This window comes from Pseudomonas sp. MWU16-30322, from assembly GCF_020515535.1.
In the GTDB taxonomy this organism is placed as follows: Bacteria; Pseudomonadota; Gammaproteobacteria; order Pseudomonadales; family Pseudomonadaceae; genus Aquipseudomonas; species Aquipseudomonas fluorescens_H.
On sequence record NZ_JAIWYL010000009.1, the window covers coordinates 1 to 228,107 of the forward strand.

Sequence of the window (228,107 nt, forward strand, 5' to 3'; positions counted from 1 at the left end):
CTTGATTTCTATGCAATCGCCCGGCTCATGGCTATTATTCGGGCCTCATTGTGAGGCGAGACCTGCATGCTGACGTTGTTGAATCTTTTGAAGGATGGTCGATTCCATTCTGGCGAGGCTCTCGGGCTTGCCTTGGGTATCAGTCGGAGTGCGGTATGGAAGCAGCTTCAGCATCTTGAGGCTGAACTCGGGTTGTCCATTAACAAAGTGCGGGGCAGAGGCTATCAGCTGGCTGCGCCCTTGACGCTGCTCGATCCTCTCAAAATTGGTGCCTTGGCACCCGTTTGGCCAATTACAGTCTTTGATTCCATTGACTCCACCAATGCAGAAGCGCTACGCGCGATCAATCAAGGTCGAGTGGCGCCGTTCCTGGTATTGGCAGAACGGCAGATTTCTGGTCGTGGCCGCAGGGGACGTAAGTGGGTAAGCCCCTTTGCTGAAAATCTCTATTACAGCCTTGTCCTGCGCATCGAAGGTGGCATGCGCCAGCTTGAGGGCTTGAGTCTGGTGGTCGGTTTGGCGGTTATGCATACCCTGCGAAAGCTGGGCGTGTCGGGCGCTGGATTGAAGTGGCCAAACGACGTGCTGGTTGGAAACAAGAAAATCGCCGGTATCCTCCTCGAGCTTGTAGGTGATCCAGCAGATGTATGCCATGTGGTGTTGGGTATAGGCATCAATGTAAACATGCAGATTGCTGATGAGGTTGACCAGCAATGGACATCGATACGGCTGGAGACAGGTAAAGGCTGTGATCGCAACGTCTTGGTGGCTGAGCTGAGCGAGCAACTGCGCGGCTATATCCAGCGCCAGCAGGTCGATGGCTTTTCGGCGCTCCAGGAGGAGTGGGAGAAGGGGCATATGTGGCAGGGTCGACCGGTTTCTTTGATTGCCGGCGTTAGTCATATAGAAGGTGTAGTGCTCGGCATTGATGGTCAAGGTGCGCTGCGCTTGATGGTGGATGGCGTGGAAAAAGTATTTAGTGGTGGTGAGCTCAGCCTGAGGTTGCGTGATGATTCTTGAGCTCGACTGTGGGAACAGCTTTATCAAGTGGCGCGTATTGAAGGCTGCAACTGGAGGTCTTTTCGCGGAAGGCGTGGTCGACTCGGATCAAGCGCTGGTGGATAGCCTGCGTGCATTTGACGGCCTATTGCTGCGCAAATGTCGCTTGGTCAGCGTCAGAACCGGTGAAGAAACAGCCGCACTCAGTCGGATTCTTGAGCAGACGTTCGGCGTCTCGGTCGTGTGTGCCAAGTCGGCCAGTGAAATGTCTGGTGTCAGGAATGGCTATGACGACTACGAGCGTCTGGGGCTGGATCGCTGGTTGGCGATGCTTGGTGGTTTTCACCTGGCTGCAGGCGCCTGTCTGATTCTGGATTTCGGCACTGCTGTGACGGCGGATTTTATTAATGCTGAAGGGGAGCATCTCGGCGGTTTTATTTGCCCTGGAATGCCATTGATGCGTAATCAGTTGCGCACTCACACCCGGAATATCCGTTACGGAGATTTGGCCGCTGAGCGAGCCTTGACGAGTCATGCCCCGGGGCGGAGCACTGTCGAGGCGGTGGAGCGTGGATGCTCCTTGATGTTGAGAGGATTTGTCCTGACTCAAATGGAAATGGCTCGATCCTATTGGGGGGAGGGCTTCACCGTCTTTATTACAGGCGGCGACGCTGGATTGGTTGCGGACGTCGTGCCTGATGCTCGGATTGTCCCTGACCTGGTGTTTGTAGGGCTGGCCATGGCGTGTCCTTTATCTTGAGGTTTGTATGCGTTGGTTGTTCCTGCTGCTTGTTGTACTCAATGTGTTCTATTACGTCTGGCATCAGCAGGAAGCGCCCTTGCGTGCAAAAGATGTCACGCCTCTCAGCATGTACCGTGGATCTCAGCAGGACATTCGCTTGCTGAGCGAAGCTGGTGGTGACTCCCGAGAAGTGCCGGGCGCGCGCCGCGCCGGACAGGATTGTCTGTTCTTGGGCGGTTTGAGTCGCGAGGAGGGCGTTTCCGGACTGCAGCAGCGGCTGGTGGCCATGAATGTGAAGGCTCAACCATTGCAAAAGGATCTCCCTGAGCCTGGTTACTGGTTGCGCATTGCGCCCGAAAGCCAGCGTTTATTGGGGGATGTGCAGTTGCAGAACCTTTCCAAGGAATTCAATGAGTTAAAACATAAAATAATGCTGTGTGAAGGGGTTGCACCGCTGGAATAGTTTGCATAGAATGGCGCCCGCTCCACAGCGAACACCTAAACAGGTTGTCAAAGCGGAGCAGTGTCAACGCAGCTAACCTCAGGTTTTTAATGAGAAAATGCTTGACAGAAGGTCGGCATAGTATAGAATGCCGGCTCGCTTAGGAGGGGTTCCCGAGCGGCCAAAGGGATCAGACTGTAAATCTGACGTCTACGACTTCGAAGGTTCGAATCCTTCCCCCTCCACCATTTTTAGCGTGAGCTGCAAGCTCCGCGGGTATAGTTTAGTGGTAGAACCTCAGCCTTCCAAGCTGATGATGCGGGTTCGATTCCCGCTACCCGCTCCAAGTTTGCAGGTTGTGCAAAGTGTTACGCTCTTGTAGCTCAGTTGGTAGAGCACACCCTTGGTAAGGGTGAGGTCAGCGGTTCAAATCCGCTCAAGAGCTCCATATAACAAGGCAGATATGAAAATATCTGCCTTTGTTTTAATGGTAGATATCGTTCGTCTAATTCTTCTGTTGAGGGTGTTATCGATGGCTAAGGAAAAATTTGATCGTTCCCTGCCCCACGTCAACGTAGGGACCATTGGTCACGTTGACCACGGTAAAACCACTCTGACCGCTGCTCTGACTCGCGTCTGCTCCGAAGTTTTCGGTTCGGCCGTAGTTGAATTCGACAAGATCGACAGCGCTCCAGAAGAAAAAGCTCGCGGTATCACCATCAACACCGCACACGTTGAGTACAACTCGCTGATCCGTCACTACGCTCACGTTGACTGCCCAGGTCACGCTGACTATGTGAAGAACATGATCACCGGTGCTGCTCAAATGGACGGCGCTATCCTGGTTTGCTCGGCCGCTGATGGTCCGATGCCACAAACCCGTGAGCACATCCTGCTGTCCCGTCAGGTAGGCGTTCCGTACATCGTGGTTTTCCTGAACAAGGCTGACCTGGTAGACGACGCTGAGCTGCTGGAACTGGTTGAGATGGAAGTTCGCGACCTGCTGTCCACCTACGACTTCCCGGGCGATGACACTCCAATCATCATCGGTTCGGCTCGTATGGCGCTGGAAGGCAAAGACGATAACGAGATGGGCACCACTGCCGTCAAGAAACTGGTTGAAACTCTGGACAGCTACATCCCAGAACCAGTTCGTATGATCGACAAGCCATTCCTGATGCCAATCGAAGACGTATTCTCGATCTCGGGTCGTGGTACTGTTGTGACTGGTCGTATCGAGCGCGGTATCGTTCGCGTTCAAGATGCACTGGAAATCGTTGGTCTGCGCGACACCACTACCACCACCTGCACCGGTGTTGAAATGTTCCGCAAACTGCTCGACGAAGGTCGTGCTGGCGAGAACTGCGGCGTTCTGTTGCGTGGTACCAAGCGTGACGACGTTGAGCGTGGTCAGGTTCTGGTCAAGCCAGGTTCGGTTAAGCCGCACACCAAGTTCACCGCAGAAGTTTACGTTCTGAGCAAGGAAGAAGGCGGTCGTCACACTCCGTTCTTCAAAGGCTACCGTCCACAGTTCTACTTCCGTACTACTGACGTGACTGGTAACTGCGAGCTGCCAGAAGGCGTTGAAATGGTAATGCCAGGTGACAACATTCAGATGACTGTTACCCTGATCAAAACCATCGCGATGGAAGACGGTCTGCGTTTCGCTATCCGTGAAGGCGGTCGTACCGTCGGCGCTGGCGTCGTAGCGAAAATCATCGAATAAGCGGTTGTAATGTATTTTTCGGGCCGGCATAATGGTCGGCCTGATTTTGTTTTAGGTCAGTAGCTCAATTGGCAGAGCGACGGTCTCCAAAACCGTAGGTTGGGGGTTCGATTCCCTCCTGACCTGCCAGATTCACTCGGTGTGTCTGGCTTTCTTTTCACAGGATCTTCATAGATGACTCCTAAGGCTGAAGCTCAAGGCTCTCGCTTCGATCTGCTCAAGTGGCTTGTAGTAGTTGCTTTGGTGATTGTTGGCGTTGTTGGCAATCAGTATTACGCTGCTTCGCCGATCCTGTACCGTGTACTCGCTTTGCTCGTAATTGCTGCTGTAGCTGCCTTTGTAGGCCTGCAGACCGCAAAGGGCAAGTCGTTCTTTGTACTGGTTAAGGAAGCTCGCACCGAGATTCGTAAAGTCGTATGGCCAACTCGCCAGGAAACCACGCAGACAACGTTGATCGTTGTTGCTGTGGTTATCGTTATGGCGTTGCTGTTGTGGGGTGTTGACTCCCTGCTCGGCTGGCTTGTTTCCTTGATTGTCGGCTAAGGGTGTCCCGTGGCTAAGCGTTGGTACGTTGTGCATGCTTACTCGGGTTACGAGAAGCATGTCATGCGCTCGCTGATTGAGCGCGTAAAGCTGGCTGGCATGGAAGATGGCTTCGGCGAAATTCTGGTTCCCACTGAAGAAGTGGTTGAAATGCGTAATGGCCAGAAGCGCAAAAGCGAACGCAAGTTCTTCCCAGGTTATGTGCTGGTACAGATGGATATGAACGAGGGTACTTGGCACTTGGTCAAGGATACTCCTCGGGTGATGGGCTTCATTGGCGGTACCGCCGACAAGCCCGCTCCAATCACCGACAAAGAGGCGGAAGCCATTCTGCGTCGCGTGGCCGATGGTAGCGATAAGCCGAAGCCGAAGACTCTGTTTGAGCCGGGTGAGGTAGTTCGTGTTACTGACGGGCCATTCGCTGACTTTAACGGCACTGTCGAAGAAGTTAACTACGAAAAGAGCCGTGTCCAGGTGGCAGTGCTTATTTTCGGTCGCTCTACCCCGGTAGAGTTGGAGTTCAGTCAGGTCGAAAAGGTCTAGCTGAACAAGCATCCCAACCCCGCAGCCCTAGGCTGTGGGGTTTTGTTGTCACTGGGATAAACGCGCAAGTAACCGGGGAGCCTTTCGAGGCGTTCGAACCCGTAATTGGAGTGCCTCATGGCCAAGAAGATTACCGCTTACATCAAGCTGCAAGTGAAGGCCGCTCAGGCTAACCCAAGCCCACCTGTTGGTCCTGCTCTGGGTCAGCACGGCGTGAACATCATGGAATTCTGCAAGGCTTTCAACGCCCGTACTCAGGGTCTTGAAGCAGGTCTGCCGACTCCAGTGATCATCACTGTCTACAGCGACCGTAGCTTCACTTTCGAAACCAAATCCACCCCTGCTTCGGTTCTGCTGAAGAAGGCGGCCGGTCTGACCAGCGGTTCCGCTCGTCCGAACACCGTTAAGGTTGGCACTGTTACCCGTGCTCAGCTGGAAGAAATCGCGAAAACCAAAAACGCGGATCTGACTGCAGCTGATATGGATGCAGCCGTGCGTACTATCGCCGGTTCTGCTCGTAGCATGGGCCTTAACGTGGAGGGTGTGTAATGGCTAAGCTGACCAAGCGTCAAAAGGCTATCGCCGGCAAAATCGAAGCAGGCAAGGCCTACAACATTGTAGACGCTGCTGCTCTGCTGGCTGAGCTGTCGACTGTCAAGTTCAGCGAGTCGTTCGACGTTGCTGTAAACCTGGGTGTAGACCCGCGTAAATCCGACCAGGTTGTTCGTAGCGCTACTGTGCTGCCACACGGCACTGGCAAGACTGTTCGCGTTGCTGTGTTCACCCAGGGTCCAGCTGCTGAGGCCGCTATGGCTGCCGGCGCTGACCGTGTAGGTATGGACGACCTGGCTGCCGAAATGAAAGGCGGCGACCTGAACTATGACGTAGTGATCGCATCCCCGGATGCCATGCGCGTTGTAGGTCAACTGGGTCAGATCCTCGGTCCACGTGGCCTGATGCCTAACCCGAAAGTCGGCACCGTAACTCCAGACGTAGCCACCGCGGTTAAAAACGCCAAGGCTGGTCAGGTTCGTTATCGCACCGACAAAAACGGCATCATCCACACCTCCGTTGGCAAGATCGGCTTCGATGCCGTCAAGCTGAAGGAAAACGTTGAAGCCCTGATCGCTGATCTGAAGCGTATCAAGCCAGCTTCCTCGAAAGGTATTTACGTCAAGCGCGTTACCCTGAGCACCACTATGGGCCCAGGTCTGGTTATCGACCAGAGCTCGCTGGACGCGTAAGACAAAGGTTGGTGCGATTATTCGCGCCAATTGAAAGATTGGGGTCCCTGCCTGGCGGGGGCTATCCAAGACCGTAGGCGGCGCAAGCCTTAAACCACAAGCCTACGCAGATGGTGCTCCCGGTTCCTTACCGAATCAGACACCAAAACGACATTCGGTTTCGATCGAGTGAAACGGTAACAAGCAGGAGTTAAACCCGTGGCAATTAATCTCGAAGACAAGAAGGCCATCGTCGCTGAAGTCAACGAGGCTGCCAAAGTCGCTCTGTCCGCTGTCGTGGTTGATGCACGTGGCGTAACAGTAGGCGCAATGACCGGACTCCGTAAAGAGGCTCGTGAAGCTGGCGTTTACGTACGTGTTGTACGTAACACCCTGCTCAAGCGCGCTGTTGCTGACACTGAATACAGTGTTCTCAACGACGTGTTCACCGGCCCGACCCTGATTGCATTCTCGAACGAACATCCGGGCGCTGCTGCCCGTATCTTCAAAGAGTTTGCCAAGGGTCAGGACAAGTTCGAGATCAAGGCAGCTGCGTTCGAGGGCAAGTTCCTCGCAGCTAATCAGATCGACGTACTGGCAACTCTGCCGACCCGTGACGAAGCAATTTCTCAGCTGATGAGCGTGATTCAAGGCGCTACCAGCAAATTGGCTCGTACTCTGGCGGCAATTCGCGACCAGAAAGAAGCTGCCGCAGCCTAAGGCTCGTCAACTTCTCGCGTTTTTTGTTTATTTCGATGGTCGCGTAGGCCGTCCCCCAATTCAGGAATTGAGTCATGTCTCTGACTAACGAACAAATCATCGAAGCAATCGGCCAGAAATCCGTAGTGGAAATCGTTGAGCTGATCAAAGCGATGGAAGAAACCTTCGGCGTTACCGCTGCTGCCGCTTCGGCTGGTCCAGCTGCTGCTGCCGCTGTTGTTGAAGAGCAAACCGAGTTCAACGTTGTTCTGCTGGAAGCTGGCGAGAAGAAGGTTAACGTGATCAAGGCAGTTCGTGAACTGACTGGTCTGGGCCTGAAAGAAGCCAAAGAGAAAGTAGACGGCGCTCCTCAGGTTGTAGCTGAAGGCGTTTCGAAAGAAGCTGCTGAAGACGCTAAGAAGAAGCTGGAAGAAGCAGGCGCTAAAGTCGAACTGAAATAAGTATCGACTTTGCTCCTCCAGCCCGAGCGTCAAGCGACAGGCTGATGGCTGGTGGCTCTTGCCACCGGCCTTTTTCCGTTATTGGCAGCCGACTGGGTCGGTGCTGATAAAGGTGCTGTAACCACCCGATGCGGTGGCGCAAACCATGGGGTTTGCACGATTTTCTGGCTGCTCCCGTCGGGAGGGGCCAAACAAGCAGGTGACCAAGCTGGGGAACGCTGATGGCTTACTCATATACTGAGAAAAAACGTATCCGCAAGGACTTTAGCAAGTTGCCGGACGTCATGGATGTGCCGTACCTCCTGGCCATCCAGCTGGATTCGTATCGTGAATTCTTGCAAGCGGGAGCGACTAAAGATCAGTTCCGCGACGTGGGCCTGCATGCGGCCTTCAAATCCGTTTTCCCGATCATCAGCTACTCCGGCAATGCTGCGCTGGAGTACGTCGGTTATCGCCTGGGCGAACCGGCATTTGATGTCAAAGAATGCGTATTGCGCGGTGTAACTTTCGCCGTACCTTTGCGGGTAAAAGTGCGCCTGATCATTTTCGACAAAGAATCGTCGAACAAAGCGATCAAGGACATCAAAGAGCAAGAAGTCTACATGGGCGAAATCCCATTGATGACTGAGAACGGTACCTTCGTAATCAACGGTACCGAGCGTGTTATCGTTTCCCAGCTGCACCGTTCCCCGGGCGTGTTCTTCGACCACGACCGCGGCAAGACGCACAGCTCCGGTAAACTGCTTTACTCCGCGCGCATCATCCCTTACCGCGGTTCGTGGCTGGACTTTGAGTTCGACCCGAAAGACTGCGTGTTCGTGCGTATCGACCGTCGTCGCAAGCTGCCGGCTTCGGTACTGCTGCGCGCGCTCGGCTACACCACCGAAGAAGTGCTCGACGCGTTCTACACCACCAACGTATTCCACGTTAAAGGCGAAGGCCTGAGCCTGGAACTGGTGCCTCAGCGTCTGCGCGGTGAAGTGGCTGTCCTCGATATCCAGGACGATAAAGGCAAGGTTATTGTCGAGCAGGGCCGTCGTATTACTGCCCGCCACATCAACCAGCTGGAAAAAGCCGGGATCAAAGAGCTGGACGTGCCTCTGGACTACGTCCTGGGTCGCACCACCGCCAAGGTCATCGTGCATCCGGCCACCGGCGAAATCCTGGCAGAGTGCAACACCGAACTGTCGACTGAAGTCCTGGCGAAAATCGCCAAGGCCGGCGTCGTTCGTATCGAAACTCTGTACACCAACGACATCGACTGCGGTCCGTTCGTCTCCGACACGCTGAAGATCGACTCCACCAGCAACCAATTGGAAGCGCTGGTCGAGATCTATCGCATGATGCGTCCAGGCGAGCCGCCAACCAAAGACGCTGCCGAAACCCTGTTCAACAACCTGTTCTTCAGCCCTGAGCGCTATGACCTGTCTGCGGTCGGCCGGATGAAGTTCAACCGTCGTATCGGTCGTACCGAGATCGAAGGTTCGGGCGTGCTGTGCAAGGAAGACATCGTCGCGGTACTGAAGACTCTGGTCGACATCCGTAACGGTAAAGGCATCGTCGATGACATCGACCACCTGGGTAACCGTCGTGTTCGCTGCGTAGGCGAAATGGCCGAGAACCAGTTCCGCGTTGGCCTGGTACGTGTTGAGCGTGCGGTCAAAGAGCGTCTGTCGATGGCTGAAAGCGAAGGCCTGATGCCGCAAGACCTGATCAACGCCAAGCCAGTGGCTGCGGCGGTGAAAGAGTTCTTCGGTTCCAGCCAGCTCTCGCAGTTCATGGACCAGAACAACCCGCTGTCCGAGATCACCCACAAGCGTCGTGTCTCTGCACTCGGCCCTGGCGGTCTGACTCGTGAGCGCGCAGGCTTTGAAGTCCGTGACGTACACCCGACTCACTACGGTCGTGTATGCCCGATTGAAACGCCGGAAGGTCCGAACATCGGTCTGATCAACTCCCTGGCTGCTTATGCCCGCACCAACCAGTACGGCTTCCTGGAAAGCCCGTACCGCGTGGTGAAAGAGGGTGTGGTCACTGACGAGATCGTGTTCCTGTCCGCCATTGAAGAAGCCGATCACGTGATCGCGCAGGCTTCGGCGACCATGAACGACCAGAAAGTCCTGATCGACGAGCTGGTAGCCGTACGTCACCTGAACGAATTCACCGTCAAGGCGCCGGAAGACGTCACCCTGATGGACGTTTCGCCGAAGCAGGTAGTTTCGGTTGCAGCGTCGCTGATTCCGTTCCTCGAGCACGACGACGCCAACCGTGCGTTGATGGGTTCGAACATGCAGCGTCAAGCTGTACCAACCCTGCGCGCTGACAAGCCGCTGGTAGGTACCGGCATGGAGCGTAACGTGGCTCGCGACTCCGGCGTTTGCGTCGTGGCTCGTCGTGGCGGCGTGATCGACTCTGTTGATGCCAGCCGTATCGTGGTTCGTGTTGCCGATGACGAAGTTGAAACCGGTGAAGCTGGTGTCGACATCTACAACCTGACCAAATACACCCGCTCGAACCAGAACACCTGCATCAACCAGCGTCCGCTGGTGAGAAAGGGTGATCGCGTTCAGCGTAGCGACATCATGGCCGACGGCCCGTCCACCGACATGGGTGAACTGGCACTGGGTCAGAACATGCGCATCGCGTTCATGGCATGGAACGGCTTCAACTTCGAAGACTCCATCTGCCTGTCCGAGCGTGTGGTTCAGGAAGACCGCTTCACCACGATCCACATTCAGGAACTGACCTGTGTGGCCCGTGACACCAAGCTTGGCCCAGAGGAAATCACTGCAGACATCCCGAACGTGGGTGAAGCTGCACTGAACAAGCTGGACGAAGCCGGTATCGTTTACGTAGGTGCTGAAGTCGGCGCAGGCGACATCCTGGTAGGTAAGGTCACTCCGAAAGGCGAGACCCAACTGACTCCGGAAGAAAAACTGCTGCGTGCGATCTTCGGTGAAAAAGCCAGCGACGTTAAAGACACCTCCCTGCGTGTACCTACCGGTACCAAAGGTACTGTCATCGACGTACAGGTCTTCACCCGCGACGGCGTTGAGCGTGATGCTCGTGCACTGTCGATCGAGAAGTCCCAGCTGGACGAGATCCGCAAGGATCTGAACGAAGAGTTCCGTATCGTTGAAGGCGCGACCTTCGAACGTCTGCGCTCCGCTCTGGTAGGCCACAAGGCTGAAGGCGGCGCCGGTCTGAAGAAAGGTCAGGACATCACCGACGAAGTTCTCGACGGTCTTGAGCATGGTCAGTGGTTCAAACTGCGCATGGCTGAAGATGCTCTGAATGAGCAGCTCGAGAAGGCTCAGGCCTACATCGTTGATCGCCGCCGTCTGCTGGACGACAAGTTCGAAGACAAGAAGCGCAAACTGCAGCAGGGCGATGACCTGGCTCCAGGCGTGCTGAAAATCGTCAAGGTTTACCTGGCAATCCGTCGTCGCATCCAGCCGGGCGACAAGATGGCCGGTCGTCACGGTAACAAAGGTGTGGTCTCCGTGATCATGCCGGTTGAAGACATGCCGCACGATGCCAATGGCACCCCGGTCGACGTCGTTCTCAACCCGCTGGGCGTACCTTCGCGTATGAACGTTGGTCAGATCCTTGAAACCCACCTGGGCCTCGCGGCCAAAGGTCTGGGCGAGAAGATCAACCGGATGGTCGAAGAGCAGCGTAAAGTCGCTGAACTGCGCACCTTCCTGGACGAGATCTACAACCAGATCGGCGGTCGTAACGAAGATCTGGACAGCTTCTCCGATCAGGAAATCCTGGATCTGGCGAAGAACCTGCGTGGCGGCGTTCCAATGGCCACTCCAGTGTTCGACGGTGCCAAGGAAAGCGAAATCAAGGCCATGCTGAAACTGGCAGACCTGCCGGAAAGCGGCCAGATGCAGCTGACTGACGGCCGTACCGGCAACAAGTTCGAGCGTCCAGTTACCGTTGGCTACATGTACATGCTGAAGCTGAACCACTTGGTAGACGACAAGATGCACGCGCGTTCTACCGGTTCGTACAGCCTGGTTACTCAGCAGCCGCTGGGTGGTAAGGCACAGTTCGGTGGTCAGCGTTTCGGGGAGATGGAGGTCTGGGCACTGGAAGCATACGGTGCTGCATACACTCTGCAAGAAATGCTCACAGTGAAGTCGGACGATGTGAACGGCCGTACCAAGATGTACAAAAACATCGTGGATGGCGATCACCGTATGGAGCCGGGCATGCCCGAGTCCTTCAACGTGTTGATCAAGGAAATTCGTTCCCTCGGCATCGATATCGATCTGGAAACCGAATAACACGTGACGCGATCGAGAGCGGGGCAGGATTGCCCGCTCTCTGCTCCGCCAGGAGGAAAGGCCTTGAAAGACCTACTGAATTTGCTGAAAAACCAGGGTCAAGTCGAAGAGTTCGACGCCATCCGTATCGGATTGGCCTCGCCTGAGATGATCCGCTCGTGGTCGTTCGGTGAAGTTAAAAAGCCGGAAACCATCAACTATCGTACGTTCAAACCTGAGCGTGACGGTCTGTTCTGCGCCAAGATCTTTGGCCCGGTAAAGGATTACGAGTGCCTGTGCGGTAAGTACAAGCGCTTGAAGCACCGTGGTGTGATCTGCGAGAAGTGCGGCGTTGAAGTTGCACTGGCCAAGGTTCGTCGTGAGCGCATGGCGCACATCGAACTGGCTTCGCCGGTTGCCCACATCTGGTTCCTGAAATCGCTGCCGTCCCGTATCGGCCTGCTGATGGACATGACCCTGCGTGATATCGAACGCGTTCTCTACTTCGAGAGCTATGTCGTTATCGACCCGGGCATGACCACCCTTGAAAAAGGTCAGCTGCTGAACGATGAGCAGTACTTCGAAGCGCTGGAAGAGTTCGGTGACGACTTCGATGCCCGCATGGGTGCAGAAGCTGTCCGTGAACTGCTGCACGCTATCGACCTGGAGCACGAGATTGGCCGTCTGCGCGAAGAGATTCCGCAAACCAACTCGGAAACCAAGATCAAGAAGCTGTCCAAGCGTCTGAAGTTGATGGAAGCCTTCCAGGGTTCCGGCAACCTGCCAGAGTGGATGGTGCTGACCGTTCTGCCGGTTCTGCCGCCAGATCTGCGTCCACTGGTCCCGCTGGATGGCGGTCGCTTCGCGACTTCCGACCTCAACGATCTGTATCGTCGAGTGATCAACCGTAACAACCGTTTGAAGCGCCTGCTGGATCTGTCCGCTCCGGACATCATCGTGCGCAACGAAAAGCGTATGTTGCAGGAAGCTGTCGATGCACTGCTCGACAACGGTCGTCGTGGCCGCGCTATCACCGGTTCGAACAAGCGTCCTCTGAAATCCCTGGCTGACATGATCAAGGGTAAGCAAGGTCGTTTCCGTCAGAACTTGCTCGGTAAGCGTGTTGACTACTCCGGTCGTTCGGTAATTACCGTAGGTCCGACCCTGCGTCTGCACCAGTGCGGTCTGCCGAAGAAGATGGCTCTCGAGCTGTTCAAACCGTTCATTTTCGGCAAGCTGGAAATGCGCGGTCTCGCGACCACCATCAAAGCGGCCAAGAAAATGGTCGAGCGCGAACTGCCAGAGGTTTGGGACGTTCTCGCTGAAGTGATTCGCGAACACCCGGTTCTTCTCAACCGTGCACCGACCCTTCACCGTCTGGGTATCCAGGCGTTTGAACCGGTACTGATCGAAGGTAAGGCTATCCAGCTGCACCCTCTGGTCTGCGCCGCGTACAACGCCGACTTCGACGGCGACCAAATGGCTGTGCACGTACCGCTGACGCTGGAAGCCCAGCTCGAAGCGCGTGCGTTGATGATGTCGACCAACAACATTCTGTCGCCAGCCAACGGTGAGCCAATCATCGTTCCGTCGCAGGACGTTGTATTGGGTCTGTACTACATGACTCGTGAAGCGATCAACGCCAAGGGCGAAGGTCGCGTATTCGCGGATCTGCAGGAAGTTGACCGTGTGTTCCGTGCCGGCGAAGCCGCACTGCACGCCAAGGTCAAGGTTCGTATCAACGAAACCGTCAACGACCGTGACGGCAACAGCGTGAGCGGTACCCGTATCGTCGACACTACCGTCGGCCGTGCGCTGCTGTTCCAGGTTGTGCCAAAAGGTCTGTCGTACGACGTCGTCAACCTGCCGATGAAGAAAAAGGCGATCTCCAAGCTGATCAACCAGTGCTACCGCGTGGTTGGTCTGAAAGAGACCGTGATCTTCGCTGACCAGTTGATGTACACCGGTTTCGCTTACTCGACCATCTCCGGCGTTTCCATCGGTGTTAACGACTTCGTTATCCCGGACGAAAAAGCCCGCATCATCGGTGCAGCCACCGACGAAGTGAAAGAGATCGAGAGCCAGTACGCCTCCGGCCTGGTAACCCAGGGCGAGAAGTACAACAAAGTGATCGACCTTTGGTCGAAGGCGAACGACGAAGTTTCCAAGGCGATGATGGCCAACCTCTCGAAAGAGAAAGTCATCGACCGTCACGGCAATGAAGTCGACCAAGAGTCCTTCAACTCGATGTACATGATGGCCGACTCGGGTGCGCGGGGTTCCGCAGCACAGATTCGTCAGCTGGCCGGTATGCGTGGTCTGATGGCCAAGCCGGACGGTTCCATCATTGAAACGCCGATTACTGCGAACTTCCGTGAAGGTCTGAGCGTACTCCAGTACTTCATCTCGACTCACGGTGCTCGTAAAGGTCTGGCGGATACCGCGTTGAAAACCGCGAACTCCGGTTACCTGACTCGTCGTCTGGTAGACGTGGCGCAGGATCTGGTTGTAACCGAGATCGATTGCGGCACCGAACACGGTCTGCTGATGACTCCGCACATTGAAGGCGGTGACGTTGTAGAGCCGTTGGGTGAGCGCGTATTGGGTCGTGTTATTGCCCGTGACGTATTCAAGCCAGGCACCGAGGACGTCATCGTTCCTGCCGGTACCCTGGTAGACGAGAAGTGGGTCGAGTTCATCGAGCTGAACAGCATCGACGAAGTGATCGTGCGTTCGCCGATCAGCTGCGAAACCCGCTATGGCATTTGCGCCAAGTGCTACGGCCGTGATCTGGCGCGTGGTCACCAGGTGAACATCGGTGAAGCGGTCGGCGTTATCGCTGCCCAGTCCATCGGTGAGCCGGGTACCCAACTGACGATGCGTACGTTCCACATCGGTGGTGCGGCAAGCCGTACTTCCGCAGCCGACAGCGTTCAGGTGAAGAATGGCGGTACCGTCCGTCTGCACAACCTGAAACACGTTGAGCGTGTGGATGGCCACCTGGTTGCTGTGTCCCGTTCCGGTGAGCTGGCAATCGCTGATGACTTCGGTCGTGAGCGCGAGCGTTACAAGCTGCCGTACGGTGCCGTGATTTCGGTTAAAGAAGGTGACAAGGTCGACGCTGGCGCAATCGTGGCCAAGTGGGATCCGCACACTCACCCGATCGTTACCGAAATGAAAGGTACCGTGACCTACGTGGGCATGGAAGAAGGCATCACGATCAAGCGTCAGACTGACGAATTGACCGGTATGACCAACATTGAAGTGCTCGACGCGAAAGATCGTCCAGCTGCGGGCAAAGAAATCCGTCCAGCAGTGAAGATGGTCGACGACAACGGCAAGGATCTGCTGCTGCCAGGCACTGACGTTATCGCTCAGTACTTCCTGCCAGCCAACGCCCTGGTCGGTGTGGCGGACGGTGCGAAGATCGCGATCGGTGATGTTATCGCTCGTATCCCGCAAGAAACTTCGAAGACTCGTGACATCACCGGTGGTCTGCCGCGTGTTGCTGACTTGTTCGAAGCTCGTCGTCCGAAAGAAGCGTCGATTCTGGCTGAAGTCAGCGGCACCATCGCGTTCGGTAAAGAGACCAAGGGCAAGCGCCGTCTGGTCATTACCCCGAACGACGGTAGCGATCCGTACGAAGAGCTGATTCCGAAGTGGCGTCACCTGAACGTGTTCGAAGGCGAACAGGTAAACCGCGGCGAAGTTATCTCCGACGGTCCAAGCGATCCGCACGACATCCTGCGTCTGCTGGGTGTGAGCGCGCTGGCCAAGTACATCGTGAACGAGATCCAGGACGTTTACCGTCTGCAAGGCGTGAAGATCAACGACAAGCACATCGAGACTATCCTGCGTCAGATGCTGCGTAAAGTTGAGATCTCCGAGTCCGGCGATTCCAGCTTCATCAAGGGCGACCAGATGGAACTGACTCACGTCCTGGTAGAGAACGAGCGTCTGAGCGCGGAAGACAAGTTTGTCTCCAAGTTCACCCGCGTTCTGCTGGGTATCACCAAGGCGTCGTTGTCCACCGAATCGTTCATCTCGGCGGCTTCCTTCCAGGAAACCACTCGCGTACTGACCGAAGCGGCAGTCACCGGCAAGCGCGATTACCTGCGCGGCCTGAAAGAAAACGTGGTTGTGGGTCGTCTGATCCCGGCCGGTACCGGTCTGGCTTATCACAGCGAGCGCAAGCGTCGCCGTGATGCAGACAAGCCGTTGCGCGTAAGCGCCAGTGAAGTGGAAGCTGCACTGACCGAAGCGCTGAACTCGAGCGGTAACTGAGTTCTGCGGTAAATAAGCTGAGGCCCTGATCGCTCCGTTCGTCGAATCGAGACAAATTGTCAAGGTTCGACAGGCGGGGAGGTCGGGGCCTTGCCTTGACTGGGGACAAGATCCTCTTTAGACTCTTGATCCCCTAAATTTGGCGGGAATCCGTTCCTGCCATTTTGCTTTTCTTGCAAGACAATAGCGTCGCAAGACAACAGTGGAGCTAGTAGATGGCAACTATCAACCAGCTGGTACGTCAGCCGCGTAAGCGTATCGTCGAGAAATCCGACGTGCCTGCGCTGCAGAACTGCCCGCAACGTCGTGGCGTGTGCACCCGTGTGTACACCACTACGCCGAAAAAACCTAACTCGGCACTGCGTAAAGTATGCCGTGTGCGTCTGACCAACGGTTTCGAGGTTTCCTCGTACATCGGTGGTGAAGGCCACAACCTGCAAGAGCACAGCGTGGTACTGATCCGCGGCGGTCGTGTAAAAGACTTGCCAGGTGTTCGTTACCACACCGTTCGCGGCTCCTTGGATACTTCCGGCGTTAAAGGCCGTAACCAGGGTCGTTCGAAGTACGGTACCAAGCGTCCGAAGTAATCGGCCGTTTTGCAGATTTTCATTTTATTGAGTCGATAAGAGTAAGGTCGGGCTTGCATCCACTGGATCTGTCCCGAACTAACCTGAAGACCGCTTGAGGGCTTATCATGCCAAGACGTCGCGTAGCAGCAAAGCGTGAGATTCTGGACGATCCGAAATACGGAAGCCAGATCCTCGCCAAATTCATGAACCACGTTATGGAAAGCGGCAAGAAAGCCGTTGCCGAGCGTATCGTTTATGGTGCCCTGGAAACCGTGAAGGCTCGTAAGGCCGGCACCGATCCCCTGGAACTCTTCGAAAAAGCACTCGACGCCATCGCTCCGCTGGTCGAAGTGAAGTCGCGCCGCGTTGGTGGTGCTACTTACCAGGTTCCGGTCGAGGTTCGTCCTTCCCGCCGTAACGCTCTGGCAATGCGCTGGTTGGTAGACTTCGCCCGTAAGCGTGGCGAGAAGTCTATGGCTCTGCGCTTGGCTGGCGAACTGCTGGATGCTGCTGAAGGTAAAGGTGCTGCTGTTAAGAAGCGTGAAGACGTGCACCGTATGGCCGAAGCCAACAAAGCTTTCTCGCACTACCGCTTCTAATTTTAGCTTCACTAATTTTGCGAGGGCTTTATGGCTCGTACTACTCCGATTAGTCGCTACCGTAACATCGGTATCGTCGCTCACGTGGATGCTGGTAAAACCACCACCACCGAGCGCGTCCTTTTTTACACCGGCAAAAGTCACAAAATGGGCGAGGTGCATGACGGCGCCGCGACCACAGACTGGATGGTGCAGGAGCAGGAGCGTGGTATTACCATTACTTCTGCTGCTATCACCGCCTTCTGGAAAGGTTCCGAGAAGCAGTATGCGCATGAGCACCGCTTCAACGTCATCGATACCCCAGGCCACGTAGACTTCACCATTGAAGTTGAGCGTTCCCTGCGCGTACTCGACGGCGCTGTCGTTGTATTCTGCGGTACTTCGGGTGTTGAGCCACAGTCGGAAACCGTATGGCGTCAAGCCAACAAATACGGCGTTCCACGTCTTGTTTACGTAAACAAGATGGACCGTGCTGGTGCCAACTTCCTGCGCGTGATCGGTCAGATCAAACAGCGTCTGGGTCACACTCCGGTGCCGATTCAGCTGGCTATCGGTTCGGAAGATAACTTCCAGGGCCAGATCGACCTGATCAACATGCAGGCTGTTTACTGGAACGACTCTGACAAGGGTATGGTTCCTGTTCGCAAGGAAATCCCAGCGGACATGCTCGAGCTCGCCACCGAATGGCGCAGCAACATGGTTGAGGCTGCGGCCGAAGCCAGCGAAGAGCTGATGAACAAGTACCTGGAAGGCGAAGAGCTGTCGATCGAAGAGATCAAGGCCGCTCTGCGTCAGCGCACTATCGCTGGCGAAATCGTTCTGGCTGTGTGCGGTTCGTCGTTCAAGAACAAGGGTGTTCCCCTGGTTCTCGACGCCGTTATCGACTTCCTGCCTGCTCCAACCGACATTCCTGCGATCAAGGGTTCCAACCCTGATAACGAGGAAGAGGAAATGGAGCGTCACGCAAGTGACGACGAGCCGTTCGCGGCACTGGCGTTCAAAATCGCTACCGACCCATTCGTGGGTACCTTGACCTTCGTCCGCGTTTACTCGGGCGTGTTGAACTCCGGCGACGGCGTGATCAACTCGGTTAAAGGTAAAAAAGAGCGCGTGGGTCGTATGGTGCAAATGCACGCAAACGCCCGTGAAGAGATCAAGGAAGTACGCGCTGGCGACATCGCGGCCCTGATCGGCATGAAGGACGTCACCACTGGTGAAACCCTCTGCAACGCTGACAAGCCAATCATCCTGGTTCGTATGGACTTCCCGGAGCCGGTTATTTCGGTTGCCGTAGAGCCTAAGACCAAGGATGACCAGGAAAAAATGGGTATCGCTCTGGGCAAACTGGCTCAGGAAGACCCGTCTTTCCGCGTTAAGACTGATGAAGAGACTGGTCAGACGATCATCTCCGGCATGGGCGAGCTGCACCTGGACATCCTGGTTGACCGGATGCGCCGTGAGTTCAACGTCGAAGCCAACATCGGCAAGCCTCAAGTTTCGTACCGTGAGCGCATCACGAAGAACTGCGAAATCGAAGGCAAGTTCGTTCGCCAGTCCGGCGGTCGTGGTCAGTTCGGCCACTGCTGGATCCGTTTTGCTCCTGCTGACGAAGGTCAGGAAGGTCTGCAATTCGTGAACGAAGTAGTAGGTGGTGTGGTTCCTAAGGAATACATCCCGGCTATCCAGAAGGGTATCGAAGAGCAGATGAAGAACGGCGTTGTCGCCGGCTATCCGCTGATCGGCCTGAAGGCTACCGTGTTCGATGGTTCTTACCACGACGTCGACTCCAACGAGATGGCGTTCAAGGTGGCTGCTTCCATGGCGACCAAGCAACTGGCCCAGAAGGGTGGTGGTGAGTTGCTCGAGCCGATCATGGCGGTAGAGGTTGTTACGCCTGAAGACTATATGGGTGATGTAATGGGCGACCTTAACCGTCGTCGCGGCATGATCCAGGGTATGGAAGACACAGTGTCCGGCAAGGTTATCCGTGCCGAGGTTCCACTGGGTGAGATGTTCGGTTATGCGACCGACGTTCGTTCCATGTCTCAGGGTCGCGCAAGCTACTCTATGGAATTCAAAAAATACGATACGGCTCCGTCGCACATCGTCGAATCCGTAACCAAAAAACAAGGCTGATTCAGCCCCTTTAGGCTAGGAGTTAATTGTCGTGGCTAAAGAAAAATTTGATCGTTCCCTACCGCACGTCAACGTTGGCACCATCGGTCACGTTGACCACGGTAAAACCACTCTGACCGCTGCTCTGACTCGCGTCTGCTCCGAAGTTTTCGGTTCGGCCGTAGTTGAATTCGACAAGATCGACAGCGCTCCAGAAGAAAAAGCTCGCGGTATCACCATCAACACCGCACACGTTGAGTACAACTCGCTGATCCGTCACTACGCTCACGTTGACTGCCCAGGTCACGCTGACTATGTGAAGAACATGATCACCGGTGCTGCTCAAATGGACGGCGCTATCCTGGTTTGCTCGGCCGCTGATGGTCCGATGCCACAAACCCGTGAGCACATCCTGCTGTCCCGTCAGGTAGGCGTTCCGTACATCGTGGTTTTCCTGAACAAGGCTGACCTGGTAGACGACGCTGAGCTGCTGGAACTGGTTGAGATGGAAGTTCGCGACCTGCTGTCCACCTACGACTTCCCGGGCGATGACACTCCAATCATCATCGGTTCGGCTCGTATGGCGCTGGAAGGCAAAGACGATAACGAGATGGGCACCACTGCCGTCAAGAAACTGGTTGAAACTCTGGACAGCTACATCCCAGAACCAGTTCGTATGATCGACAAGCCATTCCTGATGCCAATCGAAGACGTATTCTCGATCTCGGGTCGTGGTACTGTTGTGACTGGTCGTATCGAGCGCGGTATCGTTCGCGTTCAAGATGCACTGGAAATCGTTGGTCTGCGCGACACCACTACCACCACCTGCACCGGTGTTGAAATGTTCCGCAAACTGCTCGACGAAGGTCGTGCTGGCGAGAACTGCGGCGTTCTGTTGCGTGGTACCAAGCGTGACGACGTTGAGCGTGGTCAGGTTCTGGTCAAGCCAGGTTCGGTTAAGCCGCACACCAAGTTCACCGCAGAAGTTTACGTTCTGAGCAAGGAAGAAGGCGGTCGTCACACTCCGTTCTTCAAAGGCTACCGTCCACAGTTCTACTTCCGTACTACTGACGTGACTGGTAACTGCGAGCTGCCAGAAGGCGTTGAAATGGTAATGCCAGGTGACAACATTCAGATGACTGTTACCCTGATCAAAACCATCGCGATGGAAGACGGTCTGCGTTTCGCTATCCGTGAAGGCGGTCGTACCGTCGGCGCTGGCGTCGTAGCCAAAATCATCGAGTAATTCTCTTTTATAGAGTCTGCTTGATGAATTGAAAAAGCCCCCGCTCAGCGGGGGCTTTTTTATTGGGTTGACACCTATCTGGGGCGTCTATAGAATTGCGCCTCCTTTTAACGGGCGTATTGCGCCCGGTGGGAATAGCAGCCGGAGTCTGAAATCCAATGCAAAATCAGCAAATCCGTATCAGGTTGAAGGCCTTTGACCATCGCCTGATCGACCAATCAACCCAGGAAATCGTGGAAACCGCGAAACGTACTGGTGCTCAAGTGCGTGGTCCAATTCCACTGCCTACCCGTAAAGAGCGGTTCACCGTTCTGGTTTCCCCGCACGTCAACAAAGACGCGCGTGACCAGTACGAAATCCGCACTCATAAGCGCGTTCTGGACATCGTCCAGCCAACGGATAAAACCGTTGATGCTCTTATGAAGCTTGATCTTGCGGCCGGTGTGGAAGTGCAGATCAGCCTCGGCTAAGACTCGGTCTTGGTCGTGTAACGCTCTGAAATGGGCGGCCATAGCGGGTGAAAGCCCCGTACACTCATGAGGTTTACAACATGACTATTGGTGTAGTCGGTCGTAAATGCGGTATGACCCGTATTTTCACCGAAGAAGGTGTCTCCATTCCGGTCACGGTCATTGAGATCGAACCGAATCGCGTCACCCAGTTCAAAACTGAAGAGACCGATGGCTATCGTGCAGTGCAAGTCACTGTCGGCGAGCGTCGTGCTTCGCGTGTAACAGCAGCTCAGGCTGGCCACTTCGCTAAAGCGAACGTTGCCGCTGGTCGCACTACCATGGAATTCCGTCTTGAAGAAGGCGAGTACCAGGCTGGCGATCTGATCAACGCTGAAATCTTCGCCGCTGGTCAACTGGTTGATGTAACCGGTCAGTCCAAAGGTAAAGGCTTCCAGGGTACGATCAAGCGTTGGAATTTCCGCGGGCAAGATAACACCCACGGTAACTCCGTATCCCACCGCGTCCCAGGCTCTATCGGCCAGTGCCAGACTCCTGGTCGTGTATTCAAGGGCAAAAAAATGTCCGGTCATATGGGCGCTGAGCGCGTGACCGTGCAGTCCCTGGAAGTAGTGCGCGTGGACGCTGAACGCAATCTGTTGTTGGTCAAGGGCGCTGTTCCTGGCGCTACTGGCGGCAACCTGGTTGTACGTCCAGCAGCCAAGGCTCGCGGTTAAGGGGAAGCTGACATGCAATTAAATGTAAATGACGCTCAAGCGATCGAAGTTTCCGAACTGACATTTGGCGGCGAATTCAACGAGACGCTGGTTCACCAAGCAGTCGTGGCCTACATGGCCGGCGGCCGTCAAGGTAGCAAGCAGCAAAAGACCCGTTCCGACGTTCGTGGTGGCGGCAAGCGCCCATGGCGTCAGAAAGGTACTGGCCGTGCTCGTGCCGGTACTATCCGTAGCCCAATCTGGCGTGGCGGCGGTACCACTTTCGCAGCTCGTCCACAGGATCACTCCCAGAAGCTGAACAAGAAGATGTATCGCGCAGCAATGCGTTCCATCCTTGCTGAGCTGGTGCGTACTGATCGTCTGGTCGTGGTTCAGGATTTCGCTGTTGAAACTCCGAAAACCAAAGATCTGCTGGGCAAGCTGAACAACATGAGCCTGACCGATGTTCTCATCGTGTCGGACGCTGTTGATCAGAACCTGTACCTGGCTGCTCGTAACCTGCCACACGTAGATGTACGTGACGTGCAAGGTTCCGATCCAGTTAGTCTGATCGCATACGACAAGGTGTTGATCACCGTGTCGGCCGTGAAGAAATTCGAGGAGCTGCTGGGATGAACCAGGAACGCGTATTTAAAGTTCTGCTTGGCCCGCACGTTTCCGAGAAGGCTACGGTTCTGGCAGACAAGAAAGGCCAGTTCGTTTTCAAGGTTGCTACTGATGCAACCAAGCTGGAAATCAAGAAGGCCGTCGAAAGCCTGTTCAGTGTGAAAGTAGAGCGCGTCACTACCCTGAACGTTCTGGGTAAGAGCAAGCGCACTGCTCGCGGTCTGGGCAAGCGTAATGACTGGAAGAAGGCAGTTATCTCCCTTCAGCCAGGCCAAGATCTCGATTTCAGCAGCAGTGCTGAGTAAGGAAGGGGTGCATCATGGCAATCGTTAAATGCAAACCGACTTCCCCTGGCCGCCGTTTTGTGGTCAAGGTGGTCAACCAGGAGCTGCATAAAGGCGCTCCTCACGCACCGCTGCTCGAGAAAAAATCGAAGACTGGTGGTCGTAACAACAATGGCCGTATTACCACTCGTCACATCGGTGGTGGTCATAAGCAGCATTACCGTATGGTCGATTTCCGTCGCAACGACAAAGATGGCATCGTCGCCACTGTCGAGCGTATCGAATACGATCCAAACCGTACTGCTCACATCGCACTGCTCTGCTACGCAGACGGCGAGCGCCGCTACATCATCGCCCCTAAAGGCGTGAGTGCTGGCGACCAGCTGATCGCAGGCGCTCTGGCTCCAATCAAGCCAGGCAACGCTCTGCAACTGCGCAACATTCCAGTCGGTTCTACCGTACACGGCATCGAACTGAAGCCAGGTAAAGGCGCACAGATCGCTCGTTCCGCTGGTGCTTCGGCTCAGCTGATCGCTCGTGAAGGCGTGTACGTTACCCTGCGTCTGCGTTCCGGTGAAATGCGTAAAGTCCTGGCTGAATGCCGTGCGACCCTGGGCGAAGTCTCGAACTCCGAGCACAGCCTGCGTTCGCTGGGTAAAGCTGGTGCCAAACGCTGGCGTGGCGTTCGCCCAACCGTTCGTGGTGTTGCCATGAACCCGGTTGACCACCCACATGGTGGTGGTGAAGGTCGTACCTCTGGTGGTCGTCATCCGGTATCGCCATGGGGCTTCCCGACTAAGGGCGCGAAGACTCGTGGTAATAAGCGTACCGACAAAATGATCGTCCGTCGTCGCAAGTAAATAGAGGGATACGACAGTGCCACGTTCTCTGAAAAAAGGTCCTTTTATTGATCTTCACCTACTGAAGAAGATCGAAGTGGCGGCGGAAAAGAACGATCGCAAACCAATTAAAACCTGGTCGCGTCGTTCGATGATCCTGCCACAAATGGTCGGTCTGACCATCGCAGTACACAACGGCCGTCAGCACGTCCCAGTTCTCGTGAACGAAGACATGGTTGGCCATAAACTGGGCGAGTTCGCCGGTACCCGCACTTATCGTGGGCACGTGGCTGACAAGAAAGCCAAGCGTTAAGGGGTAAGGAAATGGAAGTAGCCGCTAAGTTGTCGGGCGCTCGAATCTCCGCCCAGAAAGCCCGCTTGGTCGCCGACCAGATCCGCGGGAAGAAGGTGGGCGAAGCGCTCAACCTGTTGGCTTTCAGCAGTAAGAAAGCCGCCGAGATCATGAAAAAAGTGCTGGAGTCGGCCGTAGCCAACGCCGAGCATAACGAAGGCGCAGACGTTGATGACCTGAAGGTAAGCACCGTTTTCGTCAACGAAGGGCGTTCGCTGAAGCGCATCATGCCACGTGCCAAAGGCCGTGCTGATCGCATCGTCAAGCGGTCTTGCCATATCACTGTCAAGGTTGCTGACAAGTAACGGAGTCGAAGAGATGGGTCAGAAAGTACATCCCATTGGCATTCGCCTGGGAATCGTCAAGGAGCACACCTCCGTCTGGTACGCAGACGGTCGGACTTATGCGGACTACTTGTTCGCTGATCTGAAGGTGCGTGAGTATCTCCAAGACAAACTAAAAAGCGCGTCCGTAAGCCGTATCGATATCCATCGTCCGGCCCAAACTGCACGTATCACCATCCACACCGCTCGTCCAGGTATCGTTATCGGGAAGAAAGGTGAAGATGTTGAGAAACTGCGTCAGGACCTGACCAAGCAAATGGGTGTGCCTGTGCACATCAATATCGAAGAGATCCGCAAGCCGGAACTCGACGGTATGCTGGTTGCGCAGAGCGTAGCTCAGCAGCTGGAGCGTCGCGTAATGTTCCGTCGCGCTATGAAGCGCGCAGTACAGAACGCCATGCGCATTGGTGCCAAAGGCATCAAAATCCAAGTGAGCGGTCGTCTCGGCGGTGCTGAAATCGCACGTACTGAATGGTATCGCGAAGGTCGTGTGCCACTGCACACCCTGCGTGCCGACATCGACTATGCCAACTACGAAGCTCACACCACTTATGGTGTGATCGGTGTAAAGGTTTGGATCTTCAAAGGCGAAGTAATTGGTGGTCGCCAAGAAGAGCTGAAGCCACAAGCACCAGCGCCTCGTAAAAAAGCTGCTAAGTAAGGGGTACGCCAAATGTTGCAACCAAAGCGTACGAAGTTCCGCAAGCAGATGACCGGCCACAACCGTGGTCTGGCACTGCGCGGTAGCAAAGTCAGCTTCGGCGAGTTCGCGCTGAAGTCTGTTGCTCGTGGTCGTCTCACCGCTCGTCAGATCGAGTCAGCGCGTCGTGCTCTGACCCGTCACGTAAAACGTGGCGGCAAGATCTGGATCCGTGTATTCCCGGACAAGCCGATCTCCAAAAAACCTCTCGAGGTTCGTATGGGTAAAGGTAAGGGTAACGTGGAGTACTGGGTTGCCCAGATTCAGCCAGGTAAAGTCCTGTATGAGATCGAGGGTGTTTCTGAAGAGCTGGCGCGTGAGGCTTTCGCCCTGGCTGCTGCAAAGCTGCCGCTCGCCACCTCCTTTGTTAAACGGACGGTGATGTGATGAAAGCGAATGAACTTCGTGAAAAATCCGCACAGCAGCTGAACGAGCAACTGCTCGGCTTGCTGCGCGACCAGTTCAATCTGCGCATGCAGAAAGCAACTGGCCAGTTGGGGCAGTCTCATCTGCTCTCGCAAGTTAAGCGTGACATCGCTCGCGTGAAGACTGTGCTCAACCAGCAGGCAGGTAAGTGATCATGGCTGAAGCCGAAAAAACTGTCCGTACGCTGACTGGCCGTGTTGTCAGCGACAAGATGGACAAAACCATCACCGTTCTGATCGAGCGTCGCGTTAAGCACCCGATCTACGGTAAATACGTTAAGCGTTCGACTAAGCTGCACGCGCACGACGAAACCAATCAGTGCCACATCGGCGACAAAGTCACTATTCGTGAAACTCGTCCGATGGCCAAGACCAAGTCTTGGGCGCTGGTTGATGTTCTCGAACGCGCTGTGGAAGTCTAAGGGCTAGGGGTCGGAGAAATTATATGATTCAGACTCAATCCATGCTCGATGTGGCCGATAACAGCGGCGCTCGCCGCGTTATGTGCATCAAGGTGCTGGGTGGCTCCCATCGTCGTTACGCTGGTATCGGTGACATCATCAAAGTTACCGTGAAGGAAGCAATTCCTCGCGGTAAGGTGAAAAAAGGCCAAGTGATGACTGCTGTTGTAGTCCGCACTCGTCACGGCGTACGTCGTGCTGATGGCTCCATTATCCGCTTTGATGGCAACGCTGCTGTTCTTCTGAACAACAAGCAAGAGCCGATCGGCACCCGTATCTTTGGGCCAGTGACCCGTGAACTTCGTACTGAGAAGTTCATGAAGATCGTCTCGCTCGCCCCAGAAGTGCTGTAAGGAGATCCGACATGCAAAAGATTCGTCGTGACGACGAGATCATCGTGATCGCCGGCAAAGACAAAGGTAAGCGCGGTAAGGTGCTGAAGGTTCTTGCTGACAACCGTCTGGTTGTTGGTGGTCTGAACCTGGTCAAGCGTCATACCAAGCCTAACCCGATGTCGGGCGTACAGGGCGGTATCGTCGAGAAAGAAGCGCCACTGCACGCTTCCAACGTCGCCATCTTCAACGGCGAAACCAACAAGGCTGACCGCGTTGGTTTCAAAGTAGAAGACGGTAAGAAAATTCGTGTCTTCAAGTCGACCCAAAAAGCGGTTGATGCTTGAACACTGCTAGGTAGAAGACCATGGCACGACTAAAAGAGATTTACCGGAAGGAAATCGCTCCGAAACTTAAGGAAGAACTTAAGCTTTCGAACGTGATGGAAGTTCCGCGCGTTACCAAAATCACCCTGAACATGGGTCTGGGCGAAGCGATCGGCGACAAAAAAGTCATCGAGCACGCTGTTGCTGACCTGGAAAAGATCACCGGCCAAAAAGTCGTTGTGACCTACGCTCGTAAATCCATCGCTGGCTTTAAAGTCCGTGAAGGATGGCCGATCGGCGTCAAGGTGACTCTGCGCCGTGAGCGTATGTACGAGTTCCTGGATCGTCTGCTGTCGATCTCCCTGCCTCGGGTTCGCGACTTCCGCGGCCTGAATGCCAAGTCCTTCGATGGTCGTGGCAACTACAGCATGGGCGTGAAAGAGCAGATCATTTTCCCGGAAATCGACTACGACAAGATCGATGCTCTCCGCGGTCTGGACATTACCCTGACCACCACTGCCAAGAACGATGATGAAGGCCGCGCTCTGCTGCGTGCTTTCAAATTCCCGTTCCGCAACTGATTGGAGTAGGAAAATGGCCAAGAAGAGCATGAAAAACCGTGAGCTGAAGCGTCAGCTCACTGTTGCCAAGTACGCCACCAAGCGTGCAGCGCTGAAAGCTATCATCGTCGATCTGAACGCAAGTCCAGAAGCGCGTTGGGAAGCTACCGTAGCTCTGCAGAAGCAACCACGTGACGCAAGCGCTTCGCGCATGCGTAACCGTTGCCGCCTGACTGGTCGTCCGCACGGCGTTTACCGCAAGTTCGGCCTGGGCCGTAACAAACTGCGTGAAGCGGCAATGCGTGGTGACGTTCCAGGTCTGGTTAAAGCCAGCTGGTAATCGCTGTCAAAGCCTTGATGGTCGGGGTCGCAAGAACCTGACCATCGGTGGCCTTGAATCTGAATCAAGCCCCTTTTGGGGCTTGATTCATTTCTGGGGTGTGTCTAGAATGACCGGCTCGCCTGAGCCCGTGTTTTTCATGCCCGGAGTTTCTCGGCGACAAGTAGTAGCCGCAAGGCTAATTTTTCTGTATTAGGAGCGTCTAGCCCATGAGTATGCAGGACCCGTTAGCGGACATGCTAACTCGAATCCGTAATGCCCAGATGGCTGAAAAGTCCGTCGTAAGCATGCCTTCTTCCACGTTGAAGGTGGCTGTAGCTAAAGTCCTGAAGGACGAAGGTTACATCGCGGGTTATCAGATCAGCAGCGAAACCAAACCACTGCTGTCTATCGAGCTGAAATATTTCGAAGGCCGTCCGGTTATCGAAGAAGTCAAGCGCGTTAGCCGTCCAGGCCTGCGTCAGTACAAGTCCGTCGAAGATCTGCCTAAAGTACGTGGCGGTCTCGGTGTGTCTATCGTCTCCACCAACAAAGGTGTGATGACTGATCGTGCTGCGCGCGCTGCCGGTGTCGGCGGCGAAGTTCTTTGCACTGTGTTCTAAGGGGGGATAAGCATGTCTCGCGTCGCTAAGAACCCCGTTAAGCTGCCAGCCGGTGTCGAAGTAAAATTCGCAGGCCAACAGCTTTCGGTGAAGGGTGCCAAGGGTACTCTTGAACTGAACATCCATTCGTCCGTTGAGATCGTTGAAGAAGCTGGTGAGCTGCGTTTCGCTGCTCGCAATGGCGATCAACAGACTCGCGCAATGGCCGGTACCACGCGTGCGTTGGTAAACAACATGGTCCAAGGCGTAAGCCAAGGCTTCGAGCGTAAGCTCCAGCTGGTCGGTGTTGGTTACAAGGCGCAAGCAAAAGGTCAGGTGCTGAACCTGGCTCTTGGCTTCTCGCACCCAGTGGATTACGAACTGCCGGAAGGCATCACCGCTGAGACTCCTAGCCAGACCGATATCCTGATCAAGGGCATCGACAAGCAGCTGGTAGGTCAAGTGGCCGCCGAGATCCGCGACTTCCGTCCACCAGAGCCGTACAAAGGCAAAGGTGTGCGCTACGCGGACGAAGTCGTCCGTCGTAAAGAAGCCAAGAAGAAGTAGGGCATAGCAAATGACCGACAAAAAAGTTACTCGACTGCGTCGCGCTCGCAAAGCACGCCTGAAAATGCACGAACTCGAAGTCGTGCGTCTCTGCGTGTTCCGCTCTTCGCAGCACATCTACGCCCAGGTCATTTCGGCCGACGGCAACAAAGTCCTGGCAAGCGCCTCGACTTTGGATAAAGAACTGCGTGATGGCGCCACTGGCAACATCGACGCGGCCACTAAGGTTGGCCAGCTGGTCGCTACGCGTGCTAAGGCCGCTGGCGTCTCGCAGGTGGCTTTCGACCGCTCTGGCTTCAAGTACCACGGCCGCGTTAAAGCGCTGGCTGATGCTGCTCGTGAAGCTGGGCTGGAGTTCTAAGTTATGTCAAATAACGACCAAAAGCGCGACGAAGGCTACATCGAGAAGCTGGTTCAAGTTAACCGCGTAGCCAAAACCGTTAAAGGCGGCCGTATCTTCACTTTCACCGCGTTGACCGTGGTTGGTGATGGTAAAGGGCGTGTTGGCTTCGGCCGTGGCAAGTCGCGTGAAGTGCCTGCTGCGATCCAGAAGGCAATGGAAGCTGCTCGCCGCAACATGATTCAAGTTGACCTGAACGGCACTACCCTGCAGTACGCAATGAAGTCCGCTCACGGCGCTTCGAAGGTGTACATGCAGCCTGCTTCTGAAGGTACCGGTATCATCGCTGGCGGCGCTATGCGTGCTGTCCTCGAAGTTGCTGGCGTTCAGAACGTTCTGGCCAAGTGCTACGGCTCGACTAACCCGGTAAACGTGGTTCACGCCACTTTCAAGGGTCTGAAAGCCATGCAATCTCCTGAGTCCATCGCTGCCAAGCGTGGCTTGACTGTCAAGGAGATCTTCTGATCATGGCTACCGTTAAAGTAACGCTGATCAAAAGCATGACCGGCCGCATCCCTAACCACAAACTGTGCGTTAAGGGTCTGGGTCTGCGTCGCATCGGTCACACTGTAGAAGTCCAGGATACTCCCGAGAATCGCGGGATGATCAACAAGGCCTACTACATGCTGCGTGTCGAGGGTTAATCGATGAAACTCAATGATCTGAGTCCAGCGCCGGGTTCCCGTCGCGAAAAGCATCGTCCGGGCCGTGGTATCGGTAGCGGTTTGGGTAAGACTGGTGGCCGCGGCCACAAAGGTCAGACCTCCCGCTCCGGTGGCACCATTGCTCCAGGCTTTGAAGGCGGTCAACAGCCGCTGCATCGTCGCCTGCCGAAGTTCGGTTTCGTTTCCCTGAAAGCCATGGACCGCGCAGAAGTGCGTCTGTCCGAGCTGGCTAAAGTGGAAGGCGACATCGTCACCGTGCAGTCCCTGAAAGATGCCAACGTGATCAACGTCAACGTACAGCGTGTGAAAATCATGCTGTCCGGTGAAGTGACTCGCGCTGTCACTATCGGCAAGGGAATCGGCGCCACCAAAGGTGCGCGTGCGGCTATCGAAGCAGCTGGCGGCAAGTTCGAGGAATAAATGGCTAAGCAAGGTGCTCTCTCTGCGCTCGGCAAAGGCGGTATGTCTGAACTCTGGGCTCGTCTGCGTTTTCTGTTCCTGGCGATTATCGTCTACCGAATAGGCGCACACATCCCGGTTCCAGGTATCAACCCTGACCGACTCGCAGACCTGTTTCGACAGAATGAGGGGACCATTCTTAGCTTGTTCAACATGTTCTCCGGCGGCGCGCTGGAACGGATGAGCATCTTTGCACTGGGGATCATGCCGTACATTTCGGCATCGATCATCATGCAACTGATGACAGCCGTCAGCCCGCAGCTGGAGCAGTTGAAGAAGGAAGGTGAAGCTGGCCGTCGCAAGATCAGCCAGTACACCCGCTACGGCACCGTCGTCCTCGCTCTCGTTCAGGCTATTGGCATGTCCATTGGTCTGGCGGGGCAGGGCGTTGCGTTCACTGGTGACTTTGGCTTCCATTTCGTCGCGGTATCCACTTTTGTGGCTGGTGCGATGTTCATGATGTGGCTGGGTGAGCAGATTACTGAGCGTGGTGTAGGCAACGGTATCTCGATGTTGATTTTTTCGGGTATCGTCGCCGGTCTTCCGAGAGCAATCGGGCAGTCTTTCGAGTCTGCGCGTCAGGGTGATATCAATATCTTCGCCTTGGTTGCCATCGGTTTGCTGGCAGTAGCGATTATCGGTTTCGTGGTGTTCATTGAGCGTGGTCAGCGTCGTATCGCTGTTCACTACGCCAAGCGTCAGCAGGGCCGCAAGGTTTTTGCTGCGCAGACAAGCCACTTGCCGCTGAAGGTGAACATGGCCGGCGTTATTCCGGCTATTTTCGCGAGCAGCATTTTGCTGTTCCCGGCTTCGTTGGGTGCCTGGTTTGGTCAGTCTGAAGGTATGGGCTGGTTGCAGGACATCTCGCAGTCGATCGCTCCTGGTCAGCCGTTGAATATTCTGCTGTTTAGTGCAGGGATTATTTTCTTCTGCTTCTTCTATACGGCGTTGATGTTCAATCCGAAAGACGTAGCGGAAAACCTGAAGAAGTCCGGTGCCTTTATTCCGGGCATCCGTCCAGGTGAGCAGTCTGCGCGCTACATTGATGGCGTACTGACTCGCTTGACCATGTTCGGTGCTCTTTACATGACGGCCGTGTGCCTGTTGCCCCAGTTCCTGGTGGTTGCAGCAAACGTTCCGTTCTACCTTGGCGGGACCTCGTTGCTGATCGTGGTCGTGGTTGTGATGGACTTCATGTCCCAAGTACAATCGCACCTCGTTTCGCACCAGTACGAATCCCTGATGAAGAAAGCCAACCTGAAGGGTTACGGCAGCGGCATGTTGCGCTGAGTACCCATAAGGTTCGAGGAGTTGGTGATGAAAGTTCGTGCATCGGTGAAAAAGCTGTGCCGTAACTGCAAGATTATTCGCCGCGAAGGTGTTGTTCGAGTAATTTGCAGCGCGGAACCGCGTCACAAACAGCGCCAAGGCTGAGTGTGATTGTGCTTCAAGCCCGGCAGCTAGTGCGCTGCCGGGTTGATTATTTGTTATTACAGCGATATTATCTCGCGCCCTATTTCTTGGCTTCCGGGGCGTAGGTAGCTGTCAATTGGAGTCCCACTGAATGGCCCGTATTGCAGGCGTTAACATTCCAGATAACAAGCATACTGTTATCTCGCTGACCTACATCTATGGTGTTGGTCGCACTACTGCGCAGAAAATCTGTGCAGACACTGGGGTAAACCCAGCAGCAAAGATCAAAGATCTGAGCGACGAGCAAATTGAACAGCTGCGTGGCGAAGTGGCGAAGTTCACCACTGAAGGTGACCTGCGTCGCGAAATCAACATGAAAATCAAGCGCTTGATGGACCTCGGTTGCTATCGCGGTCTGCGTCATCGTCGCGGTCTTCCAGTACGCGGTCAGCGTACCAAGACCAACGCGCGTACCCGTAAAGGTCCGCGTAAGCCGATCCGCAAGTAATCGCCCCAGCGAATCGACAGGAATTTAATCATGGCAAAACCTGCTGCTCGTCCTCGTAAAAAAGTTAAAAAGACAGTGGTTGATGGCATCGCCCACATCCATGCTTCTTTTAACAACACCATCGTGACCATTACCGACCGTCAAGGTAACGCTCTTTCCTGGGCTACCTCCGGTGGTTCGGGTTTCCGCGGTTCCCGCAAGTCCACCCCGTTCGCTGCTCAAGTAGCTGCTGAGCGTGCTGGTCAAGCTGCGCTGGAATACGGCCTGAAAAACCTCGACGTTAACGTCAAGGGTCCAGGTCCAGGTCGTGAATCCGCAGTCCGCGCTTTGAACGGCTGTGGCTACAAGATCGCCAGCATCACCGACGTGACGCCAATCCCGCACAACGGGTGCCGTCCGCCGAAGAAGCGCCGCGTGTAATCCAGGAGATTGTAAAGAATGGCTCGTTACATTGGTCCAAAATGCAAACTCGCTCGTCGCGAAGGCACCGATCTCTTCTTGAAGAGCGGCGTGCGCGCGATCGAATCGAAGTGCAACATTGAAGCAGCACCTGGTATCCACGGCCAACGCCGCGGTCGCCAGTCCGACTACGGCACCCAACTGCGTGAAAAGCAGAAGGTCCGTCGTATTTACGGCGTTCTCGAGCGTCAGTTCAGCGGCTACTACAAAGAAGCTGCTGGCAAGAAAGGTGCAACCGGTGAAAACCTGCTGCAACTGCTCGAATGCCGTCTGGACAACGTTGTATACCGTATGGGCTTTGGTTCGACTCGTGCCGAATCCCGTCAGCTGGTATCGCACAAGTCGATCAGCGTTAACGGTCAGACCGTAAACGTTCCGTCGTATCAGGTTCGTGCTGGTGACGTGGTCGCAGTTCGCGAGAAAGCAAAAAACCAACTTCGCATTGTCCAAGCTCTCGATCTGTGTGCCCAACGTGGCCGCGTAGAATGGGTAGAAGTAGACACTGAGAAGAAGTCGGGCGTTTTCAAGAACGTTCCTGCTCGCAGTGATCTGTCCGCCGACATCAACGAAAGCCTGATTGTCGAGCTCTACTCCAAGTAAGGGCTAGAAAATAGGTGCATCCATGCAGATTTCGGTAAATGAGTTCCTGACACCCCGCCACATTGATGTGCAGGTTGTCAGTCCAACCCGCGCCAAGATCACTCTCGAGCCTCTCGAGCGTGGTTTTGGCCACACCCTGGGCAACGCGCTGCGCCGCATCCTGTTGTCCTCAATGCCCGGCTGCGCAGTAGTCGAGGCCGAGATTGACGGTGTGCTCCACGAGTACAGCGCCATCGAAGGTGTACAGGAAGACGTAATTGAAATCCTGTTGAACCTTAAAGGTCTGGCCATCAAGCTGCACGGTCGTGACGAAGTTACGCTGACCTTGTCGAAGAAGGGTTCGGGGGTGGTTACCGCTGCCGATATTCAGCTGGATCATGATGTCGAGATCGTTAACCCCGATCACGTAATCGCTAACCTGGCGTCTAACGGCGCCCTGAACATGAAGCTCACCGTAGCTCGTGGTCGTGGTTATGAACCAGCCGACTCGCGTCAGAGCGATGAAGATGAAAGCCGCAGCATTGGTCGCTTGCAGCTTGACTCTTCGTTCAGCCCGGTTCGCCGTATCGCATACGTGGTGGAAAACGCCCGTGTCGAGCAGCGTACCAACCTGGACAAGCTGGTTATTGATCTGGAAACCAACGGTACTCTGGATCCTGAAGAGGCTATCCGCCGCGCTGCAACCATCCTGCAACAGCAGTTGGCTGCGTTCGTCGACCTCAAAGGTGACAGTGAGCCAGTGGTTGTCGAGCAGGAAGACGAGATCGATCCGATCCTGCTTCGCCCGGTTGACGATCTGGAACTGACTGTACGTTCGGCTAACTGCCTTAAGGCGGAAAACATCTACTACATCGGTGACCTGATTCAGCGTACCGAAGTAGAGCTGTTGAAGACTCCGAACCTGGGCAAGAAATCCTTGACTGAAATCAAGGACGTTCTGGCCTCCCGCGGTCTGTCCCTCGGCATGCGCCTCGACAACTGGCCGCCTGCAAGTCTTAAGAAGGACGACAAGGCGACTGCCTGATCGTCGTAATCACCGAACGTAGTGTTTGGTAAGGAATGAACCATGCGTCATCGTAAAAGTGGGCGTCACCTGAGCCGCACCAGCTCGCACCGCAAGGCCATGTTCCAAAACATGGCGGTGTCGTTGTTCGAGCACGAGCTGATCAAGACTACTCTGCCAAAAGCCAAAGAACTGCGCCGCGTTGCCGAGCCGCTGATCACTCTGGCCAAGACAGACAGCCTGGCTAACCGCCGTCTGGCTTTCGACCGTACTCGTTCGAAAGCTATCGTTGGTAAGCTCTTCAACGACCTGGGCAAGCGTTACGCTACCCGTGAGGGTGGCTACCTGCGCATCCTCAAGTGCGGTTTCCGCGCTGGCGACAACGCGCCTATGGCGTACGTCGAGTTGGTTGATCGTGCTACTGCTGGCGAAGCTGTATCCGCCGAGTAAGACGTCAGTCTGAAACGAAAAACCGGGCCTAGTGCCCGGTTTTTTGTGTCCGCAAGAAAAAGCGCTGTTCGTACAAGCTTCTGACATTGTTCAGTTGTCACTATGTGCTGGGAAACATCATTAGTAATTATCTATCGATGGTTGCAAGTTAATGAATTTGTAGGTGTCACATCGATGATCAATACTTCCCAGCAAGCCGATTAGCCGGCAGTTTCAAGACTGACAGAGGAAGAAGACCGTATGAGCCAGATCAAAACGCTTACGACCGCCAGTGGCGCACCTGTCGCTGATAACCAGAATTCTCGCTCCGCCGGCCCTCGTGGCCCGTTGCTGCTCGACGATTTTCACCTGATCGAGAAGCTTGCCCATTTCAACCGTGAAAATATTCCTGAGCGCCGCGTACACGCCAAAGGCTCGGGTGCTTACGGTACTTTTATTGTTACCCGCGACATTACCGAGTACACCAGCGCCAAGCTGTTCGAATCCGTAGGCAAACAAACCCCGACATTCCTGCGTTTCTCTACCGTTGGCGGTGAGCGTGGTTCGGCTGACACCGAGCGTGATCCGCGCGGTTTTGCTCTGAAGTTTTACACCGAGGAAGGCAACTGGGACATCGTTGGCAACAATACTCCGGTGTTCTTCATTCGTGACCCGCTGAAATTTCCCGACTTTATCCACACCCAGAAGCGTCTGCCGCAGAGCAACCTGAAAAGCGCGCAAATGATGTGGGACTTCTGGTCGCATTCGCCTGAAGCGCTGCACCAGGTGACCATCCTGTTCTCGGATCGCGGCATCCCCGACGGCTACCGTCATATGCACGGTTTTGGCAGCCACACCTACAGCCTGATCAACGCAAGAGGCGAGCGTCACTGGGTGAAATGGCACTACAAGACCCAGCAAGGGATCAAGAATCTCGCGCCGGCTGAAGCTGCTCGTCTGGCCGGTAACGATCCGGATTACGCGCAGCGTGACCTGTTCGAGGCCATCGAGCGTGGCGACTTCCCGAAATGGCGTGTGTGCATTCAGATCATGACCGAAGCTCAGGCTGCGGCACATTACGAGAACCCGTTCGATGTGACCAAGACCTGGTCGCAGAAGGAATTCCCACTGATCGAAGTCGGTGAGCTGGAGCTGAACCGCAATCCGCTGAACTACTTCGCCGAGGTTGAGCAAGCTGCATTTGGCCCTAGCAACATGGTGCCCGGTGTCGGTCTGTCGCCGGATCGCATGCTGCAAGGCCGCGTGTTCGCTTACGCCGATGCGCACCGTTACCGCGTGGGTACCAATCACCAACAATTGCCTGTAAACGCGCCGCGCAGCCCGGTGAACACTTATCAGCGCGACGGTTCGATGGCGTTCGGCAGCAACGGTGGTGCAGCACCCAACTACGAACCGAACAGCTACATCGAATCACCGAAACAAGCCCCGCACTACGCCGAACCCGCGCTGGCCTTGAGCGGTGCTGCTGATCGTTACGATCATCGCGAAGATACGGACTACTACAGCCACGCCGGTGCGCTGTTCCGCCTGATGAATGACGAGCAGAAGGCCTTGCTGGTCAGCAATATCGCCGGCGCCATGAATGGTGTTTCGCCTGATGTGGTTGACCGTCAGTTGCAACATTTCTTCAAAGCTGACCCGGTGTATGGAGAAGCAGTCGCAAAGCTGCTCAACGTACAGCTTAACGAAGTCTAAACGAGAAGCAGAACCGCCCTCATTAGGGCGGTTTTTGCGTTATTTAGGCTGATTTTCTCAGAATATCTTCGCTTTTATTGCGCGAAACCGGGTGACCTTCCGGTCAGCTTGGTTCAAACTACAGACTTTCAAGCAGGGAGATGTAGGGCGATGCAAGGCCACCCAGACGTTATCGATTACCTCAACACGTTGCTGACCGGCGAACTGGCCGCGCGTGACCAATATTTTGTGCACTCGCGGATGTATGAGGACTGGGGTTTCACCAAGCTCTACGAACGAATCAACCACGAGATGGAAGAGGAAGCAGGTCACGCAGACGCACTGATGCGCCGGATCCTGATGCTCGAAGGCACCCCGCGCATGCGCCCGGACGATCTCGACGTCGGTACCACCGTGCCGGAAATGCTGGAAGCCGATCTGCGTCTTGAATACAAAGTTCGCGCCGCACTGTGCAAAGGCATTGAGCTGTGCGAGCAGCACAAGGACTACGTCAGTCGCGAGATTCTGCGCATTCAGCTCAACGACACCGAAGAAGATCACACCTACTGGCTGGAAAAGCAGTTGGGCCTGATCAAACTCATCGGTCTCGAGAATTACCTGCAATCCCACACCTGATTGCACAGACACAAAAAAGCCCCTGTCATTGATGAAGTGACAGGGGCTTTTTCGTTCCTGGCTTTTAAGCCCGGTCGCGAATCAACAACGGCTTGAGGTAATGACCCGTGTGAGACTGCTTCATCTCGGCCACTTCCTCAGGCGTGCCGGTGGCGATGATCTGCCCACCCTTGGAGCCGCCCTCCGGCCCGAGATCCACCAACCAGTCGGCAGTCTTGATGACGTCCAGGTTGTGTTCGATCACCACCACGGTATTGCCGTGGTCGCGCAAGCGATGCAGCACGTCGAGCAACTGCTGGATATCGGCGAAGTGCAGGCCGGTGGTCGGCTCATCGAGGATATACAGGGTCTTGCCGGTGTCACGCTTGGACAGCTCGCGTGACAGCTTGACCCGTTGCGCTTCACCACCGGACAGCGTGGTCGCCGACTGCCCGAGTTTGATGTATGACAGGCCCACATCCATCAACGTCTGCAGCTTGCGCGCCAGCGCCGGTACCGCGTCGAAGAACTCCCGGGCTTCCTCGATGGTCATCTCGAGGGTTTCGTGGATGCTCTTGCCCTTGTATTTGATCTCAAGGGTTTCGCGGTTGTAGCGCTTGCTCTTGCACACATCGCAGGGCACGTAGATGTCCGGCAGGAAGTGCATTTCCACTTTGATCAAGCCGTCGCCCTGGCACGCCTCGCAGCGACCGCCCTTGACGTTGAACGAGAAACGCCCCGGGCCGTAACCTCGGGAGCGTGACTCGGGAACGCCGGCGAACAGTTCGCGGATCGGCGTGAACAGCCCGGTGTAGGTGGCCGGATTGGAGCGCGGCGTACGGCCGATCGGGCTTTGGTCAATGTCGACGACTTTGTCGAGATGTTCCAGGCCTTTGATGCTGTCGTGCGCGGCCGCTTCCAGCGTGGTCGCACCATTAAGTGCAGTAGCGCTCAACGGGAACAGCGTGTTGTTGATCAGCGTCGATTTGCCCGAGCCGGAAACGCCGGTCACGCAGGTCAGCAGGCCGATCGGGATTTCCAGGTCGACGTTGCGCAGGTTGTTGCCGCGCGCGCCCTTGAGCGACAGCGTCAGCTTCTTGTTACGCGGCGTGCGTTTGGCCGGCACTTCGATCTTCACCCGGCCCGACAGGTATTTACCGGTCAGGGAATCCGGGTGCGCCATGACTTCGGCCGGCGTACCTTCAGCCACGATCTGCCCGCCGTGCACCCCGGCGCCCGGGCCGATATCCACCACATAATCGGCCAGGCGAATCGCGTCTTCGTCGTGCTCGACCACGATCACCGTGTTGCCGATGTCGCGCAGGTGCTTGAGGGTGCCGAGCAAACGGTCGTTATCGCGCTGGTGCAGACCAATGGACGGTTCGTCGAGGATGTACAGCACCCCGACCAGACCGGCGCCGATCTGGCTCGCCAGACGAATGCGCTGCGCCTCGCCACCGGACAGGGTGTCGGCACTGCGATCCAGCGATAGATAGTCGAGGCCGACGTTGACCAGGAACTGCAGACGCTCGCGGATTTCCTTGAGGATCTTGTCGGCGATTTCGCCGCGACGGCCGGTCATCTTCAGCTCGCCGAAGTATTCGCAGGCATCGCCAATCGGCAGGTTGGTCACTGCCGGCAGGGTTTTCTCGCCAACCCACACGTGCCGCGCTTCGCGGCGCAGACGAGTGCCGCGGCAATCCGGGCAGGCCTGGGTGCTGAGGAACTTGGCCAGTTCTTCACGCACGCTGGCCGATTCGGTTTCGCGGTAGCGACGCTCAAGGTTCGGCACGATGCCTTCGAACGGGTGCGAACGTTTGACGATGTCGCCGCGATCGTTCAGATATTTGAAGTCGACATTCTGTGAGCCGCTGCCATGCAGAATGTGTTTCTGCTGTTCGGCGGTCAGCTCGTTGAACGGCTTCTCCAGGCTGAACTTGTAATGCGAAGCCAGCGAGCCGAGCATCTGGAAGTAATAGACGTTGCGCCGGTCCCAGCCGCGAATTGCGCCCTCGGCGAGAGTCAGTTCACCATTGACCAGGCGCTTGATGTCGAAGAACTGCTTCACGCCCAGACCATCGCAGGTCGGGCAGGCGCCGGCGGGGTTGTTGAAGGAGAACAGCTTCGGCTCCAGCTCGCTGATGGCGTGGCCACAGATCGGGCAGGCGAAGCGCGCGGAGAAGATCATCTCTTCGCCCGGCTCATCGTCCATCGGCGCCACCAAGGCAATGCCGTCCGCCAGCTTCAGTGCGGTCTCGAACGATTCGGCCAGACGCTGCTGCAGGTCGGCACGTACCTTGAAACGGTCGACGATCACATCGATCGAGTGCTTCTTCTGCTTGTCCAGTTTCGGCAGTTCGTCGAGCTCGCAAATGCGGCCGTTGACCCGGGCGCGGACGAAGCCTTGGGCGCGCAGTTCTTCGAACACCGACAAGTGTTCGCCCTTGCGCTCGCGGATCACCGGGGCCAGCAACATCAGTTTGCTGCCTTCCGGCTGGGCCAGCACCAGGTCGACCATCTGGCTGACGGTCTGCGCTTCCAGCGGAATGTCGTGATCGGGGCAGCGCGGCGTACCTACGCGTGCATAGAGCAGACGCAGGTAGTCGTAGATTTCGGTGATGGTGCCAACCGTGGAGCGCGGGTTGTGCGAGGTCGACTTCTGTTCGATGGAGATGGCCGGCGACAAACCTTCAATGGTGTCGACATCGGGCTTTTCCATCATCGACAGGAACTGTCGGGCGTAGGCCGACAGGGATTCGACATAGCGGCGCTGACCTTCGGCGTATAGCGTGTCGAAGGCCAGGGACGACTTGCCGGATCCGGACAGGCCGGTGATGACGATCAGCTTGTCCCGTGGCAGGGTCAGGTCGATGTTCTTCAAGTTGTGGGTACGGGCCCCACGTATCAGGATCTTGTCCAAAGTGGCCTCGCTCGGCGGGCGTCGAAAACGTAGGAGTATACGGGCAAATACTGGATGGATGCACACTATCAAACGAAGGGTTTTTTACCTTGCATGAAGAGAGTTTCATCTATACGCGTCATAGCGTCGCGATATACCCCGTCTTTCGATGGGACTGGTAGAATCGCCGCCGGTTCACACGAGGTTTTTCCATGCACGATCCCCACAGCGAACGCATGAGTGGCAGCGAGACCCGCGCAGCGAGCGGTCTGGCCCTGGTGTTCGCCTTCCGTATGCTTGGCATGTTCATGGTGTTGCCGGTACTGGCGACCTACGGCATGGACCTGGCGGGAGCGACCCCGGCCCTGATCGGGCTGGCGATTGGCGCTTACGGCCTGACCCAGGCGATTTTCCAGATTCCGTTCGGGATCATTTCCGACCGCATCGGCCGGCGTCCGGTGATTTTCCTCGGGCTGGTGGTCTTCGCCCTCGGCAGTGTACTGGCGGCCCAGGCCGATTCGATCTGGGGCGTGATCGCCGGGCGCATCTTGCAGGGCGCCGGGGCGATTTCTGCCGCGGTGATGGCCCTGCTCTCCGACCTGACCCGTGAACAACACCGCACCAAAGCCATGGCGATGATCGGCATGACCATCGGCCTGTCGTTCGCCGTGGCCATGGTGGTCGGGCCGCTGCTGACCCGTGCATTCGGCCTGTCCGGGCTGTTCCTCGCGACGGGCGGCATGGCCCTGTTCGGGATCGTCATCGTGATGTTCATGGTGCCGAAATCCACCGGGCCGTTGAGCCATCGTGAATCCGGCGTGGCGCGTCAGGCCTTGATGCCGACGCTCAGACATCCGGACCTGCTGCGTCTGGATCTGGGCATTTTTGTGTTGCACGCGATGTTGATGTCGAGCTTCGTCGCCCTGCCGCTGGCACTGGTGGAAAAGGCCGGGTTGCCCAAGGAGCAGCACTGGTGGGTTTATCTGACTGCGCTACTGATCTCTTTCTTCGCCATGATCCCGTTCATCATCTACGGCGAGAAAAAACGCAAAATGAAACGAATTTTGCTCGGTGCCGTCCTGACGTTGATGCTCACTGAGCTATTCTTCTGGCAGTTCGGTGACAGCTTGCGGGCCCTGGTGATCGGCACGGTGGTGTTCTTCACCGCGTTCAATCTGCTGGAAGCTTCGTTGCCGTCGCTGATCAGCAAGGTTTCACCGGCAGGCGGGAAGGGCACGGCGATGGGCGTGTATTCCACCAGCCAGTTCCTCGGTTCGGCACTCGGCGGGATACTCGGCGGCTGGCTGTTTCAGCATGGCGGTCTGTCGGTTGTGTTCCTTGGATGTGCCGGTCTGGCTGCCATCTGGCTGGCCTTTGCTGTTACCATGCGCGAACCTCCCTACGTGACGAGCCTGCGCTTGCCGTTGTCGCCCGAGGCGATCCGCGAAGCGGGTCTGGTCGAGCGCCTCAAGGCCCTCGTAGGGGTAACAGATGCAGTGATAGTTGCTGATGAAGCGGCTGTTTACATCAAACTGGACAAAGAATTAGTGGATCGCGACACCCTCGAACGCCTGGTGAACAACCCGGCCGAGGCTGCTTGCGAAGCCTAGGAGAACGTTATGGCCCGTGGGGTTAACAAAGTCATATTGGTCGGCACTTGCGGCCAGGATCCCGAAGTTCGCTACCTGCCTAACGGTAACGCCGTGACCAACCTGAGTCTGGCAACCAGCGAACAATGGACCGACAAGCAAACCGGTCAGAAGGTCGAGAAGACCGAATGGCACCGTGTTTCGATGTTCGGCAAGGTTGCCGAAATCGCCGGCGAATACCTGCGTAAAGGTTCGCAGGTTTACATCGAAGGCAAGCTGCAGACCCGCGAGTGGGAAAAAGACGGTATCAAGCGTTACACCACCGAAATCGTGGTCGACATGCAAGGCACCATGCAACTGCTCGGCGGCCGTCCTCAACAGGGCGATCAACAAGGCGGTGGCAACAACTACCAGCAGCAGGCGCCACGTCAACAGGCTCCACGCCCCCAGCAGTCGGCTCCGCAACAGCGCTCAGCCCCGGCTCCACAGCAGGCTGCACCGCAACCGGCTCCGGATTTCGACAGCTTCGATGACGACATTCCGTTCTAGCGCATACCTTAGACTTTTTTGTAAGGTTTAACCACGAAGCCCCCGCCATGCGGGGGCTTCGTGTTTTCTGAGCGTTAAAAATATTCTGAGCAAATGCCTGTGAGGTACTACCCTGTAAAAATGTAAAGAATAGGTGGCTGCTATGAACCTCTCTCTTCGTAGGGTTAAGTCCTCAAATGGCGAGCGGCTCATCGTTCTCGTCGATGAGCTTGGGATGCCTCTGTTTTACCCTACGCTTTACGTGACCGTGCACATGCGCGGACGCTCATTAGCGCTGAATACAATTCAAAGCGCACTCAGTGCCCTCAAAGCCATGTATGCATGGCAGCGTTATTACAACATTGATGTCGAATCGCGTTTTTCGTCTGGTGAGTTGCTGCTGGGTCACGAAATCCATTCCTTGCGTGATTTCATGCAGAAGCCCTTGGCTGATGAGGATAGGGGGAGTGTCATTTCAATTTCCCGCAGGGTGCGAACCGTAAGCAAGGGCAATCAGTACACGCGGATGTCAGTAATTGCTGACTATTTGGGCTTTCTCGCAGACCAGAATCTACCGACCTCTGTTCCGAGCCATGATGGTATTGGGCGAATGGTGTCGCTGATCAAGGCCAACCGACCGAAGACGTCGGATAAATCCAATGTGAGTCGAGAAGACAAATATCTGGATGACGCGGTGCTTGATACGCTCGAAATTACGCTGAGGCCAGGCTCAGCCAGCAACCCGGTGCGAGAGTATGCCGTCCAGGTACGTAACGCGCTGATGTTTGCCATTCTACGTAGCACTGGGCTGCGCCGTGGCGAGCTGTTAAATCTAAAAGTCGAAGATATAGACTTCGGAATGAATACAATGCAGGTCGTCAGGCGCCCCGATTCAAAGGGGGATGCTAGGGCCTATCAGCCAGTCGTAAAGACGCGGGAGCGGGTCATCCCGCTGATACCTGAACTTGCAGATCAGATTTATAACTATGTAATCAGGCTTAGAAATAAAGTGCCTGGCGCCAAAAAGCACGGCTATCTCTTCATAACGCATAAGTCGGGCGGTTCGCAGGGACTACCGTTATCGAATGCCGGGTTCGGTAAGTTCATGGGTATGCTGAAAAATATCGTCGAAGGTAATAGCGATATCCACGCTCACTCACTACGCCACCATTGGAACTATTCTTTCTCGAAGATCTGCGAAGTCCAAGGCATCACACCTCAGCGTGAAGAAAAGATTCGTTCATATCTCATGGGTTGGAGTGAAACTTCTGGGACCGCTGCGACCTACAACCGTAGGCATACCAAAGAACAGGCAAGTAAAGCAGTTCTTGAGCTTCAATATAAGCATCTTGGTAAGGTTCTTAAGGGAGTTCCTGTATGAGCGTGCTCAAATCGTACGCATTTTCCAATAAAGAGTTTTACTCAAGGGACGGTTATTTAGTAAGGCTCGATGGGGAGCGATGGAAGCTGAATCGGGATATAGACATCCCAATGTTTGCAATGGCAAAACTTCTGAATGCTGAGATGTATCTCTCCTTAAGGCATGTGCTAGCGTTTTATGCGCAGACGAGTGCGCCTTCACACACGCGGAATCTGTTTGAGCGGTACAAACACTATGTTGAGTCAACGCTGGAACATCCCATTTTTAGTGTCGAGTCTTTGATTTCGTACCGCTCCTCCCTGGACGCGAAACTGGAATGGTATTTGGGCACACTGCGTGGACTCATAAGGCAGTGGGATAGGCTTGGATATGCAGGTATTCCTAAAGACGCGCTAACCTTACTAGGCAAATGGACGCTCAAAGGGAATGAAAAAGGCTATGCGGTCCAATCGATGTGCCCCGATAGCGGGCCGCTGACAGATATCGAAATGCAGGGCATTACCGCAGCAGTCATCAGGGACTACGTGGCGAATCGCTTGGCGCTGATTGATGCATGTTATGCACTGACTTTGGCCATGACAGGGCGGCGACCTAGTCAGATTACCGGATTGAAATTGCGCGATCTTATTTGTCGATCAGACAGATACTTCATCAGTTTTCCCCGTGCTAAGCAGCGTAATCAGTCTTGGCGCACATCTTTCAAAGAATTCTCGATAGTTGAAGACCTCTGGCTAATTCTGCAGCAGCAAGCGGTAGAAGTTCAGCGTGCATTCGCCCGCAGGCTGGGAAGAGAGGTTCCGCTGGACTTGGTGGGGGAGCTGCCGCTATTTCCAGAAATCGGTGCGTTAGATGTGCGATCCGATCTCAGAAGCCAATTGGTAGGAGATCATTTGCACGCACCCAGCGCCTCAGTGAAGGAATCGATGGATCTGGTGGCAAAAACGACGAGCGTTTTCAGTGAGCGCACAGGGGGGTTACTGCGCCTGACCCCGACCCGCTTTCGTTACACGCTGGGCACCAATTTAGCCAGAGAGGGCAGGGGCGAACTTATCATTGCGGAAGCACTTGATCATTCCGATACTCAAAACGCTGGAGTGTACGTCCGGAACATTCCTGAGATTGTCGAACGAATTGATAAAGCGGTTGCCTTGCAGTTGGCGCCTATCGCACAAGCGTTTCAAGGCGTGCTTGTCGTGTCTGAGAGAGACGCGAAGCGCGGAGATGACCCAAACAGCAGAGTTTCGAATGGCGTTGTAAATCTTGGCACCTGCGGTAGCTATGGTTTTTGCGGCGCCCTTGCCCCCATTGCTTGTTACACCTGCAGTCACTTCCAACCGTGGTTGGACGGTCCACATGAAGCTGTCCTGGAAGGCTTGATCAATGAGCGCGACAAGGTCATGGAACGGACGGACGACAGGAAAATCGCTTCCGTAAACGACCGATTGATTCTTGCTGTAAGCGATGTGGTTAGCCGCTGTATTTCGATGAAAAAGGAGGTCGGTCGTGGCTGAAATCCTCCTGTTCAGACCGAAGCATGTAATCGATGCCAAAACCAATCTCAGTGATTTCATTGAAATGTGTCGTGACAGGCTTATGGTATTCGGGGCTGATCTCGAGTGGGAGCGAGACACTTGGCCAGGAGTGGGTAACTTCACCATCATGGGGGCACCCGCTCGTGGATTTACCGAAAGCCAGCTACTAAATTTCGAAATCGTCCCTTTCGCCAAGGCGTATGTGCGGTACCAGCAGGGGCATAAACCCAATAAGCTCAAGAATGAGTTTAAAGCGATTCGCTGCATCGAGAAGGCCCTTTTGCAAGTCAAAGGGCGAGCGGATATCACGTTAACAGATATTCAAGTTATGGATGTGGCCGCTGAGGTTGCCCGAGAATACAAGTCGACTGCATATCAAGCGGGCAGTAGCTTGGTGCACCTCATAAATTTTCTCAACGAAAGTAAAATCATTCCAAGGCCTATCAAATGGAGAAATCCGATCTCTAAGCCAAAGGAAATACACCGAACAGACATGGAGGGGAAAAAGAAGCGAGCTGAAAAAATGCCCGAACAGCACTTGCTTGAGTATATGGGTGAGATGTTCGCAAACAATCTTCAGGCTCCTCGAGATCGCTTCACGACTTCGATATTCGCTTTATTGATGTGTGCTCCATCACGTATCAGTGAGGTTCAGGACCTACCGATTAACTGCTTGCACGTAGAGGTCGACAGCAAAGGTGTAGAGCGCCTTGGTCTGCGCTTCTACGCTGGTAAGGGTTATGGCGCTGATATCAAGTGGGTTTCGACCGTCACAAAGGATATAGCCGTCGAAGCTGTGCGTCGTCTGGCTGAGATGTCTGAAGAAGGCCGAAGGTTAGCTACCTGGTATGAAACACAGCCCGATAAGTTTTATCGCCATGCTGGCTGCCCAAATGTTGGCGAGCTGGAGCCGCTATCGGATGAACAGGCTGCCATGGCGCTCGGTTTATCCCTACAGCATCTGAATGTCGATCCTTATTTCAAAGGTTACGAGCCCTATCAGGAACTCAAGGCGAAGGGAGAACGGTTGACCTTGGCATTCCTGAACACATTTGCTCATAGCCAGCTACCGGAAGGCTGGCCTTGGAAGAACAAGGAGCGGCATATCAGGTATTCGCAAGCACTTTGCTGCTTCCGCCTTCACCAATTTCACCTTGATCGTGTGACCAGTCCTTTACTGCTTTGGTCGCCGGGTAAAAGCACCTTCACGACCGACCTGAATTATATTCCAGGACAAGAGAGCAATATCTGGCGTCGTCATGGTTACGCCAATCCGGATGGCAACGAAATTTCCATGACTTCGCATCAGTTGCGACACTTTTTAAACACGATTGCTCAGAGGGGAGACCTCGGTCAGCTAGATCTCGCCAAGTGGTCTGGTCGCGCGAATATCCATCAAAACGCTACCTACAATCACATGAGTGACAATGAGTATGTTGATCTGGCTAGGCAGGCTGGAGTAGGGGGCATTCTCGCTAAAATTAGAGCGAACACGCCGGTGACGCTTGCTGACCTGAATGCCATGGGTGACGGGATCGCTCACGTAACCGAGTATGGGTTCTGCGTCCATGACTTCTCCATGTTGCCATGCCAGAAGCACCGTGATTGCTTGAACTGCACCGAGCAGGTTTGTATCAAGGGAGACGATCAACGATTGGAGCGGTTGATTGAGCAACGCGATGGGATTCGCAAGCAGCTAGCAAAGGCGCGAGCGGCAAGTGAGGGCGGGTTTTATGGCGCCGATCGGTGGAGCCAACATCAACATAAAACACTGGAGCGCGTCAGTCAGCTCATTGAAATACTCGAGTCGCCAAAAACTCCGATAGGATCGGTAATTTGTTTGAGTAACGATCAGGAGTTCAGCCCGCTTAAGCGCGAACTGGATGCCGGATCTAAGGCCTCAGATCGTTTTCCGACAGTATCGTCAGGCCAGCCTTCGCTTGATGATATGCGAGCGCTGCTTAGGAGGAATGATGGCTAGGCATTTGACCCGCAGGGACATCGAAGTCTTGGTCAATATTATCGATGTGTGGGAAGGAAAGTTGAGTTGGGATGCGCTGTGCGATGCCGTTGCACCTCTTATTGGTGGGCGACCGACTCGACAGACACTTAGCTCGCATGACCAGGTTAAGACGGCGTTCTCGCATAAGAAAGAGCAGCAAAAAACAGGCTTTGTCGCTGGGAAAAGGCCCGCAAGCTTGAGTATTGCCGAGCAACGAATCAAGCGTCTCGAAAATGAAAATGATCGACTTCGGGCTGAGAGTTCTAGATTGCTCGAGCAGTTTATTCGCTGGCAGTACAATGCCTATAAGCATGGTTTGTCGAAAGACAAGCTTGATGCGCCATTACCCGATATTGAGAGATGAAGGCGAGAGCGCTGCATGTTCTATCTTTTTGCGGCTCACCTATCACATGTCGAGCTCTTTACGTACCAGTGCGATCAGGTCTTCCGCTGACAGGGACCTATCTTTAACAAGGTAGCTTTTTGCAAGAATCGTCACGGGGTGAATGCCAATGGTCGAGGCGAATTCATCCAGCTTTTCGATAGAGGGGGTTTTCAGGCCGCGCTCAACGTCGCTCACGTAGCTCTGACTTGCACCTATGCTTTCCTGCGACAGATCCTTGCTCATTCTGAGCTCTCGCAGGGCCTGCCCAAATGCGTATTTCAGTTCCAATGTGCATTACTCGCAAAAGGAACGATAAGGCCTTCACAGGAATGAAAGTGCCATACTCGATAGAGTATAAAATGGAGTGATGCTATGTTTCGTACCTACGCAGATGCTGAAATTCAGATTGGTGAGGCTTTCGGATCAGATTGTCACCTCTGGCGCTTTATTGAGCATGGACTTCATCAGCCCTGGTTTTATGTGACGCTGGCTAAAATAACTCAAGACGGCAAATATCGAGATATGTTGATGCTGTCCGACGTTTTTAGTCTTGAACGTTTGGTTTTATCTCGATCTGAGTGGGTAAAAGTTGAAGAAGTACGGTTAGTCAGTCCTGGATATTTTAATAAAAGCGGGTCTTGGTTGATGGAGCAATTATTATGTATATCCAAGGGTAAGTATATTTCTGGCGATTGCTACCATGTTTATAGGGTTTTGGGGAGAGGGTGCTATATTTCCGCCGGAGCTGGCTGTATTTCGGATCGTATAGAGTCAAGTGAGGTATTAGTATTTGAAGGCGGGGCTGAAGATTAGTTGTTACACTTGGCGGTAATGTGCAAGGAGTTGTGACTTGATTTTTACTTCGGACGCCTTGTGGCTGCAGTTGTATTTAAGTTTCTGAGGGATGATCTGTGTGAATCTATGTGGTCCAGGATGTGACAACATGATTGACACAGTGATTACGAATTGACTAATGTTGGCATGCGCCAAGGCGTGTACCATAGGGTGGGTTACAGGGATCTTTGGATCGCGCCCCGCTTCTGATGAAAGTCAGATGGCCCAGTGCCAGGAGACAGCGTCCTGCCCCGTCGAGCGCATGCAATCGACGGCTGAGAATCCCGCCTAGAGCGGGATTCGCCGTTTCTGACTCTTCACTTTTGCGGCTTCGGCCTATTTCGTAATTATTTGGGGCGATGCCCCTTTGGATTCGAGTGACCTTGTATGGTCGTGCTCAGCTTGTTCCCGTTGACGCCCTCCAAAAAGATTGCTCTGGTCTCGAGCTGTTGGTGCGAGTCCTCCGATTGAGATTAATTAGAATCTTCGACACTAGGTTCGCCCAGTATTGTTGGGTCAAACAGCCAAGAATGAGCGGGATTGCGGGTACATCTTACAATCGTGGTCCTATGCTCTTTTTCGCCAATATCTCGCAGCTTCAATACACCGTCGCATTTTGGACATCTGCCTTCAATTTTGGTGAGAAAAACATCGCCGGCTTTGTTCGACTCGATAGTGAGAAAATGAGACAGCCGTGTGAAGCGATGGCGACTAAGGCACATGCCCACCAGTAACGTGACCATGCTGAATCCCATCACGAATATCCAGAAATACTGAGTTGTGGACTGCCAGACGCTCCAAATACTGGCGATACTTCCCACTATTCCAAGAGCGCCTGAGAATGTGAGCCAAGCGGCCTTAACTGGATGTCCCGCAACCGTTAGAGGACGAGTTTTGATTCGATCAATGTAAGCTTGCGGCTCAGAGCTGGTTCGGTCTGTTTCCAGATTGATTGTATTCCCAGTGAACACGTTGTGTTGACCAGCGTTGAAGCTATGGTCCCCATAGTTGACGAAACTGTGCTGCGGGGAGGCAGCCAAGCTTTGTCCACACTGACGGCAGAAGCGGTCAAGCTCTTCGTGGGATGCGCTGCAATGGGTGCAGTACATTTCTTGCTCCGTATGAGACTGAAGGAAATCGTTGGAAGACGAGCGTTTTGGCCGCCGCCGGTGACTATGTATGCTCTTAGGACGGATGGCATTTTGCAATCCAATTGGCGCAGATTGAATCGCCTCTGAATTCGTAGACGGTCGATGTCCGCTTCTGGCGGGGTCGCAACGCTTCGGCTTGCGGTGATGGCTCCTGAAGGGCTACACCGCGCCAGCGCTTCGCTGCTAGCATGTGGCCATCTAGCTAGGCAAGACTAATCCTCATCCTCCACCTGGTACCCATAATGGCCGTTGAAGCAGGGAAGTACACGGACGTCTATCGCAGTTGGCAGCAGCATCTGTTCAATTTCAATCTGGCCGTCCGGGAAACGCAGACGCCGGGTTTGCGCAAGCCGCAACTTGCCGCGCTTTACGCAGCACTGGGGCACTTGGTGATGGCACCCGCCACGACAGCGACGATCGTAATGCCGACCGGGACCGGGAAAACTGACACCATGCTCGGACTGTTGATCGCCGGGCGGCTGCCCCGAACCTTGGTTCTGGTGCCTTCCGACGCATTGCGTTTGCAGCTGGTGGAGAAATGCCTTGAACTGAAAAAACTACGGGAGATTGGTGCCGTTTCGGTCACGGCACTCAACCCGGTGGTGCGGGCTATCGGCTCAGGTCTGGCCTCTGACGAGGTCCAGCAGCTGGCTGATGCCAATGTGATCGTCGCCACGCCGCAAGCGCTACAGCGTTTCGACCAACCGGCCTTGGAGGCCTTGGCGGCGTTGTGCAGCCACCTGATCATCGATGAAGCGCATCATGTGGCCGCCCTGACCTGGGACAGGGTGAAAACTACGTTCAAAGACAAGCCCTGCCTGCAATTCACCGCCACTCCGTTCCGGGAGGACAACCAGCCGTTGGATGGCAAGATTATCTACAACTACCCGCTGAAGGATGCCCAGATCGATGGCTACTTCAAGGCGATCGAGTTCCATCCGGTGCGCGAGTACAACTTGGAACTGGCTGACCAGGTGGTGGCTGACAAGGCAGTCGAGCTGTTGCGAAATGACCGGGCGCAAGGGTTCAACCACCTGCTGATGGTGCGTGCACGGTCACAGAAACGCGCCGCTGCACTGTTTGAACTGTACAAACAGCATGAGGATCTTTCGCCCATCCTCATCCACAGCAAGGTACCGAATCGGGCCAAGCTACTGGGTGAAATCGTCGAGAAGAAGTACAAAATCATCGTCTGTGTGGACATGCTGGGGGAAGGCTTCGACTTGCCGCAGCTGAAGATTGCGGCTATCCACGACCAGCACCGCAGTCCCGCCGTCACCCTGCAGTTTATTGGTCGCCTTACACGAGTCGATGATACGCTCGGTGATGCCAAGTTCGTTTCCAACATCGCCAACCAGAAAGTCGACTACCAGATGGCGGTGCTGTACAAGGAAAGTGCCGACTGGAGTGCGGTGATCCGCGATGTCAGCCAAGACAAGATCGCCCGCGAGATCGAGAAGGAAACGTTCACCGAACAGTTTCCTGAGGATGCCGATGCCGAGGACATTTTCGGCTTGAACCCCAACCCCAAGATCAGTGCGATCGCCTACCACGTGGAGCGTGACGACTGGCGACCCGAGAAGGCCAAGCACTTCTCGCAAAAGAAAGAGCCGCTGCAGCTCCTATCCATCAACGATGAGGCCAACACCATCATCATGGTAACGCGGCGCGAAACACCTGTCGGCTGGGCACAAACGTCGACGATTGTGGACACCAACTGGATCCTCTACCTGGCGTACTACCATGCGCCCGACAGGACGCTGTTCGTCCACTCTTCCGGGGATGAATCCCAAACCAACCGGTTCCTGAGCCTGATCGCCAAGGATGCCCGACGCATCAGCGGCGAGCCGACCTTCCGCACCCTGCACGGCATCAAACTCATGAAGCTGCAGAACGTGGGCCTGTCGCGCATGCGCAAGGATTTGCGCTTCACCATGCACGTTGGGCGCGACATCAATACCGTCATCAGTGAAATCGAGAACGGCACGGCGAGGAAGTCCAACATCTTCGCAACCGGCTACGAAGATGGCCAGCGCACCACCGTTGGCTGTTCGCATAAGGGCAAGATCTGGGAGATGAACGCGTCGAGCATCAACGACTGGATCGAGTGGTGTAAGCGTGCCTCGCAGAAGCTCAACGACGCGACGATCAACCCCTCTGAAGTTTTAAAGGATGTGATTCGCTCGGAAAAGATCGAGCGGACGTGGCCCGAGGGCCTGTTCTATTCTGATTGGCCTGCGTCGATCCTGATCGAAAATGAGCAGAAGATCTCGCTAGCGTACCTGGCTGAGGTGTTCAACCTGCTGGATGTCGAACTGGGCAAGCCTCGGCGAATCGATGCACTGACGTTGGAAGTGCCCATCAGCGCGAAGGCAGTCGATGGCACGGAGCGCAAACTTCCTGATATCACGATCCGGCTGTTGGATGACGGCTACAAATTTTCCTGCCCGGGGGTCAAGATCGTCTTCGCTGAAGAGGGCTCGTTCGAGCAATACCTGGATACCAACCCGTTGGTGTTGCTGGCCGTCGACGGTTCGATCGTCGAAGGCAATTACCGCTATTTCTCCCCCAACAGTTTGGACCTGAAGCTGCCGGTCGCCCTGATCGAAGCCTGGGATTGGGGCACGACTCAGATCCATAGCGAGTCGATGCGGGCGGACCGAAACCCGGACACCGTTCAGGGATTCACCTATAGCCGAATCCAGGACGATTACACGTTCATTTTCAACGATGATGGTGCCGGTGAGATCGCCGACCTGGTGGCGATCAAGGACAGCAAGGACGCCATCTTTGTCGACCTGTACCACTGCAAGTATTGCCCTCAGCTAGATGGCGAGGCGCGGCCGGGCGCGCGCGTTTCAGACGTCTACGAGGTCTGCGGCCAGGCATCACGCTCGGTGAAGTGGTTGCACACGGAGGAAAAGTTTTTCAACCGGTTATTGCAGCGCTACCAGCAATCGTTGCCCAAAGGTTTCGACAGGATTCTTAAGGGTGAGCCCATGGATTTGGAGCTGCTGCGCAACAAGTGCCACGACCACGAGATGGTGTTCCGCTTTGTAATAGTTCAACCCGCTATATCGGCAGGCAGGGTTTCCGCTGATCAGTTGGCCGTGCTCGGCACCAGTTACGCGTACATCAAGAGCGTGTCCGGTTCGGATATCCGAGTTATTACCAGCGTTTGATTAGGATCGCTTACCGCTTGGTGGCGCAGAACATTCAGCCCAATTGCCATCAGATGTGTCAGGGACGACCATGAACTCGAAATCGCTGAGGTCGACCTGTATATTTCGTCCCTAGACGGCCGTTATCGGGCGAGGCTGCGTAGAAACTGTTGGCGGTGATACGATTTTGACCAAAGTTGCTGATTTTGACTGACCTATATGCGGCCTGTGAAACCTCGCGTAAACCCAACGTTCGCTGAATATTTGGATAGATCAATGAATTCAGGCAGCCTGGGTCAAAATCGTATCAGCGGCAACACTAGTTGTTTTACTCACTCCACAAATTCACAAAATCATCAAAATTTTTAGCAACGAAGTTGGTTTTACTTGAGTTCGGATCAAATATTTCCACAGCAACCGAGGGTATGTTGAAATTTAGGCAAATCAGATAACCACCCGCATCTCTTGCTATAGGTATCATTTTTTCGGGAAGCCCTGGGGGTTTTCCCGCTCCTGAGTACCATGAGATGGTATATGGGGCCACGTCAGGTGAGAAAGAAAAGAATTCGCTTATGCAAGTCCCTTCGTTGCCATATGGAAATGAAGACTTCTCTGGAGAGGCCTCATCGGAATATGTGACCAAATCCAAGTATGACTTTGGAAAACTCACGCTAAGTAGTTTTTCTACTTGGGAAATCGTATTGGCATCCACTGAGGATCCCTGTTCAATCCCAAAAGAACTCCAGTCGAACTTCATGTCAGCCCTCCGTAATTATTTCTTTCCATCTGCAAAGCCCCCTCTGTTTCCGGGGTGGAACATCTTCTGCCAAAGAGCATTCCATTGAGGGCCTTTCGATTGTTCATGTTGATAGCGCCATACCAGTTGGAGTGTATCCGTTCCCGGTACGTGATGCCATGTGACTTCCTTGCCAGGGCTAATGCCTTTGGTAGGTATCTTGGTGCCCTTTACACGTCTGAATCCTGGCACCATGGTTTCCATTATGTTATTAAAATCTGCATCACTATCGGCTGACTTCAAGAGGCTTTCGTTTGCAACCTTAAAATGTTCTGCGCGGTTCGGAACGGCTAGCACATCCGGGCCAATTTTGGTCTCGTATAGAACGCTATATGCGTGGGGATCCAATGGCGTCGCCATACCGCTTAGTGCTTCATTACGGTTTGCTGCAACCGGATCCACTGCTCCGGCAGTTTCTGCCTTGCCTCCATCCGCCTCTAGGCACTCCAATCCCAACGGATCCACCCAGACAGTGGGGTTAGGCACATATTGGTAGTTGTTCAACCCTCCTGCGAGTTTGATTGGATCCGGCGTCAGAAACCGCCCAGTTCCCGGGCTGTAGTAACGATGGCGGTTGTAGTGGAGGCCCGTCTCTGCATCGAAGTACTGACCTTGGAACCGCAGCGGGTTGTCGATTTCACTGACATCCAATGCCGCGAGATTGCCATAGGCACGGTACTTCGCCGACCACATGATTTCGCCGCTGTAGTCGGTGAGTTCTTGAGGGGTGCCAAGGTGGTCGAGTTGGTAATAGAACGGCGTTGCCTTCAGGGGGCCTTCGCCATCGAGCATTGCCAGAGGACGGAAACTGCCAGGTTCGTAGATATAGCTGCGATACCGGTTCTCTGCGCTTTCTGCGATCAGACGTTCGCCTTGCCACAAAAACTCGGTGGTATGGCTGTCGACCGTTTTTTCGACACGGCGGCCAAAGGCGTCGTACTTGTAGCTAGCTGTGCTTCCGCCTGGCAAGGTGACGCCGATCAGGCGATGCTGGCAGTCATAGTGGTACTCGGTGACAATTTTCTGGGCGGCGCCGCGGCGTTCGCGAATTAGATTGCCGTAGGCGTCGTAGTCGTAATGGCGGTCACCCTGCATCAACAGGCGGTTGCCTTTGACGTTGGCGAGGTTGGCGGTGCCTTCGTTGGTTTGGCCAAGCAGGTTACCCGCCGGGTCGTGGGCAAAGCTTTCCGGTGTGACGCCGCGCACGCTGATCAGACGATCGAGTGGGTCGTAGTGATAGCTGCGATTGCCTTTGCGGCTGTCGTCGACGCCGGAAAGGTTGCCAATGGCGTCGTATTTATAGCGACGCTGGAACAGATTCTTATCATGCTGGCTGACGCTGTGTGCTTGCAAACGACCTTGTTCGTCGTACTGGTATTGGCTGAGCAACAGTCCTTGTTGGCGTTGTAGTTCGCGACCGGCGCTGAATTGGTGGCTGGTCAGGCGAGAACCGTTGAGGTCGATGCTGCTCAGGCGCCCACCGGACAAATGACGGTAGTCGAGCGTGCTGCCATCGGGCAGGCGACAATGGCTCAATTGGCCGACGCTGTCATATTCGTAACGTGTGGTGCCCCAGCCTTGGTGTTCAGTGATCAGGCGGTCCTGTACATCGTATTCATATGCAAGCGGCCAATGACCATCATCAATAGTTACCAAGCGACCCAGTGCGTCGTAGCTGTAGTGAATCTCTTCGCTGTCGGGCAGGGTTTTGACCAGGAGGCGACCGGAGGCGTCGCGCTGGTATTCGGTGACCAGTTCGCTGCCGTCGTCGCCGAATTCGGTTTTCTTCAGCAACTGGCCTTTGAGGTCATACTCGTAGGCAGTGCGGCGACCGTCGAAGCCGATTTCTTGCTGGATCAGGCCATTTGAGTAGTAGTCGAGCTGATAGCGTTCACCGCGCTCGTTCTCAATCTCGGTGAGGTTGAGTTGCGAGTTGTCGTAGCGGTAGCGAAGTTGGCTGCCGTCCGGATTGATGCGGCGGCTGACCAAGTGCAGGTTGTCGGCGTATTCGTAGCGAGTGACACGCCCCAGCTCGTCGCGTTCGGCGGTGACTTTGCCGTAGGCGTTGTAACTGAAAGTACGTGTCGTGCCACCTGGTAAAGTGATCTGCGCCAAGCGCTGAGCTGCGTCCCATTGATACTGGGTGATGGCGCCGCTCTCGTCTTGGCGGGTGATCAATCGGCCGGATGAATCATAGCGGTATTTGCGCTGGCCTCCATCGGGCAGACGTTCTTCAAGCAATTGCCCAAGGCCGTTCCAGTCGAGCTGATGGCGGCTACCGTCGGGGTGGGTAATTTCCAGCAAGCGGCCTCGGCGGTCATAGCGGTAGCACGTCTCATTGCCGTCGGGGTCGGTCTGCTGGGTGATGTCGCCCTGAAGGTTCCGCTGGTATTTCCAAGTGGCCTTGCCCCGACGGACTACTCGTATGAAACCGTTGTGATACTCGTAAGTAGTCGGTTGGTCTTCAGGGGGAATGATTGCGACCAGGCGTCCGGCTTCGTTGTATCGATATTCTGTGATGGCGCCAAGAGGGTCCTTTTCAGCGATTAGCTGACCTTTTTCATCATAGGCTCTTTGTGTTTCTGCACCATCCGGACCGGTCTGGCTGACCAGTCGAGCGTTTTTATCGTGGACGTAAATCTGCTCGCTGCCGTCTGCATTAGCGACAGTAACTGTGCCTTCATCGTCCCAAACATAACGCGCATCGATCTGCGCAATATTGGACCACTGACGAGTACAACGGGCCCATTTGCCTTCGCGTTCCCACTCCCAGTGAAAGCTTGCGCCGCCGGCCAGTTGGCGCTGTTGGATTACATGCTGCTCGTCATAGTGATAGTGCTCGACTTCCCCAACGGCATTGGTGGCGCTTATCAGTTGATTACGCTCGTTGTACTTATAGCTAACCAGTGTCTTGACCGTCTGCCACGGGTCTTGGCGTTCGCCTCGTTCGTTGTATTCCTGACCTAATTGTTGGTAGTCAACGGCGATAATATGGCGATCTTCATAGCGCAGGAGCAAAGAACGTCCCGCTCCGTTATCGATGCGCTGGATGCGATCAACCAAGTCATAGCTGATGTGCAATTGGTTGTCGTAGGCATCGCTTATGGTAGTCAGGCGCCCGGCGCGGAAATGATAAAAACGTGTGTCCTGTCCGGCCTGAGCCAAGATCAATTCGCCCGGCGCATCCCCTATGAAAATCGCCGCCTCGGAAAGGCTATTGGTGATGGACGGACGCTGTTCGTTAGGTAGAGGAAACTCGGTCCGACGGTTTTCGTTGTCAGTCCACAGCACGACGTCATCGCTGATTTGTAAACTATGTGATAGCGGATGGCTCCAGCCGAAGCCTAGACGGTTGTCGATCTCTACCGCGCTGGTGCGGTAAAGACGTATCCATTCCAGCGGTAGCAGGCCGTCCAATTTTCCATCAGTGAGGGTTAGTAGTTCCTCACCGGTGACCATCGAAATGGGGTCGCCCTCGCAACGGGTTTTGGATTTGCACTGTGCCGCTTGATTAGCCGGGTTCGTGGACTGCTTAGGTGCGTCATTAACCGGTTCGTTTTTCACCAGCAGGCTTTGCGGTTCTGTTTTCTTCCGAGCAAATACCGAGGCGTTCGGCTCCTTAAGCGTGGGGGTATCAGCGGTCTTGGGAAGAGGCACAGGGCCACCACCAGTATCAGTAACACCGATGGAAAGAGGTGCCTTCTTACCTGCGTCCAGTGGAACATCCTTGGCCTTGAGCATTACAGGCTTGGAAAGCTCTGTATGGGCCGGAAGGCTATGTTTGCTGCTAGCCGACATCAATTGTTCAGCCAAACCCTCAAGGTATTTGAGTGCTCCCCCAGGCTTCATTTTGCTCAGGGCCTTGGTCCCCAACCGCACGGCAAGGCCGGCTCCGCCCGTAAGACAGATACCGATGACTACGTTGATCAGGAACTCGACGCCTATGCTTGCGATTACGTTGACGATCACCTGCGGCGGCAGCATGCCGACCCAGGCCACAATTGCCGAGATGTAGATGAACATCAGCGGTTCGTCGTTGAGTATCAACAAGGCAGAGGCAATTGCGTCTTTGGAGGTCGCGTAGAGCTTTTCGAGTTCAAGGTCTGATAAGTAGTCGCGAAGTTTTTTGGCATTCCCTATCGGATCGGCCAGAAGACCTACAAGGTTTTTCAAGTCATCCCATAAACTGAGTAGCGCCTGCTCGAAGCTATCAAGCGCTTCTTTCAGCAGAATCATCGCCCGACCCGAACGATCTGCCGCGGAGTAGGTGCTCCATTGCGCTTGAAATTTGCTCGTCCATTCGCTTTTCAACCAGCCGTTTAGATCGCTGATCACGCCCTTGTAAGAACCATATAGGGCTTTGACGTCACTTTCGGAGACATCTGGAAAAAAGGTGATGCGATATTGTTTTCCTGGGATGCAGTTATCGATGGTCTCGATACCACTGGGGCCAATTTTTTTATTGATCGGGGCTCCCACCACGGAGTAGCCAATCATTGCTTTTTCGACCTGTTCGATGCGCACCGGGGTATTGCCGATGGGCACGTAGCGCGCAGTCTCGAATGCATGGATCAGCGTAAACTTGCCGTCCTTAGGACATACTGCAAAGGTCTCGACGGCCCCTGTCCTGGTCCTGCGTTGCGTAACGCTGACTTCGTTGCCGACCTTGAATTTCTGGTCGACGTCCATAGCCCAGCCCGTCCAAAAACCATCCGCCCAATTTTTGTAGTCGCTTAGGCAATTATTGAAGTCTTTGAAGATCAGGTTGACGTCGGGTGCTTTGGCGTCCAGTACCTGAAGAACCAAGGTTCCCAGTGGGCTGCTAATCATGCATTGACTTCCTTTGTCAGCTGGGCGGCGAGGCGCTCTGCCATATCTTCTGTATTCGGTTGATGTCGGACGAAGCGTTCGACTTTGCGGTGCAGGTTGTTTTCAGGAAAGGCGAAATACAGCTCAGGGCAGTCTTCACGCAACCACTGCATCAGGTTGTCGACGACGGTGCTCAGGTCATCCTCGGCGAGCTGTTTGAGCAGGTCCTTGGGCACCTCCCACCACGGCCAATCCCGCATCTTCGGCAGAACCCGCGTCCCAATATTCAGCGTTTGCCCGTTTATCAAATACCGCTCAAATACCGGCAGCACTTCCCCGGCCTTCTCCCCAAGCCCCTTCAGAATCGGGTAGATATGCCGTCCATCCCAGAAGCGGAAAAACACCTCGCTCCCGTCGGGCATCTTCACCTGTGTCAGGCTGCGCAGGTGCTCGAACACCTCGTTTGGTTCGGCGCGTGAGATGGCCAGCCAGCCCCAGTCGAGGGCGTCGGTTTCGGCGATCCAGGGCAGGAATGCCGAGTTCGGTTTGAGTTCGGTGACGTAAGGCATCACCGGTTGCCAGGTGGAGTAGGGCGTGCCGCCCCAGATTGGCAGGAGCTGGGCGGTGGGTTCGGTCAGGTACAGGGTTTTCAGTGCGTCGGCATCGCTCGCCGCGCTGATGATCAGGTACAGGCGTTCACCGCTCTGCAGCGGCTGTTGCGCCAGCCAGTCCTTGGGTGTCAGTCGATCAGATGGCACAGACACCTGCCTTGCACTTTTCGCATTCTTCGCAGAACGGCGCGTTGCGTTTGAGGGTGTTGATCTGGGCCGGGGTCAGGACCTGACCGGCCTTGTCGGCGTCGGCCTGTTTCAGCACGCCGGGCATCAGCGGGGCGGCGCCGGTGCCGCTGCCGGGGCTGCCGCCGGAGTTCATGTTGATCACCGGGCCGCTCAGGGTCACGCCGCCGGCGTCGATCTTGATGAAGCTGCCGCCGCCGACCAGGGTCAGCTCTGCGCCGGCCTCCATCACCACTTTCATGCCGCTGCTGAGGTGAATTTCCTGGCCGGCGTCGATGAACTGGCCGGTGCCGATCTTGATGTGCTGGTTGACGCCCACGGTCAGGTGGTCGTTGGCGCGGGCTTCGACTTTGCGGTCGGCGTAGACGGTGTGGTGTTCTTCGGCCTTGAATTCCGTGTAGCTGTTCTGCTCGACGGTGTCGTGGCGTTCGTTGCCGACGCGGATCTTCTGGTCGTGCTCGATATTCTCGTCCCAGTCGCGCTGGGCGTGGAGGAAGATCTGCTCCTGACCTTTTTTGTCTTCGATGCGCAGTTCGTTGTAACCGCCGCCGCCCATCGAGCTCAGGGTCTTGAAGGTGCTGCGGGTCTTGTTTGCCGGCAGCGCGTAGGGGACGGTGTTTTCCTTGTGGTACAGGCAGCCGCTGACCAGTGGTTGATCGGGGTCGCCTTCAAGGAAGGTGACCAGCACTTCCATGCCGATACGCGGGATGGCGATGCCGCCGTACTGGGCGCCGGCCCAGGCGGAAGAGACGCGCAGCCAGCAACTGGTCTTGTCATCGGCCTGGCCTTCGCGGTCCCAGTGGAATTGCACTTTGACCCGACCGTACTGGTCGCAGTGGATCTCTTCACCTTTGGGGCCGGTGACCACGGCGCTCTGGCTGCCGAGGATGCGCGGTTTCGGGTGGCGCAGCGGCGGACGGTTCGGCACATCCCACGGGGTCGCCTGGAAGCGGTTGCGATAGCCCTGATGGAAATCGTCTTTGAGTGCGGTGGTGTCGCTGGTCACCGACTCTTCCAGCACTTGCGGCTGTTTGCCTTCGTGCAGGACTTCGGTGAGCAGCCACAGGTCGTTCCACTTGGCTTTCGGGTGCTCGGTCAGGGCGAGGAAATGGCCGCTGACCAGCAGCGGCTGGTCGCTCTTGCCTTCGGCGAGCTGGAAGTCGCTGCGGTGGCGTTCGAGGGCACGTTTGGCCAGGTGTTTGCCGCGCTCGCGGTCGATGAAACGGCCTGGGTAGTCGTAGTCTTCGAGGTCGGGCAGGGCGTCGCCACGGTTTTCGCTTTCCAGGGTCAGGCGCGGTTTTTCGAAATCGTAATCGCGGCGCGTGGTGCGGCTGGTGCGGGTTTCCAGGCGCAGATCGAAACGCTTGATCACCGGGTCGCTGGCGACCATGCCGGAGTCTTGCTGGTAGGCCACAGGCTTGAGTTTCGGGAACACCGTCTGGTCATCGCCGAAGACGAGCTTGTGCGCTGTAGCGCTGTGCTGGAAGTGGTAGTGAATACCTTCTTCCTCGCACAGGCGCTGGATGAAATGCAGGTCCGATTCATCGTATTGCACGCAGTAGATGCGCTCGGGATAGATCGAACCGGTCTTGAATTCGTAGGCGTTGCTCTGGATGCCGTGCTCTTCGAGGACCATGCCGATGATTTTCGGCACCGTGAGGTTCTGGAAGATGCGTTGGTTGACGCGGTGCGCCAAGTACGACAATTGCGGGCGCAGGGTCACCGAATAACGGGTCAGGCGTTTGCCCGAGTCACCTTGCGCGGCGCGGTAGATCTGGCCGTGAATGCCGCTGCCATCGGGCGACAGCTGCAGAAAGGCCGGTTTGTGCAGCAGGGTTTCGAGGTCCAGCGACGGCTGCTCACTGACCAGCTCCACCTCGAACACAAAAGGCTGGCTGATGGCTTCCCGGCCGGTCAGGGTAAATACCTGAAAGTCGGCGGAGAGCCCTTCGATGGTCAGGGCAAAGTGGGTTTCATTGGCCGGCGCGAACATCCCTTGTTCCTCGTGCTGTACAGCGGCGCTCGTCGACAACCGCCAGGCGGTTCAACGCACGCGAAATTCTGGAGGGGCGTAAACAACATCGACCAGCAGGGCTGGTCGATGCTTGTAACGATCAGCCGTAATTAAACGACTGGAGCACGCCAGTCATCGGAACCCGAAGTACCGGATACTTCGTGGGTCCAGGTGATTTTGCGGTAGGTGAACTGCACTTCTTCCAGGTGGGTGAAGTGCGAGTTGCCTGGATCCTGGCAGTTGTGCATTTTGTTGTTGATGGCGACGATGATCGCGTCTTCCAGTTTGGTGGTGTAGTAGTGCTCTTGAGTACCTTGAGCCGAAGTACGGAACCACTGGATAACGATTTCGCTCATGCGCTCGCCGGAGGTCAGAGCGGCTTGCAGCAGAGGCGAAGCCTTGTCGTAGACCTTGGTGATCACAACTGGCTTGTGAACGCGCTGACCGGTTGGCTGACCGGATTGTGGGTCACGCGGGATGATCACGTCGTGGCTGAAAGCCTGAACCATAACCTGGTCTTCGTGGCCTTCCTGGTAGGTGTTGCCAACGGAGTCGGCGGTGAAGGCGCCGGCAGTGATCAGGCCTTGTTTTTCGCCGGTAACCGACATGTACGCTGGTGTAGCCATGGGTGTGCTCCTTGCTGGAAAGTGAGAGTGCCCGGAGGCGAAATCGCCCGGTGGGTGCCTGAACTGTTATCAAGGAGCGTGCCAGCTTTGGCGAAGTGCCTTTCAGACGGATACTTCGTGGCAGTGGTGCAGGATTTTGATCGTTTTTTGATCAGTGGTCAGGCCAAAAGTGCGCAAGAAGTTGCGCAATTGCGCGAAGCACTGCGCAACTTCTTGCGCACTTGGCTGCAGACCATGAATGGCTTGGCCAGCAGAGCATTTGACCCCTGAAATATTACGACCTACTGCGCAACTTCTTGCGCACAGCGGCCAAATGATGGCATTTGACGGTTGAAGAAATAAATCTCCTGATCTCCCAATCGGCATCCAAATAGTTGCCTGTCAAGAAGGGCAGCAATCGGCCAAAAGCTTGAGAAGTTCTTACCAGGGGCTGCCTCTACGCCTAGCCAAGGAATGGGTCGAAAACCCAAGGACCAACATTGATGTCAATCTCCATCGCAAGCTTCTTCCACCCGTATACAACGTTCCTCCATGGGGCAGCCTACAACCTGCACCAGATTTTAGAAGGCCTAGATGTTGTGTCATCAAGCTTCACCGAGCGTGACGCCGCTGGGAACATCATTGGCAGCTATTGGTCACCCGATCAAGCGATGGTGATCACGCTGGGCTATCTGATAATGCTGTCACTGTTGGTAATTCCATTGCTTGCAGCGGCAGCCTATACGGTAAGCAAAAAGCAGGGGCTACTCACATTTTCGTCACTCTTGTTCCTGCCGGGTGTGCTGAACTGCCTGGGCCTTTTTCCGATGATTAATTACCTGCCTACTCGTTACACCATCCATGGAGTGGGAACCCTAGGAAGTGAGATTGGGCTGATTCCCCTATTGATGCTTTGCGCCATCATTGGATGGAGCATCATGATTCTCGCTTATGACAACCTCAATCTTACCGAACGGTTCCGTCAGATCTACGATCATTTCTGGTTTCCTTTGGCATTGGTCGCCGCAGTGTTCTTCGTGGCAGACAACGGCGCCAGGGAGGACAACACCATGCTAAAGGGAGCCACGGGAGGCATCCAGGAAGCCAGTGGCTATCTGTTGAGCCAAATTAGGCGCTATGACGACTACTGCAAGGCCAATGGATTGAATGATTTGAAGTCGTGCCAGTGGAGCCGCTATTCGCAGTGGACCTTCACAAACATCAAGGAAGGTGAAGCTAGCTACTTCATCGAATTCGCGCCGGATGACTCCAAAGGATTTTACTCTGCGAGTCGCTGGGCCTTAAGCGATGAGGATGTGATTGCCATTCGAAAAGAGATTGCCGAATACAATCAAAAGCTATGCCCCGTGAAGCACTTATCTCGAGATCTTTCACAGTCATCACCGCTCTCAACCACCTGTGAGTATGTCCCCCACCACTTTTGCTCTGTTAAACCGGATGGCCCCCAAGGAGTTGTGGATGACGGTATCGGCAGCCACACTGTGGCGTTGGCCAGCGAATGCATCATTCCTCGGCTGGCTGCTGCTAAACCCTATTTGAAGCAACTAACGGCGCTGGTTGGCCAACATGATCAAGCCAAGAATCACCGTTGGCTATACTTCCTCGCTGTCGCTGTTGCGATTGGAGCGAAAGTGGCCTTAGCCACTACCAAGCTATGCCTGATTGATGCGCGACCTGCAACCGACAGGTGTCGCGTCTTTCGTGCGGTTCGATTCCGTGTAAGTCAGTGCGTACATTTACTGAAATGTTTACTGGTCGGTTCAGGTAGATGGGTGAGAGAAGTTGCAACGCGTATTACCGGATTCTTTTAATCGGGATAGCAAGAAGAGCTCCGCATCATACTGCGAGTGGCCGCTTTTGGCCGAAAGCAGACCTAAGTGGGGGAGGCGGGGATGAACGCTGAAAGCTTTTTAGGGCATATTTAGGGCAAATCCGAGGCCGCTATAGGCCGCAGAGAACCAAGGCACCAAGCGTTAATGCCCGAGATTTTGGGCCTGAAGCGGTCTGCGAAGACATTGGAAGGGGTTCGAATCTCTATCTAATCAACAGGGTCACACATATAAGGATAAGACAGTCTGGCCTGCTGACCATCGACCTCTGCATAGGTAACAATCAGCTGACAGTTATTAGCGAACCCATGAATTCTTTTCAGCGCGGTTGCTCGGTAGGACTCAACAACTCCTGGAATTAGGCTTCCATTTGATGCTTTGATCTCATAGGACTTTCCTGGCTCCAGCACTTTTCCATCACTCGCAGTTTTAACAAACCAAGTTCCAGTAAGTTCTGCTTTCGTTTTTCCTGCTATTTCAACATTAATGAGAGTGGCCGCTCTCGCCCCGAGGTTGGTCAATGTGAAGGTCATTTGGTGGAAGTCCCCACCAATAATTGCAGGTCGTATATCAGCTCGGGGAGGAGTTAATACGTACTTGATGGGCTCTAATCCCCCGACAGAAAGAATGGTTACGATAGAGCTACAGATTAGAACAGGCGTGGTGAAGATCCGCCTCCACCCTTGAGTTGATGAGCAGTGCGGACACCTTGTGGCGTTTGTTTTTATCTCTTCTCTGCATGCACAGCATTGCTGCATTGTCTAACCCGATCCGTTCAAAATTAGGCGCGCTAATGCGTACAGCTCAGCGCTGATTGGGGCGTAGAGGACTGTCCATTAAATGCAGGCGATGGAAAGAAATGGGGCAAAAATGGGGCAATCCATGCCATCCAGCGCCTATCATCCCTTCGCCGATGGAGTACTTGGAAACGCCAAACCTCAATAAATACGGGGCTTTAGACCTGAACCCTCAAATACTACAACACAATCGGAGTATGCTCGGTCATATTGCTAAGCAGTGACTGATGATCAGTATTTTGTCACGATATCTATCTGATGTGCCTCAATATAATCTAGAAGATTTCTGTAATTTTTTAGAAGTGCTGCTCTGTTTGCCCAGTTGTTTTCCTCATCTGCAACCTTTGGTTCCACAAAAGTTCCATATTGGCTGATAAAGTATTTGCTTTCTTGAATGCACATCTGGGTGTGATCCCAGTCACCGTTAAATACAGCGTCAAAGCTCAGTAAGAAGTTGGAAATGAGGGTATTGAGTTCATTGTGGGTTTTGAAGCCTCCCGTCTTCTGGATGGCTAGTGATCTCGTTAGGTCTAGAATTTCATTCAGGACTGCGCGGTCGTCACGTTTGGCTTGATCGTCACGGAGGGGGCTCGTTGAGCGGATTATTTCGGAAACTTGCTCTTCTAGATCAGGCCAGTTTTTCTCAAAGGCTTGGTTCAGAATTGACTCGTTAAGAACGTTGTCAGAGTTGGCTTTGTTGAGGGCTTGAATTAATTTTTTGATCTCAGCCTTCTGAAATGGAGTGACTTGGAACTGCGTGAGGGGGCCGTTTAGATCACTAGTACCTAAGTCGATCAATACGGGGCAGACCAAAGAATCATCAACCTGTTTTGATATGGCTCCCGCCTCGAACGCTAACCAAGGGCTTTTTAAATTTTCTCGTGTAACGCAAAAAATACCGGCTGACGATGATTCAAGCTCGGCGGCGATGTCGTGAGACCAGCGAGTGCCCTTTTCGATGTCGGTGGGGGTGTAATACGGTTCAACGGTTTGGAGGACGTGGGGTATCCAATTTTTGAAGGCTTCACCCACGCGTTTGCTCATTTCGCCAGACCAACTGATAAAAACCTTCATTTTCGTTCCATGAGGCTGTGTAGAGTTGGTTGTACATTAGCGACGTAAATCTGGCTTGTCACGATGGGGGGGCAATGAAGTAGCAGCGGTGTTAGCGGAGAGGGGTGAGCAAGCTGAGGGTACAAAATGGTAAATGGCTGGATTTTAAAGGCTAGAAGCGTTGTTCGGCGGTGCACTGAAAGGAAGCTATGCCCAATCCATCATTGAATCAAGCACGCGGCCGCTTCCGGCAAAAGCGGACGTCCGACAAGGCCGCTAACGGCCAAAAGCTGACCTTCGAATGAGTCTACGAAATTAGGGCCAATTCATTCCGCGCGCTTCGGAGATCAGCGATCAGCTGATTCAGCTCGCCCCAGATTTGCCGTATTGCTGGTATCGGGGTTGTTAGACCATTCTTCATAGGTGTGCAAGTGACAGCTTATGCCCCTGGAGGTGCCGCCACCTTCATCCGTACGATAGCGATATAATGTTATTGTGCTACCTTTGGGCATGATCTAATTCGAAGGGACTTTCGGTGTCACGTATCTCATTCCAGAACGAACAGCCATCTGAGCTTGACGTCTTTCCTGGTGGAAGCCATGACAAGGTGGCGACTGCGATCTGTAGCTATATTGCTGACGACCAAAACTCTCGGGTCATAGGTCTTGATGGGGAATTTGGATCGGGCAAAAGCTCAATTCTTAGAATGCTGGAGCTCAAGCTGCTCACGCTGGACTCAAAATACAAAGTCTGGTTTTTCGACTGTGAGCAAAACTACCAAGGCTCCATTAAGAGTAATTTCATCGAGCTCTTCACTGAAGAACTCGTTGAGACCGCAGGCACGGACGAACGAGTCAAGGAGAAGCTGCGAGACAGCCGTGATAAAGCCTTGGGGCGTCATTTTACGTATACCAAGAGTACGACCAGCCGGGTCAGCGCATGGGCGTTGTTATTGATTGTTACTTTGTTCTTTTCTTCCAGCTCGTTTAGAGAATTGTTCGCTCTCACAAAACTTAAGACCCCAGTGGGATCTTGGATTTACGTGCTCCACACCTTCTCACTGCTGAGTCCCCTCCTCACTTTAATATGCGCTTGGTGGCGGCTAAAAGGTACCAAGGTAGGTGATCAGCCTTGGAGCATTTTCCATCTATTCAAGGGTGGCTCCGACGACACCATTACGGAAAAAATCCAGGTCGCAAAGGAGGTGACGCCTCTTGATCTAAAGCGCACGCTTGAAGATGACCTCAAGCTGTTCAAAGATACTCACTATATTGTCATCTTGGACAACCTGGACAGGTTGCCAAAGGACAGTCTGCGTTCGGTTTGGAGCGACCTTGAAATCTTCACTTGGGCGTCCGAGGAGAACAACCTGACGACCATCGTGCCTTTTTGCTCAAATAAGGTCGCCAAATACCTAGGTGCGGATCAAGATCGCACCTACGACTCTCGAGATTTCATCGCAAAAAAATTCCCCGTGGTTTTTCGAGCTCCGCCGATCATTGCGGCCGGCTGGAAGGATGGCTTCTACAGGTTGTGGGAGAGCACCTTCACGGAAGCGGGGCGTGAGATAGCTGAGAGATGTGCGCTCTTGCTGCAACGCCATAGCCCTATGGCCAGCAAGCTCGTTACTCCACGCCTGCAAAAGCGGTTCATTAACGATATCGCCACGACCTCTCTCACCCTTGGTTCCGACATCCGCCTCGTATCTATTGCCGCCCACCTCCTGCTATGCAAATACAACGACCATCCCCTACAGGAGGTCATCAGAGCAGGCGGATTCTCTCCGGAGTACAAAAAGACGAATGACGACCTTGACGACAAGGATGTCGTAGCGACTCAACAACTCCTAGAGTCCGTTGTCGGGGCAGACATCGATACTGGCTGGCAAATTCAGTTTCTGCAGATTCATTTCCTGACTACCAGCGACATCGCTATCGCCGAGATGATCGACGATCCTCTGAGCCTGGCAGTTCAAGAGCAGGATGGTGAAAGGTTCGCGTCGCTGGTTAGCGCCTTCGGATTCCGAGATGCACTTAAGCGATATCTGGAAAAAGATGGTTATCGGGCAGATCTTATCCGGATCATCGCCCATGCAGCCAAGTTGCTGGATGAAGACAAGCTGGGTCTTGTGATGTCTATTATCAACAGCGAGTCCCTGGCCTTTTCAGGCGAAACTGGGGAAGATATTGAGGGTTTCTACGATGCGCTTAAAACCTGCCGGCTTGCCGGGCTGCGCACCGATGGTTTTACTCGACTCCCCAAAAACCTGGATTCAACAATCAGGAAGGCGGTGAACGAGGCAGTAGCCGCTGAAGAGCTCAGTACTCAACTGACAAAACTGGCAGAGTATGACCGCTGCCTGGACGCTCTAGGATTGGATTTCGCCAAGATGACGGCGAATAACGCTGCATACTTTATCCACGTCGTAGCTGAGTCAGACAGTCTGAAGGTGATAACGCCGGAGCATTTCACCTTTAGCAAGCAGGGCAATATCAGCATTTTGCAACATCTCGTGAGTGGCTCTGATACGCCAGCTCCAATACTTGCTGTATCCGAGGAACAACGAGAGTTTTTGTTGGGGTTTGCGTACTCAAGCAAGCTGTCTGGTCATGACCCAATAGCCACTCTCAGCGAAGTCGAACTGGCAGCCATCTCTCAAACACTGGTGAGCGACCCAACAAGCAATGGTGCGCTATTCGCACTTGCGCTTCACCGAGACGTGAATGACTCGATCATAACTTCATTGGTGGCCCAATCGTTTGAAGGTCGAACTGTCAGTCAAAATGCTGCGGTTGCTGCAATCTTATTATCTGCGAAGAAGTATTCAGAGCTGGCCAAAATTGAAGATTTGGACACAGTGGTCGCCAGTGATGTGTTTAAACTTTTTTTCAGAGCGAGTGGAACATCTGAACCGCTCTTTTCCGGTTTTGAACAGGACGAGGTTGCTGAAGCGATAGCCAAAATCTTTGCATGGGCTATAACAGACAACGCGATATGGAAGCTCCAACATACTTATGTCAGTAAAAATTTTGCAGCGGTCGCTTCCACCCTTGAGCCGCACGGAGTAGATGGGAACCTATTATTTACCTGGCTGAATGACTGGCAGAGGCACATGTCTGTTACGTTTGAATCAGTAGAGGCGATGGATGCCGAATTTGTTCGTAGGGTTTCGGTTAGCGACAATGAACTGTACGTCGTGCCCAAATCCACTGCCCTGGAATACTACGGATCTCAGGAAAGGAGCGAGAAGGAATGGGCCGTCATCATGCGCAGTGCCAGTCCTAACCACGCGATCCTGATCAATGTACTCAAGGCCAAAGATGGATTTTCCCTCGCGCCTACAGCGCGCACCGCTATCGTCGGTATTATGAAGCAACAGGTGAGCGTGCCAAGCTTTAAGATCGATCAAAACGGTGTAGAAAATATCCGGACGGTCATTAGCACCTTTGATCAAAGTCAGAAAAACCTAGTGGGAACCGAGATCCGGACTCTGATTTATTCCGATGGCAGTATCAGTAGCCAAGTCGCCTGGGTACTTGAGCGATTCGGCGATCTAATCGTGGATATTCAACCATCGAGCACGCTGGAAGTCGGTAAGCTTATGGGCATTTTGGATCATCTGAGCGAGGGCTCCGAAGAGTCATTGCCTGTGCTGAAATATCTAGACGGCAGAGCCAGCCAAATATCGGCGTACAGCTACTCCCAAGAGCTCCGCAAGGCCATGGCGATAGCCGTTGCAAAACTCAGCAAGACTGCTCCGAAACTATTCCAGTCTTTCGCCAAGAAGAATGGTTTTAAGGGCCTGATAAAGGAACTGATGCGCTCTGACAGGAACGTCCCAGTAGAAGATCCAGATTCTAAAGACGCAAGCGACAGTGAGTTCACAAAGAATTGATTCAATGGCGTGTCCAAAAGCGCGGCGATTCGGATCTGCCTTAATAGCATCCAATCTTCGGTTTGCGTGGATCGAATGCCCATGATCTTCCTCGTTGCATATGAATCGCCCCTAGATTCGTAGGTACCTTCGAATGGCCACTTTTGGCCGAAAGCTGCCGATCACGAAGAGCAGCTATTGGCCGTCATTGCCTATCACCTCAAGGGTTCTGTTCGGCCAGTTGCGGATGGGGGGCAGTGTTACGAGGTAGGCACCCTTTTCATTTTCGAGTCCCTTGTAAGATCGTGCTTCCTCTGCTAAAAATATGACCGCTTGCTAGCTGATCTTGAGATCAGCTGGCACGGTAGAATGCTGGTCTACTGAAATAAACAGCCACTAACCCTCGCTTTACCCCATCGCAAAGCACCCATCGGCTCAGTCCCTTGGGGGCGGCTCCTCTTAATGAGAGCCGCTTCATAGATCCATCCAAGCTGACCCCATGATCGCGACATCTCAAGCAAGCAAGATGAGATGTAAACAAATACGCGTGAATGATCCGATTTGTTAACAAAAAACTGACCAGAAGTGCTGATTTTTTCAGCAAATCACTATGTTTTTTAAGGATAAATCGCAATGCTTACTGTTTTAAGGTAGGCATAACCATTCTGATTCGATGCTTCATCCGCGCTGAATAAAAAGGCCCGTCGTTCAACACGACGGGCCTTTTTTGTGGCGCAAGGTCCGCGATTAGCGCTGATCTCCTGTGGGAGCGGGCTTGCTCGCGAAGGCGTCGGGTCAGTCAAAGCATTTGTTGAATGGCAGTCCGCTTTCGCGAGCAAGCCCGCTCCCACAGGTGCGGAGGAATGCCTCAGTCGAGGATCAGGTGCGGCAGAAACCGGCTCGAATCCTTGGTGATCAGACTGTTGTCTTCGCGCACGCCAATCCCAGCCGCCTGATCACCAATCACCCACGAGCCGATCAGGGTGTAGCTGTCATCGAACTTCGGTAATGGCGCAAATTCCTGCAGGATGAACGGCGCATCGGTGTAGGGCCCGTCCTCTTTGACGATCAGACCTTCCGCCGTTTGCAGTTCGATGTTGGCACCTTCGCGGGAGAAGTACGGTTTGCGTACCCAGCCCTTGGGCACCGCACTGGCCGGATTCGGATCAAGGTGCGCCGCAAGCAGATTCGGATGCCCCTTGTGCAGCTCCCACAGCAAAGGCAGTGCGCCTTTGTTCGACAGGATCGATTTCCACGCCGGCTCAAAGAACTGCGTATCGCTCTCGGCAATTGCAGCACCGAACGGCTCGTGGAAGATGAATTCCCAGGCGTGCAGTTTGAACAGGTGCGGGATCCAGCGATCTTGCAGATCGACGAAGCGTCCCTCGGCGGTCAGGCCGATGTCTTCGATGTCGATATGCCGGGATTCGATGCCGACTTTTTCCGCGATCAGGCGCAGGTAATCGGTGGTGCCCTTGTCTTCGACCGAGTCTTTCATCGAGGCAAAGTAGAACGGCCGCTTGAGCTGCAATTCGGCGAAGGCCTGATGCAACTTGGTATCGATGCTGTTGAACTGGTCGGCGTGACGCGGCAGCATCCCGCGCTCGATGCACTGTTCCAGCCAGCCCCACTGAAACGCCGCCGCCTCATAGAGGCTGGTCGGCGTGTCGTAGTTGAGCTCCAGCAGCTTCGCCGGGCCGTTGCCGCTGTATGAAAAGTCCATGCGCCCGTACAGATGCGGATGACCTTCCAGCCAGGACGTGCGGATCATGTCGTAGTACGGCGCCGGGATGCTCAGGCGATCCAGCAACTCTTCGCTATGCACCACGCGATCGACCAGGTCCATGCACATCTCGTGCAGTTCGGTGGTCGGATCCTCCAGATCGTTTTCAATCTGCGCGAGCGTGAACTGGTAGTAGGCGCTTTCGTCCCAGTACGGTTCGTCGTCGATGGTGTGGAACAGAAAGCCGAGGCTTTCGGCTGTCTGTTTCCAGTCGGGGCGCTCGGCGCAGTGGATCTTCTTCATGGTCAGCTGCTCGAACTGCCCCAGCCGCCCCAACCGCTGCGGGCGGAAGACTGGCTGCCGAAACCGCCGCGGGACGTCGACGAAGCGACGTTGACCGGTTTGCTTCGGGAGTTGTCGTAGCGGGTGTCGGTGCGAGTTGCCGGCGCCGATTCGATTTTGCGGTACTGCGCCGAGGTGTTGTAGGTCTGGCGGGTATCGCGGTCGCGATAGACCGTGCGGTTGGCGTTGTTGCTCATCGCATTGCCGATCAACCAGCCTGTGAGCCAGCCGTTACCTGCACCACCGGAACCGGAAGAGTGGGAAGTGCTTTGCGCATTCTGCGCAGCGGCGGTTTCACCGGCAGGCATCTGCGCATTGGCAATCGCATTCAGGTCCTGCGGCGCCTCACCGCTCTGTGGCACCTTGAAACCGCCGAGCTTCGGCACGAAGCGACCGTCGGAATTCTTCTGGCACCAGTCGGCGGCAAAATCCGCATCGCACTTGGCTTTGTCGTCGTAGGCCGGTGCAATGCGTCGGTGCTCGGTCAATGCCGCGACATAGGCGTTCGAGCAGACATCGGCGGCCACTTCGGCGCCGACGCACTCCTCGACAGTTTGAAAGCGTTGCTGATCTTGCGCGGCAACCTCGCCGGAAATCGCCAGCGCCACCGAAGCGGCGAGAGACAGTTGAACGTACTTGCTGCGTTTCATCGAAGGCTTCCTGCCGATCAGTTGGACGGGGTCATGCACGCGGCGTTGAGCATGCCGACGCTGATGGCCACCGCGGCCACGTAGATACCGGAAGCGATTTCACCGTTGGCGATGCGCTGGGACGTGCCTTTGAGCACCAGCCCTGTGGCGAGGAAGGCCAGCAGTTGCACCACGGCCGCAATCACTGCCCACAGCACGAAATCGAGGACATTGACCGAAAACGCGATCACATTGCTGGCCGGAATCGCGAAACCGATGATCGCCCCCGCGAGGGCAATGGCGGCGGCGATGTTGCCGGAGCGAATCAGCTCGAACTCTTTGTGTGGCGTGATGCGGGTGTAGACGAACTGAAACAGCATGAACAACAGCACGGCGCCGAGCAGGTAGACGACGAAACCGACCAGCGCGGTCTTGTTCAGGGAAACGGCCAGCACTTCCAGCATGGAAAACTTCCTTTTTTAAATGGTGCTCAAATCAGTCGTGTACAGCGAAATGCCCAGTGAGGTGCTCAGGCTGACGGTGCCTTCCTCGTCCTGTTCGACGGAGAACAGCAGCAGCTCGCGGCGATCGGTCAGGCCGGTCTCGCGGGCGTAGAGCATCGAGTGGTGCTCGATGGTGTAGGACTCGTCCGGGTTGATCACGTGTTCGGTCAGCGGCACCAGTTCGGTCTGGCCCTGCTCGGTGCCCCATTCGCGGCTGTACTGGACTCCGTCATGGGTGTAAGTCGGCAGGCCGATCGGGCTGGCGGGGCCGGCCAGACGCTGCAGTTCGGCGTCACTGTTGACGGTCACGTAACTGAGGTAGTTGAACAGGGTGACCGACTCGATCTGGTCGTCACCGGTGACGTGGATCTGTAGCCAGAAATCCTCGTCATTCATGTAATAGCGGTGCAGTTTGTTGGATTGGCCGAGGTCGACCCAGCCGGCGCTCCAGATTGCCTGATCGAATGGCACTCGCACTGACGTCGAGCCGTCGAGCAGCAGGGCGAGGGTCGAATCGAATCTGACAGCCTTGCCTTGCGCCATCCCGAGTGGGCCACTGGCAACGGTTGGCGTTGGCGCAGCGGACTGCCAGTTGCTGGTGCCCAGCAAATCTTTGAACCATCCCATGGGTACATTCCTTGAGGCGGGTGGAGGTGTGCGTCGTAAAAAGCGCCGCTAGTGTACCGGGCCGGGCGGTAAACAAGCAGAAGCAATTGCATGGCGTAAACCATGTAGGAGTGAGCCTGTTCGCGATGGCGGCGGTGCAGACAACACTGAGGTTGAATGTTCCGGCCTCATCGCGAGCAGGCTCACTCCTACAAAGGTATTGCGATGCTGCTTACTGCGCTGATTTTTGCTTCAGACGCTCAAGAATCGCATTGGCGCTGCCCTCGTTCGGCGTGATGCCGGCATCGCGCAGTTTGCGTTCCAGGTCGTTGCCGGTCGAAGCGTCAGCCAGCTCATCGGCGGCGCTCAGCTCGGCGGCGCGTTGCTGTTGCTTGGCCTGCAGACGGTTCAGGGTGCCGACCGCGGTTTCCAGTTTGCCGTTGGCGCCACCGCTGGCGATGGATGCGCTGACCTGCGCCTTCTGCACGCTTTCACGGGCCTTGGCCATGTCCACCTGCTGGCGCAGGCTCTTGATTCGAGACTCGGCCTTGCTGATGTCCTTGCGCATGTTTTCGGCGTAGGTGCCGAACTCGTCGCTCTGGGCTTTCTCGGCGGTCAGGTCGTTGGTCAGGGTCGAAATCGCTTCGGCCACTTCCATCGCCAGGTCTTCGCGGCCGGCGTTCAGCGCGGAAACAGCCTTGGCTTCCAGATCCTTGATCTTCGCGTCGTACTCGCTCACGCGGTCGGCGGCCAGCTTGTGCTTGGCCATGATGGTGACCAGCTCGCGGCGGGCGTTGGACAGCGCGGTGTCGGCGTCGCGGATTTCCTGGTCGAGGATGCGCAGGGCCTGTTGGTCGACGATCGCTTCGCCGACTTCATTGGCGCCGCCGCGCAGTGCGGTGAACAACTTGCTCCAGATGGACTGAGTCATTGGATATTCCCTGTTGATTACTTGAAGAAGTGTTCGAAGGCTTCGCTCGCGCGCTGCACGTTGTCGACCAAGGTTTTCACCTCGGTGACGACGTTGGTCAGGCTCGAGTCGGCGCTGAGGGCGCCAAACATGTTGTAAACGGTCTGGCCGTTAGGCATCGACTCGATACCGATCGACGACAGCGGGAACATTTCCCGGCTGCGCAACACGGCGTCGTTGAAGGCGCGTACGTCAGTGATCGAATCGATATCCACCAGCACGGTGTCAACGATGATCTGTGCACCGGCCACGGCGATGTGAATCGGCAGACCGCCGAATTCGTTCATTTCCAGCTTGATGCTGGGTTCGGAGCTCTGGATCAGAGACAGCGTGATCTCGTGCGAAGCCACCTCGTCCAGTGCCTTGAGGGCGTTGAAGAGGCTATCGATGTTCCAGTTGTTGCCTGCGCTCATGTAATTCTCCGACATGAATGAGCCAGCCAGAATCGGTTGGCGTAGCTGTTGCTCCATCTGCTTGAGCAAGCTTCGGTTTTCCGGAAGTACCCAAGTTTCGTGTTTCACATAACCGGCGGCAGCCAGGCCCGCGCGCATCTGCTTCATGTAGAAGCTCGACGGCTTTTTCGCGGACGGTTTCGAGCGCTCTCCCTTTGGGCTCTCTGACGCAACAGTGGGGGAGCGGCTTTTCATGGCAATGACTCCGTTATGAACATCTCACGCGTGAGCCACACTACAGCCAATTCAAAATGCCATCAATGGCTCACGCGTGAGATTTTTTCGGCATGTCGAAATCGCTGATGAGGTGGTGGTCGCAAGCGTTGTCCCGGGTGGGGAGTGTGTTTCTGATTAATCACTGATGTTTATTGTCTGGAAGGCGAATTTATTTTCAATTCTCCTGCTGTGATTTTTTACTGTTTAAATATTGAAGATAATTCCTACATTGTTTTTGCATGTTTCCGTAAGAAGTAATAGCGGCCCTTCGTAAGAGCGTAGGAAGTGTGTTCTTTGCGAGTAATATTAAGAAACAAGGTCGGTTCGCAACCACTGAAAACTTATTCTAGTTTTGGGGTGTGCACACCGTCACCCCGGTGGAAAAAAGCTTCGACCACCGGCCCTTCAACTTTTGAGGAAATCATTATGACTTTCGAAAAAGCATCTTCCGCTGGCGATTCTCAGATCGGCTGATCTGATCAGTAAGAACCGGGGCCTTCGCGGTCCTGGTTCTTTTACTAACTTGTTTTAATAGCGATCGAGGCTCGAATATGAAGCTTTGTCTTAAACCGACGATTATTCCGTTCAAACTTGATGGTCAGGTAGTGCTGCGTTTTAACGGTCAATACGCAAAAATCCCCGACCCCCATGGCGCTGTCTGGGAGTTCGTCACGGCACTTGATGGCCGTACCCCCTACGAAGCGTTGATTACCCAGGTGGCAGACCGTTATCCCGGGGTGGTTCAGGACGAAATCCGAAGCGTCGCGCAGGATCTGATCAAATACCGGTTGGTCGAGAGTCCGGATGCTTTTGAAACGACTTCTCTTTCGGATCATGATCGCATCAGATTTTCCCGCAACATCGACTTTTTCGGGTCGATGGCGGCTGTGGGCGAGAACAAGTTCACCCACCAGGAAAAACTGCGCGCGGCCAGGGTCTGCGTACTGGGCTGCGGCGGTCTGGGCACCCATATCCTGTTCGACCTGGTGGCGCTGGGCGTCCACCACTTGACGATCCTCGATTTTGACACGATCGAGTTGAGCAATTTGAACCGGCAGATCCTTTACAAGGAAAGCGACGTCGGCATGCCGAAGGTTGCAACGGCCAGGCGCAGGTTGCTTGAATTCAACAGTCACCTCGACATTACTGCTCACGAAACCCGCCTCCAGTCGGCGCAAGACGTCGCCGGCATCGTACGCGGTCACGATATTGTGATTTGTGTCGCCGATAAACCCGCGAACTACATGGCCGACTGGCTGAATGAGGCCTGTGTTGAACAGGGCGTACCCTTCATTTCAGGCGGGCTTGATGTACGCCGCTCGGTGTTTTATTCGGTGGTGCCTGGCTCCTCGGGCTGCGGTGCTTGCTGGCTGACGTCGGCGCGTAACAAGAGCAGCCTGGTGAACAGCGTTTCGACCATGGCCAAACAGCACGACATCACTTATGAGCATCCCGGCCCGGCTCTTGTGACTCTGGTGGCCGTCACTGCTGGGATGATGGTCAGCGAAACGGTCAAGATCATCACCGGCTGCCAACCGCCACAATTGACCAACAAGCTCAAGGAATTCACATTCGACGACCTGGACGTCAGCGTTGCTGAAGTCTGGCAACAGAATCCGGACTGCACGGTATGTGGACATCTCGCGAACGGGCAACGGTCGCGGCAGACGGAGACTGTCTAGATGTTCAAACTCCTGGCGTCCTATGCCATCACGTCCATCTGCTCATGGGCCATAGCGTTTCTGATCCCACTTTATGTTTATGAGCAGACCGGCTCCCCAATCTGGACGTCGCTGGCTTTTTTCGCCGCGATGGCGCCCTACATACTGGTCACGCCCTTCGCCGGTGTGTGGAGTGATCGCTACAGCAAACGGCGTTTTTTGATCGGTGGTGATCTGATCAACATCGTCACCGGCTGCCTTATATATGCTGCCGTGATTACGCTGTCCGGGAGCAGCTTGAGTATCACTCTGTTACTACTGAGCTTTCTGTTGGCAAGCGTCGGTGCCACCCACCACCCGGTTTTCCAGAGTATTGCGCCTGCGCTGATCGAGGGGCCCAAACTTCATCGATTCAATGCGATCGTCAACGCCAGTGACAACATCATTCGCATCGTTGCGCCAATCGGCGTTGCGGCCTTGCTCGCTTTTAGTACCAAGGAGCAGTTGCTCATTGGCAGCATTGTTGGATTTGCGCTATCCCTGCCGCTTTGCTTCCTGCTGAAAGAGCAGGGTAAGCCTGCGCCTGCCACTACGCGGGTATTCACGGAAATCAAAGCCGGACTGCTGTATGTCATCCAGCAGCGAGAACTGTGTTCGTTTGTCATGCTGTTCTTTTTCTGCAATTTCGGTTTTGCCTTGATCGGTGCCAGCCTTGTCTATGTCTACACCACGCTACTGGCCGTGCCATTGAGTGATGTCGGCTATTACTACGGGCTCATTGGTGCAGGTGCCGTCGCCGGATCAGCTACGGGGGCGTTTCTGGTGAAGAGATATCCGGCCGGCATTCTTATCCGTCGAAGCTGTTTGCTGGCCGGGGTGTTCACGCTGATGGGGGCGATGGCCAACGATCCGTGGTCACTTTCGGCACTGTGGGCGCTTTCTACCGGTTGCCAATCCGTGGTGGTCATCGCTTTTTTCACCTATCGCCAGCAAGTGGTGCCGCAAATCATTCTAGGGCGAACGGTAGGAGTTACACGGCTCATTGCCTACCTCGCGATTCCGCCGGCGAGCCTGCTGAGTGGATGGCTGTTACTGCATTTCTCGAGCAGCGCTGTGATTCTTGCGTCAGGCGGTCTGTGCATCATTTTCGCCTCTCTATGTGCTTACTTTCTGGCCAGGTTTGAGCGCCCGGTCATTTACAGCGATGCACAATGAATATGGTTTTGTAAGTTTTCGGGATTTCGGAATAACTGGAATGTTGCGATCGGCTGGATGGCTGATAAAGAATTAAAAGGAATTTAAAGTTGGAAGCAGACAAAGAGTTGAATCGGGGCGATGGGGCGAAAGTCATTAAGCTCATGATCGGAGACACATTATGGGACGAATGGCTGGACGCTGATGCGTTAGATGGATTGGTTAATCATGAGCTGTTGCTGGCAATGCAAAACGGTCATGTTTCCCTGAAGGGGATGCGTTACTTTCTGATCCAGCATCATTACTACTCGCGAAACTTTACCCGCTTTCTGTGTGCGATCATCAATCGTCTTGAGTCCGTTGGCGACATCAAATTGCTGATGGAAAACATGCAGGAGGAAATGGGCATTGATGGTGACCACAAGCTCACGCATGCCGAGCTTTTTCAAAGGTCGCTGCGGATCCTCGGCACCCATCCCTTGGCAGAATCGCCTTTACCTCAGACCGTGGATTTCACCCAATGCATCATGCAGCGTTGCCGCAGTGAAAATCCTGTCGAGGGCCTCGCAGCACTCTGCCTGGGAGCGGAAGCCATTGTGCCGCTGATTTACAAACCGATTCTCCTGGCACTGGAGGGACTGAATGTCAGCGAGGAAGGCCTGGAGTTCTTTCGTCTGCATATCGAAGAGGATGAGGACCACGCGATTACCATGCTGGGAATTCTGCAACGCCTGACTCACCAGACTCCTGAAGCCAAGCGGCTTGCGATTCAAATCGGGCGTCAGGCTATCCTCAAACGTTGTGTCATGTTCGATGCCATCTGGAAGGAAGTCAGCCAGCAGTAGCGGGCGTCCCGTTTCGTGCAAATTGCCGCGGATTCGCTGGCAGTCGTGCAGATTGAAACAGGCCTGATGCCACCATGCTTGTTCCAAGCGATTGATTCATTTTGGCATTCCCGGCGCCAGGCGATTGGCCTGATCTCTGCACTTCTCTCATTACATTCATCAATTGGCTTGAAGGGGGACGCATGACCCCGATGTCGAGCAGGAAAGTGGTCGTCGCCCATTCGGTTCGGGCCGGGGCGCCGCAACATGAAGTGCAGACCAACAAGGAACTTGCCCGCTGGCTGGCGCAGATTCTGGGACTTAGCTTCGGCGGAAGTTTTGACCCGCAGAAGCATCGCGGTCGCGATTTGTATTGGCTGCCGACCCAGACCATTGTTGGCCCGGCCAGCGCGCGTAATCTGGGGATCAAGGGCCCCGGCGATTTGTGGGGCGGATTCGTCGAACACGATTTCATCTGCACCAAAGCCATCAGCCACGGCCTGCGCAGTCATCTGGCCCACGCCCCGCGAGGCTGGGCGCCGCTGTTCTCCGAGCGTGTGCGCGACGTGGTGCTCGATGGCTTGACCGTGTTTGCCGTGGAAGATGCGCGACCCGCTGCCGAGCATCTGCTGTACAGCGGGCCGATCCGTCTGAAGCCGATTCACGCCTGCGCTGGTCGCGGTCAGGAAGTTATCAACAGCCTCGACGTGTTCGATGAAGTGCTCGCCCGTGCAGACGCGAAAGCGTTGTTCCGCGATGGCGTGGTGCTGGAACAGGACTTGAGCAAGGTCTTCACCCACAGCGTCGGCCAGTCATTCATCGGCGACAAAGTGCTGAGCTACTGCGGTGATCAATACTTGACCAAGGATGCGCTTGGTGAAGACGTCTACGGCGGTTCGAATCTGTTGGTCGTGCAGGGCGGTTACGCCGATCTGCTGGCGCTGGACTTGCCGGGCGATGTGCGCCTGGCCATCGAGCAGGCGCAGATTTTTGACCGGGCGGCAGACGAGGCCTACCCGGGTTTCTATGCCTCGCGGCGCAACTACGACGTCGCCCAGGGCCTGGACCACGATGGCAAGCCTCGTAGCGGGGTACTCGAACAGTCCTGGCGCATGGGCGGTGCCAGCGGCGCTGAACTGGCCGCGCTGCAAAGCTTTGTCAACGATCCAGATATTCCGGCGATCCGCGTGTCGACGGTGGAGACCTATAACGATCAGACCCTGCCGGCCGACGCCATCGAAATCTATCGCGGGCCAGCAGAGAACAGCGACTTCCTTCTCAAATACGTAACGGTCAAATCCTATGACGGCTAGAAGCGAAAGCATTCAGATCGACATTGATGACGAACAGATGAGCGGGACGTTTCTCAGCCCCAAATCGAAAGTCCCCGGCGTGTTGTTTGTGCACGGTTGGGGCGGTAGCCAGGAGCGCGATCTGGAGCGCGCCAAGGGCATCGCCGGGCTTGGCTGTGTATGCCTGACCTTCGACCTGCGCGGGCACACCGGTGGCACCGGCATTCCGTTGACCCGGGTCACGCGCGAGGACAACCTGCGCGACTTGCTCGCGGCCTACGATCGCCTGCTCGCGCACCCGGCGCTCGACACCTCGGCGATTGCGGTGGTCGGCACCAGTTATGGCGGTTACCTGGCTTCGATCCTCACCTCGTTGCGCCCGGTGCGCTGGCTGGCGCTGCGAGTGCCGGCGCTGTATCGCGACGAGCAATGGCACACGCCCAAGCGTGATCTGGACAAGGCTGACCTGCGGGATTACCGGGCGACGTTGGTCCGTGCTGACAGTAATCGTGCGCTGCACGCCTGTTCGCAATTCATCGGGGATGTGTTGCTGGTGGAATCGGAAACCGACGATTACGTGCCCCACGCGACGATCATGAGTTACCGCGCCGCGTGTCAGCAGACGCATTCGCTGACGCACCGGATTATCGACGGCGCCGACCATGCCTTGAGCGAGCCGGTTTCGCAGCAGGCCTATACCTCGATTCTGGTGGACTGGATTACCGAGATGGTGGTCGGTGAGCGGTTGAGCATCATCCAGTCCACATGATCTTTGGTGCCCTTTCGGACGCCATCGCGAGCAGGCTCACTCCTACAATTTGAAATGCGCTCCCCCTGTAGGAGCGGGCTTGCTCGCGAAGGGGCCATCAGCCATAGCCACAAAATCAGGACGGTTTCTTCTCGATCCGCAACGCCTTGGCCTTGGCTTCCACCGCCAAATACATCACCACCGTAATCAACAACGGCAGCAGAAAATAAATCGCCCGATACGCCAGCAACCCCGCCACCAGACTGCCCCGCGAAGCTTCGTGCTGCAGCAGCGCGACGAACACCGCCTCCAGCACCCCGAGCCCCGCCGGAATGTGCGTGATGACCCCGGCTATCGCACTGATCAGCAGTACGCCAAGCACCAACGGATAATCCAGTTTGCTCGGCAGCAGAGTGAAAATCACCGCCGCCATCAGCGACCAGTTCAATGCGCCGAGCAGCAACTGCAGCACGGCCATGCGCAGTGACGGCAGGTTGATTTCCACCCCGCGAATCGACCACTCGCGGCGCTTCGAGAACTGGCACGCGGCGAGGTAACCGGCACTCAGCAGCAGTAACAGCACGCCGATGCCCTGTAACGCATCGCTGCTGATTTTCCAGCCCGGCGGCATGCTCACCAGACCGCTGCTGAACACCGCGCCGGCAATCGTCATGTAGCCGAACCAGTTGGTCGCCAGGCTCAGGCCGAGGATTTTGGCGATGTTGCCTTTGCTGACCCCGAGCCGCGAATACAGGCGATAGCGCATGGCGATCCCGCCGACCCAGGCACTGAGATTGAGGTTGAACGCATAGCTGATGATCCCCACCGGCAGGATTTGCTTCCAGGTCAGGTCCTGGCGGATGTAGGTGCGGCCGATCAGGTCGAAACTGGCGTAGGTGAGAAAGCTCAGCAGGGTCAGGCTGGCGGCGATGATCAGCGTGCGGACCTCGAAGTCAGCCAGGGTTTGTAGGACTTCCGCCCATTCGATGCGGCTGGCGAACATCGTCAGCAACACGATCAGCGCGAGGAAGAACAGCAGCGTCAGCGGGCGTTTCCAGCGACTCCAGCGAGAATGCACGGCAGGCGCCGATTGCGCATGGGAATGGCTCATGGGATATCTCCCCGAAACGGCTTGAGCCGCGGTTTGTGCGCCGGCAACCAACCGGCCATCGACGGGAAATGCCGCAGGAAGTGAAACACCAGAAATCCCACGGTCATGTGCCAAATCCGCCCGCGTGGGGACATGTCGGCGTCCATGGCCTTGCAGTGGTTTTGGCTCAGGTCTTCGAGGCGCTGGAACAAATGCTGATTGAACGCGCGGTCGCGGATCAGCACGTTGGCTTCGAGGTTGAGCGACAGGCTCAGCGGGTCGAGATTGCTCGAGCCGACCGTGCTCCATTCCTCATCCACCAAGGCGACTTTGCCGTGCAGGGGGCGCTGGCAATATTCGTGGATCTGCACGCCGGCCTTGAGCAGGTAGTCGTAGGTCATGCGCGCCGCCAGTTTCGCCACCAGCATGTCCGGCTGGCCTTGCAGGATCAGCCGCACCTCGACGCCACGGCGCGCGGCATTGCGGATCTCGCGCAGCAGGCGGTAGCCGGGGAAGAAGTAGGCGTTGGCGATCACCACCCGACGTTTGGCCCGGCGCAATGCCTGCAAATACACGTCTTCGATGTCGGTGTGATGCTGATCGTTGTCGCGAAACACCAGCCGTACCTGACCGTCGTGATCGTTGAAAGCCATGTCCGCCCGGCGCTGACGCCGACGTTGCCACCAGAACCGCGCACGCCCCGGCCTACCACTTTGCAGCAGGGCGAAATGGTGAATATCAGCGACCGCCGGCCCCTGAATCTGCACCGCGTAATCCTGTTTCGCCTCGGGGCCGAAATCGGCCAGGTGATCGCCGGAAAAGTTGATCCCGCCAATGAACGCGATCAGTCCGTCGACCACCACGATCTTGCGGTGCAGGCGGCGGAACCAGTTGGTGCGAAAACCCAGATGTTTGGGCGCCGGATCGAACATTTGCAGGTGCACGCCAGCATCGCTCAATGCCGCGAGATAACCGGTGGACAATTCGCCACAACCAAAACCGTCGAGACTGACAGTGGTGCGCACGCCACGCCGGGCGGCGTCGATCAGGATCTGCTGCAACTCTGCACCGACCTTGTCTTCGAAAACGATGAAGGTCTCCAGCAGGATTTCACTCTTCGCCGCACGCATGGCGTCGAACACCCGGGGGAAATATTCCTCGCCGTTTTCCAGCAACTCGACGCGGTTGTTGCCCTGCCAGCCGTACTCGACATCGACATGCCCGGGCTCGCGCACCGGCGGGTTGATGCTGATCGGTGCCACGGCGGATTTCTCCAGCGGTGCGCTGCTCATAGTTCGATCTCCACCGATAACGGGGCGTGGTCGGAAAGGTGTGACCAGGGCCGATTCGCCAGGACTGTCGGCTGGCTGGCCTTGAGGTTGCGCACGTAAATGCGGTCGAGCCGCAGCGTCGGCAGGCGTGCCGGAAAACTGCGCGCCGGTTTGCCGTGATGCTCGGCGAACACCTCGCGCAGACCGCAGGGTTCGAGCAACGCATCGGCGCGTTGACGCCAGTCATTGAAGTCACCGGCGACGATCACTGGGGCGTCAACCGGCAGCTCCGCCAGACGCTCGCCGAGCAGCTTCAGTTGTGCATTGCGATGGCTTTCGCGCAGACCCAGATGCACGCAGATCGCATGCACCTCGACGCCATCACCGGGCAGGCGCAGCACGCAATGCAGCAGGCCACGGTTTTCGTGGCCGCTGATCGAAACGTCGAGGTTGTCGTGGCGAATGATCTGGAATTTCGACAGCAACGCATTGCCGTGATCGCCCTCCGGATACACCGCATTGCGCCCATAGGCGAATTGCGGCCACAGACTGTCCGCGAGGAACTCGTATTGCGGCATCGTCGGCCAGTTGCTGTAGCGTTTTGGATGGTGTTCGTGGGTGCCGTGGACCTCCTGCAAAAACACCACGTCGGCCGCCACGCTACGCACCGCTTCGCGCAACTCCGGGAGGATGAAGCGTCGATTGAGGGCGGTGAAGCCCTTGTGGGTGTTGACCGTCAGCACGGTGAAACGGCGCACCGACACTTCGACGCTGGTCTGTTCGTCGGTGACCCCGACCGGCTCTGGAATACTCATGCCAACACCCCTTCGGCTGCCGGTTCGCCGGGGGTGGTGGCGAGCGTTTTATCCAGCTCAAAACGGTGCAGCAAACTGCGGGCGTCGTAGGGCGCGCGGACTTTGATGTCGTTGTCGAAATAGCAGAACACTTCACGGGATTTACGGGCCCGAGGCTTGAGGCGCGGCGCGATCAGATGCGCATCGCGCGGTTGCTGACCGTGGTGCCAGGCGTCGATGCGTTCGGCCCAGTTCTGCAGCGCCGGTTCGCTGTAGCCGCTGGCGTAAAGTGCCTCGGCACCGTGCAGACGCAGGTAGACGAAATCGCTGGTGAGGTCTTCGCGGTACGGCCACTTGCCGGCGGTGTCAGCGATCACCAGGGCGGTGTTGTAGCGTTTCAACAAGCGCACGAAGTCGGGGTCGATGAAGCTGTCGTTGCGAATTTCCACGGCATGGCGCAGCGGTTTTTTGCGCCAGGCCTTCAGGCTGGCGTGGCCGTGCAGGTGCGAGTCATGCTGGCGGGCGAGGGCGGCGGCCGCTTCAGTGTCGTGAGGGAGCAGGGCGAGGAAGTGTTCGAAGCGCTCGGGATCGAATTTGAAGTTCGGCGGGAACTGCCAGAGGATCGGCCCGAGTTTTTCCTTGAGTTCCAGCACACCGGAGGCGAAGAAATTCGCCAACGGTTTTTCGATCTCGCGCAAACGGCGAATGTGGGTGATGAAGCGCGGCGCCTTGACGCTGAACACGAAGTCGTCGGGCGTTTCGGCGTACCACTGGGCATAACGTTCGGGCCGTTGCAGGGCGTAGAACGATCCATTGATTTCGATGCTGTTGACGGCCCGCGAAGCGAATTGCAATTCGCGTTTCTGCGCCAGTCCTTTCGGGTAGAAATCCCCGCGCCACGGAGCGTAGCGCCAGCCGGAAATACCGATGTGAATCGTTGCCATGTCGCCCTCCCGTTGTCAGTCCTCGTACAGCCTGTGTCTGTTGATGACTGTGGGCGGTTCGGGAAAGTTTCGGTGGCGTTACGGACGGTACATCCCTGAGAGCAACATAAAGCTAATGTGGGAGGGGGCTTGCTCCCGAAAGCGGTGTATCAGTCGCCATTGATGCTGACTGACCCTCCGCCTTCGGGAGCAAGCCCCCTCCCACAGGGTTACTCAGTGACCCGTGATTACTCGGCCTTGAGCCGGTTCGGCATAGACCGGACCGAGCCGATCCAGTCGACCGCTCCATGCGGTGAGTGCCAGCGCCACCAGCACCACCAGACCACCGATCCACGCCGTATGAATCAGGCCCAGATGCTCGACGATCAGCCCGCCGCCCCACGCCCCGCCGGCAATCCCGAGGTTGAACGCAGCAATGTTCAGCCCCGATGCCACGTCCACTGCCTGCGGTGTGTGATGTTCAGCCTGACGCACCACATACACCTGCAGACCCGGCACGTTGCCGAACGCCACCGCGCCCCACACCAGCACCGTGGCCAGCGCCAGCCATGGATTGCCGGCGGTGAAGGTCAGTACGAACAGCACGGCGGCGAGCAGGGCAAAGATGATTTTCAGGGCGCTGATCGGCCCGCGTTTGTCCGCCAGTTTACCGCCCCAGATGTTGCCGACCGCCACCGATACGCCGTACACCAGCAACACCAGGCTGACGGTGCCGGCGCTGAAACCGGAGATGTCCTGAAGGATCGGCGCAAGGAAAGTGAAGGCGATGAACGAACCGCCGTAACCGATTGCAGTCATGGCGTACACCAGCAACAGACGGGGTTGCTTCAGCACTTGCAGCTGTTGCAACAGGGACGCCGGTTTGCTGTGGGCGATGTTGTTCGGCACATACAGCAGGCTGCCGATGAAGGCGATCACACCCAGCGCCGAGACGGCGAGGAAGGTTTCGCGCCAGCCGAAATGCTGACCAATGAAGGTGCCCAGCGGCACGCCGGTCACAAGGGCCACGGTGAGGCCGGTGAACATGATCGCAATCGCGCTGGCAGCCTTTTCCTTGGGCACCAGACTGGTGGCAATGGTCGAGCCGATGGAGAAGAACACCCCATGCGCCAGGCCGGTAACGATCCGCGCCAGCACCAGCGATTCGTAACTCGGCGCCATCCACGCCAGCAGGTTGCCGAGGGTGAACAGCACCATCAGCGACAGCAGCAACAGTTTGCGCGGGACTTTGCCGGTGAGGGCGGTCAGCACCGGCGCGCCAATGGCAACGCCCAACGCATAGAGGCTGACCAGCAGCCCGGCGGACGGCAGGCTGACGCCGAGATCGGCGCCAATGGTGGGTAGCAGGCCAACGATGACGAACTCGGTCGTCCCGATGGCGAATGCGCTGAGGGTCAGCGCGAGCAAGGCAATGGGCATGACAGCACTCCGGTAGAGGTTTGAATGGAGCGCAGTGTCGGGGTTTGGCTTGTGCGGAAAAATACGGGGTTGGGCATTTGATATTTGCTGCTGGAGCAAATATCCAAGTACCGCCATGAATCCCCTCACCACAGGGGAAGGGTTAAATGAGGCGAAAACCGAACTTGTCCGCCATTCACCGATCAGTTCCTTACAGGTTCAGCCAAGAGGGATCGGAGTTTTGATCAAGTTCAGGGTCGCTGTTTTGCTTGGGGCGCTGCTGTTGGGCGCTGGCCAGATGGTGCAAGCCGCCGCGTTGCCGGGCGTTCCGGCCACCGCTGAAGAACCGGCCAAACCCGAGCCGATCGTGCAGGGCGGTCTGCTCGGCGCGATCAGTACGAGCATCGACGACGTGCAGGACAAACTCGATCTCAACGAGCATCTGGTCGACGCCTGGCGCCTGCGGGCCGATCGCGCGGCGGACGAGGTCGACAAACTGGTCAACCAGCCGTCGGATCGTTCGGGCTGGAGCGTCGCCGGGGATTTCCTGATGCTGTCCGGCGTCTGGCTCGGCGCCTTCGCGCTGCTCACGGTGCTCGGCAGCCTGCTGGCCAAGCGCCTGAGCGAAGGGCGCTGGCTGCGCACCCGCCAGCGCAGTCAGGACCTGGTGGGTTACCTGCTGCCGTACACGCTGCCGGCGCTGATCTGCCTGCCGCTGACGCTGTACGTCAGTCACTTTCTGCAAGCCTCGATCGGCCGGGCGCTGGCGCTGTGTTTTGCCTACGCCACCAGCAGCGGGATTTTCTCCACCTCGATGCTGTTGTGCGTGGTGGTGATGTTCAACGTCGGCCACAAACGGCCCGCCGCGCGGATCATCCGCGACCACTGCCCGAAACCGCTGTTCCTGATCGGCTTTCTCGCCGCCCTCAGTGACGCGTTGACCAGCCCACAGATCGCCCGTCAATTAGGCGGCAACATCACCAGCAGCGTCGCGGTGTTCACCGGGTTGATCGCCTCGATCATCTTCGGTCTGCTGGTGATTCGCCTGCGCCGGCCGGTGGCGCACCTGATCCGCAACCGACCGCTGGCGCAGCGTCTGAAACAGCCGTCGTTGCAGGAGTCGCTGCGGATTTTTTCCGGGCTCTGGTACTGGCCGATCGTGTTGATGGTGCTGGTCTCGGCGGTCAATCTGATCGGCATCGGTGAGGACAATCAAAAGGCCCTGCGCTGCGCGTTGTTCACCACGGTGCTGCTGATCGGCACTGTGTTTCTCAGCACCATCCTCCAGCATTTGTTTAAGTCACGAAAAGCCGAAGCGATCCAGCGCAGCAGTGCCTACAAGGAACGCTTTCTCAGCCTGTTGCATGCGTTGCTGCGGATTGTCATTGCAATTGCCTTCATCGATATTCTCGGGCGGATCTGGGGCGTTTCGCTGCTCGATTTTGCCCAGAGCAGCACAGTCGGACGGGCGATCAGCAACGCGTTGAGCAGCATCGGCCTGATCTTCCTCGTCACGTGGCTGTTGTGGGTGGTGCTCGACACCGCGATTCAGGAAGCGCTGAAACCACCGGTCAGCAAACGCTCGTCGCGCCAGCCCAGCACTCGGGTGAAAACCATCCTGCCGCTGCTGCGTAACGCGATCAAAATCATCCTGGTGGTGATCTGCGCGATCACCACCATGGCCAACCTCGGGATCAACGTTGCGCCACTGTTGGCCGGTGCCGGGGTGGTCGGCCTGGCCATCGGTTTCGGTTCGCAGCAACTGGTGCAGGACGTGATCACCGGGCTGTTCATCATCATTGAAGACACGCTGTCGATCGGTGACTGGGTGGTGCTCGACTCCGGTCACGCCGGCACCGTCGAAGGCCTGACCATCCGCACCCTGCGCCTGCGTGACGGCAAGGGTTTTGTGCACTCGGTGCCGTTCGGCCAGATCAAGGCAGTGACCAACCAATCACGGCAGTTTGCCTACGCGTTTTTCTCGGTGCAGTTCACCTACGACACCGATGTCGACAAGGCCATCGAACTGATCCGCGAGACCGGTGATTCGATCCGCGAAGACCCGTTCCTCAAGTACAACCTGCAAGGGCCGCTGGATGTGTTCGGGGTGGACCGGATGGACCTGAACGGCGTGGTGCTGACGGCGCAGTTCCGCACCGTGTCGGGCGGGCAGTATGCGGTGAGCCGGGCGTTCAACCAGCGTTTGAAAAAGCTTGTGGATAACAGTCCTGACGTGCACTTCGCGCAGACTTATCCACAGCAGGTTTTGTTGCCCAAGCGGCAGGGTGAGAAGGAGCTGTTGGCGAGCGAGGCGCCACAACGGTCGAATACCTGACCGCCGGATTTTGTGGTGGGATTGCCGGCCTCTTCGCGAGCAAGCCCGCTCCCACATTGGATTGGTGAACGCCGCCGATCCCCTGTGGGAGCGGGCTTGCTCGCGAAAGGGCCGGAACTGTCGACATCAATGCCGGATCAGCTTGCTCCGCACCTGTTCCATGGCCACCTGATCCAGCTCTGTCCAGAAAACCTGTTTGCCGGCAATCTCGGCAGCAACCGGCGCCCCATCGCGATACACCAACCGATTGCTCGCCAGCGCCGGCACTTTCGCCCCCGGCAACAACGTTCCGGCCAGGTTCAACGGATCCACCCCGCACACCGCGATCAAGCTGCCGTCATGTGCCCGGCGGCGCACTTCGCGCAGCAACGGAATCGCCTCCGGCAAGGCAAACTGTTCCCCCGCCAGACCACTGACAAAGCGCCCGCCGCGAATCTCGCCACGGGCCTCCAGCCGATGAAACGTGCGCAGCAATTCGCGCCAGCTCGGCAGCCAATCCGCCTCGCGCTCCAGCAAACGCCAGAACACCACGCCGTAGCGGCGCAGCAACGTCATGGCGACATGTTCGAGGGTTTCCGGCGAAGCGCTCTGGCTGTTCTCCATGAGCGGCCCGCGCCGCAACAACGCCCAGCGCCCGGCATCGTCCATGCCACCGACAAACGCCCCGCGTCCGCGTCGACTGCTGCGTTGCTGGCGCTTGCTCGCCGGGGTGATCAGCGCACGCAGACCGGCGAAGCTGTCGGCGTTTACCAAGCCGGCACCGACCAGTTCCTGCAAGGCGATTTCCAGCTCGGTGCGCAATAGGTGCGCTTCATGGATCAGTTCATCGAAAAACAGCGCACCGTGCTGATTCAGCGCCTCGTAGACCTTCTGCGTTTTCGCTGACAGCTCGCTGACCGGCGTTTGCTCGGCCAATCCACTCCACAGTCCGACCTGACTGCGCGGCAACAGCACAATCGGCGTACTGCGCAGCGCCGTGCCGCTGACTTTCTGTCGGGCGCTGAGCCGGGTCCACACCAGTTTGCCGTTGCGGCACAGCTCATCCAGCCAGCTCGGTGAATAGTCTTTCAGGCGTGCCGGGAGAATATCGCTGTCCCACGCGGAGGCCGCTGCCGGGTAACCTTCGAACTGACCGACAATCGCCGGCAACACCGTGCTGCCCTGAGCACGCGTAGCGGAGGACAGATGCTGCCAGTCGAACAGAAAACGCATGAAATCCTGCAGAGCCACCGGCTCGATTTCCCGGCGCAGACGCTTGACGGTGTAGCGATGAATGCGCGCCAGCAGATGCCGCTCGCACCATTCTTCAACCGCTACGCCGGGGGTGAAATGACCGCGCAGCACGTAGCCTTCGCGCTCCAGCTGCGCGAGGGCCTGATTGACCTGCGGTATCGGCAACGCGAGTGGTTCGGCAATGGCGGCTAACGGCAGCGGGCCAAATGCGCCCAGTCGCGCGCGGAGCACTTCGACCAGCGCTTCCTCTAACGTCCAAGGTTCGTTGAAACCGGGCAAGGCCTCTTGCTGCGGTTGCAGCGTGGCCTGTGGATAAAGCGCCAACAGGCAGGTCAGGCGTTCTCGCGCCAGCCACAACGAGCCAGGCTGTGGATGTGTAGTGACTGTGAGGCCGTCTTCGCGAGCAGGCTCGCTCCCACAGTTGACTGTGTTCCAACTGGCGGAACGCGGTTGAATGTGGGAGCGAGCCTGCTCGCGAAGCTTTTCTTTTGCCGTTACTGGCGGAACGGCCAAGCGGCAGGCGCGACCGCTCGCAGTCAGCGCGTCAAGCCATTCGCGCCAGTGTTCGCCAGCCTGAACTTCAAGGTCGCTGATGCACGCCAGGCTCATCAGCGCCTCGTGCATTTCATCGACGTTGGCCGGCGTCGGCCACGCTTCTTCACGCACCGCGTTAATGGCGTCTGCATCCAGCGCACCGAGATCATCGGTGGATTGCGGGTCGCTCCAGCGCCGGTTGAGCACCGCTTGGGTGCGGCGTTCTTCCAGCGGCGCATCGTCGAGAAAGCTGTACGGCCGCGCGCTGAGAATTTCTGCCGCCAGTGGTGACGGCGCCGGCAGGTCGCGGCTGATCAACCGCACCTCGCCGCGCTCCATGCGCCGCAGCAGATTGAGCCAGCCGTCGCTGTCCATGGCCTCGTGCAGGCAGTCGTCGAGGGTTTGTTCCACCAGCGGATGCTCGGGTATTTCCCGTTCGCCGGCGAGGTTTTCCAGGCAGGCGATCTGATCGGGAAACACGCTGGCAATCAGGTCTTCGCTTTTCATCCGCTGCAACTGCGGCGCGACTTTGCGCCCGCCGGTAAAACGCGGCAACGCCAGCGCCACCCCGGCATTCCAGCGCCAGCGCACGCCGAACAACGGCGCGTCGAGAATCGCCTGAATCAGGATGTGCTCGGCGCTGTTGCTGTGCAGGTAACGCCAGACGTCATCCAGCTCGAAACTGTGGCTGGTGGACAGCGACAGGACAATCGCGTCTTCGCTGGCAGCGGCCTGCAGTTCGAAGTTGAAGGTGCGACAGAAACGCTTGCGCAGGGCCAGGCCCCAGGCGCGGTTGATGCGGCTGCCGAACGGTGAATGGATGATCAGTTGGGTGCCACCGGATTCATCGAAAAATCGCTCCATCAGCAGCGTGTCCTGCGAGGGCAGGGCGCCGAGGGTCAAGCGAGCGCGGGCGAGGTATTCGATCAGTTGTTCGGCGCTGGCGTGGTTCAGGCCGAGGGTTGCGGTCAGCCAGTCGAGGGCCGGTTGCAGATCGCCGGGGCGGGCGCCGAGCAGGTCGTCGAGGGTCGCTTGCAGACGCGCCACCGCCGCAGATAATTCGTCGCTGCGCCCCGGTGCTTCGCCGAGCCAGAACGGAATGGTCGGCGGCTGGCCTTGGGCATCCTCGACCCGCACCTTGCCGGTTTCCACCCGCAGGATTCGGTAGGAGGTATTGCCGAGCTGGAACACGTCGCCCGCGATGCTTTCCACGGCAAAGTCTTCGTTGACGCTGCCGATGTTCAGACCTTGCGGTTCCAGCAGCACGCTGTAGTCGGCGTTGTCGGGGATGGTGCCGCCGCTGGTCACGGCGGTCAGTTGCGCGCCACGGCGGCCACGCAGGGTGCGGCTGACCGCATCGCGATGCAGGTAGGCGCTGCGGATGCCCTGACGACCGTTGTAGCCTTCGGCGAGCATCGTCAGCAGCGCCTGATAGTGTTTTTCGTCGAGATCGCGGTACGGCGAGGCTTTGCGAAACAGCGCCAGCAGCGCGTCTTCCGCCCATTCCCGGCAACTGACTTCGGCGATGATCTGCTGCGCGAGTACATCCAGCGGCGCTTCGGGAATGTGCAGGGTGTCGAGTTCGCCACGGCGCACGCAGTCGAGCAGGGCGGCGCATTCGATCAGGTCGTCGCGGGTGGTGGCGAACAAGCGGCCCTTGGGCGTGCCGCCGACCTGGTGCCCGGAGCGACCGACTCTTTGCAGGAACCCGGCAATCGAACGCGGCGAGGCGATCTGGCAGACCAGATCGACTTCGCCGATATCAATGCCCAACTCCAGCGACGCAGTGGCGATCAGCACTTGCAGCTCACCGCGCTTGAGCCGCTGTTCGGCGTCGAGACGGAACTCCTTGGCCAGGCTGCCGTGGTGCGCCGCCACCGCCTGTTTGCCCAGACGTTCACTGAGGTGTCGGCTGAGGCGTTCGGCCAAGCGCCGGGTGTTGACGAAAATCAGTGTGGTGCGGTGCTCGCGGGCCAACTCGGCGAGGCGGTCGTAGACCAATTCCCAGACATCGTTGGCCATCACTGCCGACAACGGCACCGGCGGCACTTCGATGCCCAGATCCCGTGGCCGGGCGTGGCCGATGTCGATGATTTCGCAGTGGCGATCAGTGCCGACCAGAAACCGCGCCACGGCGTCGATGGGTTTTTGCGTGGCGGACAAGCCGATGCGGGTCAGTGGTTCCGCGCACAGCGCCTGCAGGCGTTCGAGGCTCAGCGCCAGGTGACTGCCGCGTTTGCCGGCAGCGATGGCGTGGATCTCGTCGATGATCACCGTGCGTGTGCTGCCGAGCATTTTGCGTCCGGACTCGGAGCCGAGCAGCACGTACAACGATTCCGGGGTGGTCACCAGAATGTGCGGCGCGCGCTTGCGCATGGCGGCGCGGTCTTTTTGCGGGGTGTCGCCGGTGCGCACGGCGGTGGTGATTTGCAGTTCGGGCAGGCCCATCTGGCGTAATTGTTCGGTGATTCCCGCCAGCGGGTTTTGCAGGTTGATGCGGATGTCGTTGGACAACGCCTTGAGCGGCGAAACGTAGACGACGAGGGTTGCGTCGGGCAGGCCTTCGGGGTTTTCCAGGCCGCGGTGGACGAGGTCGTCGAGCACGGCGAGGAATGCGGTGAGGGTTTTACCGGATCCGGTGGGCGCGGCGATCAGCGTCGAGCGGCGCTGGCGGATCAACGGCCATGCGCGGGCCTGGGCGGCGGTGACCGTCGGGAAGGTGCTGCTGAACCAGGCGCTGACGGCGGGGTGGAAGCCTGCCAGGGCCGCGTCCTTGGGGATGGGCAGATTCATGGCTCAAGTTATGCGGGTGGGGGCGGCAAGATGCAAGTACCGCTGGGATCTTCAGCGTTTGGCCGGGCCTCTTCGCGAGCAAGCCCGCTCCCACAGGGGAACGCGATCAACTGTAGGCGTGAGCCTGCTCGCGATGGGGCCAGTTGATTCAGCACATTTCCCGGCGATCTACACTTTACGGGTGACGGTTGCGCACTAAACCCGCAAAATGCAACGATTCCGGCAATTATCGATGACGGTGTCACCAGCACCGTCGCTAAAGCCATCGTTCCAATCAGACTGGGCCTGCTGACTCTATGCGAATGCGCCTTATGTTACTGGGCGGCGGAAATGCCCTTGGGCAGGCGCTGATTCGCCTCGGTGCGGAAGAAGACATCGGTTTCCTCGCCCCCCGCCCGCCAGAAGACGGCTGGGATGCCGCAAGCCTGACGCAACTGCTCGACGATACCCGTCCGGATGCGTTGATCAACCTCGCCTACTATTTCGACTGGTTCCAGGCCGAGACCGTCAGCGAAAGCCGTTTGGCCGGGCAGGAACGCGCCATTGAGCGGCTGGCCGAACTGTGCCAGCACCACAACATCATCCTCGTGCAGCCTTCCAGCTATCGGGTGTTCGACGGTTCGCGGGCGACCGCCTACAGCGAGAAAGACGAGCCGGTGCCGCTGGGCCTGCGCGGTCAGGCGCTGTGGCGCATCGAGCAAAGTGTTCGCGCCACTTGCCCGCAACACGTGCTGCTGCGCTTCGGCTGGCTGCTCGATGACAGTCCTGAAGGGACCCTCGGGCGCTTCCTCGCCCGCGCCGAACAACCGGACGAATTGCTCATGGCCGATGACCGCCGGGGCAATCCGACACCGGTCGATGACGCGGCACGGGTGATCATTTCGGTGCTCAAGCAACTCGATTGCGCCGCGCCGCTGTGGGGTACTTACCATTACGCCGGCCACGAGGCGACCACGCCGCTGGCGCTGGGTCAGGCGATTCTGAGCGAAGCGCGCAACCTGCATCCGCTGGCGATCGAGTCGCCGACCGCACAGGCCCATGCCGCGCGGCCGGACGCTGCCGAGGAACCGCAACACGCGGTACTCGCCTGCAAGAAAATTCTGCACACTTTCGGGATCAAGCCCCGCGCCTGGCGCGCCGGGCTCCCGGCTTTACTGGATAGGTTTTATCGTCATGGCTGAAGGCCCTGTTTTAATCACCGGCGGCGCCGGTTTCATCGGCTCGCACCTGACGGATGCATTGCTCGCCACCGGCCATTCGGTGCGGATTCTCGATGATCTGTCGACCGGCAAACGCGCCAACCTGCCGCTGGACAATCCGCAGGTCGAACTGATCGTCGGTGACGTTGCCGATGCCGCGCTGGTTGCGCGGGCCATGCAAGGCTGCAGCGCCGTCGCGCACCTGGCGGCGGTGGCCTCGGTGCAGGCTTCGGTGGACGATCCGGTGAAGACCCACCAGAGCAATTTCATTGGCACCCTGAATGTCTGCGAAGCGATGCGCCAGGCCGGAGTGAAGCGTGTGCTCTACGCGTCCAGCGCAGCGGTGTACGGTAACAACGGTGAAGGCGAGTCGATTGACGAAGACACGCCAAAAGCTCCGCTGACGCCGTATGCCTCGGACAAACTGGCCGGCGAGCATTACTTCGATTTCTACCGTCGCCAGCATGGCCTGGAGCCGGTGATCTTCCGCTTCTTCAACATCTTCGGCCCGCGCCAGGATCCGTCCTCGCCGTACTCCGGGGTCATCAGCATTTTCAGCGAGCGGGCACAGAAAGGCCTGCCGATCACGGTGTTCGGCGATGGCGAGCAGACCCGTGATTTCCTCTATGTCGAGGATCTGGTCGACGTGCTGGTGCAAGCGATCGACAAGTCTGAAGTGGAAGTGGGGGCGATGAACGTCGGCTGGAATCAGGCAATGAACCTCAAGCAGATGCTGCAAGCGCTGCAGGAAGTGGTCGGCGAGTTGCCCCCGGTCAGCTACGGCCCGGCGCGCTCCGGCGACATCCGCCATTCGCGGGCGAACAACGCGCGTTTGCTGCAACGCTTCCAGCTGCCAGAGCCGACGCCGATGCGTGTGGGGCTGGCGCGGTTGCTGGGACGCTAAATCGAAAAAACAAAAAAGGCGCCTTTGCAGGCGCCTTTTTTGTGGGCGGGGTATCGCTTTGACGCTTGGCGCAATCCCTGTGGCGAGGGAGCTTGTCGAATCGTCGCACCGTCCCGCTCGACTGCGCAGCAGTCGCAAATTCAGTCAACGCGGTTTTTCTGAAGCACCGCTTTTGCCTTGTTCAGGGCTGCTTCGCAGCCCAGCGGGAGCAAGCTCCCTCGCCACATTAGCCCGCATTCACCACCACGCGAATGTTCGACTGTTGCTTAGAACTTGTAGCCCAGACCCACCATGTACACAAACGGATCGACATCAACATTCACCTTGGCACGGGTGCCCGGCGCCACGGCGTTGTTCTCGACAGTCGCGCGGGTGTCGATGTCCATGTAACGCACCTGGGCGTTGAGCATGATGTTGTCGGTCAGCATGTAGTCGGCGCCGACCTGCCAGGCCAGGCCCCAGGAGTTTTTCGCCTTGAAGTTGCTGAAGCCGTTGGACTGGGCTTCGCTGCCAACGTGCTCGTCATAGATCCAGGTGTAGTTGATACCGCCGCCGATGTACGGCTGGAACGGCGACTTGGAATCCAGCGGGTAGTACACGACGCTAAGGGTCGGCGGCAGGTGTTTCAGCGTACCTAGTTTGCCGTTGGCAGCTGGCAGTGCGGTGCCTTTGATTTTCACGTCATGCTCGAACGGCGAGGCGGCCAGCAACTCGATACCGATGTTGTTGGTCAGCATGTAGGCGAAGTTCAGACCCAGTTGGGTGTCGCTGCTCATGGTCGCCTTGCCGCCCAGGTTGGTGCCGTTCAACGGACCCTGATCGACCTTGACGCTGGAGCTGTCGGCTTTCGGGTTGACGGTGATCGCACCGGCGCGAACGATGATATCGCCGGCTTCGTGGGCGTGGGCGAGCGGGGCTGCGAGCGCGACTGCAAACAGCGCGGCGCTGAGCAAGGACTTGTTCATGGGAGCTCCAAAAGGACGTTAAAAATGTCTGATGTCCTATGGTATGAAGCCAACTGATACGGTCTTTTGACTCAGCTCAATGAAACAGTGAAGGGATGGTTTTTTGTGGAACCTTGGCCGGCCCTATCGCGAGCAGGCTCACTCCTGCATTTGGAATGCGTTCCCCTGTAGGAGTGAGCCTGCTCGCGATTGCAACTGATCCGGCAACTCAAAACCTCCGGGTATTACTCCGGCAGCTCATACACATAAATCTTGTCCGCCGCCATCTGATACCCGGCATCGGCCAGTTCGCTGGTGGACGCCTTGACCTGCAACGGTCCTTCGACCCAGTACGGCTGATACAGCTCGTCGAGCTTCACGCCCAACTCGCTTTTCACATGCACGATCTGGTTTGACGGCGGTGGCGGCACATGGATGCAGGCGCCGAAGTACGGCACCAGCAGGAAGTCGGTGGTGCGCCCCTCTTCGTTGACTTCCAGCGGCACGATGTAACCCGGCAGGCGGATGTTCTGCCCGTCGAGACTCTGCACCACCGGCGCGTTGGGCATGTCCTGTTTCGCCGCCGGCGCCGACTCGGCGGACAGCGCATCACTCATCTTCGACATGTCGTGCAGAGGCGTCATGTTCGGCACTTCCGGCGCGGCGTCCGGCGGGATCATCTCCGACCAGGTCAGGTCTTTCGGCGCCGCTGCCCACACGGGCAGGGCAACCAGCAACAGCAGCGCAAGCACGGCGCGGGGCATGGTGAACATCCTCATAAACGGATCGACAGGCCATCGGCCAGGGATTGGCGATACGCGCGCCAGGCCGGCACGCTGCCCATCAGCAGCGCGGCAGCCAGAATGCCACCGAGCAGCGTCCATTCATACTCGCTCGGCCACGCCAGTGGCAGATACAAACCGTAATTGGCCTGCACATAACCCTGCGCGGCGGCGATGCCGATGTACAGCAATGCCAGCCCGGCGATTACGCCGGTCAGCGCCAGGGCAAAGGCTTCCAGCACCAGCAGGCTTGCGATATGCCAAGGCCGGGCACCGACCGAACGCAGAATCGCCATCTCGCGGCGACGCTCGTTGAGGCTGGTGAGAATCGCCGTGAGCATGCCGATCAACCCGGTCAGCACCACGAACAGCGAGACCACGAACAAGGCTTTTTCCGCAGTACTCATCAGGCTCCACAACTCTTGCAAGGCCACGCCCGGCAGGATCGCCAGCATTGGCTCGCCACGGTATTCGTTGATCTCGCGTTGCAGGGCGAAGGTGGAAATCTTGCTGTTGAGGCCGAGCATGAACGCGGTGATCGCCTGTGGCGTCAGGTCCATGTTGCGTGCCTGATCCGCCGTGATCCGGCCGTTGCCGCGCGCCGGCACGCCGTTGTGCCAGTCGATATGAATCGCCTCCATGCCGCCGAGGCTGATGTGCAACGTGCGATCCACCGGCGTACCGGTGCGCTTGAGAATGCCGACCACGGTGAACGGCTTGTCGTCATGCTTGACCAGACTGATCGCCGCCACGCCGTGGGCCAGCACCAGTTGGTCGCCGAGCTTGTAATGCAGCGCCTCGGCTACTTCGGCGCCGAGCACCACTTCGAACGGATCGGTGGCGAAGGCGCGGCCATCGGCCAGTTCCAGGTGCTGCTGGCGACCGTACTGGTAATGCTCGAAATAGGCTTCGGTGGTGCCCATCACCCGGTAGCCGCGATGCGAGTCGCCGAGGGACATCGGGATCGCCCACTTCACTTTCGGGTTGCTGGCGAAATGTTCGAAGCTGTCCCAACGGATGTTGTTGGTCGCGTTGCCGATGCGGAACACCGAGTACAGCAGCAGGTTCACCGAGCCGGAGCGGGCGCCGACGATCAGGTCGGTGCCGCTGATGGTGCTGGCGAAACTGGCCTTGGCCTCGGTGCGTACGCGCTCGACGGCGAGCAACAGGCACACCGAAAGGGCAATCGCAAACGCGGTGAGCAAAGCGGTAAAGCGGCGGTTGGCCAGGCTGGCCATGGCCAGACGAAACAGATACATCTCAGACCTCGGCAGACGTGGCGGCGCGATTGAGCTCGGCCAGGGACAGGTGACGGTCGAACAGCGGCGCAAGGCTTTGGTCGTGGCTGACGAACAGCAAGCTCGACCCGGCTTCGCGGCATTCGGCGAACAGCAGACGAATGAAGTTTTCCCGAGCGTCGTAATCCAGCGCTGAGGTCGGTTCGTCGGCGATCACCAGTTCCGGTTGGCCAATCAACGCGCGTGCGGCGGCAACCCGTTGCTGTTGACCGATCGACAGCGAATCGGCGCGACGACCGAGGATGCTTTCATCCTTCAGGCCCAGGTGGGCGAGCAGGGTGGCGGCGGCCTGATCGACGCTGCCGTGGCGCTGTTTCGCCCGTTCTGCACGCAGTCTGGAGAAGTGGCAGGGCAACTCGACGTTCTCGCGTACTGAAAGAAACGGCAACAGGTTGAACTGCTGGAAGATGTAGCCAGTGTGATCGACGCGAAAGCGGTCGCGGGCGCCGGCACCGAGTTCGGTCAGCTCCTGGCCGAGCAGGCGAATGCTGCCGCGCCCGGGTTTCTGCACGCCACCGAGCAGGCCGAGCAGGGTGGTCTTGCCACTGCCGCTGGGGCCTTTGAGGAACAGGGTTTCGCCCGGCTCCAGGCGAAACGCCGGGATGTCCAGCAGCGGCGGGTGACCGGGCCAGTTGAAGCCCAGGTCGGACAGTTCGATGAGTGCTTGGGTCATGGCACCAATTTCATGAAGTGAACACGTAACCCCTTGTGGGAGCGGGCTTGCTCGCGAATGCGGTGGATCAGCCAAATCCATGTTGACTGACCCACCGCATTCGCGAGCAAGCCCGCTCCCACATGGGATTGTCGGTGTGATCAGAATTTCAGGGCAGCAGCCTTGGCCGTCACTTCCGTACCTTGCTGGCCGTTCGGGCCGATCAGTTGTACCTGAATTTTCTGGGTGGCCGGGAAGGTATTGAAGAGGTTTGCCAGATCCAGAGTCTTCAAGGCCCCCGGTGCAGCGCAACTGAATTGATAGTGCGCGTGGATTTCGCTGTGTTCATGGTGATGCGCTTCACCGCCCTTGGCGGCGGCATCGTGATCATCATCGTCATGGTCGTCGGCATCCGGTTTGTCGCCGAACAGCGGGCTTTCCAGTTCCTGGCTGGCGACTTTGCAACCAGCGGCGGCCGGCAGGCTGAACAGCGCCAGCGGGTTTTCCAGTTTGGCGCGGGCGGCGGCGACTTTGGCCTTGTCGGCGTCGCTGGTGGCGGCGTGTTCGAAGCCCACCAGGTTCATCGCCGGGCTTTCCAGTTCCAGTTCCAGGGTCTGGCCGTCGAGTGCGGCGTTCAGTCGGCCGACGCCATGTTCGTGGGCGCCGAGGCTGCCGTGCTCATGGTCATGATCGTGTTCATCGGCGGCATGGGCGATGGCCAGCGGCAACAGGGCAAACGGCAAAGCGAGCAGCAGACGACGCATGGCGGTCTCCGGAAAGTAAAGTGAAGAGTTTGTTATGTAATCTTATAACGAAAGTCCGCAGAGTTTGCCCGTGCGCTTGGCGTTGCACAAGTCCCGTGGGAGCATGCAGGTCAGAAATGTGCAGGAGCGAAGCAGATGTTGCGGATACGCGGAACCGTCGGCGCGATGCCGGTGGATTTGACGGTGGAACTGGATGACAGCGATTGGGCAAAGCTTGGCGCAGCCCTTGGTGCGCAGTCGCAGGGTGATCAGCCTGAAGCGGCATTGAGCGCGCCGGCAGCGAAACCGCTGAACCAGGACGATGCGTTGTGGCAGGTCGCGCAGGATCTGTTGCGCCAGGCCAGGCAACTCAGCGGGCCGGATCTTCTGGAGCAGCTTGAGGGCCTGACCGGCAGCGCGGCCGCAGGCAAACGCCTGCTGGTGCGCTTACGCCACAGTTCACAGGTGAAAGTGGCGAGCGGCGGCGATACGCCGCTCTACAGCTGGGTCGAGTGAGCCGCAAAAGATCGCAGCCTGCGGCAGCTCCTACAGGTTCAGCGTTCATCCGCAAATACGGGTGAATACGATCGAATGTAGGAGCTGCCGACGGCTGCGATCTTTTGATCTTAATAAAGCGCAGCGAATACTTTACGACGGTAAGCGGTCACCAGCGGGTGATCGTTGCCCAGCAGTTCGAACACCTGCAGCAACGTCTTGTGCGGAAGACCCTCGCCATAACTGCGGTTACGGATGAACAGCTTGAGCAAGGCCTCCAGCGCCGCTTCGTATTGCTGACGCGCCAGTTGCTGGATCGCCAGTTGATACACCGCTTCGTCGTCCTGCGGATCTTTGGCCAGACGCGCCTTGAGGTCGGCAGCGTCCGGCAGATCACGGGCAAGTCCCAGGAACTTGATCTGCGCCTTGGCCCCGGCCAGTGCAGCCTTGTGCTCATCGCTCTTGACCGCGTCGAGCACGGTTTGCGCTTCGCCCAGTTCGCCGCGTTCGGTCAGGCAGCGGGCGTAGAGGATCAGCGCCTTGGCGTTGCTGTTGTCTTCGGTGAGCATCACCACCAGCGCGGCTTCTGCTTCAGCGAAACGCCCTTCATCGAACAGCGCCTGCGCCTGTTCGAACGGATCGGCGGCGGCCGGCGGCGGCATCTGCACATGCGGCTCAAGCAGGGCGCGTACGGCGGACTCCGGTTGCGCACCGGCAAAACCGTCCACCGGTTGACCGTCCTTGAACAGCACCACGGTCGGCAGGCTGCGGATACCGAAGCGGGCCACGATGTCCTGCTCGATGTCGCAGTTGACCTTGGCCAGCAGCAGTTCGCCCTGATAGCTCTCGGCAATGCCTTGCAGCATCGGCATCAACGCCTTGCACGGCGCACACCACTCGGCCCAGAAATCCACCAGCACCGGTTTGTTGAAGGAAGCTTCGATCACCGACTGGTCGAAATCGGCAGTCGTGGCTTCGAAGATGTACGGCGTTTGCTGACTCATGGGGGATCTCGTAAAAGCGTGGATGGGGCAACTATACGGCTTGGCAGGGGGTGGCCGGAAGCGGGGGCAGGTTTAGAGATGTGTTGCCTGACAGGACGCCTTCGCGAGCAAGCCCGCTCCCACATTTGGAATGCGTTACCCCTGTGGGAGCGGGCTTGCTCGCGAAGCTTTTTAGCTCCGCCGCGCGTGATACAGGCTCACATGCCGAAATTCTTCCGGCTCCGCCAGATCCGGCAAGGTCATCGCCTCAAGCATTTCGATGCGCTCATATAACGGATGGCGAAAATCCCGAACCCGTGAGTCCGCCACCAGCGCCTCGCGGCCACGACTGAGAAACGCATCGAGCAGCGGCAGGTTCTCGCGGTCGTAGAGCACGTCCGCCACCAGAATCAGATCAAAACGATCAGCCTCGGCAAAGAAGTCCGTCGAATAGCTCATCTGCACATCATTGAGTTCAGCGTTGGCCCGACACGCAGCAATCGCCAGCGGATCAAGATCGCAAGCCACCACCTCCAACGCCCCGGCCTTCACCGCCGCAATCGCGGCGATCCCGGAGCCGGCGCCGAAATCCAGCACCCGCTTGCCGCGCACCCACTCGGGAAACTCCGCCAGATAGCGCGCCACCGCCAGGCCGCTGGCCCAGCAGAAACTCCAATACGGCGGTTCGTGGAGGATGCGCCGGGTTTCGTCCGGACTGAATTCGCGATCCATGTTGTCGCCGTCGATCAGCCACAGCTGCAAATCGGTACCCGGCAATGCACAGGCCTTGAGCCGGGCATCACCGAGCAATTCACCTAACGCCAGTTGCAGGTCGAGCGGTACGGTCATGGTGCTTTGACAAATTGCAGCTGGCCCAGCGCTTGAGTGGTCGGCTGGGTAATGGGTTGCGACGGCAGATGCAGGATCAACTGGCCGGACTGCGTGGCGCGGCCGCGCAGCTCAACCCGCGCGCCGGCGGGGAATGCTTCGGGGTTGAAACGCAGACGGAACGGCAACGCCTGGTTATTGCCTATCAGCGTGGAACTGGCGAGCAACTGTTGCGGGCGGGACTTATCGTCGATCACCAGCAACGCCAGTTCGACTTCGGCCCCTGCCGGCACGCCTTGCAGAGTGCCGCTCAGTTCCCGTTGATAAGCCGGCAGCGGACCGAGGTCAGCGGCTTCCCGGGCTTTTTTCTGCGCCTGCTGCGGCGCCGGGCCCGGCGTTGGCGGCTGCGGCTTGGGTTTATCGCTGCCACAGGCCACCAGCAGGGCGAAAAGACTGAGCAAAACGAGCGGTCGTAGCGACATTGGCAGCTCCAGAAAATGAAATCCGTGGATCAAACGATCATGGCAGTCTGTATACCGCAAACCCTATGGCTTGTCTTGCCACCGGGATGCGCTACCATGGCCCTCCCTTTTTTTGTTGCCAGCCACCATGCACTGTCCCTTCTGCGGTGCCAACGACACCAAGGTCATCGACTCGCGTCTGGTCGCCGAGGGCGAACAGGTGCGCCGCCGGCGTGAATGCCTGGCCTGCGGCGAGCGTTTCACGACATTCGAGACGGCCGAACTGGTGTTGCCGCGCCTGATCAAAACCGACGGCAGCCGCCAACCGTTCGACGAAGAAAAGCTCCGCGCCGGCATGCAACGCGCCCTGGAGAAACGTCCGGTGAGCGTCGAGCGCCTCGAATCCTCTCTGGTTCACATCAAGCACAAGCTGCGCGCCACCGGCGAGCGCGAGGTCAAATCCCTCGTGGTCGGCGAACTGGTGATGGCCGAGCTGCAAAAGCTCGATGAAGTGGCCTACATCCGTTTCGCCTCGGTGTACCGGCGCTTCCAGGATCTCAATGAGTTCCGCGAAGAGATCGACCGCCTCGCCCGCGAACCGGTGAAAGAATGACCAGCGCCGCCGAGCAGGCGATCCTCGACGCCCACTTCATGGCGCGCGCGCTGCAACTGGCGCGCAAGGGCCACTACACCACCCACCCCAATCCACGGGTTGGCTGCGTGATCGTGCGTGACGGGCAGATTGTCGGCGAAGGCTTTCACGAGCGCGCCGGCGAACCCCACGCCGAGGTCCACGCCCTGCGCGCTGCCGGTGAGTTGGCGCGCGGCGCCACCGCTTACGTGACCCTTGAACCGTGCAGCCACCATGGCCGCACACCGCCGTGCGCCGATGCGTTGGTGACTGCCGGGGTTGCTCGGGTGGTCGCCGCGATGCGCGATCCGAATCCGCAGGTCGCCGGGCGTGGCTTGCAGCGTCTGACCGATGCCGGGATCGCCACCGAAAGCGGCGTGCTCGAAGCCGAGGCGCGCCAGCTCAATCAAGGTTTCCTGAAACGCATGGAACACGGCTTGCCGTTCGTGCGGGTCAAGCTGGCGATGAGCCTCGACGGCCGCACGGCGATGGACAGCGGCGAGAGCCAATGGATCACCGGCCCGGCCGCGCGTTCCGCTGTGCAGCGTTTGCGCGCGCAGGCGGCCGTGGTGCTGACCGGCGCCGACACCGTACTGGCTGACGGCGCACGCCTGACCGTACGCGCCGACGAACTGGGTCTGGATGCCGAACAAACCGCACGGGCCATGAGCCGTCCGCCGCTGCGGGTGCTGGTCGACGGGCGCCTGCGGGTGCCGCTGGACGCGCCGTTCTTCAAGGCCGGCCCGGCGCTGGTCGCGACGTGCATGGCGGTCGAAGAACAATACGCCAATGGCCCGGAATGCCTGATCGTGCCGGGTGACGATGGTCAGGTCGATCTGCATCAACTGCTGATCGAACTGGCCAACCGTGGCGTCAACGAAGTGCTGGTCGAGGCCGGCCCGCGTCTGGCCGGCGCGTTCGCCCAGCTCGGTCTGGTCGATGAGTTCGTGATCTTCATCGCCGGCAAGTTTCTCGGCTCCACGGCGCGGCCGTTGCTGGACTGGCCGCTGGCCTATATGAAGGACGCTCCCGAGCTGAAAATCACTGAAATCCGCGCGGTTGGCGATGACTGGCGAGTCACTGCGACGCCAGTCGTTTCGGCGAGCGTATAATTCCCGGCCATCGCCTTAGCGCTGGCTTCGTTCTCAAGGAGAACCCCATGTTTACCGGCATCATCGAATCCATCGGCAGTATCCGCGCACTGACCCCAAAGGGCGGTGATGTGCGGGTGCATGTCGAAACCGGCAAGCTCGACCTGAGCGACGTCAAACTCGGCGACAGCATCGCCGTCAACGGCGTGTGCCTGACGGCGGTTGAGCTGCCGGGCAATGGCTTTGCCGCCGACGTCAGCCGCGAAACCCTCGACTGCACCGCCATGAATGACCTGAAAAGCGGCAGCCCGGTCAATCTGGAAAAAGCCCTGACCCCGACCACCCGTCTCGGCGGCCATCTGGTCAGCGGCCACGTCGACGGTGTCGGCGAAGTGGTGTCACGCAGCGACAATGCCCGCGCCGTGGAATTTCGTATCCGCGCGCCGAAAGAACTGGCCAAGTACATCGCCCATAAAGGTTCGATCACCGTCGACGGCACCAGCCTGACCGTGAACGCGGTCGATGGCGCCGAATTCATGCTGACGATCATTCCGCACACCCTGAGCGAAACCATCATGGCTTCCTACAAGCCGGGCCGCCGGGTGAACCTGGAAGTCGATTTGCTGGCGCGTTATCTGGAGCGTCTGCTCCTCGGCGACAAGGCTGCTGAGCCAAGCGCTGGCGGTATCACTGAAAGCTTTCTGGCCGCCAACGGCTACCTCAAATCCTGACTGAAGGGGGTGCCTTGTGGCGCTCAATAGCATCGAAGAACTGGTTGAAGACATCCGCCAAGGCAAGATGGTCATCCTCATGGATGACGAAGACCGCGAGAACGAAGGCGACCTGATCATGGCCGCCGAATGCTGCAAGGCCGAGCACATCAACTTCATGGCCAAGCACGCCCGTGGCCTGATCTGCATGCCGATGAGCCGCGAGCGCTGCGAACTGTTGAAACTGCCACTGATGGCGCCACGCAACGGTTCCGGTTTCGGCACCAAGTTCACCGTATCGATCGAAGCCGCCGAAGGCGTCACCACCGGTATTTCCGCCGCCGACCGTGCGCGCACCGTGCAAGCGGCCGCGGCGAAAGACGCCAAGGCGGAAGACATCGTCAGCCCGGGCCACATCTTCCCGCTGATGGCTCAGGCCGGTGGCACCCTGGCTCGTGCCGGTCACACTGAAGCCGCCTGCGACCTGGCGCGCATGGCCGGTTTCGAACCAAGCGGCGTGATCTGCGAAGTGATGAACGACGACGGCACCATGTCCCGTCGCGCCGAACTGGAAGCGTTTGCCGCCGAACACAACATCAAGATCGGCACCATCGCCGACCTGATTCACTACCGGATGATCCACGAACGTACCGTTCAGCGGATTGCCGAACAGCCGCTGGACAGCGAACTGGGCCAATTCAACCTGGTGACCTATCGTGATTCGGTGGAAGGCGATGTGCACATGGCCCTGACGTTGGGCACTGTCTGCGCCGAAGAACCGACCCTGGTTCGCGTGCATAACATGGATCCGCTGCGCGACCTGCTGATGGTCAAGCAACCGGGGCGCTGGAGCCTGCGCGCCGCGATGGCTGCGGTCGCCGAGGCCGGCAGCGGTGTGGTGCTGTTGCTCGGTCACCCGCTCGACGGCGACGTGCTGCTGGCGCATATCCGCGAAACCGGTGAGCAGGCGGCGGTGAAAAAACCGACCACTTACAGCATCGTCGGTGCCGGTTCGCAGATCCTGCGTGACCTCGGCGTACGCAAAATGCGCTTGATGTCTGCGCCAATGAAATTTAATGCGATATCCGGTTTCGATCTGGAAGTTGTAGAATACGTGCCCTCCGAATAATGACCGGTCGTTTCCGGCATTGTTGACGTAGATCCTTGTGGTGAGGGGATTCATCCCCGACGGGCTGCGCAGCGGCCCTATTTGGTTGGGACTGCTGCGCAGTCCATCGGGGATAAATCCCCTCGCCACAGGGGTGTAGTCGAACAGCAATGCGGTGTTTCCGGTCATGAATTTGTGGCTAATATCACTGAGGGATGCGTACGAAACGCGTCCCGGCTCTTTAAGAGATCTGACGAATGACCCTGAAGACCATCGAAGGTACCTTCATCGCCCCTAAAGGCCGCTACGCTCTGGTAGTGGGCCGTTTCAACAGCTTCGTGGTTGAAAGCCTGGTCAGCGGTGCAGTTGATGCCCTGGTTCGCCACGGCGTGAGCGAAAGCGACATCACCATCATCCGCGCACCTGGCGCCTTCGAAATCCCGCTGGTTGCGCAGAAAGTCGCTCAGAAAGGCGAGTTCGCAGCCATCATCGCCCTCGGCGCGGTCATTCGTGGCGGCACTCCGCACTTCGAATACGTGGCTGGCGAATGCACCAAGGGCCTGGCCCAGGTGTCCATGGAGTTCGGCGTACCGGTCGCGTTCGGCGTCCTGACCGTTGATTCCATCGAGCAAGCCATCGAACGTTCCGGCACCAAGGCCGGCAACAAAGGTGCTGAAGCTGCCCTGTCCGCTCTGGAAATGGTCAGCCTGCTGGCGCAGTTGGAGGCCAAGTGATTAGCGACGATAGCGATCGTTTCAACCCGCGCGATCCGAAACCTGCGGATGCCGGCAAGCCATCGAAAAGCGTCAAGCGTCGCGAAGCCCGTCAGCTCGCGACTCAGGCTCTGTATCAGTGGCACATGGCCAAGGCTTCGCTGAACGAAATCGAAGCGCAGTTCCGCGTTGATAACGATTTCACCGATGTCGATGGCGCGTATTTCCGCGAAATCCTCCACGGGGTTCCGGCGAGCCGCACCGAAATCGACACCGCGCTCAAGCCGTGCCTGGACATCGAAATCGAAGAGCTGGACCCGGTTGAACTGGCGGTTCTGCGCCTGTCCACCTGGGAACTGCTCAAGCGCGTCGACGTGCCGTACCGCGTGGTGATCAACGAAGGTATCGAGCTGGCGAAAGTCTTCGGTTCGACCGACGGCCACAAGTTCGTCAACGGTGTACTCGACAAGCTGGCTCCGCGCCTGCGTGAAGCTGAAGTCAAGGCGTTCAAGCGCTGATCAGCGCTTGATATCGCAATGGGCGAGTTTGAGCTGATCCGCAATTTCTTCGCCGCCGCGCCTTGTGCGCAGGGCGGCGAGGGCGTTGCCCTGGGGATCGGCGACGACTGCGCCTTGCTGGCGGTTCCCCCCGGGGAGCAGCTGGCGATTTCCACCGATACGCTGGTGGCCGGCGTGCACTTCGCCGATCCCTGCGATCCGTTTCTGCTCGGTCAGCGCTCGCTGGCCGTTGCGGTCAGCGACCTGGCCGCTATGGGCGCCACGCCCGTTGCCTTTACCCTTGCCCTGACTGTGCCGACGGTGACCGCCGATTGGCTGCAAGCCTATGCCCGCGGTTTGAACCGCATGGCGCAGAGCTGCGGCGTCGCGCTGGTGGGCGGCGACACCACCCGTGGGCCGTTAAGCCTGACCGTCACGGTGTTCGGTCGCGTCCCGGCCGGGCAGGCCTTGACCCGCAGCGGCGCACAACCGGGCGACCTGCTTTGTGTTGGCGGCGAACTGGGCAATGCCGCCGGTGCCTTGCCGCTGGTGCTTGGCCAGCGTGAAGCCGACACTGATATTGCCGAGCCGCTGCTCAGTCATTACTGGGCGCCGCAACCGCAACTCGGGCTCGGTCAGGCCTTGCGCGGCAAGGCCACCTCGGCCCTGGATATCTCCGATGGCCTGCTTGCCGATTGCGGCCATATCGCTCTGGCTTCGCAGGTGCGGCTTGAGGTTGAACGCGAGCGCGTACCGTTGTCCGATGCTTTAGTGGCGTTTCTCGGCCAGCGTGGCGCCGAACGGGCGGCGTTGAGCGGCGGCGATGACTATGTGCTGGCCTTCACGCTACCGTCCGTCGAGTTGCCGGCACTGCTGGCCGATGGTTGGCCGATCCATGTGATCGGGCGTGTGGCGCAGGGCCAGGGTGTGGTGCTGCTGGATCGCGAAGGACACGACATCACCCCGCAAATCCGGGGTTATCAACATTTTCAGGAGACACCGTGACAGATCACCCGAAACAGGTTCCGGCCGAATTCGTTCCGCCGTCGGTCTGGCGCAATCCCTGGCATTTCCTCGCGTTCGGCTTCGGCTCCGGCACCTTGCCGAAAGCGCCGGGCACGTGGGGTTCGTTAGTTGCGCTACCCTTTATCCCGTTGTGGCAGATGTTGCCCGACTGGGGTTACTGGCTGATGCTCGGGATCACCATGCTGTTCGGCTTCTGGCTGTGCGGCAAGGTCGCCGACGATCTGCGGGTACACGACCACGAAGGCATCGTCTGGGACGAAATGGTCGGGATGTGGATCACCCTGTGGCTGGTGCCGGAAGGCTGGTACTGGTTGCTCGCGGGGTTCCTGATGTTCCGCTTCTTCGACATTCTCAAGCCATGGCCGATTCGCTGGATCGATCGGCATGTCCACGGCGGCGTCGGCATCATGCTCGACGACGTGCTGGCCGGCGTGTTCGCCTGGCTGGCGATGCAGGGACTGGTGTGGATTTTCGCCTGATCCGGATTGTCAGGGTTAAGTGGGGAGACTAAGGATGGGTAGTCGCTGGCTGGCGCTGGTGTTTTTTGCCTTGCTGGGCACTGTCGCCAGTGCGCAGGAAGCTGCGCCGACGCCCGCGGTCATCCATCTGGCCAGCGAAGACTGGGAAGACTACACCGCCGCTGACGGTCACGGCCTGGGCTGGGACGTGCTGCGCAAGGTCTTCGAACCGGCCGGGGTGAAGCTCGACATTCGCAGCGAACCATACACTCGTTCAGTTGGGCTGGCCCAGCGTGGCGAGGTCGATGCTTGTGTCGGTTCTTATCATGAAGAATTCAGCGACCTGCTCTATCCGCGCTGGAATTTCGACACCGACCACATCTACGCCCTGGGCCTGGCGAGTAATCCAGCACCGACCCCGGAAACCCTCGGCCAATATCGGCTGGCTTGGGTTCGTGGTTACGACTATCAGAATTATCTACCCGGCGTGCGCAACTTCAACGAGGTCGTGCGACGTACCGGGATCCTCTCGATGCTCACCCACAACCGTGCTGACTATTACATCGATGCGCAGACCGAAATCGATTACGTGGTTGGCCGGGCCAAGGATCCGACGCAGTTTCGCAAGACCCACATCGCCGAATTGCCGCTGTACCTGTGCTTCGCCGATACGCCGCAAGCGCGCACGCTGATGGCGCTGTTCGACAGGCGCATGGAGCAGTTGGTGAAGAGCGGCGAGCTGAAGCCGATTTTCGAGCAGTGGAAGCAGCCGTATCCGTTTGATACGCCCTGATTGCGAATCTTGTGCCCAACACTGTGCCCCCTGTGGGAGCGGGCTTGCTCGCGAATACGGTGGTTCCGCCAGCCTATTGCCGACTGACACGACGCCTTCGCGAGCAAGCCCGCTCCCACAGGGGGGGCCAGGCAAGTCGGGTGTTATCAAACTTTTTGATCGTTATGCCCGATAATTCAGCCTAAGCGCCTGCCGGAACCTGCTGTTACAATGCCGGCCTGCGAATCTTCAGACTTTTTAGATCAGGAGCACACAGGTGCCTGTCGTTTTTGTCGCCGCTTGCAAGCTGCCAACGCCTTTTGCGCAATTCACCATGCACGGTTTTCTCGATGAAGCCACCGGCCGCGAGCACGTTGTGCTGAGCCTGGGTGAAATTGACGACGGTGCCCCGGTCCTTGGCCGGTTGCATTCCGAGTGCCTGACCGGTGATGCCCTGTTCAGCCAGCGCTGCGACTGCGGCTCGCAACTCGAAGCGGCGCTCAAGGCCATCGCCCGCGAAGGCCGTGGCGTGCTGCTGTACCTGCGTCAGGAAGGTCGTGGCATCGGTCTGCTGAACAAGATCCGCGCTTACGAGTTGCAGGACGGCGGCGCCGACACCGTGGAAGCCAACGAGCGTCTGGGTTTCGCCGCCGACCAGCGTGACTACGCGATGTGCCTGCCGATGCTGGAGCACCTGGGCGTGAAGTCCCTGCGCCTGATGACCAACAACCCGCGCAAGGTCAAAGCCCTGACCGACATGGGCATCGTCGTCGCCGAACGCGTGCCGCTGCACACCGGCCATAATCCGCACAACAAGCTCTATCTGGCGACCAAGGCCAGCAAGCTCGACCACATGATGGGCAACGAGCATCAGGGCGAGGTCGACCGCGCGTGACCCGCGGTCAGGTGCGCCGCCGTCTGGCGGTCGATTGGTGGAAGTATCTGGCGTTGGCGCTGCTGCCGCTGTTCGTGCTCAACGCACTGTTCGGCCAATATGAAGCGTTTCTGCCGGTACTGACCATGCCGATGTTCATTGCCGGCGTGGCCTCGATGTTTGTCAGCCTGAAGTTTTTCGGTGGCTACAAACACGCACTGATCGCCACCCAGAAAGCCCTCGATACGCCTGCCGAGCCGGCGGCCTGGATCGCGCTCGCGGCCCGTCGTCGTGTCGCGTTCCTCGCTGCATCGCTTCCGGCATGGATCGGTGCGCTGGCCGTGTTCGTCGGCCTCGAAGCCGTACCGCTGATGCTGCTGGCGCTGTCCACGGCCGTGCTGTTCTACCTCTATCGCATCCCGCGTCAACTCGGCTGATGCGCCGTCTGTGGCTGGCGGTGCTGCTGCTGGCCGTCGCCGGCCCGGCGCTGGCGAGCCTGCGGGTGGTGAGCCTCGCGCCTTCGCTGTCGGAAATTGTCGTTGAGCTGGATTCGGCCGATCTGCTGGTTGGCGTGCTCGATGCCGGCGAGCGTCCTGCCGCGCTCAAGGATGTCCCGTCAGTGGGCCGCTACGGTCAGCTGGACATGGAGCGTCTGCTCAGTTTGAAGCCCGATTTATTGCTGTTGTGGCCCGGCAGTGTCGGCCCGGCGCAACGCGATCAACTCAAACGCCTGAACATCCCGACCTACGTCGCCGAACCGCACAATCTCGAACAGCTCTCTGCACAGATCGAAGCCATTGCCGCGCAACTCGGCCGGCCTGAACGTGGGGTGACACTGGCGGCGGATCTGCGCCAGAAACTCGATGACCTGCGCCAACGCTATCGCCGGGAGACGCCGCTGACAGTGTTCTATCAAGTCTGGGACAAGCCGCTGTACACCGTCGGTGGCGGGCAGATCATCAGCGATGCGCTTGAGGTATGCGGCGCGCGCAATGTGTTTGCCGATCTGAGTTTGCCGGCGCCGCAGGTCAGTATCGAAGCGGTGTTGCAGCGCGATCCCGGGGTGATTCTGGCCGGTGATCAGGCCCAGCTTGATGCCTGGAAAGCCTGGCCGCAGGTGAGTGCGGTGGCGCATGGCCAACTGTTGTTGGTCACGGATAAAGGCCTCGAACGCCCAAGCGGGCAGATGATCGAGGCAACCGCCAAACTCTGCCATCTGATTGCGCCTGACCGCTGAGACCGAGGTGAATTCTTCGCGAGCAAGCCCGCTCCCACATTTGGAATGCGTTCCCCCTGTGGGAGCGGGCTTGCTCGCGAAGAGGCCAGTCGAAGCAGCGCAAATTCTGGATCAGAGCTCCGGCGTCCAGGTCACCCCAAACACCCAGGCCCGACCTTCCTCGCGATAGCCATACTGGCTGCCGTCATAGCTGTACAGCGCGCGGCTATAGCTTTTGTCGAACAGGTTCTCGACCTTCATATCCAGTTTGATCTCGCGGTTCAGTGCCCAACTGCTGCGCAATCCGATCAAGCCGTAGCCGCCCAGTGACTGGGTGTTGTCCTTGTCGTCGTAGCTACTGCTTACCGCCTGCCAACTGGCGCCCAGACCCAGTCGGTCAAACTGTCGATCCAGATCCCAACTCATCATGCGCCGTGCGCGGCGGGCCAAGGTGTGCCCGGTATCGCGATCACGCGGATCGATAATCGCCACGCCGAGATTGCTCTGCCAGCCGAACAGCTCCTGCTTCAATGCCGCTTCAAAGCCATTGATCCGCGCCGAGGCCACGTTCTCCGGGCGCGAGTTGCTGCCGAAGATGATCGCGTCTTGCAGATCAGTGCGGTAAATCGAAGTTTCCAGGCGACTGGAATCGCTCAACTGGCTACGCCATTGCAACTCGTAGCTTTTCGAGGTTTCCGGTTTCAGGTTCGGGTTGCTGAAATCCGGGTAGTACAGGTCGTTGAAGGTCGGCGCGCGGAAGCCTTCGCTGTAGCTCAGCAGCAGATCGTTGTCCGGGTTTAGCGGCAGGGTAAAGGTTCCGCTCCAGGTGTTCTGGCTGCCAAACTGCTGGTTGTCGTCGTGGCGCAGGCCCAGCTCCGTGGAGAAGCTGTCGGCCTGATAGCGATGCTGGATGAACGCGGCGCGGTTCCAGCGGCTGTCCTCGTCGAACGCGGTGCTGCTGTTGACCCGGTCTTCGTACCAGTCGCCGCCGAGGATCAGGCTGTTGCGCGCATCCAGAGTCAGGTCGTTCTGCCAGTTCACCGAATCGCGATAGGTGTTGAACACCGTGCGCTCGTCGCTGAGTTTGTCGAGGGTCTTTTCGCGGTTTTCGGTGTGACCGAATTCGACGCGGGTTTTCCAGATTTCGTTGACCCGGGCATCGACGTAGCTGCTGACACTGCTGACGTTGAAGTCGCTGTAGGGCTGCTGTTGCACCGACTCGAAGGTGGTCGTATCGAAGCGCCCGAACGGGTTGTCGAACTCGCTTTTGCCGCGGTTATCCAGCAGGTTGGCGCCGACTTCGATGTCATCGGTCAGCGCATGGCTGAGACTCAGGCTGACGGATTGATTGCGGTAGGCATCGTGATCGCTGTCGCTGGGGTAGGACTCGTGCGTACGGTCGATACCGGCAGTGTCATCGAGGCTGGCACCCAGGTTGAAGCGGGTTTTCTCGTCGCCACCCGACAGGCCGAGACTGCGTTCCCAGGTCTGGTTGCTGCCGAGACCGACGTGCAATCGAGGCTGTAAACCTTGCTGGTTACCGCGTCGGGTGAAGATCTGGATCACCCCGCCAATCGCATCGCTGCCGTAGATCACCGAACGCGAACCGCGCAGCACTTCCACGCGTTCGATCTGGTCGATGTTCAGGTGCTGCAGGTTGCTGTCGCCGGAGGTCGAGCTGCCGATGCGCTGGCCGTCGACCAGCACCAGACTCTGCGCCGACTGGGTGCCGCGAATGTAGATCCCCGGCAGGCTGCCGCGCCCACCGGCCTGCGCCACCTGCACGCCCGGCACCCGTTGCAGCAGATCGGTGACGCTGCTCGGTTGCAGGCGGTCGATGTCTTCGCGGGTAAACACGGTGTTGGCGGCGCTGCTGTCGTTGCGCGCTTCGACTTGGCGGTTGGCGCTGATCAGCGTGTCCGGCAGTTTCAGGGCTTCGTCGCGTTCGAAGGTGTCGGCGAAGGCACTGGCGGCTGGCAGCAGGAGGAGGGGCAGGGCGAGGCGCGAGAGGTTCATCGGTGATCCAGTGGATATTTCTGATGTACACAAATCAAATGTGGGAGCGGGCTTGCTCGCGAAGGCGCCGGTTCAGTCAACTCATCATCGACTGAACCGGCGCCTTCGCGAGCAAGCCCGCTCCCACATGGGTATTGCGTGTTACTTGTTGAGCAGTTCCAGACGCTCACGAATCGAAGCTTCGATTCCCGCTTCATCAAGCCCGCACTCGGCCAGCATCTGCGCGGGTTTGGCGTGCTCGACGTAGATGTCCGGCAAGCCCAGATGCAGCATCGACTTGAGGATGTTCTCGCGCGCAAGGAACTCGCTGACCGCGCCACCGGCGCCGCCCATGACCGCGTTCTCTTCGATCGTCACCAGCAATTCGTGGTTGCCGGCGATTTCGCGCACCAGTGCCTCATCCAGCGGCTTGACGAAGCGCATGTCGACCACGGTCGCATCCAGCTTCTCGGCGACTTTCAGCGCTTCGCTCAGTTGCACGCCGAACACCAGCAGGGCGACTTTGCTGCCCTGGCGACGGACGATGCCCTTGCCGATTTCGATCGGCTCCAGATCCTTGTCGATGGTCGCGTTCGGGCCAGTGCCGCGCGGGTAGCGCACGGCCGCCGGGCCGTTGTACAGGTGGCCGGTGGTGAGCATCTTGCGCAATTCGTTTTCATCGCTCGGGGTCATGATGACCATCCCCGGGATGCAGCGCAGGTAGGACAGATCGAAGCTGCCGGCGTGGGTCGGGCCGTCTTCGCCCACCAGACCGGCGCGGTCGATGGCGAACAGCACGTCGAGGTTCTGCACCGCGACGTCATGCACCAACTGGTCATAGCCGCGTTGCAGGAATGTCGAGTAGATCGCCACCACAGGCTTGGCACCTTCGCAGGCCATACCGGCAGCGAACGTCACCGCGTGCTGTTCGGCAATCGCCACGTCGAAGTAGCGCAACGGGAAACGTTCGCTGAACGCCACCAGGTCCGAACCTTCCTTCATCGCCGGGGTGATGCCGACCAGCCGCGGATCAGCCGCCGCCATGTCGCACAGCCATTCGCCGAACACCGCCGAATACTTCGGCCCGCCCGCCTTTTTCGGCGCCGCGGCCGGAGCGTCGAGCGGTTCGAGCTTGGTGATCGCGTGGTAACCGATCGGATCGACTTCCGCCGGGGCGAAGCCTTTGCCTTTCTTGGTGACGATGTGCAGGAACTGCGGGCCTTTCAGATCGCGCATGTTGCGCAGGGTAGCGATCAGGGTTGGCAGGTCGTGGCCGTCGATCGGGCCGATATAGTTCCAGCCCAGCTCTTCGAACAGGGTGCCGGGAACCAGCATGCCTTTGGCGTATTCTTCGGTGCGACGGGCGATTTCCCAGGCGCCGGGCAGGCGCGACAGGACTTTCTTGCTGCCCTCACGCATGCTCGCGTAAGTGCGGCTGGAAAGGATCTTCGCCAGATAATTCGACAGACCACCGACGTTGCGCGAGATCGACATGTCGTTGTCGTTGAGGATCACCAGCATGTTGGCGTTGACTTCCGGCGCATGGTTCAGCGCCTCGAAGGCCATGCCGGCGGTCAGCGCGCCGTCACCGATCACCGCAATCGCCTTGCGATCGCTGTTTTGCAGGCGGGCGGCAATGGCCATGCCCAGCGCGGCGCTGATCGAGGTGCTGGAGTGGCCGACGCCAAAGGTGTCGTACTCGCTCTCGGCGCGACGCGGGAAAGCGGCGATGCCGTCCTTCTGGCGCAGGGTTTCCATGCGCTGGCGGCGACCGGTGAGGATCTTGTGCGGATACGCCTGATGACCGACGTCCCACACCAGCCGGTCATCCGGGGTGTCGAAGACGTAATGCAACGCGATGGTCAGCTCGATGACGCCCAGGCCGGCACCGAAATGCCCACCGGTCTGGCCGACCGTGTAGAGCAATTCCAGGCGCAACTCATCGGCCAGGGTTTCCAGCTCGGCTTCGCCTAACCGGCGCAGGCCGTCCGGCGTGTTCGCGCGGTCGAGCAGGGGCGTGGTCGGGCGCTTGCGGGGAATCTCATGAAACGTCGTGGGCATCAGGCGAATCGTTATAGGTATAAAAGATGCGGCAGTTTACCTGATGCATCGCCCCCTGCCCACGCGTTGGTCTTTTTTGGCAGGTTGGCGTTCAGTTACGCCGCTCGACGATATACCGGGCCAGGTCGCGCAAAGGCTCGGCTGCCGCGTCAAACGGTCGCAGCGCGTGCAGTGCCTGATCGCGCAGTTCCAGGGCGTAGACCTTGGCCGCGTCCAGCCCCAGCAAGGCCGGGTAGGTCGGTTTGTCGCGGGCGATGTCGGCGCCCTGGCGTTTACCGAGGGTTTCGGTATCGCTTTCGACGTCGAGAATGTCGTCCTGTACCTGGAAGGCCAGACCGATGGCCTGTGCATAAGTCTGCAGGGCTTTGAGTTGATCCTGCTCGGCACGGCCGCTGGCCAGGGCGCCGAGTTTGACGCTGACTTCGATCAGCGCGCCGGTCTTGTGCCGGTGCATCTGCTCCAGTGCTTGCTGATCCAGCTTCAGACCGACCGAACCGAGGTCGATGGCCTGACCGCCGACCATGCCCGCCGGGCCTGCCGCGTGCGCCAGCGCCGTGACCTGTTGCAGACGGATGTCGGCGTCGAGGTTGCTCAGGCGCGGGTCGAGCAGGGCGCTGAAGGCCAGGCTCTGCAAGCCGTCACCGGCGAGAATCGCGCAGGCTTCGTCGAATTTCTTGTGGGTGGTGGGCTGGCCGCGACGCAGATCGTCGTCGTCCATCGCCGGCAAATCGTCGTGCACCAGCGAATAGGCGTGGATCAGCTCCACCGCGCAGGCCGCGCCGTTGGCCTGCTCAGCCTTGCCACCGAGCGCTTCGCACGCGGCGTAGGCCAGCAGCGGACGCACGCGTTTGCCGCCGATCATCACGCTGTAGTGCATTGCCTCATACAGGCGCGACAGTTCCGGCAGCGGAGCCTTGAAGAGGATTTCCAGTGCCGCATTGACCCGCGCCTGACTGGTCGCCGAATACGCCGCAATCATTCTGGCTGTTCCGCGTCGAAGGGTTCCTCGGCGAGTTCGCCATCGCGCTCCAGCAGCACTTGCACCTTCTGCTCGGCCTGGGCCAGCGCTGCCTGGCAGTCACGGGTCAGGCCGATGCCCTGCTCGAAAGCGGTCAGCGAGTCTTCCAGCGACAATTCACCGTTCTCCAGACGCTCGACCAGTGTTTGCAGGTCGGCGAGGGACTGTTCGAAATCCAGTGCAGCTTTTTTGCGGGCCATGGCGGCGATTTCCGGTTGACGTTAAACCGGCGCGACACTAGCAGATAGGGGGTTTATGGGCAAATGAGGAGCCCCGGACGACCCCGCTTTACTGTGGCGAGGGAGCTTGCTCCCGCTGGGTTGCGTAGCGACCCCAAAACCCGCCACCGCAGTTCTTCAGGCAGATTGTAATGACCGGATTGGGCCTGCTGCGCAGTCCAGCGGGAGCAAGCTCTCTCGCCACAGTATTTGTGGTGACTTATGAAGGTTGGAGCTTATTCGGCTCATTTTGTGAGCCGAATAACGCTTCTATTCGGCTCACGCCCAACAAACCTGCGTGAATCCCACAGCAAATCCAGATGTATCCGATTGTTAAAAAACTGCCGAATCGCTAATCTTCGCGCCTTCTACGACCCGCTGGTCACGGGGTCTTTCAGACGAAACGCAGTTTCCACCGCTGTGAAGTACCGAGGATAGGGTGCAAGGTTTCGTTCAGGCATGGCAGGAGGCACTACATGCGTTCATTTCTTTTGTTGCTGATCGGTCTGGCTGGCGCGCCTGCGCTGCTGGCGGCGCCGACTGCCGAGCTGTCGGAACCATCCGGTGGCTGGCGTTATAACGGCTTGCTTGATCGCAGTGAAAACCCGCAAGTCGCCTATCCGACGCCGCCAATCGACCGTGGCATCCAGCGCAATCGCACGATGATCCAGGGCCAGCTCAAGGCCATCGGCAATCAGCGCGGGCCGCACACGCTGGCGGTCAATGGCAACCCACTGAATCTGTACACCGACGATGACGGGCGATTTGCCCGTCCGTATGCGTTCGGCGCCGGTTCCAACAGTGTCGAAGTGCGCAGCGCCGAGGGACAGTCGCTCAAGCGCGTGCAGTTCTACGAAGCGAACAACCTGCGCACTCCGGCGAAAATCCGTGTGGTGCTGGGTTGGGACGATCCCAAGGCCGAACTCGACCTGCACATCATTACGCCCGACGGTCAGCACGCGTTTTTCGCCCACACGGCGCTGACCAACGGCGGCGGTCTGGACCCGGACGGCGTCGATGGCCCCGGCCCGGAAATGTTCACCATGACCGCGCCGCTGCATGGCACCTATCTGGTTTACGTCAACTATTGGGGCAACTTTGGCGACGGCGGCTATAACTTCGAGGAGGCCAGCAATCAGAACGAGGTCATCACCTCGCAAATCACACTGGTGCTCAACGAAAACACGGTCGACGAAAAACGTGAAACGTTCATCGTGCCCCTGCGGGCGATCGGTGATCTGCTGCTGGTCAAGACTTTCAACTATTAAGCATCCCGCTCCACGGATGAACTTCGGGTTTTGTGAACATGAGTGATAACGCTGCTTCTCCGGCCGTCCCGACACCTGCCGGCAAACCTTCCCGGCGCTGGCCGGCGCTGCTGATTGGCCTGGTCCTGGTGGCCGGGGTGGCGGGTGGTCTCGGCTGGCTGCTGCACAAGCCCAAGTTGCCGGCAGCTCTACTTGCCAGCGACAAGCTCGGCCTGAGCCGCCCGGACGCACTGCTGGAAACCCGCTCCCTGAGCCAGTTGCCCAAGGACCTGCTGACGGTGCCGTTCCTCAAGGCCACGCTCACCGAAGATTTCGTCTTCTATTACGAAACCCACGCTGACCGCCTCGGCCTGATCGGCAGCCTGCGACGGATCATATACGAGCACGACCTGCAGCTGCAGGACAGCCTGATCGAGCAGCTTTTCGATCAGCCAGCCGATGTCGCGTTGTGGCGCGGTGCCGATGGCCGACTCAAGGATTTCCTGCTGGTGATGGATCGCGGCGGTCTGGCGAAACTGCTGGAGCCGCTGGCGAAAGTCGCGCTGGATGACTCGCAACTGAGCAAGTTCGGCACACTGAAAGTCGGCAGCGACGAGGTGACGCTCTATCAGCTCAGCTACAACGCCAGCAAATCGCTGCTGTTTGCTTCGCGCGGCGACAAGCTGGTAGTGCTGTCCAATCCGGCCAAATACTACGACGCCGACAACGGCGCTTCGGAGGAGTCGGGCCACGTGTCTTCACAAGCGCTGGCAGCGTTGCTCAATGGCGACAAACTGTTCCCCGAAGCCTTCGGTTTGGCAACGAAAGCGCCGGAAATCAAACAGCGCCTGTCGGTGAACTCCAGCGTGCTTGCCATGGGGTATCAGCGCTTCATCCCGAACTTCGCCGGACTGCGTTTCGACATGGACGACAAGGGCTGGCATAGCTTTCTGGCCATGGACGAACTGGACAATCAGCCGGACTTCGATTTCAAACCGGTGTGGCAAGCCATGCCGCTGGGCGCCAGTGCCTGCGTGACCTTGCCGGTGGCGGCCGAACCGCAGAAACCATTGCTGGTGAAACTCGGCGCCGACGAGGCTGTGGCGCAGAAACTCACCGAGCATGTGGCCGGCGCGGCGGGCCTGTGCTGGTACGCCGATTCGCGGTTGTACACGCCGTTGCTGGTCGCCAGTCTGAAGGATGAGGACAGCAGCAAGCTCGATGGCGATCTGGGCACGTTGTTCGGTTCGATGGTGGGCGCCTACGAGGCGAATATCGATGAGCACGTGTTCCCGGTGGTCGAGAAACAGGAAGGCCAGAGCCATGTCTGGCAGCGTCAGATCAGCTCCAATTTCGGTCCGTACGCAGCGAAGACTGCCGAGAACCCGGACGCGATCACCGGCAAGGCGTTCATGAAAGTCAGCCTCGCCCGTCACGGTTCGACGCTGCTGTTTTCCCTCGACGACAAACTGGTCGACAAGGCCCTCGGTACCCTCGACAAACGCTTCCCACCGATGGCCGACGTGCTGCCGAAAGACGTGCTGATGCCGATCTACTTCGGCCCCGATTCGATGGCGCAACTGATGCAGCAGGAAACCCTCGACAGCCTGCCGCAGGACATGGAGCCGGTGTTCTACAACGCCGCGCAAACCTACCTGATCCCGAAACTGCGCACCCTCGGCGGTTATGGCAAATACGCGCTGACCTTGCCCGAAGGCAGCGAGCCTGACGGCCACTGGCAATGGCTGCCGCTGGAATGGAAAGCACTGTGACGACACTGATCCGCAGCCTCGGCCTGCTCGCGCTGCTGCTCAGCGCCGGCGCCCGAGCCGTCGAAGCGCCTGCACTCGATCCGGCACAGTCCCAGGTGTTCCGCGCCTGGTTCGTGCGCATCGCTCAGGAGCAACTGAGCCAGGGGCCGAGCCCGCGCTGGTATCAGCAGGATTGCGCGGGGCTGGTGCGTTTCGCTGCCAACGAAGCGTTGAAAGTCCACGACGACAAATGGCTGCGCAGCAATGGCCTGTCCAATCGCTACCTGCCGCCGGAGCTGACGCTCAGAGATGAGCAGCGCAAGCTCGCCCAGCAATGGCAGCAGGGCGGCGGCAAGGTCGGGCCGTACGTCAACGCGATCAAACTGATTCAGTTCAACAGCCATCTGGTCAGCCGCGACGTGTCCCAGGCACGCCCCGGCGACCTGATGTTTTTCGATCAGGGCGACGACCAGCACCTGATGATCTGGATGGGCCGCTACATCGCCTATCACACCGGCACCACCACCCCCACTGACAACGGCATGCGTTCGGCAAGCCTGCAGCAACTCATGACATGGAAGGACACCCGATGGATACCCGACGCAGCCAACCCCAACTTCATCGGCGTCTATCGACTGAACTTTCTCTCCCAATGACCGGTGCCCGCATGCTGCGACTCTGCGCTCGAATTCCCCTGCTGCTGGCGCTGTTGCTGCCACTGGCGACCGTCAACGCTGAAGATTCGGTGGAGCCGAGCGGCTACACGCCGGTCTCTGGTGAAAGCTTTTTCCTGCTGGCTGACAGCAGTTTCGCGGCGGACGAGCAGGCGATGGTGCGTCTCGAAGCACCCGGTCGCGACTACCGCCGCTTCCGCATGGAACCGTACGGCGGTGCCGACATCCGCGTGTACCGCATCGACAAACCGCTGGATTTCCTCAAGCGCCAGAAGAACCTGCACCGCGTGGTCAGCGACGGTCAGTTCAAGGGCGAAGGTCTGTCCAACACCCTCGCGTACCTGTGGGACAACTGGTACCGCAAATCGCGGCGGGTGATGCAGCGTGCGTTCTCCTACGAATCGCGCAAGCAGGTCACCGAGGAAGTACCGGAACTGAAGATGGGCAACGCCATCGCCGCGCCGACCCCGTACGACGCACAGCCGCAATTCGCGTTGATTCCGGGTCTGCCGGTGGTCAGCCAGTTCCGTTATCCACTGTGGCAGGCCAAACCGATCCAGCCGCCGGCCGGGGTCAATCTGGCCGGGTCTTCCAGCGAGTTCGTCAGCGTTGCGCCGGGTAACGTGTACATCCCGTTGGGCAAGCTGAAACCGGGCCTGTATCTGGTCGAAGCGCTGATCGGCAAGTACCGCGCGACCACCATGGTTTTCGTCTCCAACACCGTGGCGGTGAGCAAGATTGCCGGTGATGAATTGCTGGTCTGGGCCGCACGCAAACACGAAGGCAGTTCGGTGCCGAAGGTCAATGTGCTGTGGACTGACGGCCTCGGCGTGATGAGCAGCGGCGCCACCGATGCCGATGGTTTGCTGCGCCTGAAACACGTCAGCCCCGAGCGCTCGTTCGTGATCGGCGAGGACGAAGAGGGCGGGGTGTTCGTCTCCGAGAACTTCTATTACGACAGCGAAATCTACGACACCAAACTCTACGCGTTCACTGATCGACCGCTCTATCGCCCGGGGGATTGGGTGTCGCTGAAAATCGTCGGTCGCGAGTTCAAGAATGCGCGGGATTCGGTATTGCCGGGTGCGGCGGACGTCACGGTCAGCGTACTGGATGCCACCGGAACCGAGTTGCAACACCTTGACCTGAAACTCGATTCCAAGGCCGGTACCCAGGGCCGCTTCCAGTTGCCGGATAACGCCGTGGCCGGTGGCTATGAGATCCGTTTCAACTACAAGGATCAGGTCTACAGCAGCGCCTTCCGCGTGGCTGAATACATCAAGCCGCACTTTGAGATTTCGCTGAATCTGGCCAAGCAGGATTACCGCACCGGCGAGCCGGTGACGGGCAGTCTGGTGCTGCTGTATCCGGACGGCAAACCGGTGGCCAACGCCAAACTGACCTTGAGCCTGCGCGCCCAGCAACTGTCGATGGTCGACAACGAGCTGCAATACCTTGGGCAATTCCCGGTGGAACTGACCAGCACCGAACTGACCACCGACAGCAAAGGCAACGCGACCCTCGACCTGCCGGCCGCCGACAAACCGAGCCGTTACATGCTCACCGTGTTTGCCAGCGATGGCGCGGCGTATCGGGTCAAGACCACCAAGGAAATCCTCATCGACCGTGGCGCCGCAAGCTTCCGTCTGAGCGCGCCGCAACGTTTCAGCGCGGTCAACGACAAAGTCGCGTTCAGCTACGTCAACGAAGGTAGCAGCGAGCAAAGCAAAGCCGTCACCCCGAGCAGCTACAGCTGGGTGCGCCTGGAAGACCAGAGCACCGGCGAAGGCAAACTGGCGGCAACAGACAAGGGCTTCAGCATTGCCTTCGAACGTCCGGGTACTTACAACCTGACGCTGAAGGATCAGCACGGTCGCGTTCTCGGCGCCACCGGCCATTCGGTCACTGGTGACGGCGTCAAAGCGGTGCCGGGCACTGTGGAAATCGTCCTCGACAAGCCCGAGTACAAGGCTGGCGATGAAGCGCTGGCGCTGATCACGTTCCCGGAGCCGGTCAGCGATGCCCTGCTGTCGCTGGAGCGCGACAAGGTCGAAGCCACCGCGCTGCTGGCCAAGGGCGGCGACTGGCTGAAACTGGAAAAACTCAGCGACACCCAATACCGCGCACGCATCCCGGTGAAGGACAATTTCGCGCCGAACCTGACCTTCTCGGTGCTGTACACCAAGGGCGGGCAGTACAGCTTCCAGAACGCCGGGATCAAGGTGGTCGCGCCGCAAATCGACGTGGCGATCAGCACCGATAAAACCGTGTACCTGCCGGGCGACACGGTCACGGTTGACCTGACCACGCAGTTCGCCGGCAAAGCGGTCCCGGCGCATCTGACCGTCAGCGTCGTCGATGAAATGGTCTACGCGCTGCAACCGGAAGTCGCACCGACCATCGACCAGTTCTTCTACCACCCACGCCGCAACAACGTGCGCACCAGCGCCAGCCTGTCGTTCATCAGTTACGACGTGGCGTTGCCGGGCAGCCCTGGCGCACCGGGCAAGGCAAACCGCAGCGAGCGCGGAGTGAAAGTGCTGGAGCGTCCGCGTCGCGAAGACGTCGACACCGCCGCATGGCAGCCTGAGCTGTTGACCGGTGCCGACGGCAAAACCCGGTTCACCTTCAAGATGCCGGACTCGCTGACCCGCTGGCGCATCACCGCCCGGGCCATTGCCGATGACGGTCAGGTCGGGCAGAAGAAGCAGTTCGTCCGTTCGGAAAAACCGCTGTACCTGAAGTGGAGCGGGCCGAGCAAATTCCGCAAGGGCGATCAGCCGCAACTCGGAGTGTTTGCCTTCAGCCAGGCGGAAAAACCGGTCAAGGCTGAGCTGGTCACCCATTACGCTGGCGCCGAACAACGCCTGCCGGTGACCCTGAATAACGGCATCAACTACGTGCCTCTGCCGGCGTTCGCCCTGGCCTCGGGTGAGTGGACTGCCGAGCTGGTGCAGGATGGCAAAACCGCGGACTCCCTGGCCGTGCGCCTGAGCGCGACCGGTGACGGCTGGCAAGTCACGCAAACCCAAAGCCTCGACGTGGCCAGCGGCGACACTCCGTTGAGCCTGCCGGCGGACGCCACTGACATTCGTCTGCGTCTGGATGACAGTCCGCAAGCGCTGTTCCGTTCCGCGCTCGACGATCTGCTGAGCTACCCGTATGGCGGCGTCGAGCAGACGGCCAGCCGTTTGCTGCCGCTGAGCATCGCTTATCCGTCGCTGGCGTCGAGCCCGCAAATCCGCGATCGCCTGCGTCTGATCATGCAGAACAGCCGTTTGCGTCTGGTGCAAATGGCCGGGCCGTCGGCGAGCTTCACCTGGTGGGGCTTCGACGGCGAGCCGGACGCGTTCCTCACCGCTTACGCCTATTACGCCGACTGGAACGCCAGCCAAGTGCTGGAGCTGACCTTGCCACCGGAGCACTGGCAGCGAGTGCTGGAGGTCTACGCCAAGCAAGCGCCGAACACGCCGCTGCTGCAGCGGGCACTGATTCTGTCGTTCGCCAAGCAGATGCACCTGCCGGTGAATACCCTGCTCAGCGGTTTGATGGACGATCTGGCCAAGGCCGGTGAGGGCAATGCCGAAACCCTGATGGACGACGGCGAAGACAGCATGGTGATGAATGACCCGGATTCGGCGCTCGGTCTGGCGGCGGCGCGGGTGTTGACCGCGGCGCTGGCGACTCAGTCGAAAGTCGCGTTGCCGGACGCATTCAATCGTCAGGTTGGCGCGGCGCAACAGCGTCTGGCGGTCAGTTCGCAGCCGTTTGCCGAAGCGCTGAACCTGTCGCTGCAAGCGTTCGATCAGGCCCGTGCGACGGCGTTGCTGCAACGTCTGCTGCCACAGCAATCGACCCTCGAACGCGCCCTGGCGCTGAGCTGGTTGCAACGCAGCATCGCCCAGGCCTCGCCGACCATCGCGCTGATGCCGGGTGAAGGCTGGAAGAAAAGCTACGGCGCGACCGGCGAGATGTTCTGGACGTGGCAGGGTGCGACACCGGTGCCGAGCGTTTTGTCGGTGTCCGGCACTCAGGAGCGTCCGCTGCGGGCGGCGCTGAGCTTCCAGACCCGGCAACCGGCGGTCGATCCAATGGCCGTGACCATCACCCGGCGCCTGTCGCGACTGGTGCCGGGCGACGAAGCGTTCACCTTCAAACTGGAGCCGGTCGGCAGCAAGCCGCTGTCCAGCGACAGCCTGTATCTGGATGAAGTGATCCTCACCAGCAAGGCGCCGAAACCGCTGCGCTACGGCATGCTCGAAGTGCCGCTGCCACCGGGCGCCGATGTCGAGCGCACCACCTGGGGCATCAAGTTGCAGGGCAAGGATGGCACCGAACCGACCGCGCTGGAGAAGGCGCGCTTCGAGCCGGGGCAACTGGCTTACGCGGTGCCGGTGGATGCGCTGAGCGGCGAATTGCGTCTGCGTCATCTGGTGCGCTTCTCGCAGAAGGGTCAGTTCAACCTGCCGCCGGTGCGCTTCACTCAGGTCTATGCACCGCAGCATCAGGCCCAGGAAGCGCAAGCCGCCCTCGGTCAGGTCACGGTCAACTGACATGAACCGGCCGCTGCTGTGGCTGCTGATGTGTGTGATGCCTGCGCTGGCGACGGCGCAGGATGAGCCGTTGCGGCTGGCGTACAAGGGCGAGTTGTTGTCGTTGAATCACACGCAACTGATCGCTCGCGAGCCCTTGCCGTCGACGCTGGATACCCCGCTGGGCAGTCTGTGGAAATTGTTCGTCTATGCGTGGCTGGTGGATACCGGTGCCCGCGAACCGGCGTATGAATGTCACGGGCAATCCAAGGAAGAGGTTTATTGCTGCTCGGCGGGCGGCAAGATCGAGCGCGATCAGGCGTTGGTCAAATCCTGCGGGTTGTACTTTGAGCCGGCGCGGTTGGGCATAGCTGCTGCCGATTGGCGCACGTATTGGCAGGCGCGGCAGGCACCGTCGTGGTTGCTGGATTTACCAACCGTGCAACCGGCTACCCGGGTTTCCGTGGCTGACTTGCTGAAGGTGTTGTCGGTGCTGCCGGCGCAGGAGCAGATGCGCCGCGTATTGCTCGACGTCGTGCTGAATGCGGCGGATGGCAATGTCGTCGGCGAACTCGGTGGTCGCCTGCGGGTGAAAACCTGGAGCTGGCTCGGCGATCAGGATCCGCAATCGCGACAGGGCGGTTTCGCCGGTTGGACGGCAGATGGCTCGCCGATCTGGGCCGGTGGGCGTGGCACCAGTCAGATGGTTTTGCGCCATTACGGGCAGGCGTTGGCGTCGGTGTTGCCAGCAACGTGGCCGGCGGAGGCGGGGCGTTGTGTTGAGGTCGGACTGTTCTCGCGCTATCCGGTTTCGCGAGTCCTTTCGGGTGAGCGCGTTGCTGGCTCCGGGCCTTTGCAGGGCGACTACCGCGTCGAATTCGCCAATGGCAATGCGCTGGATATCCACAGCGCCGGCGAACTGTTTCTGCTCAACGACAAACTCGTCGCACGGCTCGATCGCGAAGAATACGTCGCCCGCGTTCTTGAGCGCGAAGCCAAACCTGAACCGGCCGAAGCCGCCAAGGCACTGGCCGTGGCGATCCGCACCTACTTGCTGCAAAACGCCACGCGCAATGGCGATTGTCTGAGTATCGACGACAGCAGCAACCGTCAGCGCGTCGCCCCACGTCCGGCTTCCGCCGAGTCGCGCAACATCGCGGCGTGGACCGCGGATCTGGTGCTGGCCGGCAGCACCGTCACCTATCACTCCGACCAGCCCGGCCCGGACAAACTCGCCTGGCAACAAGCCGTCGAACAGGCCAACGCCGGCCAGCGCTACGACGCGATTCTGCTGCACGCCTACCCGCGCGCCAGCCTCAGCCGCTGGGACAACCCGGTCGCCTCCTGCGAAGCACTGCCCGCCGCGCAAGACTGGCTGCAAAAGCAGCGTCGTGGCTGGCGTCCTAAGCTTGAAAGCGAAACCGGCTACAACGAAGTCAGCACCTTCGCCGTGTGCAAACTCGCTTTCGGTCGCCCTTTTGTCGATCGCGAACGCCAACGTATTTACGTGCGCGGCGTGCTGACGCTGCAGGATCGCCTCGACCTGACTCACGAATACCTGCACCTGGCCTTTGAGGCACATCCCAATGGCCAGGATGAAACCTACATCGAAGGGCTCGCCCGTCACCTCTTGCTGGAATAGACCATGACACTCCGTTATCCACAGGTCTTGCTGTTGCTCTGCGCGTTCAATGCATTGCCGATGGCAATGGCCGCCGACAGCGTCAAACTCGACACCCCGGTCGGCGGCTGGCGCACCGGCGCGCCCGAGGGCGAAGGCGAAAACTTCCGCCAGACCGTCAACTACCCGGCCTCGTCGGTCAATACACCGGTCGGCCAAGCCAACACTGCACGCATCAGCGGTGAAATCAAAGCCACCCCCAAGAGCAAGGATCCCGGTCGGTTGATCGTCAACGGCGTCAGCATGCCGCTGAAAATCGACGACAGCGGCCACTTCGACCGTCCGTTCTCCTTCCCCAACGGCAGCAACAGCGTCGAAGTGCGCAGCCCTGACGGCCAGCAACGCCACCGCACCCAATTCCTCAACGCCAGCGGCGGCGCCACCCCGGCCAAACTGCGCGTGCTGCTGTCGTGGGACAGCGACGGCACCGACCTCGACCTGCACTTGGTCACCCCCGACGGCGCGCACATATGGTACGGCGATCGCGTCGCCCCCAACGGCGCGGCGCTCGACGTCGACGTCACCACCGGCTACGGCCCGGAAATCTTCGCCATGCCGGCACCGATCAAAGGGCAGTATCTGGTGTACGTGAATTATTTTGGTGGCGGCTATCGCGGGGATGACGAGGGTGGGGAAGAGGCGGTGCAGCCGTTGACCACGGCGCAGGTGACGGTGATTACCGAAGAGGGTACGCCGAGCGAGAAGATGGAGACGTTTGTGGTGCCAATGCGGGCGGTGGGGGAGTTGACGTTGGTGAAGTCGTTCAGTTATCCCTGAGCAGCAGCCTGCTCAGGGTTGCACTAGAAACCGGGCGGAATGTAACCAGGCACGAACGGCACGTTGATGCACTTGCCGTGAATGATCTTTCCGTCCTCGATCCTGAACAGCACGATCTTTTTCGCCTTGTTGACGGTGGCTTCGAGTTTGCAGTCGGAACTGTGACCGACCGTCTCGTAATACTCGGTGTAAACCATGCCGTTGCCGGTGTGATTCATTGAAGTGCCGGCCGCTTCCGTGGTGGTCCAGCTGGACGATTTATACCAGGTGAGCACAGCCAGATTCTCGCCGTTGGCACCGGTCTGTTTTTTCATCGAGTCCGGTTTGCCGAACAGGTCTAGCGCTTCCTGAACATCACGTCCTTCCCAGCGCGACTGCGCAATCAAGTGGCAGCCATTGATCAGCAAAACAGCGGGCGTTATCAGCAGCGCCAATAACGTTTTAGTCCATGGGTTCATCGTAATTCCCGCCGCTTACTTGTTGCCCAGGATCGAGTCGAGGTTATCCATCATCTGGCCTTTCTCCTGAATCGGCGCCAGTTTGAAGAACATCTGCTGCATGCCCTGAATCATCTGCAAATACTCCATCTTGCCCAGCGCAATCATGTCCTTTTTATTGGGTGAGCAAACAAACTCGCTGGTGCGCTGCACCCAGAACTCCTTCGGCTGCTGCCATTGGTCGTTAACTTTGAGGTTGCGCATCATGTAAGCGATGCGATCAACCGACTGGCCATTGAGCATTCGAACCTTGTTCGTCGAACACTGAACTTCGAGGTTGTAGGCATCGATCATCGGTTTGCCGGGTTCCTCATACACCAGCGTCACGGCGACCAACTTGGCCCCCTTGGTCTGCTTCGACGGCACGACTGAAGTGCTGTCGGCGACATACATGATGTTCTTGTGGGGAACGCCGTTGCCGTAAATGATCCACCAGTCACCGACGAGCTTCGGCTCCTCTGCCAAGGCTGAACTGGTAGCGGTCAGGAGTGCGGTCAGTAGAACAACGGATTGATTGAGTTTGAAAAACGACGACATGGTGTTGCTCCATTCCTTGGCGCTTTTGTAATGCACAAAAACAGAATGGAAATTTAGTGGTGAGGTTGGGCGCGGGGCAATTAGGGCGGATGTGCTAATGGCTTATTGCAATGTCCGTTTCAGTCTGGGGACGGTAAGGGGGCAAGTACTTCTTGCCCCCTTTCATAACGATATCAGGCCGCTAGTTCCGGGCTGAAACTGCTGGATGTCAGACGAGTGATCGCGATTCCCAGTGCCTGATCATCGAATAACTTGTTTTTACGCACCGCAGCTCCTGACCCACCGTCCCAGTTCTTCAGTGCTTTACGTACCGCAGGAACGGTTGGAGCAATCCTTTCCCGAATCAGCAACCAATCAACGGTGGCCAGCAACTCCATGCCGAAAGGTGACTCAAAACCGTCGATCAATTCAGCCGTTCGCTCTAAAGCCTGGGAGTATTCCTTGGCTTCAGTCTTGAGGTAGGTTTGCAAAAAGGCTTTGCGATCTTGATCAAACCAAATGACATCGGTGATTCCTGCATCACTGATGCGCTTGTCGCAATGTAGATAGCTGCCATCCAGATTGTTGAGCAGATGCTCCAATCGATTGGCATACGGACCGAATTTATGAGCGACAAATTTGAGGTTTAGCGGATTCTCGGTACCTGGAATTTTCTCGATGGCACGCTCAAGAAACCAAGCCAGTTTCTGAATTTCGAGCAGGCTGCATTCCATGCCCAGAACCCAATAACGCCGGACCAACTCAGCAATCAGTGCGCGTGCCGGAGTGAGTTGCTCAACACCATCGCGCTTAGCGACATTCAGATACTGATTAGAGGGTTCGAACACTAATACATCGACATCCAGGTCACCCAGCACTTCTATAATCTGCTCGCGTACTTCAGGCCACTTCAAACCGCCGTTACCAGCACCGAGAGGTGGGACGGCGACAGATTTCACGTCGTTCTCAAGCAGAAACCGACGCAGATCATGCAAGCCTTCAGTTATCCACGCCATTTGCGACGGTGAACGCCAATGGCGTTTGGTAGGGAAGTTCACGATCCAGCGTGGGCCATCGAGTTCATTGGTGGCCGTCACGTGCATCTTGCCGGTTTCTACTTCCCCGGCCTTACATGCCGCTGCATACACGCGGTAATTTTGCGCAAAGCGCTCTTTGAACATCAGCGCGATGCCCTTACCCATCACGCCCACGGTATTCACCGTATTGACGAGGGCCTCGGTTTTGGCTTCCAGCAGGTTGCCTTGGGTGAATCTGATCATTGGAAATACCATTTGGGGCGCGCATGAACCGGCAACGTCAGGCCTCTGGCGGCAACGTCTGCTTCTATGCGTACTTTCATTGCATCGGTGTGGCACATGATGCCCAGTAGTCCCGTAATCGGTAAGTGATGGTGGATCAGAGCCTCAGCCTGATAACGCTCCATTTTTCGAGGGTCATCAGGGTCGCGCTTGAAGTCGCGCTGTTGAAGGATAGACCAATCGATCTGGTCGAGATTCGCCAGATCGCTGTAATAGTTTGTCCAGCTCGGATAGGCGTGCGCGTTTGTGAAGACAAACGGTAGGCCGAGCTCTTCAACGCGATAGAGGCTTGAGACCAGAATCACGATCTCGTCGTTGCTGCGTTGCTGAACACTCCAGCCAGAGTGAATGTTCTGCATCATCACCGAGAAGGGCGTGAAATAGAAGGGCACGTAGTCGGCCAAAACACCTTCGGGAGCGATGGGCACCTGACGGGAACGGCGCTTGTCGATCAAATCGACGTTACCGATATTCACGTATTGAGGTGCCTGTGCTTCCGAGTTTGCGCAATGCAGACCGTTGTCCAGAATCCAGGGCAGGTTATCGCGGTGGACGATACGCCAAATCAGAGCTTTCTCTGGATTCAGGTTGGTGTAGATCATTGATAAAACATTCTCTGGTTCACGCTGGTCTGCACATTAACATCGGCCGCCTGCAATTTAGCTACGCAAAGTGCATCGACTTCTTCGCTGGGGGTGAAGATTTTGAAGAAGGCATCAGGTTTAACAACCCCCGGTGCGAGACACTCTGCCATGCAGATGCTTTTGCAATGAGGGTCCAGATAATCGCGACTGCTCATGACATCCCACTCGATGGCTTCGAAACCCTGTTCGTAATCAAGTAGCTGTATTGAGTCGCCTGCTAACGGGTGGCGTGGAATGACTTTCCAGCCGTATTGCTTGGCTGTTGATCTGTAGACCGAGATCAACACAAATTGGGCCTCTGGCCTGTTGCGCTGTACGCTTCCGTCAAATGGATTCTTCGCAAACCAGTGGAAGGGAACGTAGTTGTCGAGCTGCAGAGTCTGCCGCTTTTTCAGGATTTCAGCATCTGCGACGTCTTTGAAACCCGAGAGGCCGGCGCGAGGTTTCAAGCCCTCCCTGAAAATTCCATCCAGGTTTTCAACTGAAGTGAGATGGTAGAGAAGCTTCTGATCCTTGATGCTCTTAACGTCCGACATAGTGGTCTCCTTGACCTGCACATCAACCTAAGCTGGATTCAGTCCCGACCTTGCCCCGCGCTGATGTAACCCTCGATCCGTGGGGGTTGGTAGAACAGTTGGTGTGATTCTAGTGTGCCATCACTTTTAGCCACAAGCTCAACGTGGAAATTGGTTAGCAGGATCCGTCAGCAAGACCTTTGATCTCACTCTTCATCAAAGTAATCGCGGTCCAGCGTCGGCAGCCGCAACAAACGCGATGTCACGCCCACCTCATGATCCATCATCAGATGCACCAGCCGCGTACCGTCTACCAGCACAATTCCGTCCACCGATTTGGCAAAGTCGACAGCGTGCGCTGTGAAGCCCGACGTAGTGATGAAAACGCCGCGCTTGGCTTTTTGCCCCGCGAGCGCTCCGTAGAACGCCTGTAGTTCAGGCCGGCCAACCGTGTTCTGCCAGCGCTTGGCCTGAACGTAAACTTTTTCCAGCCCCAATTTATCGAGCGCGATAATGCCGTCGATACCCGCATCACCGGAACCGCCGACACGTTGCAGATCATTACGACTGGCGCCGTAACCCAGGCGATGAAGCACATCCAGCACGATCACTTCGAAGCGGTTGGGGCTGACTTGCAGCAAGTTATCCAAAAGGTCGGCCGCCGTGGCATCGCGCAATTCTTTTAGCGCTCGCTCCAGTCGGTCGTCGGGGCTTTCGGTGGCGGAGGCCAGATCTGGCTCAACGTTTGGTTGGTCATCCAGTGGCTCGGCATCAGGCGCGACTTTCAGCTTCACATTCATGTAGCCGATTGCTAAATGCTCCACATCCTTGGCCGACAGCGGAAATGCATGCTCCTTGGCGTACTGCACACCTGCATCAGTCAACTTCCAATAACCGCGTTTGGCACTGCTCGAAAGACCGGCACGCTTGAGACGGTCGTGTGCCCAGCCTGACCGGTTCTTGTAGGTGAACTGCCCACTCGCGAGCTGTTCTTCACGCTGTGTCTCGGCTCATTTGTATGCCGAATGGCTGAATAGAGCATTTTTTAGCGGGCATTAAAAAGCCGGCTTGTGGCCGGCTTCTCGGGGACTGGCTTGGTTTATTTTTGGTAAACCGCGCCAGCCTTCAAAACGTACACCCGGATCTGCGTCCGGCTGTGGGACTTGGTCAGACGTTGGTCTGCCGCGTCAGGCGTCATCTGGGCCGCGGGAGCGGGGCGATGCGCAAATGTGGGGCGCAGGATACTGAGTTTTGTTGGGGATTCCCAGTCTCAACTGCGGAATAGAGCCACTGCGGCGGTCGATATTTGTAATTTGTACTGATTTTCGGGGCCTCTTCGCGAGCAGGCTCGCTCCCACAGGGTTTGGTGCAGGGTTGAAGATCCGTATCCGATCAGAGAAACGGCACCACCGGCCGGCGTTTGCCCAGAGTCGACCACCAGAATACCCAGCCCAGAATGTGTATCCGTTGCTCATCGATCTGCGCCGCGCGAAAGATTTCGTCCGGGTATTCGGCGCTGTTGTGGCTGCGCAGGCGCAGGGCGTTGCCGGGCATGCGGTGCAGGTATTTGATGCGCAGCATGCCGTCGTGTTCGATGGCGTAGATTTCGCCGTCGACCACCTGGGTCAGGCCGCGGTCGATGCCGATGATCGAGCCGTCTTCGATGCGCTCGGCCATGCTGTTGCCGATCATGTGTGCGCAGATGGCGTCGCCGGGGCGGATTTCCAGTTGGGCGAGGTGGGCGCGGGGCAGGCGGACGGTATGTTCGGGGTCGAGAATGACGTGGGTTTTGTCGGCGCCGGCGCTGAGCGGTGTTTCCTTGAAAAACGGCAGTTCGATGTCGTTGGGGTCGATGATCGAATAGACGCCGTTGACGGACTGCGCGTCAAAGATGTCGCCGTTGCTGGCAGGGGTGTGCAGGCGGGGTGATTCCTTGGTGCCTTCGCCGGTTTTCAGCCACTCGCTGTTGACCGAGAGCAGGCGTGAGACTTCCTCCATGCGATACGCCGGGACGCCCCGGGTGTACCAGTTATGAATATTTTGGGCTTCCGTGCCCCAGAACTTTGCGAATCCCGTGGTGGTGATGTTCGCTGCTTCCAGGAGTGCCTTGAATCTTGGACCGCTAGTGTTCTTTCTCATAAACACGGAGTCTACGGCCGTGCTAGAGCGGTTTGAATAAACTGGGTGTTCAAAAAGCGGCTGTATTTTGCGACTGGATGTAAGACGTGCTTGTGGGAAATTACACGCCTTAAAACTTTTCTGTAGTCCGTCGTAAACACGCTGTTTAAGACGACTTTTCCCAGGCACAAAAAACCCCGGATCAACCGGGGTTTTCTTCAAGCGTCATGCAGCAAGCAGGCGCTTAGCCCTTGTAGGCAGCAACCGACTTGGTGATCGCAGCGCGAGCGGCGTCAGCGCCGTCCCAGCCTTCGATCTTGACCCATTTGCCTTTTTCGAGATCTTTGTAGTTTGCAAAGAAGTGCTCGATCTGCTGGATCAGCAGCGGTGGCAGGTCGGTGTATTCCTTCACGTCGACGTACAGCTGGGACAGCTTGTCGTGTGGGACTGCGATGACTTTGGCATCGCCGCCGCCGTCGTCGGTCATGTTCAGGATGCCGACTGGACGCGCGCGGATCACCGAGCCTGGAGCAACCGGGTAAGGGGTCACAACCAGCACGTCGAGGGGATCACCGTCGTCAGCCAGGGTGTTCGGGATGTAACCGTAGTTGGCCGGGTAGAACATTGGGGTGGCCATGAAACGGTCAACGAACAGGCAATCGCTGTCTTTGTCGATTTCGTATTTGATCGGCGCGTGGTTGGCCGGGATCTCGATCGCGACGTAGATGTCGTTCGGCAGGTCTTTGCCAGCCGGAATCTTGCTGTAGCTCATTGGGCGTTGCCCCCGTAGTTGACCAAAAACACTTGGCCGGATTGACCAAAAAGTGGCGGCGATTATAGGCATATTCCTAAGCCGACGCCACGTACCAGAAGTCGTGCAGCGCTTACTCGTGCGCCTGATAGACCGGGTCTGTGGCCTGAAGTTGCCGCAGCCTGCCCAACGGATCCTGCCGGTAGAAAAGCTGCAGCTGCAAGTAGACCTGTGGATAAGCCGCGTACAGCAGATCCGGGGCGCTGAAGAAGTATTCGCTGGTGACCGCGAAGAACTCCGCCGGGTTCTCGGCGGCGTAGGGGTCGATGGCGGTTTCGGCATCGGGGTTGCGGTCGAGCTGGCGGTTGAGGTCATCGTAAGCGTGTTGCATGACCTCGGCCCAGTCGCTGACGCGCATGTCGGCGTGCAGCGGTGGCAGGCCGTTGGCGTCGCCATTGAGCATGTCGAGTTTGTGCGCCAGTTCGTGGATCACCAGGTTGTAGCCTTCCCAGCCCCCACTGGCCATCACGCCCGGCCAGGCGAGGATGATCGGCCCCTGTTGCCAGGCTTCGCCGCTGTGCTCGCCGTCCCACTCGTGCTCGACCCCGCTGGCATCGCGATGCCGTTGCGGGCTGAGGAAGTCATCGGGGTAGAGGACGATTTCGTGGAAACCCTGATACCAGTTCAAATCGCCCAGATTGAGCAACGGCAACTGGGCCTGGGCGGCGAGCAGCAGGCGTTGTTCCTGATGCAGTTCGACACCGGGCAGGGCGGTCAGGTGTTTTTCTTCGAGGAACAGGACGCTGGCTTCACGCAGCCACTGGTCTTCGGCGGCGCTGATGCCGTCGAGAAAGCTCAGGTGATGGCGCACCCGTTGCCACATCTCGTCGGCAATCGGGTGCCTGGCCAGAATGCGCCGGCGACGCCAGGCGCTCAGTGACCACATCGGATCAGCGGGTTTCGGCTTTGGCGCCGCCGAAACGGCTGCGCACCACACCGATGATCATCGGCACCAGCGACAGCAGGATGATGCCGACCACCAGCAGCGACAGGTTCTTCTTGATGAACGGCACGTTGCCGAAGAAGTAACCCAGGGTCACCAGGCCGCCGACCCAGAGGATGGTGCCGAACACGCTGAAAGCGAAGAAGCGCGGGTACGGCATTTTCCCGACGCCGGCGACGAACGGGGCAAACGTGCGGATGATTGGCAGGAAACGCGCCAGAGTCACGGTTTTACCACCGTGCTTGTCGTAGAAATCGTGGGTTTTCTGCAGGTAGTCGCGACGGAAGATTTTCGAGTTCGGGTTGCTGAAGAGTTTTTCACCCGCGGTTCGTCCAATCACATAGTTGGTGCTGTCGCCAAGGATCGCCGCGAGCATCAGCAGACCGCCCAACAGCACCGGATCCATGCCACCGCCCGCAGCAACGGCACCGGCGATGAACAACAGCGAATCGCCCGGCAGGAATGGCATCACCACCAGACCGGTTTCACAGAAGATGACAGCGAACAGAATCGCGTAGATCCACGGCCCGTAGTTGGTTACCAGCAAATCGAGATACACGTCGAGATGCAGGATAAGGTCGAGCGGGTTGAAATCCATGGGGGCACCTGTGGTGATGGCCTGACTCGGCAAGCCTGTGCGGATGATTCGGGTGTAAGCCTACAGCGGGGTGTAGTTTTTCTTACAAGCCGGAAAGCTCGGGATTATACGGGCTGAGAGGTGAAAAGCGCGTTGGTTTTGTAGCGAGGGATGTCGGGGTGTGAACAAATGTCAGGCAGGCATTGATGGTGGCGGCAAGGTTGATGTGGCGAGGGAGCTTGCTCCCGCTGGAGGGCGGAGCACTCCCAAGCCTTGATTTGCCTGACCTGTTGAGATGACTGAGGTGGGGCCGCTTCGCAGCCCGGCGGGAGCAAGCTCCCTCGCCACAACAGGCCCTTGATGAGTGCTAGAGCTCGTCGCTGATCGGCAGCACGTAGTTCTTGAACTCGGTGTCTTCCTTGAAGCCGATCGACTCGTAGGTCTTCTGCGCCACTTCGTTATTGCTGCTGGTGGAAACGCGCATGCGCACGGCCTGGGTTTCCTTGGCCATTTTCTTCGCGGTGCGGATCAGGTTGTCGGCCACCAGTTGGCGGCGGGCGTCTTCGGCGACATAGATGTCGTTGAGGATCCACACGCGCTTGAGCGACAGCGAGGAAAAGCTTGGATACAGCTGACAGAAACCCATCAGTTTCTTGTCGTCATCATCGGCCAGGGCCAGATAAATCACCGATTCCTTGCGGCGCAGGCGTTTTTCGAGAAACGCGCGGGAGGAATCCGGGTAAGGCAGGGAACCGTAGAACTCGCGATATTTGACGAACAACGGGGTCAGCAAATCCAGGTGTTCGAGGGTCGCTTGAATAATCCGCATGATAGGTCTCGTCTTCAAGTGGCTGTCTTCAACTGCTCTGACGGCGATGGGAAACCCTGCGGCCGTGCATCGATCCTGCCTTAAAGCAGCGCAGAAACGCAATGCGGAAACGGTTCAGGTTGTGGGCGGATCGAGTAGGAAGTTTCCCTTAATGTCCGCACCTGCGTCCGACTCCAGCGTCTGAACCTGTGCTTCGTCCTTCAGATTGACCCCCGACAGCTGCCGCCGACAGGCTTCGCGCATCAGATACAGCAAGCGATGTGCCGCCATCCCGTAACTCAAACCTTCAAGCCGCACGTTGGAGATGCAATTGCGGTAGGCATCGGTCAGCCCGATCTTTGGATTGTAGGTGAAATATAACCCCAGGCTGTCGGGCGAGCTGAGGCCCGGGCGCTCTCCGATCAGCATTACGAGCATTTTCGCGCCGAGCAACTGGCCGATTTCGTCACCGACGGCAACGCGGCCCTGTTCCACCAGCACCACCGGGGCAACCGACCAGCCGTCGCCGGCCATTTGTTCCTCCAGACGGCCGAGAAACGGCAGGGTATGCCGATGCACTGCCAGTGCCGACAAACCGTCCGCCACGACAATCGCCAGATCGACGCCGCCAGGGTGCGCCGCAGCGTAATCACGCAGGGTCTGTGCCGATGCGTCGCTGAGCTTGCGCCCCAGATCCGGCCGTTGCAGATAGCTGTTGCGATCCGTTGCCGCGCTGTGCAGCAACAGGCTCTCGCGCCCGCGTTCGCGCAGTTGCGCACTGAGTCCGGCATGATCGAACGGCAGATGCACCGCATCCCTTGCCTGAGCGTGGGCGAACTGGAAATCCAGCTGGGAGCTGGTCGGCAGGCTGGTGCCGGTGCGGCCGAGGGCGATGCGCGCCGGGGTCAGGCGGCGCAGCTCCAGCCATGGGTTTTGCGGGTCGACAGGCGGTTTTTCCATAACACTCATCCCAGTTGCGCCAGCGCCTGGCGGAAAGCCGGCGGCAGGTTGTTGCCAAAGCGAACCTTGCCGTCCGCCTGGGTGAAGATGCCCATGTTCGCCAGCCATTGCTCGAACTCCGGCGCCGGTTTCAGGCCCAGGGTCTGGCGCGCGTAGAGCGCGTCGTGAAACGAGGTGGTCTGGTAGTTGAGCATGATGTCGTCGGAGCCGGGAATGCCCATGATGAAGTTGATCCCGGCCACACCGAGCAGGGTCAGCAGGGTGTCCATGTCGTCCTGATCGGCTTCGGCATGGTTGGTGTAGCAGATGTCGCAGCCCATCGGCACGCCGAGCAACTTGCCGCAGAAATGATCTTCGAGGCCGGCGCGGATGATCTGTTTGCCGTTATAGAGGTATTCCGGGCCGATGAAGCCGACCACGGTATTCACCAGAAACGGCTTGAAATGCCGCGCCACGGCGTAGGCCCGGGTTTCGCAGGTTTGTTGGTCGACACCATGGTGGGCGTTGGCCGACAACGCGCTGCCCTGACCGGTCTCGAAATACATCAGGTTCTGCCCCAGAGTGCCGCGTTTCAGGCTCAGCCCGGCGTCATAGCCTTCCTGCAAGACATTGAGGTTGATGCCGAAACTGGCATTGGCCGCTTCAGTGCCGGCGATCGACTGAAACACCAGATCCAGCGGCACACCACGGTTGATCGCCTCGATCGAAGTGGTGACGTGGGTCAGCACGCAGGCTTGGGTCGGGATGTCGTAGCGCTGGATGATCGCGTCGAGCATTTCCAGCATCGCGCAGATCGAGGCGATGCTGTCGGTGGCCGGGTTGATCCCGATCATCGCGTCGCCGTTGCCGTACAGCAGGCCGTCGAGAATGCTCGCGGCGATGCCGGACGGTTCGTCGGTTGGATGGTTCGGTTGCAGACGGGTCGACAGGCGCCCGCGCAGGCCGAGGGTGCCGCGAAACCTGGTGACCACGCGGATCTTCTGCGCCACCAGCACCAGATCCTGCACGCGCATGATCTTCGATACGGCGGCGACCATTTCCGGGGTCAGACCGGGGGCGAGGGCGCGCAGGCTGGTTTTGTCAGCGGCGTCGCTGAGCAGCCAGTCGCGGAAGCCGCCGACGGTGAGGTGGCTGACCACGGTAAAGGCTTGTTTGTCGTGGGTGTCGATGATCAGTCGGGTGACTTCATCGGTTTCGTAGGGAATCAGCGCTTCCTGTAGGAAGTGCGTGAGCGGGATGTCGGCCAGCGCCATTTGTGCGGCCACGCGTTCGCCGTCGTTGAGCGCGGCGACGCCAGCCAGAAAGTCCCCGGAGCGCGCCGGGCTGGCCTTGGCCATGACGTCCTTGAGGCTGTCGAAACGGTAGGTCTGGGCGCCGACGGAATGGGCAAATGCGGCCATGGGGCGGTGTCCTCCTGATTCTGTGGGTAACTCGGTCTCCCTGTGGGAGCGGGCTTGCTCGCGAAGGCGTCGTGTCAGACGACATCGATGTTGGATGACACGACGCCTTCGCGAGCAAGCCCGCTCCCACAGGGGGATTTTCATGCACTTCTATATAGCGGGCATCGGGCGATGAGCCCGGTGCCGGTGCAACTAGATACCTTCGAGCATAGCGTCTGCCGGGGCTTCGGCGCGTTGCCTGGCGGTCAGCTGGAAGTACAGATAGCCAGCGGCCATGAAACCCAGGAACACACAACCGATCAGCGTGTTGAACCACGCCATCGCCACCAGGCACACCACCGCCAGAAACAGCGCAATCGCCGGCACCAGCGGGTAGCCCGGGGCGCGGAAAGTGCGTTCCAGGTTCGGTTCGGTTTTGCGCAGTTTGAACAGGCTGAGCATGCTGATGATGTACATCACGATCGCGCCGAACACCGACATGGTGATCATCGCTGCAGTCAGGGTCATGCCTTGCAGATTGACCAGACCGTCGCTGTAGATCGCCGCGATGCCGATCACCCCACCGGCCAGAATCGCCCGGTGCGGGGTCTGGAAGCGTGACAGCTTGGCCAGGCTTTTCGGCAGGTAACCGGCGCGGGCGAGGGCGAAGAACTGTCGCGAGTAGCCGAGGATGATCCCGTGGAAACTCGCCACCAGACCGAACAGGCCGATCCACACCAGCATGTGCATCCACGATGAGTTGTTGCCGACCACCGCTTTCATCGCCTGTGGCAGCGGGTCATTGATGTTCGACAGTTGACGCCAGTCGCCGACGCCGCCGGCCATCACCATCACACCGATGGCGAGAAACACCAGGGTCAGGATGCCGCTGACGTAGGCCTTGGGAATCGTGCGTTTCGGGTCCTTGGCTTCTTCGGCGGCCATGGCGGCGCCTTCGATGGCGAGGAAGAACCAGATGGCAAACGGGATCGCGGCAAAGATTCCGGGGATCGAGCCCAGGGTGAACTCGTTGGACCCCGACCAGCCGTTGAGCACGAAGTTGCTGAAGCTGAAGCCCGGCGCGACCACGCCCATGAACACCAGCAGTTCGGCGACCGCCAGTACGGTGACCACCAGTTCGAAGGTGGCGGCGATGCTGACGCCGAGGATGTTCAGGGTCATGAACACGAAGTAAGCGCCGACCGCGGCGATTTTCGGATCGAGCCCCGGATATTGCACGTTGAGGTAGGCGCCGATGGCCATGGCGATGGCCGGTGGGGCAAAGACGAATTCGATCAGCGTGGCGATCCCGGCGATCAACCCGCCTTTTTCGCCGAACGCCCGGCGACTGTAGGCAAACGGCCCGCCCGCGTGGGGAATCGCGGTGGTCAGTTCGGTGAAGCTGAAGATGAAGCAGGTATACATGGTCGCGACCATCAGCGCCGTGACCAGAAATCCGAGGGTGCCGGCCGTGCCCCAGCCGTAACTCCAGCCGAAGTATTCGCCGGAAATCACCAGGCCGACGGCAATGCCCCACAGATGCAGGGTGCCGAGTGTGGGTTTGAGCTGTGTGGTGGAAGTCATAAGTCCTCTCTGTTTTTTATTGTTCGATCTGTTGGACTTTCGGGTGCAGTGGTTGGGTGGATGGATGCTGTTCACGCAGCGGCAGTTTTCGCGCAAATCCTGAATGACGGGTACGCAAGGGCCGTGCCAGAGCGGCCAGACCTATTGTTGTGTCATTGAGGGCGCCTTCGCGAGCAAGCCCGCTCCCACAAGGGATTTGTGCCGAACCCAACATCCCCTGTGGGAGCGGGCTTGCTCGCGAAGGCGATTGAACAGGCAACACAGAATCATCTGTGTTGCCCAGGGTTTTAGAAGAAGCCCAACGGATTGATGTCGTAGCTCACCAGCAGGTTTTTGGTCTGCTGATAGTGATCGAGCATCATCTTGTGGGTTTCACGGCCGACGCCGGACTTCTTGTACCCGCCGAACGCGGCGTGCGCCGGGTACAGGTGGTAGCAGTTGGTCCACACACGACCGGCCTTGATCGCGCGGCCCATGCGGTAGGCGCGGTTGATGTCGCGGGTCCACAGGCCGGCACCGAGGCCGAACTCGGTGTCGTTGGCGATCGCCAGGGCTTCGGCTTCGTCCTTGAAGGTGGTGATGCTCACCACCGGGCCGAAGATTTCTTCCTGGAACACGCGCATTTTGTTGGTGCCCTTGAGCAGGGTTGGCTGGATGTAATAGCCGGTCGCCAGATTGCCCTCGAGTTTTTCCACCTTGCCGCCGGTCAGCAACTCGGCGCCTTCGCCCTTGGCGATTTCCAGGTACGAAAGAATCTTGTCGAATTGCTGCTCGGACGCCTGCGCGCCAACCATGGTGTCGGTGTCCAGCGGGTCGCCACGTTTGATCTGCAGGACTTTCTTCATCACGACGGCCATGAATTCGTCGTAGATCGACTCCTGCACCAGTGCGCGGGACGGGCAGGTGCAGACTTCACCCTGGTTGAAGAACGCCAGCACCAGGCCTTCTGCGGCTTTCTCGATGAAAGTCGGCTCGGCCTGCATGATGTCTTCGAAGAAGATGTTCGGCGACTTGCCGCCCAGTTCCACGGTGGACGGAATGATGTTCTCGGCCGCGCACTTCATGATGTGCGAGCCGACCGGGGTCGAGCCGGTGAAGGCGATCTTGGCGATACGTTTACTGGTGGCCAGCGCTTCGCCGGCCTCTTTGCCGAAGCCTTGCACCACGTTGAGCACACCCGGTGGCAGCAGATCACCGATCAGCTCCATCAGCACGCAGATGCCCAGCGGAGTCTGCTCGGCAGGTTTGAGCACCACGCAGTTACCGGCGGCCAGTGCCGGAGCGAGTTTCCACGCGGCCATCAGCAGCGGGAAGTTCCACGGGATGATCTGGCCGACCACGCCCAGCGGCTCATGGATGTGATAGGCCACGGTGTTGCCGTCGATTTCGGCAGCGCTGCCTTCCTGCGCGCGCAGGCAACCGGCGAAGTAGCGGAAATGGTCGGCCGCCAGCGGGATGTCGGCGTTGAGGGTTTCGCGGATGGCTTTGCCGTTGTCCCAGGTTTCGGTGATCGCCAGCAGTTCGAGGTTCTGTTCGATGCGGTCGGCGATTTTCAGCAGGATCAGCGAGCGCGCCTGCACGGAGGTCGCGCCCCACGCATCGGCAGCGGCGTGGGCGGCGTCCAGTGCCTTGTCGATGTCTTCGGCAGTGGAGCGCGGAAATTCGGCAATCGGTTGGCCATTCACTGGCGAGGTGTTGGTGAAGTACTGACCTTTGACAGGCGCGACGAACTCGCCGCCGATGTAGTTACCGTACTTGCTCTTGAACGAGACTTTGGCGCCTTCAGTACCGGGGTGAGCGTAACGCATGATTTGTTCTCCTTGGCTTTGTACTTATTAGAGAAACGCGCAAGTGCGCTTGCTATAAGCGTAGAGCAAAGGTCGGGCCACTGCCGTGCAGGGCAGGCAAATCAAGGCCTTGCGTGGTTTGTGTCGGACGGGCGGACGGCGCCTGTGATGGTTTCGGTACAGATCGGGTGACAGTTTGTACCGCTTTTGGCACAGCCTGTGACCGGGTGGTCTTGCCAGCATTGCAATGCGCCGATGGCTGGAGGATGCTGACTGCCAATCGCCCGGCGGTTGATTTTTGTGGCGAGGGAGCTTGCTCCCGCCGGGCTGCGCAGCAGTCCTGAAATGTTTACCGCTCATATACTTTGGCGAGCGCTTCGCACTCGAGCGGGAGCAAGCTCCCTCGCCACAGGTCAGTGTTGGTAGTCTGGAAGGGTCGACCTTTCGGGGAGAATAATAAGAAATGCACGACAACCATTTGAGTCGCCATGCCCAACAGGTGCTCACCGTCACTCAGGGCAAGCCGCACCTGCACGGGCCCGGTGCCGACCCTTCGATTGCCCGTTCGTGGCTGCGCTGTCTTGAGGACTATCACCTCGATCCGGCCCTGACCATGGCGCCCACCGTGCTTGAGCACGGACGCGTGCTCGAAAGTCGTGAACGCCTGCAACAGGTGCTGCAGATCGCCGGCAATGAAATGAGCAGCCTGCATCAGCAGTTGTCCGGCGCCGGTCATGCGGTGCTGCTGACCGATGCGCGCGGGGTGATCCTCAACTGCGTCACCGCACCTGCCGAGCGCAAGATTTTCGAACGGGCCGGGCTCTGGCTCGGCGCCGACTGGAGCGAGGCCTGCGAAGGCACCAACGGCATTGGCACCTGCCTGGTCGAACGGCAGGCGCTGACCATCCATCAGGACGAACACTTTCGCGGCCGCCACACCGGCCTGACCTGCTCGGCGAGCCCGGTGTTCGACCCGCACGGCGAACTGCTGGCGGTGCTCGACGTGTCCTCGGCGCGCCATGACGTTTCGCGGCAGAGCCAGTTCCACACCATGGCGCTGGTCAATCTGTCGGCGAAGATGATCGAGAGCTGCTATTTCCTGCGTTGCTTCGATAATCAGTGGCTGCTGCGTTTCCATCTTCAGGCCGAATCGGTCGGGCTGTTCAGTGAAGGGCTGCTGGCGTTTGACGGGGAAGGGCGGATCAGCGCGGTCAACCAGAGTGCGCTGAACCTGCTGGGGCATATTCGCGGTGGTTTGCTCGGCAAACCGGTGGAAGCGTTTTTCGATTGTTCGCTGGATGAGCTGCTCGGTCGTGCCAGCGCCAATGCCAGCGCCAGTTGGCCACTGCGCACCCGCGACGGGCGGCATCTGTTTGCCTTGTTGCGCGGCGAATCACGCAAGCCGCTGCCGATCACCCCGGCCCCAGTGGTGGCCAAGGCTCAGCCACTGGCGGGCATTTGCCTCGGTGACGCAACGCTGCAAGCGGATTTCCGCAAGGCGTTGCGAGTATTCGAACGCGACGTGCCGCTGCTGATCAATGGCGAAACCGGCTCGGGCAAGGAAGCCTTTGCCAAGGCTGTGCATCACGCCAGCCAGCGCGGCAACAAAGCCTTCGTCGCCCTCAACTGCGCGGCGATCCCCGAAAGCCTGATCGAGAGCGAACTGTTCGGTTATCGCGGCGGAAGTTTCACCGGTGCGCGCAAGGACGGCATGCGCGGCAAGCTGCAGCAGGCCGATGGCGGTACTCTGTTTTTGGATGAAATCGGTGACATGCCGCTGGCGCTGCAAACCCGTTTGTTGCGGGTACTGGAAGACCGGCAGGTGGTGCCGATCGGCGGCGAGCCGGAAGCGGTCAACGTGCGGATCATCAGCGCCACTCACCGTAATTTGCTGGAGCGGGTGGCGGACGGCAGTTTCCGCGAAGATCTGTATTACCGGCTCAATGGCCTGGAGGTCGCGTTGCCGGCGTTGCGTGAGCGCAGCGACAAGTCGCAGTTGCTGGATTTCCTGCTGGCCGAGGAGGCGGATGGCGAAGTGATTGTGATCGACGAACCGGCGCGTCAGGCGTTACTGACCTTCAACTGGCCGGGCAACGTGCGGCAGTTGCGCAATGTGCTGCGCACATTGGCGGCGTTGTGCGATGAGGGGCGGATCGGGCTGGAGGATTTGCCGGTGATGATTCGGCAGGCGCGGCCGACGCTGGAGCTGAAGTCGGTTGAGTCCGAGCATCCGCTGGAAGACGCTGAACGTGTGGCGCTACTCAATGCGCTGGAACAGACACGTTGGCATATGACCCAGACCGCGCAGCAGCTTGGGGTCAGCCGCAACACCCTCTATAGAAAGCTGCGTAAGCACGCGATCTCCCGTTAAACCGCGTCGCGCCATTCGCGAGCAAGCCCGCTCCCACAGGATTAGCGCCATCCTTGTGGGAGCGGGCTTGTTCGCGAAGGCGTCGGTGCAGGCGAAACACAAGGTGCGATTTCCCCCTCCCTGCGCTAACCTGCGGCCATGTTTTACGAGGTCGACTATGCACATTCATATTCTGGGTATCTGCGGGACTTTCATGGGCTCGATGGCGGTTCTGGCCAAAGAGCTGGGCCATCACGTGACCGGCTCCGACGCCAACGTCTATCCGCCGATGAGCACGCAGCTTGAGGCCCAGGGCATTCAGCTGACCCAAGGCTACGATCCGGCCCAGCTCGATCCGGCGCCGGATCTGGTGGTGATCGGCAATGCCATGTCCCGCGGCAACCCGGCGGTGGAATATGTGCTGAACAAAGGTCTGCCGTACGTTTCCGGCCCGCAATGGCTGGCCGATCACGTGCTGCAAGGGCGCTGGGTGCTGGCAGTTGCCGGTACGCACGGCAAGACCACCACCAGCAGCATGCTCGCCTGGGTGCTGGAACACGCCGGCATGAGCCCGGGGTTCCTGATCGGCGGGGTGCCGCAGAACTTCTCGGTGTCGGCGCGGTTGGGCGGTACGCCGTTCTTCGTGATCGAGGCCGATGAGTACGACAGCGCGTTCTTCGACAAGCGTTCGAAGTTCGTCCACTACCGTCCGCGCACCGCGATCCTCAATAACCTTGAGTTCGATCACGCCGACATCTTCCCCGATCTGCCGGCGATCGAGCGGCAGTTCCACCACCTGGTCCGCACTATCCCGAGCGAAGGTCTGGTGATCCACCCGACCACCGAGCCTGCCCTGCAGCGTGTGATCGAAATGGGCTGCTGGACCCCGGTGCAAACCACCGGCGTCGGCGGTCAGTGGCAGGTCAGGTTGCTCAAGGACGATGGTTCGGCGTTCGAAGTGATGTTCGAGGGCGTGTCCCAGGGCACTGTCGAATGGGAGCTGACCGGTCAGCACAACGTCGCCAACGCCTTGGCTGCGCTGGCAGCGGCGCGGCATGTCGGTGTGGTGCCGTCGATGGGCATCGCCGGGTTGAGCGCATTCAAGAACGTCAAACGCCGGATGGAGAAAGTCGCCGAAGTGCGCGGCATCACCATCTACGACGACTTCGCCCACCACCCGACCGCCATTGCCACCACCCTCGATGGCTTGCGCAAGCGCATCGGCGACGCCCCGCTGATCGCGATCATCGAGCCGCGCTCCAACTCGATGAAGCTTGGCGCGCACCGTGACGGTCTGCCGGACAGCGTGGTCGATGCCGATCAGGTGATCTGGTACGCCCCGGCCAATCTCGGTTGGGATCTGGCAGCCACCGCCGCACTGTGCAGCGTGCCGTCGATTGTCAGCGACTCGCTGGAAGGCATCATCGAGCGCGTTAAGAGTCAGGCTCAGCCTGGCACTCACGTGGTGATCATGAGCAACGGCGGCTTCGGCGGCCTGCACGGCAAACTCGCCGAGGCGCTGCAATGAACACTTTTTCCCAGAACGGCGGCCCAGAACGCATCACGCTGGCGATGACCGGCGCGTCCGGCGCGCAGTACGGTTTGCGCCTGCTCGATTGTCTGGTGCGTGAAGATCGCGAAGTGCACTTCCTGATCTCCAAGGCCGCACAACTGGTGATGGCCACCGAAACCGATGTCACGCTGCCGCCCAAGCCGCAGATGATGCAGGCGTTCCTCACCGAATACACCGGGGCGGCCGCCGGGCAGATCCGCGTGTACGGCAAGGAAGACTGGATGTCGCCGGTAGCCTCGGGCTCCGGCGCGCCGGCGGCGATGGTCGTGGTGCCGTGTTCCACGGGTACCTTGTCGGCGATTGCGACGGGCGCGTGCAACAACCTGATCGAGCGCGCGGCGGACGTCACCTTGAAGGAACGTCGCCAGTTGATTCTGGTGCCACGCGAAGCGCCGTATTCGAGCATTCATCTGGAGCACATGCTCAAGCTGTCGAACATGGGCGTGACCATCCTGCCGGCCTCGCCGGGTTTCTATCACCAGCCGCAGACCATCGACGACCTGATCGATTTCGTCGTTGCGCGGATTCTCAATCTGCTGGGTATTCCACAGGACATGCTGCCGCGCTGGGGCGAACATCATCTGAGCAGCGATGAATAAGCTGCTGGCAATGATGCTGGCCCTGCAACTGGCCGGCTGCGCCACCGCGCGCACGCTGGATGCCGCCAAGCCGGGGGCGCCGGTGGTGTATTCCGGGACGCGCCTGGATTTGTATGCGATGAATGGCGGGTGTTGTGCGATGGACCGGTTCGGGGCTGAGGCGCCGAGCTATCCGGGGGTGGATCTGCCGGCCAGTGCGTTGCTCGATACGCTGTTGTTGCCGTTGTCTTTGCTGACCGTGATTGGCGTGGGATTTCAGGCGACTGGCGGGTTGTAGGGGAGCGCTGCGCACTCCTGTGGCGAGGGAGCTTGCTCCCGCTGGGCTGCGAAGCGGCCCCAAAACCCCGCGACTAAATCCTTCAGATACACCGCATCTTTCAGGGTTGGCGACTGCTACGCAGTCGAGCGGGAGCAAGCTCCCTCGCCACAAAGTCCCGCTGTTATTTGCCGAGCTTGCGCAACTCATCCGACTCGACTATCCGCACCCCGTCCTGTTCTTCCAGCGCCAGACGCCACATCGCCCGGGCCAGTTGGCAAGCTTCGATGCCGCGGTACTTGCCGGGAATCAGCTTGGAAAACGGCGCCGCAAGCTGTTCGCCCAGGCGCGGTTCGCTGCGATCTCCCAGCAATAGCGATGGCCGGCAGATGGTCAGTTGCGGCCAGTCCTGAGCGCGCAATGCCTGCTCCATCTCGCCTTTGACCCGGTTGTAGAAAATCGACGATTTCGGATCGGCGCCCAGCGCACTGATCACGATCAAGTGCCGCGCACCCATCTCCCGTGCGCGTTTGGCGAAGGCCACGACCATGTCCAGATCCACCGCGCGGAACGCGGCTTCGGAACCGGCCTGTTTGATCGTGGTGCCGAGGCAGCAATAGGCGATATCGACGCGTCCGCTCAGTTGCGGCAGAAAGGTCTGGGGGTCGCCCACCGGGTTTTCCAGGTGCGGATGTTCCGCCAGCGGCCGGCGGGACGGCGCGAGCACGCGGGTGATCGTCGGCTCGTTGAGCAAACGGTCGAGCAGATGCTCACCGGTCAGTCCGGTGGCTCCGGCAAGCAAAACGTGCTGAGGCGTCAAGTACATAGTGTTTCTCCCTTGATACTGTTCAGCTTAGTTGCTGTTTGTTGCGCCGTCGTTCAATGCAGCACTCTGCAACGCTTTTCTCGCTTGCTGTTTACGCAGCAGTTGCCAGTGCGCCAGTACGGTTTTCGGTGCCCAGATCTGCGGCTCCGAGGCTTCGAAGTTGTCCGCCAGTTCGCGCTCGGCGACGGTGGCCTTGGCCAGTTTGAACGCCTGCTCCAGATCGTCCGTCTGGTTCAGGGCCTGAGCGAACAAGGCGTCGCCGAAGTAGGTGAAGTTGGCTTCTTCCGAGCAACCGAACGACACGCGGTCGGCGCGCGAGGCGGTCATGATCAGGGTGCGCTCATCTTTCAGCGCGGGGATGAAACCGCCGGAATAGCACGAGGAAATCACGATCACCTTGTCGCGATTTTTCAGCGGGGCCAGCACCGTGGCAAGTTCGTCGGCGGGCAGGTCGGCCAGCTCCATGCGCGGCTGGTCGAGCACCAGTTCGTGTTCGGCGGTGCCGTGGCTGGTCAGGTAGATGAACACCAGGTCTTCCGGGCCGCTGCGCTCGGCCAGGGTCTGCGCGGCGCGGCGCAGGTTTTCGCGCGTGGCCATCGGTCGGTCGGTGAGATGATCGCGATGGTTCACCAGGCGGATTTGTCCATAGGCGCCAAACCGCGTGGAGAGCATGTTGGCGACATAATCTGACTCGCGCAGGAACACGCTTTGCTTGCCGTCGCCACCGAGGGTCAGGGTGTACAACTCCACCGCAGGCGTTGAGGCGGGCACGGCGGCCAGCGCCTCGTCCAGCAGACGACCCTGGGCCAGCAGGCCGAGTTCGAGGGTGTCGGGCAGCAGCTTGCCGTCGGCGTCACGTACGCGCTGACCATTGATCCAGGTGCCGCTGAGGACGGTGCCGTCGGTCAGCACCAGAGTGCCGCGTCCCGCGTAGCTGTCGCTGTCGAATTCGCCGATGTAGAAACTGCCGTCGGCCAGGTTCAAACGGCCCTGTCCGCTGAAGCGCCAGTCGTTGAAGTAGCCGACGTAATGGCTGCCGTCGGCACCGATCAGTTCACCCTTGCCGGTCAGTGCGCCTTCCTTGAACTGGCCGAGCCATACGTCGCCGTCGGCGTTTTCATAGCGGCCCTTGCCGTGCAGCTGGCTGTTCTTGAAGCCGCCGACATAGATGTCGCCATCGGCACTGTTGAAGGTGCCATTGCCTTCGAGCTGGCCGTTGACGAAATGGCCGCTGAAGGTATTGCCGCTAGAGTCGCCGCGCTGGCCTTCGCCGTTGGGTTTGCCATGGGCGAACTGGCCCTGATAGGAGCTGCCGTCGTCCATTTCCAGACGGCCGAGGCCGGAATACTGGTCAGCCTTGAACTCGCCACGGTAGGTCATGGCGTTTTCTTTCAGCGTGCCTTCGCCATCGCGGCGGCCCTGCTTGAAACCGCCGGTGTAACTGCTGGCGTTGGTGGTCAGGCTGCCCTGACCGTCGAACAGCCCCTGCTGGAACTGGCCGCGATAGACCTCGCCATTGCTGCCGTGCCACTCGCCCTGACCATGCCACTGACCCTTGTCGAACTGGCCGGCGTACCAGCTGCCGTTGGGGTAGTCGACGCGACCCTGACCTTGCAGTAAACCGTTGACCAGTTCGCCGCGATAGCGTCCGCCATCCGGCAGCCGTGCATCCGGGGGCAACAGCGATTCGCCGTCGCCGCAAGCGGTGAGCATCAGGGTCAGGGCAATGGGTGCAAGAGAAGCGAGTGGGCGCATAGCGGGATCCGGGCAATTAGGCGACCGAGTATGCCGCAGCTATGTGTCGCATATATAGAGAGGGAACGCGAAACAGCGTGAGCCGCTTCGCATCCGGGGCACTTAGACGAAGCAGAGCGACAGCGGTTCGGCGATGTAGGCCGGTTTGTCCGAGCCTTCTATCTCCAGTGTCGCGGTGGCCTTGAGCAGCCATTGACCGGGTTTTTTCTCGGTCACTTCGGCCAGATCGACTTTCAGGCGAACTTTCGAATTGACCTTCACCGGCTGGATGAAACGTACGCTGTCCAGGCCGTAATTGACCACCATCTTCAGGCCTTGCGGCAGCACGAGGATGTCTTCCATCAGTTTCGGGATCAGCGACAGCGACAGGAAACCGTGAGCAATGGTGCTGCCGAAAGGCGTTTGCGCGGCTTTGACCGGATCGACATGGATGAACTGATAATCCCCGGTGGCTTCGGCGAACAGGTTGATGCGCTCCTGATCGATGGTGAGCCATTCGGAACGTCCGAGTTCCTTGCCGACATAATCTTTGAGCTCTGCAACTGGAACATAGGGCATTGAGACTCTCCTTGGGTTCATCGGTTTTATAGTTTTTCAGGTGGGGGATTTGACCGCCCTGCGAACCACTGTAGATCAACATGGCGATTTGCTCCGGTCAACCGACCATGCTTTTGGCGAATGCCGATGCATAGCGCCGGCGTGCTTATAATGCGGGGCGCTTTTTCACAGGGGATGTCGGATGTTGTTACGTGGCCTGACCATGCTGGTGCTGTTCCAATTGCTCGGCACCGCGCTCAACCACTTGCTGCTGCCGGTGCTGCCGGGGCCGATCATCGGCCTGCTGCTGTTGCTGGTGTTCCTGATCATTCGCGGCGAAGTCGCTGAACCGCTGAACCTTGCTGCCGGCAGCCTGCTGCGCTATCTGCCGTTGCTGCTGGTGCCACCGGCGGTGGGCGTGATGGTGTATGCCTCGGCGATTGCCGCCGACTTCTGGGCGATTGTCGGTGCGCTGGTGCTGTCGCTGATTCTGTCGATGGCGTTCGCCGGGGTGCTGATGCAACGGCTGGTCAAGCGCCATGCGCCACACTCGGAGGAGTCGTGATGCTCTTCGATTGGCAAGGGGCCTGGGCTTCGGTCATCCATCATCCGCTGTTCGGCATCGGCATCACCCTCGGTGCCTATCAACTGGTGCTGGCGGCGTTCGAGAAAACCCGCTGGATCTTTCTGCAACCGGTGCTGGTCTCCATGCTGTTGGTGATCGGCGTGCTGGTCGGCTGTGGCCTGACTTACGCCGAGTACCGCAAAAGCACCGAGATCCTCAGCATTCTGCTGGGCCCGGCCACGGTGGCACTGGCGGTGCCGCTGTATCTGAACCTCAAACGCATCCGCCAATTGTTCTGGCCGATTTTTACTACGCTGGTGATAGGCGGGGTGGTTGCCACCGGCATGGGGGTTTTGCTGGGATGGTGGTTCGGTGCCGATCATATGATCCTGATGACCATGGCGCCGAAGTCGGTGACCTCACCGATTGCGATGCTGGTGGCCGAGCAGATCGGTGGCGTCGCGGCGCTGGCTGCGGTGTTCGTGCTGATCACCGGGGTGATCGGGGCGATCTTCGGCCCGGCCATGCTGACCCGGCTCGGTGTCCACAGCCCCGAGGCGCGCGGCATGGCGCTGGGCATGACTGCACACGCGGTCGGCACCTCGGTGGCGTTGCAGGAAAGTGATGAGTGCGGCGCCTTCGCGGCGCTGGCGATGAGTCTGATGGGCGTGGCCACGGCGGTGTTCCTGCCGTTGGCGGTGTCGATGGTGGTCTAAGGAAATGTCTATGAGTCTGCCGCTTTTTCCGCTCAACACAGTGCTGTTTCCCGGCTGCAACCTCGACTTGCAGATCTTCGAGGCGCGCTACCTGGACATGATCGGCCGCTGTATGAAACAGGGCGGCGGTTTCGGCGTGGTGTGCATCCTTGACGGCCACGAGGTCGGTGTTGCGCCAGAAGGCTTTGCCCTGGTCGGCTGCGAGGCGCGGATCACCGATTTCCAGCAACAGGACAATGGTCTGCTGGGGATTCGCGTGCAGGGTGGGCGGCGTTTTCAGGTGCTGCACACTGAAGTGCAGCGTGATCAGTTGATACTCGCCGACGTCGAGTGGCTGGACGATGAGCCGGAGCAACCGCTGCAGGACGAAGACGCCGATCTGGTGGCGCTGCTCAAGGCCTTGGCCGAACACCCGATGGTCGAGGCTTTGAACATGGGCACTGAGGCGTTGGGCCAGCAGTCACTGGCCAATCAACTGGCGTATCTGCTGCCGTTCGCCGAAGAGGACAAGATCGACCTGCTGCAACTCGACGATCCGCAGCAGCGGCTGGATGCGATCCAGGCGCTGCTTGATGAACTGCAGGGCGAGTTGTTCGCCTGAGCGTCAGTAGGCGTAGCGCAGCATCGTATGCGGCAAATGCCGCAGAACGAAGAAGCCGAACAGCGCGACCAGTGCCGGCAGCACCAGCCACCAGACTTTCTGCGGCATGGGTTCGAGCGGCGTGTTGCGCTGGCTCAGCCACAAGGCCGCAGCGCAGACGCACGCTGCCAGCATCGCCCCAGCCAGAATATCGGTCGGCCAGTGCGCGCCCAGATACACCCGTGACAGCGCAATCGCCATGGCCGGAATACAGCCGAGCAGCAGCCACGTCAGGCGCATGCGCGGCGGTTGTCCGCGTCCGGCCAGGACGGCGAGGGTCAGGAACAACGCAAACGACCCTGACGCATGGCCGCTGGGCATGCTGAAACTGGTCAGCGGTTCGGTCAGAACTTCCGGTCGAACACGAGCGAAGAATTGTTTGGTCGCGGTGTTTGCCAGCGCCGTGAACAGCAGTGTGCCGCCGACGAAAATAGCCTGTCGCCATTGCTTGCACAGCAACAGCAGGCCGGTCAGCAATGCACTGAACACGAACATGTTGCGGAACTCACCGATCAGCGTGAAGGTGACCGCAATTTCATCCAGCACGGGTTGACGGTGCTCCTGCACCAGCGTCATCACACCCTGATCGAGCGCACTCAGATACGGATAGCCGACGAACAGGCCGAGCAGAATCAACAGACTCATGCTGCTGACCCACAGCGTGGCGCGGCGATGCTGACGCAGGCTGCTATTGACGCTCAGGCCGACCATCACCGCGATACTGCCGGCGACGATCCCGGCTTGCAGCCAGAAACCTTCCGGTAATGGCAGGCGGATTGCCGCGCCGGTGGCCCAACCCGGCAGCAGGTAGGCGACGCTCCAGCCGGCAGCGGCCAGCAGGCTGACGGCGGCGAAGCGTGGGAAGGGCATGTCGCACATGCCGGCGACCATCGGCAGCATTGGCCGCAGCGGGCCAATGAAACGGCCGACCAGCAGGCTGGCAATGCCGTAACGCTGGAAGTAGGTTTCGGCCCCGGCCATCCATTCCGGGTGATGGCGCAGGCCGGGCAAACGGCGGATGTTCTGGTGGAAATGACGGCCCAGGTAATACGACACCGCATCGCCCAGAATCCCGCCGAGAAAGCCCAGCAGCAAGGTTTCACTCAGCGACAGTGCGCCGCTGCCGGCCAGTACGGCCACGGCAAACAACAGCACAGTGCCGGGCACGATAATTCCGGCAATCGCCAGACACTCCACGAATGCGACGATAAACACCGCAGCGGCCAGCCACTGCGGATTGGCGGCGAGCCACCCGGTCACGCTATCGAGCCATGGGCCCATACAAGCAACTCCATCAAATCTTCAATTGGCCCCAAAGGGTGCAGGCTACTTTCAACAGCACTCAGTTCCCCTGTGGGAGCGGGCTTGCTCGCGAATGCGCTGTGTCATTCAACTTATCCGCTCCTGACACGGCCCCTTCGCGAGCAAGCCCGCTCCCACAGGGGGATTTCATCTATTTCAAATCCGTCACTTCAGGACAGCAAAAAATAATCGCGACCTTCGACCTGGCCCCGGCGCAGCGGGTTCCGTGTGCACCACTGGGCGTACGTGGCGTCGACGAAGCGGTACATCAGGTGTTCGTCGCGGCCATGGGGGATGCCCAGGCGGGTGGTCTGGATAATCTGGGTCGGCGCAGGCCCGGTGTCTTCCACCAGTATCCGTTCATGATCGAAACGCTTGGCGTCCCACATCGGTACTTTCAGGCCCAGCGCTTTGCACAGCAGCGTCTGTCCGGCGCAAAGCTTTTGTGAAGGGCGCGGCCGACCCTGAGTGTCAGGGTTGTTCAGCAGCATCTGCGCCAGACTCGCCTGCCCGCTGATTTCATCGACCCAAGGGTAGGCGGACTTGATCAGCACCGCGTTGCCTGGCCCCTTGGCGCTGAAGTTCAGCGAATCGCCGCCCCGGGCGTAGTACATATAGATGTGCCCACCGTCCAGAAACAAAGCCTTACGCTTTTCCGTATAACCGAGCGACGCATGACTGCCTTTTTCCGCGCAGTAATAGGCTTCGGTTTCGATGATCCGGGCGCTGAGCCACAGATCGCCGACCCGGTGGCGGATGACTTTGCCGAGCAGATCGCGGGCCAGCACTTGAGCGTCACGGTCGAAAAAAGCGTCCGGAAGGCCCAGTGGCAGGCGCTCGGCGGTGGCGCGAACGGTCAGGTTGGACATGGCAAACGAGGTTTATCCAGGCGGAAGAGGTCGTGATGATAGCAATCCGAGGCTTAATTACGGCTGAACGTCGGCAAATTGCAGTCCATTTCGACCATCCGCCTGTCACCGCTGTTAGTCCCGGGACGCGACAGCTATAATCTGCCGCTTTCCTCTTTGCCAAGACCCCAGCAGACCATGACTGAGTCCGTTCTTGACTACATGACCCGATTGGGTCGCGCCGCCCGCGAAGCTTCCCGGGTCATCGGCCGTGCCAGCACCGCGCAGAAAAACCGCGCCCTGCAGGCTGCTGCCAATGCCTTGGACGCCGCGCGCGCCGAGCTGGCAGCAGCCAATGAGCGGGATCTGGCCGCCGGTCGCGCCAATGGTCTGGAGCCGGCCTTGCTGGAACGTCTGGAACTGACCCCGGCACGCATCGACGGGATGATCGTCGGCCTGCGTCAGGTCGCGGCACTGCCGGACCCGGTTGGTGCGATCCGCGACATGAGCTTTCGTCCGTCCGGCATTCAGGTTGGCAAGATGCGCGTGCCGCTGGGCGTGATCGGGATCATCTACGAATCCCGACCCAACGTGACCATCGATGCCGCCAGCCTGTGCCTGAAGTCCGGCAACGCGACCATCCTGCGCGGTGGTTCCGAGGCGATTCATTCCAACCGGGCGATTGCCGCGTGCATTCAGCGCGGTCTGGCCGAGGCCGAGTTGCCGGCAGCCGTGGTGCAAGTGGTCGAAACCACGGATCGCGCCGCCGTCGGCGCGATGATCACCATGCCCGAGTACGTCGACGTGATCGTGCCACGCGGTGGTCGTGGCCTGATCGAACGCATCAGCCGCGATGCGCGCGTGCCGGTGATCAAGCATCTGGACGGCATCTGCCACGTGTATGTCAGCGAGCACGCGGATCTGGCGAAAGCCCAGCGCATCGCCTTCAATGCCAAGACTTACCGTTATGGCATCTGTGGCGCGATGGAGACCTTGCTCGTCGATCAAAGTGTTGCGAAGGATTTCCTGCCGTCGATGGCAGCCCAGTTCCGCGAAAAAGGCGTCGAGCTGCGTGGCTGCGAACGCACCCGGGCGATCATCGACGCGGTGCCGGCCAGCGAAGACGACTGGAGCACCGAGTATCTGGCGCCGATCCTGTCGATCCGCGTGGTCGACGGACTGGACCAGGCCATTGAACACATCAACCATTACGGCTCGCATCACACCGACTCGATCGTCAGCGAAAACCTTGCGGACACCCGGCGTTTCGTCGCGGAAGTCGACTCGGCGTCGGTGATGATCAACACCCCGACCTGCTTCGCCGATGGATTCGAATACGGATTGGGTGCCGAGATCGGCATTTCTACTGATAAGCTGCACGCCCGCGGCCCGGTGGGCCTCGAAGGGCTGACCTGCGAGAAGTACATCGTGGTCGGTGATGGCCAGTTGCGCGGCCAGGCGACGGTCTGACTTGACCGACCTCGACCTGACAGCGCCGCTGCCTGACAGCGAACTCCGACCCCGGCGCATCGGCGTACTGGGCGGCACGTTCGATCCGGTGCATATCGGCCATTTGCGCGGTGCGCTGGAAGTCGCCGAAGCGCTGGCGCTCGACGAGCTGCGCATGATGCCCAGCGCCCGGCCGCCGCATCGCGATACGCCGCAGGTGTCGGCGCAGGATCGGTTGGCAATGGTTGAGTGCGCGGTGGCCGGAGTGCCGCCGCTGGTGGTGGACGCCCGCGAATTGCAGCGGGACAAGCCGTCCTGGACCATCGATACCCTGGAGTTGATGCGTGCCGAAATGGCCGCCGAGACCCAGGTTTTTCTGCTTTTGGGCTGGGACGCATTTTGCGGCCTGCCCACTTGGCACCGCTGGGAAGAGTTGCTCCAGCATTGCCACATCCTGGTGCTACAGCGCCCGGACGCCGACAGCGAACCGCCGGATGCCTTGCGCAACCTGCTGGCAGCGCGTTCGGTGAGCGACCCGCTGGCCCTGAAAGGGCCGAGCGGACAGATTGCATTCGTCTGGCAGACACCGCTCGCGGTTTCCGCCACCCAGATCCGTCAACTGCTGGCCAGCGGTAAGTCGGTACGTTTCCTGGTGCCCGACGCGGTCCTGGCCTACATCGATGCGCACGGTCTGTACCGTGCGTCGAACTGAACAAGGCGTGCTTCACTGATACGAATCCACGTATCGCCAAGCCGCCGAATACATGAGCAAAACGAGTTTTATATGACTGACAAAGATGTAAGCAAAGTTAAGCGTAAAGGCACGTTCAAGAGCGCGCCGCTGCCGGAAGTGGCCAACACCAACGAGCCGCTGAAAGGCGACGAACTGGTCAAGGTTGCCGTGGCCGCCCTGGAAGACGTCAAGGCACAAGACATCCAGATCATCGATGTTCGCGACAAGCAGAGCATCACCGACTACATGATCATCGCTACCGGTACGTCCAATCGCCAGATCAACGCGATGCTGGACAAGGTCCGTGAAGAAGTGAAAAAGCAGGGCGCCAAGCCGCTGGGCGAAGAAGGCAAGGGCGACAGCGACTGGGTGCTGCTCGACCTCGACCTGGTGATCGTGCACATGATGACTGCCTCGGCGCGTCAGTTCTACGACCTGGAACGCCTGTGGGCCGGTGCCGAGCAAAGCCGTGCGGCAGACGCCAGGCACCACAGTCCGGAAAACACCCACGAGCATTTCACCAAGCTCAACAAAGACCAGCTGTAAGGGATCGCTGTGCGACTGCGACTGATCGCCGTCGGTTCACGCATGCCCAAGTGGGTGGAAGAAGGCTGGCATGAATATGCCAAGCGTCTTCCGTCCGAGCTGGCGCTGGAACTGGTGGAAATTCCGCTCAATACCCGTGGCAAGAACGCCGACGTGGCCCGTTTCATCCGTCAGGAAGGCGAAGCCATGCTGGCCAAGGTCGGGCCGAACGAGCGGATCGTCACGCTGGAAGTCCACGGCAAGCCCTGGAGTACCGAGCAGTTGGCGGTCGAACTCGACCGTTGGCGGCTGGATTCGCGCACGGTCAATTTCATGGTCGGCGGCCCCGAAGGGCTGGCGCCGGAAGTCTGCGCCCGCGCCGATCAGCGCTGGTCGTTGTCGCCGTTGACCTTGCCGCATCCGCTGGTGCGGATCCTGATCGGCGAACAGTTGTACCGTGCCTGGACCGTGCTGTCCGGTCACCCTTACCACAAGTAGTCCTGCCCTCATGTCTCAGCCGATCCGCATCAAGGACCACGAAAAGGACGCCCGCCTGGTGCGTAGCCGCGTCGTGTTCGGGGCCATTGCGGTCATGCTGTTGATCTGCGTATTGATTGCGCGGCTGTACTACTTGCAGGTGATCCAGTACGAGTACCACTCGACGCTCTCGGAAAACAATCGCGTCCACGTGCAGCCGATTCCGCCGACCCGCGGCTTGATCTTCGACCGCAACGGCGTGGTGGTGGCGGACAACCGCCCGAGCTTCAGCCTGAGCATGACCCGCGAGCGTTCCGGCGACTGGCAGCAAGTGCTCGATGTGATCGTCGAAGTGCTGCAGCTGACGCCCGAGGACCGGGTGATCTTCGAGAAGCGCATGCGTCAGGGGCGCCGGCCGTTCGAGCCGGTGCCGATCCTGTTCGAGCTGACCGAAGAGCAGATCGCCAGGATCGCGGTGAACCAGTTCCGCCTGCCAGGGGTGGAAGTGGTTGCGCAGCTGGTGCGCCACTACCCGCAGGGCGCGCACTTTGCGCACTCGGTGGGTTACATGGGGCGGATCAACGAGAAAGAGCTGAAGACCCTCGACCCGGTCAATTACAGCGGCACTCACCACATCGGCAAGACCGGCATCGAGCGTTTTTACGAGCCGGAATTGCACGGGCAGGTGGGTTACGAGGAAGTCGAGACCAACGCCCGAGGCCGCGTATTGCGCGTGCTCAAGCGTACCGATCCGATTCCCGGCAAGGACATCGTCCTGAGCCTGGACATCAAACTGCAGGAAGCGGCCGAGGCCGCGCTGGGCGGGCGTCGCGGCGCGGTGGTTGCGCTCGATCCGAACACCGGCGAAGTGCTGGCGATGGTCAGTCAGCCGAGTTTCGACCCGAACCTGTTCGTCACCGGCATCAGCTTCAAGGCTTACGCCGAGCTGCGTGATTCCATCGACCGGCCGCTGTTCAACCGGGTGCTGCGCGGTCTGTACCCGCCGGGTTCGACGATCAAGCCAGCGGTGGCGATTGCCGGTCTCGATGCCGGTGTGGTGACAGCGTCGAGCCGGGTGTTTGACCCCGGTTATTACATGCTGCCCAACTACGATCACAAGTACCGCAACTGGAATCGCACCGGTGACGGTTTCGTCGATCTCGACACGGCGATCATGCGTTCCAACGACACCTACTTCTACGACCTGGCGCACAAGCTGGGCATCGATCGGTTGTCGGCCTACCTGAACAAGTTCGGCATCGGCCAGAAGGTCTCGCTGGACATGTTCGAAGAATCCCCCGGCCTGATGCCGTCGCGCGAGTGGAAACGCGCGACGCGCAAACAGGCGTGGTTCCCGGGCGAAACCCTGATTCTGGGGATCGGCCAGGGCTACATGCAGTCCACCCCGCTGCAACTGGCGCAGGCTACGGCGCTGGTGGCCAACAAAGGCATCTGGAACCGGCCGCACCTGGCCAAGACCATCGAAGGCGCCAAACCGGTAGACGAAAACCCGATGCCGGATATTGTCCTGCGCGATCCGTCGGACTGGACCAAGGTCAACCATGGCATGCAGCAGGTTATGCACGGCGCCCGGGGTACGGCGCGCAAGGCGGCGATCGGTGCGCAATACCGCATCGCCGGCAAGTCCGGTACCGCTCAGGTGGTCGCGATCAAGCAAGGTGAGAAATACGACCGCTCCAAGGTTCAGGAGCGCCACCGCGACCACGCCTTGTTCGTCGGTTTCGCCCCGGCCGACAACCCGAAAATCGTGGTCTCGGTGATGGTCGAGAACGGTGAGTCCGGCTCGGGCGTCGCCGCGCCAGTGGTGCGTCAGGTCATGGATGCCTGGCTTCTGGACCAGGATGGTCGGTTGAAGGCCGAATACGCCGGTCCTATCAGTGCGGAGGCTACGGCCCGTGATGAATAATTTTGATCGCATGCTCTCCAGCGAGGATGTGATGCGTCGCCGCGCGACGCTGCTGCAACGTCTGCATATCGATGGCCCGCTGTTGATCCTGCTGCTGATCCTCGCCGCAGGCAGTCTGTTCGTGCTGTATTCGGCCAGCGGCAAGAGCTGGGATCTGCTGGGCAAACAAGCCACTTCGTTCGGCATCGGCCTGGTGTCGATGATCGTCATCGCTCAGTTCGAACCGCGTTTCATGGCGCGTTGGGTGCCGCTCGGTTACGTGGTCGGCGTGGTGCTGCTGATGGTGGTGGATATCATGGGCCACAACGCCATGGGTGCGACGCGCTGGATCAACATCCCCGGGGTGATCCGCTTCCAGCCCTCGGAGTTCATGAAGATTCTGATGCCGGCGACGATTGCCTGGTATCTGTCCAAGCGCACACTGCCGCCGCAGCTCAAGCATGTGGGCATCAGCCTGTTGCTGATCGGTGTGCCGTTCATTCTGATCGTGCGCCAGCCCGACCTCGGTACGTCACTGCTGATTCTGGCCGGCGGCGCGTTCGTGCTGTTCATGGGCGGGCTGCGCTGGCGCTGGATCCTCAGCGTGCTGGCCGCCGCCGTACCGGTGGCGATCGCCATGTGGTTCTTCATCATGCACGACTACCAGAAGCAGCGGATCCTGACCTTCCTCGACCCGGAAAGCGATCCGCTCGGCACCGGCTGGAACATCATCCAGTCGAAAGCCGCGATCGGTTCCGGCGGTGTGTTCGGCAAGGGCTGGCTGCTGGGTACCCAGTCGCACCTGGACTTTTTGCCGGAAAGCCACACCGACTTCATCATCGCCGTCCTCGGCGAAGAGTTCGGTCTGGTGGGCATCTGCGCGCTGCTGCTGATCTATCTGCTGTTGATCGGTCGCGGGCTGGTGATTACCGCCCAGGCGCAGACGCTGTTCGGCAAACTGCTCGCCGGCGCGTTGACCATGACGTTTTTTGTTTATGTTTTCGTCAACATCGGTATGGTCAGTGGCCTGTTGCCGGTGGTGGGGGTGCCGTTGCCGTTCATTAGCTACGGAGGAACTTCGCTGGTGACACTGCTGTCAGCGTTTGGGGTTTTGATGTCGATTCATACGCATCGCAAGTGGATCGCACAGGTTTGAATAAGGTGAAGAGTTCAATGCAAGTCATGCGCAGCTGGGCGACTCGTTACGCGCCGTGGGTCGGCCTGGTCGGCATCCTTGGCAGCGCGCAGGAAGCGCTGGCCGGCGATTACGAAGGCTCGCCGCAGGTGGCCGAATTCGTCGGTGAAATGACCCGCGACTACGGTTTTGCCGGTGAGCAACTGATGGCGGTGTTTCGCGAGGCCCAGCGCAAACAGGCGATTCTCGACGCGATTTCCAAGCCCGCCGAGCGGGTCAAACAGTGGAAAGAATATCGCCCGATGTTCATCACCGACGCGCGCATCGCCCGTGGCGTGGACTTCTGGCGCCAGCACGAGGCCGTACTGGCCCGTGCCGAGCAGGAATACGGCGTGCCGGCACAAGTCATCGTGTCGATCATCGGCGTCGAGACCTTTTTCGGACGTAATACCGGCAATTACCGGGTGATTGATGCGTTGTCCACGCTCGGTTTCGACTATCCTCCCCGTGCCGAATTTTTCCGCAAGGAATTGCGTGAGTTCCTGCTGCTGGCCCGTGAAGAACAAGTTGATCCATTGACCCTCAAAGGCTCGTACGCCGGGGCGATGGGCCTGCCGCAATTCATGCCGAGCAGCTTTCGCGCCTATGCGGTGGATTTCGACGGTGACGGTCACATCAATATCTGGACCAATCCGGACGATGCGATCGGCAGCGTTGCCAGTTACTTCAAACGGCATGGCTGGGTCGCCGGGGAACCGGTGGTCAGCCGCGCCGATGTGCGCGGCGAGCAGGTCGATGAAGGCCTGACCACCGGCATCGAGCCGACGAAGACGGTTGGAGAGTTGCGGGCGCTGGGCTGGTCAAGTCATGATGCGCTGCGCGATGATATGCCGGTTACTGCATTTCGCCTCGAAGGCGATAACGGCCCTGAATACTGGATGGGCCTGAAGAATTTCTACGCGATCACGCGTTATAACCGCAGCGTGATGTACGCCATGGCCGTATATCAACTGTCTGAAGAGCTGGTAAAAGCACGGGGCGTCAAGTAATGCGGGCATTGCCTATCAATAAACCCCTGAAGCTGGTGGCTTTCGCTGCGTTGGCGGTACTGGTCGTCAGTTGTTCGACCAGCCGCGCGCCGACCCAGAAGACCTCGTCCACCGCCGTGCGTGCGCAGCCGGGGCTGGACATCAACCGCGCCCACAAAGACGGCGCGCCTTGGTGGGATGTCGACGTTTCGCGGATCCCGGATGCCACGCCGACCCTGCACACCGGCCCGTACAAGGCCAACCCGTACACCGTGCTGGGCAAGACCTATTTCCCGTTGCAGGAATCCAAGACCTACGTCGCCTCGGGCACGGCGTCCTGGTACGGCACCAAGTTTCACGGGCAGAACACCGCCAACGGCGAAGTGTATGACCTGTACGGCATGAGTGCTGCCCACAAGACTCTGCCACTGCCAAGTTACGTTCGGGTGACCAACCTGGACAACAACAAGAGCGTGATCCTGCGGGTCAACGATCGCGGGCCGTTCTATTCGGACCGGATCATCGACTTGTCCTACGCGGCCGCGAAGAAACTCGGTTACGCCGAAATCGGCACCGCGCGGGTCAAGGTCGAGGGCATCGATCCGCAGCAATGGTGGGCCGCGAAGGGCCGTCCGGCGCCTTTGATGCTCAACGAGCCGCAAGTCGCGCAGAATAGCGCCCCGGTGATCACGGCGTCGGCCGGTACCATCGAGCAGTGGACCCCGCCGCCGCAGCAACATGCCTCTGACACTGTACCTGTACAGATCAGCGCAAAAAAAAACGCTTCTGCACCAGCGTCTGGCCAGTATCTGCAGGTGGGCGCGTTCGCCAACCCGGACGCTGCAGAACTCCTGAGGTCGAAGCTCAGCGGTATGGTGAGCGCTCCGGTGTTCATCAGCTCGATCGTGCGCAATCAGCAGACCCTGCACCGGGTACGCCTGGGGCCGATCGGTTCGCCGGGTGAAATCGCCCAGGTGCAGAACAGCGTGCGCCTGGCCAACCTCGGTTCGCCGAGTGTGGTCACAGAGTAAGAAACGTAGCACTTGATTGACGGTTCACTTGCGGTTTTGGGGGGTGAACCAGGTTGTTGGCTCGTCGAAGAACAAAAGCCCGGCAAGGGTGACTGGAGTGAGCAACTGAACACGCGATGGCCCGTTAGAAGGCTGTCTGAATAGTTTTGCCCTCGGGCAAGTTTCCATTAGCGATTTCGAGAGACGGATGAACATCACCACCTTTGCCAAACGCCTGTGTCTGCTAGTCCCGCTGCTCCTCTCGCCAGCCGCCTTCGCGGCCGAGATGATGCCGTCGCCACCTCAACTGGCTGCAAAAGCCTACGTGCTCATGGACGCCAGCAGCGGCAACGTGCTGGTGGAGAACAACGGTGACCAGCGTCTGCCGCCAGCCAGCCTGACCAAACTGATGACCGCGTACATCGCTACGCTGGAAATCCGTCGTGGCCAGATCGGTGAAAACGACCCGGTGACCGTCAGCGAAAACGCCTGGCGTACCGGCGGTTCGCGGATGTTCATCAAAGTCGGCTCGCAAGTGACCGTCAGCGACCTGCTGCACGGCATCATCATCCAGTCCGGCAACGACGCCAGCGTGGCGCTGTCCGAGCACATCGCCGGCAGCGAAGACGCGTTCGCCGACCTGATGAACAAGACGGTCGCCGATCTGGGCATGACCAACTCCCACTTCATGAACCCGACCGGTCTGCCGAACCCTGAGCACTACTCGTCGGCTCACGACATGGCGATCCTGGCGCGCGCGATCATCCACGAAGACCCGGCTCACTACGCGATCTACTCGCAGAAAGAGTTCTTCTGGAACGGCATCAAGCAGCCTAACCGCAACCTGTTGCTGTGGCGCGACAAGACCGTTGACGGTCTGAAAACCGGTCACACCGACGAAGCCGGCTACTGCATGGTGTCCTCGGCTGTACGTGATGGCCAGCGTCTGATCGCCGTGGTGTTCGGCACCAACAGCGAAGTGGCCCGTGCTGCTGAAACCCAGAAGCTGCTGACCTACGGTTTCCGTTTCTTCGAAACCCAGACCTTCTACCAGAAGGGCACCGAACTGGCCCAGGCCCCGGTGTGGAAAGGCACCACCAGTCAAGTCAAGGCCGGCCTGGCTGAAGACCTGACCATGACCCTGCCAAAAGGCCAGCTGAAAAAGCTCGCTGCCAGCATGACCATGAACCCGCAACTGACCGCGCCAATCGCCAAGGGCGACGTGATCGGTAAAGTCGAAGTGAAACTGGACGACAAGGTGGTGCACAGCGCCGACCTGATCGCCCTGGACGCTGTCGAGGAGGGTGGTATCTTCCGTCGCATGTGGGATAGCATCCGCCTATTCTTCTACGGCTTGTTCAACTGATTGAGTGTTGACCTGCATGGCCCCGTTCCCATCCGGATCGGGGCCATGTGCGTTACCACGGCTTACGCTTACGAGGCCGTTACGCCATGACCGATACCGAAGTAAAGGCGCCAAAGATCGAATTCCCCCAGGTTGATTATCCGGTTAAGGTAATCAGCGATACGGGCGTCGGGCACAAAGACAAGATCATCGAGATCGTGAAGAAATTCGCGACCATCAACGATGAGCGTGTCGACGAACGCTCGAGCAGCAACGGCAAGTACACCACCATCCAGTTGCACATCGTCGCGACCGATCAGGATCAGCTGTACAACATCAACAGCGAACTGCGGGCGACCGGTTTCGTACACATGGTGTTGTGATGCCGGGCACGCTGGGCTTTCGCGAACTTGGCCAGATGGCTTACGAGCCGGTCTGGCATGCCATGCAACGCTTCACCAACGAACGCGGCAGCGATGCCGCCGACGAAATCTGGCTGGTCGAGCACCCTCCGGTGTTCACCCAGGGCCAGGCCGGCAAGGCCGAACACCTGCTGCTGCCGGGCGATATCCCGGTGGTACAGGTCGATCGCGGCGGACAGGTGACCTATCATGGCCCCGGCCAGCTGGTGGCTTACCTGTTGCTGGACGTACGCAAGCTGGGTTTTGGCGTACGTGATCTGGTCAGTCGCATGGAACACTGCCTGATCGAACTGCTGGCCAGCTACGGCGTGACCGCTGTAGCCAAGCCAGATGCTCCCGGCGTCTACGTCGACGGAGCGAAAATCGCTTCTCTGGGTTTGCGGATTCGCCACGGTTGCTCCTTTCATGGCCTGGCCCTGAACGTGGATATGAACCTGGAGCCGTTTCGACGGATTAATCCCTGCGGCTATGCCGGGCTGGCGATGACCCAGCTGAGCGATCACGCAGGATCGATTGAATTTGCCGAGGTAAGTGCCCGGCTGCGCGCGCAGCTCGTCAAACACCTCGACTATGCTGAGCAGACGACCCTGACGGGCGGAATCGACTGATATGACTACTGATGCAGTGCAAACCATGATCCCGACGCTCGACGTGACCGAGCGCCCGGCCCCGCGTCCCAAGGTTGAAGCCGGCGTCAAGCTGCGCGGCGCCGAGAAGGTTGCACGCATTCCGGTCAAGATCATTCCGACCACCGAACTGCCGAAGAAACCTGACTGGATTCGTGTACGTATCCCGGTTTCGCCGGAAGTCGACCGGATCAAGAGCCTGCTGCGCAAGCACAAGCTGCACAGCGTCTGCGAAGAAGCGTCCTGCCCGAACCTCGGCGAGTGCTTCTCCGGCGGCACCGCGACCTTCATGATCATGGGCGACATCTGCACCCGTCGCTGCCCGTTCTGCGACGTTGGCCACGGCCGTCCGAAGCCACTGGACGTCAACGAGCCGGAAAGCCTGGCGATCGCCATTGCCGACCTGAAGCTCAAGTACGTGGTGATCACCTCGGTTGACCGCGACGATCTGCGTGACGGCGGTGCACAGCACTTTGCCGACTGCATTCGCGAAATCCGCAAGCTGTCGCCGAACGTGCAGCTGGAAACCCTGGTCCCGGACTACCGTGGCCGCATGGACATCGCCCTGGAAATCACCGCCGCCGAGCCGCCGGATGTGTTCAACCACAACCTGGAAACCGTGCCGCGCCTGTACAAGGCTGCGCGTCCGGGTTCGGACTACCAGTGGTCGCTGACCCTGCTGCAACGTTTCAAGCAGATGATGCCGCACATTCCGACCAAATCCGGCTTGATGCTCGGTCTGGGCGAAACCGACGACGAAGTCATCGAAGTCATGAAGCGCATGCGCGAACACGACATCGACATGCTGACCCTCGGCCAGTATCTGCAACCGTCGCGCAGCCACTTGCCGGTGCAGCGTTTCGTGCACCCGGACACCTTCGCCTGGTTCGCCGAGGAAGGTTACAAGATGGGCTTCAAGAACGTTGCTTCCGGCCCGCTGGTACGTTCTTCGTATCACGCTGACGAGCAGGCGAAACTGGTCAAGGCCGAGCTGCTCGGTTCCTGATCCGGCGCAGATAGCCTCCAAAAATACCCGCCTCGGCGGGTATTTTTGTTTGGGCCTGCCGAGCACTCTTTTGTTTGTCTCTGTACCTGACTACTGTGTGTTCATGAATTCACAGGGAGACCCATGGATGACCGTTCGACCGACTCACACCCTTTTTCCGCATAAGCCCGTGCCGGCGCTGCCGTCCGAAGGGCAGATCGGCGTGATTGCTCCCGCCGGCCCCGGTGCACTGGACACTGACAAGGCTGTGCAGTGGATGCGTGCCCGCGGCTATGCGCTGAAGGTGTTCCCCGGTGTCTACGAGAAGGACGGCTATCTGGCCGGCAGCGATGACGTACGCCTCAACGACCTGCACGCCGCTTTCGTCGACCCTGAAGTCGACGCGATCATCTGCCTGCGCGGCGGCTACGGTACGCCGCGTCTGCTGGACCGGATCGATTACGACTTGCTGAGTCGTCACGCCAAGCCGTTTGTCGGCTACAGCGACATTACCGCGCTGCATCTGGCGATCAGTCGCTACGCCGGGTTCGTGACCTTCCACGGCCCGCTGCTCAATGCCGATCTGCTGGGCGACAAGGAGCCGCCCACCGTCACCTCATTCTTCGCCATGTTGCGCGGTCAGTTGAAGGCGGGGAGTGTGTTGAGCCATCCGGTGGCTTATCCATTGACCACGGTCGAACCCGGCATCGCTCACGGGCGCTTGCTTGGCGGCAATCTGGCGATGATTGCCTCGACGCTGGGCACACCTTATGAGATTGACGTCGAGGGCGTGATTCTACTGATCGAAGACGTCAACGAGCCGCTGTATCGCATCGACCGTTTGCTCACGCAGATGCGCCTGGCTGGCAAGCTGGCCAGATTGCGCGGTGTGCTGGTGGGGGATGTCGCCGGGGTCGATGTCGAGGCGTTGAATCGCTTGCTCAAGCAGACCTTCGAGCCGTTGCGGATTCCGGTGCTGTCGGGGTGGCGCAGCGGGCATTGTGATCCGAACCTGACGCTGCCGATGGGAGCGCTGGTTCGCTTGGATGCCGGGAAGAAGGAATTGATGTTGGAACAGGATGTAGTGATCAAACGCTAGGGTTTGGTTGCCAGTGAGTCAGTCTTCGGGAGCAAGCCCGCTCCCACATTTGATTCGTGTCGTAGACAGAACCAATGTGGGAGCGGGCTTGCTCCCGAAGGCGGCATCAGCCATACGATTATCGTTCTATTGGCTGCGCAGGCTCTCAAGCAGCTTATGCGTCGGATACCCGTCCGCCGGCCAGCCAAACGACTGCTGGGCACTGCGGATCGCCTTGCGGGTATTGGCGCCGATAATCCCGTCCGCCGTGCCCGCATCGTAATTACGCGCGCTCAGCAGGTTCTGCAATTCGATGCGTTCGGAACGGCTCAGTGGCAGGTCGTCTTTCGGCCAGGTGCCATTGATCAGGCCTGCGCCATTGAAACGCTCGGACAACAGACTGACCGCCAGTGCATAGGACGACGAGTTGTTGTACTTGAGGATCGCCCGGAAGTTATCGAGGATCAGGAACGCTGGGCCACGGTAGCCGGCCGGCAGCAGCAGGGCGGCAGACAGCTGTTCCGAGCCGGCAGGGGCCTGACCGCCATTGGGCAGGATCACGCCCAGTTGACGCCATTCGGCAACGGTCTTGCGCATCGCGCCATCGGCCAGGGTGTAGTTGAAACCGCTCGGCAGTTGCACCTCGAAGCCCCACGGCTGACCACGCTGCCAGCCTGAGCTTTGCAGGTAGTGTGCGGTGGAGGCCAGCGCATCGGCCGGGCTGCCCCAGATGTCGCGGCGACCGTCACCGTCGAAATCCACGGCGTGAGTGTTGTAGGTCGTCGGAATGAACTGGGTCTGGCCCATCGCACCCGCCCACGAGCCGAGCATTTTTTCTGGGGTGATGTCGCCCTGTTGCAGGATCTGCAGCGCCGCGATCAGTTGTGCATGAGCAAATGCGGGGCGACGGCCTTCGTAGGCCAGGGTCGCCAGCGAGTTGATCACCGATTTGGTGCCCTGGAACTGACCGAAGTTGCTTTCCATGCCCCATACCGACACCAGTGCCTGGCGATCCACGCCATAACGCTGTTCTATGCTTTGCAGGATGTCGGCGTACTGACTGATCAGCGCCTGCCCCTTGCGCACCCGCAGCGGCGACAGGGCACCGTCGAGGTATTCCCATACCGGACGGGAAAATTCCGGCTGGCTGCGGTCGGCTTTGATCACGCTGGCATCGAAGCTGACATTGGCAAACGCGCGGTCGAACACATCTGCACGGATACCGGCTGCCAGCGCATCCTTGCGGAAACCTGCCTGCCATTCGGCAAAGGTCTGGGTTGGCTGCAAGTCGAGAGAGTCGGCGGACGGCACTACCGGCGGGATGATCGCTGGGGCCGTGACTGCAGGAACGGTCTGTAATGGTTGCGCATCGGCGGCGGTAGGTTTTTCCGCGCAGGCGACAAGCAGAATGAAGCTGGAGGCAGCGATCAGTTGGCGAACGGGCCAACGACGGGAAAGACTGAAGGGCATGCACAGTTCCAGGGGATACGAATCAGGTGCAGACCTTAACATGACCGGGGGGTACTGTGCTTCAGGCAGCCAGAAAGTAAGAAGCCTCCCAGCTATCAGACTGGAAGGCTTCGCGGCGGTAGCTGCCTTTGCCCTTGGTTGGTCGTTCCTGGCGGCTGCGGAACAGGGGTTGGGCGATGATGGATTTGGCCTTGTTCGGGCCATGTTTCGATGGCTTTTTGCTCATGATGGATCTCTCGAGTGAGTGGTTTTTGCGGGGGAAATAATCTGCCGATGTTGGACGTCTGTCCAGTCCCTGATATGTAGGAATTTTCTGACGCCTTCGCGAGCAAGCCCGCTCCCACAGTCGACCGAGTTCTATCATGAGAATGCGATCGACTGTGGGAGCGGGCTTGCTCGCGAAAGGGCGTTATGCGGTTGAACGTCTTACTCGGCGGGCAGTGAAAGACGCTGGCCGGACATCAACAACGCCAATCGGCTCAGGCTCATCCACGGCGAACCGGCGGCTTGCCCCTTGATCTGCGCATCGATTCGCTGGGCTTCGAGCAGCAACTGCGCCCAGCGTTGTGCCGAATAGCGTTGCAGGGCTTTGCTCATCAGGGGTTTGCGCTTGTCCCAGACTGGCGGTTTCGCCTGGCTGAAGCACTTGTCCAGCGGCGTGCCTTGGCTGTACTGCAGCGAGATATTGGCCAGCAGGCGCAACTCCCGCGCCAGTGCCCAGAGAATCACCGGTGGCTCGACACCCTCACCGCGCAGGCCTTCGAGCATGCGCAAGGCGTGGGCCGGTTCGCCGTTGAGCACGGCGTCGGTCAGGCCGAACACGTCGAAGCGCGCACTGTCGGCCACCGCGGCCTGCACGGTTTCGACGGTGATCTGCCCACCTTCGGCCATCAGCTTGAGCTTTTCGATTTCCTGCGCGGCGGCGAGCAGGTTGCCCTCGACGCGCGCGGCGATCAGTTCGACCGCGTCCTGGCTGGCCGACAATCCGGCCTGCGAGAGGCGTTGGCGAATCCAGCTCGGCAGCTGATTGGCATCCACTGGCCAGATCTGAATGAACTGGGTCTGCTGGCCTTCGACCAGCGCCTTGCCCCACTTGGTCTTCTGCGCACTGCCATCGAGCTTGGGCAGACTGATCAGCAGCACAGTGTCTTCGGCGGGGCGCGAGCAGTATTCGATCAGCGCGGCAGCACCCTTGTCACCGGGCTTGCCCGAAGGCAAACGCAGCTCCAGCAGGCGCTTTTCAGCGAACAACGACATGCTGGCGCCGGCCTGCAGCAAGGTACCCCAATCGAAATTGGCATCGGCGGCGAACACCTGGCGTTCGTCGAAACCTTGCTGGCGGGCGGCGCTGCGGATGGCGTCGGCGGCCTCCTGGCACAACAGCGGGTCATCGCCGCTGATGATATAGACGGGCGCAAGAGCGCCTTGCAGGTGTTTGCCGAGTTGAGCGGGAGCGAGCTTCATAAGAGAGGGCGAACGGGGCGCCTGAGCGCCCCGTACGTTTTACTGCTGCGGCAGTTCGAGCGGCGACTGACGCGGCGTTTCCGCTTCAGCCTTCTGTGCCGCCTTCAGCGCGTCGGCTTCGGCCCGGGCACGGTCGTTGGCCGCTTGCTGCAGTTTCTCCAGTTGACCCGGCGTCAGCTGTTGCAGGCGCAGCATCATGCGCTGAACCATTTCACGACGGGTTTCATTGCGGGCGTCGTTGGCTTCCTGATCGGAGCCGACCAGGTTGTTGCCGTCGTGGATGAACACCTTCTGCACTTCAAGCTTGTCGCTCAGCAGGTTCAGATTGTGTTCGCCAACGATGTCGTAGTTCAGCACGGTGGTCACTTGATACTCACCCGTACGACCGGCGCCGGCATAGCTGAGGATGCGCTGGTTTTCCTGCTCGTCAGCCAGATACAGCTTGTACGGTGCACCGCTGTAGACCTTGACGCCGCTGGACTCCAGCACCTGACGCAGCTGGGTGACGGTGTCGCCATAGGCGTTGCGGGCGCTCAGGTCGAGTTCCTTGATTGCCAGTTCGGTGGTGCCAGTGCCACGCAGCTGGAAACCGCAGGCGCTCAGCAGAACAGCGAGGCCCATCACCAGCAGATTGCGTTTGATCATTGTGTTGCTCCCCTTGAAACCATGTGGGCCGACCTTGCGGCCCGAAAGGTTTTACAGTGCGTCAGGCGAACCTGACGCCCAATCCAATTTAGCTGGCGACGATGTTGACCAGTTTCCCTGGTACAACGATCACTTTGCGAATGGTCAGACCGTCGACGAAACGCAGCACGTTTTCGTTGGCGCGGGCTGCCGCTTCGACTTCCTCGCGAGTGGCGCTGGCCGGCATTTCGATCTGGCCACGCAGCTTGCCGTTCACTTGAATGACCAGTTGCAGGCTGTCCTGCACCAGGGCGCTTTCATCGACGGCTGGCCAGCCAGCATCGATCACCGGGTCAGCGTGGCCCAGTTGATTCCACAGCTCATGGCTGATGTGCGGCGTGATTGGAGCCAGCAGCAACGTCACGGCTTCCAGACCTTCGTGAATCAGCGCGCGGTCCTGCTCGGTGCCTTGCGCGGCTTTTTCCAGCACGTTCATCAGCGTCATCACCTGAGCGATGGCGGTGTTGAATTTGTGGTTCTGGCCGACGTCGTGGCTGGCCTGCTTGATGGCCAGGTGGATGGCGCGGCGCACGGCTTTCTGCTCGTCGTTCAGGCCGGCGATGTCCAGTTTGCCCGGCAGGCCCTGGGTGACGTGGGCCTGAGCCAGACGCCAGACGCGCTTGAGGAAGCGGTGCGAGCCTTCGACGCCGGAGTCGGACCATTCGGCGCTCATGTCCGGCGGCGAAGCGAACATCATGAACAGGCGGCAGGTGTCGGCGCCGAACTGATCGATCATCGACTGTGGGTCGACGCCGTTGTTCTTGGACTTGGCCATTTTCTCGGTGCCACCGATTTCCACCGGCAGGCCGTCGGATTTCAGTTTGGCGCTGATGACCTTGGCCTTGCTGTCACGCTCGAGTTCCACGTCCGCCGGGTTGAACCAGGTGTAGGCACCGTTGGCTTCGCGACGGTAGTAAGTCTCGGCGATCACCATGCCCTGGGTCAGCAGGTTCTTGAACGGCTCATTGGAGCTGACCAGGCCTTCGTCGCGCATCAGCTTGTGGAAGAAGCGCGCGTACAGCAGGTGCAGAATCGCGTGTTCGATACCGCCGATATACTGATCCACCGGCAGCCAGTGGTCCGCCGCGGATTTTTCCACCAGGCCACCTTCGAAGTGCGGCGAAGCGTAGCGGGCGTAGTACCAGGACGACTCGACGAAGGTGTCCATGGTGTCGGTTTCACGCTTGGCAGGCTGGCCGCATTTCGGGCAGCTGCACTCGTAGAATTCCGGCATGCGCGCCAGCGGCGAACCGGCGCCGTCCGGCACCACGTCTTCCGGCAGAACCACCGGCAACTGGTCTTCCGGCACCGGCACGTCACCGCAAGTGGCGCAGTGGATGATCGGGATCGGGCAGCCCCAGTAGCGCTGACGGCTGATGCCCCAGTCGCGCAGGCGGAACTGGGTGCGCGAGGCGCCGAGGTTTTTCTTGATCAGTGCAACTTCCATGGCATCGAACGCGCCAGCGAAGTCCAGACCGTCGAACTCGCCGGAGTTGATCAGCGTGCCGTGCTCGCCGTAGGCGTCTTGCCACGGAGCCGGGTTGGTGTCACCGGAGCTGGTGCGCACCACCGATTTGACCGGCAGGTTGTACTTGTGGGCGAATTCGAAATCGCGCTCGTCGTGCGCCGGCACCGCCATCACCGCGCCGTCGCCGTAGTGCATCAGCACGTAGTTGGCGACCCATACCGGGAGTTTTTCACCGGTCAGCGGATGCTCGACGAACAGGCCGGTCGGCAGGCCTTTCTTCTCTTGAGTGGCGACGTCGGCTTCAGCGACGCTGCCGCCCTTGCATTCGGCGATGAACGCTTGCAGCTCAGGATTGTTCTGCGCGGCCTGGGTGGCCAGCGGGTGTTCGGCAGCCACGGCAACGTAGGTTGCGCCCATCAGGGTGTCCGGACGGGTGGTGAAGACCTTGAGGGTGCCTGCTTCGCCGATCGAGTCGACGTTGTACGGGAACTGCACTTCCATGCCGCGGGACTTGCCGATCCAGTTGCGCTGCATGGTCTTGACCTGTTCCGGCCAGCCAGTCAGTTCGTCGAGGCTCTCCAGCAGCTCATCCGCGTAGGCGGTGATCTTGAAGTAGTACATCGGGATTTCGCGCTTTTCGATCAGCGCGCCGGAACGCCAGCCGCGGCCGTCGATCACCTGCTCGTTGGCCAGTACGGTCTGGTCGACCGGGTCCCAGTTCACGGTGCCGTTCTTGCGGTAGATCACACCTTTTTCGAACAGGCGGGTGAACAGCCATTGTTCCCAACGGTAGTAATCCGGTTTGCAGGTGGTCACTTCACGGGACCAGTCCACCGCCAGGCCCAGGCTGCGCAGCTGGGACTTCATGTAGGCGATGTTTTCGTAGGTCCACTTGGCGGGTGCCACGTTGTTCTTCATCGCGGCGTTTTCTGCCGGCATGCCGAAGGCGTCCCAACCCATCGGTTGCAGAACGTTCTTGCCTTGCATGCGCTGGTAGCGGGAGATCACGTCGCCGATGGTGTAGTTGCGCACGTGCCCCATGTGTAGCTTGCCGCTGGGGTAAGGGAACATCGACAGGCAGTAGTAGGTCTCCTTGCCTGGCTGTTCACTGACTTCAAAGGACTTTTGCTCGTCCCAGAACGACTGGGCGGCGGCTTCGATTTCACGGGGCTGATATTGTTCGTGCATGGCTACTTTTGTACTGGATAGGGGTGGCCTAATCCTCTTCAACGCGCCCTCCGGGAATGCTCCGGACAAGCTGGAAGTGGAATTACAGGAAGCGCCGTAGCATACATGACCGCGCTTGGCCTAGGGAAACCCTGATTACAGCTGTCTGGCCCCGGAAAACCGTGGCGAGGGCCGTTGGTCGCGGCGTTCAGCCGGTTTGTGCAGCGAAGCTAAGCTCTTATTGGGGAGTGAGTCTTATCTTCAATGAGGTGAGGGATGGTGGAGCAACGGCAAAAAAACGTGACGAAACCCGAGTTGTACGAACGGTTGATGGATCGTCTGGGCATGGCCCTCGACGCTGCCAAAACCGCTGGCCGGCTGCGCGACGAGCGCCCCCTGGAACTGGAATTGCGTGGCTTGAGCCCCGCCGAGTTCAAACTGGTCAAGGCCTATCTGGATCGCTGTGAACGTGAAACGCATGGAAGCTTGTCTCAGGCAGTGAAGCAGCTCGATGCACCACAATCGGCCAAGGTCATCTGGCTCAAGGATAAGGCGCCCGGCAAAGACACCGTCAAGGTTCGCTCTTTGCAGGCCAAGTAAGCGCAAGGCAGCAGGAAACGGATCTTTTTCAACAGGATCCGACCCTATCGGTTGTAACGCTCTATTAACACTCTTAGGCTTCGGGCATCTCTGGAGATGCCCCGATGCCTTTTCGTTACTTCATCAAACAACTTTTATTGCCGCCCGGCATTCTTTTGCTGCTGTTGTTGGTCGCCTGGTGGCTGCGCCGCTCCCGACCGCGGCTGGCCGCTGCGTGTTTCGCCATTGGCCTGGGTGGGTTCTGGCTGATGAGCCTGCCAGTGGTGGTGCAGTGGGGCGCCAAGGCGCTGGAGCGTGAGCCGCCGCTGCCCCGTGACGCGTGGTCGATGCTGGCGCAGCGGGCTGACGCCATCGTGGTATTGGGTTCCGGGCGTGAGCGCGGCGATCTGGCCTGGGGCGAGGATCAGCCGACCGGCGTTGGACTGGAGCGTCAGCGCTACGCCGCGCGGCTGGCCAAGGCGTCCGGCTTGCCGATCCTGACCAGTGGTGGTTTGCATTACGGCACACCGCCGACGGAAGCGAAGCTGATGGCCGATTCGCTGCGCGATGATTTCGGCGTGACAACGCGTTGGCAGGAAGGCGAGAGCCGTACCACATGGGAGAACGCCAAATTCAGCGCCGATATGTTGCTGCCACAGGGGATCAAACGTGTCGTGGTGGTGACCCAGGCCTGGCATATGCCGCGCGCCGTCTGGTGTTTTCAGCAGGCAGGTTTTGAAGTGGTGCCGGCACCCGTAGGGTTTCTCGGGACCGACAATGCACGACCGTTTGGTGGCTGGCTGCCGGAGTTCAAGTCAATCTGGCAGAGCGGACAGTTGCTGAATGAGGCGGTGGGGCAGGTGGGGTATTCGCTGTTTTACCGCTAAATCACTCAGTGGCAGTGAGGCCTTTTGTGGCGAGGGAGCTTGCTCCCGCTGGCCTGCGCAGCAGGCCTGATCCAGGTAAACGCACTGCCTTAGACAGATCGCGTGCGCTGGATTTACGACTGCTTCGCAGCCGAGCGGGAGCAAGCTCCCTCGCCACAGGTCAGTGACCTGCTTTTAAAGGGTTTTCGACATCCGGCTCGCCATCAGTGCCCAGCCGAACAGCAGCACGCACAGAATAATCAGCGGCCACGAACGCCATTCAAGGTACGGCGTCAGGTTGTGCATCGGCACCACTTCGCCATACAGAATGCCCTGCTCGAACTGCGGAATCTGCTCGGTGATCTGCCCGAACGGGTTGATCAGGCCGGTCACGCCGTTGTTCGTAGCACGGATCATCCAGCGACCTGCCTCAAGTGCGCGCATCTGCGCCATTTGCAGGTGCTGCAACGGGCCGATCGAGGTGCCGAACCAGGTGTCGTTGCTGATCGTCAGCAGCAGATCGCTGCGTGCCGACAAACCGGCGGCGAACTCCGGGTACACCACTTCGTAACAGATGAACGGCGCGATCTGATAACCCTTGGCCTGCAGCAACGGCTGATCCGCCGGGCCGCGAGCGAAGTCGGACATCGGCAAATCAAAGAACGCAATCAAACCGCGCAACAGATCCTGCAGCGGCACGTACTCACCGAACGGCACCAGTTTCTGTTTGAGATAGGTGCCATCGCCTTCGCCGACCACGGTGATGCCGTTGAAGAAGCGTTTTTCGTGGCGCACCGTCTCGCGGATCGGCACGCCGGTGATCAGTGCTGACTTACGCTCGGCGGCGAAGGTGCCCATCATGTTCAGGTAGCCCTCGGCGGACTCCTTGAGCACGGGTACCGCGGTTTCCGGCCAGATCAGCAGGTCCACCGGTTTGGAGCGGAAACTCAGGTCGCGGTACAGCGCCAGTTGCGCGTTGAGCTGCGCCGGGTCCCATTTCATGCTTTGTTCGACGTTGCCCTGAATCGCCGCGACAGTCAGCGGTGCACCGGCCGGACTGGTCCAGGCGTGGCCCTTGAGCGCAATGCCCGCCACCCAAGGCCCGACCAGCAACACCAAACCGGCCGCGATAAAACCTTTGCGAGCGGATTGCAGCAGGCGCGGCGCGTTGTAGATCAGCGCGGCAGTCAGTGCCAGAACGAAGGACACCAGCCACATGCCACCGACCGGCGCGAGCCCGGCCAATGGGCCGTCGAGCTGGCTGTAACCGGAGTAGAGCCACGGGAAACCGGTGAGGAACCAGCCGCGAAACGCTTCCTGACCGACCCACAGTGCGGCAAACGCCAGCGCATCGGCCAGCGGCGCCTCGTTGCGGCGCAACCAGCGTGCCCAGACCCACGCGGGCAGGGCGAAGAACAGCGCGATCGCTGCGGTGAACAGCAGCATCAGGAACCCGGCCAGCAGCACAGAGGCGCCACCGAAGTGGTGAATGCTGTAGTAGATCCAACTGGTCCCGGCGCCGAACAGGCCGAAACCGAAACACCAGCCACGGCCTAGCGCCTGACGCGGTTTCAGCTCGCGCAGGCCGGCATAGAACAGGCCGACCGCGAGCAAAGCCAGCGGCCAGATGTTGAACGGGGCCAGGGCGAAGGTGGTGATTGCACCGGCCGCCACGGCCAGCAGGTTACCGGGCCAGCCGGGGCGGGTTGTCCAGCGCATTTCAGTCCTTAGATTTAACGAGCGATTGGCGTCAGTCGCAGCAAATGAATCCGACGGCTGTCGGCGTTCAGGATGCGGAAGCGATAGGCGCCGATTTCAGTGATTTCGTTGCGTTTTGGCAAGTGCCCGAACGCGCTCATCACCAGACCACCGACGGTGTCGAACTCGTCGTCGGAGAATTCGCTGTCGAAGAACTCGTTGAAGTTCTCGATCGGCGTCAGGGCCTTGATCAGGAAGTCACCGCTGGGCAGCGGCTTGATGTAGCTGTCTTCTTCGACGTCGTGCTCGTCTTCGATGTCGCCGACGATCTGCTCCAGCACGTCTTCAATCGTCACCAGACCGGCCACGCCGCCGTACTCGTCGATGACGATGGCCATGTGGTTGTGGTTGGCGCGGAATTCACGCAGCAACACGTTCAGACGCTTGGACTCGGGCACGAAGGTGGCCGGGCGCAGCAGGTCCTTGATGTTGAAGCTGTCGCCGTTCTCCTTGAGGATCAGCGGCAGCAGATCCTTGGCCAGCAGCACGCCCATCACGTCGTCGTGGCTTTCGCCGATGACCGGGTAGCGCGAGTGGGCCGAGTCGAGCACGGCAGGCAGGAATTCACGAGGGGTCTGGGTCGCCTTGATGCTGATCATCTGCGAGCGCGGGACCATGATGTCGCGTACTTGCAGGTCAGCCACCTGAATGGCGCCTTCGACGATGGCCAGCGCTTCGCTGTCCAGCAGTTTGTTCTGATGTGCATCACGCAGCAGCTCAAGCAGCTCCTGACGGTTCTTCGGCTCGTGGGCAAAAGCCTGGGTCAGTTTACCCAGCCATGACTTCTGCCCGTTGCTCGATCGATCTTCGCTCATAGCGATTACTCTGAATCCTTTGTTGTAACGATAGGGGAGGTTTCGGCTTCGTCGTCCGCGTACGGATCGGGATAGCCCAGTTCGGCAAGCAACTCGCGTTCCAGTGCTTCCATTTCTTCGGCTTCGTCGTCATCTATATGGTCGTAACCGAGCAGATGCAAGCAGCCGTGAATGACTAGATGTGCCCAATGGGCCTGGAGTTCCTTGCCTTGTTCGGCAGCTTCGCGTTCGACCACGGCCACGCAGATCACCAGATCGCCGAGCAGCGGGATGTCGAGGAACTCGTCCGGGACTTCGGCCGGGAACGACAGGACGTTGGTCGCGTAATCCTTGTGGCGCCAGGTGTGATTGAGTTCGCGACCTTCTTCCTCGTCGACCAGGCGAATGGTCATTTCCGAGTCGGCGCTGCGCTGGCGCAGGGCCAGTTCGCACCATTTGCGGAAGTCGGCTTCACTCGGGGCGTTCGCTTCGGTAGCGATTTGCAGATCCAGTTCAAGCATCGCGCGAGGTTTCCTTGGCGGCTTCGGCACGGGTCTCGAAGCGCTCGTAGGCCTCGACGATCCGCTGCACCAACGGGTGACGCACAACGTCTTTGGGCTGGAAGTGCGTGAAGCTGATGCCCGGAACGTCCTTGAGCACTTCGATCACATGATGCAGCCCGGACTTGGTACCGCGCGGCAGGTCGACCTGGGTGATGTCGCCGGTGATGACGGCGGTTGAGCCGAAGCCGATCCGGGTCAGAAACATCTTCATCTGTTCGACGGTGGTGTTCTGGCTTTCGTCGAGAATGATGAAGCTGTTGTTCAGCGTCCGACCGCGCATGTAGGCCAGCGGCGCGACTTCGATCACCTGACGCTCGATCAGCTTGGCCACGTATTCGAAGCCGAGCATTTCGTACAGCGCGTCGTACAGCGGGCGCAGGTACGGGTCGATCTTCTGGCTCAGGTCGCCGGGCAGGAAGCCGAGTTTTTCACCCGCTTCAACCGCCGGACGCACCAGCAGGATGCGGCGGATCTGCTCGCGCTCCAGGGCATCAACGGCGCAAGCCACGGCCAGATAGGTCTTGCCGGTACCGGCCGGACCGATGCCGAAGTTGATGTCGTTGCCGAGGATTTCCTTCACGTAGCGCAGCTGATTCAAGCCACGTGGGCGAATCATGCCTTTCTTGGTGCGCAGGGCGACGGAGGCTTCGGCGGGGGCGTGGTTGTCCAGTTCGACGACAGCCGATTCCTGGAGGAACAGGTGCACCATGTCCGGCGACAGCTCGGTACCCTTGGTTTCCCGGTACAGGCGGCGCAGCAGGTTTTCCGCAGACGTGGTGTGCTTGGGGTCGCCGATCAGCTCGAACTGGTTTCCGCGATTGCGGATCTCGATGGCCAGGCGTTGTTCGATCAAGCGCAGGTGCTCGTCGAATTGCCCGCACAGATTGGCGAAGCGGCGAGCCTCAAAGGGCTCGAGGATAAAACGATGTGGTTCTATGGGTGCGTTCAAGGTCGTATTTAGCCGCCCTGGGGCAATTAAGATGAAATCAAGGATAACGCCAGTGGCGTGGGTGCGAAAGCTCTTAAAACGGTCTCACCGGATAACTGTGGCGAGGGAGCTTGCTCCCGCTGGAGTGCGCAGCGCTCCCAAGTCCTCCAGCCTCGATCATTCAGGATGATCGAGGTGTCTGGTTTGCGGCTGCTTCGCAACCGAGCGGGAGCAAGCTCCCTCGCCACAGAGGCACTTTGACGCCTTACGTTTACTGGACCAGCGAGCCGCGCAGCGAGTGCGGTTGCGCCGCGTCGATGTGCACGTCGGCGAACTGGCCGATCAGGGTCGGATTATCGCAGCGGAAGTTGACGATACGATTATTCTCCGTGCGCCCTTGCAGCTCGCCCGGGTCCTTCTTTGAATAGTCGGTGACCAGAATGCGCTGGATCGAGCCGACCATTTGTCGGCTGATCTCGAACCCTTGCTGATTCAAGCGATGCTGCAAGGCGTTCAGGCGTTCTTTCTTCAGTTCTTCCGGAGTGTCATCGGCCAGATCGGCGGCCGGGGTGCCCGGGCGCTGGCTGTAGACGAAGGAATAGGAGAAGTCGAAACCGACGTCGGCAATCAGCTTCATGGTCTGCTCGAAATCTTTTTCGGTCTCGCCGGGGAAGCCGACGATGAAGTCCGAGCTGATGCAGATCCCCGGTACGGCAGCGCGCAGTTTGCGCAGTTTGGACTTGTACTCCAGCGCCGTGTGGTTGCGCTTCATCGCCGCGAGGATCCGATCCGAGCCCGACTGCACCGGCAAGTGCAGGTGTTTGACCAGCTCCGGCACCTCGGCGTGGGCCTGGATCAGGCTGTCGGAGAACTCCAGCGGGTGCGAAGTGGTGTAGCGAATGCGGTCGATGCCATCAACGGCAGCGACCACACGGATCAGCTCGGCCAGATCGGCCAGGCGCCCATCATGGGTCAGGCCGCGATAGCCGTTGACGTTCTGCCCCAGCAAGGTGACTTCACGCACGCCGTTTTCCGCGAGGTGGATGATCTCGGCGATCACGTCATCGAACGGCCGGCTGACTTCTTCGCCACGGGTGTAGGGCACCACGCAGAACGTGCAGTACTTGCTGCAACCTTCCATCACCGACACGTAGGCACTCGGGCCATCGATGCGCGGCTCGGGCAAGTGGTCGAATTTCTCGATTTCCGGGAACGACACGTCGACTTGCGGCAGCTTGCTGCTGCGTGCCGCGTCGATCATTTCCGGCAGGCGGTGCAGGGTCTGCGGGCCGAACACCACGTCGACGTACGGCGCGCGATCACGGATCGCCGCGCCTTCCTGGCTGGCCACGCAACCGCCGACGGCGATCACCATGTCCGGGTTGGCCAGTTTCAGTTCACGCCAGCGGCCGAGCTGCGAGTACACCCGATCCTGGGCACGTTCGCGGATCGAGCAGGTGTTGAGCAGAATCACGTCGGCGTCTTCCGCACGCGCGGTGACTTCCAGGGCCTGATGTTCGCCCAGCAGATCGACCATGCGCGAGCTGTCGTACTCGTTCATCTGGCAACCGTGGGTTTCGATGTAAAGCTTCTTGGCCATGGAGTAGGGTCGTCACGTGATTCAAAGAACCGCGCATTATAGGGAACAAGCCCTCAGGTTCCTACCGCTGTGCGTCCGGTGGCTATGCTATAGTTTGCGCCCTCATTTTTATCCCCGATGTTATCCGCCCGCCATGACCAAACGCGAAGCTCCAATCTACAAGGTGATTTTCCTCAACCAGGGCCAGGTGTTCGAAATGTACGCCAAGCAGATCTATCAAAGTGATCTGTGGGGTTTTCTGGAAGTGGAAGAGTTCGTCTTTGGCGAGCGCACGCAAGTGGTCGTCGATCCGAGCGAAGAGAAGCTCAAGGCACAGTTCGAAGGCGTGGTGCGCAGCTTTGTGCCGATGCATTCGATCGTGCGCATCGACGAGGTGGAGCGTCTGGGCACCCCGAAAATCAGCGAAGCCCGTGGCGCGGTCGGCAATGTGATGCCGTTTCCGATGCCGATGCCTGAGAAGTAAGCCGCAAAACCGAGTCGCTGCCATCGCGAGCAGGCTCACTCCTACAGGTGATCTTCAGTGTGCAGGAGATCCCCTGTAGGAGTGAGCCTGCCCGCGATGGGGCCAGAAAGGTCAGCGTAGAAATCAGGGAAGTGGCGAAAACGGCGTACGCCCATCCGCGCTCTGCAGTTCCATCAGGTATTTACGGAAAATTTGCCCGAGCACCTGGGTCGCGGTTTCGAGGTCTTCGCGGGACATTTTTTCCGAGACTTCGTCGGCGGTGTCCAGCGCATCTTCGGCGCCGTTGACCGCGGCCATCTTCAGCACGATGTACGCCTGAATGTTGTTGGCCTGCACGCCTTCACCGTGGAAGAACATGGTGCCGAGCTTGAACTGTGCCTGAGCATGGCCTTGCAGCGAGGCCTTTTCGAAATAGCTCAGGGCTTGATTGAGGTCGCGCGGCGCATTCTTGCCGTCGTAGTAGAACTCACCCAACTCGTATTGCGCTTGCGCATCCCCTTCATCCGCCGCTTTCTGGCAGGCAGCCAGTGCCTGCGTGACGTCTTGCGGCTGAGTATTGAGGGTGCAACGACCCATCGCCGGGATCAACAACGAGTTGCCGCCTGCTTGTGCATGCGCGAGCAGGGGCTGAAGGAGCAACAGGCAGCCCAAGGCAAGGGTGCGGCCGGTGCGGTTCATGGGAATCGACTTACCTCTGAAGGGCACGCGGACCCATCGAGGGATCCAATAAGCGCGCATTATGAAATAAGCGGGGCCAACCTTACAAAGTCTTTACTCGTTTTTCTGCTGCGCGGGGAATATATCGCCCACTTTCTGGCGGATTTTTAGCAGAGGCGTGGGAAAAACGGCGTGGGTGTAGGTAAAAGCTGACGCTGGCCATGGCCAACGTCAGCGGGACGGGCATTACTTCAGTGCGGCGAAGGCGCGCTCGGCAGCGTCCAGGGTGATTTTCAGCTCGGTTTCGCCGTGGGCGATCGACGTAAAACCGGCTTCGAAAGCACTCGGTGCCAGATAAACGCCGCCTTCGAGCATCAGGTGGAAGAAGCGCCCGAACAGTGCCGCGTCGCTGGCCATCACGTCTTCAAAGGTGACGATGTCGTCGGCGCCGCTGAAGTACAGGCCGAACATGCCACCCGCTTGCGTGGTCACGAACGGAATGCCCGCCGCATCGGCGCGTTGTTGCAGGCCGTCGAGCAGGCGCGTGGTGTAGTCGGTCAGTTCGGCGTGGAACCCCGGACGGCTGATCAGGCGCAGGGTGGTCAGACCGGCAGCCATCGCCAGTGGGTTACCCGACAGGGTGCCGGCCTGGTACACCGGGCCCAGCGGCGCAATGCGTTCCATGATTTCGCGCTTGCCGCCGAAGCAGCCGACCGGCATGCCGCCACCGATGATCTTGCCGAACGTGGTCAGGTCCGGGGTCACGCCGTAGTGCGCCTGGGCGCCGCCGAGGGCAACGCGGAAACCGGTCATCACTTCGTCGAAAATCAGCACCACGCCATGCTTGTCGCACAGCGAACGCAGGCCCTCGAGGAAGCCCGGCGCCGGCGGTACGCAGTTCATGTTGCCAGCGACTGGCTCGACGATGATGCAGGCGACGTCCTGACCGACTTCGGCGAGCATCTTTTCCACTGCGTCGATGTCGTTGAACGGCAGGGTCAGGGTGTGTTTGGCGAACGCTGCCGGTACACCGGCGGAGCTCGGCACACCTTGGGTCAGCGCGCCGGAACCGGCCTTGACCAGCAGGCTGTCGGAGTGGCCGTGGTAGCAGCCTTCGAACTTGATGATGCTGTCCCGACCGGTGTAACCACGGGCCAGACGAATCGCGCTCATGGTCGCTTCGGTGCCGGAGCTGACCATGCGCACCATGTCCATCGACGGCACCAGCGAGCAGACCAGATCGGCCATCTCGGTTTCCATCGCGGTCGGCGCGCCGTAGGACAGGCCGTGTTGCAACTGATTGCGCACCGCGTCGAGCACATCCGGGTGGCTGTGGCCGAGGATCATCGGCCCCCACGAACCCACGTAGTCCACATAGCGCTTGTCGTCTTCGTCGGTGACGTAGGCGCCTTCGGCATGCTTGAAGAACAGCGGTGTGCCGCCCACGCTCTTGAACGCGCGAACCGGCGAGTTCACGCCACCGGGAATGTGTTTCTGGGCATTGGCAAACAGGGTTTCGGAACGAGACATGATCGGGCTCTCAAATCAGATTTTCAGAAGTTCGTTGAAGGCGCGCGCGCGGCGGGTCACTTCGGCGGTGCTCTCGGCACCGAACAAACCGTGGACCACCGCCAGCAGGTCGACCCCGTGGGCCACCAGCGGCGCGGCGTTGTCGAGGGTGATGCCGCCAATCGCGCAGACCGGCAGGTGCAGCTTGCGTTTGGCCTCGTCGAGCAGATCGAGGCTGCAGCTTGGCGCGCCGGGTTTGGTGTTGGAATTGAAGAAGCGGCCGAAGGCGACATAACTCGCGCCTTCCTTGGCGGCCTGTTCAGCCAGTTCGAGCTGCGCGTGGCAGGTCGAACCGATAATGGCCTTGGAGCCGAGCAGGGCGCGGGTCGGCGACAGCGGGCCGTCGGTCTGCCCCAGGTGCACGCCGACGTTCAGGCGCGCGGCCAGCTCGGCGTCATCGTTGATGATCAACTGCGTCTTGTAGCGCTCGCACAGGTCACGCAGCGCTTCGGCCTCGCGCAGGCGGCGGGCCTCGTCGCTGCTTTTGTCGCGGTATTGCAGCAGGGTGACGCCGCCTTCCAGCGCCGCCTCCACGTACGACAGAAACTTGCCCGCCAGCAATTGGCTGTCGGTGATGGCGTACAGGCCACGGAGTTTCATCAGGCAGACCTCACGACGTTACGAGCAAAAATCCAGCGGCAGGCGACGCGGCACGAACTGGCCTTTGCCCAGTTGTTCGGCGTCGCGCAGGGTGCGCCAGGTGTAATCCAGTGCGGTACGCACGGCGCTGGCAAGGTTTTCACCCTGGGCCAGCCGACCGGCGAGGGCGCTGGCCAATGTGCAGCCGGAACCGTGATAACTGCCCGGCAAACGCTGGCAATAGAAGGTTTCACGCAGGCCGTCACGGCTGTACAGGCGATTGTGGATTTCAGTTTCGTCGCCATGGCCGCCGGTGATCAGCAGGTTTTTGACGAACGGCAAAAGTTTTTCCGCGCACTCGTCCGCCGTGCCTTCGGGCAATTCGGCGAGAATCCGCGCTTCGGGAAGGTTGGGGGTGGCAATGATCGACAGCGGCAGCAGACGCTCGCGCATCGCATAACCGACTTCGTCCTTGCCCAGACGTCCGCCGCCGCCGGCACGCAGCACCGGGTCGCAGACCACCGGCAGGTGCGGGTGCGCCGAAAGCAGTTCGACAACGGTGTCGACCATTTCCAGCGAACCGAGCATGCCCAGTTTGACCGCAGCGACTTCGGAGTCGTTGAGCACGGCATTGGCCTGGGCCAGTACCCACTCACGGTCGAGGACGCGGAAGTCAGTGACGTTGACGGTGTCTTGCACGGTCAGGGCGGTGACGGCCGGAGCCGCATGGCAACCCTGCGCGAGCAGGGCTTCGATATCTGCCTGCAAGCCGGCGCCACCACTGGGGTCGTGGCCGGAGAGACAGAGGACAACGGGGCGGGAGCTGTAGATATTCATGGTGCGCGAGCTTACCACCAAACCTGATTTTGGGGTTCAGTCCTGACGGTGTTTGCGAGCAGATTGTCGGACAACACGGCAGCTACCATTGTGGCGAGGGAGCATGCTCCCGCTGGGTTGCGAAGCAGCCCCCTGCATTTATTCAGGCACAGCGCATTTACAGGTTTTACGACTGCTGCGCAGCCGAGCGGGAGCAAGCTCCCTCGCCACAAAAGCGGATCGCAATGATTGAGCTGACCAACTCAACAGCTCTAGCTCGCTGTTTTGCTCTGAAACGCCCGTTCTAGAGCCTTTGTAGGAAAAATTTCGATGGTGCTCAATGGCCATCAACGGCTATGCTAGTCTGGATCCAAACCAATAACAGGTAATACCGGTTTTACGTCTACTCAAAGGGAATGGGGGGCTTCCTGACACAACCGGACGAGCCACGCTGGGGCTTCAATGCGCTATTTGCTGATGTTGCTGTTCTGCTTGCCCCTCTTCGCAAGCGCCGTAGAGTTCGACGAAAATACCCAGAGCCTTCCCCTGGGCCGCTCATTGCAAGTGTTCGAGGACCCAAGCGGTCAGGCGAGCATCTCCGACGTCCGCGCTCAAGCGGCGGCGGGCAATTTCAAACCTCACGATAAAGCCACGCTCAATGCCGGTTACTCGCGCTCGGCGTTCTGGCTGAAGATCGACCTGCATTACCGCCCGAACAATCCGGCCGCCCAGCGCACCTGGCTGCTGGAACTGGCGTATCCGCCGCTCGATCACCTCGACCTTTATATGGCCGATGCCAATGGCGACTACCGGCTGATCCGGCAAACCGGCGACGCCTTGCCGTTCGCCAGTCGCGAGATTCGCCAGAACAATTACCTGTTCGACCTTGAGTTCAAGCCGGAGCAACAACGCACCGTGTACCTGCGCCTGGCCAGCGAAGGCTCGATCCAGGCGCCGGTGACCTTATGGTCGAGCACCGCGTACCTCGAGGATCAACCGGTGCGCCTGTATGTGCTGGGGATCATTTATGGCGTGTTGCTGGGGATGCTGGTCTACAACCTGTTCATCTACCTGAGCGTGCGCGACACCAGTTACCTCTATTACATCTTCTACATTGCCTCGTTCGGCCTTTATCAACTGTCGGTGAACGGCGCGGCGGTCGAGTATTTCTGGCCGGACAATCCGTGGTGGGCCAACGCCGCCACACCATTTTTCATCGGTTGCGCCGGCCTGTTCGGCAGCCAGTTCGCCCGCAGTTTCCTGCAGACAAGAACCCACAGCCGCTGGCTCGACTATCTGCTGATCGCCCTGATCGCATTCGGCGCGCTGGTGGTCGGGCTGTCGCTGATGACCAGTTACGCCTTGTCGCTGCGCCTGGCGACCCTGTTGGCGCTGGTGTTCACCGTGGTGATCTTCGCCGCCGGAATTCTCGCCTGGTGGCGCGGCTTGCGCGTGGCGCGTTATTTCATCATTGCCTGGTCGGCATTCCTGCTCGGCGGCATCGTCAATACGCTGATGGTGCTCGGCCTGCTGCCGAACGTGTTCCTGACCATGTACGCCAGTCAGATCGGCTCGGCGATCGAAGTGGCGCTGCTGTCGCTGGCGCTGGCCGACCGCATCAACGCCATGCGCGAGCAACAGGCGCAGACCCTGTTCGACGCCGGACAGAAGCTCGAAGTGCTCAACCAGCAACTGGCCCATAGCAACAAGCTCAAGGATGAATTCCTCGCGACGCTGACCCACGAATTGCGCACGCCGATGAACGGCGTGATCGGTTCGCTGGAACTGATGCAGACCGTCGAGCTGGAACCCGAGCTGGAGCAGTACCAGCAAACCGCCGCCGGCTCCGCCCGGGACATGATGCGCATGGTCAACGGCATCCTCACCCTCACCGAACTGCAGGCCGGCAAGCTCAAGGCGACGCCGGGCAGCTTCAGCCTGCGCGCGGTGGTCGAGGCCTTGCGCATGCAGTTCGATGGCAACGCGGCGAGCAAGTCGCTGGACTTCAAGGTCGAGGTGCTGCCGACCCTGCCGGATCGCTTGCACGGTGATAGCGCCAAACTGGCGCAGTGCCTGGAGTGCCTGCTGGACAACGCGATCAAGTTCACCCGGGTCGGTGGTCTGGCGCTGCGCGTGACCGGCAAACCGTCGGCGGGCAATCGCTTGGCACTGTCGTTTGCGGTGATCGACACCGGCATCGGTTTCACCGATCTGGGCGAGGCGACGATGTATCAGCGCTTCTTCCAGCTCGATGGCTCGATGACCCGCGAATACGGTGGGCTGGGCGTGGGGCTGGCGATCTGTCGGCAACTGGTGGAACTGCTCGGCGGCAAGCTCACGCACCGCTCCCAACCTGGCAGCGGCAGCCGTTTTCAACTGGATGTCGAGTTCGAGCTGCCGGAAGTCGAAGCGGCACCAACCCCGGACGCGCTGCACGAGCGCAGCCGTGCGCCGCAGGACTGCACGGTGTTGCTGGTGGACGACAACAGCGTCAATCAACTGGTGATGCGCGGCATGCTGCTCAAACTGGGGTTCCGCGTACGCACGGCGGACAACGGCGCGGCGGCGCTGGATTATCTGCAGCGCGAGGCCTTCGATGCGGTGCTGATCGATTGCCAGTTGCCCAGCCACGAAGGGGCCTCGTTGTGCTGCCAGATTCATGGGTTGCCCGGCTGCGCCAATCTGCCGGTATTCATGCTGGCCCTGGGCACGGATCGCGAGCACTGCGCACCGGGCGCGCGCATCGATTACCTGAACAAACCGGTGAAATTCGAAGACCTGCAAACGGCGCTGGAGCGTCGGGTGCTCAGCGCGTAATAGGGTGAAAGCGCCGGAAGTTCGGCGCATATGACACTTTGATCAGCGGCGGCCCGGTGCTTAACTGGATTCCTTGGCTGACCAAAGGAGCCCCGTCATGAACCTGCATCAGTTCGCCGAAACCCACGAAGTCACCAACCAGCCACCGTCGCTGGACGGCGCCAACCTGTACCGCATTGATCTGCCGCTGCAGGAGTGGTCGCGCCGTTTTGGCGCCGGTTGGGCCGAGTCGCGAATCGACACCTACGGCGCTCTGGCCGGTGGGCCGCTGATGGAAGCCGGGTTCCTCGCCAATCAGAACAAACCGGTATTCGTCAGCCATGACCGCTACGGTCATCGCATCGATCTGGTGGAATTCCATCCCGCTTATCACGAGCTGATGCGCACCGCGATCGAACATGGCCTGACGTCGTTGCCATGGGCGCATCCGCAGGACGGCGCGCATGTCGCCCGCGCGTCCATGAGCTATTTGCACAGCCAGGCTGAGGCTGGCAGCGGTTGCCCGTTGACCATGACCTTCGCCAGCGTCCCGGCCATGCGTTTGCAGCCGGATCTGGCTGAACAGTGGCTACCGAAGATCCTCGCCACCGAATATGACCCGCGCAACGTCGGCATGGCGCACAAGGCCGGTGTGACCATCGGCATGGCGATGACCGAAAAACAGGGCGGCACCGACGTGCGCGCCAACACTACCAAGGCCTATCCAGTGGGTGCCAGCGGCCCGGGGCAGGCTTATGAACTGCTCGGGCACAAGTGGTTCTGCTCGGCGCCGATGTGCGATGCGTTCCTCACGCTGGCGCAGACCGACAAGGGCCTGACCTGCTTCCTGCTGCCGCGCCATCGCCCGGACGACACGCGCAATCAGTTCTACATCCAGCGCCTGAAAAACAAACTCGGCAACCAGTCCAACGCCTCCAGTGAAGTGGAGTTTCGCGGCGCGCTGGCGTGGATGGTCGGCGAAGAGGGGCGCGGCGTACCGACCATCATCGAGATGGTGGCGATGACCCGTTTCGATTGCATGGTCGGCTCCAGCGCCTTGATGCGTCAGGCGCTGACCCAGGCCAGCCACCACTGCGCGCACCGCAAGGTCGGTGGCAAGCTGCTCAGCGAGCAACCGTTGATGCAGAACGTGCTGGCCGATCTGGCCCTGGAAAGCGAAGCCGCACTGGCGTTGAGTCTGCGCATGGGCAAGGCGCTGGATCATCTGGATGACCGCCATGAAGCACAATTCGCCCGTCTGGTGACGGCGGTGGGCAAATACTGGATCTGCAAACGCGCCCCCGGAATGATCAATGAAGCTGCTGAATGCATGGGCGGCGCGGGGTATGTCGAGGAGAGCATTCTGCCGCGCCTGTATCGCGAGGCGCCGGTCAACTCGACGTGGGAAGGCTCGGGCAACGTGCAGTGCCTGGACGTATTGCGTGCGCTGTCGAAAGAACCGGGAGTGCTCGATGTGTTGTTCAGCGAATTGGGCGACGGGCACGGCAACAAGCGCCTGGCCGCGCATATCCAGCAGTTGCAGGCACAGTTCAAGGACACCAGCGACATTCAGTATCGGGCGCGGCAGTTGACTGAGGACATTGCGCTGGGGCTGCAGGCCAAGCTGTTGCTGGAGGCCGGAAACTCAGCAGTGAGTGATGCGTTTATTGCCAGCCGTTTGAGCGGTGGCGGCCGGGTCTACGGTGCACTACCGCGTGGGCTGGACGTCGAAGCCATCGTCGCCCGCTCAACCCCGCAGGGTTTCTGACCCAACACAAATCCCCTTGTGGGAGCGGGCTTGCTCGCGAATGCGGTGTGTCAGTCAATGGATAGGTCGACTGACACTGCGCATTCGCGAGCAAGCCCGCTCCCACAGGGGGATCTCCATTGACAGGGAGATTTGGGTACAGCCACAACGCCACTGTTCCCGTGACGCCACGATGCAGGCAAGATGAAGCTCTGCAAGTCAGAACACAGGAAGCTGATCGTGACCGAAGCGTTTATTGTCGTTCAAACCGCCGAACAAGCCGTGGATCGTCTGGCCGAGCTGCATGAGCGGGCCACCACTGCGCTGAACTCGGCGCTCAAGCGGTATCTCAAGGATCGCGTCGAGCCCGACGCCGAACAGCGTGCTCTGTTTCGTTACCCCGAACTGCGTCTGACCTACCTGTGTCAGGGCGAAGTGCCGCAGACCACCCGCGCCTACGCCAAGGTACAACTGCCGGGCACCTACAGCGTCACCGTCACCCATCCGAAGGCGTTCCGCAAATACCTGCTGGAACAGCTGGTGCCGTTGATGCATGACTTCACCGTGACCGTGGAAGTCGGCGTCAGTCAGCAGAACATTCCGTATCCGTACGTGGTCGAGCAGGGCGATGAACTGGCCGGCTCCGGCGTTACCGCTGCGGTACTGGCGCGGGTGTTCCCGAGTACCGACCTGTCCGCCGCCACCGATGGCATCGCCGACGGTCTCTACGATTGGGAAAACACCGATCCGCTGCCACTGGCGCTGTTCGACGCCGCGCGCGTCGACTTTTCCCTGCGTCGCCTGGTGCACTACACCGGCAGCGACTGGCGGCATGTGCAGCCGTGGATCCTGCTGACCAACTACCACCGCTACGTCGACCAGTTCATCGTTCATGGCCTGGAGCAACTGCGCAACGACCCGCGTTTCGTGCGCATGGTGCTGCCGGGCAACGTGATCATCGAGAAGGGCATGGATCACGGCGAAGCGTCGGCGATTGCCGCTGGCGTGGTCTGGCACCGCTACCAGATGCCGGCCTATCACCTGATCGCCAATGACGGCCACGGTGTGACCCTGGTCAACATCGGTGTCGGCCCGTCCAACGCCAAGAACATCACCGACCACCTGGCGGTGCTGCGTCCGCATTGCTGGCTGATGATCGGCCACTGTGGCGGTCTGCGGCAGTCGCAGACCATCGGCGACTACGTGCTGGCGCACGCCTACATGCGTCGCGACGGGATTCTCGATCGCGTAGTGCCGCCGAACATCCCGATCCCGGCGCTCGCCGAAGTGCAACTTGCGCTGCAACAAGCCGCGGCCAATATCACTGGCGAGAAGGGCGAGGAGCTGAAAAAACGCCTGCGCACCGGCACCGTGCTGACCTATGACGACCGCAACTGGGAGCTGCGTTGGGCGCAGGAACGTCCGCTGATCAACCTGTCCCGCGCCGTGGCGGTGGACATGGAAAGCGGCACCATCGCCGCCCAGGGTTATCGCCTGCGGGTGCCGTACGGCACGCTGCTGTGTGTTTCGGACAAACCGCTGCACAGTGAAATCAAGCTGCCGGGCTCTGCCAACGCGTTCTACGAGCGTGCGGTCAGCCAGCACTTGAAGATCGGCATCGAGGCGGTGGATCTGCTGCGCACCGAACTCAACTCGCTGCACTCGCGCAAGCTGCGCAGCTTCGACGAGCCGCCGTTCCGTTAACGGTTAGTCGTGGTCATTTGGCGGTCGGGGCACTAGCATTGTCAGCCCAGATCGCCAGATGTTGTTTTGCCCATGTCCCGTCCCCCGCGTCCTCCTTCCCGCCGTCCCGGTGCGAAGCCATCCTCCTCAGCTCCACGTCGTGTCGCCAAGGCGCCGCCGGCCGAGCCGAAGCTGATCCTGTTCAACAAACCGTTCGATGTGCTGACGCAGTTCAGCGACGAAGGCGGGCGGGCGACGCTCAAGGATTACATTGACGTGCCCGGTATCTATCCGGCCGGACGCCTTGATCGCGACAGCGAAGGCTTGTTGTTGCTGACTAATGACGGCCAGTTGCAGGCGCGCATCGCTGATCCGAAACACAAACTGGCGAAGACTTACTGGGTGCAGGTCGAAGGCGTGCCGACAGGCGAGCAGTTGCAGCGTTTGCGTGATGGCGTCGAGCTGAATGACGGCATGACCCTGCCCGCCGAAGCCCGGCAGTTGGATGAGCCACAGTTGTGGCCGCGCAATCCACCGGTGCGCTTTCGCATGACGGTGCCGACCAGTTGGCTGGAGCTGGTGATTCGTGAAGGGCGCAACCGTCAGGTACGGCGGATGACCGCCGCGGTGGGGTTGCCGACGTTGCGGCTGGTGCGGGTGCGGATTGGCGACTGGACGCTCGAAGGGCTCGATCAGGGCCAGTGGAAAGAAGTGCCGGCGCGTCTATAGAGCGCCGGATTCGATCAGGCCGATCACCACACTCTTGATGATGAATGCGGCCACGCCCAGGCCCAGGACGAAGAACAGGATGAACGAGCCGAAACGCCCGGCCTTGGACTTCTTCGCCAGATCCCAGACGATGAAACCCATGAAAATGATAAGGATGCTGACCAGGCCAGTCATCATCCACTCTTCGAATACTGCAGGATCCATCGGGCATCTCCGGCGCGCACAGGGCTGAAAGGGCTGGGCGATTATACGCCGAGGGGGATTGCGGGCGCATTGACCTGTGTCGGTGTGCCGCAGTGATGGTGTTCGCCTTGCCGGCCCCTTCGCGAGCAAGCCCGCTCCCACATTTGCAATGCATTTCCCTGTGGGAGCGGGCTTGCTCGCGAGGGCGATGTCAGCTGCGCAGATGGGTCAGCGGCAGTTCAGTGCTGTTGAGCACCTGATTCAGCACAAAACTGGAGCGCACGCTGGTTACGCCTTCAATCCGGGTCAGATGCCCCAGCAGCAGCTTCTGATAATGATCCATGTCCGGCACCACCACCTTCAACTGATAGTCGGCATCGACGCCAGTCACCAGGCTGCATTCCAGCACCTGCGGCAGGGTGCGGATCGCCGCTTCGAAGTTTTCGAAACGCTCCGGTGTGTGCCGGTCCATGCCGATCAGCACGTAGGCGGTCAGGCTCAGGCCGAGCATCTTGCGATCGAGCAGGGCGACCTGGCGCGAGATGTAGCCGTCGTCCTCCAGTTGCTTGACCCGGCGCGAGCAGGGGGAGGGCGACAGACCGATGCGCTCGGCCAGTTCCTGGTTGGAGATGCGGGCGTCGCGCTGCAATTCCGCCAAAATGCTCAGGTCATAACGGTCGAGTTTGCTCATGAATCTGTCCTTGGTTGTAACTATTGCGGCGGATTATCTATCCAGGGTTAAAAATTGCGCAAGCAGTGTTTATTTGAGCAATCTTCGCAATCCTCTGTCGCGCTTCGCGGCCTATTCTTATCACCAGAATCACTGCTCGGTAACACAGTCCACTGCGGCCCGCCCAATCAGGCCCGCCGCGGCCGCCACCCCTACCGGGGATGTGCCGGCCCCCGAGCTGCACACTGTCCAGAAGACGGCGTGAGGTGAGCCGACGTCAAAAGCGTCGAGCCAGGACGAAGTTCTCTAAAGGGAGGCCGACGGGTCTCCCTTTTTTCTTACCTGCGATTTTTGTGCCTCGCTGCACGGCCTTCCTCAATAAATAAGTTTCGTGACTGATAACCTGTCGCAGAACCCGGTGTGCGTATTCCCGGTCTTAGCTACAAGCCCTCTTAATACCCGCAGTGAGGAAAAGCATGAAGTCGCGCATCTGGCGTCTGGCCGGTGTTGGTTTGCTGTGTGTGAGCGTCGGTGCGCAAGCGCTGGCCGACGAGCCGCAGAATCGGGGCCCCGAGAACAATGGACGCGGTCCCGAGCATCAGGGCAACAATCAGGGCCATGGTGGCAACAATCAGCCCCACGGGCAGAACAACCCGCCGCCGCAAAACCAGCCGCGGCCGCAGAACAACGAAATCATTCGGGGCGACAACAGCCGCCAGTTCGAGCACAACGGCCAGCAGCACAACAATGGCCAGTGGCAGAACCAGAACCGTGCGCCGAACTCGCCTGCTCCGGTGCATCAGACGCCACCGCCTCCGGCCAACAACCTGCCGATCCAGCCACGGCCCGACGCCGTGCGCCAGACCCAGGAACCGCGCCAGGGCTACTACCGTGACGAGCGTCCGCAGAACGGCTACAACAACCAGCATTGGCAGGCCGGCAACAATCGGCCCAACGACAATCGCTGGCCGGGCCGCCCGGACGGGCATGGCAACGGTTGGGGCCCCGGCCCGCAATACCGCCCGGGGCATGTGATCGACCGCTTCCCGGATCGCGAATACCGCGTGCCGTATCGTGGTCAGGACTATTTCTATTCCGGTGGCTACTGGTATCGCCCGCAAGGCCCACGCTACATCGTCGTGCAACCGCCACGGGGCATTCGTACCCACTATCTGCCGGACTACGCCCGTGAAGTGTGGATCGGCGGTGCGCTGCTGTTCCTCGCTGCCGGCTCCTACTATGCGTACGAAGAAAGCACCCAGGATTACGTGGTGGTCGAGCCACCGGTGCAACAACCGCCGCAACCGCAGCCGCAATCCCAGGGCTATGACGTCGAGGCCTATCCGGCCAACGGTCAGTCGCCGGAACAGGTGCAGCAGGACGGATACCAGTGCTACCAATACGCCGTGCAGCAGAGCGGATTCGATCCGCGTACCGCGACCTATCAACCGGCGCCTGAAGTGGTGCAGGCTTACCGTCAGGCCCAGGGTAATTGCCTGAGCAGTCGCGGTTATCAGGTGTCTTACTGAATCCGGGTTTGTGCCCGTTCGGTCTTGACCACTTCCTGCGGGTCGGCGTGCACCAGCACTTCGGCCCGCGGGTAGGCGGCGTGAATCGCATCGGCCGCCTGATCGCTGATGCCGTGGGCGACTGACAAGGTCAGCTCTCCCGGCAATTCCAGATGCAACTGCACAAACCAGTGGTTACCCGAGATCCGTGTGCGCAAGTCATGCGCGCCCAACACACCGGGCACCGCGCAGGCCAGTTCGAGCATGTGCTGACTGACGTCCGTCGGCAGCTCTTCATCCATCAGCACCGAAAAGCTTTCCCGGGCGATCTGGATCGCACTCCACAAAATGTACCCGGCAATCCCCAGGCCGAACCACGCATCGAGTTGATGAAAGCCCATGCCGGCGAGGATCAGCGCGATCAGAATGCTGCCGTTGAGCAGCATGTCCGACCGGTAGTGCAGCGAGTCGGCGCGCACGGCGTTGGAGCCGGTCTGCTTGATCACTCGATGTTGCAGCGTCAGCAACGCCGCGGTCAGCAGCAGTGAGAACACGATCACACCGATGCTCAGCCACGGGGCGCCCAGCGGCTCCGGTTGCTTGATGCGCTCATACGCCTGAAACGCAATCAGCACCGCGCTGCCACCGATGAATAGCGCCTGCGCCATGCCCGCCAGCGATTCAGCCTTGCCGTGGCCGTAACGGTGATCGTCATCGGCCGGGCGCAGTGCGTAATGCACCGCCAGCAGATTGAGCAGCGAGGTGACGCCATCCAGCGCCGAGTCGGTGAGGCCGGCGAGCATGCTCACCGAGCCGCTCAGCCACCAGGCGATGGCTTTGGCAATGATCAGCGTGCAAGCCACCGCCACCGAAGCGCGGGTTGCCAGCCGCAGCAGGCGGGCGTGTTCGGGGCTGGTGGTCATGTGATTTCCTTATGCGGCGGGTTGCAGGCCAAACATCGCCAGTTGCTGAGTGCTGCCCTTGTGCTGGATCAGGCGTGGATCGTCCAGCGGCAGATTGCGGCCCAGCTCAGTTTCGAGAATAGCCTGCAACTTGAGGTTATCGACCTGACCATCCGGGCCGACCGCCTGTTTGAGCTTGGCCGGATCGACCTGGGCGGTATGGCCCGGTTCGAAATAGATCGCGCCGGTGGTGAAGTCGACCGCGAACGCGATCAGCCCTGGAATCACGTAGAACAGCAGGCCCACGGCGTCGAGCACGGCAATCGCCGGGTCGATCTTGCCGTCGATCTGACCGCGACGGTCCGGATAGAAAATCGAACCGCAGGCCGTGAGTTGAGTGAGCAGGGTGGCGACCAGTACACCGCCGATCAGGCGAGAAGGTAAGCGCATGGAAAATCTCCTGAGTCATCTATTAACGAAGCTTCGTCTTGTGAAGTTAAGACCCTGACGAACGCCAAGCAGTTCGCCGTTATACTCGCGCCTCTGTTTGGGAGCCAGCATGATTTCTTTGCCGATCGATGAAGTTTTACCCGCCCTGCGTGAAGCCTTGGCGACACGCCACGAAGCCGTGCTCGAAGCACCGCCCGGCGCCGGTAAAACCACCCGCGTGCCCCTGGCCTTGCTCGATGAAGCGTGGCTGGCCGGGCAGACCATTCTGATGCTCGAACCGCGCCGTCTCGCTGCGCGTGCGGCGGCTGAACGTCTGGCCAGCGAACTGGGTGAGAAGGTTGGCGAAACGGTCGGCTATCGCATCCGCCTCGACAGCAAGGTCGGCCCCAACACCCGTATCGAAGTGGTCACCGAAGGCATCCTCACCCGGCGTCTGCAGGATGATCCGGCGCTGGAAGGCGTCGGTCTGCTGATCTTCGACGAATTCCACGAACGCAGTCTCGACGCCGATCTGGCCTTGGCCCTGAGTTTGAACGGTCGTGAACTGTTCCGCGCTGAACAGCCGCTGAAGATTCTGCTGATGTCCGCCACGCTGGAAGGCGAGCGTCTGGCCGGGTTGCTGGATGACGCGCCGATCCTGCGCAGCGAAGGGCGCATGTACCCGGTGACGATGCGCTGGGGGCGACCGTTCCAGCCCGGCGAATACATCGATCAGCGCGTGACCCAGACCGTCATCGAAGCGCTGCACGATGAAAGCGGCAGCTTGCTGGTGTTCCTTCCGGGGCAGGCGGAAATCCGTCGCGTGCATCAGCAACTGAGCGATGCCATCGGCGAGCGTGAAGACGTATTGCTTTGCCCGTTGCACGGCGAATTGGACCTGAATGCCCAACGCGCTGCCATCGACCCGGCCCCGGCCGGCCAGCGCAAAGTGGTGCTGGCGACCAACATCGCCGAGACCAGCCTGACCATCAACGGCGTGCGCGTAGTGATCGACGCCGGGCTGGCACGGGTGCCGCGCTTCGACCCAGGCAGCGGCATGACCCGCCTCGATACTCAGCGTATTTCCAAGGCCAGCGCCACCCAGCGTGCGGGCCGGGCCGGGCGTCTGGAGCCGGGGGTGTGTTACCGCTTGTGGTCGCAGGATCAGCACGAGCAACTCGCCGCTTACGGCAGTGCGGAAATTCTGTCGGCGGATCTGGCGAGTCTGGCGCTGCAACTCGGACGCTGGGGCGTGACCCCGGGCGAGCTGGTGTGGCTCGATGTGCCGCCGGCAGCGGCCTATGCACAGGCGCAGGATTTGTTGCAGCGCCTGGGCGCACTTGAAGGCGAGGCGTTGACTTCCCACGGTCAGGCCATGGCCGAATTGCCGTCGCATCCGCGCATCGCCCATCTGTTGCTGCGCGGTCAGGCGCTGGGGCTGGCGAACATGGCGTGCGACGTCGCCGCACTGCTCGGCGAGCGCGATATTTTGCGCGGTGCCGGTGCCGATCTGCACAGCCGCCTGGTGCTGCTCTCCGGCGAAGAACGCGCGGCACGCGGTGCACAGGGTGGAGTGCAACGTGCGCGGCAACTGGCGCGACAATATCGCGGTTACCTGCGCGGCAAGGCCAGCGAGCCGGTCAGCGATCCCGATCACCCGCGCTGGCTCGGAGCGTTGCTGGCGCTGGCCTACCCGGATCGTGTTGCCCAGCAGCGGCGTGCCGGTGGCGCCGAATATCGTCTGGCCAACGGTCGCGCTGCACTGTTCGCCGAAGCCGACAGCCTGATGAAGGAACCGTGGATTGTCATCGCCGACCTCGGCAGCCGTCAGGGTCAGCGTGAGGAGCGGATTTACCTGGCGGCGGATTTCGATCCGGCGCTGTTCGATTCGGTGCTCGCCGAGCAAGTGCACGTCGTCGATCAACTGGACTGGGACGAGCGCGAAGGCGTGCTGCGCGCCGAGCGTCAGCGCAAGGTCGGCGAACTGATCCTCAGCCGCGAACCGTTGACCGGTCTCGACGAAGCGGCGCGCAGTCAGGCGCTGGTCAATCTGGTGCGGCGCAAGGGGCTGGAGTTGCTGCCGTGGACGCCGGAACTGCGCCAGTGGCAGGCGCGGGTTGCCCTGTTACGGCAATTGGATCTGGCCACGCAGAATGACAGTCAGTGGCCGGATGTCAGCGATGCAACGTTGCTGAAAACCCTCGAGCATTGGTTAATGCCTTACTTGGGCAAGGTCTCGCGGTTCAGCCATTTCGCCAATCTTGACCTGTCGAGCATCGTCCGCAATCTGCTGCCGTGGCCGTTGCCGCAGAAGCTTGATGAGCTGGCGCCGCACCACATCAGCGTGCCGTCGGGGTCATCGATTCGTCTGGATTACAGCGAACAGCCACCGATTCTCGCGGTGCGTTTGCAAGAGCTGTTCGGCCTCGCCGAGACGCCGCGAATTGCCGGCGGCCGGCAAGTGGTCAAGCTGCACCTGTTGTCCCCGGCGCGCCGGCCGGTGCAGGTGACGCAGGATCTGGCCAACTTCTGGCGCAGCACCTATGCCGAGGTGAAGAAGGATCTGAAGGGGCGTTATCCGAAGCATTACTGGCCGGATGATCCGTTGGTGGCCGAGGCCACGGCACGGGCCAAGCCACGCGGCACCTGAAGATCAAAAGATCGTAGCCTTGCCCGTCAGTTGTTCCCGGCAATAATCGGCGAACAACTGCGCCGGTTTGGTCAGTTGCCCGCGTTTGAGCCACGCGGCAACCAGGCCTGAACCGGTGACATCTTCGACAATGTCGACGCACACTACTTTCTTGCCGTCATAGGTGCACTCCGAGTGCGGCTTCGTCACCAGCACCGAGAAGCCAAAACCCTGGCCGACCATGCCGCGCACCATCTCGATCGAAGGCGAGCTGAACTCGATGCGCGGGGTCAGGCCAAGTTCTTCGAAAAGACTGACGAAGTAGGTTCGGCTCGGCTGCACGTCGAGCAGAATCATCGGTTCCAGGCACAGATCGCGCAGCGATACTTGCTTGTACTCGGCGAAGCGATGATCGGCCGGCAGCAGCGCATACGGCCGTTGTGCCGGCATCAGCGGTTCGGTCTGGATGGTGGCATCAAGTTCGTGTTCGTAGAGGATCACCAGATCGAACGTACCCGAGGTCAGGCCTTGCACCAGTTCCTGCTGCTCGCCGTCGCGGATGCGGATTTTCACTCCCGGATACAGCGCGGAAAATCCGGCAATCAACTGCGGCAGGTACAGCGGCGCGACGGTTTCGAAGCAGCCGATGTCGATCTGTCCGGCGACGATATCGTTGTCGGCGAGGGCGTTCTGCTCGAACTCCCGGGCCATGCGCAACAGCTCCTGCGCCTTGCGAAAAAACCGTGCACCGCTGGGCGTCAGCGAAACGCCCTGGGCGTGATGGCGGATCAGCAGTTGCACGGCGAAGCTGTCTTCCAGACCCTTGATCGCCGTAGAGATCGCCGGTTGCGCGATGTACAGCTTGCGCGAGGCTTCGGCAACGCTGCCGCATTCGACGGTGGTGATGAAGTATTTCAGCTGACGCAGATTGTAGGCGGCCACGGCAAACCTCAGGACGAGCGGACTCGACTTCCAAGCAATTTGTGCGCCGCCGCGTCCGCTGCGCGACGATGTTTTTGTCCTTGAACAGTAGTCACCCACAACGGTTTTGGGGAAACCGATTGAGCAGTTTTTTCATTGCCTGCGAAGACATTTTTACTATTTTTCGCCCGTCCGGGCCTGCGCCACCATCGACTGCACAATAACGTCCAAGGAGCATTCGACGTGTTCGAACTTGCAGAGTGGCAGCGCCAGGCCGTTGCCTTGAAGTTTCCCGATAAAGCCGTAATCAATGGTCAACACTGCGCCGCGCAATCGGGGCAGACCTTCGCCGCGATCAATCCCGCCACCGGCCGGTTGCTGGCGAATGTCGCCGCGTGTGGCGAGGACGAGGTCGACGCGACGGTGGCTAATGCGCGACAAGTGTTCGAGGCCGGCATCTGGGCACAACGTCCGCCTGCCGAGCGCAAGCAGGTGCTGCTGCGGCTGGCCGATCTGCTGATGGAGCATCGCGAAGAACTGGCCCTGCTCGATTCGCTGAACATGGGCAAACCGGTGATGGACGCTTACAACATTGATGTGCCGGGCGCCGCCGGGGTGTTTCGCTGGTACGCCGAAAGCATCGACAAACTCTACGACCAGATCGCCCCCGGCGCCGCCAATGTGCTGGCGACCATCACCCGTGAAGCGCTGGGCGTGGTGGCGGCGGTGGTGCCGTGGAATTTTCCGTTGGACATGGCCGCGTGGAAGCTCGCGCCGGCACTGGCGGCGGGTAACTCAGTGATCCTCAAGCCGGCAGAGCAATCACCGTTTTCCGCGTTGCGTCTGGCCGAGCTGGCGCTGGAAGCGGGCCTGCCGCCGGGTGTGCTCAACGTGTTGCCGGGGCTGGGTGAGCAGACCGGCAAAGCCTTGGGCCTGCACCCGGATGTCGATTGCCTGGTATTCACCGGCTCAACGCAGGTCGGCAAGTATTTCATGCAGTATTCGGCGCAATCCAACCTCAAACAGGTGTGGCTGGAGTGCGGCGGCAAGAGTGCCAATCTGGTGTTCGCCGATTGCAAGGATCTGGATCTGGCGGCGGAAAAAGCGGCGTTCGGGATCTTCTTCAACCAAGGCGAAGTGTGCTCGGCGAACTCGCGGTTGCTGGTCGAGCGTTCGATTCATGATGAGTTTGTCGAGCGCCTGAAAGCCCAGGCCGAGCGCTGGCTGCCGGGTGATCCGCTCGACCCGCAAAGTCGTGCCGGGGCGATCGTCGATCAGCGGCAGACGGCGAGCATCATGCGCGCCATTCGCGGTGCCGAGCAGGCGGGTGCGAGTCTTGTGTGTGGTGGTCGGCAGCGGCGCTTGAATGGCTCGGACAACTTTATCGAGCCGACGATTTTTACCGGCGTGAGTGCCGACATGGCGCTGTTTCGCGAAGAGGTGTTCGGCCCGGTGCTGGCGGTGATGCCGTTCGATGATGAAGACGAGGCGGTGCGCCTGGCCAACGACAGCGTATATGGGCTGGCGGCGTCGCTGTGGACCGATGATCTGCATCGCGCGCACCGCGTGGCGCGACGACTGCGGGCGGGTACGGTATCGGTCAACACTGTCGATGCCCTCGACGTGACAGTGCCGTTCGGCGGTGGCAAGCAATCGGGATTCGGCCGTGACCTGTCGCTGCATTCGTTCGACAAATACACCCAGTTGAAAACCACCTGGTTTCAGTTGCGCTGATTGCGGTTGATTCAAAAGCAAAGATCGCAGCCTTCGGCAGCTCCTACATGGGCCAGTGTTGCTCTGTGTAGGAGCTGCCGAAGGCTGCGATCTTTTGCTTTCAAAGCTGTGCACCATCTCCGCTCGGGGCGCGCTTTTACGGTGCACCCTAAGCAGTTTTTTCATCATTTGCAGCCAACAATTTCCTGATTTTCCTCAGCCCGCACATGGGCCACCATCGATCTTGCCAGCCCGGTGTTTCCCGCCAGAGTCCAGCAGAGACCGCAGCGTGAATTCACATCATCGCGGCCGGCCGTACTGCCCATGACAAAACTAAATCAACAGCGTCGGGAGTGCTCCATGATCAAGTCCTTGTGTATCCGTCTCACCCATCCTCTGGCGATCACCGCCCTGGCCGCCACGGTCGCGACCAGCGCTCAGGCCGGCACCCTGTCCATCGGCCATACCACCTGGGTCGGCTACGGCACGCTGTACCTGGCTCAGGACCTGGGCTACTTCAAGGAAAACGGTCTGACTGTCGAATTGCCGGTGGTTGAGGAAGCTTCGATGTACATGGCCGCCCAGGCCTCCGGGCAACTGTCCGGCTCGGCCTCGACCATCGACGAAGTGCTCAAGTACCGTCCGCAGTTCTGCTTCAAGGCTGTGGCGGCGCTGGATGACAGCCATGGTGGTGACGGCGTGCTGGTCGGCAAGGACGTGAAATCGTTGCAAGAGCTCAAGGGCCAGGCGGTGGCCGTCAACGAAGGTTCGACGTCGCAGTTCTGGCTGTCGTACCTGCTGAAAAAGAATGGCATGAAAATGAGCGACATCACCGTGCAGAACATGACGGCCGACGATGCAGCCACCGCGTTCATCGCCGGTCGCGTGCCAGCCGCCGTGACCTGGGAGCCGCACCTGTCGATGGTCCGCGACAAGCAGCAGGGCAAGGTGCTGATCGACAGCAGCAGCACGCCGGGTGTGATCGTCGATGTGGTGGCGCTCAATTGCAGCGTCATCGAAAAACAGCCGCAGGACGTCAAGGCGCTGGTCGCCGGTTTGTACAAGGCGGTCAAGTACACCCAGGAACACCCGGACGAGGCCTACGCGATCATGGCCAAAGGCGTCGGCGGTTATCTTTCTGATCCGAAGGAACTGGCCGCTGCCGCCAAAGGTGTGCGTTTCTACGATCAGGCCATGAGCGAAAAACTTCTCGGCTCGCCGGGCAAACCGGGTGACAGCGCCGCGTTGATCAAACTCGCCAACGAGACCGCCAGTGAACTGCAAGGCAAGCCCTACAACGTCAGCCACGACGAGCTGGTCGACAACCGTTTCGTCAGCCCGCTCTAGGAGGTCCGCATGTTCAAGCGCAAATCATGGCTGAGCCGCTGCCTGACGCCCAAGACCGGTTTGCCGGTGCCAGTGGTGTGGAGCGCCAGCGGTCTGGCCTGGGTGTTGTTGGTCGGTCTGTGGGCCGGGTTGTCCTACGGCGGCATCGTCCCGGGGATGTTCCTGCCAACGCCCGGCGCGGTGCTCGAAGCGGCGGTGCGCCTGAGCCGCGACGGCACCCTCGGCACGCATGTGTGGGCCAGTGTCGAAGTGGTGATGGTCGGCTTCATCGTCTCGTCGCTGGTGGCGGTGCCGCTGGGGTTGTTAATGGGCAGCTTTCGCATCGTCCAGGCATTCCTCGAACCGCTGGTGAACTTCATTCGCTACCTGCCGGTGACCTCGTTCGTGCCGCTGTTCATTTTGTGGATCGGTATCGGTCTGGAGCAGCGGGTGTCGGTGATCATCTTCGGCGTGTTTTTCCAGCAACTGGTGATGATCGCTGACGTCTCCAAAGGGATTTCCAAGGACCTGATCAACGCCTCTTACACTCTCGGCTCCAATCGCCGCGATGCGGTGCTGCATGTGATCGCCCCGGCCTCGGTGCCCGGCGTGCTTGACACCTTGCGCGTGACCATGGGCTGGGCCTGGACTTATCTGGTGGTGGCCGAACTGGTCGCGGCGTCGAGTGGCCTCGGTTACTTGAGTCTGAAAGCCATGCGCGGTTTTCAGGTCGACGTGATTTTCCTCGCCATCGCGATCATCGGCCTGCTGGGTCTGGTCACCGATCAACTGTTCCGCTTTCTCCGCTTGAGGGTTGCCGCATGGGCTCAGTAACCGCCGCCAATCATCGTTTCATCGAACCGCGTGCTGCCGCGCCGCAAGCCGCCCCGCGCCTGCAAGTGGACAAGGTCAGCCTGCGTTACCAAAAGCCCGATGGCGGTACGTTCACTGCGCTGGAACAGGTGTCGTTCGAGGTGCCGGATCAGCAGTTCGCGGTGCTGGTCGGGCCGTCGGGGTGTGGCAAGTCGAGCCTGTTGTACCTGACCGCCGGCCTCGCCGAGCCGACTTCTGGCGAGATCTACGTCGGCGGTCAGCAAGTGCAAGGCCCGGGTGCCGATCGCGGCATGGTGTTCCAGAGCTACACGCTGTTTCCGTGGCTGACCGTGCGGCAGAACGTCGAGTTCGGCCTCAAGCGGCGCGGCATGCCGGCGGCGCGGCGCAAGGAGATTGTCGATTATTACGTCAATGAGGTCGGTCTCAGTGGCTTCGCCGACAGCTACGCCAAACAACTGTCGGGCGGGATGATGCAGCGCGTGGCGATTGCCCGGGCGCTGGCCAATGATCCGCAGATCCTGCTGATGGACGAACCGTTCGGCGCACTCGACAGCCAGACCCGTTTGCAGATGCAACAGCTGTTGCTGCGGGTCTGGGGCAACAGCAAAAAGACCGTACTGTTCGTCACCCACGATATCGACGAGGCGATTCTGCTCGGCGATCGGGTCTATGTGATGGGCGCGAAGCCGGGGCGGATCAAGCAGATCCTCGACGTGCCGATCGAGCGCCCGCGCTCACTGGACATGGTCATGGAGCGCGCGTTTATCGACATGAAGCGCGAGATCTTCGGGCTGCTGCATGACGACTTCGAGGAAGTGCATTGACCTGGAGTCATGCATCTTTCCCTGTGGGAGTGGGCTTGCTCGCGAAGGCGTAGTGTCAGCCGCCATCAACGTTGAAGACACACCGCTTTCGCGAGCAAGCCCGCTCCCACAGGGTTATGAGGGGGGTGTGACTACGGAGCAGCAGGCAGCAGGAACCGCGCAATCACTGGCAAATGATCGGAGATGCGCAGCGTATCGTCCTGACGCACCATCGCCTCGATCCGTTTGATCTTCGGGCTGTAGAACAGGTAATCGACTGTGCGATCCGGGCCATCGAGGCCGGGGTCGTTGGGGTAATGGGTCAGCCAGTGGGCGCGGTCGATGCCGCTGGCTTCGTTGTTGGTCGGGATCATCGGGTACTTGTCCCATAACAGATGCAGCGCGCTGTCCACGGAGTAGGGCTTGCGCTGTTCAGTGGGCAGGCGTTGGTACTGGCCCAGCGGCAGCAGATTGAAGTCACCGCCGATCAGCCATGGCAGGCCCTGGCTTTCGTAGGTGTCGAGCACTTTGGCCACCGCCGTTACCTGCGCCCGCAAGGTGTCGTCCGGTTGGCTGGCGCGATCCAGATGGGTGTTGAACACCGTCAGTTGCCCGCCGTCGCTCAGCGGTAGTTTGGTGGCGAGCAGGGCGTCCTTGGGTGCGAACTGGCGCGAGATGAAATTCGCCGGGGGCACCGGCAATTGCAGGCGTTCGGCATGTTCGATGCGATAACGGCTCAGGGTCGCCAGTTGCCGGCCGACGCTGCCGAAGATGTGCGGGTCGGGGACAAAATCGGCCTTCCAGTCGAAGGCGTGGGCGCTGCATGGATAAAGGTCGGTGACCCGTTCTTGCAGCAACTTGAGCTGATTCTGGTAATCGCTGGCCTTGGCGCCGTCATCCAGTTCCTGAATCAGAACCACGTCGGGCTGCTCGTCGCGGATCACCCGCGCCACTTCGTCGAGGCTGAAAGCCATGTCTTCCAGGGTTGGCGACTCGTCGTCGCCGTGGGCCAGATCGTTCCAGAACACGTAGCGCTTGCCCGCCAGGTACTGCACGTTCCAGGTCATGACTTTCAGGGCTTGTCCGGGCACCAGGGTCGGCGGCGTACCGATGCAGCTGACCGGCAGGGTTTCGCGGGCGCCGGGGCGCCAGGTCAGGCTGTAGATCAGCCCGCCGATCAGGACGATGGCGAGCACAATCAGCAACAGGGTGTAGCGCAGTAGACGGGGCATGGCTCGGCTTATCGCGTTACAAAGATGGCTCCGAGCATACCTGACGGTGAACGCTTGGCCCAAGGGCCACGAGGTCAGACCGCGCCGTTACGCTTGTCAGGCAATTCGCTGATCAGCATGAACAGGCGGAACAGCACCACACTGGTGAACAGTTGCAGGAAGCTGTGCGCGCTGTCGATCATGACCGCGATCAGCGGATTCTGTGGATCGGGGTACACCGCCAGCGTCGCGCCCTTGAGCAGCCATAAAGGTCCCATCACACACAGAATGCACAGCAGGATGCGCCAGAAATGCCCGCGCGTCAGGCGCAGGCTTTCCTTCATCGCCTGCAACGGCCCCATGCCGCGCAACACCAGCAGATATTCACCGAACGCGAGCATCACCATCAGCATCAGGCCCGGCAGGAAATACAGCGACAGTCCCAGCAGGATCAGCAACGTATTGAGCGCCGTGAGCAGGGCGAAGCGCGGCCAGAGGCGGGCGGACATCGCCAGCAGGTCGAGGGTGCGCGGAGCTTCGCCACGTGTGCGGGCGTCGAGGAACAGGATCAGCGCAGCGGTGTACAGCGGATACACCAGCAGGCCGACGACCACGCTGGCGGCGGAGAAACTGTCGGGGTCGGTGGCGTGATCCACTACTTGCTGCAGCGCGGCCTCGAAGATCACCAGCGGCAGACACAACTGCACGATGCTGGCCAGATGGCGTTTGAAAAAATACAGCGAGTCGCGCAGTACATCGAAGGCATTCATCAGTCGGTATCGCAGGTCGAAAACAGTGGCTCACTTTAACCGATGATGGGCGGGCCGACACAAACGTAAACATTCGGTAAAGGTCGTTGAAACATCCTGTCACTGCCTCCATTACAGAGGTGCGCCATGTCCACAGTGGACACGGGCAACGTTATCCCCGGCAATCTACGAGGTCGCCATGAACAGCGAAGAGCAAACCCTGATCGATGGACTGTTTTCCCGGCTGCAACAGGCCGAAACGGAGGCAGCCCCGCGCGACGCCCAGGCCGAGGCGCGGATCAAGGAACACCTGACCCGCCAGCCGGCGGCAGGTTATTTCATGACCCAGGCGATTCTGGTGCAAGAGGCAGCGATCAAGAGCCTCGACGAACAGAACAAGCAGCTGACCCAGCAAGTCCAGCAATTGCAGGCTGAACTGCAAGCGGCCAAGTCCCAGAGCGCGGCCCCGGCGCCCAGCGGCGGCGGTGGTTTCCTGTCTAGCATCTTCGGCGGCGGCAGCTCGCGCCCGGCACCGACCCAGAGCGCTCCGGCTTCCACCGGCGGCTGGCGTGAACCGGCACCACAGCAGAACTTTGGTGCACCGCCGCCACAACAGAACTGGGGGGCGCCTGCGCCTAACTATGCCCCGCAGCAAGCAGCACCGGCTGCAGGCAGCAGCTTCCTCGGCGGCGCTCTGAAAACCGCCGCTGGCGTGGCCGGTGGCGTGATGCTGGCGCAGGGCATCAGCAGTCTGTTCCATCACAACCAGCAGCCCGAAGAAATCGTTGAAGTGATCAAGGAAGAGCCGGCGCAAGTGGCCGACCAGAGCGAAAACGACTGGGGCAATGACCAGCGTGTGGCCGATAACGGTTTCTCTGGCAATGACCAGGGGGGATTCACTGACACCGACTACAGCGATGACAACTCGTCGTTCTTCGATGACGACGATTCGTTCGTCTGACTAACGGTCAGGCACCAGGCAACACCGTTTCTGTGGCGAGGGAGCTTGCTCCCGCTGGACTGCGCAGCAGGCCCTTCTTTTAAAAGACAGGGTCGCTGCGCAACCCAGCGGGACGGTGCGACGATTCGACAAGCTCCCTCGCCACACTGCTTTTTACTGGCATACTGAGCGCCTTTTTCGGGCCTGGTGCCTGATTCCGCTTCGTGCGCTCGCGCGCTCACAGGAATTCCGGTGAAAAAAATCGCAGTGTTCGCCGATGTGCAGAACCTCTACTACACCGTGCGTCAGGCCTATGGTTGCCATTTCAACTACGCCGCATTGTGGGCTGACATCAGCAAGGACGGGCAGATCGTCGAGGCCTATGCCTATGCGATTGACCGCGGCGACAGCAAGCAGCAGCAGTTCCAGCAGATCCTGCGCAACCTCGGTTTCACCGTGAAACTCAAACCCTACATCCAGCGCAGTGATGGCTCGGCCAAGGGCGACTGGGACGTGGGCATCACCCTCGACATCATGGACGCCGCCGACCATGTCGACGAAATCGTCCTGGCCTCCGGTGACGGCGACTTCGACATGCTGCTCGAACGCATCATCAACAAGCACGGCGTGCAGGCAGTGGCCTACGGTGTGCCGGGCCTGACTGCCAACTCGCTGATCCGCGCCGCCAGCCGTTATGTGCCGATCGAAGGCGCGTTGTTGCTCAAAAATTGATTTTTGTACGGAGTTGAACCCGGTTTGGAACGCATTGCAGTCATCGACTTTGAAACCACCGGCCTGTCGCCGAACAGCAGCTGTCGCGCCACGGAAATCGCCGTGGTCATGCTGGAGAACGGGCGCATCGTCGAGCGTTACCAGAGCCTGATGAACGCTGGCGTGCGCGTCCCCGCGTTCATCGAACAACTGACCGGCATCAGCAACGCCATGCTGCGCAGTGCGCCGCCGGCAGAGCGGGTGATGGAAGAGGTCAACGAATTCGTCGGCTGCACACCGCTGGTGGCGCACAACGCGTCATTCGACCAGAAGTTCTGGGATTTCGAACTGGGGCGGATCAAACGCACCCGCCTGCAGAACTTCGCCTGCTCACTGCTGCTGGCCCGGCGCCTGATGCCGGCGGCACCGAATCACAAGCTCGGCACCCTGACCACGTTCGCCCGCCTGCCGCACACCGGCCAGGCGCACAGGGCGATGGCGGATGCCGAGATGGCGGCCAACCTGATGGCGCATCTGGCGGAAGAACTGCGGCACAAGCATGGGGTGCGTGAGCTGAACCACGACCTGCTGTGCAAACTGCAGAAAGTCCCCGCCGCCAAAGTCAGCGAGCATCTACAGCGCTACCGCTGATCCCGAGAACGCTACAAATCCCCTGTGGGAGCGGGCTTGCTCGCGAAAGCGGTGTGTCATTCGGCAAATATGTTGTCTGACACACCGCATTCGCGAGCAAGCCCGCTCCCACATTTGGATCCTCTGAGTTGCTGATTACTTGCCGTTGCCTTCGATATGGCTCAACGGCACGCGCTTCTCGATTGCGCTCGACAACACAATCGAGGTCTTGCTGAAGCCGAACTTCGCCACCCGGTTGATCAACTCTTCCAGTTCCGGCATCGAGCCCACCGCGCCCTTCATCATCACGCATGGATCGCCGGTCACTCGGAAGCATTCGGTCAGTTGCGGGATTTTCACCAGTTCGTCGTAGACCTTCTGACTGCCGTTCTGGTGCAGGCGCAATTCGATCATGCACTGGATCGGCAAGCCGATTTTCGACAGGTCGATGTTCGCCTGATACCCGGTGATCACCCCGGACGCCTCAAGCTTGGCGACGCGTTCGGCCACCGCCGGGGCGGAGAGGTTCACCTTGCGCGCCAGATCGGCGTAGGACGCGCGACCGTTTTCCAACAGGGCGCTGAGCAGCATGCGGTCGTATTTGTCCAAGGCCGGACTCCTGAAATTGCCAGACTTTCGAAATCGCGGTTAATCCCGTCGATCTCCGTTGTTTCAAAAGTGTACCGGCGCGATAAACAGGTTTTGTAACTTATTTTTGCCCGCGGGCCTTTCTAGAATAATCGGACCCTGCCTCTGACTGTCGAGCTGCCCATGCCTGCCTTGCGCCGTTTTTCTCTGCCGCTGATCGCCGCGTTTTTCGCGCTGTACGTGATTTGGGGATCGACCTATCTGGTGATCCGTATCGGCGTCGAATACTGGCCGCCACTGATGCTCGGCGGCGTGCGCTTCGTGATTGCCGGCAGCCTGATGTATGCGTTCCTGCGCTGGCGCGGGGCGCCGGCGCCGACCTGGGCGCAGTGGAAAGCGGCGGGGATCATCGGGATTTTGCTGCTCAGTTTCGGCAACGGCGCGGTCAGTGTCGCCGAGCACACCGGCGTGGCGTCCGGCGTGGCCGCGTTGGCGGTGGCGACGGTGCCGTTGTTCACCTTGCTCTGCGGGTATTTCTGGGGCGCGCGCAATACTCGGCTGGAGTGGGCCGGGGTGGCGCTGGGGATTATCGGCATCGCCATGCTCAACATGGGTTCCAACCTGCAATCGAGCCCGATGGGCGCGGCGCTGCTGATTTTTGCGGCGGCAACCTGGGCGTTCGGCTCGGTGTGGAGCAAACACCTGCCGTTACCGCAAGGGGCGATGGCCAGTGCCGTGGAGATGCTGGTGGGCGGCGTGGTGCTGCTGATCGGCAGCGCGGTCAGCGGCGAACACCTGCAAGCCTTGCCGCCGGTGGAAGGCTGGCTGGCCCTGGGTTATCTGATTTTCTTCGGCTCGATCATCGCGTTCAATTCCTACATGTACCTGCTCAAGCACGTGCGTCCGGCGGCGGCCACCAGTTATGCCTACGTCAACCCGGCGGTGGCGGTGTTGCTGGGGATCGTGTTTGTTGGCGAGAGCATTGGCATGGAAGAGGCGCTGGCGATGCTGGTGATCATCAGCGCGGTGGTGCTGATCGGTCTTCCGCAGTGGCGGCGCCCGGCGCAGCCGCTCGTCGTGGAGACGCCGAAGACCGCCATTCCAGCAGAGCAACGTGTGAATTAGGGTAAACTGCGCGCCATTGCATCCTTGTTTTGCGCAGCCGCGCTGATTTTTCCTACGGTACTCCCATGACTTTCGCCACCCTTGGCCTGATCGAACCCTTGCTGCGCTCCCTCGAGAAGCTCGGCTACCAGACTCCAACGCCGGTCCAGGCGCAAGCCATTCCGGCCGTTCTGGCCGGTCGCGACCTGATGGCTGCGGCCCAGACCGGCACCGGCAAGACCGCCGGTTTCGCCTTGCCGCTGCTGCAGTTGCTGGCCATGGAAGGGCCGAAAGTGGCCGCCAATTCGGCGCGTGCGCTGATTTTGGTGCCGACCCGCGAGCTGGCGGAGCAGGTTCATGAGTCGGTGCGCCAATACGCTGAAAACCTGCCATTGCGCACGTATGCGGTGTACGGCGGCGTCAGCATCAACCCGCAGATGATGAAGCTGCGCGGCGGCGTTGATGTGCTGGTCGCCACGCCTGGTCGCCTGATCGACCTGTTCCGCCAGAACGCGTTGAAACTCGATCAGTTGCAAACCCTGGTGCTGGATGAAGCCGACCGCATGCTCGACCTGGGCTTCTCCGAAGAACTGGCGAACATTTACCGCATGCTGCCGAAGAAGCGCCAGACGCTGCTGTTCTCGGCGACCTTCTCCGATGACATCCGCCTGCTCGCCGGGCAGATGCTCAACGATCCGCTGAGCATTGAAGTCAGCCCGCGCAACGTCGCGGCCAACACCGTCAAGCAGTGGATCGTGACGGTGGACAAGAAGCGCAAGGCCGAATTGTTCGTGCACCTGATGCGCAAGAACAAGTGGAAGCAGGTGCTGGTGTTCGCCAAGACCCGTAACGGTGTGGATGCGCTGGTGGAAAAACTCCAGGGCCTGGGCATCAACGCCGACGGCATCCATGGCGACAAACCGCAGGCGACCCGTCAGCGTGCGCTGGATCGGTTCAAGCTCAGCGAAGTGCAGATTCTGGTGGCGACCGACGTCGCCGCGCGTGGTCTGGACATCGAAGATTTGCCGCTGGTGGTCAACTTCGACCTGCCGATCGTCGCCGAGGATTACATTCACCGCATCGGTCGTACTGGCCGTGCGGGCGCGACGGGCGAGGCGATTTCGCTGGTGTGCGCGGATGAAGTGAACATGCTTTCGGCGATCGAGATGCTCACGCGTCAGACCTTGAAGCGCCAGAACGAGCCGGACTTCGAACCTGAGCACCGCGTGCCGGATACCGACGCCAGCGGTCAGGTGATCAAGAAGCCGAAGAAACCGAAAAAGCCGAAGACGTCCGGTGGCGGTGGCGGCAAGCGCAATCTCGGTAAATGGGTCGACAGTGGCGACACCCAGGCGCCGGAGCCGTCGATCAAGCCTGTACGTAAAGTGCCGGTGTTCAATACCGGGCCGCGTAAGCGCAAGCCTTGATCTGATGGGGCGTCTGTAAGGACGCCTTCGCGAGCAAGCCCGCTCCCACATGGGTCTTCATTGAATGGAGATCTCCTGTGGGAGCGGGCTTGCTCGCGAAGGGCGCGCCGCGGTCTTCAGCCTTGGCGCTGCAACCACTCCAACATCCCCAGTCCCGCCGCCCGCCCGCTGGCAAAACACCCGGTCAGCAGATAGCCGCCCGTCGGCGCTTCCCAATCCAGCATCTCGCCCGCACAGAACACCCCCGGCAACGCCTTGAGCATCAAACGCTGATCCAGCGCTTCGAACGTCACGCCACCGGCACTGCTGATCGCTTCATCCAGCGGCCGCGTTTTTACCAAAGTCAGCGGTAACGCCTTGATCGCCCGCGCCAACAGCGCCGGATCAGCAAACGTTGCTGCATCGCTCAGCTCTCGCAACAACGCCGCTTTCACCCCATCAATCCCGACCTGACTGTGCAGATGCTTGGCCATCGAACGCGAGCCGCGGGGTTTGCTCAACGCGGCCTGTAATTTATCCACAGGACGGCCGGGCAGCAGATCGATGTGCACCGTGGCTGAGCCGTGTGCATTGATCGCTTCGCGAATCGGTGCCGACAGTGCATAGATCAGGCTGCCTTCGACCCCAGTCGCGGTTTTCACGCATTCGCCCAGGCGCGGGATATCGTCGTTCAAACCGATGGCGACATTTTTCAGCGGTGCGCCGGCGAATTTACTGACAAGGAACTCGCTCCAGGCCTGCACCTCGAAGCCGCAATTGCTCGGTTGTAACGGCGCCAGTCCTACGCCTTTTTGCTCAAGGGGCAGCATCCACGCGCCATCCGAACCCAGCCGCGACCAACTGCCGCCGCCGAGGGCGAGCAGGGTGGCGTCGGGTTTGACGGTGATTTCGCCGTCGGGGCTGGCGATGCGCAGCGCACCGTGTTCATCCCAGCCGAGCCAGCGATGGCGGGTGTGGATAACCACGCCGCTGTCGCGCAGGCGCTTGAGCCAGGCGCGCAGCAGCGGCGCGGCTTTCATGTCGGTGGGGAATACCCGGCCGGAGCTGCCGATAAAGGTTTCGATGCCCAGTTCATGAATCCAGCGGCACAACGCGTCGGCGTCGAAACCGCGCAGTAACGGCGCGATCTGCGGCGCGCGTTCGGCGTAGCGCGCGAGGAATGCCGGGTAAGGCTCGGAGTGGGTGATGTTCATGCCGCCGACCCCGGCCAGCAGGAACTTGCGCCCCACCGAGGGCATGCCGTCGTACAGATCGACGCGCACGCCGGCCTGGCTCAGCACTTCGGCGGCCATCAGGCCGGCGGGGCCACCGCCGATGATGGCGACGTGAGCGGGTAGGGGGGCGGAAGTCTGGGTCATGGCGTGCGCTGCGGTATGGCGGGATAAGGCGCGCATTCTAACAGCGCAGGCCTTTGTAGGAGTGAGCCTGCTCGCGATGGCGGTTTATCAGGCGACATAAGTGCTGAATGTCGGTCCGCCATCGCGAGCAGGCTCACTCCTACAAGGAGATCGAGGTGAATTCAGTATGTGGTTAAAAAATAACCATCGCGCTGTACGCCATGTTCGCTGTGGTCTGTAGTCCCTTTCGCTCAGGTTATCCACAGGCCGTTCCACAGCCATTGTGGGTAACGCAGCACAGCTTAGTGACAACCGTGTGACGTCCAGACCCGTTGCGCGCTGTGATGGAGGATGCCGTGGCGGCGGGCGAGGGCGTGGCGATCCTTGCTGTAGCCGCCGCCGATCACGCCGACCACCGGGATGTCGCGACCCAGGCAATGGCGCATCACGCTTTCATCGCGGGCGGCGACGCCTTCGTCTGTCAGCTGCAGATAACCGAGGGCGTCGTCCTTGTGCACATCGACGCCGGCGTCGTACAGCACCAGGTCCGGTTGATACAGCGGCAGCAGGTAGTTAAGGGTGTCATCCACCACCTGCAGATAGTCGGCATCGCCCATACCTTTGGGCAGCGGAATGTCCCAGTCGCTTTCGGCCTTGCGTGCAGGAAAGTTCTTTTCGCAGTGCAGGGAAACGGTGATCGCCTCCGGGGTGTCCTGCAGGATCCGTGCGGTGCCGTCGCCCTGATGCACGTCGCAATCGAAGATCAGCACCCGGTTCACCCGACCGCTTTGCAGCAGGTAATGGCTGATGATTGCCAGGTCATTGAAGATGCAGAACCCGGCCGGGTAGTCGTAGTGAGCGTGATGGGTGCCGCCGGCCAGGTGACAGGCCAGACCATGCTCCAGGGCTTTTTCCGCCGCCAGAATCGAGCCACCGACCGCACGCACCGTGCGCCGCGCCAAGGCTTCGTTCCACGGCAGGCCGAGGCGCCGCTGGTCTTCACGGGACAACTCGCCGCTCATGTAACGTTCGATATAGCGACGGTCATGGGCCAGGGCGAGGATGTCGTTGGGACAGATCTCAGGACGCAGCAGGTCGGCGTCGCGGGTCAGGCCGCTGTCGACCAGGTGATCGCGCAGCAAGCGGAACTTGTCCATGGGAAAGCGGTGATCCGCCGGAAACTCGGGGCTGTAGTCTTCGTGGTAGATCAGCGGCAGTGGCATGGTGATTTCGTATGGCTGTTGAAGATTGGGAACGCAGGAAAGAGTGAACGATCCTACCAGCGATGTAGACTTGCGGCATGGAAATGGAGGGGCATGATGGAGCCGATTCAGCAACTCGAAAGCGCACGCCTGTTGATGCGTCAGTGGCGCGACGAGGATTTGCCGGCATTTGCGGCGATGTGCGCCGATCCGCAGGTGATGCGTTACTTTCCGGCCCCGCTCAGCCGTCTGGAAAGTGCGTCGATGATCGGCCGGGTGCGCGGGCATTTTGCCGAGCACGGTTTCGGTCTGTGGGCGCTGGAGCGCAAGGACAGCGGTGAGTTCATCGGTTTTACCGGTCTGGGTGTGGTCGGCTTCGATGCCCCGTTCACTCCGGCGGTGGAAATCGGCTGGCGTCTGGCCCGCGAGCATTGGGGCCTTGGTTATGCCAGTGAGGCGGCGTGGACGGCATTGCGCGCAGGCTTTGATCGGCTGGGGCTGAAGGAGATCGTTTCTTTCACCGCGCAGAGCAATCTGCCGTCGGAGAAAGTCATGCAGGCGATTGGCATGCAGCACGATCCGGCCGATGATTTCGATCACCCCAAAGTTGCCGTCGATCACCCGTTGCGCCGGCATCTGTTGTACCGAATTACCAGGGAGCAATGGCTGCAAACCCTGCATGGCTAAGCCGACACGGACGTTTACAATGGCGCGACAGTGGCTCGCGCCAGAACCTGAATGGGCCGCCGCAGCCAAGACTGCGCGGCATAGCGTTGTGTGAGGAGAGTCTGAATGAGCCAAGTGTTGGAAGATCTGGTCGACCTGCTGACCCTGGAACCGATCGAGGAAAACCTGTTCCGTGGCCGCAGCCAGGACTTGGGTTTCCGTCAGTTGTTCGGCGGGCAGGTGCTCGGTCAGTCGCTGTCGGCGGCCAGTCAGACGGTTGAAGAGGCGCGCCATGTGCATTCGATGCACGGCTATTTCCTGCGCCCGGGCGATGCCAAGTTGCCGGTGGTGTATTCGGTGGATCGCGTGCGTGATGGCGGCAGCTTCAGCACCCGTCGGGTCACGGCCATCCAGAAAGGCCACCCGATCTTCACCTGCAGCGCTTCGTTTCAGTACGACGAGGCAGGCTTTGAGCACCAGAGCCAGATGCCGGTGGTGGTCGGCCCGGAAAACCTGCCGTCGGAGCTGGAACTGACCCAGCAACGCGCGCACCTGATCCCCGAGCACATGCGCGAAAAACTGCTGTGCCCGAAACCGATCGAAGTGCGCCCGGTCACTGAAAAAGACCCGTACAACCCGCAACCGGCCGATCCGGTGAAATACGTGTGGTTCCGTGCCGACGGCGCGTTGGCGGATATTCCGGCGCTGCACAAATACCTGCTGGCCTATGCTTCGGACTTCGGTTTGCTGACCACGTCGATGCTGCCGCACGGCAAGTCGGTCTGGCAGAAAGACATGCAGGTCGCCAGCCTCGATCACGCGCTGTGGTTCCACAATGATCTGCGCGCCGATGACTGGCTGCTCTATGCGATGGACAGTCCGTGGGCCGGCAATTCTCGGGGTTTCTCCCGTGGCAGCGTGTACAACCGCGCCGGGCAACTGGTGGCGTCGGTGACCCAGGAAGGCCTGATTCGTCACCGCAAGGACTGGGCATGAGCCTGAGCGATGTGAAGCATTGGGTGTTCGACATGGACGGCACCCTGACCGTCGCCGTGCATGACTTTGCGGCGATCCGCGTGGCGCTGGAGATTCCGCCCGAGGACGACATTCTCACCCACCTCGCGGCGCTGCCGGCCGATGAAGCCGCGGCGAAACATGCTTGGTTGCTGGAGCATGAGCGCGATCTGGCGCTGGGTTCGAAACCGGCTGCCGGTGCGGTGGAGCTGGTGCGCGACCTGCACGGGCGTGGCTATCGCCTGGGCATTCTGACCCGCAATGCGCGGGAACTCGCGCATGTGACGCTCGACGCCATCGGCCTGGCCGACTGCTTCGCCGTGGAAGATGTGCTGGGCCGCGATGAAGCGCCACCGAAGCCGCATCCCGGCGGATTGCTGAAACTGGCCGAAGCCTGGAACGTTCCGGCCAACGAGATGGTGATGGTCGGGGATTACCGCTTCGACCTCGATTGTGGACGGGCGGCAGGGACGCGGACGGTGCTGGTGAATCTGCCGGACAACCCGTGGCCGGAGCTGACGGACTGGCATGCGCAGGATTGTGTCGAGTTGCGGCGGATGCTTTTGGCCTGAATCTTTATTGTCTGATCTGGCCTCATCGCGAGCAGGCTCACTCCTACAATTGGAATGCGCTCGCCTGTGGGAGCGGGCTTGCCCGCGAAGAGGCCAGATCATCCACCGCACAACTTACTGATCAAACAGCGCTTTCTGCCCCTCCGGCGACGTCAACATCCCATCGCCGTTATGCCCGACACCAGGCACTTCCACCAGCCGCTGATTCACCCCTTCCGGATGGCGGCGCAGCAGGTAACTGAAAAACGCCTTGCCCCGCTCCAGTCGATACGCGCCCTGCGCTTCGGCCTCACAACTCTTGTCCAGCGCCGGATGTTGCGGGTCGGTGTCCTGCTGCCCCAGCAGATAAATCACCTCGCGTTTGATGTAACTGCTTTCAAGCTGCATCGGCGTTTGCCCACCGGCGTACACCGGCATGTCGGTCAGACCGTACTTCCAGCGATTGAAGCCCGGGCACTGTGCGTGATCGAACGCCACTGGCCGCTGTTCGTTGAAATAAGCGTACGACGACGGATTGGCCACCACATACCGCAGGCGAATGCCGTTGGCCTTCAGCGCCGGCTGATCCTTGGCCAGCAGGGCGTAGCGTTGCACCACTTGTCCGCCACCGGAATGGCCGAAAATCACGATCTGCTGCACATCCGGAAACTGTTTGCGATCACTGACCCGGGCGACGATGGCGTCGAGCGCGGCGTAGGAGCTCAGTGGTTTCGGCCCTGTGGATAACCCGCCGCCCATCCACTCGTTGCCTTTCCAGCGCAGCAACGTGTTGGGCAGGGAGTACAGGGCGACGTCGCTTTCGTTGAGAAACTGCGGCGCGATCACCAGCGTGTGCGCCGTTTGCCCGGCCAGTTCGGTGGCGCGTTCGGCACTCTTGCGGTAGGTCTCGGCGTTGCGCAGACGACCGTGAATGACGATCAGCACCCGCTCGATTTTCTCCGGTGCCGGGCTGATGCCGACGGCCATTTCGCCGGCCTCGAATTGCAGGCGTCCGGGGCTGATGGCATCGACGCCCGCCGCGTGGGCGTTGCCGCCGATGATCAGTAAAGCCAAAAGCCATTTGCGCATTTACAGGTTTTTCGCCGCGAAGGTATCGCACTGGCCGACCTGGCCTTGGGCGAAACCGGTTTTGAACCAGCGCACCCTTTGCGCCGACGTGCCATGGGTAAACGAGTCCGGCACCACACGGCCCTGACCCTGTTGTTGCAGGCGATCATCACCGATGGCGTTGGCCGCATTCAAGGCCTCTTCGACGTCACCCGGTTCCAGCCAGTTCAGACGCTTCTGCGCATGGTAGGCCCAGACGCCGGCGAGGCAGTCGGCCTGCAGTTCCTGGCGCACCAGCAAACCACCGTCGCCCTGCATCTGCCGGCCTTGCTGACGGGCCGCCTGAATTTTCGCCGAGACGCCGAGCAGCGTCTGCACATGGTGGCCGACTTCGTGCGCGATCACGTAAGCCTGGGCGAAATCGCCGGCAGCCTTGAAGCGCTGGGCCATTTCCTGGAAGAAGGCCATGTCCAGATAGACTTTCTGATCCGCCGGGCAATAGAACGGGCCGGTCGCCGAAGTCGCCAGACCGCAGGCGGAATTCACCCGGTTGCTGAACAGCACCAGGGTCGGGTCCTTATATTGGCGGCCGGCCTGCTGGAAAATCGCGCCCCAGGTGTCTTCGGTATCGCCAAGGATCGACCGCACGAATTCGGCTTGCTGGTCGTTGGCCGGTGGCGCCTGACGGGTTTGCGTCGAGGCCGGTGCCGAATGTTCGGTCATTTGCCCGGTGAGCTGGCCGAGGATCTGCAACGGATCCTGGCCGGTGATCCAGCCGATGCCGACGATCAGCAAAATCGCCCCCAGGCTCAGACCCTTGCCGCCACCGAAACGCATGCCGCCGCCACCGCCGGTATCATCGCCACGGGCATCGACGACGTTGTCACTGCGTCGGCCTTTTTTCCATAGCATGTGGGAAATCCTCTTTCTGTACGTGGTGATGAGTGTTGCTGGTGTGAGAGTGTGGCGCCAGTCCGGTCGTCCGTCTATTCGCGCACACGCCAACAGGCCCGGCCTCGGGTGACGAGGGCGGGCCTGTTATTGACGAGCGTGTAGGCGACTAATTCAATCCTTTGGCGGATTTCTCTCGGCGCGCTGTGCGTCAGCGATCGAAGGCATCCCACACCGGGGCGAAATCCGGGCTGACCTGACGCTGATTCTTCGGCAGTGCGGCGATCAGTGCGCGGTCTTCAGCGTCCAGTTCAACCTGCAGCGAATCCAGGTTCGCCAGTTGATTGGCGCGGCTGCTGGCCTTGGGAATCGCCGCGACGTTGGGCTGATCCAGCAGCCATTTCAATGCGACCTGAGTCGGCAGCACGCCGTGTTTTTCGGCAATCTGCTGAATCTGTGGAATCTCCGAGACCTTGTTACGCGCCAATGGCGTGTAGGCCGTCAGTGCCAGATCGTGTTGGCGGGCGTAGTCGAGCAGGGCGTTTTGTCCGAGCAGGACGTGGTACTCGACCTGAATCGCTGACAGAGGGATGCCGTATTCCTCGACGACTTTGCGCAGCAGCGATAGCGGAAAATTCGCCACGCCGATGTTGCGCGCCAGACCTTGCTCCTTGAAGGATGCGAGGGTTTCAAGCGTGCGCGGCAAGTCCCAGTCAGTGCTCGGCCAGTGGATCATGAACAGGTCGACATACTCGCTGCGCAAGGCCTTGAGGCTGCGCTGCATCGAGTGGCGCATCGCATCGGGTTGCAATTGATCCCACCAGACCTTGGTGGTGACATGAATCTGCTCGCGGGGTGTCGGTGTGTTCGCCAATGCTTGTCCGACGGCGTCTTCGTTGTTGTAGGCCGCTGCCGTGTCGATGTGCCGGTAGCCGAGTTCCAGCGCTTGCTCCACGGCACGGGTGCATTCGTCGCCGAGCATCGGCCAGGTGCCGAGGCCGAGTTTCGGCATGTTCAAACCCTGGGCGTTAACGATGTGCTGCATGGTCGATCTCCTGTTCGAAAGCAGTGATGCCGGCGATATGCCGGGCGGCGATGTAGCCGAAAGTCAGCGCCGGGCCGAGGTTGATCCCGCCCGCCGGATAGTGCCCGCCCATGATGCTGGCCATGTCGCCACCGGCGGCGTAGAGCCCGGCGATGGGCTGGGCATTGGCATCGAGCACTTGCGCATGCGGGTTGACCTTGAGCCCGGCAAAGGTGCCGAAGCAGCCCGGTTGGACTTTCACGGCATAGAAGGGGCCTGTCTCTATAGGGGCAACGCAAGGGTTGGGAAGGTTCGCCGGATCGCCCTGTTTGCGGTTATAGGGCGTTGCGCCGCGACCGAACGACGGGTCCTCGCCGTGGCGTGCATGGCGGTTGTAGTCCTCCACCGTGTGGCGCAACCCGCTGGGGTCGATGCCGCAGGCGCTGGCCAATTCTTCAAGGGTGTTGCCGGTTTTCAGATAGCCGCTGCGGATAAATCCTGACACCGGAACGGGAAATGGCCGCGACATGCCCAAGCCATAACGCCGTTGAAAGGCGCGGGTGCAGATCAGCCACGAGGCGACTTCTTCGCCTTCAGGCGTGGCGGCAACCATGGCGCTGACGTAGTCGTAGTAACCGTTGGCTTCGTTGACGAAGCGTTGGCCGTTGCGCAGTACGCCAATAATTCCCGGCTTGCCGCGTTCGATGATGTGTGGGAAATGGCCGATGCTGCCGTCGGTATGGGGCACTTGCGAGACCGGCGCCCAGGCCACGGGCGAAGCCACGTCGGTGTTGACCGTGGCGCCGACACTTTCGCCCAGGCGCAGGCCGTCGCCATTCACCGCCAGCGGCGGCAGTGCCCAGTGTTCATGACCCGTGGGCGTGCGCGGAAACAAGGCCTTGCGTCGCTCGATGTCGTTGGCAAATCCACCGGCGGCCAGCACCACGGCTTTGCGTGCATGAATGCGGATCGGGCCTTTGGCGCTGCTGACCACTGCGCCGCAAACCCCTGCTTCATCGCGCAGCAGTTCGGTCACCGGTGCCGAGGCCCAGAGCAGGACGCCAAGGTCCTCGGCGGACTTCGCCAGTCGTGCGACCAGCGCCACACCGTTGACCAGTTGCATGGCCCGGCCGTGTACCGCGAGGTCAAGCAAGTGCCGGGTAAAACGCCGGGTTACGTGCCACGCGGCTTTCAGTGATCGGCTGAGATTGAGGAACGCCGCAAGGTCGGCGCCGGCCATGATTGGCATGCCCATGAAGGAGGTTTCGCGCATCGTTGTACGCAGGCGCTTGAGCAGGCGTCCGACTTTTCGTCCGTCGTAAGGCGCCGCGATGACCGAGCGACCGCCCGTGCCCGCGCCGGGTGTATCGCCATGAATGTCGGCGATGGCGTTGCCGTCGGCAAATTGCAGAGCGGTGTGTTGTTGGAAAAACGCGACCATGTGCGGCCCGGCGGTGAGGAAGGCATCGACCATTGCCGGGTCGTAATGCTCGCCGAGTTCGTGGCGCAGGTAAGTGCGCGGTTGCTCAACGTCCTCGACGATGCCTGCGCGCCGAGCCAGCGGATTGCACGGCACCCACGCCCAGCCGCCGGACCACGCAGTGGCACCACCGAACACAGGATCTTTTTCAACCACGATGACTTTCAGACCATGCCACGCCGCAGTGACCGCTGTGGATAAACCGGCGGCACCGGAGCCGACGACCAGAACGTCGCAGTCGATTTCGGGAAGTTCGGCAGGCATCAGGCAAAGCTCCGCAGTAGGTTTTATTGGAATTGGATTCCAGAAATTAACCAATGAAGCGTGGCTGCAACAAGGCTTGTTTCAGTAAAGTGGGCGGTTATCGCCCGGCCAGTTCCGGATTTCGCTTTGTGTGAGATGTCTTCTAGAATCGGCAAAATTTCACTTGGATTTCCCCATGGCCGGCAGTCAGATCGAACGGGTTTTCAGCGTGCTCGAAAGCCTCACCAGTGAGCCGCGCGGGCTGCCGATGCAGACCCTCGCCGAGCAACTGGACATCCCGAAAAGTGCCACTCACCGGATGCTCGCCGAGCTGATTCGCCTGGGTTACGTGCGGCAGAATGCCGACACTTTGCGCTATCACTTGTCGACCAAACTGGTGGCGATGGGGTTTCAGTATCTGTCCTGCAGCGGTGCCGACATCGTGCAACCGGTGCTGGATCGACTGGCTCAGGAAACCGGTGAACTGGTGCGTCTGGGGGTGATCGATGGCGAGCGCCAGACCTGGATCGCCAAGGCGCAGGGCGCACGCACGGGCTTGCGTTATGACCCGGACATGGGGCGCGATGCGCCGCTGTTCTACACCGCCTCCGGGCATGCGTGGCTGGCGTGCATGAGCGATGCCGAGGCGTTGTCGCTGGTCGAGCGCCAGGGCGCGGAAGTACCGGTGGGCGTCGGGCCGAATGCGCCGCGCTCCAATATCGAACTGCTGGAGCGCCTGCGCCTGGCGCGGGAACAGGGTTATGCCTGTGTCGAGGAAAGTTCGGCGGTGGGCACCTCGGCGATTGCCGCGGTGGTCAAGCATCCGGTTGACGGGCGAGTGATCGGCGTACTGAGCATTGCCGGGCCAAGCGCACGGATGCCCGGCGCGCGACTGCACGAATTGGCGCCGTTGCTGGTGAAGTTCACCGAGGAATTGTCGGCGGCGAGTCTGGCGTCTGAGTTATTCATCTGACCTATCCCCTGTAGGAGCTGCCGAAGGCTGCGATCTTTTGATCTTGATCTTGAAAAACAAAGTCAAAAGATCGCAGCCTTCGGCAGCTCCTACAGGTCAGGCGTTGTGTATAAAGTTGTGCGGTGTTCGCACGGTTTTCCCGTCACCGGGTGTTTGATTGTGGAACGCGGTTCTAAATTGTTGCTGGAGTGACTTTTCCAACAACAATCACAAAAGGATCGCGTCTTGACTCCGCCCCTTCGTATCGCCCTGATCGGCGCTGGCAACATGGGCCAGCAGCATTACCAGCACCTGCAAACCCTCAACGAAGCCCGCTTATGCGCAGTGGCCGATCCCGGCCCGCAGGCTGCCGCGCTGGCGGGGCAGTGGGGCGTGGCGTATTTCGCCGATCATCGGCAGATGCTGGAGCAGGTGCGGCCAGACGCGGTGATCGTGGCCAATCCGAATAATCAGCACGTCAGCACCGCCCTGGATTGCCTCGCCGCCGGGGTTCCGGTGTTGCTGGAGAAACCGGTCGGCGTGCACCTGGATGAGGTGCGTGAACTGGTGGCGGCGGTCAAACGCTGTGGCGTGCCGGTGCTGGTCGGCCATCATCGGCGGCACAATCCGCTGATCGTGCGCGCCCATGAGTTGTTGCGCAGCGGAGCGCTCGGGCGGCTGACCACGGTTACCGCACTGTTCCAGTTACGCAAACCCGACGCTTATTTCGAGATCCCGTGGCGCCGTGAACCGGGGGCGGGCCTGTTGCTGACCAATCTGATTCACGACCTCGATCTGCTGCGTCATCTGTGCGGTGAAGTGCAATCGGTGCAGGCCGTCACCGACAACGCGGTGCGTGGTTTTGCCAACGAAGACAGCGTGGCGCTGTTGCTGCAATTTGCCGACGGTGCACTCGGTACGCTGAGCGGTTCTGATGCGGTCGCCGCGCCGTGGAGCTGGGAGCTGAATTCCGGGGAAAACCCGGTCTACCCACGTCAAGTCGATCAGCCGTGTTACCTGCTGGCGGGTACCGCCGGGGCGCTGAGCATTCCGCAACTCAAGCGCTGGCATTACGCTGCCGATCAAGTCGATGCCGGTTGGCACGAGCCTTTGCTCGCGGTGCAGGAACATTGCGCGGCCGGGGACGCGTTGCGTTTGCAACTGCAGCATTTTGTGCAGGTCGCGCGGCGTGAAGTCGAACCGCTGGTCAGTGCCGCCGATGCCGCGCGAACATTGGCGCTGGTCGAGGCGATTCGCGAGGCGGCGGCCAGCGGTCGTGCCTGTTCCCCTGCAGTGGTCGAGGCTTGAACATGAACGAACGAATCCTGTCCCTGGCCAGTCTCACCGTACTCGAATTGTCGCCACCGCAAATGGTCGAGGTGGCGGCGCGTGCCGGTTACAGCCATGTCGGCCTGCGTCTTGAGCCGGCGACGCCCGAGGAATATCACTTTGCGTTGGTGGCCGATGCTGATTTGCGGCGTCAGACGCTGGCGCGTTTGCGCGACACTGGCATCGCTGTGCTCGATGTGGAAATCCTGCGCTTGAAACCGCAAACCGTGGTCGCCGATTTTGAGCAATTGCTGGCCGTCGGTGCGGAGTTCGGCGCCAGTGAGTTACTGGTCGCCGGCAACGATCCTGACGAGCAACGGCTCACCGACAATTTTGCTGCGCTGTGTGATCTGGCGGCGCCTTACGGCTTGCATCCGCATCTGGAGTTCATGCCCTGGACCGATGCGCGCAACCTCGAGCAGGCGTTGCGCATCGTTGCCAACGCCGACCGGGAAAACGCCGCGGTGCTGGTCGATGCCTTTCATTTCGATCGCTCCGGCTCACGGCTGGAGGACCTGGCCCACGTCGCGCCTGCGCGCCTGCGTTATGCGCAATTGTGTGATGTGGCGGGCCCGAGACCGGCGGACATGGCCGAGATCTTGCGTCAGGCGCGTAATGAGCGGCGGTTTCCCGGCGAGGGCGATTGTGACTTGCTCGGGTTGCTGAAAGCGCTGCCGACTAATCTTGCGTTGAGCCTGGAAATTCCTGCGGTGAAATTGCTCGAGCAGGGCGTGAGTGGATTGCAGCGGGCGCAGATGGCGATGGATAGCACCCGAGCGTTGTTGGCGCAGCTTTAAGCGCTGCTGCGCACCTGTCGCGGGCAACCCCGTTGCCACAGGGACAGTGTTGTTCCAGTGGCGACGAGACTTGCCTGCGAAGATTTTTGATCTTTTTTTGCAACACAAGGAAATCCGATGACCGTCAGCACCCCGCTCTCTGGTGTCAACCAACCCTTCAAGGGGATCTTGCTGATTGTCGTGGCGACCTTCCTGTTCTCCAGCCACGACGCCCTGTCGAAATACCTCTCGGGTTTCTACCCGATCATCATGGTGGTGTGGGCGCGGTATCTGGTGCACACCTTGCTGATGGCGGGGATTTTCCTGCCGCAGTCGGGGTTGCGCGTGCTGCGCACCAAACGGCCGTTATGGCAGTTGGCGCGGGCGTTGTGCCTGCTCGGCACCAGTCTGTTTTTCACCACTGCGCTGCTGTACATCCCGCTGGCCGAGGCCACGGCGGTCAACTTTCTTGCGCCGGTGCTGGTGACGGCCCTGTCGGTGCCGCTGCTCAAGGAACGGGTGACGCGCGGGCAGTGGATCGCGGTGATCTGCGGTTTTATCGGGGTGCTGATCATCGTCCATCCGGGCGGCGAATTGTTCACCCCGGCGGTGTTGCTGCCATTCTGCTCGGCGCTGTTTTTCTGCTTCTATCAACTGCTGACGCGCAAGCTCGCAGAAGTCGACAGCCCCACCACCAGCAACTTCTTCGCCGGCTTGTGCAACACCTTGGTGATGAGTGCGCTGGTGCCGTTCTTCTGGCAAGTGCCAACGTTGTCTCACGCCGTGTTGATGCTGGCGCTGGGCAGCTGCGGGATGACCGCGCACCTGTTTCTGACCCAGGCGTTCCGCCATGCCGCGCCGGCATTGCTGGCGCCGTTCGGTTATTGCCAGATCGTGTTTGCCGGGTTGTTGGGGTGGGTGGTGTTCAATCACACGCCGAGTCTGTTGACGGTGATCGGGATCGCGGTGATCTGCTGCAGCGGCCTGGCGGCGGCGTGGCAGCAGAGCCGTAAGTGAGATAAAGACACAACCCTGTGGGAGCGGGCTTGCTCGCGATGGCTTTGGGGCTGTCAACATCTTCATCGACTGACACACCGTCATCGCGAGCAGGCTCACTCCTACAGGGGGGAGGGTGGTGCAGGCCGGGGTTACTCGGTAACGTCTGGAATCTTGCGCGGCGCCATGAAGTACATCCAGGTCAGTGCAATGAAGTACATCGCCGGAATCAGCGTGAACAGCACGGTGTAGTTGTTATGGGTGACGGTCAGGATGTGGCCGACGATCTGGGTCATGAACATCCCGCCGATCGCGGCGCACATGCCGCCGAAACCGAACACCGTGCTCATCATGTGCTTGGGTGTGTAGTCCATCACCAGGCTCCAGATGTTCGCAGTCCAGGCCTGATGCGCGCCGATCGCCAGGGAGATTGCCGCGACGGCGACCCACAGATTGCTCGAACCGGCGGCCATGATCACGCCGATGATGCAGCAGGCGAACAGGAACATCGACAGCAGCCGCGCCTTGATCGAGTTCATCCCGCGACCGATCAGGAACGACGACAGAATGCCGCCGCCGACGCTGCCGAAGTCGGCCGTCACGTAGATGATGATCAGCGGAATCCCCATCTGGGTGACGTTGATGCCCAGGTTGTATTGCTGATTGAGAAACGGCGGCAGCCAATACAGGTAGAACCAGAACACCGGCGCGGTCAGCGAATAGGCGAGGGCGAACGCCCAGGTGCCACGCATGCGCAGGATGCGTGAAAACGGTACGCGGGCCTGTTCCGGTTCGACTTCCTGCTGGATGTAGTCGAGTTCGGATTTCTTCACCCGGGGATGGTCTTCCGGGTTGAAGTATTTCAAGCCCCAGAACAGCAGCCAGATCCCGCCGAGTGCCGACATGCACAGGAACGCTGCCTGCCAGCCCCATACGTGGAGAATCAGTGGCAGCAGCATCGGCGTGAACATGGCGCCGACGTTGGTCCCGGCGTTGAAGATGCCGGTGGCCACGGCGCGTTCACCGGCCGGGAACCACAGGCGCGTGGTTTTCACGCAGGCCGGGTAGTTGGCCGCTTCGGTCAGGCCGAGGATGAACCGGCAGACCATGAAGCCGACGGCCGACGTCGCCAGACCGTGCGCGCCGGTGGCCAGGCTCCAGAGCAGCACTGCGCAGAAGAACACGCGTTTCACGCCGACCCGGTCGATCAGGCGTCCCTGCAGGACGAAACCAATCGCGTAGCCGACCTGAAACCAGAAGTTGATGTTGGCGTAATCCATCGCCGTCCAGCTCATTTCCTTGGCGAGGATGGGCTGCATGACGCCGAGTGCGGCGCGGTCGATGTAGTTCAGGGTCGTGGCGAAAAACACCAGCGCCAGCATGCCCCAACGGGTCTTGCCGACAGCCATGGCGCCGCGGATCTTGTCGCCGATGCCACCCGTGGCAGTGCTCATGGCCGGGGCCATGCGGGAAGTCTGTGAAGGAATCATTGTTCCACCCGTTTTTGAATTTGTTATGTGGTGTTGTTTGCACGCACTGCGACCGAAGGTTCATTTCCGGACTCAATGTGAAGTCGATGGTGGGCAGTGGACGAAAAATCGTCAATTCGTCGAAACGCCATAGTGTTCGATAATCGCACGCAAAACTAACCGGCTGGTACACTTTAAATTGCTGCTGAAGACGATGCAGCCAATAATTTCCTCACGATAAAAAACGATCCCCTGTAAAAAACTGCAGCGCAGTCCGGGAGTAGAAACATGCAGCGTTCCATTGCCACCGTTTCCCTGAGCGGCACCCTGCCGGAAAAGCTCGAAGCCATTGCCGCTGCCGGGTTCGACGGCGTCGAAATCTTCGAAAACGATCTGCTGTATTACGACGGCAGCCCGCGGGAAATCAGGCAGATGTGCGCTGACCTGGGGATCGCCATCACGCTGTTCCAGCCGTTCCGCGATTTTGAAGGCTGCCGCCGTGATCGGCTGGCGCGCAATCTGGAGCGGGCCGAGCGCAAATTCGACCTGATGCAGGAACTGGGCACCGATCTGGTGTTGGTCTGCAGCAACGCCTCGGCGGACAGCATCGGCGACCAACAGATTCTCGTCGATGACCTGCGCCTGCTGGCCGAACGGGCCGGCGCTCGCGGCTTGCGCATCGGCTATGAAGCGCTGGCCTGGGGCCGGCACGTCAATACTTATCAACAGGTCTGGGACATCGTCCGCCAGGCCGATCACCCGGCCCTCGGCGTGCTGCTCGACAGCTTTCACACCTTGTCGCTGAAAGGTGATCCAAGCGCGATTGCCGACATTCCCGGCGACAAGATCTTCTTTGTGCAAATGGCCGACGCGCCGATCCTCGCCATGGATGTTCTGGAATGGAGCCGGCATTTCCGTTGCTTCCCGGGGCAGGGCGAGTTCGATCTGCCGGGGTTCCTCGCGCCGATCATCCAGAGCGGCTACACCGGGCCGTTGTCGCTGGAGATCTTCAACGATGGTTTCCGCGCCGCGCCGCCACGGGCGAATGCCGCCGATGGTCTGCGTTCGCTGCTGTATCTGGAAGAGAAGACCCGTCAGCGCCTGGAACAGCAAGCAACGCCGGTGGCCAACCGCGAAATCCTCTTCGAAACGCCGCCGGCCAGCGAATACAACGGCATCGAGTTTCTTGAGTTCGCCGTCGACGAAAGCCTCGGCGCCAAACTGAGCAACTGGCTGGAGCGGCTGGGCTTCGTCAAGGCCGGGCAGCACCGCTCCAAGAGCGTGAGCCTGCTGCGTCAGGGCGATATCAATCTGATCCTCAACGCCGAACCGTATTCGTTTGGCCACAGTTTTTTCGAAGCCCACGGCCCGTCGCTGTGCGCCACCGCCGTGCGGGTCAAGGACAGTGCCAGCGCTTTGGCCCGCGCCGTCGCCTACAAGGGCCAGCCCTATCGCGGACTGGTCGGCCCCAACGAGCTGGAACTGGCCGCGGTGCGTGCGCCGGACGGCAGCCTGATTTATCTGGTGGATGAAGCGGCGGATGTCTATGGCACCGACTTCAATCTGCTGCCGAACGCTCAGGCCCGTGGCGGCCTCAAGCGCATCGATCACATGGCCATGGCGTTGCCGGCCGACAGCCTCGACAGTTGGGTGCTTTTCTACAAGAGCCTGCTGGATTTCGAGGCTGACGATGAAGTGGTGCTGCCCGATCCGTACGGGCTGGTGAAGAGCCGGGCGTTGAGAAGCCGCGACAGTTCGATCCGCCTGCCGCTGAACATCTCGGAGAACCGTAACACCGCGATCTCCCACGCGCTGTCGAGTTATCGCGGCTCCGGTGTGCATCATATCGCCTTCGATTGTGATGACATCTTCGCCGAAGTCAGCCGCGCCAAAGAAGCCGGTGTGCCGTTGCTGGATATCCCGCTCAACTATTACGACGACCTCGCCGCGCGCTTCGATTTTGACGACGAATTCCTCAGTGAGTTGGCGTATTACAACGTGCTCTACGACCGTGACGCGCAGGGTGGCGAGTTGTTTCACGTGTACACCGAGCCGTTCGAGGGGCGCTTCTTTTTCGAGATCATCCAGCGTAAAAACGGTTATGCCGGTTATGGTGCGGCGAACGTCGCGGTGCGTCTGGCGGCGATGGCCAAATCACGCAGCGGCGCGGTGCGCCAGGCGAAGTTGTAGGAAATTCGTAAACGCGGGATTAAACACGGGCCGCGCAGCTTCCTTAGCGCAGTTGTGCGGCCCATAATCGCCAGCCTGTGCAGTGATGGCCGTGAGCCCGCAATGACAATGACTTCAGAACTCCCCGCAGCCCCCGTCGTATCTGGCATCGAGCCGCGCAAGAGTCGCAAGAACAACCCGGAAAAGACCCGCGAGAACATCTTGCAGGAGGCGATCGTCGAGTTCGTCCAGCAGGGGTTGTCCGGCGCCCGCGTCGACGCGATCGCCGAGCGTATCCACACCTCCAAACGCATGATCTATTACTACTTCGGCAGTAAGGAGCAGTTGTACGTCGAGGTGCTGGAAAAACTTTACGGCGACATCCGCAGCACCGAAAACCGCCTGCACCTGGCCGAGCTGCCGCCGGTGGTGGCGATCCGCCGACTGGTGGAGTTCACCTTCGATCACCACGACCGCAATGTCGATTTCGTGCGCATCGTCTGTATCGAAAATATCCATAACGCCGAGTTCGTGAAGCGTTCGGACACGATCAAGGCGATGAACAATACGATCCTCGATTCACTGGGCGAGATTTTGCGTCGCGGTGCCGAGGAGGGTGTGTTCCGCACCGGGCTGGACGCGCTGGATGTGCACTTGCTGATCAGCTCGTTCTGCTTCTACCGCGTCTCGAACCGTCACACGTTCGGTGAGATTTTTCAGATCGACCTGCCGGACGAAAGCATCAAGCAGCGTCATCGCGAGATGATCTGCGAGTCGGTGTTGCGCTACTTGCAAGCCTGACACCCTCCAATGTGGGAGCGGGCTTGCTCGCGAAGGCGATGTGTCAGCCTATACATCTGGCGCCTGACACACAGCTTTCGCGAGCAAGCCCGCTCCCACAGGATTGATGTTGATCTTCAGCTATTCATGCTTTGGAAATGCGCAAGCATTCGCTGCGCATCCGGCACCACGCCGCTGAACAGTTCAAACGCCTTCACCGCTTGAAACACCGCCATGTTGCCGCCGTCCAGCGTGCGGCAACCCAAGGCGCGGGCGTTGCGCAGCAGTTCGGTTTCCAGCGGGAAGTAAACGATCTCCGCGACCCACAACTCCTTCCGCAGCAACTCCACCGGCAACGGCATGCCCGGCAGTTTGGCCATGCCCATCGGCGTGGTATTCACCAGACCATCGGCCTGATTCAGCGTGCCCGGCAGATCTCGCCCGGCCACCGCGCGGCCTGAGCCGAAATGCTGGTTGAGGTTGTTCGCCAGACTCTCGGCACGCTCGCGGTCGACGTCGAAAATGCTCAGTTGCTGTACGCCTTCGCTCAGCAGCGCGTGGGCCACCGCCGCCCCGGCACCACCGGCGCCCATCTGGACCACACGCTCACGCGCAGCATCTTTCAGGCCCCGACGAAAACCTTCGGCAAAACCCAGGCAATCGGTGTTGTGGCCGATGCGCTTGCCATCCTTGAGCACCACCGTGTTGACCGCGCCGATGCCCCGGGCTTCCGGCGACAGTTCATCGAGCAACGGGATGATCGCCTGCTTGCACGGAAAGGTGATGTTCAGGCCGG

General features: G+C 59.4%; 215 protein-coding genes, 4 tRNA genes and 3 pseudogenes (1 of these 222 running past the window's edge). 136 read left to right on the forward strand and 86 right to left on the reverse strand.

The window, feature by feature from the left end; genetic code table 11:
* The first annotated feature begins 66 nt into the window (after positions 1-66).
* The 50 genes from birA to bfr all read left to right on the forward strand — a co-directional run bounded on the left by birA (position 67) and on the right by bfr (position 36,635).
* Positions 67-1,020 carry a bifunctional biotin--[acetyl-CoA-carboxylase] ligase/biotin operon repressor BirA gene (birA, locus tag LCH64_RS19045; RefSeq protein WP_226501000.1) on the forward strand — a complete coding sequence of 318 codons (954 nt, stop codon included), beginning with the start codon at positions 67-69 and terminating at the stop codon, positions 1,018-1,020.
* A complete protein-coding gene (locus LCH64_RS19050; RefSeq protein WP_226501001.1) occupies positions 1,010-1,759 on the forward strand; it encodes a pantothenate kinase in 750 nt (249 codons plus the stop codon). The genes birA and LCH64_RS19050 overlap by 11 nt, the downstream gene beginning before the upstream one ends.
* Positions 1,760-1,766: 7 nt before the next feature.
* A complete protein-coding gene (locus LCH64_RS19055) occupies positions 1,767-2,204 on the forward strand; it encodes a hypothetical protein (protein WP_003228761.1) in 438 nt (145 codons plus the stop codon).
* Positions 2,205-2,346: 142 nt separating this feature from the next.
* A tRNA-Tyr gene (locus tag LCH64_RS19060) sits at positions 2,347-2,431 on the forward strand.
* A gap of 24 nt (positions 2,432-2,455) precedes the next feature.
* Positions 2,456-2,529, forward strand: a tRNA-Gly gene (locus LCH64_RS19065).
* A 26-nt stretch (positions 2,530-2,555) separates the two neighbouring features.
* Positions 2,556-2,631 (forward strand) — tRNA-Thr (locus LCH64_RS19070).
* 84 nt (positions 2,632-2,715) lie between these two features.
* Positions 2,716-3,909 carry an elongation factor Tu gene (gene tuf, locus LCH64_RS19075; protein WP_024164425.1) on the forward strand — a complete coding sequence of 398 codons (1,194 nt, stop codon included), beginning with the start codon at positions 2,716-2,718 and terminating at the stop codon, positions 3,907-3,909.
* A gap of 53 nt (positions 3,910-3,962) precedes the next feature.
* Positions 3,963-4,038: transfer RNA gene (locus LCH64_RS19080), tRNA-Trp, on the forward strand.
* Positions 4,039-4,083: 45 nt separating this feature from the next.
* A complete protein-coding gene (secE, locus tag LCH64_RS19085; protein WP_003228759.1) occupies positions 4,084-4,452 on the forward strand; it encodes a preprotein translocase subunit SecE in 369 nt (122 codons plus the stop codon).
* 9 nt (positions 4,453-4,461) lie between these two features.
* The gene (gene nusG / locus LCH64_RS19090) at positions 4,462-4,995 is read left to right on the forward strand and encodes a transcription termination/antitermination protein NusG (RefSeq protein ID WP_025113545.1); all 534 of its coding nucleotides are present in this window, start codon (positions 4,462-4,464) and stop codon (positions 4,993-4,995) included.
* 117 nt (positions 4,996-5,112) lie between these two features.
* Entirely contained in the window at positions 5,113-5,544 is a 432-nt protein-coding gene (rplK, locus tag LCH64_RS19095) for a 50S ribosomal protein L11 (RefSeq protein ID WP_003228756.1), read from the forward strand.
* Positions 5,544-6,239 carry a 50S ribosomal protein L1 gene (gene rplA / locus LCH64_RS19100; protein WP_226501002.1) on the forward strand — a complete coding sequence of 232 codons (696 nt, stop codon included), beginning with the start codon at positions 5,544-5,546 and terminating at the stop codon, positions 6,237-6,239. The genes rplK and rplA overlap by 1 nt, the downstream gene beginning before the upstream one ends.
* Before the next feature lie 198 nt (positions 6,240-6,437).
* Positions 6,438-6,938 (forward strand): 50S ribosomal protein L10, encoded by a 501-nt coding sequence (rplJ, locus tag LCH64_RS19105; protein ID WP_003228752.1) that lies wholly within the window; start codon positions 6,438-6,440, stop codon positions 6,936-6,938.
* 74 nt (positions 6,939-7,012) lie between these two features.
* The gene (rplL, locus tag LCH64_RS19110; RefSeq protein WP_003228750.1) at positions 7,013-7,378 is read left to right on the forward strand and encodes a 50S ribosomal protein L7/L12; all 366 of its coding nucleotides are present in this window, start codon (positions 7,013-7,015) and stop codon (positions 7,376-7,378) included.
* A gap of 221 nt (positions 7,379-7,599) precedes the next feature.
* On the forward strand, positions 7,600-11,673 hold the full coding sequence (gene rpoB / locus LCH64_RS19115; protein ID WP_003228748.1) for a DNA-directed RNA polymerase subunit beta: 4,074 nt from the start codon (positions 7,600-7,602) through the stop codon (positions 11,671-11,673).
* Between the two features lie 63 nt (positions 11,674-11,736).
* The gene (rpoC, locus tag LCH64_RS19120; RefSeq protein WP_003228747.1) at positions 11,737-15,936 is read left to right on the forward strand and encodes a DNA-directed RNA polymerase subunit beta'; all 4,200 of its coding nucleotides are present in this window, start codon (positions 11,737-11,739) and stop codon (positions 15,934-15,936) included.
* Between the two features lie 215 nt (positions 15,937-16,151).
* Positions 16,152-16,523 carry a 30S ribosomal protein S12 gene (gene rpsL, locus LCH64_RS19125; RefSeq protein ID WP_003186084.1) on the forward strand — a complete coding sequence of 124 codons (372 nt, stop codon included), beginning with the start codon at positions 16,152-16,154 and terminating at the stop codon, positions 16,521-16,523.
* A gap of 107 nt (positions 16,524-16,630) precedes the next feature.
* Positions 16,631-17,104, forward strand: coding sequence for a 30S ribosomal protein S7 (rpsG, locus tag LCH64_RS19130; RefSeq protein ID WP_003228745.1), 474 nt, complete (start codon positions 16,631-16,633; stop codon positions 17,102-17,104).
* Between the two features lie 30 nt (positions 17,105-17,134).
* Positions 17,135-19,240, forward strand: a complete 2,106-nt coding sequence (gene fusA, locus LCH64_RS19135; protein WP_003228743.1) for an elongation factor G — start codon at positions 17,135-17,137, stop codon at positions 19,238-19,240.
* 31 nt (positions 19,241-19,271) lie between these two features.
* The gene (gene tuf, locus LCH64_RS19140; protein WP_024164425.1) at positions 19,272-20,465 is read left to right on the forward strand and encodes an elongation factor Tu; all 1,194 of its coding nucleotides are present in this window, start codon (positions 19,272-19,274) and stop codon (positions 20,463-20,465) included.
* A gap of 158 nt (positions 20,466-20,623) precedes the next feature.
* A complete protein-coding gene (gene rpsJ / locus LCH64_RS19145) occupies positions 20,624-20,935 on the forward strand; it encodes a 30S ribosomal protein S10 (RefSeq protein WP_003186070.1) in 312 nt (103 codons plus the stop codon).
* Between the two features lie 80 nt (positions 20,936-21,015).
* Positions 21,016-21,651: a 50S ribosomal protein L3 gene (gene rplC, locus LCH64_RS19150; protein ID WP_003228738.1), complete on the forward strand. Its 636-nt coding sequence runs from the start codon at positions 21,016-21,018 to the stop codon at positions 21,649-21,651.
* Positions 21,652-21,663: 12 nt separating this feature from the next.
* A complete protein-coding gene (rplD, locus tag LCH64_RS19155; protein ID WP_003228735.1) occupies positions 21,664-22,266 on the forward strand; it encodes a 50S ribosomal protein L4 in 603 nt (200 codons plus the stop codon).
* Positions 22,263-22,562, forward strand: coding sequence for a 50S ribosomal protein L23 (rplW, locus tag LCH64_RS19160; RefSeq protein ID WP_002555488.1), 300 nt, complete (start codon positions 22,263-22,265; stop codon positions 22,560-22,562). Before rplD ends, rplW begins: the two co-directional genes overlap by 4 nt.
* Positions 22,563-22,576: 14 nt before the next feature.
* Positions 22,577-23,401 (forward strand): 50S ribosomal protein L2, encoded by an 825-nt coding sequence (rplB, locus tag LCH64_RS19165; RefSeq protein ID WP_003228734.1) that lies wholly within the window; start codon positions 22,577-22,579, stop codon positions 23,399-23,401.
* Positions 23,402-23,417: 16 nt separating this feature from the next.
* Entirely contained in the window at positions 23,418-23,693 is a 276-nt protein-coding gene (gene rpsS / locus LCH64_RS19170) for a 30S ribosomal protein S19 (RefSeq protein WP_003228731.1), read from the forward strand.
* Between the two features lie 11 nt (positions 23,694-23,704).
* Entirely contained in the window at positions 23,705-24,037 is a 333-nt protein-coding gene (rplV, locus tag LCH64_RS19175) for a 50S ribosomal protein L22 (RefSeq protein ID WP_003103908.1), read from the forward strand.
* Between the two features lie 13 nt (positions 24,038-24,050).
* Positions 24,051-24,737: a 30S ribosomal protein S3 gene (rpsC, locus tag LCH64_RS19180; RefSeq protein ID WP_003176422.1), complete on the forward strand. Its 687-nt coding sequence runs from the start codon at positions 24,051-24,053 to the stop codon at positions 24,735-24,737.
* Between the two features lie 12 nt (positions 24,738-24,749).
* Entirely contained in the window at positions 24,750-25,163 is a 414-nt protein-coding gene (gene rplP, locus LCH64_RS19185) for a 50S ribosomal protein L16 (RefSeq protein WP_003228729.1), read from the forward strand.
* A complete protein-coding gene (rpmC, locus tag LCH64_RS19190) occupies positions 25,163-25,354 on the forward strand; it encodes a 50S ribosomal protein L29 (protein ID WP_002555481.1) in 192 nt (63 codons plus the stop codon). Before rplP ends, rpmC begins: the two co-directional genes overlap by 1 nt.
* A gap of 2 nt (positions 25,355-25,356) precedes the next feature.
* Complete coding sequence (rpsQ, locus tag LCH64_RS19195) at positions 25,357-25,623, forward strand: 30S ribosomal protein S17 (protein WP_003194644.1); 267 nt, start codon at positions 25,357-25,359, stop codon at positions 25,621-25,623.
* 23 nt (positions 25,624-25,646) lie between these two features.
* On the forward strand, positions 25,647-26,015 hold the full coding sequence (gene rplN, locus LCH64_RS19200) for a 50S ribosomal protein L14 (RefSeq protein WP_002555479.1): 369 nt from the start codon (positions 25,647-25,649) through the stop codon (positions 26,013-26,015).
* A gap of 11 nt (positions 26,016-26,026) precedes the next feature.
* On the forward strand, positions 26,027-26,341 hold the full coding sequence (gene rplX / locus LCH64_RS19205; RefSeq protein ID WP_003186046.1) for a 50S ribosomal protein L24: 315 nt from the start codon (positions 26,027-26,029) through the stop codon (positions 26,339-26,341).
* Positions 26,342-26,361: 20 nt separating this feature from the next.
* Positions 26,362-26,901: a 50S ribosomal protein L5 gene (gene rplE / locus LCH64_RS19210; RefSeq protein WP_003210069.1), complete on the forward strand. Its 540-nt coding sequence runs from the start codon at positions 26,362-26,364 to the stop codon at positions 26,899-26,901.
* A 13-nt stretch (positions 26,902-26,914) separates the two neighbouring features.
* Entirely contained in the window at positions 26,915-27,220 is a 306-nt protein-coding gene (rpsN, locus tag LCH64_RS19215) for a 30S ribosomal protein S14 (protein WP_003228726.1), read from the forward strand.
* 209 nt (positions 27,221-27,429) lie between these two features.
* The gene (rpsH, locus tag LCH64_RS19220; RefSeq protein WP_003228724.1) at positions 27,430-27,822 is read left to right on the forward strand and encodes a 30S ribosomal protein S8; all 393 of its coding nucleotides are present in this window, start codon (positions 27,430-27,432) and stop codon (positions 27,820-27,822) included.
* 12 nt (positions 27,823-27,834) lie between these two features.
* Positions 27,835-28,368, forward strand: a complete 534-nt coding sequence (rplF, locus tag LCH64_RS19225) for a 50S ribosomal protein L6 (RefSeq protein WP_003228722.1) — start codon at positions 27,835-27,837, stop codon at positions 28,366-28,368.
* A gap of 10 nt (positions 28,369-28,378) precedes the next feature.
* On the forward strand, positions 28,379-28,729 hold the full coding sequence (gene rplR, locus LCH64_RS19230) for a 50S ribosomal protein L18 (protein WP_003186037.1): 351 nt from the start codon (positions 28,379-28,381) through the stop codon (positions 28,727-28,729).
* A gap of 3 nt (positions 28,730-28,732) precedes the next feature.
* A complete protein-coding gene (gene rpsE, locus LCH64_RS19235) occupies positions 28,733-29,233 on the forward strand; it encodes a 30S ribosomal protein S5 (protein ID WP_003176409.1) in 501 nt (166 codons plus the stop codon).
* Positions 29,234-29,235: 2 nt separating this feature from the next.
* Complete coding sequence (rpmD, locus tag LCH64_RS19240) at positions 29,236-29,412, forward strand: 50S ribosomal protein L30 (protein ID WP_003176408.1); 177 nt, start codon at positions 29,236-29,238, stop codon at positions 29,410-29,412.
* A gap of 3 nt (positions 29,413-29,415) precedes the next feature.
* On the forward strand, positions 29,416-29,853 hold the full coding sequence (gene rplO, locus LCH64_RS19245; protein WP_003228720.1) for a 50S ribosomal protein L15: 438 nt from the start codon (positions 29,416-29,418) through the stop codon (positions 29,851-29,853).
* Positions 29,854-31,182: a preprotein translocase subunit SecY gene (gene secY, locus LCH64_RS19250; protein ID WP_003228718.1), complete on the forward strand. Its 1,329-nt coding sequence runs from the start codon at positions 29,854-29,856 to the stop codon at positions 31,180-31,182.
* A gap of 27 nt (positions 31,183-31,209) precedes the next feature.
* Positions 31,210-31,326: a 50S ribosomal protein L36 gene (rpmJ, locus tag LCH64_RS19255; RefSeq protein ID WP_002555468.1), complete on the forward strand. Its 117-nt coding sequence runs from the start codon at positions 31,210-31,212 to the stop codon at positions 31,324-31,326.
* A 130-nt stretch (positions 31,327-31,456) separates the two neighbouring features.
* Entirely contained in the window at positions 31,457-31,813 is a 357-nt protein-coding gene (rpsM, locus tag LCH64_RS19260) for a 30S ribosomal protein S13 (protein WP_008374135.1), read from the forward strand.
* Between the two features lie 30 nt (positions 31,814-31,843).
* Positions 31,844-32,233, forward strand: a complete 390-nt coding sequence (gene rpsK, locus LCH64_RS19265; protein ID WP_002555466.1) for a 30S ribosomal protein S11 — start codon at positions 31,844-31,846, stop codon at positions 32,231-32,233.
* Between the two features lie 18 nt (positions 32,234-32,251).
* On the forward strand, positions 32,252-32,872 hold the full coding sequence (gene rpsD, locus LCH64_RS19270; protein WP_003176404.1) for a 30S ribosomal protein S4: 621 nt from the start codon (positions 32,252-32,254) through the stop codon (positions 32,870-32,872).
* A 22-nt stretch (positions 32,873-32,894) separates the two neighbouring features.
* The gene (gene rpoA, locus LCH64_RS19275) at positions 32,895-33,896 is read left to right on the forward strand and encodes a DNA-directed RNA polymerase subunit alpha (protein ID WP_003186012.1); all 1,002 of its coding nucleotides are present in this window, start codon (positions 32,895-32,897) and stop codon (positions 33,894-33,896) included.
* Positions 33,897-33,938: 42 nt separating this feature from the next.
* Entirely contained in the window at positions 33,939-34,325 is a 387-nt protein-coding gene (rplQ, locus tag LCH64_RS19280; protein WP_003176402.1) for a 50S ribosomal protein L17, read from the forward strand.
* 240 nt (positions 34,326-34,565) lie between these two features.
* Positions 34,566-36,020, forward strand: coding sequence for a catalase (locus LCH64_RS19285; protein ID WP_226501003.1), 1,455 nt, complete (start codon positions 34,566-34,568; stop codon positions 36,018-36,020).
* Positions 36,021-36,170: 150 nt separating this feature from the next.
* A complete protein-coding gene (gene bfr / locus LCH64_RS19290) occupies positions 36,171-36,635 on the forward strand; it encodes a bacterioferritin (protein WP_025109504.1) in 465 nt (154 codons plus the stop codon).
* Positions 36,636-36,699: 64 nt separating this feature from the next.
* Here bfr and uvrA read toward each other — a convergent pair whose 3' ends face one another.
* Positions 36,700-39,534 carry an excinuclease ABC subunit UvrA gene (gene uvrA, locus LCH64_RS19295; protein ID WP_003228713.1) on the reverse strand — a complete coding sequence of 945 codons (2,835 nt, stop codon included), beginning with the start codon at positions 39,532-39,534 and terminating at the stop codon, positions 36,700-36,702.
* Positions 39,535-39,725: 191 nt separating this feature from the next.
* On the opposite strand from uvrA, the gene LCH64_RS19300 reads away from it, so the two are divergent.
* The 6 genes from LCH64_RS19300 (at position 39,726) to LCH64_RS19325 (ending at position 46,909) form a co-directional block, all read left to right on the forward strand.
* Positions 39,726-41,123 carry an MFS transporter gene (locus LCH64_RS19300; RefSeq protein WP_226501004.1) on the forward strand — a complete coding sequence of 466 codons (1,398 nt, stop codon included), beginning with the start codon at positions 39,726-39,728 and terminating at the stop codon, positions 41,121-41,123.
* Positions 41,124-41,132: 9 nt separating this feature from the next.
* On the forward strand, positions 41,133-41,651 hold the full coding sequence (locus tag LCH64_RS19305) for a single-stranded DNA-binding protein (protein ID WP_003228709.1): 519 nt from the start codon (positions 41,133-41,135) through the stop codon (positions 41,649-41,651).
* Positions 41,652-41,793: 142 nt separating this feature from the next.
* The gene (locus LCH64_RS19310) at positions 41,794-43,011 is read left to right on the forward strand and encodes a site-specific integrase (RefSeq protein ID WP_226501005.1); all 1,218 of its coding nucleotides are present in this window, start codon (positions 41,794-41,796) and stop codon (positions 43,009-43,011) included.
* Positions 43,008-44,522, forward strand: coding sequence for a site-specific integrase (locus LCH64_RS19315; protein WP_226501006.1), 1,515 nt, complete (start codon positions 43,008-43,010; stop codon positions 44,520-44,522). The genes LCH64_RS19310 and LCH64_RS19315 overlap by 4 nt, the downstream gene beginning before the upstream one ends.
* Positions 44,515-46,524, forward strand: coding sequence for an integrase (locus LCH64_RS19320; protein WP_226501007.1), 2,010 nt, complete (start codon positions 44,515-44,517; stop codon positions 46,522-46,524). The genes LCH64_RS19315 and LCH64_RS19320 overlap by 8 nt, the downstream gene beginning before the upstream one ends.
* A complete protein-coding gene (locus LCH64_RS19325) occupies positions 46,517-46,909 on the forward strand; it encodes a hypothetical protein (RefSeq protein ID WP_226501008.1) in 393 nt (130 codons plus the stop codon). Before LCH64_RS19320 ends, LCH64_RS19325 begins: the two co-directional genes overlap by 8 nt.
* 42 nt (positions 46,910-46,951) lie before the next feature.
* On the opposite strand, the gene LCH64_RS19330 is transcribed toward LCH64_RS19325, so the two are convergent.
* Positions 46,952-47,218 (reverse strand): helix-turn-helix transcriptional regulator, encoded by a 267-nt coding sequence (locus LCH64_RS19330; RefSeq protein WP_226501009.1) that lies wholly within the window; start codon positions 47,216-47,218, stop codon positions 46,952-46,954.
* A gap of 84 nt (positions 47,219-47,302) precedes the next feature.
* Here LCH64_RS19330 and LCH64_RS19335 point away from each other — a divergent pair, with 84 nt between their 5' ends.
* The gene (locus LCH64_RS19335; protein ID WP_226501010.1) at positions 47,303-47,743 is read left to right on the forward strand and encodes a hypothetical protein; all 441 of its coding nucleotides are present in this window, start codon (positions 47,303-47,305) and stop codon (positions 47,741-47,743) included.
* Between the two features lie 494 nt (positions 47,744-48,237).
* Here LCH64_RS19335 and LCH64_RS19340 read toward each other — a convergent pair whose 3' ends face one another.
* Complete coding sequence (locus tag LCH64_RS19340; RefSeq protein ID WP_226501011.1) at positions 48,238-48,873, reverse strand: hypothetical protein; 636 nt, start codon at positions 48,871-48,873, stop codon at positions 48,238-48,240.
* A 284-nt stretch (positions 48,874-49,157) separates the two neighbouring features.
* On the opposite strand from LCH64_RS19340, the gene LCH64_RS19345 reads away from it, so the two are divergent.
* Positions 49,158-52,097, forward strand: coding sequence for a DEAD/DEAH box helicase family protein (locus tag LCH64_RS19345; RefSeq protein WP_226501012.1), 2,940 nt, complete (start codon positions 49,158-49,160; stop codon positions 52,095-52,097).
* Positions 52,098-52,404: 307 nt separating this feature from the next.
* Here LCH64_RS19345 and LCH64_RS19350 read toward each other — a convergent pair whose 3' ends face one another.
* The 5 genes from LCH64_RS19350 to LCH64_RS19370 all read right to left on the reverse strand — a co-directional run bounded on the left by LCH64_RS19350 (position 52,405) and on the right by LCH64_RS19370 (position 61,118).
* A complete protein-coding gene (locus LCH64_RS19350; RefSeq protein ID WP_226501013.1) occupies positions 52,405-52,833 on the reverse strand; it encodes an SMI1/KNR4 family protein in 429 nt (142 codons plus the stop codon).
* Positions 52,834-52,848: 15 nt separating this feature from the next.
* Positions 52,849-57,699, reverse strand: a complete 4,851-nt coding sequence (locus LCH64_RS28385; RefSeq protein WP_226501128.1) for an RHS repeat-associated core domain-containing protein — start codon at positions 57,697-57,699, stop codon at positions 52,849-52,851.
* A complete protein-coding gene (locus LCH64_RS19360; RefSeq protein ID WP_226501129.1) occupies positions 57,699-58,439 on the reverse strand; it encodes a DUF4123 domain-containing protein in 741 nt (246 codons plus the stop codon). Before LCH64_RS19360 ends, LCH64_RS28385 begins: the two co-directional genes overlap by 1 nt.
* Complete coding sequence (gene tssI, locus LCH64_RS19365; protein ID WP_226501014.1) at positions 58,429-60,471, reverse strand: type VI secretion system tip protein TssI/VgrG; 2,043 nt, start codon at positions 60,469-60,471, stop codon at positions 58,429-58,431. The genes LCH64_RS19360 and tssI overlap by 11 nt, the downstream gene beginning before the upstream one ends.
* A gap of 131 nt (positions 60,472-60,602) precedes the next feature.
* Complete coding sequence (locus LCH64_RS19370) at positions 60,603-61,118, reverse strand: Hcp family type VI secretion system effector (RefSeq protein WP_007919523.1); 516 nt, start codon at positions 61,116-61,118, stop codon at positions 60,603-60,605.
* A gap of 117 nt (positions 61,119-61,235) precedes the next feature.
* Here LCH64_RS19370 and LCH64_RS19375 point away from each other — a divergent pair, with 117 nt between their 5' ends.
* Positions 61,236-61,388, forward strand: a complete 153-nt coding sequence (locus tag LCH64_RS19375) for a hypothetical protein (RefSeq protein ID WP_226501015.1) — start codon at positions 61,236-61,238, stop codon at positions 61,386-61,388.
* A 212-nt stretch (positions 61,389-61,600) separates the two neighbouring features.
* Positions 61,601-62,929: a hypothetical protein gene (locus LCH64_RS19380; RefSeq protein WP_226501016.1), complete on the forward strand. Its 1,329-nt coding sequence runs from the start codon at positions 61,601-61,603 to the stop codon at positions 62,927-62,929.
* Positions 62,930-63,156: 227 nt separating this feature from the next.
* On the opposite strand, the gene LCH64_RS19385 is transcribed toward LCH64_RS19380, so the two are convergent.
* On the reverse strand, positions 63,157-63,480 hold the full coding sequence (locus LCH64_RS19385) for a hypothetical protein (RefSeq protein ID WP_226501017.1): 324 nt from the start codon (positions 63,478-63,480) through the stop codon (positions 63,157-63,159).
* A 495-nt stretch (positions 63,481-63,975) separates the two neighbouring features.
* Positions 63,976-64,818 (reverse strand): toll/interleukin-1 receptor domain-containing protein, encoded by an 843-nt coding sequence (locus LCH64_RS19390; RefSeq protein WP_226501018.1) that lies wholly within the window; start codon positions 64,816-64,818, stop codon positions 63,976-63,978.
* Positions 64,819-65,332: 514 nt separating this feature from the next.
* Between LCH64_RS19390 and LCH64_RS19395 the strand changes: the two genes are divergently transcribed.
* Both LCH64_RS19395 and LCH64_RS28390 read left to right on the forward strand, forming a co-directional pair.
* Positions 65,333-68,692 (forward strand): P-loop NTPase fold protein, encoded by a 3,360-nt coding sequence (locus LCH64_RS19395; RefSeq protein ID WP_226501019.1) that lies wholly within the window; start codon positions 65,333-65,335, stop codon positions 68,690-68,692.
* Positions 68,693-69,434: 742 nt separating this feature from the next.
* Positions 69,435-69,527, forward strand: a pseudogene (locus LCH64_RS28390) (metal ABC transporter ATP-binding protein); the annotation flags it as partial.
* A gap of 12 nt (positions 69,528-69,539) precedes the next feature.
* Here LCH64_RS28390 and LCH64_RS19405 read toward each other — a convergent pair.
* From LCH64_RS19405 to LCH64_RS19430, 6 genes are all read right to left on the reverse strand, one after another.
* On the reverse strand, positions 69,540-70,697 hold the full coding sequence (locus tag LCH64_RS19405) for a glutathionylspermidine synthase family protein (RefSeq protein ID WP_226501020.1): 1,158 nt from the start codon (positions 70,695-70,697) through the stop codon (positions 69,540-69,542).
* Between the two features lie 2 nt (positions 70,698-70,699).
* Positions 70,700-71,386, reverse strand: coding sequence for a DUF1190 domain-containing protein (locus tag LCH64_RS19410; RefSeq protein WP_103522055.1), 687 nt, complete (start codon positions 71,384-71,386; stop codon positions 70,700-70,702).
* Positions 71,387-71,403: 17 nt separating this feature from the next.
* On the reverse strand, positions 71,404-71,829 hold the full coding sequence (locus LCH64_RS19415) for a DUF350 domain-containing protein (protein ID WP_003228704.1): 426 nt from the start codon (positions 71,827-71,829) through the stop codon (positions 71,404-71,406).
* Positions 71,830-71,844: 15 nt separating this feature from the next.
* Positions 71,845-72,495, reverse strand: a complete 651-nt coding sequence (locus tag LCH64_RS19420) for a DUF2491 family protein (RefSeq protein WP_003228702.1) — start codon at positions 72,493-72,495, stop codon at positions 71,845-71,847.
* A 211-nt stretch (positions 72,496-72,706) separates the two neighbouring features.
* Positions 72,707-73,405 carry a PspA/IM30 family protein gene (locus LCH64_RS19425; RefSeq protein ID WP_007966153.1) on the reverse strand — a complete coding sequence of 233 codons (699 nt, stop codon included), beginning with the start codon at positions 73,403-73,405 and terminating at the stop codon, positions 72,707-72,709.
* A gap of 17 nt (positions 73,406-73,422) precedes the next feature.
* On the reverse strand, positions 73,423-74,004 hold the full coding sequence (locus tag LCH64_RS19430; protein WP_226501021.1) for a YjfI family protein: 582 nt from the start codon (positions 74,002-74,004) through the stop codon (positions 73,423-73,425).
* Positions 74,005-74,663: 659 nt separating this feature from the next.
* Here LCH64_RS19430 and LCH64_RS19435 point away from each other — a divergent pair.
* From LCH64_RS19435 to LCH64_RS19455, 5 genes are all read left to right on the forward strand, one after another.
* Positions 74,664-75,794, forward strand: coding sequence for a ThiF family adenylyltransferase (locus LCH64_RS19435; RefSeq protein WP_226501022.1), 1,131 nt, complete (start codon positions 74,664-74,666; stop codon positions 75,792-75,794).
* The gene (locus tag LCH64_RS19440) at positions 75,795-76,988 is read left to right on the forward strand and encodes an MFS transporter (protein ID WP_226501023.1); all 1,194 of its coding nucleotides are present in this window, start codon (positions 75,795-75,797) and stop codon (positions 76,986-76,988) included. It begins immediately after the preceding gene.
* An 89-nt stretch (positions 76,989-77,077) separates the two neighbouring features.
* Complete coding sequence (locus LCH64_RS19445) at positions 77,078-77,812, forward strand: iron-containing redox enzyme family protein (RefSeq protein ID WP_226501024.1); 735 nt, start codon at positions 77,078-77,080, stop codon at positions 77,810-77,812.
* Positions 77,813-77,994: 182 nt separating this feature from the next.
* A complete protein-coding gene (locus tag LCH64_RS19450) occupies positions 77,995-79,104 on the forward strand; it encodes a DUF3182 family protein (RefSeq protein ID WP_226501025.1) in 1,110 nt (369 codons plus the stop codon).
* Positions 79,094-79,852: an alpha/beta fold hydrolase gene (locus tag LCH64_RS19455; protein ID WP_226501026.1), complete on the forward strand. Its 759-nt coding sequence runs from the start codon at positions 79,094-79,096 to the stop codon at positions 79,850-79,852. The genes LCH64_RS19450 and LCH64_RS19455 overlap by 11 nt, the downstream gene beginning before the upstream one ends.
* Positions 79,853-79,967: 115 nt before the next feature.
* On the opposite strand, the gene LCH64_RS19460 is transcribed toward LCH64_RS19455, so the two are convergent.
* The 5 genes from LCH64_RS19460 to LCH64_RS19480 form a co-directional block, all read right to left on the reverse strand.
* Positions 79,968-80,942 carry a lysylphosphatidylglycerol synthase domain-containing protein gene (locus LCH64_RS19460; protein WP_226501027.1) on the reverse strand — a complete coding sequence of 325 codons (975 nt, stop codon included), beginning with the start codon at positions 80,940-80,942 and terminating at the stop codon, positions 79,968-79,970.
* A complete protein-coding gene (gene clsB / locus LCH64_RS19465) occupies positions 80,939-82,213 on the reverse strand; it encodes a cardiolipin synthase ClsB (protein ID WP_226501028.1) in 1,275 nt (424 codons plus the stop codon). Before clsB ends, LCH64_RS19460 begins: the two co-directional genes overlap by 4 nt.
* Entirely contained in the window at positions 82,210-83,007 is a 798-nt protein-coding gene (locus tag LCH64_RS19470) for an endonuclease/exonuclease/phosphatase family protein (RefSeq protein WP_103483874.1), read from the reverse strand. Before LCH64_RS19470 ends, clsB begins: the two co-directional genes overlap by 4 nt.
* The gene (locus tag LCH64_RS19475) at positions 83,004-83,930 is read right to left on the reverse strand and encodes a DUF72 domain-containing protein (protein WP_226501029.1); all 927 of its coding nucleotides are present in this window, start codon (positions 83,928-83,930) and stop codon (positions 83,004-83,006) included. Before LCH64_RS19475 ends, LCH64_RS19470 begins: the two co-directional genes overlap by 4 nt.
* Before the next feature lie 213 nt (positions 83,931-84,143).
* Positions 84,144-85,349, reverse strand: coding sequence for an MFS transporter (locus LCH64_RS19480; protein WP_103483872.1), 1,206 nt, complete (start codon positions 85,347-85,349; stop codon positions 84,144-84,146).
* 220 nt (positions 85,350-85,569) lie between these two features.
* Here LCH64_RS19480 and LCH64_RS19485 point away from each other — a divergent pair, with 220 nt between their 5' ends.
* Positions 85,570-87,663, forward strand: a complete 2,094-nt coding sequence (locus LCH64_RS19485; protein WP_226501030.1) for a mechanosensitive ion channel family protein — start codon at positions 85,570-85,572, stop codon at positions 87,661-87,663.
* Positions 87,664-87,789: 126 nt separating this feature from the next.
* Here LCH64_RS19485 and LCH64_RS19490 read toward each other — a convergent pair whose 3' ends face one another.
* A complete protein-coding gene (locus LCH64_RS19490; RefSeq protein WP_226501031.1) occupies positions 87,790-92,223 on the reverse strand; it encodes a DEAD/DEAH box helicase in 4,434 nt (1,477 codons plus the stop codon).
* Positions 92,224-92,519: 296 nt separating this feature from the next.
* Between LCH64_RS19490 and LCH64_RS19495 the strand changes: the two genes are divergently transcribed.
* Both LCH64_RS19495 and LCH64_RS19500 read left to right on the forward strand, forming a co-directional pair.
* Entirely contained in the window at positions 92,520-93,404 is an 885-nt protein-coding gene (locus LCH64_RS19495; protein ID WP_226501032.1) for a sugar nucleotide-binding protein, read from the forward strand.
* Positions 93,397-94,326, forward strand: a complete 930-nt coding sequence (locus tag LCH64_RS19500; RefSeq protein ID WP_226501033.1) for an NAD-dependent epimerase/dehydratase family protein — start codon at positions 93,397-93,399, stop codon at positions 94,324-94,326. The genes LCH64_RS19495 and LCH64_RS19500 overlap by 8 nt, the downstream gene beginning before the upstream one ends.
* 266 nt (positions 94,327-94,592) lie before the next feature.
* Here LCH64_RS19500 and LCH64_RS19505 read toward each other — a convergent pair whose 3' ends face one another.
* The 5 genes from LCH64_RS19505 to LCH64_RS19525 form a co-directional block, all read right to left on the reverse strand.
* A complete protein-coding gene (locus LCH64_RS19505) occupies positions 94,593-95,291 on the reverse strand; it encodes an OmpW family outer membrane protein (protein ID WP_226501034.1) in 699 nt (232 codons plus the stop codon).
* A 224-nt stretch (positions 95,292-95,515) separates the two neighbouring features.
* On the reverse strand, positions 95,516-96,034 hold the full coding sequence (locus tag LCH64_RS19510) for a DUF3299 domain-containing protein (RefSeq protein WP_003228673.1): 519 nt from the start codon (positions 96,032-96,034) through the stop codon (positions 95,516-95,518).
* Between the two features lie 11 nt (positions 96,035-96,045).
* Complete coding sequence (locus LCH64_RS19515) at positions 96,046-97,311, reverse strand: ABC transporter permease (RefSeq protein ID WP_064589441.1); 1,266 nt, start codon at positions 97,309-97,311, stop codon at positions 96,046-96,048.
* A gap of 1 nt (position 97,312) precedes the next feature.
* On the reverse strand, positions 97,313-98,023 hold the full coding sequence (locus tag LCH64_RS19520) for an ABC transporter ATP-binding protein (protein ID WP_003228669.1): 711 nt from the start codon (positions 98,021-98,023) through the stop codon (positions 97,313-97,315).
* Positions 98,024-98,163: 140 nt separating this feature from the next.
* Entirely contained in the window at positions 98,164-98,766 is a 603-nt protein-coding gene (locus tag LCH64_RS19525; RefSeq protein ID WP_103522160.1) for a DUF2796 domain-containing protein, read from the reverse strand.
* A 135-nt stretch (positions 98,767-98,901) separates the two neighbouring features.
* Here LCH64_RS19525 and LCH64_RS19530 point away from each other — a divergent pair, with 135 nt between their 5' ends.
* Positions 98,902-99,261, forward strand: coding sequence for a hypothetical protein (locus LCH64_RS19530; RefSeq protein WP_226501035.1), 360 nt, complete (start codon positions 98,902-98,904; stop codon positions 99,259-99,261).
* 110 nt (positions 99,262-99,371) lie between these two features.
* Here LCH64_RS19530 and trxA read toward each other — a convergent pair whose 3' ends face one another.
* The 3 genes from trxA to LCH64_RS19545 form a co-directional block, all read right to left on the reverse strand.
* Positions 99,372-100,244, reverse strand: a complete 873-nt coding sequence (trxA, locus tag LCH64_RS19535) for a thioredoxin (protein WP_226501036.1) — start codon at positions 100,242-100,244, stop codon at positions 99,372-99,374.
* Positions 100,245-100,415: 171 nt separating this feature from the next.
* On the reverse strand, positions 100,416-101,072 hold the full coding sequence (locus tag LCH64_RS19540) for a 50S ribosomal protein L11 methyltransferase (protein WP_226501037.1): 657 nt from the start codon (positions 101,070-101,072) through the stop codon (positions 100,416-100,418).
* Positions 101,069-101,533 carry a YbaY family lipoprotein gene (locus LCH64_RS19545; RefSeq protein WP_226501038.1) on the reverse strand — a complete coding sequence of 155 codons (465 nt, stop codon included), beginning with the start codon at positions 101,531-101,533 and terminating at the stop codon, positions 101,069-101,071. Before LCH64_RS19545 ends, LCH64_RS19540 begins: the two co-directional genes overlap by 4 nt.
* Before the next feature lie 127 nt (positions 101,534-101,660).
* Here LCH64_RS19545 and nrdR point away from each other — a divergent pair, with 127 nt between their 5' ends.
* From nrdR to LCH64_RS19605, 12 genes are all read left to right on the forward strand, one after another.
* A complete protein-coding gene (nrdR, locus tag LCH64_RS19550; RefSeq protein WP_003228656.1) occupies positions 101,661-102,125 on the forward strand; it encodes a transcriptional regulator NrdR in 465 nt (154 codons plus the stop codon).
* A complete protein-coding gene (ribD, locus tag LCH64_RS19555; protein WP_226501039.1) occupies positions 102,122-103,255 on the forward strand; it encodes a bifunctional diaminohydroxyphosphoribosylaminopyrimidine deaminase/5-amino-6-(5-phosphoribosylamino)uracil reductase RibD in 1,134 nt (377 codons plus the stop codon). The genes nrdR and ribD overlap by 4 nt, the downstream gene beginning before the upstream one ends.
* A 47-nt stretch (positions 103,256-103,302) precedes the next feature.
* Positions 103,303-103,965 carry a riboflavin synthase gene (locus tag LCH64_RS19560; protein WP_103367225.1) on the forward strand — a complete coding sequence of 221 codons (663 nt, stop codon included), beginning with the start codon at positions 103,303-103,305 and terminating at the stop codon, positions 103,963-103,965.
* Between the two features lie 16 nt (positions 103,966-103,981).
* Complete coding sequence (ribBA, locus tag LCH64_RS19565; RefSeq protein WP_003228650.1) at positions 103,982-105,073, forward strand: bifunctional 3,4-dihydroxy-2-butanone-4-phosphate synthase/GTP cyclohydrolase II; 1,092 nt, start codon at positions 103,982-103,984, stop codon at positions 105,071-105,073.
* A gap of 236 nt (positions 105,074-105,309) precedes the next feature.
* The gene (gene ribE / locus LCH64_RS19570) at positions 105,310-105,786 is read left to right on the forward strand and encodes a 6,7-dimethyl-8-ribityllumazine synthase (protein WP_003228649.1); all 477 of its coding nucleotides are present in this window, start codon (positions 105,310-105,312) and stop codon (positions 105,784-105,786) included.
* Positions 105,783-106,283 (forward strand): transcription antitermination factor NusB, encoded by a 501-nt coding sequence (nusB, locus tag LCH64_RS19575; RefSeq protein ID WP_003228643.1) that lies wholly within the window; start codon positions 105,783-105,785, stop codon positions 106,281-106,283. Before ribE ends, nusB begins: the two co-directional genes overlap by 4 nt.
* An 18-nt stretch (positions 106,284-106,301) precedes the next feature.
* A complete protein-coding gene (gene thiL / locus LCH64_RS19580) occupies positions 106,302-107,267 on the forward strand; it encodes a thiamine-phosphate kinase (protein ID WP_202370624.1) in 966 nt (321 codons plus the stop codon).
* Positions 107,264-107,767 carry a phosphatidylglycerophosphatase A gene (locus tag LCH64_RS19585; protein ID WP_003228639.1) on the forward strand — a complete coding sequence of 168 codons (504 nt, stop codon included), beginning with the start codon at positions 107,264-107,266 and terminating at the stop codon, positions 107,765-107,767. The genes thiL and LCH64_RS19585 overlap by 4 nt, the downstream gene beginning before the upstream one ends.
* Before the next feature lie 34 nt (positions 107,768-107,801).
* On the forward strand, positions 107,802-108,539 hold the full coding sequence (locus tag LCH64_RS19590) for a transporter substrate-binding domain-containing protein (RefSeq protein ID WP_226501040.1): 738 nt from the start codon (positions 107,802-107,804) through the stop codon (positions 108,537-108,539).
* 256 nt (positions 108,540-108,795) lie between these two features.
* Positions 108,796-109,413 carry a GTP cyclohydrolase II gene (gene ribA, locus LCH64_RS19595; RefSeq protein WP_003228637.1) on the forward strand — a complete coding sequence of 206 codons (618 nt, stop codon included), beginning with the start codon at positions 108,796-108,798 and terminating at the stop codon, positions 109,411-109,413.
* The gene (locus tag LCH64_RS19600) at positions 109,410-109,829 is read left to right on the forward strand and encodes a hypothetical protein (protein ID WP_007968175.1); all 420 of its coding nucleotides are present in this window, start codon (positions 109,410-109,412) and stop codon (positions 109,827-109,829) included. Before ribA ends, LCH64_RS19600 begins: the two co-directional genes overlap by 4 nt.
* Positions 109,829-110,629 carry a cobalamin-binding protein gene (locus tag LCH64_RS19605; protein ID WP_226501041.1) on the forward strand — a complete coding sequence of 267 codons (801 nt, stop codon included), beginning with the start codon at positions 109,829-109,831 and terminating at the stop codon, positions 110,627-110,629. Before LCH64_RS19600 ends, LCH64_RS19605 begins: the two co-directional genes overlap by 1 nt.
* A gap of 111 nt (positions 110,630-110,740) precedes the next feature.
* Here LCH64_RS19605 and LCH64_RS19610 read toward each other — a convergent pair whose 3' ends face one another.
* The 4 genes from LCH64_RS19610 to LCH64_RS19625 form a co-directional block, all read right to left on the reverse strand.
* Positions 110,741-112,624 (reverse strand): TonB-dependent receptor, encoded by a 1,884-nt coding sequence (locus LCH64_RS19610; protein WP_226501042.1) that lies wholly within the window; start codon positions 112,622-112,624, stop codon positions 110,741-110,743.
* Positions 112,625-112,765: 141 nt separating this feature from the next.
* The gene (dxs, locus tag LCH64_RS19615; RefSeq protein ID WP_103521353.1) at positions 112,766-114,664 is read right to left on the reverse strand and encodes a 1-deoxy-D-xylulose-5-phosphate synthase; all 1,899 of its coding nucleotides are present in this window, start codon (positions 114,662-114,664) and stop codon (positions 112,766-112,768) included.
* A 91-nt stretch (positions 114,665-114,755) separates the two neighbouring features.
* Complete coding sequence (gene ispA / locus LCH64_RS19620) at positions 114,756-115,643, reverse strand: (2E,6E)-farnesyl diphosphate synthase (protein WP_183784243.1); 888 nt, start codon at positions 115,641-115,643, stop codon at positions 114,756-114,758.
* Positions 115,640-115,882: an exodeoxyribonuclease VII small subunit gene (locus LCH64_RS19625; protein WP_003228627.1), complete on the reverse strand. Its 243-nt coding sequence runs from the start codon at positions 115,880-115,882 to the stop codon at positions 115,640-115,642. Before LCH64_RS19625 ends, ispA begins: the two co-directional genes overlap by 4 nt.
* A gap of 494 nt (positions 115,883-116,376) precedes the next feature.
* Between LCH64_RS19625 and LCH64_RS19630 the strand changes: the two genes are divergently transcribed.
* From LCH64_RS19630 to LCH64_RS19655, 6 genes are read left to right on the forward strand one after another with little or no spacing between them, the layout of a single operon-like run.
* The gene (locus LCH64_RS19630; RefSeq protein WP_103521354.1) at positions 116,377-117,168 is read left to right on the forward strand and encodes a DUF2135 domain-containing protein; all 792 of its coding nucleotides are present in this window, start codon (positions 116,377-116,379) and stop codon (positions 117,166-117,168) included.
* A gap of 38 nt (positions 117,169-117,206) precedes the next feature.
* Positions 117,207-118,919, forward strand: a complete 1,713-nt coding sequence (locus LCH64_RS19635) for a DUF2138 domain-containing protein (RefSeq protein WP_226501043.1) — start codon at positions 117,207-117,209, stop codon at positions 118,917-118,919.
* Entirely contained in the window at positions 118,904-119,554 is a 651-nt protein-coding gene (locus tag LCH64_RS19640; RefSeq protein ID WP_226501044.1) for a DUF1175 family protein, read from the forward strand. The genes LCH64_RS19635 and LCH64_RS19640 overlap by 16 nt, the downstream gene beginning before the upstream one ends.
* Positions 119,551-124,125: an alpha-2-macroglobulin gene (locus tag LCH64_RS19645; RefSeq protein WP_226501045.1), complete on the forward strand. Its 4,575-nt coding sequence runs from the start codon at positions 119,551-119,553 to the stop codon at positions 124,123-124,125. The genes LCH64_RS19640 and LCH64_RS19645 overlap by 4 nt, the downstream gene beginning before the upstream one ends.
* A gap of 1 nt (position 124,126) precedes the next feature.
* The gene (locus LCH64_RS19650; protein ID WP_226501046.1) at positions 124,127-125,746 is read left to right on the forward strand and encodes a DUF2300 domain-containing protein; all 1,620 of its coding nucleotides are present in this window, start codon (positions 124,127-124,129) and stop codon (positions 125,744-125,746) included.
* A 3-nt stretch (positions 125,747-125,749) separates the two neighbouring features.
* Positions 125,750-126,562, forward strand: a complete 813-nt coding sequence (locus LCH64_RS19655; protein ID WP_226501047.1) for a DUF2135 domain-containing protein — start codon at positions 125,750-125,752, stop codon at positions 126,560-126,562.
* A 23-nt stretch (positions 126,563-126,585) separates the two neighbouring features.
* On the opposite strand, the gene LCH64_RS19660 is transcribed toward LCH64_RS19655, so the two are convergent.
* The 16 genes and pseudogenes from LCH64_RS19660 to LCH64_RS19730 form a co-directional block, all read right to left on the reverse strand.
* Positions 126,586-127,020 (reverse strand): hypothetical protein, encoded by a 435-nt coding sequence (locus LCH64_RS19660; RefSeq protein ID WP_027612917.1) that lies wholly within the window; start codon positions 127,018-127,020, stop codon positions 126,586-126,588.
* Between the two features lie 15 nt (positions 127,021-127,035).
* Entirely contained in the window at positions 127,036-127,596 is a 561-nt protein-coding gene (locus tag LCH64_RS19665; protein ID WP_226501048.1) for a hypothetical protein, read from the reverse strand.
* Between the two features lie 173 nt (positions 127,597-127,769).
* On the reverse strand, positions 127,770-128,855 hold the full coding sequence (locus LCH64_RS19670; RefSeq protein ID WP_135296644.1) for a macro domain-containing protein: 1,086 nt from the start codon (positions 128,853-128,855) through the stop codon (positions 127,770-127,772).
* Entirely contained in the window at positions 128,852-129,496 is a 645-nt protein-coding gene (locus LCH64_RS19675; protein WP_226501049.1) for a DUF4433 domain-containing protein, read from the reverse strand. Before LCH64_RS19675 ends, LCH64_RS19670 begins: the two co-directional genes overlap by 4 nt.
* On the reverse strand, positions 129,493-130,074 hold the full coding sequence (locus LCH64_RS19680; protein WP_103522438.1) for a DarT ssDNA thymidine ADP-ribosyltransferase family protein: 582 nt from the start codon (positions 130,072-130,074) through the stop codon (positions 129,493-129,495). The genes LCH64_RS19675 and LCH64_RS19680 overlap by 4 nt, the downstream gene beginning before the upstream one ends.
* Before the next feature lie 185 nt (positions 130,075-130,259).
* Positions 130,260-130,922: a restriction endonuclease gene (locus LCH64_RS19685; protein ID WP_346269204.1), complete on the reverse strand. Its 663-nt coding sequence runs from the start codon at positions 130,920-130,922 to the stop codon at positions 130,260-130,262.
* Positions 130,923-131,048 (reverse strand): annotated as a pseudogene (locus LCH64_RS28310) (winged helix-turn-helix domain-containing protein); the annotation flags it as partial. It lies immediately after the preceding gene.
* Between the two features lie 397 nt (positions 131,049-131,445).
* Complete coding sequence (locus tag LCH64_RS19690; RefSeq protein WP_226501050.1) at positions 131,446-132,192, reverse strand: helix-turn-helix transcriptional regulator; 747 nt, start codon at positions 132,190-132,192, stop codon at positions 131,446-131,448.
* 223 nt (positions 132,193-132,415) lie between these two features.
* The gene (ppa, locus tag LCH64_RS19695; protein ID WP_003228599.1) at positions 132,416-132,943 is read right to left on the reverse strand and encodes an inorganic diphosphatase; all 528 of its coding nucleotides are present in this window, start codon (positions 132,941-132,943) and stop codon (positions 132,416-132,418) included.
* A 112-nt stretch (positions 132,944-133,055) separates the two neighbouring features.
* The gene (locus tag LCH64_RS19700; RefSeq protein WP_226501051.1) at positions 133,056-133,868 is read right to left on the reverse strand and encodes a zinc-dependent peptidase; all 813 of its coding nucleotides are present in this window, start codon (positions 133,866-133,868) and stop codon (positions 133,056-133,058) included.
* A 4-nt stretch (positions 133,869-133,872) separates the two neighbouring features.
* Entirely contained in the window at positions 133,873-134,523 is a 651-nt protein-coding gene (locus LCH64_RS19705; RefSeq protein ID WP_226501052.1) for a DedA family protein, read from the reverse strand.
* 346 nt (positions 134,524-134,869) lie between these two features.
* Positions 134,870-135,331: a GNAT family N-acetyltransferase gene (locus LCH64_RS19710; RefSeq protein WP_003228592.1), complete on the reverse strand. Its 462-nt coding sequence runs from the start codon at positions 135,329-135,331 to the stop codon at positions 134,870-134,872.
* A 114-nt stretch (positions 135,332-135,445) separates the two neighbouring features.
* Complete coding sequence (gene eutC / locus LCH64_RS19715; protein WP_226501053.1) at positions 135,446-136,270, reverse strand: ethanolamine ammonia-lyase subunit EutC; 825 nt, start codon at positions 136,268-136,270, stop codon at positions 135,446-135,448.
* A 5-nt stretch (positions 136,271-136,275) separates the two neighbouring features.
* Entirely contained in the window at positions 136,276-137,670 is a 1,395-nt protein-coding gene (locus LCH64_RS19720; protein WP_226501054.1) for an ethanolamine ammonia-lyase subunit EutB, read from the reverse strand.
* A 192-nt stretch (positions 137,671-137,862) separates the two neighbouring features.
* Positions 137,863-139,233 carry an ethanolamine permease gene (eat, locus tag LCH64_RS19725; protein WP_226501055.1) on the reverse strand — a complete coding sequence of 457 codons (1,371 nt, stop codon included), beginning with the start codon at positions 139,231-139,233 and terminating at the stop codon, positions 137,863-137,865.
* A gap of 287 nt (positions 139,234-139,520) precedes the next feature.
* Positions 139,521-141,041 (reverse strand): aldehyde dehydrogenase family protein, encoded by a 1,521-nt coding sequence (locus tag LCH64_RS19730; RefSeq protein WP_003228584.1) that lies wholly within the window; start codon positions 141,039-141,041, stop codon positions 139,521-139,523.
* 442 nt (positions 141,042-141,483) lie between these two features.
* Between LCH64_RS19730 and LCH64_RS19735 the strand changes: the two genes are divergently transcribed.
* The 4 genes from LCH64_RS19735 to LCH64_RS19750 all read left to right on the forward strand — a co-directional run bounded on the left by LCH64_RS19735 (position 141,484) and on the right by LCH64_RS19750 (position 145,819).
* Positions 141,484-143,391, forward strand: a complete 1,908-nt coding sequence (locus LCH64_RS19735; protein WP_226501056.1) for a sigma-54-dependent Fis family transcriptional regulator — start codon at positions 141,484-141,486, stop codon at positions 143,389-143,391.
* Between the two features lie 157 nt (positions 143,392-143,548).
* Positions 143,549-144,898 (forward strand): UDP-N-acetylmuramate:L-alanyl-gamma-D-glutamyl-meso-diaminopimelate ligase, encoded by a 1,350-nt coding sequence (gene mpl, locus LCH64_RS19740; protein WP_226501057.1) that lies wholly within the window; start codon positions 143,549-143,551, stop codon positions 144,896-144,898.
* On the forward strand, positions 144,895-145,542 hold the full coding sequence (gene ubiX, locus LCH64_RS19745; RefSeq protein ID WP_003228582.1) for a flavin prenyltransferase UbiX: 648 nt from the start codon (positions 144,895-144,897) through the stop codon (positions 145,540-145,542). The genes mpl and ubiX overlap by 4 nt, the downstream gene beginning before the upstream one ends.
* The gene (locus LCH64_RS19750) at positions 145,535-145,819 is read left to right on the forward strand and encodes a YceK/YidQ family lipoprotein (protein ID WP_226501058.1); all 285 of its coding nucleotides are present in this window, start codon (positions 145,535-145,537) and stop codon (positions 145,817-145,819) included. The genes ubiX and LCH64_RS19750 overlap by 8 nt, the downstream gene beginning before the upstream one ends.
* 163 nt (positions 145,820-145,982) lie before the next feature.
* Here the strand turns inward: LCH64_RS19750 and LCH64_RS19755 are convergent, their stop codons facing one another.
* The 3 genes from LCH64_RS19755 to LCH64_RS19765 all read right to left on the reverse strand — a co-directional run bounded on the left by LCH64_RS19755 (position 145,983) and on the right by LCH64_RS19765 (position 148,937).
* The gene (locus LCH64_RS19755) at positions 145,983-146,624 is read right to left on the reverse strand and encodes an oxidoreductase (RefSeq protein WP_003228578.1); all 642 of its coding nucleotides are present in this window, start codon (positions 146,622-146,624) and stop codon (positions 145,983-145,985) included.
* A 27-nt stretch (positions 146,625-146,651) separates the two neighbouring features.
* On the reverse strand, positions 146,652-148,379 hold the full coding sequence (locus LCH64_RS19760; protein ID WP_003228577.1) for a C13 family peptidase: 1,728 nt from the start codon (positions 148,377-148,379) through the stop codon (positions 146,652-146,654).
* A gap of 102 nt (positions 148,380-148,481) precedes the next feature.
* Entirely contained in the window at positions 148,482-148,937 is a 456-nt protein-coding gene (locus LCH64_RS19765; RefSeq protein WP_003228575.1) for a MaoC family dehydratase, read from the reverse strand.
* Between the two features lie 181 nt (positions 148,938-149,118).
* Between LCH64_RS19765 and LCH64_RS19770 the strand changes: the two genes are divergently transcribed.
* From LCH64_RS19770 to LCH64_RS19780, 3 genes are read left to right on the forward strand one after another with little or no spacing between them, the layout of a single operon-like run.
* Positions 149,119-149,481: a CidA/LrgA family protein gene (locus LCH64_RS19770; RefSeq protein WP_103486260.1), complete on the forward strand. Its 363-nt coding sequence runs from the start codon at positions 149,119-149,121 to the stop codon at positions 149,479-149,481.
* On the forward strand, positions 149,481-150,197 hold the full coding sequence (locus LCH64_RS19775) for an LrgB family protein (protein ID WP_003228570.1): 717 nt from the start codon (positions 149,481-149,483) through the stop codon (positions 150,195-150,197). Before LCH64_RS19770 ends, LCH64_RS19775 begins: the two co-directional genes overlap by 1 nt.
* Before the next feature lie 10 nt (positions 150,198-150,207).
* Complete coding sequence (locus tag LCH64_RS19780; RefSeq protein WP_003228568.1) at positions 150,208-150,798, forward strand: LON peptidase substrate-binding domain-containing protein; 591 nt, start codon at positions 150,208-150,210, stop codon at positions 150,796-150,798.
* Positions 150,799-150,801: 3 nt separating this feature from the next.
* On the opposite strand, the gene LCH64_RS19785 is transcribed toward LCH64_RS19780, so the two are convergent.
* Positions 150,802-152,118, reverse strand: coding sequence for a bifunctional DedA family/phosphatase PAP2 family protein (locus LCH64_RS19785; protein ID WP_226501059.1), 1,317 nt, complete (start codon positions 152,116-152,118; stop codon positions 150,802-150,804).
* A gap of 191 nt (positions 152,119-152,309) precedes the next feature.
* Complete coding sequence (locus tag LCH64_RS19790; RefSeq protein WP_201136487.1) at positions 152,310-153,008, reverse strand: DNA-3-methyladenine glycosylase; 699 nt, start codon at positions 153,006-153,008, stop codon at positions 152,310-152,312.
* Between the two features lie 177 nt (positions 153,009-153,185).
* Between LCH64_RS19790 and LCH64_RS19795 the strand changes: the two genes are divergently transcribed.
* The 13 genes from LCH64_RS19795 (at position 153,186) to LCH64_RS19855 (ending at position 165,727) form a co-directional block, all read left to right on the forward strand.
* Complete coding sequence (locus LCH64_RS19795; protein ID WP_103486255.1) at positions 153,186-154,457, forward strand: glutamate-5-semialdehyde dehydrogenase; 1,272 nt, start codon at positions 153,186-153,188, stop codon at positions 154,455-154,457.
* A 1-nt stretch (position 154,458) separates the two neighbouring features.
* Positions 154,459-155,148 (forward strand): nicotinate-nucleotide adenylyltransferase, encoded by a 690-nt coding sequence (gene nadD / locus LCH64_RS19800; RefSeq protein WP_177434770.1) that lies wholly within the window; start codon positions 154,459-154,461, stop codon positions 155,146-155,148.
* A gap of 72 nt (positions 155,149-155,220) precedes the next feature.
* Positions 155,221-155,715, forward strand: coding sequence for a ribosome silencing factor (gene rsfS, locus LCH64_RS19805; protein WP_003228555.1), 495 nt, complete (start codon positions 155,221-155,223; stop codon positions 155,713-155,715).
* A 9-nt stretch (positions 155,716-155,724) separates the two neighbouring features.
* The gene (gene rlmH, locus LCH64_RS19810) at positions 155,725-156,192 is read left to right on the forward strand and encodes a 23S rRNA (pseudouridine(1915)-N(3))-methyltransferase RlmH (RefSeq protein ID WP_003185785.1); all 468 of its coding nucleotides are present in this window, start codon (positions 155,725-155,727) and stop codon (positions 156,190-156,192) included.
* Positions 156,193-156,202: 10 nt separating this feature from the next.
* Positions 156,203-158,098: a penicillin-binding protein 2 gene (mrdA, locus tag LCH64_RS19815; protein WP_003228554.1), complete on the forward strand. Its 1,896-nt coding sequence runs from the start codon at positions 156,203-156,205 to the stop codon at positions 158,096-158,098.
* A gap of 31 nt (positions 158,099-158,129) precedes the next feature.
* Entirely contained in the window at positions 158,130-159,233 is a 1,104-nt protein-coding gene (gene rodA / locus LCH64_RS19820) for a rod shape-determining protein RodA (RefSeq protein WP_049827977.1), read from the forward strand.
* A 17-nt stretch (positions 159,234-159,250) separates the two neighbouring features.
* Positions 159,251-160,261 carry a lytic murein transglycosylase B gene (mltB, locus tag LCH64_RS19825; RefSeq protein WP_103486252.1) on the forward strand — a complete coding sequence of 337 codons (1,011 nt, stop codon included), beginning with the start codon at positions 159,251-159,253 and terminating at the stop codon, positions 160,259-160,261.
* Complete coding sequence (locus tag LCH64_RS19830; RefSeq protein ID WP_103486251.1) at positions 160,261-161,271, forward strand: septal ring lytic transglycosylase RlpA family protein; 1,011 nt, start codon at positions 160,261-160,263, stop codon at positions 161,269-161,271. Before mltB ends, LCH64_RS19830 begins: the two co-directional genes overlap by 1 nt.
* 187 nt (positions 161,272-161,458) lie before the next feature.
* Positions 161,459-162,616, forward strand: a complete 1,158-nt coding sequence (locus LCH64_RS19835; protein ID WP_003228546.1) for a D-alanyl-D-alanine carboxypeptidase family protein — start codon at positions 161,459-161,461, stop codon at positions 162,614-162,616.
* Between the two features lie 86 nt (positions 162,617-162,702).
* A complete protein-coding gene (locus LCH64_RS19840; RefSeq protein WP_003228544.1) occupies positions 162,703-162,978 on the forward strand; it encodes a DUF493 domain-containing protein in 276 nt (91 codons plus the stop codon).
* Positions 162,978-163,625, forward strand: coding sequence for a lipoyl(octanoyl) transferase LipB (gene lipB, locus LCH64_RS19845; protein WP_226501060.1), 648 nt, complete (start codon positions 162,978-162,980; stop codon positions 163,623-163,625). Before LCH64_RS19840 ends, lipB begins: the two co-directional genes overlap by 1 nt.
* Positions 163,626-163,650: 25 nt before the next feature.
* Entirely contained in the window at positions 163,651-164,649 is a 999-nt protein-coding gene (lipA, locus tag LCH64_RS19850) for a lipoyl synthase (RefSeq protein WP_162130488.1), read from the forward strand.
* Between the two features lie 127 nt (positions 164,650-164,776).
* Positions 164,777-165,727 carry an LD-carboxypeptidase gene (locus LCH64_RS19855; protein ID WP_226501061.1) on the forward strand — a complete coding sequence of 317 codons (951 nt, stop codon included), beginning with the start codon at positions 164,777-164,779 and terminating at the stop codon, positions 165,725-165,727.
* 126 nt (positions 165,728-165,853) lie between these two features.
* On the opposite strand, the gene LCH64_RS19860 is transcribed toward LCH64_RS19855, so the two are convergent.
* The 5 genes from LCH64_RS19860 to leuS form a co-directional block, all read right to left on the reverse strand.
* On the reverse strand, positions 165,854-167,176 hold the full coding sequence (locus LCH64_RS19860) for a lytic murein transglycosylase (protein ID WP_003228538.1): 1,323 nt from the start codon (positions 167,174-167,176) through the stop codon (positions 165,854-165,856).
* Positions 167,177-167,237: 61 nt separating this feature from the next.
* The gene (gene arfA / locus LCH64_RS19865; RefSeq protein ID WP_003228536.1) at positions 167,238-167,402 is read right to left on the reverse strand and encodes an alternative ribosome rescue factor ArfA; all 165 of its coding nucleotides are present in this window, start codon (positions 167,400-167,402) and stop codon (positions 167,238-167,240) included.
* A gap of 200 nt (positions 167,403-167,602) precedes the next feature.
* A complete protein-coding gene (gene holA / locus LCH64_RS19870) occupies positions 167,603-168,640 on the reverse strand; it encodes a DNA polymerase III subunit delta (protein WP_003228535.1) in 1,038 nt (345 codons plus the stop codon).
* 39 nt (positions 168,641-168,679) lie between these two features.
* Entirely contained in the window at positions 168,680-169,285 is a 606-nt protein-coding gene (gene lptE / locus LCH64_RS19875) for an LPS assembly lipoprotein LptE (RefSeq protein WP_226501062.1), read from the reverse strand.
* An 88-nt stretch (positions 169,286-169,373) separates the two neighbouring features.
* Positions 169,374-171,980 carry a leucine--tRNA ligase gene (leuS, locus tag LCH64_RS19880; RefSeq protein ID WP_003228532.1) on the reverse strand — a complete coding sequence of 869 codons (2,607 nt, stop codon included), beginning with the start codon at positions 171,978-171,980 and terminating at the stop codon, positions 169,374-169,376.
* Positions 171,981-172,235: 255 nt separating this feature from the next.
* Here leuS and LCH64_RS19885 point away from each other — a divergent pair, with 255 nt between their 5' ends.
* Both LCH64_RS19885 and LCH64_RS19890 read left to right on the forward strand, forming a co-directional pair.
* Positions 172,236-172,559 (forward strand): hypothetical protein, encoded by a 324-nt coding sequence (locus tag LCH64_RS19885; RefSeq protein ID WP_103486248.1) that lies wholly within the window; start codon positions 172,236-172,238, stop codon positions 172,557-172,559.
* Positions 172,560-172,663: 104 nt separating this feature from the next.
* Entirely contained in the window at positions 172,664-173,425 is a 762-nt protein-coding gene (locus LCH64_RS19890) for a YdcF family protein (RefSeq protein WP_103486247.1), read from the forward strand.
* A 174-nt stretch (positions 173,426-173,599) separates the two neighbouring features.
* Here LCH64_RS19890 and lnt read toward each other — a convergent pair whose 3' ends face one another.
* From lnt to miaB, 5 genes are all read right to left on the reverse strand, one after another.
* A complete protein-coding gene (gene lnt / locus LCH64_RS19895; protein ID WP_103486296.1) occupies positions 173,600-175,123 on the reverse strand; it encodes an apolipoprotein N-acyltransferase in 1,524 nt (507 codons plus the stop codon).
* 14 nt (positions 175,124-175,137) lie between these two features.
* Entirely contained in the window at positions 175,138-175,977 is an 840-nt protein-coding gene (locus tag LCH64_RS19900) for an HlyC/CorC family transporter (RefSeq protein ID WP_003228526.1), read from the reverse strand.
* A 5-nt stretch (positions 175,978-175,982) separates the two neighbouring features.
* Positions 175,983-176,477, reverse strand: coding sequence for an rRNA maturation RNase YbeY (gene ybeY, locus LCH64_RS19905; RefSeq protein ID WP_096795275.1), 495 nt, complete (start codon positions 176,475-176,477; stop codon positions 175,983-175,985).
* Positions 176,470-177,468, reverse strand: coding sequence for a PhoH family protein (locus LCH64_RS19910; RefSeq protein ID WP_003228522.1), 999 nt, complete (start codon positions 177,466-177,468; stop codon positions 176,470-176,472). Before LCH64_RS19910 ends, ybeY begins: the two co-directional genes overlap by 8 nt.
* A 250-nt stretch (positions 177,469-177,718) precedes the next feature.
* Positions 177,719-179,047: a tRNA (N6-isopentenyl adenosine(37)-C2)-methylthiotransferase MiaB gene (gene miaB, locus LCH64_RS19915; protein WP_003228520.1), complete on the reverse strand. Its 1,329-nt coding sequence runs from the start codon at positions 179,045-179,047 to the stop codon at positions 177,719-177,721.
* Between the two features lie 133 nt (positions 179,048-179,180).
* Here miaB and LCH64_RS19920 point away from each other — a divergent pair, with 133 nt between their 5' ends.
* On the forward strand, positions 179,181-179,510 hold the full coding sequence (locus tag LCH64_RS19920; RefSeq protein ID WP_003185742.1) for a DUF1820 family protein: 330 nt from the start codon (positions 179,181-179,183) through the stop codon (positions 179,508-179,510).
* Between the two features lie 123 nt (positions 179,511-179,633).
* Here the strand turns inward: LCH64_RS19920 and LCH64_RS19925 are convergent, their stop codons facing one another.
* The 4 genes from LCH64_RS19925 to LCH64_RS19940 form a co-directional block, all read right to left on the reverse strand.
* A complete protein-coding gene (locus LCH64_RS19925; RefSeq protein ID WP_003228518.1) occupies positions 179,634-180,188 on the reverse strand; it encodes a tetratricopeptide repeat protein in 555 nt (184 codons plus the stop codon).
* A gap of 225 nt (positions 180,189-180,413) precedes the next feature.
* A complete protein-coding gene (gene hemL, locus LCH64_RS19930) occupies positions 180,414-181,697 on the reverse strand; it encodes a glutamate-1-semialdehyde 2,1-aminomutase (protein WP_098965768.1) in 1,284 nt (427 codons plus the stop codon).
* A 15-nt stretch (positions 181,698-181,712) separates the two neighbouring features.
* On the reverse strand, positions 181,713-182,336 hold the full coding sequence (gene thiE, locus LCH64_RS19935) for a thiamine phosphate synthase (RefSeq protein WP_007960555.1): 624 nt from the start codon (positions 182,334-182,336) through the stop codon (positions 181,713-181,715).
* Between the two features lie 18 nt (positions 182,337-182,354).
* Complete coding sequence (locus tag LCH64_RS19940) at positions 182,355-183,152, reverse strand: hydroxymethylpyrimidine/phosphomethylpyrimidine kinase (RefSeq protein ID WP_007960553.1); 798 nt, start codon at positions 183,150-183,152, stop codon at positions 182,355-182,357.
* A gap of 441 nt (positions 183,153-183,593) precedes the next feature.
* Between LCH64_RS19940 and LCH64_RS19945 the strand changes: the two genes are divergently transcribed.
* Together LCH64_RS19945 and LCH64_RS19950 are read left to right on the forward strand one after the other, a co-directional pair.
* Complete coding sequence (locus tag LCH64_RS19945) at positions 183,594-185,948, forward strand: hybrid sensor histidine kinase/response regulator (RefSeq protein ID WP_226501063.1); 2,355 nt, start codon at positions 183,594-183,596, stop codon at positions 185,946-185,948.
* Between the two features lie 97 nt (positions 185,949-186,045).
* The gene (locus tag LCH64_RS19950; RefSeq protein WP_226501064.1) at positions 186,046-187,695 is read left to right on the forward strand and encodes an acyl-CoA dehydrogenase family protein; all 1,650 of its coding nucleotides are present in this window, start codon (positions 186,046-186,048) and stop codon (positions 187,693-187,695) included.
* A gap of 16 nt (positions 187,696-187,711) precedes the next feature.
* Here the strand turns inward: LCH64_RS19950 and LCH64_RS19955 are convergent.
* A pseudogene (locus LCH64_RS19955) lies at positions 187,712-187,837 on the reverse strand (metal ABC transporter ATP-binding protein); the annotation flags it as partial.
* Positions 187,838-187,878: 41 nt separating this feature from the next.
* Between LCH64_RS19955 and amn the strand changes: the two are divergent.
* Entirely contained in the window at positions 187,879-189,378 is a 1,500-nt protein-coding gene (gene amn, locus LCH64_RS19960) for an AMP nucleosidase (protein WP_177434769.1), read from the forward strand.
* Between the two features lie 72 nt (positions 189,379-189,450).
* Positions 189,451-190,086 (forward strand): pseudouridine synthase, encoded by a 636-nt coding sequence (locus tag LCH64_RS19965; RefSeq protein ID WP_226501065.1) that lies wholly within the window; start codon positions 189,451-189,453, stop codon positions 190,084-190,086.
* Here LCH64_RS19965 and LCH64_RS19970 read toward each other — a convergent pair.
* Positions 190,081-190,290 carry a DUF2788 domain-containing protein gene (locus LCH64_RS19970; protein ID WP_003228500.1) on the reverse strand — a complete coding sequence of 70 codons (210 nt, stop codon included), beginning with the start codon at positions 190,288-190,290 and terminating at the stop codon, positions 190,081-190,083. The genes LCH64_RS19965 and LCH64_RS19970 overlap by 6 nt on opposite strands.
* Before the next feature lie 190 nt (positions 190,291-190,480).
* The gene (locus LCH64_RS19975) at positions 190,481-190,960 is read right to left on the reverse strand and encodes an Lrp/AsnC family transcriptional regulator (protein WP_007909658.1); all 480 of its coding nucleotides are present in this window, start codon (positions 190,958-190,960) and stop codon (positions 190,481-190,483) included.
* Between the two features lie 455 nt (positions 190,961-191,415).
* Here LCH64_RS19975 and LCH64_RS19980 point away from each other — a divergent pair, with 455 nt between their 5' ends.
* The gene (locus tag LCH64_RS19980; protein ID WP_226501066.1) at positions 191,416-192,468 is read left to right on the forward strand and encodes a DUF6515 family protein; all 1,053 of its coding nucleotides are present in this window, start codon (positions 191,416-191,418) and stop codon (positions 192,466-192,468) included.
* On the opposite strand, the gene LCH64_RS19985 is transcribed toward LCH64_RS19980, so the two are convergent.
* On the reverse strand, positions 192,462-193,370 hold the full coding sequence (locus tag LCH64_RS19985; RefSeq protein WP_098965762.1) for a cation diffusion facilitator family transporter: 909 nt from the start codon (positions 193,368-193,370) through the stop codon (positions 192,462-192,464). The genes LCH64_RS19980 and LCH64_RS19985 overlap by 7 nt on opposite strands.
* A 9-nt stretch (positions 193,371-193,379) precedes the next feature.
* A complete protein-coding gene (locus LCH64_RS19990; RefSeq protein WP_003228492.1) occupies positions 193,380-193,799 on the reverse strand; it encodes a hypothetical protein in 420 nt (139 codons plus the stop codon).
* A gap of 109 nt (positions 193,800-193,908) precedes the next feature.
* Between LCH64_RS19990 and hrpB the strand changes: the two genes are divergently transcribed.
* Positions 193,909-196,428: an ATP-dependent helicase HrpB gene (hrpB, locus tag LCH64_RS19995; RefSeq protein ID WP_226501067.1), complete on the forward strand. Its 2,520-nt coding sequence runs from the start codon at positions 193,909-193,911 to the stop codon at positions 196,426-196,428.
* A 3-nt stretch (positions 196,429-196,431) separates the two neighbouring features.
* Here hrpB and LCH64_RS20000 read toward each other — a convergent pair whose 3' ends face one another.
* Positions 196,432-197,349 carry a LysR family transcriptional regulator gene (locus LCH64_RS20000; protein WP_226501068.1) on the reverse strand — a complete coding sequence of 306 codons (918 nt, stop codon included), beginning with the start codon at positions 197,347-197,349 and terminating at the stop codon, positions 196,432-196,434.
* A 222-nt stretch (positions 197,350-197,571) separates the two neighbouring features.
* On the opposite strand from LCH64_RS20000, the gene LCH64_RS20005 reads away from it, so the two are divergent.
* The 4 genes from LCH64_RS20005 (at position 197,572) to LCH64_RS20020 (ending at position 202,025) form a co-directional block, all read left to right on the forward strand.
* The gene (locus LCH64_RS20005; protein WP_226501069.1) at positions 197,572-199,062 is read left to right on the forward strand and encodes an aldehyde dehydrogenase; all 1,491 of its coding nucleotides are present in this window, start codon (positions 197,572-197,574) and stop codon (positions 199,060-199,062) included.
* Positions 199,063-199,401: 339 nt separating this feature from the next.
* Positions 199,402-200,388 (forward strand): ABC transporter substrate-binding protein, encoded by a 987-nt coding sequence (locus LCH64_RS20010; protein WP_047602567.1) that lies wholly within the window; start codon positions 199,402-199,404, stop codon positions 200,386-200,388.
* A 9-nt stretch (positions 200,389-200,397) separates the two neighbouring features.
* Positions 200,398-201,201: an ABC transporter permease gene (locus tag LCH64_RS20015; protein ID WP_047602568.1), complete on the forward strand. Its 804-nt coding sequence runs from the start codon at positions 200,398-200,400 to the stop codon at positions 201,199-201,201.
* Positions 201,189-202,025 carry an ABC transporter ATP-binding protein gene (locus LCH64_RS20020; RefSeq protein WP_226501070.1) on the forward strand — a complete coding sequence of 279 codons (837 nt, stop codon included), beginning with the start codon at positions 201,189-201,191 and terminating at the stop codon, positions 202,023-202,025. Before LCH64_RS20015 ends, LCH64_RS20020 begins: the two co-directional genes overlap by 13 nt.
* 131 nt (positions 202,026-202,156) lie before the next feature.
* On the opposite strand, the gene LCH64_RS20025 is transcribed toward LCH64_RS20020, so the two are convergent.
* Positions 202,157-203,236 (reverse strand): endonuclease/exonuclease/phosphatase family protein, encoded by a 1,080-nt coding sequence (locus LCH64_RS20025; protein ID WP_226501071.1) that lies wholly within the window; start codon positions 203,234-203,236, stop codon positions 202,157-202,159.
* Between the two features lie 74 nt (positions 203,237-203,310).
* Positions 203,311-203,985 carry a YciC family protein gene (locus LCH64_RS20030; protein ID WP_045122649.1) on the reverse strand — a complete coding sequence of 225 codons (675 nt, stop codon included), beginning with the start codon at positions 203,983-203,985 and terminating at the stop codon, positions 203,311-203,313.
* Positions 203,986-204,163: 178 nt separating this feature from the next.
* On the opposite strand from LCH64_RS20030, the gene LCH64_RS20035 reads away from it, so the two are divergent.
* The 3 genes from LCH64_RS20035 (at position 204,164) to LCH64_RS20045 (ending at position 206,266) form a co-directional block, all read left to right on the forward strand.
* The gene (locus LCH64_RS20035) at positions 204,164-204,925 is read left to right on the forward strand and encodes a DUF2076 domain-containing protein (protein ID WP_226501072.1); all 762 of its coding nucleotides are present in this window, start codon (positions 204,164-204,166) and stop codon (positions 204,923-204,925) included.
* 231 nt (positions 204,926-205,156) lie between these two features.
* Positions 205,157-205,636: an NYN domain-containing protein gene (locus LCH64_RS20040; protein ID WP_003228475.1), complete on the forward strand. Its 480-nt coding sequence runs from the start codon at positions 205,157-205,159 to the stop codon at positions 205,634-205,636.
* Between the two features lie 24 nt (positions 205,637-205,660).
* Positions 205,661-206,266 carry a 3'-5' exonuclease gene (locus tag LCH64_RS20045; protein WP_098965754.1) on the forward strand — a complete coding sequence of 202 codons (606 nt, stop codon included), beginning with the start codon at positions 205,661-205,663 and terminating at the stop codon, positions 206,264-206,266.
* A gap of 135 nt (positions 206,267-206,401) precedes the next feature.
* On the opposite strand, the gene LCH64_RS20050 is transcribed toward LCH64_RS20045, so the two are convergent.
* Positions 206,402-206,854, reverse strand: coding sequence for an Lrp/AsnC family transcriptional regulator (locus LCH64_RS20050; protein ID WP_045122648.1), 453 nt, complete (start codon positions 206,852-206,854; stop codon positions 206,402-206,404).
* 162 nt (positions 206,855-207,016) lie between these two features.
* Here LCH64_RS20050 and yedA point away from each other — a divergent pair, with 162 nt between their 5' ends.
* Positions 207,017-207,958 (forward strand): drug/metabolite exporter YedA, encoded by a 942-nt coding sequence (gene yedA, locus LCH64_RS20055; protein ID WP_201136508.1) that lies wholly within the window; start codon positions 207,017-207,019, stop codon positions 207,956-207,958.
* A gap of 65 nt (positions 207,959-208,023) precedes the next feature.
* The gene (locus LCH64_RS20060; RefSeq protein WP_226501073.1) at positions 208,024-209,364 is read left to right on the forward strand and encodes a DEAD/DEAH box helicase; all 1,341 of its coding nucleotides are present in this window, start codon (positions 208,024-208,026) and stop codon (positions 209,362-209,364) included.
* Positions 209,365-209,480: 116 nt separating this feature from the next.
* Here the strand turns inward: LCH64_RS20060 and LCH64_RS20065 are convergent, their stop codons facing one another.
* Together LCH64_RS20065 and LCH64_RS20070 are read right to left on the reverse strand one after the other, a co-directional pair.
* Positions 209,481-210,722, reverse strand: a complete 1,242-nt coding sequence (locus LCH64_RS20065; protein WP_226501074.1) for a TIGR03862 family flavoprotein — start codon at positions 210,720-210,722, stop codon at positions 209,481-209,483.
* 281 nt (positions 210,723-211,003) lie between these two features.
* Positions 211,004-211,924: a histone deacetylase gene (locus LCH64_RS20070; RefSeq protein WP_003228470.1), complete on the reverse strand. Its 921-nt coding sequence runs from the start codon at positions 211,922-211,924 to the stop codon at positions 211,004-211,006.
* 96 nt (positions 211,925-212,020) lie between these two features.
* Between LCH64_RS20070 and LCH64_RS20075 the strand changes: the two genes are divergently transcribed.
* From LCH64_RS20075 to LCH64_RS20085, 3 genes are all read left to right on the forward strand, one after another.
* Entirely contained in the window at positions 212,021-212,590 is a 570-nt protein-coding gene (locus LCH64_RS20075; RefSeq protein WP_003228468.1) for a GNAT family N-acetyltransferase, read from the forward strand.
* Between the two features lie 105 nt (positions 212,591-212,695).
* Positions 212,696-213,565 (forward strand): acyl-CoA thioesterase II, encoded by an 870-nt coding sequence (gene tesB / locus LCH64_RS20080; protein WP_003228466.1) that lies wholly within the window; start codon positions 212,696-212,698, stop codon positions 213,563-213,565.
* Positions 213,562-214,155, forward strand: a complete 594-nt coding sequence (locus LCH64_RS20085) for an HAD family hydrolase (protein ID WP_226501075.1) — start codon at positions 213,562-213,564, stop codon at positions 214,153-214,155. Before tesB ends, LCH64_RS20085 begins: the two co-directional genes overlap by 4 nt.
* Positions 214,156-214,269: 114 nt before the next feature.
* Here the strand turns inward: LCH64_RS20085 and LCH64_RS20090 are convergent, their stop codons facing one another.
* The 4 genes from LCH64_RS20090 to LCH64_RS20105 form a co-directional block, all read right to left on the reverse strand.
* Complete coding sequence (locus LCH64_RS20090; RefSeq protein ID WP_226501076.1) at positions 214,270-215,223, reverse strand: alpha/beta hydrolase; 954 nt, start codon at positions 215,221-215,223, stop codon at positions 214,270-214,272.
* Complete coding sequence (locus LCH64_RS20095; RefSeq protein ID WP_226501077.1) at positions 215,224-216,114, reverse strand: neutral zinc metallopeptidase; 891 nt, start codon at positions 216,112-216,114, stop codon at positions 215,224-215,226.
* 190 nt (positions 216,115-216,304) lie between these two features.
* A complete protein-coding gene (locus LCH64_RS20100; RefSeq protein WP_226501078.1) occupies positions 216,305-217,138 on the reverse strand; it encodes an aldo/keto reductase in 834 nt (277 codons plus the stop codon).
* Positions 217,122-218,861 (reverse strand): FAD-dependent oxidoreductase, encoded by a 1,740-nt coding sequence (locus LCH64_RS20105; RefSeq protein ID WP_226501079.1) that lies wholly within the window; start codon positions 218,859-218,861, stop codon positions 217,122-217,124. Before LCH64_RS20105 ends, LCH64_RS20100 begins: the two co-directional genes overlap by 17 nt.
* 175 nt (positions 218,862-219,036) lie before the next feature.
* Between LCH64_RS20105 and LCH64_RS20110 the strand changes: the two genes are divergently transcribed.
* From LCH64_RS20110 to LCH64_RS20125, 4 genes are all read left to right on the forward strand, one after another.
* The gene (locus LCH64_RS20110) at positions 219,037-219,813 is read left to right on the forward strand and encodes an IclR family transcriptional regulator (RefSeq protein WP_226501080.1); all 777 of its coding nucleotides are present in this window, start codon (positions 219,037-219,039) and stop codon (positions 219,811-219,813) included.
* A gap of 225 nt (positions 219,814-220,038) precedes the next feature.
* Complete coding sequence (locus LCH64_RS20115) at positions 220,039-221,100, forward strand: Gfo/Idh/MocA family oxidoreductase (RefSeq protein WP_226501081.1); 1,062 nt, start codon at positions 220,039-220,041, stop codon at positions 221,098-221,100.
* A gap of 2 nt (positions 221,101-221,102) precedes the next feature.
* Complete coding sequence (locus tag LCH64_RS20120; RefSeq protein ID WP_226501082.1) at positions 221,103-221,918, forward strand: sugar phosphate isomerase/epimerase; 816 nt, start codon at positions 221,103-221,105, stop codon at positions 221,916-221,918.
* A 117-nt stretch (positions 221,919-222,035) separates the two neighbouring features.
* Complete coding sequence (locus tag LCH64_RS20125; RefSeq protein ID WP_003228449.1) at positions 222,036-222,914, forward strand: DMT family transporter; 879 nt, start codon at positions 222,036-222,038, stop codon at positions 222,912-222,914.
* Between the two features lie 131 nt (positions 222,915-223,045).
* Here LCH64_RS20125 and LCH64_RS20130 read toward each other — a convergent pair whose 3' ends face one another.
* Complete coding sequence (locus tag LCH64_RS20130) at positions 223,046-224,383, reverse strand: MFS transporter (protein WP_027612856.1); 1,338 nt, start codon at positions 224,381-224,383, stop codon at positions 223,046-223,048.
* Between the two features lie 267 nt (positions 224,384-224,650).
* Between LCH64_RS20130 and quiC the strand changes: the two genes are divergently transcribed.
* Together quiC and LCH64_RS20140 are read left to right on the forward strand one after the other, a co-directional pair.
* Complete coding sequence (quiC, locus tag LCH64_RS20135) at positions 224,651-226,552, forward strand: 3-dehydroshikimate dehydratase QuiC (protein ID WP_003228443.1); 1,902 nt, start codon at positions 224,651-224,653, stop codon at positions 226,550-226,552.
* Positions 226,553-226,654: 102 nt separating this feature from the next.
* Positions 226,655-227,332 (forward strand): TetR family transcriptional regulator, encoded by a 678-nt coding sequence (locus LCH64_RS20140; protein ID WP_045122645.1) that lies wholly within the window; start codon positions 226,655-226,657, stop codon positions 227,330-227,332.
* Positions 227,333-227,448: 116 nt separating this feature from the next.
* On the opposite strand, the gene LCH64_RS20145 is transcribed toward LCH64_RS20140, so the two are convergent.
* Positions 227,449-228,107: the 3' portion of a shikimate dehydrogenase gene (locus LCH64_RS20145; protein WP_226501083.1), read on the reverse strand. 196 nt of this gene lie beyond the right edge of the window; the window shows 659 of its 855 coding nt (coding positions 197-855); its start codon lies beyond the right edge, outside the window; the stop codon is at positions 227,449-227,451.

Coding starts and splice junctions, on each gene's coding strand:
- LCH64_RS20125 (WP_003228449.1), top strand. CDS start 222,036: ATGACCGTCAGCACCCCGCTCTCTGGTGTCAACCAACCCTTCAAGGGG.
- LCH64_RS19705 (WP_226501052.1), bottom strand. CDS start 134,523: ATGGATTTCAACCCGCTCGACCTTATCCTGCATCTCGACGTGTATCTC.
- mpl (WP_226501057.1), top strand. CDS start 143,549: ATGCACATTCATATTCTGGGTATCTGCGGGACTTTCATGGGCTCGATG.
- LCH64_RS19440 (WP_226501023.1), top strand. CDS start 75,795: ATGTTCAAACTCCTGGCGTCCTATGCCATCACGTCCATCTGCTCATGG.
- rplR (WP_003186037.1), top strand. CDS start 28,379: ATGACCGACAAAAAAGTTACTCGACTGCGTCGCGCTCGCAAAGCACGC.
- LCH64_RS19785 (WP_226501059.1), bottom strand. CDS start 152,118: ATGGGCCCATGGCTCGATAGCGTGACCGGGTGGCTCGCCGCCAATCCG.
- LCH64_RS19055 (WP_003228761.1), top strand. CDS start 1,767: ATGCGTTGGTTGTTCCTGCTGCTTGTTGTACTCAATGTGTTCTATTAC.
- eat (WP_226501055.1), bottom strand. CDS start 139,233: ATGACTTCCACCACACAGCTCAAACCCACACTCGGCACCCTGCATCTG.
- rplK (WP_003228756.1), top strand. CDS start 5,113: ATGGCCAAGAAGATTACCGCTTACATCAAGCTGCAAGTGAAGGCCGCT.
- lipB (WP_226501060.1), top strand. CDS start 162,978: ATGCCGGGCACGCTGGGCTTTCGCGAACTTGGCCAGATGGCTTACGAG.
- LCH64_RS19720 (WP_226501054.1), bottom strand. CDS start 137,670: ATGGCCGCATTTGCCCATTCCGTCGGCGCCCAGACCTACCGTTTCGAC.
- ybeY (WP_096795275.1), bottom strand. CDS start 176,477: ATGCTTGAACTGGATCTGCAAATCGCTACCGAAGCGAACGCCCCGAGT.
- dxs (WP_103521353.1), bottom strand. CDS start 114,664: ATGCCCACGACGTTTCATGAGATTCCCCGCAAGCGCCCGACCACGCCC.
- LCH64_RS19975 (WP_007909658.1), bottom strand. CDS start 190,960: ATGAGCAAACTCGACCGTTATGACCTGAGCATTTTGGCGGAATTGCAG.
- rplW (WP_002555488.1), top strand. CDS start 22,263: ATGAACCAGGAACGCGTATTTAAAGTTCTGCTTGGCCCGCACGTTTCC.
- LCH64_RS20065 (WP_226501074.1), bottom strand. CDS start 210,722: ATGACCCAGACTTCCGCCCCCCTACCCGCTCACGTCGCCATCATCGGC.
- LCH64_RS19325 (WP_226501008.1), top strand. CDS start 46,517: ATGGCTAGGCATTTGACCCGCAGGGACATCGAAGTCTTGGTCAATATT.
- rplV (WP_003103908.1), top strand. CDS start 23,705: ATGGAAGTAGCCGCTAAGTTGTCGGGCGCTCGAATCTCCGCCCAGAAA.
- LCH64_RS19380 (WP_226501016.1), top strand. CDS start 61,601: ATGTCAATCTCCATCGCAAGCTTCTTCCACCCGTATACAACGTTCCTC.
- rplQ (WP_003176402.1), top strand. CDS start 33,939: ATGCGTCATCGTAAAAGTGGGCGTCACCTGAGCCGCACCAGCTCGCAC.
- LCH64_RS19490 (WP_226501031.1), bottom strand. CDS start 92,223: ATGAATCTGCCCATCCCCAAGGACGCGGCCCTGGCAGGCTTCCACCCC.
- LCH64_RS19980 (WP_226501066.1), top strand. CDS start 191,416: ATGAAGTCGCGCATCTGGCGTCTGGCCGGTGTTGGTTTGCTGTGTGTG.
- LCH64_RS19885 (WP_103486248.1), top strand. CDS start 172,236: ATGGTGGAGCAACGGCAAAAAAACGTGACGAAACCCGAGTTGTACGAA.
- LCH64_RS19655 (WP_226501047.1), top strand. CDS start 125,750: ATGACACTCCGTTATCCACAGGTCTTGCTGTTGCTCTGCGCGTTCAAT.
- LCH64_RS19735 (WP_226501056.1), top strand. CDS start 141,484: ATGCACGACAACCATTTGAGTCGCCATGCCCAACAGGTGCTCACCGTC.
- LCH64_RS19415 (WP_003228704.1), bottom strand. CDS start 71,829: ATGCTGGAAGTGCTGGCCGTTTCCCTGAACAAGACCGCGCTGGTCGGT.
- LCH64_RS20100 (WP_226501078.1), bottom strand. CDS start 217,138: ATGCAGCACATCGTTAACGCCCAGGGTTTGAACATGCCGAAACTCGGC.
- LCH64_RS20110 (WP_226501080.1), top strand. CDS start 219,037: ATGGCCGGCAGTCAGATCGAACGGGTTTTCAGCGTGCTCGAAAGCCTC.
- hrpB (WP_226501067.1), top strand. CDS start 193,909: ATGATTTCTTTGCCGATCGATGAAGTTTTACCCGCCCTGCGTGAAGCC.
- LCH64_RS20075 (WP_003228468.1), top strand. CDS start 212,021: ATGGAGCCGATTCAGCAACTCGAAAGCGCACGCCTGTTGATGCGTCAG.
- LCH64_RS19505 (WP_226501034.1), bottom strand. CDS start 95,291: ATGAACAAGTCCTTGCTCAGCGCCGCGCTGTTTGCAGTCGCGCTCGCA.
- LCH64_RS19370 (WP_007919523.1), bottom strand. CDS start 61,118: ATGGCTACACCAGCGTACATGTCGGTTACCGGCGAAAAACAAGGCCTG.
- LCH64_RS19300 (WP_226501004.1), top strand. CDS start 39,726: ATGCACGATCCCCACAGCGAACGCATGAGTGGCAGCGAGACCCGCGCA.
- LCH64_RS20060 (WP_226501073.1), top strand. CDS start 208,024: ATGACTTTCGCCACCCTTGGCCTGATCGAACCCTTGCTGCGCTCCCTC.
- leuS (WP_003228532.1), bottom strand. CDS start 171,980: ATGCACGAACAATATCAGCCCCGTGAAATCGAAGCCGCCGCCCAGTCG.
- trxA (WP_226501036.1), bottom strand. CDS start 100,244: ATGAGTCAGCAAACGCCGTACATCTTCGAAGCCACGACTGCCGATTTC.
- LCH64_RS19675 (WP_226501049.1), bottom strand. CDS start 129,496: ATGATCTACACCAACCTGAATCCAGAGAAAGCTCTGATTTGGCGTATC.
- rpsC (WP_003176422.1), top strand. CDS start 24,051: ATGGGTCAGAAAGTACATCCCATTGGCATTCGCCTGGGAATCGTCAAG.
- LCH64_RS19450 (WP_226501025.1), top strand. CDS start 77,995: ATGACCCCGATGTCGAGCAGGAAAGTGGTCGTCGCCCATTCGGTTCGG.
- LCH64_RS19750 (WP_226501058.1), top strand. CDS start 145,535: ATGAATAAGCTGCTGGCAATGATGCTGGCCCTGCAACTGGCCGGCTGC.
- LCH64_RS19525 (WP_103522160.1), bottom strand. CDS start 98,766: ATGCGTCGTCTGCTGCTCGCTTTGCCGTTTGCCCTGTTGCCGCTGGCC.
- LCH64_RS20025 (WP_226501071.1), bottom strand. CDS start 203,236: ATGCCCCGTCTACTGCGCTACACCCTGTTGCTGATTGTGCTCGCCATC.
- rpsL (WP_003186084.1), top strand. CDS start 16,152: ATGGCAACTATCAACCAGCTGGTACGTCAGCCGCGTAAGCGTATCGTC.
- rpoB (WP_003228748.1), top strand. CDS start 7,600: ATGGCTTACTCATATACTGAGAAAAAACGTATCCGCAAGGACTTTAGC.
- ppa (WP_003228599.1), bottom strand. CDS start 132,943: ATGAGCTACAGCAAGATTCCGGCTGGCAAAGACCTGCCGAACGACATC.
- LCH64_RS19950 (WP_226501064.1), top strand. CDS start 186,046: ATGAACCTGCATCAGTTCGCCGAAACCCACGAAGTCACCAACCAGCCA.
- rpmJ (WP_002555468.1), top strand. CDS start 31,210: ATGAAAGTTCGTGCATCGGTGAAAAAGCTGTGCCGTAACTGCAAGATT.
- rplN (WP_002555479.1), top strand. CDS start 25,647: ATGATTCAGACTCAATCCATGCTCGATGTGGCCGATAACAGCGGCGCT.
- rpsQ (WP_003194644.1), top strand. CDS start 25,357: ATGGCTGAAGCCGAAAAAACTGTCCGTACGCTGACTGGCCGTGTTGTC.
- LCH64_RS19520 (WP_003228669.1), bottom strand. CDS start 98,023: ATGACCCAAGCACTCATCGAACTGTCCGACCTGGGCTTCAACTGGCCC.
- LCH64_RS19515 (WP_064589441.1), bottom strand. CDS start 97,311: ATGTATCTGTTTCGTCTGGCCATGGCCAGCCTGGCCAACCGCCGCTTT.
- tesB (WP_003228466.1), top strand. CDS start 212,696: ATGAGCCAAGTGTTGGAAGATCTGGTCGACCTGCTGACCCTGGAACCG.
- LCH64_RS19315 (WP_226501006.1), top strand. CDS start 43,008: ATGAGCGTGCTCAAATCGTACGCATTTTCCAATAAAGAGTTTTACTCA.
- quiC (WP_003228443.1), top strand. CDS start 224,651: ATGCAGCGTTCCATTGCCACCGTTTCCCTGAGCGGCACCCTGCCGGAA.
- LCH64_RS20090 (WP_226501076.1), bottom strand. CDS start 215,223: ATGCGCAAATGGCTTTTGGCTTTACTGATCATCGGCGGCAACGCCCAC.
- LCH64_RS19970 (WP_003228500.1), bottom strand. CDS start 190,290: ATGGATCCTGCAGTATTCGAAGAGTGGATGATGACTGGCCTGGTCAGC.
- LCH64_RS19500 (WP_226501033.1), top strand. CDS start 93,397: ATGGCTGAAGGCCCTGTTTTAATCACCGGCGGCGCCGGTTTCATCGGC.
- LCH64_RS19050 (WP_226501001.1), top strand. CDS start 1,010: ATGATTCTTGAGCTCGACTGTGGGAACAGCTTTATCAAGTGGCGCGTA.
- LCH64_RS19475 (WP_226501029.1), bottom strand. CDS start 83,930: ATGGCAACGATTCACATCGGTATTTCCGGCTGGCGCTACGCTCCGTGG.
- LCH64_RS20140 (WP_045122645.1), top strand. CDS start 226,655: ATGACAATGACTTCAGAACTCCCCGCAGCCCCCGTCGTATCTGGCATC.
- LCH64_RS19460 (WP_226501027.1), bottom strand. CDS start 80,942: ATGAGCCATTCCCATGCGCAATCGGCGCCTGCCGTGCATTCTCGCTGG.
- LCH64_RS19770 (WP_103486260.1), top strand. CDS start 149,119: ATGTTGTTACGTGGCCTGACCATGCTGGTGCTGTTCCAATTGCTCGGC.
- ubiX (WP_003228582.1), top strand. CDS start 144,895: ATGAACACTTTTTCCCAGAACGGCGGCCCAGAACGCATCACGCTGGCG.
- rpsM (WP_008374135.1), top strand. CDS start 31,457: ATGGCCCGTATTGCAGGCGTTAACATTCCAGATAACAAGCATACTGTT.
- rpmC (WP_002555481.1), top strand. CDS start 25,163: ATGAAAGCGAATGAACTTCGTGAAAAATCCGCACAGCAGCTGAACGAG.
- LCH64_RS20020 (WP_226501070.1), top strand. CDS start 201,189: ATGGGCTCAGTAACCGCCGCCAATCATCGTTTCATCGAACCGCGTGCT.
- rpmD (WP_003176408.1), top strand. CDS start 29,236: ATGGCTACCGTTAAAGTAACGCTGATCAAAAGCATGACCGGCCGCATC.
- LCH64_RS19495 (WP_226501032.1), top strand. CDS start 92,520: ATGCGAATGCGCCTTATGTTACTGGGCGGCGGAAATGCCCTTGGGCAG.
- LCH64_RS19430 (WP_226501021.1), bottom strand. CDS start 74,004: ATGAAGCAGATGCGCGCGGGCCTGGCTGCCGCCGGTTATGTGAAACAC.
- tssI (WP_226501014.1), bottom strand. CDS start 60,471: ATGTTCGCGCCGGCCAATGAAACCCACTTTGCCCTGACCATCGAAGGG.
- LCH64_RS19390 (WP_226501018.1), bottom strand. CDS start 64,818: ATGAAGGTTTTTATCAGTTGGTCTGGCGAAATGAGCAAACGCGTGGGT.
- LCH64_RS19890 (WP_103486247.1), top strand. CDS start 172,664: ATGCCTTTTCGTTACTTCATCAAACAACTTTTATTGCCGCCCGGCATT.
- LCH64_RS19835 (WP_003228546.1), top strand. CDS start 161,459: ATGAACATCACCACCTTTGCCAAACGCCTGTGTCTGCTAGTCCCGCTG.
- LCH64_RS19730 (WP_003228584.1), bottom strand. CDS start 141,041: ATGCGTTACGCTCACCCCGGTACTGAAGGCGCCAAAGTCTCGTTCAAG.
- LCH64_RS19680 (WP_103522438.1), bottom strand. CDS start 130,074: ATGTCGGACGTTAAGAGCATCAAGGATCAGAAGCTTCTCTACCATCTC.
- LCH64_RS19790 (WP_201136487.1), bottom strand. CDS start 153,008: ATGTCCAACCTGACCGTTCGCGCCACCGCCGAGCGCCTGCCACTGGGC.
- LCH64_RS19530 (WP_226501035.1), top strand. CDS start 98,902: ATGTTGCGGATACGCGGAACCGTCGGCGCGATGCCGGTGGATTTGACG.
- rpsH (WP_003228724.1), top strand. CDS start 27,430: ATGAGTATGCAGGACCCGTTAGCGGACATGCTAACTCGAATCCGTAAT.
- tuf (WP_024164425.1), top strand. CDS start 2,716: ATGGCTAAGGAAAAATTTGATCGTTCCCTGCCCCACGTCAACGTAGGG.
- rpsK (WP_002555466.1), top strand. CDS start 31,844: ATGGCAAAACCTGCTGCTCGTCCTCGTAAAAAAGTTAAAAAGACAGTG.
- LCH64_RS19700 (WP_226501051.1), bottom strand. CDS start 133,868: ATGTGGTCACTGAGCGCCTGGCGTCGCCGGCGCATTCTGGCCAGGCAC.
- LCH64_RS19635 (WP_226501043.1), top strand. CDS start 117,207: ATGAGTGATAACGCTGCTTCTCCGGCCGTCCCGACACCTGCCGGCAAA.
- LCH64_RS19470 (WP_103483874.1), bottom strand. CDS start 83,007: ATGAGTATTCCAGAGCCGGTCGGGGTCACCGACGAACAGACCAGCGTC.
- LCH64_RS19775 (WP_003228570.1), top strand. CDS start 149,481: ATGCTCTTCGATTGGCAAGGGGCCTGGGCTTCGGTCATCCATCATCCG.
- LCH64_RS19480 (WP_103483872.1), bottom strand. CDS start 85,349: ATGCCCATTGCCTTGCTCGCGCTGACCCTCAGCGCATTCGCCATCGGG.
- LCH64_RS19665 (WP_226501048.1), bottom strand. CDS start 127,596: ATGTCGTCGTTTTTCAAACTCAATCAATCCGTTGTTCTACTGACCGCA.
- rodA (WP_049827977.1), top strand. CDS start 158,130: ATGCGTCGCCGCGCGACGCTGCTGCAACGTCTGCATATCGATGGCCCG.
- LCH64_RS19625 (WP_003228627.1), bottom strand. CDS start 115,882: ATGGCCCGCAAAAAAGCTGCACTGGATTTCGAACAGTCCCTCGCCGAC.
- LCH64_RS19660 (WP_027612917.1), bottom strand. CDS start 127,020: ATGAACCCATGGACTAAAACGTTATTGGCGCTGCTGATAACGCCCGCT.
- LCH64_RS19650 (WP_226501046.1), top strand. CDS start 124,127: ATGAACCGGCCGCTGCTGTGGCTGCTGATGTGTGTGATGCCTGCGCTG.
- LCH64_RS19410 (WP_103522055.1), bottom strand. CDS start 71,386: ATGAAACGCAGCAAGTACGTTCAACTGTCTCTCGCCGCTTCGGTGGCG.
- LCH64_RS20015 (WP_047602568.1), top strand. CDS start 200,398: ATGTTCAAGCGCAAATCATGGCTGAGCCGCTGCCTGACGCCCAAGACC.
- LCH64_RS19765 (WP_003228575.1), bottom strand. CDS start 148,937: ATGCCCTATGTTCCAGTTGCAGAGCTCAAAGATTATGTCGGCAAGGAA.
- lipA (WP_162130488.1), top strand. CDS start 163,651: ATGATCCCGACGCTCGACGTGACCGAGCGCCCGGCCCCGCGTCCCAAG.
- LCH64_RS19690 (WP_226501050.1), bottom strand. CDS start 132,192: ATGAGAAAGAACACTAGCGGTCCAAGATTCAAGGCACTCCTGGAAGCA.
- arfA (WP_003228536.1), bottom strand. CDS start 167,402: ATGAGCAAAAAGCCATCGAAACATGGCCCGAACAAGGCCAAATCCATC.
- miaB (WP_003228520.1), bottom strand. CDS start 179,047: ATGGCCAAGAAGCTTTACATCGAAACCCACGGTTGCCAGATGAACGAG.
- LCH64_RS19940 (WP_007960553.1), bottom strand. CDS start 183,152: ATGAATATCTACAGCTCCCGCCCCGTTGTCCTCTGTCTCTCCGGCCAC.
- LCH64_RS19710 (WP_003228592.1), bottom strand. CDS start 135,331: ATGCGGATTATTCAAGCGACCCTCGAACACCTGGATTTGCTGACCCCG.
- LCH64_RS19900 (WP_003228526.1), bottom strand. CDS start 175,977: ATGAGCGAAGATCGATCGAGCAACGGGCAGAAGTCATGGCTGGGTAAA.
- LCH64_RS19830 (WP_103486251.1), top strand. CDS start 160,261: ATGCGGGCATTGCCTATCAATAAACCCCTGAAGCTGGTGGCTTTCGCT.
- LCH64_RS19760 (WP_003228577.1), bottom strand. CDS start 148,379: ATGCGCCCACTCGCTTCTCTTGCACCCATTGCCCTGACCCTGATGCTC.
- LCH64_RS19860 (WP_003228538.1), bottom strand. CDS start 167,176: ATGCCCTTCAGTCTTTCCCGTCGTTGGCCCGTTCGCCAACTGATCGCT.
- LCH64_RS19405 (WP_226501020.1), bottom strand. CDS start 70,697: ATGAAGAAGATCCACTGCGCCGAGCGCCCCGACTGGAAACAGACAGCC.
- rpsN (WP_003228726.1), top strand. CDS start 26,915: ATGGCCAAGAAGAGCATGAAAAACCGTGAGCTGAAGCGTCAGCTCACT.
- ribD (WP_226501039.1), top strand. CDS start 102,122: ATGACCAGCGCCGCCGAGCAGGCGATCCTCGACGCCCACTTCATGGCG.
- yedA (WP_201136508.1), top strand. CDS start 207,017: ATGCCTGCCTTGCGCCGTTTTTCTCTGCCGCTGATCGCCGCGTTTTTC.
- LCH64_RS20070 (WP_003228470.1), bottom strand. CDS start 211,924: ATGCCACTGCCGCTGATCTACCACGAAGACTACAGCCCCGAGTTTCCG.
- nrdR (WP_003228656.1), top strand. CDS start 101,661: ATGCACTGTCCCTTCTGCGGTGCCAACGACACCAAGGTCATCGACTCG.
- LCH64_RS19630 (WP_103521354.1), top strand. CDS start 116,377: ATGCGTTCATTTCTTTTGTTGCTGATCGGTCTGGCTGGCGCGCCTGCG.
- rpsE (WP_003176409.1), top strand. CDS start 28,733: ATGTCAAATAACGACCAAAAGCGCGACGAAGGCTACATCGAGAAGCTG.
- rpsD (WP_003176404.1), top strand. CDS start 32,252: ATGGCTCGTTACATTGGTCCAAAATGCAAACTCGCTCGTCGCGAAGGC.
- eutC (WP_226501053.1), bottom strand. CDS start 136,270: ATGGAAAAACCGCCTGTCGACCCGCAAAACCCATGGCTGGAGCTGCGC.
- LCH64_RS19780 (WP_003228568.1), top strand. CDS start 150,208: ATGAGTCTGCCGCTTTTTCCGCTCAACACAGTGCTGTTTCCCGGCTGC.
- rplO (WP_003228720.1), top strand. CDS start 29,416: ATGAAACTCAATGATCTGAGTCCAGCGCCGGGTTCCCGTCGCGAAAAG.
- LCH64_RS19310 (WP_226501005.1), top strand. CDS start 41,794: ATGAACCTCTCTCTTCGTAGGGTTAAGTCCTCAAATGGCGAGCGGCTC.
- LCH64_RS20035 (WP_226501072.1), top strand. CDS start 204,164: ATGAACAGCGAAGAGCAAACCCTGATCGATGGACTGTTTTCCCGGCTG.
- LCH64_RS19985 (WP_098965762.1), bottom strand. CDS start 193,370: ATGACCACCAGCCCCGAACACGCCCGCCTGCTGCGGCTGGCAACCCGC.
- LCH64_RS19305 (WP_003228709.1), top strand. CDS start 41,133: ATGGCCCGTGGGGTTAACAAAGTCATATTGGTCGGCACTTGCGGCCAG.
- lptE (WP_226501062.1), bottom strand. CDS start 169,285: ATGATCAAACGCAATCTGCTGGTGATGGGCCTCGCTGTTCTGCTGAGC.
- rplP (WP_003228729.1), top strand. CDS start 24,750: ATGTTGCAACCAAAGCGTACGAAGTTCCGCAAGCAGATGACCGGCCAC.
- LCH64_RS19840 (WP_003228544.1), top strand. CDS start 162,703: ATGACCGATACCGAAGTAAAGGCGCCAAAGATCGAATTCCCCCAGGTT.
- amn (WP_177434769.1), top strand. CDS start 187,879: ATGAAGCTCTGCAAGTCAGAACACAGGAAGCTGATCGTGACCGAAGCG.
- LCH64_RS19345 (WP_226501012.1), top strand. CDS start 49,158: ATGGCCGTTGAAGCAGGGAAGTACACGGACGTCTATCGCAGTTGGCAG.
- LCH64_RS19510 (WP_003228673.1), bottom strand. CDS start 96,034: ATGCCCCGCGCCGTGCTTGCGCTGCTGTTGCTGGTTGCCCTGCCCGTG.
- rplA (WP_226501002.1), top strand. CDS start 5,544: ATGGCTAAGCTGACCAAGCGTCAAAAGGCTATCGCCGGCAAAATCGAA.
- LCH64_RS20095 (WP_226501077.1), bottom strand. CDS start 216,114: ATGCTATGGAAAAAAGGCCGACGCAGTGACAACGTCGTCGATGCCCGT.
- LCH64_RS19545 (WP_226501038.1), bottom strand. CDS start 101,533: ATGTCGCTACGACCGCTCGTTTTGCTCAGTCTTTTCGCCCTGCTGGTG.
- LCH64_RS19925 (WP_003228518.1), bottom strand. CDS start 180,188: ATGAACCGCACCGGCCGCACCCTTGCCTTGGGCTGCCTGTTGCTCCTT.
- LCH64_RS19605 (WP_226501041.1), top strand. CDS start 109,829: ATGCGCCGTCTGTGGCTGGCGGTGCTGCTGCTGGCCGTCGCCGGCCCG.
- LCH64_RS19610 (WP_226501042.1), bottom strand. CDS start 112,624: ATGAACCTCTCGCGCCTCGCCCTGCCCCTCCTCCTGCTGCCAGCCGCC.
- LCH64_RS19540 (WP_226501037.1), bottom strand. CDS start 101,072: ATGACCGTACCGCTCGACCTGCAACTGGCGTTAGGTGAATTGCTCGGT.
- LCH64_RS19425 (WP_007966153.1), bottom strand. CDS start 73,405: ATGACTCAGTCCATCTGGAGCAAGTTGTTCACCGCACTGCGCGGCGGC.
- LCH64_RS19795 (WP_103486255.1), top strand. CDS start 153,186: ATGACTGAGTCCGTTCTTGACTACATGACCCGATTGGGTCGCGCCGCC.
- lnt (WP_103486296.1), bottom strand. CDS start 175,123: ATGCGCTGGACAACCCGCCCCGGCTGGCCCGGTAACCTGCTGGCCGTG.
- thiL (WP_202370624.1), top strand. CDS start 106,302: ATGGGCGAGTTTGAGCTGATCCGCAATTTCTTCGCCGCCGCGCCTTGT.
- rplX (WP_003186046.1), top strand. CDS start 26,027: ATGCAAAAGATTCGTCGTGACGACGAGATCATCGTGATCGCCGGCAAA.
- LCH64_RS19945 (WP_226501063.1), top strand. CDS start 183,594: ATGCGCTATTTGCTGATGTTGCTGTTCTGCTTGCCCCTCTTCGCAAGC.
- LCH64_RS19855 (WP_226501061.1), top strand. CDS start 164,777: ATGACCGTTCGACCGACTCACACCCTTTTTCCGCATAAGCCCGTGCCG.
- hemL (WP_098965768.1), bottom strand. CDS start 181,697: ATGTCTCGTTCCGAAACCCTGTTTGCCAATGCCCAGAAACACATTCCC.
- rplB (WP_003228734.1), top strand. CDS start 22,577: ATGGCAATCGTTAAATGCAAACCGACTTCCCCTGGCCGCCGTTTTGTG.
- LCH64_RS19920 (WP_003185742.1), top strand. CDS start 179,181: ATGACCAAACGCGAAGCTCCAATCTACAAGGTGATTTTCCTCAACCAG.
- LCH64_RS19755 (WP_003228578.1), bottom strand. CDS start 146,624: ATGTACTTGACGCCTCAGCACGTTTTGCTTGCCGGAGCCACCGGACTG.
- mrdA (WP_003228554.1), top strand. CDS start 156,203: ATGTCTCAGCCGATCCGCATCAAGGACCACGAAAAGGACGCCCGCCTG.
- birA (WP_226501000.1), top strand. CDS start 67: ATGCTGACGTTGTTGAATCTTTTGAAGGATGGTCGATTCCATTCTGGC.
- LCH64_RS19645 (WP_226501045.1), top strand. CDS start 119,551: ATGACCGGTGCCCGCATGCTGCGACTCTGCGCTCGAATTCCCCTGCTG.
- LCH64_RS19990 (WP_003228492.1), bottom strand. CDS start 193,799: ATGCGCTTACCTTCTCGCCTGATCGGCGGTGTACTGGTCGCCACCCTG.
- rplF (WP_003228722.1), top strand. CDS start 27,835: ATGTCTCGCGTCGCTAAGAACCCCGTTAAGCTGCCAGCCGGTGTCGAA.
- LCH64_RS19455 (WP_226501026.1), top strand. CDS start 79,094: ATGACGGCTAGAAGCGAAAGCATTCAGATCGACATTGATGACGAACAG.
- LCH64_RS19590 (WP_226501040.1), top strand. CDS start 107,802: ATGGGTAGTCGCTGGCTGGCGCTGGTGTTTTTTGCCTTGCTGGGCACT.
- holA (WP_003228535.1), bottom strand. CDS start 168,640: ATGAAGCTCGCTCCCGCTCAACTCGGCAAACACCTGCAAGGCGCTCTT.
- rpsG (WP_003228745.1), top strand. CDS start 16,631: ATGCCAAGACGTCGCGTAGCAGCAAAGCGTGAGATTCTGGACGATCCG.
- rsfS (WP_003228555.1), top strand. CDS start 155,221: ATGACTGACAAAGATGTAAGCAAAGTTAAGCGTAAAGGCACGTTCAAG.
- thiE (WP_007960555.1), bottom strand. CDS start 182,336: ATGAAACTCCGTGGCCTGTACGCCATCACCGACAGCCAATTGCTGGCG.
- LCH64_RS19385 (WP_226501017.1), bottom strand. CDS start 63,480: ATGACCTTCACATTGACCAACCTCGGGGCGAGAGCGGCCACTCTCATT.
- ribE (WP_003228649.1), top strand. CDS start 105,310: ATGACCCTGAAGACCATCGAAGGTACCTTCATCGCCCCTAAAGGCCGC.
- LCH64_RS20030 (WP_045122649.1), bottom strand. CDS start 203,985: ATGAATGCCTTCGATGTACTGCGCGACTCGCTGTATTTTTTCAAACGC.
- LCH64_RS19965 (WP_226501065.1), top strand. CDS start 189,451: ATGTCCCGTCCCCCGCGTCCTCCTTCCCGCCGTCCCGGTGCGAAGCCA.
- rplL (WP_003228750.1), top strand. CDS start 7,013: ATGTCTCTGACTAACGAACAAATCATCGAAGCAATCGGCCAGAAATCC.
- LCH64_RS19640 (WP_226501044.1), top strand. CDS start 118,904: ATGGAAAGCACTGTGACGACACTGATCCGCAGCCTCGGCCTGCTCGCG.
- LCH64_RS19340 (WP_226501011.1), bottom strand. CDS start 48,873: ATGTACTGCACCCATTGCAGCGCATCCCACGAAGAGCTTGACCGCTTC.
- LCH64_RS19420 (WP_003228702.1), bottom strand. CDS start 72,495: ATGGGATGGTTCAAAGATTTGCTGGGCACCAGCAACTGGCAGTCCGCT.
- LCH64_RS19560 (WP_103367225.1), top strand. CDS start 103,303: ATGTTTACCGGCATCATCGAATCCATCGGCAGTATCCGCGCACTGACC.
- LCH64_RS19350 (WP_226501013.1), bottom strand. CDS start 52,833: ATGAAGTTCGACTGGAGTTCTTTTGGGATTGAACAGGGATCCTCAGTG.
- LCH64_RS20105 (WP_226501079.1), bottom strand. CDS start 218,861: ATGCCTGCCGAACTTCCCGAAATCGACTGCGACGTTCTGGTCGTCGGC.
- LCH64_RS19670 (WP_135296644.1), bottom strand. CDS start 128,855: ATGATCAGATTCACCCAAGGCAACCTGCTGGAAGCCAAAACCGAGGCC.
- fusA (WP_003228743.1), top strand. CDS start 17,135: ATGGCTCGTACTACTCCGATTAGTCGCTACCGTAACATCGGTATCGTC.
- mltB (WP_103486252.1), top strand. CDS start 159,251: ATGCAAGTCATGCGCAGCTGGGCGACTCGTTACGCGCCGTGGGTCGGC.
- LCH64_RS20085 (WP_226501075.1), top strand. CDS start 213,562: ATGAGCCTGAGCGATGTGAAGCATTGGGTGTTCGACATGGACGGCACC.
- rplD (WP_003228735.1), top strand. CDS start 21,664: ATGCAATTAAATGTAAATGACGCTCAAGCGATCGAAGTTTCCGAACTG.
- secE (WP_003228759.1), top strand. CDS start 4,084: ATGACTCCTAAGGCTGAAGCTCAAGGCTCTCGCTTCGATCTGCTCAAG.
- rplC (WP_003228738.1), top strand. CDS start 21,016: ATGACTATTGGTGTAGTCGGTCGTAAATGCGGTATGACCCGTATTTTC.
- rpoA (WP_003186012.1), top strand. CDS start 32,895: ATGCAGATTTCGGTAAATGAGTTCCTGACACCCCGCCACATTGATGTG.
- clsB (WP_226501028.1), bottom strand. CDS start 82,213: ATGAGCAGCGCACCGCTGGAGAAATCCGCCGTGGCACCGATCAGCATC.
- ispA (WP_183784243.1), bottom strand. CDS start 115,643: ATGATTGCGGCGTATTCGGCGACCAGTCAGGCGCGGGTCAATGCGGCA.
- secY (WP_003228718.1), top strand. CDS start 29,854: ATGGCTAAGCAAGGTGCTCTCTCTGCGCTCGGCAAAGGCGGTATGTCT.
- rplE (WP_003210069.1), top strand. CDS start 26,362: ATGGCACGACTAAAAGAGATTTACCGGAAGGAAATCGCTCCGAAACTT.
- LCH64_RS20010 (WP_047602567.1), top strand. CDS start 199,402: ATGATCAAGTCCTTGTGTATCCGTCTCACCCATCCTCTGGCGATCACC.
- LCH64_RS19435 (WP_226501022.1), top strand. CDS start 74,664: ATGAAGCTTTGTCTTAAACCGACGATTATTCCGTTCAAACTTGATGGT.
- LCH64_RS20130 (WP_027612856.1), bottom strand. CDS start 224,383: ATGATTCCTTCACAGACTTCCCGCATGGCCCCGGCCATGAGCACTGCC.
- LCH64_RS19285 (WP_226501003.1), top strand. CDS start 34,566: ATGAGCCAGATCAAAACGCTTACGACCGCCAGTGGCGCACCTGTCGCT.
- rpsJ (WP_003186070.1), top strand. CDS start 20,624: ATGCAAAATCAGCAAATCCGTATCAGGTTGAAGGCCTTTGACCATCGC.
- LCH64_RS20120 (WP_226501082.1), top strand. CDS start 221,103: ATGAACGAACGAATCCTGTCCCTGGCCAGTCTCACCGTACTCGAATTG.
- bfr (WP_025109504.1), top strand. CDS start 36,171: ATGCAAGGCCACCCAGACGTTATCGATTACCTCAACACGTTGCTGACC.
- LCH64_RS19335 (WP_226501010.1), top strand. CDS start 47,303: ATGTTTCGTACCTACGCAGATGCTGAAATTCAGATTGGTGAGGCTTTC.